The 230,167-nt window shown below is 71.1% G+C and carries 189 protein-coding genes, 5 tRNA genes, 2 pseudogenes and 1 riboswitch (2 of these 197 only partly in view); of the genes and pseudogenes, 98 read left to right on the forward strand and 98 right to left on the reverse strand.

Going from position 1 to position 230,167, the window contains the following annotated elements; all coding sequences use genetic code 11:
- The 5 genes from OHT01_RS24685 to OHT01_RS24705 all read left to right on the forward strand — a co-directional run.
- Window positions 1-466: the end of an amino acid permease gene (locus OHT01_RS24685; RefSeq protein ID WP_328555298.1), read on the forward strand. The gene continues 986 nt to the left of window position 1, outside the view; the window shows 466 of its 1,452 coding nt (coding positions 987-1,452); its start codon lies beyond the left edge, outside the window; the stop codon is at window positions 464-466.
- Between the two features lie 109 nt (window positions 467-575).
- Window positions 576-998 (forward strand): M67 family metallopeptidase, encoded by a 423-nt coding sequence (locus tag OHT01_RS24690; RefSeq protein ID WP_328555299.1) that lies wholly within the window; start codon window positions 576-578, stop codon window positions 996-998.
- Window positions 999-1,077: 79 nt separating this feature from the next.
- Window positions 1,078-1,179 (forward strand): putative leader peptide, encoded by a 102-nt coding sequence (locus OHT01_RS24695; RefSeq protein ID WP_328555300.1) that lies wholly within the window; start codon window positions 1,078-1,080, stop codon window positions 1,177-1,179.
- Window positions 1,180-1,294: 115 nt separating this feature from the next.
- Window positions 1,295-1,573 (forward strand): MoaD/ThiS family protein, encoded by a 279-nt coding sequence (locus OHT01_RS24700; protein ID WP_037619201.1) that lies wholly within the window; start codon window positions 1,295-1,297, stop codon window positions 1,571-1,573.
- Between the two features lie 17 nt (window positions 1,574-1,590).
- Window positions 1,591-2,541, forward strand: a complete 951-nt coding sequence (locus OHT01_RS24705) for a PLP-dependent cysteine synthase family protein (RefSeq protein WP_328555301.1) — start codon at window positions 1,591-1,593, stop codon at window positions 2,539-2,541.
- Between the two features lie 204 nt (window positions 2,542-2,745).
- Here the strand turns inward: OHT01_RS24705 and OHT01_RS24710 are convergent, their stop codons facing one another.
- Complete coding sequence (locus tag OHT01_RS24710; protein ID WP_328555302.1) at window positions 2,746-3,219, reverse strand: type II toxin-antitoxin system PemK/MazF family toxin; 474 nt, start codon at window positions 3,217-3,219, stop codon at window positions 2,746-2,748.
- A gap of 251 nt (window positions 3,220-3,470) precedes the next feature.
- On the opposite strand from OHT01_RS24710, the gene OHT01_RS24715 reads away from it, so the two are divergent.
- On the forward strand, window positions 3,471-4,223 hold the full coding sequence (locus OHT01_RS24715; protein ID WP_328555303.1) for an MBL fold metallo-hydrolase: 753 nt from the start codon (window positions 3,471-3,473) through the stop codon (window positions 4,221-4,223).
- 71 nt (window positions 4,224-4,294) lie between these two features.
- Here the strand turns inward: OHT01_RS24715 and OHT01_RS24720 are convergent, their stop codons facing one another.
- Window positions 4,295-5,542 carry a PTS transporter subunit EIIC gene (locus OHT01_RS24720; protein ID WP_328555304.1) on the reverse strand — a complete coding sequence of 416 codons (1,248 nt, stop codon included), beginning with the start codon at window positions 5,540-5,542 and terminating at the stop codon, window positions 4,295-4,297.
- A 267-nt stretch (window positions 5,543-5,809) separates the two neighbouring features.
- A complete protein-coding gene (locus OHT01_RS24725; protein ID WP_328555305.1) occupies window positions 5,810-7,096 on the reverse strand; it encodes a PTS transporter subunit EIIC in 1,287 nt (428 codons plus the stop codon).
- A gap of 175 nt (window positions 7,097-7,271) precedes the next feature.
- On the opposite strand from OHT01_RS24725, the gene OHT01_RS24730 reads away from it, so the two are divergent.
- The 4 genes from OHT01_RS24730 to rdgB all read left to right on the forward strand — a co-directional run bounded on the left by OHT01_RS24730 (window position 7,272) and on the right by rdgB (window position 9,725).
- Complete coding sequence (locus OHT01_RS24730; RefSeq protein WP_328555306.1) at window positions 7,272-7,505, forward strand: PTS glucose/sucrose transporter subunit IIB; 234 nt, start codon at window positions 7,272-7,274, stop codon at window positions 7,503-7,505.
- Window positions 7,506-7,639: 134 nt separating this feature from the next.
- Window positions 7,640-8,386 carry a ribonuclease PH gene (gene rph, locus OHT01_RS24735; protein WP_328555307.1) on the forward strand — a complete coding sequence of 249 codons (747 nt, stop codon included), beginning with the start codon at window positions 7,640-7,642 and terminating at the stop codon, window positions 8,384-8,386.
- A gap of 145 nt (window positions 8,387-8,531) precedes the next feature.
- Window positions 8,532-8,930 carry a hypothetical protein gene (locus tag OHT01_RS24740; protein WP_328555308.1) on the forward strand — a complete coding sequence of 133 codons (399 nt, stop codon included), beginning with the start codon at window positions 8,532-8,534 and terminating at the stop codon, window positions 8,928-8,930.
- 192 nt (window positions 8,931-9,122) lie between these two features.
- On the forward strand, window positions 9,123-9,725 hold the full coding sequence (gene rdgB, locus OHT01_RS24745) for an RdgB/HAM1 family non-canonical purine NTP pyrophosphatase (protein ID WP_328555309.1): 603 nt from the start codon (window positions 9,123-9,125) through the stop codon (window positions 9,723-9,725).
- A gap of 72 nt (window positions 9,726-9,797) precedes the next feature.
- On the opposite strand, the gene OHT01_RS24750 is transcribed toward rdgB, so the two are convergent.
- From OHT01_RS24750 to OHT01_RS24765, 4 genes are all read right to left on the reverse strand, one after another.
- Window positions 9,798-9,880: transfer RNA gene (locus OHT01_RS24750), tRNA-Leu, on the reverse strand.
- A 240-nt stretch (window positions 9,881-10,120) separates the two neighbouring features.
- Window positions 10,121-10,441 (reverse strand): DMT family transporter, encoded by a 321-nt coding sequence (locus tag OHT01_RS24755; protein WP_328555310.1) that lies wholly within the window; start codon window positions 10,439-10,441, stop codon window positions 10,121-10,123.
- 36 nt (window positions 10,442-10,477) lie between these two features.
- Window positions 10,478-10,538: riboswitch (guanidine-III (ykkC-III) riboswitch) on the reverse strand.
- A 59-nt stretch (window positions 10,539-10,597) separates the two neighbouring features.
- Complete coding sequence (locus OHT01_RS24760; protein ID WP_326790934.1) at window positions 10,598-10,900, reverse strand: GroES family chaperonin; 303 nt, start codon at window positions 10,898-10,900, stop codon at window positions 10,598-10,600.
- A gap of 97 nt (window positions 10,901-10,997) precedes the next feature.
- Window positions 10,998-11,336 (reverse strand): DUF3618 domain-containing protein, encoded by a 339-nt coding sequence (locus OHT01_RS24765; protein ID WP_328555311.1) that lies wholly within the window; start codon window positions 11,334-11,336, stop codon window positions 10,998-11,000.
- 134 nt (window positions 11,337-11,470) lie between these two features.
- Between OHT01_RS24765 and bcp the strand changes: the two genes are divergently transcribed.
- The gene (bcp, locus tag OHT01_RS24770; protein ID WP_328555312.1) at window positions 11,471-11,938 is read left to right on the forward strand and encodes a thioredoxin-dependent thiol peroxidase; all 468 of its coding nucleotides are present in this window, start codon (window positions 11,471-11,473) and stop codon (window positions 11,936-11,938) included.
- Window positions 11,939-12,116: 178 nt separating this feature from the next.
- Here the strand turns inward: bcp and OHT01_RS24775 are convergent, their stop codons facing one another.
- Window positions 12,117-14,666, reverse strand: a complete 2,550-nt coding sequence (locus OHT01_RS24775) for a transglycosylase domain-containing protein (protein ID WP_328555313.1) — start codon at window positions 14,664-14,666, stop codon at window positions 12,117-12,119.
- A 201-nt stretch (window positions 14,667-14,867) separates the two neighbouring features.
- Here OHT01_RS24775 and OHT01_RS24780 point away from each other — a divergent pair, with 201 nt between their 5' ends.
- From OHT01_RS24780 to OHT01_RS24795, 4 genes are all read left to right on the forward strand, one after another.
- Window positions 14,868-15,668, forward strand: a complete 801-nt coding sequence (locus OHT01_RS24780) for an ABC transporter permease (protein WP_328555314.1) — start codon at window positions 14,868-14,870, stop codon at window positions 15,666-15,668.
- Window positions 15,661-16,572: an ABC transporter permease gene (locus tag OHT01_RS24785; protein ID WP_405917001.1), complete on the forward strand. Its 912-nt coding sequence runs from the start codon at window positions 15,661-15,663 to the stop codon at window positions 16,570-16,572. The genes OHT01_RS24780 and OHT01_RS24785 overlap by 8 nt, the downstream gene beginning before the upstream one ends.
- A 4-nt stretch (window positions 16,573-16,576) precedes the next feature.
- Window positions 16,577-17,599, forward strand: a complete 1,023-nt coding sequence (locus tag OHT01_RS24790) for an ABC transporter ATP-binding protein (protein WP_405917002.1) — start codon at window positions 16,577-16,579, stop codon at window positions 17,597-17,599.
- A gap of 144 nt (window positions 17,600-17,743) precedes the next feature.
- Window positions 17,744-18,616: a DUF1707 SHOCT-like domain-containing protein gene (locus tag OHT01_RS24795; protein WP_328555315.1), complete on the forward strand. Its 873-nt coding sequence runs from the start codon at window positions 17,744-17,746 to the stop codon at window positions 18,614-18,616.
- Window positions 18,617-18,772: 156 nt separating this feature from the next.
- Here OHT01_RS24795 and OHT01_RS24800 read toward each other — a convergent pair whose 3' ends face one another.
- On the reverse strand, window positions 18,773-20,104 hold the full coding sequence (locus OHT01_RS24800; protein WP_328555316.1) for an SGNH/GDSL hydrolase family protein: 1,332 nt from the start codon (window positions 20,102-20,104) through the stop codon (window positions 18,773-18,775).
- Window positions 20,105-20,333: 229 nt separating this feature from the next.
- Between OHT01_RS24800 and OHT01_RS24805 the strand changes: the two genes are divergently transcribed.
- The 4 genes from OHT01_RS24805 (at window position 20,334) to OHT01_RS24820 (ending at window position 24,395) form a co-directional block, all read left to right on the forward strand.
- Window positions 20,334-21,698 carry a DUF445 domain-containing protein gene (locus OHT01_RS24805; protein ID WP_328555317.1) on the forward strand — a complete coding sequence of 455 codons (1,365 nt, stop codon included), beginning with the start codon at window positions 20,334-20,336 and terminating at the stop codon, window positions 21,696-21,698.
- Between the two features lie 52 nt (window positions 21,699-21,750).
- Window positions 21,751-23,265: an MFS transporter gene (locus tag OHT01_RS24810; protein WP_328555318.1), complete on the forward strand. Its 1,515-nt coding sequence runs from the start codon at window positions 21,751-21,753 to the stop codon at window positions 23,263-23,265.
- 180 nt (window positions 23,266-23,445) lie between these two features.
- Window positions 23,446-23,919, forward strand: coding sequence for a hypothetical protein (locus OHT01_RS24815; protein ID WP_328555319.1), 474 nt, complete (start codon window positions 23,446-23,448; stop codon window positions 23,917-23,919).
- A gap of 116 nt (window positions 23,920-24,035) precedes the next feature.
- On the forward strand, window positions 24,036-24,395 hold the full coding sequence (locus OHT01_RS24820) for a VOC family protein (RefSeq protein WP_328555320.1): 360 nt from the start codon (window positions 24,036-24,038) through the stop codon (window positions 24,393-24,395).
- A gap of 357 nt (window positions 24,396-24,752) precedes the next feature.
- On the opposite strand, the gene OHT01_RS24825 is transcribed toward OHT01_RS24820, so the two are convergent.
- Both OHT01_RS24825 and OHT01_RS24830 read right to left on the reverse strand, forming a co-directional pair.
- The gene (locus OHT01_RS24825; RefSeq protein ID WP_328555321.1) at window positions 24,753-25,262 is read right to left on the reverse strand and encodes a levansucrase; all 510 of its coding nucleotides are present in this window, start codon (window positions 25,260-25,262) and stop codon (window positions 24,753-24,755) included.
- Window positions 25,263-25,272: 10 nt separating this feature from the next.
- Window positions 25,273-25,827, reverse strand: a complete 555-nt coding sequence (locus tag OHT01_RS24830) for a hypothetical protein (RefSeq protein ID WP_328555322.1) — start codon at window positions 25,825-25,827, stop codon at window positions 25,273-25,275.
- Between the two features lie 173 nt (window positions 25,828-26,000).
- On the opposite strand from OHT01_RS24830, the gene OHT01_RS24835 reads away from it, so the two are divergent.
- On the forward strand, window positions 26,001-26,960 hold the full coding sequence (locus tag OHT01_RS24835; RefSeq protein ID WP_328555323.1) for a GlxA family transcriptional regulator: 960 nt from the start codon (window positions 26,001-26,003) through the stop codon (window positions 26,958-26,960).
- Window positions 26,961-26,983: 23 nt separating this feature from the next.
- Here the strand turns inward: OHT01_RS24835 and OHT01_RS24840 are convergent, their stop codons facing one another.
- The gene (locus OHT01_RS24840; protein ID WP_328555324.1) at window positions 26,984-27,286 is read right to left on the reverse strand and encodes a hypothetical protein; all 303 of its coding nucleotides are present in this window, start codon (window positions 27,284-27,286) and stop codon (window positions 26,984-26,986) included.
- A 144-nt stretch (window positions 27,287-27,430) separates the two neighbouring features.
- Between OHT01_RS24840 and OHT01_RS24845 the strand changes: the two genes are divergently transcribed.
- A complete protein-coding gene (locus tag OHT01_RS24845) occupies window positions 27,431-28,150 on the forward strand; it encodes a hypothetical protein (protein ID WP_328555325.1) in 720 nt (239 codons plus the stop codon).
- 30 nt (window positions 28,151-28,180) lie between these two features.
- Here OHT01_RS24845 and OHT01_RS24850 read toward each other — a convergent pair whose 3' ends face one another.
- Together OHT01_RS24850 and OHT01_RS24855 are read right to left on the reverse strand one after the other, a co-directional pair.
- Complete coding sequence (locus OHT01_RS24850; protein WP_328555326.1) at window positions 28,181-28,396, reverse strand: DUF397 domain-containing protein; 216 nt, start codon at window positions 28,394-28,396, stop codon at window positions 28,181-28,183.
- Window positions 28,393-29,241, reverse strand: a complete 849-nt coding sequence (locus OHT01_RS24855; RefSeq protein ID WP_328555327.1) for a helix-turn-helix domain-containing protein — start codon at window positions 29,239-29,241, stop codon at window positions 28,393-28,395. Before OHT01_RS24855 ends, OHT01_RS24850 begins: the two co-directional genes overlap by 4 nt.
- Before the next feature lie 218 nt (window positions 29,242-29,459).
- Between OHT01_RS24855 and OHT01_RS24860 the strand changes: the two genes are divergently transcribed.
- Window positions 29,460-30,098 (forward strand): ATP-binding protein, encoded by a 639-nt coding sequence (locus OHT01_RS24860; protein WP_328555328.1) that lies wholly within the window; start codon window positions 29,460-29,462, stop codon window positions 30,096-30,098.
- A gap of 170 nt (window positions 30,099-30,268) precedes the next feature.
- Here OHT01_RS24860 and OHT01_RS24865 read toward each other — a convergent pair whose 3' ends face one another.
- The 5 genes from OHT01_RS24865 to OHT01_RS24885 all read right to left on the reverse strand — a co-directional run bounded on the left by OHT01_RS24865 (window position 30,269) and on the right by OHT01_RS24885 (window position 42,449).
- Entirely contained in the window at window positions 30,269-32,143 is a 1,875-nt protein-coding gene (locus OHT01_RS24865; protein ID WP_328555329.1) for a DUF1998 domain-containing protein, read from the reverse strand.
- A complete protein-coding gene (locus OHT01_RS24870; RefSeq protein WP_328555330.1) occupies window positions 32,140-35,403 on the reverse strand; it encodes a helicase-related protein in 3,264 nt (1,087 codons plus the stop codon). The genes OHT01_RS24865 and OHT01_RS24870 overlap by 4 nt, the downstream gene beginning before the upstream one ends.
- Window positions 35,400-37,304, reverse strand: a complete 1,905-nt coding sequence (locus OHT01_RS24875) for a UvrD-helicase domain-containing protein (RefSeq protein WP_328555331.1) — start codon at window positions 37,302-37,304, stop codon at window positions 35,400-35,402. The genes OHT01_RS24870 and OHT01_RS24875 overlap by 4 nt, the downstream gene beginning before the upstream one ends.
- On the reverse strand, window positions 37,301-42,064 hold the full coding sequence (locus OHT01_RS24880) for a sacsin N-terminal ATP-binding-like domain-containing protein (RefSeq protein WP_443043433.1): 4,764 nt from the start codon (window positions 42,062-42,064) through the stop codon (window positions 37,301-37,303). Before OHT01_RS24880 ends, OHT01_RS24875 begins: the two co-directional genes overlap by 4 nt.
- A 205-nt stretch (window positions 42,065-42,269) precedes the next feature.
- Window positions 42,270-42,449, reverse strand: coding sequence for a hypothetical protein (locus OHT01_RS24885; RefSeq protein WP_328555332.1), 180 nt, complete (start codon window positions 42,447-42,449; stop codon window positions 42,270-42,272).
- A 560-nt stretch (window positions 42,450-43,009) separates the two neighbouring features.
- Between OHT01_RS24885 and OHT01_RS24890 the strand changes: the two genes are divergently transcribed.
- The 3 genes from OHT01_RS24890 to OHT01_RS24900 are packed head-to-tail and all read left to right on the forward strand — an operon-like array spanning window position 43,010 to window position 47,037.
- Entirely contained in the window at window positions 43,010-45,163 is a 2,154-nt protein-coding gene (locus tag OHT01_RS24890) for a helix-turn-helix transcriptional regulator (RefSeq protein WP_328555333.1), read from the forward strand.
- 3 nt (window positions 45,164-45,166) lie between these two features.
- Window positions 45,167-46,162: a hypothetical protein gene (locus OHT01_RS24895; RefSeq protein ID WP_328555334.1), complete on the forward strand. Its 996-nt coding sequence runs from the start codon at window positions 45,167-45,169 to the stop codon at window positions 46,160-46,162.
- Window positions 46,159-47,037, forward strand: a complete 879-nt coding sequence (locus OHT01_RS24900; RefSeq protein ID WP_328555335.1) for a DUF6339 family protein — start codon at window positions 46,159-46,161, stop codon at window positions 47,035-47,037. Before OHT01_RS24895 ends, OHT01_RS24900 begins: the two co-directional genes overlap by 4 nt.
- Before the next feature lie 17 nt (window positions 47,038-47,054).
- On the opposite strand, the gene OHT01_RS24905 is transcribed toward OHT01_RS24900, so the two are convergent.
- From OHT01_RS24905 to OHT01_RS24935, 7 genes are all read right to left on the reverse strand, one after another.
- Window positions 47,055-48,410 carry a DNA cytosine methyltransferase gene (locus OHT01_RS24905; RefSeq protein WP_328555336.1) on the reverse strand — a complete coding sequence of 452 codons (1,356 nt, stop codon included), beginning with the start codon at window positions 48,408-48,410 and terminating at the stop codon, window positions 47,055-47,057.
- Window positions 48,411-48,446: 36 nt separating this feature from the next.
- Complete coding sequence (locus tag OHT01_RS24910; RefSeq protein ID WP_328555337.1) at window positions 48,447-49,418, reverse strand: DNA cytosine methyltransferase; 972 nt, start codon at window positions 49,416-49,418, stop codon at window positions 48,447-48,449.
- On the reverse strand, window positions 49,406-49,816 hold the full coding sequence (locus OHT01_RS24915) for a very short patch repair endonuclease (protein WP_328558252.1): 411 nt from the start codon (window positions 49,814-49,816) through the stop codon (window positions 49,406-49,408). Before OHT01_RS24915 ends, OHT01_RS24910 begins: the two co-directional genes overlap by 13 nt.
- Before the next feature lie 54 nt (window positions 49,817-49,870).
- Complete coding sequence (locus OHT01_RS24920) at window positions 49,871-52,756, reverse strand: Z1 domain-containing protein (protein ID WP_328558253.1); 2,886 nt, start codon at window positions 52,754-52,756, stop codon at window positions 49,871-49,873.
- Window positions 52,757-52,877: 121 nt separating this feature from the next.
- Window positions 52,878-54,458, reverse strand: coding sequence for an ATP-binding protein (locus OHT01_RS24925; protein ID WP_328555338.1), 1,581 nt, complete (start codon window positions 54,456-54,458; stop codon window positions 52,878-52,880).
- 178 nt (window positions 54,459-54,636) lie between these two features.
- The gene (locus OHT01_RS24930) at window positions 54,637-55,656 is read right to left on the reverse strand and encodes an SEC-C domain-containing protein (RefSeq protein ID WP_328555339.1); all 1,020 of its coding nucleotides are present in this window, start codon (window positions 55,654-55,656) and stop codon (window positions 54,637-54,639) included.
- 190 nt (window positions 55,657-55,846) lie between these two features.
- Window positions 55,847-57,322, reverse strand: coding sequence for a beta-1,6-galactanase (locus OHT01_RS24935; RefSeq protein ID WP_328555340.1), 1,476 nt, complete (start codon window positions 57,320-57,322; stop codon window positions 55,847-55,849).
- Window positions 57,323-57,730: 408 nt separating this feature from the next.
- Here OHT01_RS24935 and OHT01_RS24940 point away from each other — a divergent pair, with 408 nt between their 5' ends.
- Window positions 57,731-58,534 carry a class E sortase gene (locus tag OHT01_RS24940; protein WP_328555341.1) on the forward strand — a complete coding sequence of 268 codons (804 nt, stop codon included), beginning with the start codon at window positions 57,731-57,733 and terminating at the stop codon, window positions 58,532-58,534.
- 50 nt (window positions 58,535-58,584) lie between these two features.
- Here the strand turns inward: OHT01_RS24940 and OHT01_RS24945 are convergent, their stop codons facing one another.
- A complete protein-coding gene (locus OHT01_RS24945) occupies window positions 58,585-60,069 on the reverse strand; it encodes an MFS transporter (RefSeq protein WP_328555342.1) in 1,485 nt (494 codons plus the stop codon).
- Window positions 60,070-60,149: 80 nt separating this feature from the next.
- On the opposite strand from OHT01_RS24945, the pseudogene OHT01_RS24950 reads away from it, so the two are divergent.
- From OHT01_RS24950 to OHT01_RS24965, 4 genes and pseudogenes are all read left to right on the forward strand, one after another.
- A pseudogene (locus tag OHT01_RS24950) lies at window positions 60,150-60,668 on the forward strand (winged helix-turn-helix transcriptional regulator); the annotation flags it as partial.
- A 240-nt stretch (window positions 60,669-60,908) separates the two neighbouring features.
- The gene (locus tag OHT01_RS24955) at window positions 60,909-61,217 is read left to right on the forward strand and encodes a DUF6412 domain-containing protein (protein WP_328555343.1); all 309 of its coding nucleotides are present in this window, start codon (window positions 60,909-60,911) and stop codon (window positions 61,215-61,217) included.
- A 139-nt stretch (window positions 61,218-61,356) separates the two neighbouring features.
- Entirely contained in the window at window positions 61,357-62,103 is a 747-nt protein-coding gene (locus tag OHT01_RS24960; RefSeq protein WP_328555344.1) for a YidC/Oxa1 family membrane protein insertase, read from the forward strand.
- A gap of 195 nt (window positions 62,104-62,298) precedes the next feature.
- Window positions 62,299-63,156: a fumarylacetoacetate hydrolase family protein gene (locus OHT01_RS24965; protein ID WP_328555345.1), complete on the forward strand. Its 858-nt coding sequence runs from the start codon at window positions 62,299-62,301 to the stop codon at window positions 63,154-63,156.
- A 219-nt stretch (window positions 63,157-63,375) separates the two neighbouring features.
- Here the strand turns inward: OHT01_RS24965 and OHT01_RS24970 are convergent, their stop codons facing one another.
- Window positions 63,376-63,861: a heme-degrading domain-containing protein gene (locus tag OHT01_RS24970; RefSeq protein ID WP_328555346.1), complete on the reverse strand. Its 486-nt coding sequence runs from the start codon at window positions 63,859-63,861 to the stop codon at window positions 63,376-63,378.
- A complete protein-coding gene (locus OHT01_RS24975; protein WP_328555347.1) occupies window positions 63,858-64,949 on the reverse strand; it encodes a Gfo/Idh/MocA family oxidoreductase in 1,092 nt (363 codons plus the stop codon). Before OHT01_RS24975 ends, OHT01_RS24970 begins: the two co-directional genes overlap by 4 nt.
- Window positions 64,950-65,201: 252 nt before the next feature.
- Between OHT01_RS24975 and OHT01_RS24980 the strand changes: the two genes are divergently transcribed.
- The 6 genes from OHT01_RS24980 to OHT01_RS25005 all read left to right on the forward strand — a co-directional run bounded on the left by OHT01_RS24980 (window position 65,202) and on the right by OHT01_RS25005 (window position 71,639).
- A complete protein-coding gene (locus OHT01_RS24980) occupies window positions 65,202-66,449 on the forward strand; it encodes an ROK family transcriptional regulator (RefSeq protein WP_328558254.1) in 1,248 nt (415 codons plus the stop codon).
- A 395-nt stretch (window positions 66,450-66,844) separates the two neighbouring features.
- Complete coding sequence (locus OHT01_RS24985) at window positions 66,845-67,762, forward strand: hypothetical protein (protein WP_328555348.1); 918 nt, start codon at window positions 66,845-66,847, stop codon at window positions 67,760-67,762.
- A gap of 247 nt (window positions 67,763-68,009) precedes the next feature.
- Window positions 68,010-68,789 carry an HAD-IIA family hydrolase gene (locus OHT01_RS24990; RefSeq protein WP_328555349.1) on the forward strand — a complete coding sequence of 260 codons (780 nt, stop codon included), beginning with the start codon at window positions 68,010-68,012 and terminating at the stop codon, window positions 68,787-68,789.
- A gap of 218 nt (window positions 68,790-69,007) precedes the next feature.
- The gene (locus OHT01_RS24995; protein ID WP_405917026.1) at window positions 69,008-69,553 is read left to right on the forward strand and encodes a hypothetical protein; all 546 of its coding nucleotides are present in this window, start codon (window positions 69,008-69,010) and stop codon (window positions 69,551-69,553) included.
- A gap of 1 nt (window position 69,554) precedes the next feature.
- Window positions 69,555-70,220 carry a class F sortase gene (locus OHT01_RS25000; RefSeq protein ID WP_328555351.1) on the forward strand — a complete coding sequence of 222 codons (666 nt, stop codon included), beginning with the start codon at window positions 69,555-69,557 and terminating at the stop codon, window positions 70,218-70,220.
- 405 nt (window positions 70,221-70,625) lie between these two features.
- Complete coding sequence (locus tag OHT01_RS25005) at window positions 70,626-71,639, forward strand: glycoside hydrolase family 6 protein (RefSeq protein WP_328555352.1); 1,014 nt, start codon at window positions 70,626-70,628, stop codon at window positions 71,637-71,639.
- A 95-nt stretch (window positions 71,640-71,734) separates the two neighbouring features.
- On the opposite strand, the gene OHT01_RS25010 is transcribed toward OHT01_RS25005, so the two are convergent.
- The 3 genes from OHT01_RS25010 to OHT01_RS25020 all read right to left on the reverse strand — a co-directional run bounded on the left by OHT01_RS25010 (window position 71,735) and on the right by OHT01_RS25020 (window position 76,133).
- Window positions 71,735-73,675 carry a kelch motif-containing protein gene (locus OHT01_RS25010; RefSeq protein ID WP_328555353.1) on the reverse strand — a complete coding sequence of 647 codons (1,941 nt, stop codon included), beginning with the start codon at window positions 73,673-73,675 and terminating at the stop codon, window positions 71,735-71,737.
- The gene (locus tag OHT01_RS25015; RefSeq protein ID WP_328555354.1) at window positions 73,672-75,621 is read right to left on the reverse strand and encodes a glycosyltransferase family 2 protein; all 1,950 of its coding nucleotides are present in this window, start codon (window positions 75,619-75,621) and stop codon (window positions 73,672-73,674) included. The genes OHT01_RS25010 and OHT01_RS25015 overlap by 4 nt, the downstream gene beginning before the upstream one ends.
- Before the next feature lie 438 nt (window positions 75,622-76,059).
- Window positions 76,060-76,133, reverse strand: a tRNA-Lys gene (locus tag OHT01_RS25020).
- Between the two features lie 185 nt (window positions 76,134-76,318).
- Here OHT01_RS25020 and OHT01_RS25025 point away from each other — a divergent pair.
- From OHT01_RS25025 to OHT01_RS25050, 6 genes are all read left to right on the forward strand, one after another.
- On the forward strand, window positions 76,319-77,662 hold the full coding sequence (locus tag OHT01_RS25025) for a peptidoglycan-binding protein (RefSeq protein ID WP_328555355.1): 1,344 nt from the start codon (window positions 76,319-76,321) through the stop codon (window positions 77,660-77,662).
- A gap of 61 nt (window positions 77,663-77,723) precedes the next feature.
- Entirely contained in the window at window positions 77,724-78,911 is a 1,188-nt protein-coding gene (locus OHT01_RS25030) for an SPFH domain-containing protein (protein ID WP_328555356.1), read from the forward strand.
- Window positions 78,912-79,050: 139 nt separating this feature from the next.
- Window positions 79,051-79,689, forward strand: coding sequence for a lytic polysaccharide monooxygenase auxiliary activity family 9 protein (locus OHT01_RS25035; protein ID WP_328555357.1), 639 nt, complete (start codon window positions 79,051-79,053; stop codon window positions 79,687-79,689).
- Between the two features lie 133 nt (window positions 79,690-79,822).
- Window positions 79,823-80,293, forward strand: a complete 471-nt coding sequence (locus OHT01_RS25040) for a DUF3592 domain-containing protein (RefSeq protein ID WP_328555358.1) — start codon at window positions 79,823-79,825, stop codon at window positions 80,291-80,293.
- 102 nt (window positions 80,294-80,395) lie between these two features.
- On the forward strand, window positions 80,396-82,126 hold the full coding sequence (locus tag OHT01_RS25045; protein WP_328555359.1) for an AMP-binding protein: 1,731 nt from the start codon (window positions 80,396-80,398) through the stop codon (window positions 82,124-82,126).
- Window positions 82,127-82,626: 500 nt separating this feature from the next.
- The gene (locus tag OHT01_RS25050) at window positions 82,627-83,928 is read left to right on the forward strand and encodes a M18 family aminopeptidase (protein ID WP_328555360.1); all 1,302 of its coding nucleotides are present in this window, start codon (window positions 82,627-82,629) and stop codon (window positions 83,926-83,928) included.
- Between the two features lie 51 nt (window positions 83,929-83,979).
- Here OHT01_RS25050 and OHT01_RS25055 read toward each other — a convergent pair.
- The 6 genes from OHT01_RS25055 to ehuB form a co-directional block, all read right to left on the reverse strand.
- Window positions 83,980-84,053, reverse strand: a tRNA-Lys gene (locus OHT01_RS25055).
- Between the two features lie 204 nt (window positions 84,054-84,257).
- The gene (locus tag OHT01_RS25060; RefSeq protein ID WP_328555361.1) at window positions 84,258-85,016 is read right to left on the reverse strand and encodes an IclR family transcriptional regulator; all 759 of its coding nucleotides are present in this window, start codon (window positions 85,014-85,016) and stop codon (window positions 84,258-84,260) included.
- A 253-nt stretch (window positions 85,017-85,269) separates the two neighbouring features.
- Entirely contained in the window at window positions 85,270-86,037 is a 768-nt protein-coding gene (ehuA, locus tag OHT01_RS25065; RefSeq protein WP_328558255.1) for an ectoine/hydroxyectoine ABC transporter ATP-binding protein EhuA, read from the reverse strand.
- A gap of 58 nt (window positions 86,038-86,095) precedes the next feature.
- The gene (ehuD, locus tag OHT01_RS25070) at window positions 86,096-86,746 is read right to left on the reverse strand and encodes an ectoine/hydroxyectoine ABC transporter permease subunit EhuD (RefSeq protein WP_328555362.1); all 651 of its coding nucleotides are present in this window, start codon (window positions 86,744-86,746) and stop codon (window positions 86,096-86,098) included.
- Window positions 86,743-87,486, reverse strand: coding sequence for an ectoine/hydroxyectoine ABC transporter permease subunit EhuC (gene ehuC / locus OHT01_RS25075; protein WP_328555363.1), 744 nt, complete (start codon window positions 87,484-87,486; stop codon window positions 86,743-86,745). The genes ehuD and ehuC overlap by 4 nt, the downstream gene beginning before the upstream one ends.
- Window positions 87,483-88,412: an ectoine/hydroxyectoine ABC transporter substrate-binding protein EhuB gene (ehuB, locus tag OHT01_RS25080; protein WP_328555364.1), complete on the reverse strand. Its 930-nt coding sequence runs from the start codon at window positions 88,410-88,412 to the stop codon at window positions 87,483-87,485. The genes ehuC and ehuB overlap by 4 nt, the downstream gene beginning before the upstream one ends.
- 97 nt (window positions 88,413-88,509) lie before the next feature.
- Here ehuB and OHT01_RS25085 point away from each other — a divergent pair, with 97 nt between their 5' ends.
- On the forward strand, window positions 88,510-89,004 hold the full coding sequence (locus OHT01_RS25085; RefSeq protein ID WP_328555365.1) for a DUF3830 family protein: 495 nt from the start codon (window positions 88,510-88,512) through the stop codon (window positions 89,002-89,004).
- A gap of 3 nt (window positions 89,005-89,007) precedes the next feature.
- Here OHT01_RS25085 and OHT01_RS25090 read toward each other — a convergent pair whose 3' ends face one another.
- Together OHT01_RS25090 and OHT01_RS25095 are read right to left on the reverse strand one after the other, a co-directional pair.
- Entirely contained in the window at window positions 89,008-90,417 is a 1,410-nt protein-coding gene (locus OHT01_RS25090; protein ID WP_328555366.1) for an amidase, read from the reverse strand.
- Window positions 90,418-90,436: 19 nt separating this feature from the next.
- Complete coding sequence (locus OHT01_RS25095; RefSeq protein ID WP_328555367.1) at window positions 90,437-91,420, reverse strand: D-2-hydroxyacid dehydrogenase; 984 nt, start codon at window positions 91,418-91,420, stop codon at window positions 90,437-90,439.
- A gap of 202 nt (window positions 91,421-91,622) precedes the next feature.
- Here OHT01_RS25095 and OHT01_RS25100 point away from each other — a divergent pair, with 202 nt between their 5' ends.
- The 3 genes from OHT01_RS25100 (at window position 91,623) to OHT01_RS25110 (ending at window position 94,507) form a co-directional block, all read left to right on the forward strand.
- The gene (locus tag OHT01_RS25100) at window positions 91,623-92,402 is read left to right on the forward strand and encodes a maleate cis-trans isomerase family protein (RefSeq protein WP_328555368.1); all 780 of its coding nucleotides are present in this window, start codon (window positions 91,623-91,625) and stop codon (window positions 92,400-92,402) included.
- The gene (locus tag OHT01_RS25105) at window positions 92,399-93,130 is read left to right on the forward strand and encodes a maleate cis-trans isomerase family protein (protein WP_328555369.1); all 732 of its coding nucleotides are present in this window, start codon (window positions 92,399-92,401) and stop codon (window positions 93,128-93,130) included. The genes OHT01_RS25100 and OHT01_RS25105 overlap by 4 nt, the downstream gene beginning before the upstream one ends.
- A gap of 243 nt (window positions 93,131-93,373) precedes the next feature.
- A complete protein-coding gene (locus OHT01_RS25110; RefSeq protein ID WP_328555370.1) occupies window positions 93,374-94,507 on the forward strand; it encodes an LLM class flavin-dependent oxidoreductase in 1,134 nt (377 codons plus the stop codon).
- 121 nt (window positions 94,508-94,628) lie between these two features.
- On the opposite strand, the gene OHT01_RS25115 is transcribed toward OHT01_RS25110, so the two are convergent.
- A complete protein-coding gene (locus tag OHT01_RS25115) occupies window positions 94,629-96,566 on the reverse strand; it encodes a putative bifunctional diguanylate cyclase/phosphodiesterase (RefSeq protein WP_328555371.1) in 1,938 nt (645 codons plus the stop codon).
- A 323-nt stretch (window positions 96,567-96,889) separates the two neighbouring features.
- On the opposite strand from OHT01_RS25115, the gene OHT01_RS25120 reads away from it, so the two are divergent.
- On the forward strand, window positions 96,890-98,449 hold the full coding sequence (locus tag OHT01_RS25120) for a M6 family metalloprotease domain-containing protein (protein WP_328555372.1): 1,560 nt from the start codon (window positions 96,890-96,892) through the stop codon (window positions 98,447-98,449).
- Window positions 98,450-98,701: 252 nt separating this feature from the next.
- Here the strand turns inward: OHT01_RS25120 and OHT01_RS25125 are convergent.
- From OHT01_RS25125 to OHT01_RS25155, 7 genes are all read right to left on the reverse strand, one after another.
- Window positions 98,702-98,775: transfer RNA gene (locus tag OHT01_RS25125), tRNA-Lys, on the reverse strand.
- Complete coding sequence (locus tag OHT01_RS25130; protein WP_328555373.1) at window positions 98,766-99,497, reverse strand: bifunctional DNA primase/polymerase; 732 nt, start codon at window positions 99,495-99,497, stop codon at window positions 98,766-98,768. Before OHT01_RS25130 ends, OHT01_RS25125 begins: the two co-directional genes overlap by 10 nt.
- A gap of 185 nt (window positions 99,498-99,682) precedes the next feature.
- The gene (locus tag OHT01_RS25135; RefSeq protein WP_328555374.1) at window positions 99,683-100,060 is read right to left on the reverse strand and encodes a hypothetical protein; all 378 of its coding nucleotides are present in this window, start codon (window positions 100,058-100,060) and stop codon (window positions 99,683-99,685) included.
- A gap of 159 nt (window positions 100,061-100,219) precedes the next feature.
- Window positions 100,220-101,554 carry an AAA family ATPase gene (locus tag OHT01_RS25140; protein WP_328555375.1) on the reverse strand — a complete coding sequence of 445 codons (1,335 nt, stop codon included), beginning with the start codon at window positions 101,552-101,554 and terminating at the stop codon, window positions 100,220-100,222.
- Window positions 101,551-103,146: a hypothetical protein gene (locus tag OHT01_RS25145; protein WP_328555376.1), complete on the reverse strand. Its 1,596-nt coding sequence runs from the start codon at window positions 103,144-103,146 to the stop codon at window positions 101,551-101,553. The genes OHT01_RS25140 and OHT01_RS25145 overlap by 4 nt, the downstream gene beginning before the upstream one ends.
- The gene (locus OHT01_RS25150) at window positions 103,137-104,408 is read right to left on the reverse strand and encodes a hypothetical protein (RefSeq protein WP_328558256.1); all 1,272 of its coding nucleotides are present in this window, start codon (window positions 104,406-104,408) and stop codon (window positions 103,137-103,139) included. Before OHT01_RS25150 ends, OHT01_RS25145 begins: the two co-directional genes overlap by 10 nt.
- Window positions 104,359-105,360: a phosphatase PAP2 family protein gene (locus OHT01_RS25155; protein WP_328555377.1), complete on the reverse strand. Its 1,002-nt coding sequence runs from the start codon at window positions 105,358-105,360 to the stop codon at window positions 104,359-104,361. The genes OHT01_RS25150 and OHT01_RS25155 overlap by 50 nt, the downstream gene beginning before the upstream one ends.
- Before the next feature lie 275 nt (window positions 105,361-105,635).
- On the opposite strand from OHT01_RS25155, the gene OHT01_RS25160 reads away from it, so the two are divergent.
- Window positions 105,636-106,232: a histidine phosphatase family protein gene (locus OHT01_RS25160; RefSeq protein WP_328555378.1), complete on the forward strand. Its 597-nt coding sequence runs from the start codon at window positions 105,636-105,638 to the stop codon at window positions 106,230-106,232.
- 18 nt (window positions 106,233-106,250) lie between these two features.
- Here OHT01_RS25160 and OHT01_RS25165 read toward each other — a convergent pair whose 3' ends face one another.
- Entirely contained in the window at window positions 106,251-107,819 is a 1,569-nt protein-coding gene (locus OHT01_RS25165) for a hypothetical protein (RefSeq protein ID WP_328555379.1), read from the reverse strand.
- Between the two features lie 299 nt (window positions 107,820-108,118).
- Here OHT01_RS25165 and OHT01_RS25170 point away from each other — a divergent pair, with 299 nt between their 5' ends.
- Entirely contained in the window at window positions 108,119-108,556 is a 438-nt protein-coding gene (locus OHT01_RS25170) for a hypothetical protein (protein WP_328555380.1), read from the forward strand.
- A gap of 153 nt (window positions 108,557-108,709) precedes the next feature.
- Window positions 108,710-109,615 carry a spermidine synthase gene (locus OHT01_RS25175; RefSeq protein WP_328555381.1) on the forward strand — a complete coding sequence of 302 codons (906 nt, stop codon included), beginning with the start codon at window positions 108,710-108,712 and terminating at the stop codon, window positions 109,613-109,615.
- Between the two features lie 7 nt (window positions 109,616-109,622).
- On the opposite strand, the gene OHT01_RS25180 is transcribed toward OHT01_RS25175, so the two are convergent.
- Window positions 109,623-110,159 carry a hypothetical protein gene (locus OHT01_RS25180; protein WP_328555382.1) on the reverse strand — a complete coding sequence of 179 codons (537 nt, stop codon included), beginning with the start codon at window positions 110,157-110,159 and terminating at the stop codon, window positions 109,623-109,625.
- A gap of 155 nt (window positions 110,160-110,314) precedes the next feature.
- Between OHT01_RS25180 and OHT01_RS25185 the strand changes: the two genes are divergently transcribed.
- The 3 genes from OHT01_RS25185 to OHT01_RS25195 all read left to right on the forward strand — a co-directional run bounded on the left by OHT01_RS25185 (window position 110,315) and on the right by OHT01_RS25195 (window position 114,090).
- Entirely contained in the window at window positions 110,315-111,019 is a 705-nt protein-coding gene (locus OHT01_RS25185) for a response regulator transcription factor (protein ID WP_328555383.1), read from the forward strand.
- Window positions 111,016-112,398: a sensor histidine kinase gene (locus tag OHT01_RS25190; protein ID WP_328555384.1), complete on the forward strand. Its 1,383-nt coding sequence runs from the start codon at window positions 111,016-111,018 to the stop codon at window positions 112,396-112,398. The genes OHT01_RS25185 and OHT01_RS25190 overlap by 4 nt, the downstream gene beginning before the upstream one ends.
- A 207-nt stretch (window positions 112,399-112,605) precedes the next feature.
- Complete coding sequence (locus OHT01_RS25195; RefSeq protein WP_328555385.1) at window positions 112,606-114,090, forward strand: glycoside hydrolase family 18 protein; 1,485 nt, start codon at window positions 112,606-112,608, stop codon at window positions 114,088-114,090.
- 147 nt (window positions 114,091-114,237) lie between these two features.
- Here the strand turns inward: OHT01_RS25195 and OHT01_RS25200 are convergent, their stop codons facing one another.
- Both OHT01_RS25200 and OHT01_RS25205 read right to left on the reverse strand, forming a co-directional pair.
- On the reverse strand, window positions 114,238-114,441 hold the full coding sequence (locus OHT01_RS25200) for a DUF397 domain-containing protein (RefSeq protein ID WP_328555386.1): 204 nt from the start codon (window positions 114,439-114,441) through the stop codon (window positions 114,238-114,240).
- Window positions 114,442-114,453: 12 nt separating this feature from the next.
- Window positions 114,454-115,335: a helix-turn-helix domain-containing protein gene (locus OHT01_RS25205; protein ID WP_328555387.1), complete on the reverse strand. Its 882-nt coding sequence runs from the start codon at window positions 115,333-115,335 to the stop codon at window positions 114,454-114,456.
- 240 nt (window positions 115,336-115,575) lie between these two features.
- Between OHT01_RS25205 and OHT01_RS25210 the strand changes: the two genes are divergently transcribed.
- The 3 genes from OHT01_RS25210 to OHT01_RS25220 all read left to right on the forward strand — a co-directional run bounded on the left by OHT01_RS25210 (window position 115,576) and on the right by OHT01_RS25220 (window position 117,835).
- Window positions 115,576-116,001 (forward strand): ATP-binding protein, encoded by a 426-nt coding sequence (locus OHT01_RS25210; protein ID WP_328555388.1) that lies wholly within the window; start codon window positions 115,576-115,578, stop codon window positions 115,999-116,001.
- Window positions 116,002-116,142: 141 nt separating this feature from the next.
- On the forward strand, window positions 116,143-117,081 hold the full coding sequence (locus tag OHT01_RS25215; protein ID WP_328555389.1) for an alpha/beta hydrolase: 939 nt from the start codon (window positions 116,143-116,145) through the stop codon (window positions 117,079-117,081).
- A gap of 10 nt (window positions 117,082-117,091) precedes the next feature.
- The gene (locus tag OHT01_RS25220; RefSeq protein ID WP_328555390.1) at window positions 117,092-117,835 is read left to right on the forward strand and encodes a helix-turn-helix transcriptional regulator; all 744 of its coding nucleotides are present in this window, start codon (window positions 117,092-117,094) and stop codon (window positions 117,833-117,835) included.
- Between the two features lie 93 nt (window positions 117,836-117,928).
- Here the strand turns inward: OHT01_RS25220 and OHT01_RS25225 are convergent, their stop codons facing one another.
- The 4 genes from OHT01_RS25225 to OHT01_RS25240 all read right to left on the reverse strand — a co-directional run bounded on the left by OHT01_RS25225 (window position 117,929) and on the right by OHT01_RS25240 (window position 122,721).
- Window positions 117,929-119,359, reverse strand: coding sequence for a GH1 family beta-glucosidase (locus OHT01_RS25225; RefSeq protein ID WP_328555391.1), 1,431 nt, complete (start codon window positions 119,357-119,359; stop codon window positions 117,929-117,931).
- Between the two features lie 106 nt (window positions 119,360-119,465).
- Window positions 119,466-120,377, reverse strand: a complete 912-nt coding sequence (locus OHT01_RS25230; RefSeq protein WP_328555392.1) for a carbohydrate ABC transporter permease — start codon at window positions 120,375-120,377, stop codon at window positions 119,466-119,468.
- Window positions 120,374-121,402, reverse strand: a complete 1,029-nt coding sequence (locus tag OHT01_RS25235) for a carbohydrate ABC transporter permease (protein WP_328555393.1) — start codon at window positions 121,400-121,402, stop codon at window positions 120,374-120,376. Before OHT01_RS25235 ends, OHT01_RS25230 begins: the two co-directional genes overlap by 4 nt.
- Entirely contained in the window at window positions 121,399-122,721 is a 1,323-nt protein-coding gene (locus tag OHT01_RS25240; RefSeq protein WP_328555394.1) for an ABC transporter substrate-binding protein, read from the reverse strand. Before OHT01_RS25240 ends, OHT01_RS25235 begins: the two co-directional genes overlap by 4 nt.
- Window positions 122,722-123,109: 388 nt before the next feature.
- On the opposite strand from OHT01_RS25240, the gene OHT01_RS25245 reads away from it, so the two are divergent.
- Complete coding sequence (locus OHT01_RS25245; protein ID WP_328555395.1) at window positions 123,110-124,165, forward strand: LacI family DNA-binding transcriptional regulator; 1,056 nt, start codon at window positions 123,110-123,112, stop codon at window positions 124,163-124,165.
- Between the two features lie 87 nt (window positions 124,166-124,252).
- Window positions 124,253-125,074, forward strand: coding sequence for a serine/threonine protein kinase (locus OHT01_RS25250; protein ID WP_328555396.1), 822 nt, complete (start codon window positions 124,253-124,255; stop codon window positions 125,072-125,074).
- Between the two features lie 8 nt (window positions 125,075-125,082).
- Here OHT01_RS25250 and OHT01_RS25255 read toward each other — a convergent pair whose 3' ends face one another.
- The 5 genes from OHT01_RS25255 to OHT01_RS25275 all read right to left on the reverse strand — a co-directional run bounded on the left by OHT01_RS25255 (window position 125,083) and on the right by OHT01_RS25275 (window position 128,726).
- Entirely contained in the window at window positions 125,083-125,646 is a 564-nt protein-coding gene (locus tag OHT01_RS25255; RefSeq protein WP_328555397.1) for a GNAT family N-acetyltransferase, read from the reverse strand.
- Window positions 125,647-125,783: 137 nt separating this feature from the next.
- Window positions 125,784-125,856 (reverse strand) — tRNA-His (locus OHT01_RS25260).
- Between the two features lie 108 nt (window positions 125,857-125,964).
- Window positions 125,965-126,567 carry an oligoribonuclease gene (gene orn / locus OHT01_RS25265; protein WP_328555398.1) on the reverse strand — a complete coding sequence of 201 codons (603 nt, stop codon included), beginning with the start codon at window positions 126,565-126,567 and terminating at the stop codon, window positions 125,965-125,967.
- 141 nt (window positions 126,568-126,708) lie between these two features.
- Complete coding sequence (locus tag OHT01_RS25270; RefSeq protein ID WP_328555399.1) at window positions 126,709-127,950, reverse strand: helix-turn-helix domain-containing protein; 1,242 nt, start codon at window positions 127,948-127,950, stop codon at window positions 126,709-126,711.
- Between the two features lie 374 nt (window positions 127,951-128,324).
- On the reverse strand, window positions 128,325-128,726 hold the full coding sequence (locus tag OHT01_RS25275; protein ID WP_443043434.1) for a hypothetical protein: 402 nt from the start codon (window positions 128,724-128,726) through the stop codon (window positions 128,325-128,327).
- A gap of 578 nt (window positions 128,727-129,304) precedes the next feature.
- Here OHT01_RS25275 and OHT01_RS25280 point away from each other — a divergent pair.
- Window positions 129,305-129,832, forward strand: coding sequence for a universal stress protein (locus tag OHT01_RS25280; RefSeq protein ID WP_328555400.1), 528 nt, complete (start codon window positions 129,305-129,307; stop codon window positions 129,830-129,832).
- A 180-nt stretch (window positions 129,833-130,012) separates the two neighbouring features.
- Window positions 130,013-130,576: a GPR1/FUN34/YaaH family transporter gene (locus OHT01_RS25285; protein ID WP_328555401.1), complete on the forward strand. Its 564-nt coding sequence runs from the start codon at window positions 130,013-130,015 to the stop codon at window positions 130,574-130,576.
- A 169-nt stretch (window positions 130,577-130,745) separates the two neighbouring features.
- Here OHT01_RS25285 and glmS read toward each other — a convergent pair whose 3' ends face one another.
- Complete coding sequence (glmS, locus tag OHT01_RS25290; RefSeq protein WP_328555402.1) at window positions 130,746-132,563, reverse strand: glutamine--fructose-6-phosphate transaminase (isomerizing); 1,818 nt, start codon at window positions 132,561-132,563, stop codon at window positions 130,746-130,748.
- A gap of 14 nt (window positions 132,564-132,577) precedes the next feature.
- Entirely contained in the window at window positions 132,578-132,835 is a 258-nt protein-coding gene (locus OHT01_RS25295; protein ID WP_328555403.1) for a hypothetical protein, read from the reverse strand.
- Between the two features lie 164 nt (window positions 132,836-132,999).
- Between OHT01_RS25295 and OHT01_RS25300 the strand changes: the two genes are divergently transcribed.
- On the forward strand, window positions 133,000-134,568 hold the full coding sequence (locus tag OHT01_RS25300) for a purple acid phosphatase family protein (protein ID WP_328558257.1): 1,569 nt from the start codon (window positions 133,000-133,002) through the stop codon (window positions 134,566-134,568).
- Window positions 134,569-134,699: 131 nt separating this feature from the next.
- Here OHT01_RS25300 and OHT01_RS25305 read toward each other — a convergent pair whose 3' ends face one another.
- The gene (locus tag OHT01_RS25305; RefSeq protein ID WP_328555404.1) at window positions 134,700-135,581 is read right to left on the reverse strand and encodes a DUF4429 domain-containing protein; all 882 of its coding nucleotides are present in this window, start codon (window positions 135,579-135,581) and stop codon (window positions 134,700-134,702) included.
- Between the two features lie 115 nt (window positions 135,582-135,696).
- Here OHT01_RS25305 and OHT01_RS25310 point away from each other — a divergent pair, with 115 nt between their 5' ends.
- Complete coding sequence (locus tag OHT01_RS25310; RefSeq protein ID WP_328555405.1) at window positions 135,697-137,280, forward strand: beta-N-acetylhexosaminidase; 1,584 nt, start codon at window positions 135,697-135,699, stop codon at window positions 137,278-137,280.
- Window positions 137,281-137,359: 79 nt separating this feature from the next.
- On the opposite strand, the gene OHT01_RS25315 is transcribed toward OHT01_RS25310, so the two are convergent.
- The 7 genes from OHT01_RS25315 to OHT01_RS25345 all read right to left on the reverse strand — a co-directional run bounded on the left by OHT01_RS25315 (window position 137,360) and on the right by OHT01_RS25345 (window position 145,209).
- Window positions 137,360-139,132: an IucA/IucC family protein gene (locus OHT01_RS25315; protein ID WP_328555406.1), complete on the reverse strand. Its 1,773-nt coding sequence runs from the start codon at window positions 139,130-139,132 to the stop codon at window positions 137,360-137,362.
- Window positions 139,129-139,674, reverse strand: a complete 546-nt coding sequence (locus tag OHT01_RS25320) for a GNAT family N-acetyltransferase (protein WP_328555407.1) — start codon at window positions 139,672-139,674, stop codon at window positions 139,129-139,131. Before OHT01_RS25320 ends, OHT01_RS25315 begins: the two co-directional genes overlap by 4 nt.
- A complete protein-coding gene (locus tag OHT01_RS25325; RefSeq protein ID WP_328555408.1) occupies window positions 139,671-140,951 on the reverse strand; it encodes a lysine N(6)-hydroxylase/L-ornithine N(5)-oxygenase family protein in 1,281 nt (426 codons plus the stop codon). The genes OHT01_RS25320 and OHT01_RS25325 overlap by 4 nt, the downstream gene beginning before the upstream one ends.
- Window positions 140,935-142,410 (reverse strand): lysine decarboxylase DesA, encoded by a 1,476-nt coding sequence (desA, locus tag OHT01_RS25330; protein WP_328555409.1) that lies wholly within the window; start codon window positions 142,408-142,410, stop codon window positions 140,935-140,937. Before desA ends, OHT01_RS25325 begins: the two co-directional genes overlap by 17 nt.
- 175 nt (window positions 142,411-142,585) lie before the next feature.
- Window positions 142,586-143,452, reverse strand: a complete 867-nt coding sequence (locus tag OHT01_RS25335) for a siderophore-interacting protein (protein ID WP_328555410.1) — start codon at window positions 143,450-143,452, stop codon at window positions 142,586-142,588.
- A 40-nt stretch (window positions 143,453-143,492) separates the two neighbouring features.
- Window positions 143,493-144,542, reverse strand: coding sequence for an ABC transporter substrate-binding protein (locus OHT01_RS25340; RefSeq protein ID WP_328555411.1), 1,050 nt, complete (start codon window positions 144,540-144,542; stop codon window positions 143,493-143,495).
- Between the two features lie 166 nt (window positions 144,543-144,708).
- The gene (locus OHT01_RS25345; RefSeq protein ID WP_328555412.1) at window positions 144,709-145,209 is read right to left on the reverse strand and encodes an SRPBCC family protein; all 501 of its coding nucleotides are present in this window, start codon (window positions 145,207-145,209) and stop codon (window positions 144,709-144,711) included.
- Window positions 145,210-145,351: 142 nt separating this feature from the next.
- Between OHT01_RS25345 and OHT01_RS25350 the strand changes: the two genes are divergently transcribed.
- Together OHT01_RS25350 and OHT01_RS25355 are read left to right on the forward strand one after the other, a co-directional pair.
- Window positions 145,352-146,251 (forward strand): helix-turn-helix domain-containing protein, encoded by a 900-nt coding sequence (locus OHT01_RS25350; protein WP_328555413.1) that lies wholly within the window; start codon window positions 145,352-145,354, stop codon window positions 146,249-146,251.
- Window positions 146,252-146,434: 183 nt separating this feature from the next.
- Entirely contained in the window at window positions 146,435-147,400 is a 966-nt protein-coding gene (locus OHT01_RS25355; protein ID WP_328555414.1) for an SMP-30/gluconolactonase/LRE family protein, read from the forward strand.
- A gap of 450 nt (window positions 147,401-147,850) precedes the next feature.
- Here the strand turns inward: OHT01_RS25355 and OHT01_RS25360 are convergent, their stop codons facing one another.
- Genes OHT01_RS25360 through OHT01_RS25375 form a run of 4 tightly spaced genes read right to left on the reverse strand, consistent with a single transcriptional unit; the run spans window position 147,851 to window position 153,527 of the window.
- Complete coding sequence (locus OHT01_RS25360; protein ID WP_328558258.1) at window positions 147,851-149,011, reverse strand: acyl-CoA dehydrogenase family protein; 1,161 nt, start codon at window positions 149,009-149,011, stop codon at window positions 147,851-147,853.
- An 11-nt stretch (window positions 149,012-149,022) separates the two neighbouring features.
- The gene (locus OHT01_RS25365) at window positions 149,023-149,967 is read right to left on the reverse strand and encodes a hydroxymethylglutaryl-CoA lyase (RefSeq protein WP_328555415.1); all 945 of its coding nucleotides are present in this window, start codon (window positions 149,965-149,967) and stop codon (window positions 149,023-149,025) included.
- Entirely contained in the window at window positions 149,964-151,898 is a 1,935-nt protein-coding gene (locus tag OHT01_RS25370; RefSeq protein WP_328555416.1) for an acetyl/propionyl/methylcrotonyl-CoA carboxylase subunit alpha, read from the reverse strand. The genes OHT01_RS25365 and OHT01_RS25370 overlap by 4 nt, the downstream gene beginning before the upstream one ends.
- Window positions 151,899-151,910: 12 nt before the next feature.
- A complete protein-coding gene (locus tag OHT01_RS25375; RefSeq protein WP_328555417.1) occupies window positions 151,911-153,527 on the reverse strand; it encodes a carboxyl transferase domain-containing protein in 1,617 nt (538 codons plus the stop codon).
- 97 nt (window positions 153,528-153,624) lie between these two features.
- On the opposite strand from OHT01_RS25375, the gene OHT01_RS25380 reads away from it, so the two are divergent.
- From OHT01_RS25380 to OHT01_RS25395, 4 genes are all read left to right on the forward strand, one after another.
- Window positions 153,625-154,293 carry an SACE_7040 family transcriptional regulator gene (locus OHT01_RS25380; protein WP_328555418.1) on the forward strand — a complete coding sequence of 223 codons (669 nt, stop codon included), beginning with the start codon at window positions 153,625-153,627 and terminating at the stop codon, window positions 154,291-154,293.
- 108 nt (window positions 154,294-154,401) lie between these two features.
- Window positions 154,402-155,559 carry an acyl-CoA dehydrogenase family protein gene (locus OHT01_RS25385; RefSeq protein WP_328555419.1) on the forward strand — a complete coding sequence of 386 codons (1,158 nt, stop codon included), beginning with the start codon at window positions 154,402-154,404 and terminating at the stop codon, window positions 155,557-155,559.
- 34 nt (window positions 155,560-155,593) lie between these two features.
- A complete protein-coding gene (tesB, locus tag OHT01_RS25390) occupies window positions 155,594-156,466 on the forward strand; it encodes an acyl-CoA thioesterase II (RefSeq protein WP_328555420.1) in 873 nt (290 codons plus the stop codon).
- A 67-nt stretch (window positions 156,467-156,533) separates the two neighbouring features.
- On the forward strand, window positions 156,534-157,529 hold the full coding sequence (locus OHT01_RS25395; RefSeq protein ID WP_328555421.1) for a cation diffusion facilitator family transporter: 996 nt from the start codon (window positions 156,534-156,536) through the stop codon (window positions 157,527-157,529).
- Between the two features lie 154 nt (window positions 157,530-157,683).
- Here OHT01_RS25395 and OHT01_RS25400 read toward each other — a convergent pair whose 3' ends face one another.
- Together OHT01_RS25400 and OHT01_RS25405 are read right to left on the reverse strand one after the other, a co-directional pair.
- Window positions 157,684-158,472 (reverse strand): phosphatase, encoded by a 789-nt coding sequence (locus OHT01_RS25400; RefSeq protein WP_328555422.1) that lies wholly within the window; start codon window positions 158,470-158,472, stop codon window positions 157,684-157,686.
- 82 nt (window positions 158,473-158,554) lie between these two features.
- Entirely contained in the window at window positions 158,555-160,135 is a 1,581-nt protein-coding gene (locus OHT01_RS25405) for a PucR family transcriptional regulator (RefSeq protein WP_328555423.1), read from the reverse strand.
- A 166-nt stretch (window positions 160,136-160,301) separates the two neighbouring features.
- On the opposite strand from OHT01_RS25405, the gene OHT01_RS25410 reads away from it, so the two are divergent.
- From OHT01_RS25410 to OHT01_RS25420, 3 genes are all read left to right on the forward strand, one after another.
- Window positions 160,302-161,762, forward strand: coding sequence for a sodium:solute symporter (locus tag OHT01_RS25410; protein ID WP_328555424.1), 1,461 nt, complete (start codon window positions 160,302-160,304; stop codon window positions 161,760-161,762).
- Between the two features lie 63 nt (window positions 161,763-161,825).
- Window positions 161,826-162,794, forward strand: a complete 969-nt coding sequence (gene speB, locus OHT01_RS25415) for an agmatinase (RefSeq protein ID WP_328555425.1) — start codon at window positions 161,826-161,828, stop codon at window positions 162,792-162,794.
- Window positions 162,791-164,476 (forward strand): thiamine pyrophosphate-binding protein, encoded by a 1,686-nt coding sequence (locus tag OHT01_RS25420; RefSeq protein WP_328555426.1) that lies wholly within the window; start codon window positions 162,791-162,793, stop codon window positions 164,474-164,476. The genes speB and OHT01_RS25420 overlap by 4 nt, the downstream gene beginning before the upstream one ends.
- Before the next feature lie 52 nt (window positions 164,477-164,528).
- Here the strand turns inward: OHT01_RS25420 and OHT01_RS25425 are convergent, their stop codons facing one another.
- Window positions 164,529-165,332 carry an endonuclease I family protein gene (locus tag OHT01_RS25425; RefSeq protein WP_328555427.1) on the reverse strand — a complete coding sequence of 268 codons (804 nt, stop codon included), beginning with the start codon at window positions 165,330-165,332 and terminating at the stop codon, window positions 164,529-164,531.
- 215 nt (window positions 165,333-165,547) lie between these two features.
- A complete protein-coding gene (locus OHT01_RS25430; RefSeq protein WP_443043436.1) occupies window positions 165,548-167,971 on the reverse strand; it encodes an ArnT family glycosyltransferase in 2,424 nt (807 codons plus the stop codon).
- A gap of 1,198 nt (window positions 167,972-169,169) precedes the next feature.
- On the opposite strand from OHT01_RS25430, the gene OHT01_RS25435 reads away from it, so the two are divergent.
- A complete protein-coding gene (locus OHT01_RS25435; protein WP_328555429.1) occupies window positions 169,170-170,093 on the forward strand; it encodes a serine hydrolase in 924 nt (307 codons plus the stop codon).
- Window positions 170,094-170,271: 178 nt separating this feature from the next.
- Complete coding sequence (locus OHT01_RS25440) at window positions 170,272-174,000, forward strand: ABC transporter ATP-binding protein (protein WP_328555430.1); 3,729 nt, start codon at window positions 170,272-170,274, stop codon at window positions 173,998-174,000.
- Here the strand turns inward: OHT01_RS25440 and OHT01_RS25445 are convergent.
- Complete coding sequence (locus OHT01_RS25445; RefSeq protein ID WP_328555431.1) at window positions 173,984-174,460, reverse strand: hypothetical protein; 477 nt, start codon at window positions 174,458-174,460, stop codon at window positions 173,984-173,986. The two genes, OHT01_RS25440 and OHT01_RS25445, sit on opposite strands and share 17 nt — an antisense overlap.
- A 185-nt stretch (window positions 174,461-174,645) precedes the next feature.
- Here OHT01_RS25445 and OHT01_RS25450 point away from each other — a divergent pair, with 185 nt between their 5' ends.
- Entirely contained in the window at window positions 174,646-175,035 is a 390-nt protein-coding gene (locus OHT01_RS25450; RefSeq protein ID WP_328555432.1) for a hypothetical protein, read from the forward strand.
- A gap of 137 nt (window positions 175,036-175,172) precedes the next feature.
- On the opposite strand, the gene OHT01_RS25455 is transcribed toward OHT01_RS25450, so the two are convergent.
- From OHT01_RS25455 to OHT01_RS25465, 3 genes are all read right to left on the reverse strand, one after another.
- Window positions 175,173-175,799 (reverse strand): hypothetical protein, encoded by a 627-nt coding sequence (locus OHT01_RS25455; protein ID WP_443043437.1) that lies wholly within the window; start codon window positions 175,797-175,799, stop codon window positions 175,173-175,175.
- Window positions 175,800-175,908: 109 nt separating this feature from the next.
- On the reverse strand, window positions 175,909-177,777 hold the full coding sequence (locus tag OHT01_RS25460) for a glycoside hydrolase family 3 protein (RefSeq protein ID WP_328555433.1): 1,869 nt from the start codon (window positions 177,775-177,777) through the stop codon (window positions 175,909-175,911).
- 385 nt (window positions 177,778-178,162) lie between these two features.
- Window positions 178,163-179,074, reverse strand: a complete 912-nt coding sequence (locus tag OHT01_RS25465) for a LysR family transcriptional regulator (RefSeq protein WP_328555434.1) — start codon at window positions 179,072-179,074, stop codon at window positions 178,163-178,165.
- Window positions 179,075-179,189: 115 nt separating this feature from the next.
- Here OHT01_RS25465 and OHT01_RS25470 point away from each other — a divergent pair, with 115 nt between their 5' ends.
- The 4 genes from OHT01_RS25470 (at window position 179,190) to OHT01_RS25485 (ending at window position 183,498) form a co-directional block, all read left to right on the forward strand.
- The gene (locus OHT01_RS25470; RefSeq protein WP_328555435.1) at window positions 179,190-180,095 is read left to right on the forward strand and encodes an EamA family transporter; all 906 of its coding nucleotides are present in this window, start codon (window positions 179,190-179,192) and stop codon (window positions 180,093-180,095) included.
- Window positions 180,096-180,099: 4 nt separating this feature from the next.
- On the forward strand, window positions 180,100-181,347 hold the full coding sequence (gene aroA, locus OHT01_RS25475) for a 3-phosphoshikimate 1-carboxyvinyltransferase (protein ID WP_328555436.1): 1,248 nt from the start codon (window positions 180,100-180,102) through the stop codon (window positions 181,345-181,347).
- A gap of 134 nt (window positions 181,348-181,481) precedes the next feature.
- A complete protein-coding gene (locus OHT01_RS25480; protein ID WP_328555437.1) occupies window positions 181,482-182,741 on the forward strand; it encodes a Gfo/Idh/MocA family protein in 1,260 nt (419 codons plus the stop codon).
- Window positions 182,742-182,883: 142 nt separating this feature from the next.
- On the forward strand, window positions 182,884-183,498 hold the full coding sequence (locus tag OHT01_RS25485; RefSeq protein ID WP_328555438.1) for an RBBP9/YdeN family alpha/beta hydrolase: 615 nt from the start codon (window positions 182,884-182,886) through the stop codon (window positions 183,496-183,498).
- Here OHT01_RS25485 and OHT01_RS25490 read toward each other — a convergent pair.
- From OHT01_RS25490 to OHT01_RS25500, 3 genes are all read right to left on the reverse strand, one after another.
- The gene (locus tag OHT01_RS25490) at window positions 183,479-184,372 is read right to left on the reverse strand and encodes an MHYT domain-containing protein (protein ID WP_328555439.1); all 894 of its coding nucleotides are present in this window, start codon (window positions 184,370-184,372) and stop codon (window positions 183,479-183,481) included. The genes OHT01_RS25485 and OHT01_RS25490 overlap by 20 nt on opposite strands.
- Before the next feature lie 232 nt (window positions 184,373-184,604).
- The gene (locus OHT01_RS25495; RefSeq protein ID WP_328555440.1) at window positions 184,605-185,540 is read right to left on the reverse strand and encodes a bifunctional helix-turn-helix transcriptional regulator/GNAT family N-acetyltransferase; all 936 of its coding nucleotides are present in this window, start codon (window positions 185,538-185,540) and stop codon (window positions 184,605-184,607) included.
- A 537-nt stretch (window positions 185,541-186,077) separates the two neighbouring features.
- Complete coding sequence (locus tag OHT01_RS25500; protein ID WP_328555441.1) at window positions 186,078-187,127, reverse strand: LacI family DNA-binding transcriptional regulator; 1,050 nt, start codon at window positions 187,125-187,127, stop codon at window positions 186,078-186,080.
- A 310-nt stretch (window positions 187,128-187,437) separates the two neighbouring features.
- Between OHT01_RS25500 and OHT01_RS25505 the strand changes: the two genes are divergently transcribed.
- From OHT01_RS25505 to OHT01_RS25525, 5 genes are all read left to right on the forward strand, one after another.
- Window positions 187,438-188,589: a Gfo/Idh/MocA family protein gene (locus OHT01_RS25505; protein ID WP_328555442.1), complete on the forward strand. Its 1,152-nt coding sequence runs from the start codon at window positions 187,438-187,440 to the stop codon at window positions 188,587-188,589.
- On the forward strand, window positions 188,586-189,743 hold the full coding sequence (locus OHT01_RS25510; protein ID WP_328555443.1) for a dihydrodipicolinate synthase family protein: 1,158 nt from the start codon (window positions 188,586-188,588) through the stop codon (window positions 189,741-189,743). The genes OHT01_RS25505 and OHT01_RS25510 overlap by 4 nt, the downstream gene beginning before the upstream one ends.
- A gap of 4 nt (window positions 189,744-189,747) precedes the next feature.
- Window positions 189,748-190,578, forward strand: coding sequence for a sugar phosphate isomerase/epimerase family protein (locus OHT01_RS25515; RefSeq protein ID WP_328555444.1), 831 nt, complete (start codon window positions 189,748-189,750; stop codon window positions 190,576-190,578).
- A gap of 225 nt (window positions 190,579-190,803) precedes the next feature.
- Window positions 190,804-193,059 (forward strand): SF1B family DNA helicase RecD2, encoded by a 2,256-nt coding sequence (gene recD2 / locus OHT01_RS25520; protein ID WP_328555445.1) that lies wholly within the window; start codon window positions 190,804-190,806, stop codon window positions 193,057-193,059.
- A gap of 285 nt (window positions 193,060-193,344) precedes the next feature.
- Window positions 193,345-194,634, forward strand: coding sequence for a citrate synthase (locus OHT01_RS25525; RefSeq protein WP_328555446.1), 1,290 nt, complete (start codon window positions 193,345-193,347; stop codon window positions 194,632-194,634).
- Between the two features lie 585 nt (window positions 194,635-195,219).
- Here OHT01_RS25525 and OHT01_RS25530 read toward each other — a convergent pair.
- The 3 genes from OHT01_RS25530 to OHT01_RS25540 form a co-directional block, all read right to left on the reverse strand.
- Entirely contained in the window at window positions 195,220-197,463 is a 2,244-nt protein-coding gene (locus tag OHT01_RS25530; RefSeq protein ID WP_328555447.1) for a heavy metal translocating P-type ATPase, read from the reverse strand.
- Window positions 197,464-197,556: 93 nt separating this feature from the next.
- Window positions 197,557-197,796 (reverse strand): heavy-metal-associated domain-containing protein, encoded by a 240-nt coding sequence (locus OHT01_RS25535; protein ID WP_328555448.1) that lies wholly within the window; start codon window positions 197,794-197,796, stop codon window positions 197,557-197,559.
- Between the two features lie 409 nt (window positions 197,797-198,205).
- Entirely contained in the window at window positions 198,206-198,880 is a 675-nt protein-coding gene (locus OHT01_RS25540; RefSeq protein ID WP_328555449.1) for a TetR family transcriptional regulator, read from the reverse strand.
- Between the two features lie 165 nt (window positions 198,881-199,045).
- Here OHT01_RS25540 and OHT01_RS25545 point away from each other — a divergent pair, with 165 nt between their 5' ends.
- Complete coding sequence (locus OHT01_RS25545; RefSeq protein ID WP_328555450.1) at window positions 199,046-201,517, forward strand: MMPL family transporter; 2,472 nt, start codon at window positions 199,046-199,048, stop codon at window positions 201,515-201,517.
- 43 nt (window positions 201,518-201,560) lie between these two features.
- Window positions 201,561-202,604: a zinc-dependent alcohol dehydrogenase family protein gene (locus OHT01_RS25550; protein ID WP_328555451.1), complete on the forward strand. Its 1,044-nt coding sequence runs from the start codon at window positions 201,561-201,563 to the stop codon at window positions 202,602-202,604.
- 100 nt (window positions 202,605-202,704) lie between these two features.
- On the opposite strand, the gene OHT01_RS25555 is transcribed toward OHT01_RS25550, so the two are convergent.
- Both OHT01_RS25555 and OHT01_RS25560 read right to left on the reverse strand, forming a co-directional pair.
- On the reverse strand, window positions 202,705-202,905 hold the full coding sequence (locus tag OHT01_RS25555; protein ID WP_328555452.1) for a helix-turn-helix transcriptional regulator: 201 nt from the start codon (window positions 202,903-202,905) through the stop codon (window positions 202,705-202,707).
- Window positions 202,906-203,288: 383 nt separating this feature from the next.
- Window positions 203,289-204,266, reverse strand: coding sequence for a sugar phosphate isomerase/epimerase family protein (locus tag OHT01_RS25560; protein WP_328555453.1), 978 nt, complete (start codon window positions 204,264-204,266; stop codon window positions 203,289-203,291).
- Between the two features lie 128 nt (window positions 204,267-204,394).
- Here OHT01_RS25560 and iolC point away from each other — a divergent pair, with 128 nt between their 5' ends.
- The 6 genes from iolC to OHT01_RS25590 all read left to right on the forward strand — a co-directional run bounded on the left by iolC (window position 204,395) and on the right by OHT01_RS25590 (window position 212,314).
- Complete coding sequence (gene iolC, locus OHT01_RS25565; protein ID WP_328555454.1) at window positions 204,395-205,345, forward strand: 5-dehydro-2-deoxygluconokinase; 951 nt, start codon at window positions 204,395-204,397, stop codon at window positions 205,343-205,345.
- Entirely contained in the window at window positions 205,342-206,283 is a 942-nt protein-coding gene (locus OHT01_RS25570) for a Cgl0159 family (beta/alpha)8-fold protein (RefSeq protein ID WP_328555455.1), read from the forward strand. The genes iolC and OHT01_RS25570 overlap by 4 nt, the downstream gene beginning before the upstream one ends.
- A 7-nt stretch (window positions 206,284-206,290) precedes the next feature.
- A complete protein-coding gene (gene iolB / locus OHT01_RS25575; protein WP_328555456.1) occupies window positions 206,291-207,133 on the forward strand; it encodes a 5-deoxy-glucuronate isomerase in 843 nt (280 codons plus the stop codon).
- Entirely contained in the window at window positions 207,130-209,013 is a 1,884-nt protein-coding gene (iolD, locus tag OHT01_RS25580) for a 3D-(3,5/4)-trihydroxycyclohexane-1,2-dione acylhydrolase (decyclizing) (protein WP_328555457.1), read from the forward strand. The genes iolB and iolD overlap by 4 nt, the downstream gene beginning before the upstream one ends.
- Window positions 209,014-209,027: 14 nt before the next feature.
- The gene (gene mmsA / locus OHT01_RS25585; protein ID WP_328555458.1) at window positions 209,028-210,530 is read left to right on the forward strand and encodes a CoA-acylating methylmalonate-semialdehyde dehydrogenase; all 1,503 of its coding nucleotides are present in this window, start codon (window positions 209,028-209,030) and stop codon (window positions 210,528-210,530) included.
- A 374-nt stretch (window positions 210,531-210,904) separates the two neighbouring features.
- Window positions 210,905-212,314, forward strand: a complete 1,410-nt coding sequence (locus OHT01_RS25590) for an APC family permease (protein ID WP_328555459.1) — start codon at window positions 210,905-210,907, stop codon at window positions 212,312-212,314.
- Window positions 212,315-212,389: 75 nt separating this feature from the next.
- Here OHT01_RS25590 and OHT01_RS25595 read toward each other — a convergent pair whose 3' ends face one another.
- Complete coding sequence (locus OHT01_RS25595) at window positions 212,390-212,800, reverse strand: GNAT family N-acetyltransferase (protein WP_328555460.1); 411 nt, start codon at window positions 212,798-212,800, stop codon at window positions 212,390-212,392.
- A 116-nt stretch (window positions 212,801-212,916) separates the two neighbouring features.
- Here OHT01_RS25595 and OHT01_RS25600 point away from each other — a divergent pair, with 116 nt between their 5' ends.
- The 4 genes from OHT01_RS25600 (at window position 212,917) to OHT01_RS25615 (ending at window position 220,333) form a co-directional block, all read left to right on the forward strand.
- Window positions 212,917-215,601 (forward strand): alpha/beta fold hydrolase, encoded by a 2,685-nt coding sequence (locus OHT01_RS25600; protein ID WP_328555461.1) that lies wholly within the window; start codon window positions 212,917-212,919, stop codon window positions 215,599-215,601.
- The gene (locus OHT01_RS25605; RefSeq protein WP_328555462.1) at window positions 215,598-216,461 is read left to right on the forward strand and encodes an ABC transporter permease; all 864 of its coding nucleotides are present in this window, start codon (window positions 215,598-215,600) and stop codon (window positions 216,459-216,461) included. The genes OHT01_RS25600 and OHT01_RS25605 overlap by 4 nt, the downstream gene beginning before the upstream one ends.
- A gap of 159 nt (window positions 216,462-216,620) precedes the next feature.
- A complete protein-coding gene (locus tag OHT01_RS25610; RefSeq protein WP_328555463.1) occupies window positions 216,621-218,246 on the forward strand; it encodes a vWA domain-containing protein in 1,626 nt (541 codons plus the stop codon).
- Between the two features lie 167 nt (window positions 218,247-218,413).
- Window positions 218,414-220,333: an AMP-dependent synthetase/ligase gene (locus tag OHT01_RS25615; protein WP_328555464.1), complete on the forward strand. Its 1,920-nt coding sequence runs from the start codon at window positions 218,414-218,416 to the stop codon at window positions 220,331-220,333.
- Between the two features lie 148 nt (window positions 220,334-220,481).
- Here the strand turns inward: OHT01_RS25615 and OHT01_RS25620 are convergent, their stop codons facing one another.
- Window positions 220,482-220,889 carry a rodlin gene (locus OHT01_RS25620; protein ID WP_328555465.1) on the reverse strand — a complete coding sequence of 136 codons (408 nt, stop codon included), beginning with the start codon at window positions 220,887-220,889 and terminating at the stop codon, window positions 220,482-220,484.
- 212 nt (window positions 220,890-221,101) lie between these two features.
- The gene (locus tag OHT01_RS25625; RefSeq protein ID WP_328555466.1) at window positions 221,102-221,512 is read right to left on the reverse strand and encodes a rodlin; all 411 of its coding nucleotides are present in this window, start codon (window positions 221,510-221,512) and stop codon (window positions 221,102-221,104) included.
- A gap of 650 nt (window positions 221,513-222,162) precedes the next feature.
- On the opposite strand from OHT01_RS25625, the gene OHT01_RS25630 reads away from it, so the two are divergent.
- Complete coding sequence (locus OHT01_RS25630; protein WP_328555467.1) at window positions 222,163-222,420, forward strand: chaplin; 258 nt, start codon at window positions 222,163-222,165, stop codon at window positions 222,418-222,420.
- Window positions 222,421-222,527: 107 nt separating this feature from the next.
- Window positions 222,528-223,511 carry a chaplin gene (locus OHT01_RS25635; protein ID WP_328555468.1) on the forward strand — a complete coding sequence of 328 codons (984 nt, stop codon included), beginning with the start codon at window positions 222,528-222,530 and terminating at the stop codon, window positions 223,509-223,511.
- Window positions 223,512-223,719: 208 nt separating this feature from the next.
- On the opposite strand, the gene OHT01_RS25640 is transcribed toward OHT01_RS25635, so the two are convergent.
- On the reverse strand, window positions 223,720-224,991 hold the full coding sequence (locus OHT01_RS25640; RefSeq protein WP_328555469.1) for an FAD-dependent oxidoreductase: 1,272 nt from the start codon (window positions 224,989-224,991) through the stop codon (window positions 223,720-223,722).
- Window positions 224,991-226,442 (reverse strand): carboxylate--amine ligase, encoded by a 1,452-nt coding sequence (locus tag OHT01_RS25645; RefSeq protein WP_328555470.1) that lies wholly within the window; start codon window positions 226,440-226,442, stop codon window positions 224,991-224,993. Before OHT01_RS25645 ends, OHT01_RS25640 begins: the two co-directional genes overlap by 1 nt.
- 189 nt (window positions 226,443-226,631) lie before the next feature.
- Between OHT01_RS25645 and OHT01_RS25650 the strand changes: the two are divergent.
- A pseudogene (locus OHT01_RS25650) lies at window positions 226,632-227,966 on the forward strand (glycosyl hydrolase); the annotation flags it as partial.
- Between the two features lie 658 nt (window positions 227,967-228,624).
- Here the strand turns inward: OHT01_RS25650 and OHT01_RS25655 are convergent.
- The gene (locus tag OHT01_RS25655; protein WP_328555471.1) at window positions 228,625-229,755 is read right to left on the reverse strand and encodes a GNAT family N-acetyltransferase; all 1,131 of its coding nucleotides are present in this window, start codon (window positions 229,753-229,755) and stop codon (window positions 228,625-228,627) included.
- Window positions 229,752-230,167: the 3' portion of a lipopolysaccharide biosynthesis protein gene (locus OHT01_RS25660; RefSeq protein ID WP_328555472.1), read on the reverse strand. The gene runs 241 nt beyond the window's last position; only the last 416 of its 657 coding nucleotides appear in the window; the start codon falls outside the window, past its right edge; it ends in the stop codon at window positions 229,752-229,754. The genes OHT01_RS25655 and OHT01_RS25660 overlap by 4 nt, the downstream gene beginning before the upstream one ends.

The following is a 230,167-nucleotide window of genomic DNA, read 5'->3' on the forward strand; positions in this document are numbered from 1 at the left end:
CCTCGCCGACAGCGGCGAGGCCCCGAGGGTCTTCAGCAAGCTGTCGTCCACCAAGACGCCCGCGCTCGGCATCACCGTCTCCGTGCTCTTCATGGGCATCGGCGTGGTCCTCAACTACGTCGTCCCCGAGAAGGCCTTCGGATACGTCACCTCGGTGGCCACCGCGGCCGGCATCTGGACCTGGCTGATGATCCTGGTCAGCCACATCCTCTACCGCCGCGCGGTCGACGCCGGCCGGCTGCCCGCCTCGTCCTTCCCCGCCCCGGGCGGCGCGAAGTGCAGCTGGGTCGCCGTCGTGTTCCTCCTCTTCGTCACCGGCCTCATCGCCTACGACTCCGAGTCCCGCATCTGCCTCTACGTGATGGCCGTCTGGGCCGCCGCCCTGGCCATCGGCTGGGCGGTCCTCAAGGCACGCAACCCGCAGGTCACCGAACGCAGCGAACCCGAGTTCGAGACGATCGGCTGACCGCCCCCGGACGTCCGGCCGCCCCGGCCACCGCTCAGGACGTCCGGCATACGGGCCGTCCCGTACCACGCCTCGGTACGGGACGGCCCTTCTGTCTATCCTGACCAGCATGCTGACCATCACCGAGGCCCTGTTCGACCAGATCGTCGCGCACGCCCGCCAGGACCACCCCGACGAGGCGTGCGGGGTCGTCGCGGGCCCCGCGGGCACCGGCCGCCCCGAGCGCTTCATCCCGATGCTCAACGCGGCCCGCTCGCCCACGTTCTACGAGTTCGACTCCGGCGATCTGCTCAAGCTCTACCGCGAGATGGACGACCGGGACGAGGAGCCCGTCGTCATCTACCACTCGCACACCGCGACCGAGGCCTACCCCTCCCGCACCGACCTCGCGTACGCGAACGAGCCCGGCGCCCACTACGTCCTGGTCTCCACCGCGGACACCGACGACGCCGGTCCCTTCCAGTTCCGCTCGTACCGGATCGTGGAAGGCGAGGTCACGGAGGAGGAGGTCAAGGTCGTAGAGAGCTACTGATCTCGCCCACCGGTCAAAAAGCGTCCGGAATACGAGATCACACTCCGGGCCCCGTACCGGGAATCGATACGATGAGCCCATGGTTCTCCACGACGTGAACGACAAGACGCCGGGCATGCTGCTCGTGGCGCGTCTGCACGTCGACCTGTGCAGGCTGCAGAGCGCCATCTGTACGCGCTGACCTGCCGCCGCCGTACGGCCGAGAGCCGCGGCACCGCACCCGGCGTACCCCCTGCTCCTCCCGCGCCGCCGCGCGTCTTCCGACCTGACTTTCCTTCCGACAGGAGCCCGCAACCATGGCCATCGAGGTCCGCATCCCCACCATCCTCCGCACCTACACCAACGGCGAGAAGGCCGTAGAGGGCGGCGGGGCGACCCTTGCCGAGCTGTTCACCGACCTCGACACCCGTCACGCGGGCATCAGGGCCCGGATCGTGGACGGTGGCGAACTGCGCCGCTTCGTCAACGTCTACCTCAACGACGAGGACGTCCGCTTCCTCGACGGCATCAACACCAAGCTGACCGACGGCGACAACGTCACGATCCTGCCGGCCGTCGCCGGCGGCATGGCCTGATCGGCCGCTGGTCTCCGATGCGCTACGACTCCCCGCTCGCCGCGGTGGGCAACACCCCTCTGGTACGCCTGCCGCGACTCTCGCCGTCCGCGGACGTCCGTATCTGGGCGAAGCTGGAGGACCGCAACCCGACCGGTTCGGTCAAGGACCGGCCGGCCCTCCACATGATCGAGCAGGCGGAGAAGGACGGCCGTCTGACACCGGGCTGCACGATCCTGGAGCCGACCAGCGGCAACACCGGCATCTCGCTGGCCATGGCGGCCAAGCTCAAGGGCTACCGCATGGTCTGCGTCATGCCCGAGAACACCTCGCATGAACGCCGTGAACTGCTCGGCATGTGGGGCGCCGAGATCATCCCCAGCCCGGCCGCCGGCGGCTCCAACACCGCCGTCCGCGTCGCCAAGGAACTCTCGGCGCAGCACCCGGACTGGGTCATGCTCTACCAGTACGGCAACCCGGACAACGCCGGCGCCCACTACGCCACGACGGGCCCGGAGATCCTCGCCGACCTCCCGTCCATCACCCACTTCGTGGCGGGCCTCGGCACCACCGGCACCCTGATGGGCGTCGGACGCTTCCTGCGCGAGCACAAGCCGGACATCAGGATCGTCGCCGCGGAGCCGCGCTACGACGACCTGGTCTACGGCCTGCGGAACCTGGACGAGGGCTTCGTACCGGAGCTGTACGACGCCTCCGTCCTCACCACCCGCTTCTCCGTCGGCTCCGCGGACGCGGTCACCCGCACCCGGGAACTCCTCCAGCAGGAGGGGATCTTCGCCGGCGTCTCCACCGGAGCCGCGCTGCACGCCGCGATCGGCGTCGGCAACAAGGCCGTCAAGGCGGGAGAGCCGGCCGACATCGTCTTCGTGGTCGCGGACGGCGGCTGGAAGTACCTGTCGACGGGCGTCTACACGGCGGCGACGACGGAAGAGGCAATCGAGACACTGCAGGGCCAGCTCTGGGCGTAGCCCCGGGGACCGGACCGGCTGAGCCGGAGGGCGCGAGGACCGATCCACGGTCCCGCGCCCTCCGGCTCTGTCACACCACCGAGAAGTGCCTCCGGGACTCCGGACGACGGACCACGGACCACGGTGCCGGGCTCCGGGCCGGACTCCAGTGCTCTCCAGTGCTCGGGGCCGGGCTCGGCGCGCCAGGCAGCGGATCCGGCGGGCTCAGCGCGCCAGGTACCGGACCTGGTCCCACAGGACCGGATCCACCACGCCGATCCGCCGCCGGAAGTCACCGACCGGTACTTCGCGCAGTTCGTCCGTCTCCAGGAAGCTCGGCCGCCCGTGGGCGTCCCCCACGGCCCCCGGGGGCAGCGGGATCACCCCGGGCCGCTCGTCGTGGTACTTGCTGGTGATCTTCGCGACGGTCGCCCGCCTGCCGCGCACCACCAGCACCAGGCACGGCCGGTCCTTGGCCCCCGGCCCGTCCTCGTAGGGGACGTTCGCCCACCAGATCTCCGCCGCCCTCGGAACCGGCCCGCCGCGCCGCGTCGTACCCCGGCGGGGTCCGCGGGGGCGCCCCGGCGGACGCGTCCGGCCGGCCGGACGGCGCCCGCGGCGCCCCCAGCCGTCCACCAGCGTCGCGACCAGCGCGAGCAGAACGACCGCCGCCAACGCGAGCCACCAGGATGTGTCCATAGCAGAGAAGGTACCGGCGCGCATGTGCCCCCGCCCGCCCTGCGGTGACCCTCGGCGCCCCAAGGTCCATCCGAACCGGTGACAGCACAGGTGAGTTCGCCCACAACAGCCCCAGGTGGAGGAGCGACCGGCCCTTTTGCGCCTTACGCTCGACGGACCGCACGACCCCCGTTCCCGTATCTGCAACCGAGTACCTGCACCCCGCATCCACTCTCTCTGCACTTCCTGCCAGCGCGGAGGTTCCAGCTCTTATGAAGCTCACCGTCGTCGGCTGCTCGGGGTCGTTCCCGTCCGCGGAATCGGCCTGTTCGAGCTACCTCGTAGAGGCCGACGGCTTCCGGCTGCTCCTCGACATGGGCAACGGTGCCCTGGGCGAGCTGCAGCGCCACTGCGGTCTCTACGACCTCGACGCGATCTTCCTCAGCCATCTGCACGCCGACCACTGCATCGACATGTGCGCGTACTTCGTCGCGCGGTACTACCGCCACGACGGCGGCCGCTGCGACCCGATCCCCGTCTACGGACCCGAGGGAACGGAGCACCGCCTGACCACCGCGTACGCCGACACGCCGTCCGCGTCCTCGATGAGCGAGGTCTTCGACTTCCACACGGTCAAGCCGGGCACGTTCGAGGTCGGCCCGTTCACCCTCCACACGGAGCGGGTGAGCCACCCCGTCGAGGCGTACGGCATCCGGGTGGAGCACGGCGGAAGGTCACTGACGTACTCCGGGGACACCGGGGTGACCGAGAGCCTGGACGAACTCGCCCGCGACACGGACCTGTTCCTGTGCGAGGCCGCGTTCACCCACGGCAAGGAGGACATCCCGGGCCTCCACCTCAACGGCCTCCAGGCCGGCGAGACCGCCGCCCGCGCCGGCGCCCGCCGCCTCGTCCTCACCCACATCCCCCCGTGGACGGACGCCCGCACCAACCTGACGGACGCCCGCTCGGCGTACACCGGTCCGGTGGAACTGGCGGCGCCGGGGGCCGAGTACGAGATCTGACGCCGTCCGCGTACGCGAAGGCCCCCGGAACCAGGTGGTTCCGGGGGCCTTCGGACGCAGGCGGGGACGGCTCACGCCTTCGTGAGGTCCTCGATCTCCTCCTCGGGCTCACGGCCAGGGGTGGGGAGGTTGAACTTGATGATCGCGAAGCGGAAGACCACGTAGTAGATCGCGGCGAACACCAGGCCGATGGGGATGATCAGCCAGGGCTTGGTGGCCAGGTTCCAGTTCAGCGCGTAGTCGATGAAGCCCGCGGAGAACGTGAAGCCCGCGTGGACACCGAGCGCCCAGGTGACCGCCAGGGACAGGGCGGTCAGCACCGCGTGGATCGCGTACAGCAGCGGGGCGATGAACATGAACGAGAACTCGATCGGCTCGGTCACACCCGTCACGAACGAGGTCAGCGCCAGCGAGATCATCATGCCCATCACGGCCTTGCGGCGCTCGGGGCGGGCGGAGTGCGCGATGGCGATCGCGGCGGCCGGCAGACCGAACATCATGATGGGGAAGAAGCCCGACATGAACATTCCGGCGCTCGGGTCACCGGCGAAGAACCGGTTGAGGTCACCGTGGACGACCACGCCCGCGGAGTCCTTGAAGTCGCCGATCTGGAACCAGGACACGGCGTTCACGAACTGGTGCATGCCGACCGGAATGAGCGCGCGGTTGATGAGACCGAACAGGCCGGCGCCGACCGTGCCGAGACCGGTGATCCACTCGCCGAAGTTGGAGATGCCCTCACCGATCGGCTCCCACACCAGGCCGAAGAAGACGCCCAAGACCGTTCCGACGAACGCCATGATGATCGGAACCAGACGGCGGCCGTTGAAGAAGCCGAGCCAGTCCACCAGTTGCTTGCGGTGGTAGCGCTGCCACAGCACGGCGGACAGCAGACCCATGATGATGCCGCCGAGGACACCGGGGTTGTTGTAGGTCGCCGCTATGTCGGCGCCCTTCTGGATCTTCGCCTCGGTGACCGGGAAAGCCTCGAGCACCTTGCTGTAGACCAGGAAGCCGACCAGGGCCGCGAGCGCGGTGGAGCCGTCCGCCTTCTTGGCGAAGCCGATCGCGACACCGATGCAGAACAGCATCGGCAGGTTGTCGAAGATCGCGTGACCGGCGGTGGCGAACACCTCCGTGACCTTGTCGGGCAGGTGCAGCTTCTGTGCGATGTCCGGCACTCCCAGGCGCAGCAGGATGCCCGCCGCCGGAAGCACGGCGATCGGCAGCTGCAGACTGCGGCCGATCTTCTGCAGGCCCTGGAACAGGCCGGATCCCCGCTTCTTCGGGGGTGCCGCCGGGACGGTGGCGGTGCTCATAGTTCCTCCATGCGCTGGGCGCTGCCGGGGGACGGGGAAGGTATGACAGGGTCGGCAGCGACCATGTGGTCTACACCACCAGTGGTGTAGACCTGTTTCTAGCACGGTGAAGGCTGGATAAGGAACCCTCGAATTTTGTGGTCTCGGCCATAACGGGAACAACCGGTTCCGGGCATGCGGAAGGGCCCCCGGACCGGCTGGTCCAGGGGCCCTTCGTGGAGCGGTCCGCGCCGAGGCGGCCTCCGGCCTGGCGGAGGTTCCAGAGGTCTACGCCTTAGTGGTGTCCTCCACGTCCTCCTCGGGCTCCCGCCCCGGAGTCTTCAGATCGAACTTCGTGATCGCGAACCGGAAGATCGCGTAGTACACGGCACCGAAGCACAGCCCGATCGGCACGATCGCCCACGGCTTGGTCGCCAGGTTCCAGTTGATGACGTAGTCGATCAGACCCGCCGAGAAACTGAAACCGTCATGCACCCCCAGCCCCCACGTCGCCGCCATGGAAACGCCGGTCAGCACCGCGTGCACCGCGAACAGCAGCGGCGCGATGAACAGGAACGAGTACTCGATCGGCTCGGTGATCCCGGTGACGAACGACGTCAGCGCCACCGACAGCATCAGACCGCCGATCTCCTTGCGGCGATGCGGCTTCGCGCAGTGCGTCATCGCCAGCGCGGCCGCCGGCAGCGCGAACATCATGATCGGGAAGAAGCCCGAGAGGAACTGCCCCGCGTTCGGATCGCCCGCCAGGAACATGTTGATGTCACCGTGCACGACCTGACCGTCCGGCTTCGTGTAACTGCCGAACTGGAACCAGATGGGCACGTTCAGGAACTGGTGCAGCCCGATCACCAGCAGAGCCCGGTTGGCCAGCCCGAACACGCCCGCGCCCCACGCCCCCAGCCCCACCAGCCAGTCGCTGAAGTTCTCCAGCCCCGACCCGATCGGAGGCCAGACCCACACGCACAGCGAGGCGAACGCGGCGGCCACGAACGCCATGATGATCGGCACCAGCCGGCGCCCGTTGAAGAAGCCGAGCCAGTCCACCAGCTTCGTCCGGTGGTAGCGCTTCCAGAAGTACGCCGACAGCAGCCCGATGACGATCCCGCCGAACACCCCGGGATTCTGGTAGGTGAACTCCACGACGGAGTTGTCCTCAAGCTGGCACCCCAGCTTGATCTTGACGCTCCCGCCCGGACAGGTCTCCGGGAACGCCCGCAGCACGTTGTAGTAGACGAGGAATCCCACGACCGCCGCCAGCGCCGTGGAACCGTCCGCCTTCTTCGCCATGCCGATCGCCACGCCGACACAGAACAGCATCGGCAGCCCGAGCTGACCGTCAAGCAGCGCGCCGCCCGCCGCCCCCATCACCCTGGAGAGGTTGTCCCAGCCCAGCCCGTCCGCGCCGAACACGTCCGGCTGCCCCAGCCGGTTGAGGATGCCGGCGGCCGGCAGCACGGCGATCGGCAACTGCAGGCTGCGGCCCATCTTCTGCAGCCCCTGGAAGGCCTTGTTCCAGCGGGCGCGCGCTGGCGGGACGGCGCTGACAGCACTCATGGGCGTCCTCCGGGCCGAGCCGGTTTGGCGACGGCCCGCCGACTGGTGTAGACCAGTTGACGACGCGTCGCTCTGTCGTGATCGCCATCCTTGGGCACCCACGACATGACCGCTCGCGAAGATGGGCCAACTGTGGGTTACTGCGAAAAAGCGGTTCTTGATCAGGGAGTAGGACATGGCCACGAAGGCTGAGAAGATCGTCGCCGGGCTCGGCGGCATCGACAACATCGAAGAGGTCGAGGGCTGTATCACCCGGCTCCGCACCGAGGTCACCAACCCCGACCTGGTGAACGAGGCCGCCCTGAAGGCCGCAGGCGCACACGGAGTCGTCAGGATGGGCACCGCCATCCAGGTCGTCATCGGCACCGACGCCGACCCCATCGCGGGCGAGATCGAAGACATGATGTGAGCGACGGGACCACCTGAAGCCACCCCGGCTCCCCACGAGCCGCACACCGCTCCAGGAGTCCCGGCTCACCCGTGAGGGGCTGTTTCCGCCACCGGCGGGCAGCCCCTCACCCTTGTACGGATAGGCTCGACGGCATGTCTCGAATCGACGGCCGCACCCCCGAACAGCTGCGCCCCATCACCATCCAGCGCGGCTGGAGCAAGCACGCCGAGGGCTCCGTCCTCGTCTCCTTCGGCGACACCAAGGTCTTCTGCACGGCCTCCGTCACCGAAGGCGTCCCGCGCTGGCGCAAGGGCAGCGGCGAGGGCTGGGTCACCGCCGAATACTCCATGCTGCCCCGCGCCACCAACACCCGCGGCGACCGCGAGTCCGTCCGCGGCAAGATCGGCGGCCGCACCCACGAGATCAGCCGCCTCATCGGCCGCTCGCTGCGCGCCGTCATCGACTACAAGGCACTCGGCGAGAACACCATCGTCCTCGACTGCGACGTCCTCCAGGCCGACGGCGGCACCCGCACCGCGGCCATCACCGGCGCGTACGTCGCCCTGGCCGACGCCGTCACCTGGGCCCAGGGCAAGAAGCTCATCAGGGCCGGCCGCAAGCCGCTCGTCGGCACCGTCTCGGCCGTCTCCGTCGGCATCGTCGGCGGCGTCCCCCTCCTCGACCTCTGCTACGAGGAGGACGTCAGGGCCGACACCGACATGAACGTCGTCTGCACCGGCGACGGCCGCTTCGTCGAGGTCCAGGGCACCGCCGAGGCCGAGCCCTTCGACCGCAAGGAGCTCAACGCCCTGCTGGACCTGGCCGTCGGCGGCTGCGACGAACTCGCCGCGATCCAGCGCGCGGTACTCGAAACGACGGGTGAGGCAACCGCGGGTTAAGCCCTCGCGTTCTTATGGGTACGGGCGTACGGTCCAGCCGTGCGCCCGCCGGCCAGGTCGGGCCGACCTGGCCGACCGTTCAGCCGGCTGGTGCGGTTCGCCGACACGGCCGCATCACACCATGCCCACGGGGAGGGACCGTTCCATGGCCGCGCGCCACCGCACTCGTCGTCGTACCGCCGCACTCGCCGTCGCCGCCGCACTCTTCGTCCTGCCGGCGGCCGTCGGCTGCGACGCGGTCGGCAAGGCGCTCGACTGCGTACAGGCCGCCGACTCGATAGCCGACAGCGTCACCGCGCTCCAGCAGGCCGTCGAGAACGCGGCGAACGACCCGACGCAGACCGACGCGTCCCTCAACTCCATAGAGAACAACCTCGACAAGATCGGCGACAAGACCGACAACGCCGACGTCAACAAGGCGGTCGACGACCTCGACAAGGCCGTCGGCAACGTCCGCACAGCCGTCAAGAACGGCGACAACACCCCCGACATCAGCCCCGTCACGGCCGCCGCGGGCGAACTGACGAAGGTGTGCACGCCGTAGCGGGACCGACGGGACCGACCGGACCGGAAGGCCCGGACCTGGGACCCGACCCGGGACCCGACCTGGGACCCGACCCGGGACCTGACAGGCGGTCCGATTCGGGACCTGACCGGGCGTCGGATCACGGCCGGGGCCCGGCTCGGGACCGGGCAGGGGCCGGATCCGGGTGCGGACTCGGAGATACTGGCGACCATGACCCGCCTGATCCTCGCCACCCGCAACGCCGGCAAGCTCACCGAGTTGACGGCGATCCTCGCCGACGCAGGGCTCACCCATGAACTCGTCGGCGCGGACGCCTATCCCGACATCCCCGACGTCAAGGAAACGGGCGTCACCTTCGCCGAGAACGCCCTGCTGAAGGCCCACGCGCTGGCGCAGGCCACCGGCCTGCCCGCCGTCGCCGACGACTCGGGCCTGTGCGTCGACGTCCTCAACGGCGCGCCCGGAATCTTCTCCGCCCGCTGGGCCGGCCGCCACGGAGACGACCGGGCCAACCTGGACCTGCTCCTCGCCCAGCTCTCCGACATCGACGCCCCGCACCGGGGCGCCCACTTCGCCTGCGCGGCGGCGCTCGCTCTGCCGGACGGCACCGAACGCGTGGTGGAGGGCCAACTCCGCGGCACCCTGCGGCACATCCCCGCCGGCACGAACGGCTTCGGCTACGACCCGATCCTCCAGCCCGACGGCCACACCCGAACCTGCGCGGAACTGACCCCCGCGGAGAAGAACGCGATCAGCCACCGGGGCAAGGCGTTCCGGGCACTGGCGCCGGTGGTGCGGGAGTTGTTGGGCTGAGGGGTACGCACCACGTACTCGCAAGGTCCGGCTTGCCGAAGTCGCAAGCCGGACCTTGCAAGTGAAGGTGAGTGCGGCCTGAGGGATTCGAACCCTCACGGGATTTCTCCCATCGCGCCCTAAACGCGAGGCGTCTGCCGTTCCGCCAAGGCCGCAGGCCTGCCCGTCGTCGAGAGTGGCGGGCGGGTGCAAGTGTACGGCGAGCGGCGGCTGTACGGCGAGCGGCGGCCTTTCCTTCTGCCGGCACCAGCTATATCCGTCGGCGCGTGGCAGTTCGGGCACGGGTGTCGCAGGTCTTCCCGGCGGTCGTCCTGTGTACGGCACTCCGACTTCCGTGAGGGCTCTGTGCAGTTGGGTCCTGTCGTGGCCGTTCCGGCGCGGGTGCGGAGTGTGGCTCAGTGCCCCGACGTCGCCTTCAATCCCACCACCGACACCAGGAGCAGGCACACGAAGAACACGCGGGCGGCTGTGGCCGGTTCGCCGAGGGTGGTCATGCCGAGGATGGCCGCGCCGGCCGCGCCGATGCCGACCCAGACGCCGTAGGCGGTGCCGATCGGGAGTGACTTGGCCGCCTGGGACAGCAGGACCATGCTCGCGACGATCCCGGCGGCGGTGAGCACGCTCGGGACCGGGCGGGTGAAGCCCTCGGTGTACTTCATGCCGATCGACCAGCCCACTTCGAGCAGACCGGCGACGACGAGCAGGACCCAGGCCATGGGAGGCACCTCCGGGGGACGACGGCTTGAGACGGTGGTGCGTCGTCTTTGCCCAGCCCGGTACGGCGCGTCTCGTCGGGGGTCCATCCACCGTAGCAAACGAATGGCAAAGGGGCCGGTGACCATGGTCACCGGCCCCTTCGGGTGGCGTATGCCCTACAAATACAGGCCGGTCGAGTCCTCGGACCCTTCGAAGCGGTCCGCGGCCACGGCGTGCAGATCCCGCTCGCGCATCAGCACGTAGGCGGTCCCGCGCACCTCGACCTCGGCACGGTCCTCGGGGTCGTAGAGAACCCGGTCGCCCGGTTCCACCGTACGGACGTTCTGCCCGACCGCGACGACGTCGGCCCAGGCGAGGCGACGGCCGACCGCCGCCGTCGCGGGGATCAGGATGCCGCCGCCGGAGCGCCGCTCGCCCTCGGCGGCGTCCTGCCGTACCAGCACGCGGTCGTGCAGCATCCGGATGGGCAGCTTGTCGTCATGGGTGCTGTGCGTTTCACGATTGGCGCTCACGCTCCGAACCTACCTGTCCCGGCCGGTTTCGTAGGCGGGTGGGTCAGTGCTTGCGGCGCCGCGTGCCCACAACGAGCAGCCCGACGAGGCCCACCGCGACCAGAGCCGCCGGGATGATGCGCTCCAGCCGGGGCGCGCCCTCCTCGGTGACGAACTGCCCCTTCACATCGCCGACGACGCGGTTGACGCCCACGTAGGCGCGTCCCAGTGTGTGGTCGATGTTCGAGGCGACCTTGGCCTTGGCGTCTCCGACGATCGTCTTCGGGTGCACCCGTACGCCGATCTCGTCGAGCGTGTCGGCGAGTGTTGTGCGGCGGTGCTTGATGTCCGCCTCGATCTGCGCCGGAGTCCTGGTATCCGGCGTTCTCGACGTATCCGACACCGCGCTGCCTCCGTGGTCGTGTAGTGACTCCCTGATTCGGACAGTCTGTCAGTTCGGACCGGACCGCACCCCTCGGCACCCCCCATTACGCTCGTTCCGTATCCGTTCCATCCCCCTGGCCACGTGAGGTTCCGATGAGCGAGCGACTCCAGCCCGGCGACACCGCCCCCGCCTTCACCCTGCCCGACGCCGACGGCAACGAGGTCTCCCTCGCCGATCACAAGGGCCGCAAGGTCATCGTGTACTTCTACCCGGCGGCCCTCACTCCCGGCTGCACGAAGCAGGCCTGCGACTTCACGGACAACCTCGACCTGCTGGCGGGCGCCGGTTACGACGTCATCGGTGTCTCCCCGGACAAGCCCGAGAAGCTCGCGAAGTTCCGCGAGAAGGAGTCCCTGAAGGTCACCCTGGTCGGAGACACCGACAAGTCGGTCCTGGAGGCGTACGGGGCCTTCGGCGAGAAGAAGCTGTACGGCAAGACGGTCGTCGGTGTCATCCGCTCCACGGTGGTCGTGGACGAGGAGGGCAAGGTCGAGCGGGCGCTGTACAACGTGAAGGCGACCGGGCACGTGGCGAAGATCATCAAGGACCTCGGGATCTGAGTCCGGGGTCCGAATCCCGGGGTCCGAATCCCGGGGTCCGAATCCCGGGGTCCGAATCCCGGGGTCCGAGTCCCGGGATCCGAATCCGGGGATCCGAGTTCCGGGACCTGAGTCGCGAGGCCTGAGCCGCAGAGTTCGAGGATCCGGCCTGGTGAGCCGCCCGGTCAGTGCTTTCCGGTCAGTGCCTTCTCGACGTGAGCCCGCTCAGCGGGTCCAGGCCGGCCGTCGTGCCCGTGGGCCAGCCCTCCGTGGCCCCGCCGGTGGCGCCGCCGCCGTTCGTGGGGGATCGGGTGGTGCCGCCGGTCGTGGTGCCGCCGGTCGTGGTCGTGCCGGAGGCGCCGGTGCCGCCGTCGGTCCGGCCGTGGGGCCCGGTGTGGGGCCGGGCCGTCGTCCGGCCCGGTGTCCGGCCGTTCCCCGACGACGGCCTGCTGCCGTTGGCGCCGCCCTGGGTCCCGGTCCCGTCCTGGCCGCCGTCCGTGGTGCCGGCGGTGTCCTGGCCGCCGGTGGCGGCCGGATCGCCGGGGTCGTACTCGGTGTCGTCGGGTTCCTCGGCGCCCGGCTGGAGCTGGAGGTCGAAGTCCGAGGCCTCCGTTCCGTCGAGGGCGTCCTGGGTGAACTGGGCCCAGATCTGGGCGGGGTAGCCGCCGCCGTTGACGCGGCCCTGTCCGAGGGCGCCGTACAGGGACTTGTGGGCGCCGGTCTCGGGGTCCTGGCCCATCACGGAGACGACGGTGGCGAGCTCGGGGGTGTAGCCCGCGAACCAGGCGGCGGTGTCCTCCTCCGCCGTGCCGGTCTTGCCCGCGGCGGGCCGGCCGGCGTCCTGCGCGGCCTGTCCGGTTCCGCCGTCGACGACGCTCTGGAGCATGGAGGTCGTCGTGTCGGCGGCCTCGCGGCTCACCACCTGCCGGGTTTCCTGGACCGGCAGCCGCACATCCTCAGCGCCGTCCTTGGTGACCTTCGCGACGAGCGTGTACGTCCCGTGGCTGCCGTGGTTGGCGAGCGTGGCGTACGCCTCCGTCATGTCGAGGACGCTGGCGGTGGCCGGGCCGAGCGCGATGGAGGGGGAGGCGGTCAGGTCGGGGGTGTCGGCCGGGAGGCCGAGGGCCACGGCGGTCTTCTCCACATGGGCGGGGCCGGCGTCGACGGCCATCTGCGCGTACACCGAGTTGACCGACCTGTCGGTGGCGGTGCGGACGCTGATGTCCCCGTACGAGGCGCCGTCCTCGTTCTCCGGCGCGTACGAGCCGCCGGACCAGCCCTGCACGGGCCGCTGGTCGGTACCGTCGTAGACGGTGTTCGGGGTGATGGTGCGGCCGTCCTGGGTCACCGAGCCGTTCTGGACGGCCGAGGCGAAGACGAACGGCTTGAAGGTGGAGCCGACCTGGTAGTCGCGTCGGGTGGCGTTGTTGACGTACTGCTTGGTGTAGTCGATGCCGCCGTACATCGCGAGGACCTTGCCGCTGGACGGGTCGATGGCGACGCCGCCGGCGCGGACGTAGGTGTCGGCCTTGCGGTCCTTCTTGTCGAGCTGGTCCATCACCTGGTCGTTCACGGCCCGTACGAAGGCGTCCTGCTTGGATTTCTGGAGGGTGGTGGTGACGCGGTAGCCGCCGCGGGTGAGGGTGTCCTCGTCGAGGATCCTGTTCGAGATCAGGTAGTCGTTGACGGCCTGGACGAGATAGCCGCGCTGGCCCGACAGGCCTGCCGAGCCCTTGGCCTGCCGGGGCGTCGGGAAGGCGACCCGGTCGCGTGCGGCCCGGGTCAGCCACTTCTGCTTGACCATGCCGTCGAGGACGTAGTTCCAGCGGGCGAGGGCCGCGGCCTTGTTCTCGGGGTGCGCGATCACGTCGTACGCGCTGGGCGCGTTGAGCAGGGCGGCGAGGTAGGCGCCCTGGCCGACGGTCAGGTCCCTGGCGTTCACGCCGTAGTAGGCCTGGGCCGAGGCCTGGATTCCGTAGGCGTTGCGGCCGTAGTAGCTGGTGTTGAGGTAGCCCTCCAGGATGTCGTCCTTGCTCTTCTCCCGGTCGAGCTTGATGGAGATGAAGAACTCCTTCACCTTCCGGGTGACCGTCTGCTCCTGGCCCAGGTAGTAGTTCTTCACGTACTGCTGGGTGATCGTCGAGCCGGACTGTCTGCCCTTGCCGGTGACCGTGTTCCAGGCGGCGCGGATCATCGCCTTGGGGTCGATGGCGGATTCGCTGTAGAAGTCGCGGTCCTCGGCGGCGAGGGTGGCGTGCTGGGCGTCCTTGGAGATCTGCGCGAGTGAGACGTTCTCGCGGTTGACGTCACCGTCGCGGGCGAGCTGGGTGCCGTCGGCGTAGAGGTAGACGTTGCTCTGTTTGATCGCGGAGGCGTTCGCGGACGGGATCCTGACGAGGAAGTAGCCGAGCGCGAAGAGGCCGGTCAGGAGCAGGACCGCGCCGAGGATCGTGCCGAGCAGCATGCGCCAGGTCGGGACGAGCCTGCGCAGGCCGGTCCGCTTCGGCCGCTGTTTCCGCTTCGGCCTCTGCTGCGGGTTCCGTTTCGTGCCGGGCGTGCCCGGCCCGCTCGGCTGTCCGCTCGGCGGCTCCGCCTCCGGTCCTGACGGCAGTCCTGACTGCGGTCCCGTCTGCGGTCCGGTCCGTGGCCCTGTCGGCCGGCCCGCAGCGGAGGCCGGGGCCTGGCGGGGGCCCGCCTCCGGTTCCCTGGGTGCCCAGCCCTGGCTGCGCTGCTGCGGCTCGTCGCTCATCTGTTCGCCGAACTCCTGTTTCGCGTCGTACGTTCACATATGCCCTCGTACGCCTGATGCGCCCCTTTATCGAAGACTCTCGCACCAGTTGTTCCGTTACTCGATCCCGGCACGCGTCGCGCCGGAAAATGCCTGGCGGGCCGCGCCGGACCGGGGCTAGGCTCTTGCGCTTTGGCTCAACGCTGGGGAAAGGGACGGGTTGTGGGCACGGCGCGGTTGTACGCGGCTGTCGCGGGAAGCGGGTTCCGGCGTTACGCCACCTATCGGGTCGCCACCGCGGCGGGGGTCTTCACCAACACCGTCTTCGGGCTGATCCTGGCGTACCTGTTCATCGCGTTGTGGGACGTCAAGCCGCATCTCGGTGGCTACGACGAGGCGCAGGCGCTCAGTTATGTGTGGCTCAGCCAGGCGCTGCTGATGGTGGTCGCGATGATGGGCGGCGGTTTCGAGGACGAACTGATCGAGCGCATCCGTACGGGTGACATCGCGATCGACCTGTACCGGCCGGCCGACCTCCAGATGTGGTGGCTCGCCCAGGACGTGGGCCGGGCGCTGTTCCACCTGCTGGGCCGCGGAGTGGTCCCGCTCCTCTTCGGGGCGCTCGTGTTCGACCTGGCGCTGCCCTCGGATCCGCTGACCTGGCTCGCCTTCCTGGTCGCGGTCGCTCTCGGGGTGGTCGTCGGGTTCTCGATCCGCTACCTGGTGGCGCTGTCGGCGTTCTGGCTGCTCGACGGCGCGGGGGTGGCGCAGCTGACCTCCATCGCGGGGATCTTCTGCTCGGGGATGCTGCTGCCGCTGAACGTCTTCCCGGGCGCCCTCGGCGAGGTCGTACGGACGCTGCCCTGGTCGGCGCTGATCCAGGCGCCCGTGGACGTCCTGCTCGGTACGGCCGATCCGCTGGGCACGTACGTGACGCAGGGCGCCTGGGCCCTCGGGCTGCTCGCGGCCGGGCGGCTGGTCCAGTCGGTGGCGACGCGCAGGGTGGTGGTCCAGGGTGGCTGATTCGGCGGAGCGGGGGACGCGGGCCGTGGCCGCGCCGGTGCGCGAGGCGGCCCGCGCGGCGGACGCGCTTCCCTTCGAGCGGCAGGGGGCGTACGAGCGGCTGCGGGACGGGCTGCGCGCCTACCGGCTGATCAGCGCGATGTGGATCCGTTCCACGATGGCCTACCGGGCGTCCTTCGCGATGACCGCGTTCGGGAACTTCGCGGCGACCGCCCTCGACTTCGTGGCGATCCTGCTGATGTTCTCGCGGGTCGACCGGCTCGGCGGCTACAGCCTGCCCGAGGTCGCGCTGCTCTACGGGCTGTCCGGCACCGCCTTCGGGCTGGCGGACCTCGGGCTCGGCTCGATGGACCGGCTCGGGCGCCGGGTGCGCGACGGCACGTTCGACACGCTCCTGGTGCGTCCCGTGCCCGTGATCGCGCAGGTCGCGGCGGACCGCTTCGCGCTGCGCCGCCTCGGCCGTATCACCCAGGGGCTGCTCGTCCTCGGATACGCCCTCGTGGTCCTCGACATCCACTGGACGCCGCTCAAGGTGCTGGTGATCCCGATGGCGCTGCTGAGCGGGGCAGCGATCTTCTCGGCGGTGTTCGTCGCGGGCGCGGCCTTCCAGTTCGTCGCGCAGGACGCCTCGGAGGTGCAGAACTCCTTCACGTACGGCGGCAATACGCTGCTGCAGTACCCGCCGACGGTCTTCTCCAAGGACCTGCTGCGCGGGGTGACCTTCGTCCTCCCGCTCGCCTTCGTCAACTGGCTGCCCGCGCTGTACGTGCTGGGGCGGCCCTATCCGCTCGACCTGCCGACGTGGGTCGCGTTCACACCACCGCTCGTGGCGGCGTGCTGCTGTGTGCCGGCCGGGTTCGCCTGGCGCGCGGGGCTGCGCGCGTACCGGAGTACGGGAAGTTAGGGGAATGGTCGTGGCCATCGCCGAGAACAGCGAGTGCGCCTCCGGGGGCGGGGCGGCGGGCTCCGAGGCCGGTTTCATCGAGCTCGACGGTGTCGAGAAGGTCTTCGACGTGCGCAAGAGGACGGGTTTCCTGCGCGGCGAGCGGCGGCAGGTGCGGGCCGTCGACTCGATCTCCTTCACCGTGGCGCGCGGTGAGATGGTCGGCTACATCGGTCCGAACGGCGCCGGCAAGTCGACCACCATCAAGATGCTCACCGGCATCCTCACCCCGTCCGCCGGCCGGCTGCGGGTCGCGGGCCTCGACCCGTCGCGCGAGCGGACCCGGGTGGCGCGCCGGATCGGGGTCGTGTTCGGGCAGCGTACGACGCTGTGGTGGGACCTTCCGCTGATCGATTCCTACCGGCTGATGCATCGCATGTACCGCATCCCGGACGCGCGTTTCAGGGACAACCTCGACCGTTGTGTCGAACTCCTGGAACTCGGCGCCCTGTTGGACGTACCCGTGCGGCAACTGTCGCTGGGGCAGCGGATGCGCGGCGACATCGCGGCGGCCCTGCTGCACGACCCCGAGGTGCTCTACCTCGACGAGCCGACGATCGGGCTCGACGTGGTCAGCAAGGTGCGGGTCCGGGAGTTCCTGCGGGACCTGAACGCGGAGCGCGGCACGACGGTCCTGCTCACCACCCATGACCTCACCGACATAGAGCAGTTGTGCCGACGGGTGATGGTCATCGACCACGGGCGGCTGATGTACGACGGTCCGCTGAGCGGGCTGCACGAGGTGGGGGAGAGCGAGCGGACCCTGGTCGTGGACCTGGAGCGGGAACTGCCGCCGATCCAGGTGGAGTCGGCGCGGGTGGTGAAGGTGGAGGGGCCGCGGCAGTGGCTGGCCTTCCCCGCCGCCCGGTCGGCGGCCCCGCTGGTGGCGCGGATCGCCGCGGAGTACCCGCTGGTGGACCTCTCGGTGCGGGAGCCGGACATCGAGGCGGTCATCAGCCGCATGTACGCCGGGAAGACGGGTTCGTAGCCGGAAGGCGGGTTCGTGGCCGGGAAGACGGGTTTCGCGGTCGGGAAGGCGGTCCCGTGGCCGGGCGGGCGGCCCGTGGACGGAGGCCGGCCGGAAGGGCGGGCCGGATGGCCCACGGGCGGGGGAACTCGTAGGCTGGCGTCCATGACCGACGACGAACTCCCGGAGCTGCGCGCCTCCGACGCCGATCGTGAACGAGTCACCGAGCAGCTGAGGGACGCCCTCGCGGAGGGTCGCCTCGACATGGAGGAGTTCGAGGAGCGGCTGGAGGCGACGTACGCGGCCCGTACGTACGGGGAGTTGGCGCCGATCACCCGCGATCTGCCGGGCGCGGCCGTGACCGCCCGCGTCTCCATGGTCAAGCAGCCGGTGGATGACGGGAGTTGGGGTTCCCGGATCGTCGGCGGCGAGGGCTCGTCCTCGTGGGGCGTGGCGATCCTGTCCGGGTTCGAGCGCAAGGGCCGCTGGACGGTGCCGAGGCGCTTCAACACCTTCGCCTTCATGGGCGGTGGTGAGATCGATCTGCGCGAGGCGAACTTCGCGGACCGCGAGGTCGTCATCAACTGCGTCGCGGTCATGGGCGGGATGAACGTGATCGTGCCGCCCGGCGTCGAGGTCGTCGTCCGCGGTATCGGCATCATGGGCGGCTTCGACCACCGTGAGTCGGACCGGGCGGGCGATCCCGGGGCGCCCCGCGTGATCATCACCGGCTTCGCCTTCTGGGGAGGTGTCGGTGTCGAGCGCAAGGTCACCCGTGCCGAGCGCCAGCGTCTCAAGGAGGAGCGGCGCCAGGAGAAGCTGGAGCGCCGCGAGGCCCGCAAGGAGCTGGAGGGTTCACAGGACCGGGGCCTCGGTGACGCGTTCGACGCGCTCGACGATGTCCGCGATCTGATCCGGGACCGCCATGAGGACCGTCGCGAGCGGCACGAGGAGCGCCTCCGGCGTCATGAGGACCGCAGGGACCGGCACCGGGAACGCCGGGAGGACCGCCTGCGGCGACGCGACGGCGACTACTGAATCGCTGAACCACTGAAGTGGCGACCTGCTGAGCCGCTGAGCCGCTGAACCACCGACCTGCTGAGCCGCTGGACTCCGGTGGCGCCCGGGGCCGTTGATCCTCCGCGTGCCTCCGCGTGCCTCCGCGTGCCTCCGCGTGCCGCCGGCCCCCGGCGGTCACAGCTCCGCCGGAGCCGAGCCCTTCAGTTCCTTCAGGTCGAACGCGTCGGCCATCCGCCGGAACCCCTTGTCGCTGGGGTGCAGGTGGTCGCCCGAGTCGTAGTCGGCGCGCAGCCGACGCGGGTTGTACGGGTCCCGCAGGGCCGCGTCGAAGTCGACGACGGCGTCGTACACCTTCCCGGCCCGGATCTCGGCGTTCACGGCCTGGCGTACGGCTTCCCGCGCCTCCGTGGATCCGCGGTGCCCCTGGAAGGGCATCAGCGTGGCGCCGACGACCCGCAGTCCGCGGGCGTGCGCCTGCCGTACCAGGGTCCGCAGGCCGTCGGTGACGGTGCGCGGATCGACCGGTTCCGGGTTGCGCAGGATGTCGTTGACGCCGAGGTCGATGACGACGGCCTTGACGTTCGTACGGTCGAGCACGTCGCGTCCGAACCGGCTCAGCCCGCTGGGGTTGTCGGCCGGTCGGCCGAATCCCGCGGCGAGGATCTGGTTTCCGCTGATGCCCTGGTTGACGACGCTGTAGCGGGGCGTTTCGCCGGATCCGGCACTGGCGCGGAGCCGGTCCGAAAGGACGTCCGTCCAGCGGCGGTTGGCCCCGACGGTCGAGGTGATGCCGTCGGTGAGCGAGTCGCCGAGGACGACGACGGTGCCCGTGGCCTCGTCGCTGAGCACGTCCAGCGCGGTCAAGTAGCGCCAGTACGGACTCTGTTCGGTGTACGAGGAGGAGCTCACGTCCTCCGTGCGGTCACCTTCGGCCACGTACGAGATCTGCTGGGCGCGCGGGTGGTAGGTGACCGGGCCGGACGGGCTCGGCGAGTACGTCGTGACGAGCACGTCCACGCCGCGCGGGATGCGCACGCGCACGGCGTCGCTCATCACCTGTCCGCCGGCCGGGACCACGACCGCGGTGGCGCCGCCGAAGGTGAGGCGGCGCATGGTGTCGGCCGTCGCGGCGGCGTTGTTCGCGGTCGCGGCGACGGCGATCGTGGCGTGCGTGATGACCAGCGGCTGCTGCCCGTAGAGATTGGACAGCGTGATGCGGGCACTCGTACCCCCGGCGGCCGTGTGCACGACGTTGCGCACCGAGCGGCCCGCCAGTCCCCTCGGCTCCGTGCCGGGCTCGGCTCCTGCGGGGGAGGCCGACCAGGCGCCGACCCAGGTGCCGGTGGAGGCGGGGGCGGCGGCGTTGTGCGACGTACGGCCACTGGCGACGTCGGTCCTGGCGCCGCTGCCGTCGTCGGCCGCGACGCCGACGTAGATGGCTGCGGACAGAACCACGACCACGGCGAGGACCGCGGCGAGCAGGGCATAACCGTGACGCTTGGTCATGCGGTGCGTGTCTCCTCGGACGAGGGAGCCGGCGGCTCCGATGTGATCACCCCATGATGCGTCATGGGATGGGAGAGCTCCGACGCGCCCCCTAGGGGGAACCCTGGTCGATTCCCCATCCGGACAGACGCCGGGAACTCCTGTGTCGTTCCAGGAGTCGGCCATGAAGAAGAGGAGAAAGGGACAATGTGCACGGGGCGTTACGTGGGCCTGCGAACGGGTGGAGTGAATGGAACGCACGAATTCGGGTGAAGCGGACGACATGGAGCAGCATGCCCGTCCCGGCGAAGCCGTGAGCGCCGCCGCGGCCGGCGGACCACCGGGCCGGGCGATGAACACCTTCAGCCCCGCCGACGAGGAGAAGCGCCGCGGAGTGCGCCGGATGAAGGCGACAGCCACCGGCCTGCTGCTGCTCGTCGCCCTCGTCTACGTGCTGGCCAAATGGGCCTCGCACGAAGGCGCGGGCGCCTGGGCGGGCTATGTCGCGGCGGCCGCCGAGGCGGGCATGGTCGGCGCGCTGGCCGACTGGTTCGCGGTCACCGCTCTGTTCCGGCACCCGCTCGGCCTGCCGATCCCGCACACGGCGATCATCCCGAAGAAGAAGGATCAGCTCGGCGTCTCGCTGGGCGAGTTCGTGGGCGAGAACTTCCTCTCCGAGGAGGTCGTCCGGCTGCGGCTGCGCGCGGTGGGCATCGGCAGCAGGCTGGGTGCCTGGCTCGCCGATCCGGACCACGCGGACCGGGTCACGGCCGAACTGGCCGCCGCGCTCAGAGGCGCGCTGACCGTCCTCAGGGACTCCGACGTGCAGGCCGTGGTCGGGGAGGCGATCACCCGCCGCGCGGACGCCCAGGAGATCGCCCCCGGCATAGGGAAGATGCTGGAGAGGATCGTCTCGGACGGCGGCCACAGACGGTTCGTCGACCTGGTGGTCACCCGTGCCCACGACTGGCTGGTGTTCCACGACGAGCAGGTGATGGACGCCGTCCAGGGCGGCGCGCCCGGCTGGACACCCCGTTTCGTCGACAAGAAGGTCGGCGAGCGTGTCTACAGGGAACTGCTCCGCTTCGTCACCGAGATGCGCGACTCCCCGTCCCATCCGGCCCGCGGGGCCCTCGACCGGTTCCTCACCGACTTCGCCTCCGATCTCCAGTCCGACACGGACACCCGCGCGCGCGTGGAGCGCCTCAAGGGCGAGGTGCTGGGCCGCGGCGAGGTCCAGGACCTGATCGCCTCCGCGTGGACGGCCGTACGGTCGATGATCGTGTCCGCGGCCGAGGACGAGCGCAGTGAACTGCGGCTGCGTGTGCGGGCCTCGCTGCTGTCCCTCGGCGCCCGGATGGCCACCGAACCCAAGCTCCAGGCCAAGGTCGACGGCTGGGTCGAGGGCGCCGCGGTGTACGTCGTGACCACCTACCGCAAGGAGATCACCTCGCTGATCACGGACACCGTCGCGGGCTGGGACGCCGAGCACACGACCAAGAAGATCGAGGCGAACATCGGCCGTGACCTGCAGTTCATCCGGATCAACGGCACGGTGGTCGGATCACTGGCGGGCCTGCTGATCTACGTCGTGTCGCGCGCGCTGGGGGCATGACCGGCCGGGGGCAGGGCACCCGGAGCGGGTTCACTCGAACGAGAGGGAGCCCATGTCCGCACCGGCCTCACCGGCCTCCACCCCGGCCTCCACCGGCACGGTCACCACGAACGTGCCCGCCCGTCTGGACCGGCTGCCATGGTCCCGCTGGCACTGGATGATCGTGATCGGCCTCGGAACCGTCTGGATCCTGGACGGCCTGGAGGTCACCACCGTCGGCAACATCGCGGGCCGGCTCTCCGAGCGGGGCAGCGGCCTGGCGGTCTCCGCGGCGCAGGTCACCGGTATCGCGGCGGCGCTCTATGTGGCGGGTGCCTGCGCGGGGGCCCTGTTCTTCGGCTGGCTGACCGACCGGCACGGCCGCAAGAAGCTCTTCATGATCACCCTCGTCGTCTACCTCTCGGCGACCGCGCTGACCGCCCTGTCCTTCGACGCCTGGTGGTTCTTCACCTTCCGCTTCCTCACCGGCTTCGGTATCGGAGGCGAGTACGCGGCGATCAACTCGGCGATCGACGAACTCATCCCCGCCAGGTTCCGCGGCCGTGTCGACCTGGTCATCAACGGCAGTTACTGGCTCGGCGCGATCGGCGGCGCGCTGCTGTCGATCGTCATGCTGGACACGGACGTCTTCCCCAAGGACCTCGGCTGGCGGCTCACGTTCGGCCTCGGTGTGGTCCTCGGCCTGGTGGTCCTGCTGGTCAGGCGGCACGTGCCGGAGAGCCCGCGGTGGCAGTTCATCCACGGCCGCGGTGACGACGCGGAGGAACTGGTCGGCTCGGTCGAGCGGGAGATCGAGGAGGAGAAGGGCGCGCCGCTGCCACAGCCCGAGGGCGAGATCACCATCAGACAGCGCAGGAGCGTCGGCTTCGGCGTGATCGCGAAGACCGTCTTCGGGCACTACCCGAAACGCGCCGTGCTCGGCCTCGCCCTCTTCATCGGCCAGGCCTTCCTCTACAACGCGATCACCTTCGGCTTCGGTTCCATCCTCACCACGTTCTTCGACGTGCCCACCGGCGGCACGGGCTACTACTTCGCCGTCATCGCGGCCGGCAACTTCCTCGGCCCGCTGCTGCTCGGCAAGCTCTTCGACACGGTCGGCCGCCGGGTGATGATCTCCTCGACCTATCTGCTCTCGGGCCTGCTGCTCTTCGGCACGGCGTGGCTCTTCGACCGGGGCTCACTGAACGCGGTGACGATGACGGCCTGTTGGTGCGTGGTCCTGTTCTTCGCGTCGGCGGGCGCCTCCAGCGCCTACCTGACCGTCTCGGAGGTCTTCCCGATGGAGACGCGGGCGATGGCCATCGCGTTCTTCTACGCCATCGGAACCGCCGCCGGCGGTATCAGCGGGCCGCTGGTCTTCGCGGACCTCACCCAGTCCGGCGTCGTCGGCGACACGGTGCTCGCGTTCCGGATCGGCGCGGGCCTGATGTGCGCGGCGGGCCTGGTCGCGGTGTTCCTCGCGGTCAACGCCGAGCGCCGCTCCCTGGAGGACATCGCCGCGCCGCTGTCCACGGCGCCGGCCGAGACCGACGGGTCGTCGCCGGCACCGTCCGCCCGGACGGCGTGAGTTCTGGTGCCGGATCCCGTCGGGCGTGCCCCGGGCCCCGTTCCCCCGGCGGGCCCGGCCGCCGGGGGACAGGCCCTTCCGCGGTCCAAGTGGCCGGTCCCGTAAGGCTGTTACGCGTTCCGACCATTCTGAGTACGCGTACTCTGTCGCGCTCCCGCCGGGCGGGGAATTCTCGTACGCATGACCGAGAAGCTGCTCCGCCCTCTGCGCACGTGCCCCTGGCCGGAACGCTGGCTGACGCGTGTGCTCGGCGCCGCCCTGTCCTGCGCGGCGTACCTCGTCTGTCTCCCCTGGGACCTGCGCGACCGTCCCGAGATCCCGGGCTCGGCCGTGGAGACCACCCCGGTGACCGGAACGGGCGTCGTCGCCCTCGCCGTGGTCCTGGTGCTCCTGGCCGTCCACTTCGGCCTCCGGGACGCGCTGGCCTGGCCGTTGCTGCTGGTCGCGGCGCCCCCGGCGACGCTGCTCTATGTGTCGTTGCGGACCCATCCCGGCGCTCCGGACGGCTTCGCCGACGTGTGGCCGCTGACCTGGGCGGCCGTCACCCTGCTGGCGGCCGCCGTGGTGCTGGTCGTGGCCTCGGTGGCACGGCAGTTCAGGGCGGACGTGGCGGACGCAATGGAAGAGGAATACGCGCCGGCGGGCCGACACTGAGACGCGGGCCCACCGCTCCGTCCGCGACGGGCGGGGGCCCACGGCGCGTGGCGAGAACCGCCCCGGTCGACGACGAGAACCGGCTCACCGTCCGTGGGCCGTGAGGAGGCAGGCCCATGACCATCCGCAGGATCGTCCCCGACCTCCGGGTCGGCTCCGAGGAGGACATGGCGACGAACCGGGACTTCTACGGCCTGCTCGGCTTCGAGGAGGTCATGAACCAGGGCTGGGTCATGACCCTCGCGTCCCCGTCCAACCCCACCGCGCAGATCAGCTTCCTCACCGAGGAACGCACCGCCCCCGTGGTCCCCGACCTGAGCGTGGAGGTCGAGGACGTCGACGCCGTGTACGCGCGGGTGGTCGCGTCGGGAGCGGAGGTCCTGCGGGAGCCGCGGGACGAGGAGTGGGGTGTACGACGGTTCTTCGTACGGGATCCGAACGGGCGGGTGGTGAACGTGCTGGGACACCGGAGTTGAGGAAGCCGCGTGCGGCGGCGCACCGGAGACGGCGGCGCACCGGAGACGGCGGCGCCCGGAGACGGCGGCGCCCGGAGACGGCGGCGCCCGGAGACGGCGGCACGCGGAGACGGGGACGTCGTGAAGCGGAGGTGACGGCGCTCGGAGACGGCGGCAAGCGCAGACGAGTGCGTCGTGAAGCGGAAGTGACGGCGCTCGGAAATGAAGTGAGGGCGCCCGGAAGTGAGGGCGTCCGGCAGGGAAGGTGTCCGAGCGGGACGGCGTCGGGTCGGGACGGCGTCCGGGCGGGACGGTGCCCGGCCGGGACGGTGCCCGGCCGGGACGGCGTCGGTCCGGGACGGCGCATCGCCCCGGCCCTCACTGGCCGTAGAAGTACTGAGAGCCCTTCTGGTTGAAGTACGAGGCGTAGACGCGGCCGAGGACCGGCTTGCCGCGGTACATGCCCACGTACTGGCGTGAGCTGTCGACCACGACGGGCCGTGTCATGCAGGCGAACTTGACCCGCTGCTGCTCCTCCGCCCACCGTACGGCCGCCGGATCGACGCGGTCGCTGACCAGGAGAGGGAAGGCGCCGATGCCGTTCTGCAGGCCGACCGGCAGACCGCCCTTGGTGTCCTTGGCGTACCGCATCACCTGGTCGGTGAAGCCCGAGACGACCGGCACGGTTATCTCCGGGACGGCCGCGGCCACCGTGAACAGATGCAGCCTCGTCGCCATCCAGCGCATCCGGAACTCGGCCCGCCGCCCCACGAGTACGGGCACCCCGGCCCAGTCCTCCCACCGCGTGGCGCATCCGTCCGCGGTCAACTGCCGCTCCACGAAGGTCAGGTAGGTGCCCGGCGCCGACTGTTCCCGCTGCGCGTCCATGGGCGCGATCCTAAGCCCCCGTGGTGGACCCCGGCCGGATGATCATCAGGACGGTGACGGTGGCCCACAGCAGGTTGAAGAGCCCGGTGAACATCGCGAGCCGAACGGTCGCCGCCCGGTCCACCGCCTTCACCCGGAGCACCCCGCCCTGGAGCCCCACTTCTTGGAGCACCCCGTCGTGGAGCACCCCCTCCTGGGCTGTCCCCACTTGGTCCGTCCGGTCCTGGAGGGCGCCCTCAAGGACCGCACTCTGTCCGGGCAGCACCAGCGCGGCGAGGACGACCGCCGCGAGCGCGGTCAGCGCTATCGAGACGATCAGCCAGGTGTCGCCGAGCACACCCATGGCGCTCGCCGTGGCGAACCCGAAGACGGGAACGACGACGCCCGCCACGGCGTACACCTGGCAGACGCGGTGCAGCAGCCGTGACGTGGCGAGGGCGCCCGCGTCTTCGGGCGCTTCGAGCAGCTTGCGCGCGGCCGGCGGGAACATGCTCGCGGCGACCGTGACGGGCCCGACGGCGACGATCGCGGCGATGACATGGACGGCGAGGAGGAACTTGGTCACGGGGTGACGTTAGGGGCCGGGGCGGATCTTGGAGAAGTGGCACTTCTGCCAGTGAGCAACGGATTCCCGCCAGCACCTTTCTACGGGGTGTACCTGGGATCACCCGGGCCTGTCCGGTGTGAGGATTCGGCCTTCCATATGACGAGAATCGGGCGCACACCTAGGATCTGGCCATGCACACCGTGGCCGTACTGGCACTCGACCAGGTCATCCCGTTCGACCTCGCCGCCCCGATCGACACCTTCGGCTGGGCCCGGCTGCCCGACGGCCGGCCCGCGTACCGGACCCGGGTGTGCTCGGTCGCGGCGGACACGGAGGTGAGCGCAGGCGCCTTCACCCTGCGCGCCCCCTACGGTCTGGAGGCGCTGGCCGACGCGGACACGATCGTCCTGCCCGGTGTCGCGGACCCGTCCGCCCCGCTCCCGCCGGGCGTCGCGGAGGCGCTGCGCGCGGCGGCCGCGAACGGCACCCGGATCGCCTCGATCTGCGTCGGCGCCTTCGTCCTCGCCGCCACCGGCCTGCTGGACGGACTGCGCGCGACCACGCACTGGGTCGCGGCCCGGGAACTGGCGGCCAGGTACCCGGCGGTGACCGTCGACCCGAACGTCCTGTACGTGGACAACGGCCAGTTGCTCACCTCGGCGGGCGCGGCGGCGGCCCTGGACATGTGCCTGCACATGATCCGCAAGGACCACGGCTCGGCGGTCGCCGCGCACGCCGCCCGGCTGTCCGTCATGCCCCTCGAACGGGAGGGCGGCCAGGCCCAGTTCATCGTCCACACCCAGCCGCCGGTACCGGCCGGCACGACCATGGAGCCGCTCCTCGACTGGCTGGAGGAGAACGCGGAACGGGAGCTGACCCTGGAGGACATCGCCGGCCACGCCGGAATGAGCACCCGCACCCTCAACCGCCGCTTCCGCGAACAGACCGGCACGACACCGCTCCAGTGGCTGCACCGGGCCCGGGTGCGACGCGCCCAGTACCTCCTGGAGACGACGACGTACCCGGTCGAACGCATCGCCGCCCAGGCGGGATTCGGCTCACCGACGGCATTCCGGGAACGCTTCAAGCGGGTGGTGGGAACGAGCCCGTACGCGTATCGGCGGGCGTTCCGGGGAGTGGGATCTCCCTGAGGCGAGGGCGCGGCGTCGCCCGCTCAGGCCTGCCGGTCGGCGACGGCCCAGGAGGCGAGGGCCACGGCCCCGGCGACACCGAGGACGGCGGGCCAGGCGCCCACCTTCTTGGCCAGCGGATGCGACCCGGCGAAGGCGGCGACGTAAGCGGCGGTCAGCGCGCCCGCGGCCGTCCCGCCGGCCTGCTGCTTCCACTGCCGAGCGGCGACCGCCCCGGCGGCGGCCAGCACGACCCCGCCGAGCTGCCGCTTCCTGGTCCAACGGGCGACGCCGTACCCACCGACAAGCCCACCGGCGGCCACCACCGCGGTCGGTACCTTCGCCATTGCTGCCTCCTTGTTCGTTCCCCGAGGCTAACCCCCGGTCGGAGCCTGACGGGCGAGCGGGTGGCCGTGGGGGCCGGGTGAGGCCCGGTCGCTGCTCGGGGCAGCCCCGGACCACTGTCGGTGGTACCCGGTTGAATGGGCCGCATGACAGCTCGAGACATCGTCGGCTCCCTGCCCGGCATCGACTCCCTGAGGGATCTCTGCCGATCGATGGCCATGGCCGAGGCGATACTGAACCCCGACGGCGACTGCGTCCACTCGTACAGCGCCCGGTGGTCGGAAACCGAGGAAGCGGCCTCGATGAGGAACGGATCCGGCGACGAGTACGACATAGTCTTCGCCCCCGACGGCGCGTACATACGCGGCTTCGACCACGAGTCCCCCTTGAGCCCGTACCGTCACGAGGACGTGCCGCAGCCCTGGCCCGGCGTGCTGGACGCGGTGCCCGAGACCTTCCGGCGTCACGTCGACGAGCCTGCCTTCACGGACGAGAACGGATGCCCCGTGGTGACGGCGTGCCTGTGGCGCGAAGCGGACGCCCCGTCCTGGGAGAGCGGCCGGATCACCTTCCCCGAAGGCCACCCGGACCCCGACGGCTCGGACTACCTCTTCGAGCTGCTGCTCGACCCGACCCCCGAGGCGTTCCAGGCGTTCGCGGAGGACTACTACGAGGTGTCGGTGGACATCGAGGCGCTTCGCCATATTTATGCCCTGCGCCCGCTCGGGCTGTCCCTGATCGGCGAACTCAATCCCGAGGCATCTGTCCCCGAAGTCGTCGCGGCAGCCCGAGCCATGGGATACCCGCTGGCCGACGACCTGCAGTCGGACGCGCCCTCGACCTGGCGCATCGGGACCGCGCCTTGACGGCTGCACGGCGACCGCGTCCACCGATTGTCAAAGCTTCAGGGTCTCCTGGGCCAAGGCGCAGAGGAAGGTCTGCCAACTGCGACGGCCGACGGTGACGACGAGGCCGGGGTCCTCCTTGGAATCGCGTATCAACGTGTCCTGGCCGACGTGAGCGCATTCGACACACTCGCCGCCGGCACCGTTGCTGTACGAGGACTTGAACCATGCCGAGCCGGTGGGGACGGCGGATTCTGAAATGCTCATCGTGCGTAATCCTTCAGGACCGATTCGATCAACTCTTTGGAGCGTGGAGGGCTCAGGGCGGCAGCTCTCAGACCGTCGAACGCCCGGGTGTACTCCCGAACATGATGCTCGCCCTCCAGATAGATGGCGTCGGTGATGCCGTCCCGATACACGATGTCCGGATCCTCCGGGTCGGGAAACCCGAGCATCGTGAACGACCCGGTGGCCGGATAGGTACCTGAGTCGAAGGGCAGGACCTGCAATGTCACGGACGGCAACTCGACTGCCTTCAGGACGCGTTCGAGCTGCTCACACATCAGGGCCCGATCGCCGATGACATTGCGGAGAGTGCCTTCGTTCACGATGAACCAGGCGTCCGGACCGTCGGGCCGAGTGAGCATGGACTGCCGCTCCAGCCTGACGTGCACCGCACGGTCGATGTCGATGGACGTCATGTGCGCACCGGTCCTGTGGAGTTCGGAGGCGTACGCCGTGGTCTGCATGAGACCGGGCAGCAACTCGCACTGGTACTGGCGGAACGTGGACGCGTCCTGCTCCAGACCGATGTAGATCGAGAACCAGTCGGGGACTCCGGAACCGTGTGCCTGCCACCAACCGCGAGTTCTGGCCTGTCGGGCCAGCGACTTCAGGAACTCACGCAACTCGTCACTGGTGGCGTAGAACCGGCACAGGACATCGACGTCGGACGGCTGGACCCTGCCACTGCCCGTCTCCATCCGATTGACCTTGGAGCCACTCCAGTCCAGCGCCTCGCCGACCTGTGCGCAGGTCAGCTCGCTCCGCTCACGGAGCTTCTTCAGCTCGATCGAGAGACGTCGACGTCGTGCAGTCGGTGAACCGGCCATCCCAACCCCTCTCTTGGTAACGGGCGTTCAGTCTTTCGCCAAGGGGTGTGCTTGCCAATCACTCGGAAGTGGGAATCCCGCCGTGCACATTGCACAGCGGGATGTGCTCGCTCCATTCTGGTGCGCGGCGCAACTCCTTGTGAGAGTTGCGTGACGCTCCGTTGGTCGTGTGGAGATGGCGTGCGACGAGAGAGGTCTTCGTGATCCGAGAAACGTGTATGTCCCGAAAGCCGTGGGACCTGGACTTCACCGCGGAACCCGAGGAAGTGGCCGCTCTGCGCCGCATCATGCGACTGCACCTGGGGGTCTGGGGCCTGCACGAGGTCACCGACGCGGCTCAGCTCTGTGTGAGTGAGCTGGTATCCAACATCATCAAACATGTGGGGGCGGGCGCCCCGGCCACACTCGCTGTCTCGATGAACGGCACCCGTCTCCGCATCGAGTTGCACGATCCGGACACGCAGGCCCAGCCCGTCCTCGTCGAGGCGGGTTCCGACTGCGAGGCCGGGCGAGGTATGGCCATCGTCGACGCGATCGCCGACCGTTGGGGTGTCCTGCTGCGCGCCGACCGAAAGGTGACATGGTGCGAATTGGCGACGGGATCGAACACGTCGAACGGTTACGTGGACGGAGCTGCGGTCGCGCGGGCCGAAGCTCTTCTGAGTCTCCGTGAAGCCACAGGATCGGTTTGTGATGGGACCCCGAACAGACTGAGCAGGACGCTCGCGGCAGAGGCGGCGAGCGACGTCATTGTCGATGTCCTCCATTGGCTGCGCGCACGGGACTGCGACGAGGAGGAGGTCCTGGATCGAGCACAGATCCGCTTCGAGGCGCAGATCTCGGAGGCGCGAGGCTGATCGGGTCAGGCTTCGCGATGAGGAGGCGCGGAGAGTCGTGCGGTGGCGGTGGCGGTGGCGGCGACGGCCGCTTCGAGCCTCTGAGCGTGCACTCGAAACAGCTTGACGCGCTGCCCCTGCTGAAACGCCCGGCGCAGAGACACCGTCGGTGGCTCTGCGCCGGTCGAGTGTCAGTGGGCCAATATGTTCGCGAAGAAACCCAGGTCAGGATTCTCCGGGGTACCGACGAGCAGGGCACGGTCGAGGAGGATGTTGTTGTGCTCGCAGCTCGTCTCGGGGAGCATCACGCAGGCGTGACAGGCGGCGAGGTTGGTCCCGCCGGCGCCGGACACCTCGGTCTCCATGCAGAGGGGGTCGGAGGAACACCACTCGGCACGGCGGACGGCCGAACGGATCGTGCGATCGAGGAGAGCCGGCTCGCCTTGGGCGACGAGACCGCCGAGACTGCCCGCGGAATCACTCGTTGCCGTGTAGATCAGGATCCCAGCCATGTCGTCGGCCGTGTACAGACGTTCACGGAGCGCCGCGGCCGGATAACCAGCCGCCAGGCTCCACTCGTCGATGAGCACATGGGCCAGGGTGTGCAGCAGCACCATGCGGGGTGAGGCGGGGGAGAGGACGGCTTGGCGGTGGTCGCCCGCCCTTTCCTCCAACACCCGCTGGTGGGCCGTGCGCATGCGTTCCACGCGGGCCGCCACGGCGATCGTCTTCTCCCAGGTGCCGAGTAGTTTCTCGTCCAGGCGGAGGAAGACGCCCTCGCCGTGGACCTGCATGGCCGGGAGCCACGGCAGTGGGCGCTCGGGGTCGCCCGCGGAGAGCGGCATCTCCTGCGACTCGGTGGACGAGTCCGGGTCGGCGAGCCGAGTGAAGGCCTTCAGTGCGCGTACCTCACGGAGTCGCTTGACCAGCATCGGTCCGGTGACGCCGAGCGGGGCGAGCAGGGTGGTGTCGCCAGTCGGAGGTTCGCAGACGAACTGCTCGTCGCGGGTGTGCTCGCTCCCCTCGTTGCCGGCGCGGAGGCGCTCGTACTCCTTGGTGCGCAGGGCGCTGTAGCGGTGGTCGAAGGTGGAGGCCGTCTCGTCGTCGGGGTCTTCCTCCCGCTCCGCGTCGAGCAGTGTCATCACTTCGTCGAGAGAAATGGGCCACTTCTCGTCGAAGACCGCGTCGAGATAGCCCTCGACGGCCGCGCGGTTGTCGTACTTCCGAAGCTTCTCCCAGTGTTCGGCGAGCGGGTCCGAGCGACCGTCGCTCCACGGCGGGATGGAGAGCGCGGACTTGAGCACCGGCTGCCAGACGGCGGACGAACCGCGCTGAAGGGTGCGCAGCGGGAGTCCGCACTCCTGGGCGGGCGCGGAGGTGCCCAGCCAGGGGCGGGTGCCCCGACAGGTGAGCCCGAGGTCCTTCAACGCGTTCTTGCGGAAGGAGCCCTCCATCGAGACCTCGGGTTTCGGGGCGCAGTCGCAGGAGACGACGATCGAGCGGAGCGAGGCCGTACGCCCCGACGAGCGCAGCTTGAGCTTCCCGCCGCACTGCCCGGCGGTACCGGTACTTCCCCCGGAGGAGCGGTGGACCCAGTGCCAGTACGGGAATTCGCCGAGATGGCCGGCCTCGCAGGCGACGACGAAACGGGAGGGGACCAGGTCGACCTCGCAGGTGCCGCAGACGCTGCGACCCTCCGGCGGGTTGAAGTCGCGGTGCCGCTGGAGTTCGGTGCATTCCGGGCAGGAGTGCATCAAGGGGAAGCGCCGGACCCGCATGCCGTCCTTGCTGTCGTCGTCGGACGCGGGAGGGAGCCGGAAGTAGCGGACGCCGAGCAGACGGGCCAGGCGCCGTTCGTGGATGCGGGGAGCCTCGTCCGTCCGCCAGCTCGTCTCGGCGTCGTCCAGGCCCGACACGACGAAGGACTCCTGTTCGACGGCGATGAGCGAGCCGACGCCGTAGGTGGTGATGGCCTGGGCGCGACGTACCGCGCCCCGTCGGGGCAAGTTGTGGGCGGGCGTGCCGCTCTGGCCCGTGCGACGGCGGCGGGCGGGGGGCGGGGTCATCGGGTTCCCTCCATGAACAGGGCGGACTCGGCGTCGACGTCGCGCAGGCTCCACAGCGTGGGCCACGCCTCGCGGTCCTCGGACTCGTCGTCGTACGCCTTCAGGAGCGACGGGGAGCGGTTGCCCCGCTGGGGTTCGAAGAGCAGACCGCTGTGGATGTCGGCCTCCTGGCACCACCAGTCCACGAATTCGTCGAAGGCTCGGGAGACGGCGGCGGCCTCCTTCTCGTCGACCTCCTTCACGCGGTCGAGGAGGATTCCCTTCACCTTGCCCCGGAGCGTCTCCTCGTACGACTCGACCTTGGCGGCGCCGTCGTTGGGGCGTGCCGCGGGGACGAGGACGCGGGTCAGGGCGACGATCACCGCGTGCAGGCCCCGGTCGCGGGCGCGCGCGGAGAACGGGGTGACGGACGTGGACTCGACCTCCCGGTAGAGCGCCGAGTGGAAGTGCTGGAAGCTCTCGTAGTGCGAACGGTCTCGGGAGCGGGCGGAGTTGAGCATGACCGCCACCAGTCCGGGGTGCGCGCGGCCGACGCGGCTGGTGGCCTGGATGTACTCGGCCGTGGTCTGCGGCTGCCCCATCACCGCCATGAGGCCGAGCCGATCGACGTCCACACCGACCGCGATCATGTTGGTGGCGAGCAGGACGTCCACCGTGTCCTCGTCGGGATACCGCTTCTCGATGCCCTTGAGGCGGGCAGGGATCTCGCTGGCGTCGACACGACTCGTCAGCTCCGAGTAGTTGGCGATCCGGCGCACCTCCTTCCCCTCGCGCTCGGCGAGCAGCTCCAGATAGGCCACCACGTCGTCGTGCACCTGGAGCTCGGCGGCCGAGAGCAGCCGCAGACTGTTGAAATAGCCGACGAGACTCCAGTAGGTGTCCTTCACCCCGTCGTCCTCGGTGTCCGCGTGCATCGCCCGGTGCAGCAGGGTGGCGTACGTGCGGATCAGCAGCGTGGACTGACTGGTGCCGGGGGCGAGGAGACCGACGTAGCGGCGGCTCGCCTTTTCCTCGCGCGGGGTCTCCACTGCGAACCACGAATCACGGGCGTCCAGGCCGGCAGGCGGGAACTGGCGTACGTCGCGGGCGAAGAGGTGCTTGCCCTGCTCGGCGGCGCGGCGGATCGTCGCTGTCGAGGCGATCACTTTGGGGTGTTCGGCGAGTGCGTCCACCGCCGTCTCGTAGAGGCCGGTCAGGGTGCCCAACGGGCCTGAGATCAGGTGGAGTTCGTCCTGGACGATCAACTCTGGCGGCGGGGTTGGGTCGTGCGGGTCGTTCAGGTTGAACAGTGCCGAGGTGGCCGGGCGCCACGGCATCGACGCGAACTTGTCGACGGTGGCGATCACCAATGTCGGCCTGGCGTCGTACACCGCCTCGTCGACCAGGTGGACGGGCAGGCCGTCGGTGAAGTCGCATCCTATGCCGGGGCAGCGGACAAACATCCGCTTGGCCTCCTCGTCGGCGTCGTAGGCGCGCGCGTCGAGGCGGGTGCCGCACCAGGGGCAGGCGTGCAGCTGGACGGGGTTCTCCTTGGCGAGGCTCTTGCCGAGGTTCCTGCGCAGCTCGTCGAGTCTTTCGTCGGCCTTGGCCAGAGTGTTGGGGGTGGCCGAACGCCCCACCCACATGCCGACGGAGAACTCCTCGTCGCCCAGCTCGGGGGTGCGGAGCCGCAACTGTTCCATGGCGCAGAACAGGATCGCCGCGCGCTCGAACTGCTGGAGGGTGAGCAGCCGCAGCGTGTACCGCATGATGACGGTGACCCCGCCGCCAGCCGTGCCCTTACGGATGCGCCGCAGGAACGCCGTGAACGCGATCAGACCGAGGTAGGCCTCCGTCTTGCCACCACCGGTGGGGAACCACAGCAGGTCGGAGATCTTCCGGTCGTCGTGGCGGGGGTCGTCGACGCCCGCCAGGCAGAGCAGCACGAACGCGATCTGGAACGGGCGCCAGCGCCCCTTCTCCAGGTCGAGAGCGCCGGTCCGGTCCTTCCTCACCCACTCACTGCGGGCGCGCTGGTCGGCCATGGCACGGTTGGCCAGGCGGAACGCCCGCATCAGGTCCGGCTCGGCCCGCAGCAGTCCGATGCCCTCACGGATGCGCCCCAGCGCCTCGCGGCAGGCCCTCACCTGCTCCCGCGCGGGCTCCTCGTCATGGCTGCCGGTCAGCGCCTCCGCCTCGCTCGCCTTGCGGTCGATCCACTGCTCGTACCCCGAGGCGAGGTTGTCCAGAGCGGCCAGGACCTCGGCATCGGGCCTCTCCGCCAGGCCCAGCATGGACAGCGCCGAGTCGTCGATCTCCGGGTTGGAGTCAGTGAGCAGTACATCCACTGACGGCACGAACTGGCTGCGCACCTCGGGGACGGCAGGCGGGATCGTGTCGGTCACCCCGATCGGCGGCGGGGTCCAGTCCCACTCCGCCGAGCAGCCGTGACCGACGGCGAAGGTCGGGGCATGCCGGTGCAGCAGTCGGCTCGTGGCGATCTCCGGGTCGTGGGCGGCGGTGGGGGCGGAACGTTCGACGAACACGGTGGAGCCGTCGGCACCTCGGACCCTGAGACCGCACTGGAAGAGCGAGAAGGCGTCCTTCAGGTCCCACTTGCCGACCTTCTCCGCGTTGATGAGCGTCACCGTGACGCTGACCGTTCCGGTCACCGGGTCGGGGTGACGGACGATCACATGCAGGTCGACCTTCTTCTCAGCGTGCAGTCTCGCCTGTACGCCGCTGCCGGGCACGGTGACGTCGATCGTGCGATCCGGGAGGTCCAGTTCCTCCCGATGCCAATGCTCCTGCTGGTCGGACATGGTGCGGGCTTCGGCCCGGCGTGGCTCGACAGGCTTGCCGTCCGCGTCGGTGGGGCGGTACACGGCGGCGCGCGCCGAGACTACGATCGCCTCGTTTATGCCCGGGTGGACCGCGAAGGTCAGACCCATCGAGGAGGGCCGACGGTCCCTGGACCTGCCCGGGTCCCGCTCCGTGCCGGACTCCTCGATGTCGTCGCGAGTTAGCACCGGTGCGGTGTCCAGGCCGTCCTGCTCGGCGGCCTCCTCCTGCCGGGTCTCCGCCGCTGCCCTGTCCGCCGTTCCCGGGTACAACACCCCGGTCAGGTAGCGGTCGATGGGCGCGTCCTGGGCAAGTACCTCGTCCCGGTCGTCCGGCTCGGCGTCCTCGGCGGGGCCGAGGAGCTCACGGCGGAGTCCCGTCAGGAGTTCCTCGTCCCGGACCCGATAGTGCTCGGAGTGCCGACTTGATGTCTGCGTCACGTGCTCTGCTCCTTGTTGCCGTCGGCTCTCCGGTACCGGCCGATGCCGGTGATGCGAGGGAGGATCCACACACCTCGCTCGCCGAGTCCGGCGTTGGCGCCGGCGGCGGTGCTGCCCGTCACGGTCTCCAGGGTGTCGATCCACAGGTCGTGGATCTCGTCGGGCCACCAGGGATCCCAGGTCCGGTTCACCTTCTGCACCTGGAACAGCTCCTCCCGGAACCGTCGTGAGGCCTCACCGATCTCGCGTCCTTCGTACAGCAGGACGTACGGCGGGCTCTGGGTCTCGCCCATCGGCACGTCGTGGCGCCTGCGCAGCACCACTTCGTGGCCGGGGCGGACCTGTTCCAGCAGGTACGTCTGGGTGGCCACGGCGTCCGTCTCGTGGCCCGGCGGGTCGTCCCGGCACATGTCACCCGCTTCGGCGACGAGTCCGAACCTGTCGTACGACCGCCATGACCCGACAAAGCGACGGCCTCCGTGGCGGTGCCCTGTATTTCTGAAGTGGGGCAGTTCGGGAGAGGGCGCGTGGTACAGATCGTGGCGGGCGCGTGTCATCGCCACGTAGAGCGCCCGGGCCTCGGCCGGAAGGTCGAGATCGTCCTTGTGACGCTTGTGGAGTTCCGCGAGGGTCGGCGGGGCCAGGACGATCACCCGATCGAACTCGAGGCCTTTGGCCCGGTGCACGGTGGAGACGACGATCCGGGCGGTCTCCGGGTCGGCGGCCTCGTCGGGGAACCGACCGTCGGCGACCGCGCGACGCAGGCGATCCAGGTCGAGCACTCCGCGCCCGACACCGCGCGCGACGCGACGCAGCACCGTCCACAGGGCTGCGGCGTTCGGTTCCCAATCGAGCGGGATCTCCGCGAGGAGGGCACTGAACCGGTCCTCGGTGAGACCGGTCGCCTCCGTGCGGCGCAGCAGCTCGGCGACCCAATACGGCACCGGACGCTCTTCGAGCGGGCGCCGCAACCTGTGCTCGATGCCGTGAGCGTGCAGCAGGCCCGAGACCGTCAGGGCCTGCCGGTTGTCACGGGTGAGGACGGCGCACGTGTCGGAGAGGTCCCGCAGGCCGTTCAGGGTGAACTCGTCGCCGAGGTCGCCCATGCCGTTCGCCGGATCCAGAAGAAGGTCGCGCAGCTCGTCGTAGAGCGTGCCCCCCTCGTCCGGGCCGTTGACCACTTGCAGGCGGGGGCCGTGCCCGAGCGCGACCCGGGCCTCGGCGGTGACGGCCCGGAAGTTCCGGGTGAGACGCAGTTCCACCAGATCGTCGGGATAGGAGCAGCGGAGCCAGTCGAAGAACCGGCCGGTCTCGTCGGCACGTTCGTCCAGGTCCGCTATCTGGAAGCCGTACACCGACTGGGCGGCGTCCCCGACGACGGTGAAGCCGCAAGTGTCCTGGTACCGGTCGAGGAGAGTCTCCACCAGTTCGCGACGCCCGCCCAGCAGGTCCTGGACCTCGTCGATCACGACATGTGCGGGAGGTACGGCGTCGCCTGTCTCCAGAGCGCCGTTCTCGATCGCACCGGTAGCGGCGGCTATCCGCTCCTCGAACCCGACCGATCCCCACTCGCCGTCCGGATGCGCCTGGAGGAGCACTTCGTAGGCCCATGAGTCGAAGGTCCGGGCCCGCACCCGATGCGCCCGTTCCCCGTGTCGGGAGATCCGTTCGCGCAGTTCCCGGGCAGCGGCCCGGGAGAAGGTGAGCACCAGGATCTCTGCGGCCTCCAGCGACTGGTCCGGGTCCTCACTACCGCACAACGCGTCGAGCCGGCGCACCAGAGTGTGCGTCTTTCCCGCCCCGGCCCCTGCGGTGACCAGGACACGTGCGTCCCAGGGCTGCTCGACCACGGCCCGCTGTTCGTCGGTGAGCGGCGGGCTGTCGAGGTAGGCGTCGGTCACTTTCTGCTCCACAGGTGCTCGAACTCGGTGAAGGCGAGGTCGGTGTCGAAGTTGGTGATGTTGTCGCTGATGTTGAGGATCAGGCAGCTGTCCTTGCCGCCGTTGCGCGGTCCGCGCAGTCCCCGACCGATCATCTGCTGGTACACGTTGGTGCTGTAGACCGGCCGGGCCACGACCACGGCGCGCGTGGCCGGGGCGTCGAACCCCTGGGTCAGCACACCGTAGTTGGCGAGGACCCGGATGCGTCCGCTGCGGAAGTTCTCGATGCGCGTCCGACGGTCCTGCGCGCTGGTCGTCGAGTCCACGGCGGCGGACGGGACGCCCCGGTCGTTGAGCATGGCCGCCAGGTATTTGGCGTGATCGACAGAGGTGGCGAAGAGCAATGTCGGCCAGTCGTCCGGCAGTTCGGCCACCGAGTCGACGATGCGCCGACTGCGGGCATGGTCATCGGCGAGTCGCTGTTCGGCGGAACGGGAGAGTACGGCCATGCGATCGGCGTGTGTCTTCTCGTCCCGGGTGAGTTCGATACGGCCGCCTTCGAGGGTGCGGTGCTCGACCTGGGCGAGCATGCCCCAGTTCTGCAGGTCACGGTACGGGTCGCCCGACGGGAAGACTCCTTGGTCGAGGCGCCGGTTGCCGAAGCGGCTGACCAGGCGGCGGGTCTCCTCCTCGTTGGTGTTCCGGAACGGCGTGGCGGTCAGGCCGAGCAGATGCCGGCCGGTCTCGTACTGGGTGAGCCCCAACCGGCCCAGGATCTCGGTGTACCGCTTGGAGATGGCGGTGTGTGCCTCGTCCACGACCACCAGCGCCGCCTCGCGCAGCCAGACGTACTGGTCGCTGCCCAGGCACCGTTCCAGCTTGGCGTCGGTGGCGACCACCAAGTGCGGGTGATCGACGACGTTCCCGACCTCGTTGGTGCTCCACAGCCGGCTGATGGTGAGCGGGCGCTCGGCACCCACCTTGCTCCAGACGAATTTCCAGCTCTGCACCGCCTGTTCGCACAGCTCCTCGGTCTGCGCGATCCACAGCAGCGGGCCCTTGAGATCGCCGACCCGCTTCACCCAACGGATCACGGCCTCGGCGGTGACCCGGGTCTTGCCGGCACCGGTCGGCAGGGAGAGCATGCCCCGCTGCGGGGCCAGCCGGTCGAGCATGGTGGAGATGTTCCGAACCAGGTCCTCCTGATAGTCGTGGAGGCTGGGGAAGTCCCGAGGGCCCTCCACGGTCTCGAACGGAGGCGGGGACGGAGTCCTCGAACCGGCGAAGGCGACAGGCAGTCTCAGCTCCGAGACGAACGCAATGGCCCCCGACGAACCCCCGTACGCCACGGGAGCGTTGGGAAAACGCGCCTGAATGTCCCGGGCGTGCTGCTGGAGCACTCCGTCACCGTGCGCGTTGAACGCCATCTGCGCGATCCTGCGCCCGGACGGCTCCGCGCCTCCGATCTCCTGCATCTCGGCCTCCATCAGTCCCTCCGGGAGGCCGGCCCTGAGCGCGTCGGCGCCGATCAGCAGCTCGATCTTGGACACCACGTCGGCGGCGTCGCGCACCGCCTTCTGCGTCTCCTTCAGCTCGTTGTCGCGAGCCATCCGGTCCTGGTGCTCCAGCACCGCGCGGCAACCGGCGGCGCCGAGGCCGAGGCCGAGTTCGCGGTCGATGAGACGCAGCATCGCTTCGGGTTCCAGAGGCACGCGGACCTTGACGGTGCCGCCTTGGCGCACGGCGTCCAAGGGGGAGGCGTGTGTGCCGTTCGGCGTACGGGTGACCTCCTCCAACTCGCCGCACCGTTGTACCGTGCTGCTCCTGTGGCCGCTGTTCAGGCGCTGCCGCAGCGCGGGGAACAGCTCGACCAGAGGCACGGGGTCACCCTCCGGTACTTCACGGGTCTCTCGGCTGATCACGTCGGCGTAGCGGAGCATCCCCCACTTCTCGATCATCAGCTCGGCATCCTCGGCGGTCGGTACGAGGAGGGCGGGGAGCTGCTCCGCGCGAAGAGCCCGGTACTGAGCCGCTCCGACGGCGATCGTGATCTCGTCGTCGGGACGGGTGCCCCAGACCTCGCCGATCCGGCATCGGGTCAAAGCGTCCTCGGGGAAGTCCGCGCCGAACCGGGTCAGCATCACGTAGGTGGCGCCGACGAAGGAGTCGTCCTCGCTGCGGGTGACCTCGTCGAGGAGCGCGTCCCAACGGTCGGCGGGAACCTCGTCGACGGTGGTCGGGAGTCGCAGCCGGCGCGCCTTGTCGGGGGAGATGTCCGCCACCGGCAGCACGTCGCGGTAGCCGGTCAGCTGGGGGCCGACGGCCTCCGTCAGCGGCTTGATCCCCTGGGAGGTGGCGACCGTGCCGAACTTCCTGAGCATCCACCGGATCGGCGAGATCACCGGCTGGCGGGTGCTGGTCTGCGCACCGATCTGCCGCGTCCAGTTGTCCACCACAGCGTCGTCGGGCAGGACCTTCAGGAAGGCGGCGCGCGATTCCTCGGAGAGGGCACGGAAGAGGTGGAGCGGGCCACCGATCGCGGCGCCCTCGACCTTCATCCGATTCAGTGTGGGGCGCGGAGCGCGGCTGTCCAGGCTGCGCAGGTGGGCGGCGTGGACAGCCGCGCGGTACTCCTCGAACCATGCCTCGTCCGCTCGGGGCTGCACTCCACCGGAAGGCCGCTCCCGCAGGCCGACCTGGGGGAAGAACGGGGTGTCGTCGGAGTGGAACGCCATGTCGACGGCGATGCTCGGATCACGCGTCGCGTCGACGACAGCACCGGGCAACATGCAGTTCTCGACCGGCCTGAAGCGGCCGTCGGCGGTCCGCACGCGGAGTGTCGAGCGCGCAGTGGGCACCCGCTCCAGGACTTTGTGGGTCAGGCGCCGTACCCCCGCCAGACGGAACAGCTCCCAGAACCGCTCCCAGTCCGAGTCGCTGTAGTGATCGAAGCCCTGGTCCAGGACGCTGAAGAACCGGCCCTCGACATCGGCCTCACGAATGCCGAGGACGTTGAGCGCATGGGCCAGCGACGGATCCTCGGCCAGTTTGTCGACCACGTACACCAGTGCCTCGCGCAGCCCGCCATGGTCGGCGCGGCGGAACACCCTGCCGTGTACAGGGGCGACGAGACCGTGCTCCTCGGTGAGCACGATGTGGGCCTTGCGAGCCTCCTCGGCGAAGGGGGAGTGGGTCTCGATCATGTCCGCGAGGATGCGGACGGCCACTGCCGATGCTTCGGGGGTGCCGCTCTCGACCAAGGCCTCCAGCCACTCACGGACACCGGTCCGTTCGTGTCCGGCCGCACCGATGATGTGCTCGACCTTTCCGGAACGGAGGGCGTCCGCCTCCACGCTCGGGTGCAGCCAGTTCGATGGGCGCCCGGGGCACTCGTTCCACATCCGCAGCCAGCCGGACAGTTTCCTCAGGTCCCTGTCGAACCGCGGGTGGATCCGCAGTTCCGTGGGTACGCGCAGCACGCCGTCCTGGTCGGGCAGGGAGGGGCGGTCCGCGGTGCGGGCCCAGACCTCTCGGGTCAGGAACTCGTCGGCCCAGCTGATCGCCTCCTTGACGCGGCCGGGCAGCAGGGGGAGGTAGGCGGCCGGGTCCTCGGCCGGTGCCAGGGCGGGGAGGGAGTCGACGACGAGCTTCGCCGAGACCTTGATCATCTCTTGGTTGAAGGGGGAGGAGTCCAGCAGGTTCTGCCTGTCCTCGTTGGTCTTCCAGGCTCCGTTGAGAATGCCGCTCAGCGACATTTCGTACTTGGTCGGGAAGAAGGACCAGAATGTTCCGCGTCCGCGCGACCGCGGGCTGACGTACAGACCGCTCTCTGGATCCTTCGCCAAGGCGGGGACACCCCAGGCGAGGTCGAGCAGAAGCCGGTCGTGCAGCTCTCCGGCATCCGCCCGAGCACTCGGACCGGGCTCGTGGGTGGTGCTGAACACGCGCCACCGATCGGTGGCGACGGCCTTTCCGGTCCGCTCCTCAATGACTGTGTGCAGGTCGCCGGTCTGCCTGGCGGTCAGCGTGCGTCGGGCCATGGGCCGGGGCCGGCGGTCCTCCAGCACGACCTTGGCGACGTGCGGGGAGAAGAGCTGGAAGCCCATCGGGAATTCCTCGCGAGGCTCGCCGTGGTCCTTGGCGCGGCCACCGTGCATGTCCTTTCCCAGCCGGTCGTCGGCCCTGGGGAGCAACGGGAGTCGAACAACGGTGGTGGCCCAGTCCAGCAGCTCGTTCAGGACGGCATCGGCAGTGCGCTCGGCCCGTACGTCGAGAGGTCGAGCCATGCGCAGCACGGGAGCGTCGAAGTCCGGGCCGTAGCGCGCTGTCACGCCAGGTACGGCTTTGATCTGCTCGTACGACCAGGCACGGTCGAATCCGAAACTTCCCGTGCTGCTGAAGAATTCAGGTGCGTCGGTCACCACGAGGACGGATTTGACGCCTACTCCGAAACGTCCGATCTGCCCTCCTCGCTTTTTCGACATGCTCATTCGAAGAATTGTCTCAGCACCCTCCGAAGTGACCGGATCGCCCTCGTTCGCGCAGTACAGATGGGTATCCGTGAGGATTATGCAAACTCGCCCGCCCGGCTCTCCGGCCATTTCGTCCGCCGCGTTCTGGACGAGTTCGAAGAGCTGGCGATCACCATACCCACCCTGGGTGATCCGGCGTTCACCATTGGCGTGCTCGGCCACGAGGCCAGGGTCCACTGCGTAAGTATGCAGGACGCGCGAAGACTGTTCGAGAACCGTTTGGACTACGGAAGGGGACGAAGAAGGCACTGCTCTGCACTCCTGAGTTGTGAAAGTCCGAGTGAAATGTCAGCGATGGGGCCGGCGCACGCCGGCTTCGTCGAAGTCGGCGTGCGCCCGTCGTGGTGCCTGTGTACCGGCGTTGCAGTGCCTTCGGGAGCGCGAAGTGTTGGGGGGCTGCCGAGGGGGGCGGTGTGGGGCTGTGAGCTGCTCTTTTGCTACCTCACGTGCTGGCTCACGATGCGTCCGGCGGCAGACCGGGAATCGCGCCGTCGGGAAAGTCCTTCTCGGACAGGTTGTAGTCCTGGAGAACCTTCGTCACCTCGGTCTCGCTCTTGGACGTGCTGATTGCCAGCCCGAATGAACTCATTTCCCGAGATGAAAACAATAAGTCGTTGTGTCCCTGCTCAATCATGAATGAACTCCCCTGTTCAGGTTGCACAGGGGTAAATTAGGAACGCATTCCCCCGCGAAAATGGATGACACAGACAGCGTGAATCCCTCATTTGGGATTCTCGTTCGGCCGATAACACTAGCGGGTGTCGGCCCGGTGTCGCCAGACCTTTCGTCGAAATGCTTCTGCGGTGGTGGAGCGGCGACTTGGTGTGTGCCTCGGTCTCCTGTTGCGGGGCTGAATTCGGGTGCACTTCTCCCTGGGTCGCCCAGCCTTCCCCGTTTCGGGATTCGTGAGCGAGATGGGATCCCCATCGGCAACAACCGTACCCAGGGTCACTCGAAGGCGCAAGCCCCACGCAACCCCAACTCCCATTCCCTTGAAGGGAGTTGATGGCTCCATTTATGGAAATGGCAAATATGGGGCGAGACTTGGAAATTCGGGACAACTTGGGCACCGAGTTGAACGGATCTCCGTGGTGAGGTCGATCAACTGCTGGTTGACGCTCCCGTGCGTGTCAAATTAACCTCGTGGTCCACAGCACACGATCTACATCGACTCCGAGGAAGAGCGGGTAACGCGTGGAGACAGGTGAGGAGTTCGGGCCCTGGCTGGCCCGACAGCTCAAGCTCGCGGGGAAGACGCAGGCCGAACTGGCCGACGAGCTCCAGCTGACTCGGGCAGCCGTGTCCGCGTGGATCACCGGCAGGTCGACTCCTCGCCCGACCGTCATGACGGACATCGCCGTGGCGCTCGGCACGGACGTGGGTACGGTGCACACCCGCACCACCGACACCCAGGCCGGCCTCCCCGTCACCTGGTACCACCGTCCCGGGTACTCCGACGGCGGTCGGGACCTGGGCAATGCCGCGGCCTTCGCCTTCGACGCCGACGTGCAGGTACTTGCCCGCGAGACCTGCCAGAACAGCCTGGACGAGCGACTCACGGAGAACGGGCGCCCGGTCCGGGTCCGTTACACCCTGCACGAACTCACCGGTGAGGCCCTGGACTCCTTCCGTGAGGCGATCCTCTGGAACGATCTGTTTCCGCACTACTCCGCCGTCTCGGAAGTCGCCGGTAACCAGAAGGTCGGTCGGGTCGTGGACGCCGGGGTGCGCGACATGTACGAGAAGCGCCGCCTTGTCCTGCTGCGTGTCGATGACTACAACGCCTCCGGGCTCATCGGCGACGACTACGCGGACGGCAAGTTCGCCGCCGTGGTCAGACGTCAACTGGAGAGTCTCAAGTCCGGCCCCGGCGCGGGTGGTTCGTACGGTCTGGGCAAGGCGACGCTGTGGGCCACCAGCGCGCTCGGACTCGTGCTCATCAACTCCACCCTGTCCGTGCCTCACGAAGGCCGTACCGAGCGACGGGTCATCGGCCGTCTGGAACTGCCCTGGCGTCAGGTGGACGGCGAGCCGTACGCAGGGCCCGCGTGGTTCGGTCGCCCCGACCCCGATTCACCTGGTGCCAGGATCGCCCGTTCGTGGTGGGCGGACGAGGAGACCGTGGCACGCCTGCATCTGGCCAGGGAGAACGACGAACCCGGTACGTCCTTCCTCATCGTCGGCGCGCACGACGTCGCGAGTCTGGAGGGGAACACAGCCGACGCCGATGACGAGTCGATCGGTGACGAGGAGGGCGACGAGGACACGCGTGACATCCGCAAGATGCACGGCCGTCTGGTCGAGGCCCTCGGCCGTGACTTCTGGGCGGCGATGACCGGAGGAGGCAACAGGCTCCCTCTCCTGGACGTGTCAGTCCGTGCCCTGCGGAACGGCAAGGAAGTCGTGCCCGAGAGGCAGGTGGACCCGTCTGTCGAGCAGCCGTCCCGGACCCGCGCCCTCAGAGCCCACTACGAGGGCACCACGGTTGATCGCCTCACCGAGGCCGGGCAGGTGGCGGCGCGAAGCGTGCCGTTGAAGCTGCCGCTCTCGGGTGGCGCCCATGGGACGCTCGGTACACACCAGGCGGTCCTGTTGGTCACCGAGGCAGAGGGGGACAGGGACGGCGACGGGGGGAAGAACAAGGTGCACTCGCTCCGCGGCAACCGCATGACCGTCAAGAGGACCGGCGTTCAGAGGTTGCCGCTAGGAACCAATCCGTTCCAGGCCGTTCTGTTGGTGGGTGAGGCGGCCGGGGAAGCCGCGCCCTTCGCGAAGGAGGCCGAGGAATTCCTGCGTGCGGCGGAACCTCCCGAGCACGACCGCTGGGGACAGACGGAGGAGTTGACTCTGCGCTGGTCCCCGTCCGCTTACCGGCGGATCAGCGCGCTGACCGCCGAGGTCAACAACGCGGTCAGGGAACTTGTCGCACGGCCGAAGCGCGGCAACCGCGAAGGCGGTGAGGCCGTACGCAAGGCGTTGACCGTGAGAACGAGGCCCAAGGCCAAGGCGCCCGCCGGGCCGGTCGTTCCGGTGCTGGACAAACTCGACGCGGCAGTCGGCGACGACGGGGAATGGCGGATCACCGCCGAAGTGAGCATCCCGCGTGGCGACGAGATCGTCCCGATGGTCCCGGTCGCACAGCTGGACGTGCGTTCAGGAGGCCGTCCGAAGCTGGAATGGGCGGAACTCGTGGCCGTCGACGGCTGCGAGGTGGAGGACGGGACCCTGCGTTTCCTGCCCGGAACGCGCCGCGCGAAGTTCCGAGGTTCCACCGATGTCACCAGTCACCCGGTCAGGACCACGCTCACCCGTCTCGTCCTCGAACTCCGCGCCGGCAAGGGGGACTGACGCGTGAAGATTTACCCGTACAAGCGGCTCAACAGACCGGTAGCACTGAGGGTGTCCTCGGTCTCTCTCAAGCTCTCCGACGGTACCCGCGACCGACTGGAAACCAGCGCGTACTCGACTCAGCAGCAGGCCGTCGCGCTCGGGATCGCCGGTCACACCGACTGGGTGAGCGCCACGATCGGTCTCTCGGCGACGCTGCCACCCGGGGCGAACGCGCCGGACGCGGCCTGGTCCGATCTGCGTGTCCTCGCCGTGCTGACGGACGGCGAGACGAATGTCCGAACGTCTGCCGAGTTCGCGCGCGACGCGCCGGACGGCCGGGACTGGTCGGGCTCCGTTGAGGTGCTCCGTGACGACCACTTGGGGCGCGTATCCCTCGCCGCGTACGCCGTCGGGACCGTGGACGGAGTGCGCGGCCGGTCGATCGCCGAGACCGACCGGAGCTGGATCGTCGACACCGTTTCCGACGAGCCGGTCCGTGGGCTCCAACTGGACGTCCAGACGACATCGTTCAAGAGAAGCTCTCGGGAGTGGCTCCAGGCCTACGCCGACGCGCCTTGGATCGTGGATGCCTCGGCCAGAGTGCCCACCGTGTTCGTGAACACCGATGTCGAGGGTGTCATAGGCCTGTTGGACAGCAACGGCTCGGGAGTGGACAGCAAGGTACGTGACCTCCTGGTCGCCCAGATGGCCACCGACGTCTGGACCGCGGTGTTCCACGGTGCGATCGGCGAACTGGAGGTGGAACCCAGCGGCGGTCCGGTCTTCCCGACCGACTGGCAGGGCGAGGTTCTGCGGGAGATGCTCCCGGACGTGATTCCCGGTGTGCACGTCGAGGAGGGCCTACGACAGGTCCATCGTCGACGCACCGGGGACTCGGGCTGGGCGGAACTTCAGACGCGTATCCACTACGCGGCGATCCGTCGTGCCGATGCCACCAAGGCGCTCGCCTATGTCATCCGCGGTCTGGAACAGATGAACCGGGAGAGTGAGACGTGATCACCCAGCCGAACCACGTACCGGAGCGCCTGGGGCTGCTCGCCACCTCGGCCGTCGATCCGTTCCTGACCGAGGAACTGCTCAAAGGCGAACAGGTTCACGGTGGCATCGATCTCGCCAAGCTCGTCGAGCCGCTCCCCGAGGAGGACGCCAGGTGGTGGGTCGAGCCGATCCGAAGCCTGGTGGAGGACGCCATGTTCGAGTTCCGGGAGGACCGCACCCGAGCCGACGCATGGCTTGCGCCACGCCTCCATGCCACGCTGCGCCTGACACGGCGGGAAGCGGCGGACAAGCGTCTGTGGAACCACCTGGCCCTGGCGGTGGCCCCTGACTACGTCGCCTGGCGGCACCTGTCGGAGCCGACGGCGAAGAGGCCGGACAGGCGCATTGCGGCGGAACGCTTCCGTGGCCCCGCGGACCGTCAGTGCTTCTCCCGTCTGTGGTGGGCGGCCGAACTCTTTCGGAACGGGTCGGACTACGAGCCGGTCGAGGCCGCCTGTGGGAACCAGGACCTCATTCACACGGTTCTCCGGATGGAGCTGATCGACCACCGGCCCACCGCCCAGGCACTGGTCCGCCTTCTGCAGCAGGGGCAAGTCACCACCGGGCGAGAGATCTTCGGTCTCAGCGTCGCGATCAACGCGGCTGGCGCGACCCTGATCTACGACATCCTCGGGCAGGACCAACCCCGCGACCCTGTGCATCTGCGGGACTGGATCGCGGAAGCGGAGTCGGCGCCACCGGTCGAGCGGTACGAACTCCCGAAGGGGCCGGACGAGGACTCCGTCCCGGAGGAGTCCGTGGCAGCGCTCACCAGCTACTTTGCAGAGCTGTTCGAGACCGCGCCGGTCCGGGGTAGGAAGAGCACGGATTGACCCGGGTCGTGCTCGAACTAGTCTGCCGACGCCTTCTTCTTGCGCGGGCGTGAGGAGGGCGGCGGCTTCTGGTCCTGTGCGCGTGGGCACCTGTCCGTGCATGTGTCCGCGTCCCCGCAGCCGTGGCTCCGTAGCTTGGCCCGTTGCTCCTCCGTTGCCGCCGTCCACGGCTTGTGGAGGGCCTCGGTGTCGGGCACAGGAAGGCCCAGAGCGGCGCCCAGCAGGTGCATGCCGAAGGCGGGCGGTACGGCGTTGCCCACCTGTTGGGCCTGTGCCGTACCGGACCACGGGTAGTCCGGCGGGAAGCTCTGCAATATCCCTGCCTCGTTCATGGTGAAGCGTGCGCCCTCCTGGACGATGCGCTCATCGAGGTGTTCGAAGACCACGAAGCGGGAGATACGGCCGGTGACGGTGGCTGCCGGCTGCTCGTCGGTGCGGACCCCGCGTCGTCCCGGGTGCCCGGAGCTGCCGTAGTTCGAGCGCACCAAAAAGCGCTTGGTCCGCGTGCCCACCGGTTCGTGGAGCACGTCGCCCATCGACCTCCACGGTTTCAGGTCCGTATTGGTCTTCTCCGGATGTTCCGCGGCCTCCGGTGCGGGACTGTCGTCGTCCAGGGTCGGCTGATGGACCTCGCTCTCGGCCGGGGCGTTCCTCTGGTTCCACTTCTTCGGCTCGTAGGCGTGGTGGGTCGGCGGAGGCAACTCGGGCTCACCGAGTCCCACACGCCGAGCGATCAGCACCGCACGTGATCGCGTCTGGGGCACCCCGTAGGTCTCGGTGGCGAGAACACCGAAGGCGACTTCGTACTTGGTGCCGTCGGGCAGACCCTTGTCTCTCAGAGCCTTCGCGTACTGCTCCCAGACCGGCTCGACCGTGGGCACCTGCTCCAGGACGATGACGTCGTACGGGCGGTTCGCGCGGTTCGGACTCCTGGTCGCCTGAATCGCGTATCGAAGCGGCTCGAGAATCAGGCCGGTGCGCTGGTCATTGCTGAACTTCCTCAGGTCTCTGTCGATCTCCTCGTCAGAGTCGCCCGCCATCAGCCGGTCGATGTACTTCTCGACCTCCTCCAAGGCTTCGCGGCCTGCGCCGTGTCCGGCCACCGAGTACGTCTGGCACGGAGGTCCACCCGCAAGCACATTGATCTCGGGCGGCAGTGACTCGAACGCGTCCCGGCGAACCGCGCTCACATCGGCGTGGAGGGTGTCCAGGCCCGCCGCGTACCGGGTCAGGCATGCGCTCTTGTCCCACTCGATGCCGAAGCTCGGGATGTCGAGCGTGTGCGCGGCGACGTCCAGCCCCCCGGGTCCCGCGAAGAGATCCAGGACAAAGGGTCTGTCGAGGCTGGACTGCTGGGGCGCCGTGCTGGTCATGGGGCTGAAGTCTAGCCGGCCGCGAAGATCGCCGAATCACTGTTTCAGCGCTTCGGCGACGGCCAGCCCAAGAGCCTTCCCGACAGGAGGCGGGGTCGCGTGTCCGACTTGGCGGTAACGGGCGGTCTTCCGCCCGCTGATCTGCCACGTCGCAGGGAAGCCCTGCACCAGCGCTGCCTGCTCGACCGTGAGCTTCACCATGTGCTCCCTGCCGAGTTCCGGGTCCCAGACGAAGTCCGGGCCGGGGATTTCATCACCCACGGTGTGTGCGTTCACGCCCATCGTGGCCCACTTCTCCTTGGCCCTGGAGGGGCCCAGGTCGGCACCACCCCGGTTCTTCGACCCACCGACCAGCGTCGGAGCGGGTCGGTCGGCCTGGGCGGCCCAACGGGCGGCGTCCGTCCAACCACGTGCGGCCATGGACGGCCCCAACGCGGTACCGACCGTGATCGGTTCTCGGACGGTGGGTACCGGCAGCCGGAACGCCTCGGCCCACTCGTGTCGGACCGCCACAAGAACGCCGTGCTTGCGGTTCTGCGGTACACCGAAATCGACGGCGTTCATGACGAGCCAATGGGCGACGTATCCCAGGTGGTCCAGTTCGGCATGGACGAAATCCCGGAAGAGCTGATGGATGTCCGAGTGAACGAGTTCGGGGACGTTCTCGATGAGAACCGCACGTGGCCTGATCGCGTGAACGAGATACACGGCTGCTTCCAACAGCCGTTCTTCCAACCCCGTGTCCACTCGATGGGCGGTCGCGCTCGACCTCACCCGTGGCAGGCCGGCGGCGAGGAGGTCCACGTCGTGACTCACGGGGTGCTCGGCCGGATCGAAGTCCAGCAGGTCTGTGTGCAGCACGTTCCACAACGGCCGGTTGGTCCGCAGGGTCGTGACGGCGAGTTCCTCCTCGTCCAGCAGCAGGCGCGGCTCGAACCCCGCCTGCTCCAGTCCGAGGGCGAGCCCGCCCGCTCCGGAGCACACATCGACGAAGGTCAGGTTCCCCACGCTTCCCCCTTGTCGGAGCGTCCTGCCGGACGCCGTTCCACGGCTGCTTTCACCTGGGCCGCGACATCCTCGGGCCCCTCGTGCTCCCAGAACCGCAACACTGTCCACCCTTGTGCGGTCAGGTGCTCCGTCGTCTCCAGGTCGCGGGCCATGTTCCGATCCAGTTTCTGGCGCCACCACTCCGCGTTCGCCTTCGGTTGCGTCGCGTGTTGCGGGCACCCGTGCCAGAAGCACCCGTCGATCAGAACGGCCACCTTGGTCCTGGTGAACGCCACGTCGATGCGCCGCCGCGCCATGCCCGGCACCGGGTACTCCACGCGATAGCGCAGGCCGGCCGCATGCAGGAGGCGTCGCACGGCCAGCTCGGCGTTCGTGTCCTTGCTGGCCTGACGGGACATGCGTGCGGAGACGCCGGGGGAGGAGGGCCTCATGTCTTCCAATGGTGTCGCGCCTCAGGAGTGAAGGTCGTTTCGGGCGATCACGACGGCATCCTGCCGGCTCGAGTCGATCGCACGGAACCGGACCAGGGGCAGGCCGGTTTCCACCGACGAACTCGGCGCGACGAAGGAGAAGGCCATGACGACGTCACCGGGGTCCAGCGTCCCGTCGTCGGCGAGGTGCGGCTCGGACTCGACCACCGGGTAGAGCAGCAGTGCGCCTCGGCGCGGGTGGACGAACTGCTCTACCGCCGTGTTCCCGGCCGTCTCGACGGCGCCCGCGACGCGCAGGGCGGCGCCGCGGTGCTTGGGCTCACTGAGCGCGCCGAAGAGAGAGCCCCGCCGGCGGGTACGCCGGGCCGGGGTGAACGGACCGTGTCCCATGATGCGAGCCTCCACGCGCTTGGCGGAGGTCTGCAACGGAGTGATCACGAGCCAGTCGTCGATCTCCGTCTCGTGCTGACCCGCCTCCAGCAGGAACTCCAGGTGCGGCGAGAACTGGCTAGGGATCGACCATCGCAGGTCGCACAGGACCTTCGTCAGCGTCTCGTGAGAGACCGTTCCGACGCGCGCTTCGTACGCGGGGCCGTCTCCGACCGACAGACGCACAGGGTCTTGGCCCAGCGCGGCGAGCACCGGCTCCCAGCATTCGGTGTTGTGCGCCAGGGCCTGCGGGGTCTCCGGGTGGGCGGTGGGCTCGACCCAGGTACCGGGCGACCGCACCTCCACCAGCTCCGCGTTGAACATCTTGTTCCGGGCCGACGGCTTCACCCACGGCAGGTGCTGGCTCACCAGGGGCGGGATCTGGGCGGGGGTGACCTGGGGACGGCCGTCCACCAAGGGGGCGTAGCGGGCCAGTTCCGCGCGGAAGAGTTCCTCGTCGCGGCAGATCGCCTCGAAGGCCTCGTACAGGTCGACGGTCTTCGCGTTGCGACCGCGGCCGAGGGTCTCCTCGCGGCCGATGTAGAGCCGCACCAGGTCCCGGTATCCGGGGCGGAAGCCGAACCAACGGCCCATCTGCATAAGGGTGTCGGCCTGCTGTGTCGTGCGGCGGTAGTACGTGATCGTCAGGCCCTCGACCGTGAAACCACGGGACAGCTTGGTGCCGCCGACGAGGATCTTCCAGACGTTCGGGGTGCGGTCGAAGTCCAGGTCGGGCTGGGCGTAGTCGCGCTCGCTCTCGCCGTTGACGACGATGACGGGACTGCCGCCCTGGCTGATCAGCTGGCAGGCCCGGGAGACATGCGGCTTGAGGTCAGCGTAGGTCGCCGGGGTGGGCAGGGAGTCGTCCGCGTAGGTGTGGAAGTCCTTGTCGAAGAGGGCTTCCAAGCGCGCGTGGCCCTGACCCTTGTACGCGGCGTTGTGCCACATCGTCTCGATGCGCTCGGCGAGCGCCGCGTGTTCGGCCATGCGGACCGATTCGTGCACCAGCATCGTGTGGTGTCGGAACGGATCGGAGGGAACGCCGTGTTTCTCGCGGTAGATCTTCAGTGCGCCGGTGAGCACGAAGGCGTCCAGGGCTTCCTGGAGTCGGTCGCCCGTGGAGTCGTAGATGCCCCGGACGTGCTTCCTCTCGGCCTCGCCCTCACCCTCGTCGAAGGTGTCCAGGTCGTGGAAGTCCTGGACACCCATGTAGTCGGTGGGCCGGGGCAGGGAGATCAGGAAGTCGCGCGGGAAGAGGTCTTCCTCGTCGCCCGGGTCGATGAACACGTTGGCGAAGGGAGTTGCGGTGTAGCCGACGTACTGGACGCGCGGCAGGAGCTTGAGGAGCTTGCTGATCTGGTCGTTGATCGCGGTGCGGGTGACCTTGCCGTCCTCCCACTTCTTCGGGTCCGTCGTGTTGACCGAAGCCTGGTCCGACTCGTCGTCGATGATCAGGGTCGGTATCTCGCCGAGGATGGGACCCATCTTCTTGAGGTCCTTGACCAGCTTCTCAAGAACCGATTTGTTCTTCTTCACGACCATGACGCGTGCGCGGGCCGCGTGCAGGTTCGCCGCGTCGTACAGAGGGCGGGTCCGGTCCGGCTTCTCGAACTCCAGGGCGCTGATGCCGCGTTCCAGCGACATGTAGTCGCGGTCGCGCGAGGTCAGACGCTCGATGTCGAAGGCGCCGAGCAGGGAGGGGCGGGCGCCGAACGAGACGAACTTGTCGGGCCAGTCCTCGTCGTCCTGGTAGTCGATGCCCACCAAGGCGTCCGGGTCGTTCGGGTCGGCGGCGCCCAGGATGTTCTCCTGGCCGATCAGTTCCATGTCGAGACGGCGCTGGGTCTGGCCGCGCAGCAGGTTCAGGGTCCCGCCCAGGACTATGACCAGGCGGTAGCCGGCGTCGATGGCCTTGGCGGTGACTCCGGTGAAGTTGGCGGTCTTGCCGGACTGTACGTAGCCGACGACCAGCCCGCGCGCGCCGTACGGGTCGTCACGGGTGGGGTCGGCGAGCCGCTCGACGACCGCGTGGGCGGCCTCGTGCAGACCGGACACCGCCGCGTCGCTCCAGCCCTTGCGGCGCAACAGACGCTCGTACGAGGCCCAGTAGAAGGAGCGGTTCGCCGCCTGCTCCCGGGTGTACCAGGCATGGAACTCCCGGCTGATGGTGACAGGACCCGGTTCCACGTGGACCGGGACGGCCGTGTCGAGCGCTTTGCGGAGATCCGCGTCGAACGCGAGCCTGCCGTGGACCTCGGCGCGGCGCTCCGGGGTGCGAGGCGCGGTGGTCGACCACGTGGGGGACTGCTCGAAGTCCCACGCGGTGAGTTTGCGGCGCCACAGGGCGATCAGTTCGTCTCCCGGTGCCGCGGCCAGGACGCGGTCGCGGAAGCCGGTCCCGTCCGTGTCCGCCGGTTCGTCGGCGTCGGCGAGGGCGAAAGCGAGCTTGGCGAAGTGCTTGGGGCCGCGCCGGCTCATCGCGTCGAGGATCTCGCCGTGGAGGTCGGTGAGGCTGTCGGGAGCGGGCGTGTTCTCGGCGGTCACGGCGGTCGGGTGGCCTCTCTGGCGTACGGGCAGGTGCTGGGGACGGTGGGACGGACTAGCCCTCGACGCGGGCGAGTTCGGCCCGCACCGCGGTGACGAGCACGCTGTTCCACAGAGCGACCTTGTCGGTCTGGTTGGCCCAGACCCGTTCCTTCTGGAAGATCTCGTTGAGCATCAGGAAGAGAAGGCTCTTCAGTACCGGGGCATCGTTCGATCCCCCGCGTCGACCGCCGTTGAAGGCGTGCCGGTAGTCCTTGTTGAGGACGACCAGGCGCTCCTTGTGGTCGATCGTGAAGAGCAGTTCGGCCGGGTCGGTGCCGGGCGGCACGTCGAGCCTGGCCCAGCTGAAGGTGATGGGGTCATCGCCTTCCCGTTGCGGCAGTTCGTCCCGCAGCGTCCGCTTCAGCTTGGGGTCGATGCCCTTGCCGGGCGGGATGACGGCCGTGCGCTTGACCTCGGTACGCCGCTTGGCGGCCTCGCGATAGGTCGTCTCCGCCTCGCGGACGTACTCGGCGAAGGTGTGGTCACCGGTGGGGACCACGGCCTTCTCCAGACCTCGGGCGAACGCGGGGGTGACCTGGACACCGTCCTTCTTGACGGTCAGGGAGAACACGTCGTTGGGCTCGGGAGGCAGGTCCACGGCGATCCGGGCGAGGGCGAGGTGGCTCTCCGCGCTGCGGGTGTCGTTCCAGCCGCCGGCCTGGACGAGCCGGTCGTTGCGGTAGAGGTAGAAGCCTTGGCGCTCGGCGAGCGGGCCGATGCCCCGGTAGGCGACCAGTGGGGACTTGGGCGGCCATATGTGCGCGGTGAGCGCGACATCGCCGACGCCCTCCACAGGGGCGATGTACGTACGGGGATAACCCGGGCGACCCGGGATCCGGTAGCCGAACGGGTCTATGTGCTCCACGCTCCGGTGGTCCAGTTCCTCCCGGGTGTGGACGTCCTCCACGACGATGTCCACGTGGAAGCCGTCGCGGGCGAGGAAGCGGTGGAGGTGGAGCCCGAGGTGGGTCTCGAGCCGCTCGATCGCGTCATTGAGGTAGCGGTCGGTCTGACCGGTGGTGATGGTCTCGAACGTGCGGACCTGGTCCCATCGCACGATCGTGCCGTGCCAGTCGATGATCCCGTCATAGCGGTCGACCAGGTCCTGGCAGTACGTCGCGTCGACGATGTCGCAGGTGAAGTCGGCCTGTGCGCGGGCGGTGAGCCAGCGGCGGCCGGTCGACGGGCTGCGCTTGGTCCGGCTGATCACGGTGAGCGCGTCGGCGTGCGAGAGGGAGGCGGCCTTCAGGCCGGCGCCGAAGTGCCCCAGGGCGCCGGCGGCGTACTTCTCGCGCCCTCCCACAGTCATCGCCGTGTCCAGGCCCGCCTCGTCCATGCCCTGGCCGTCGTCGATGACGAGCAGACCGACGAGGCGGTCGCGTCCGCCGCGCTCACCGGTGTCCCGCAGGAAGCTCACGACGACGTTGTGGGCTCCGGCGTCGATCGAGTTGTCGATCAGGTCGGCGATGGCCGCCTCGAAGCCGTACCCCTGGTGCGCGAGCGATTCGAACGACCTGGCTGTCGGAGGGAGCCGCTTGCTTCCGCTGGTCGGTACGTCGAACTGCCACTCCGAAGAAGGCTGGTAGGGCGGCATACGTGTTCCTCGCGCACAGGGACATGCCCGGGATGCGTGCGGGCAGACCAGTTCGGCTGACACGTGTGACGTTAGCGTGCGCGAGTTGTGAAGGAATAGTGGGATCGAAATATGTTTGCGCGACGCCCCCTGGGACCGGTTCCAGGGGGCGGATTCCGACGGCGTGACGCCGCCGGTCTCAGGCTTCCAGGATCCCGTGACACTCCCCATAAGCCGCCCCCGACCCGCACCAGCACCCCGCCCCCCGCTGCGGCGGCCAAGCCACCGCCAGTCCGCGGGCCGCCAGGGTCGTCGCGTACTGGGGGAGCAGGATCGTGTCCGACGGGGACGTGGCCTCCGAGGCTGCGAAGGCCTCGTAGGAGGGGACCGTGGCGGTGACGATGCCGAGGTTCGGGGTGCCGGAGACGGCCAGTTCGCGCAGGGACGCCTCTATCGTCGCGAGGTGCTCCTCGTGGGAGGGGTACTCGGTGGTGAGGTCCGGGTACGCGGCGGTCAGTTCCGCGAGTTCGGGGGCCGACCAGTGGAGGACCGCCACCGGGAACGGGCGGGACAGGGCCTCGCGGTAGGTGCTCAGTTCCGCCTGGAGGCGGGTGATCTCGGCCTGGAGTTCCGCCGGGTTGTCCGAGCCCAGGGACCAGACCCGCTTCGGGTCGTGGAGTTCGTCCAGGGAGATCGCGGACGAGTGGAGGGTGTCGGCCAGGGCGTCCCACTCGTCGTGGGCCGCGCCCAGCATGCGGCGCACGCGGTGGCGGCCGAACAGGAGGGGGAGCGTGGAGTACGGGGGCTCCGGTACGTCCGTCAGGAGCAGGACCGCACCTTCGGTGAACGTGTCCTGCGCCGCTTCCAGTTCGTCGTGCGACTCCAGGGCCTCGGCCACGATCACCCAGGGGGCCGCGTCGCGGGGGGCCGCGGCCCTGACTCCGTCGATGATCGCGCGGGCCTCGGCCTCGTGGTCGTACTCCCACAGGTTCGACGCCTTGAGGGCGCGTACCAGATACGGCTTCTCCAGGGGGGAGTCCGAGGTGAGCAGACGGTCGTAGAGAGTGGTGGCGCCGGGGCGGTCGCCGGACAGTTCGAGGTGGGCCGCGGCCTGCAGGAGCAGGTGCTCGGCGTCCTCCGGATACAGGCCGGCGGTCCGCTCCAGGCGAGCCGCTTCGGCGGTGTGGTCGACGTTCTCGGCAGGCGTGTCGGGGCGCATGGGTGACACCGTACTGCCGTCGGGCCGCCAAGGAGAGAGACCTGCAGGCCAGAGACGCGGGAGTCCCCGACGGCATATTCCGGAACGCGCCGTTGCGACGGCCGGGCGGGCGTCCGGCCGGGCGCCGGGCGCGGCGGCTCGTGCCGCCACGCCCCTCAGCGCTGTCTCACGCCACGGCTCATGCCACGGCTCACACCACCACTCCGTCCACCTGGACCGTCTGCACCGCCCCCGCCGCGAACGGCAGCGCGAGCGACTTGCCGTTGAGGTAGGTGTCCGAGTGGGACGTGTAGAGGTCGCCGCCGCCGGACGTCAGGGTGTTCCAGCGGGGGACCAGACCGCCCGTGCCGCCGGAGACCGTGGTGAAGCGGGAGAGGTCGAAGGTCAGGGTCTGGGCGGACGTGGCCTTGTTCACCGCGACGATCACCAGGCGCTTGGCCGTCGCGTCGTACGCCGCCGCCGCGTAGTCCACACCCGTGTCCACGATCGTCATGCCCGGCCGGATGTGGCGGCTGAACTGGGCCAGCACATAGAGCTTCGTCTCGACGGCGCCCGCCGTCAGGGTGCTCGCGTCGTACTTGATCATGCCCCAGCCCGCCGTGGGGTCCATCACCTGCCAGTAGACCCAGGCGGTCGGGTGCAGCCAGCGGAAGTCGAGGAGGAGGTTGCTCGCCAGGGTGAGGCCGGTACCGTCGCCGTCGCCGTACTCGGAGTTCCACAGGGCTTTGCCCGACGATGTCACGGCGTCCGTGTAGAGGAGGTCCCGCCGGCCGCCCGAGCCCTGGTATCCGTGCACGTTGACCCGGTTGACCAGGCCCTTGGTCGTCGAGCTGAAGGAGCCCCACGTCGTACGGGCCAGGTCGTAGCTCGTCTCGTCCGACGCGGAGATCTTCGTGCCCGTCAGGCCCCGCGCGTTCAACTCGCTGCGCAGATAGGGAAGTGCGGCCGACTGGACGGAGGCGTCCATGTGGCAGCCCTCCTGGGTGCCGGTGGACGTCCACCAACTGGAGGAGGGCTCGTTGAACGCCTCCACGGTGGCGAAATTCACGCCCCAGTTCGTCTTCGCGTAGAGGGCCACCGCCGCCAGATGGGAGGCGTGCTGGCGGTAGTTCCAGGTCTGGAGGTTGTTGCCGCCGCCGGAGGCGCCCGATGGATTGTGGTTCGAACACATCCACCACATCGGGGAGTTGGCGAACAGTTCGCTCGTCGCGCCGCGCGCCGTCGCCTTGGTGAGGGCCGCGCGCTGGGTGGCGTCCGCCGTCCACTTCCAGGCCGACGACGTCGGGTCCTCGTTGTTCCAGTCCTGCCAGTAGCCCTCGATCTGCTTGAAGGAGGGGATGTTGGCGGAGGCGGTCATGCTCTCGCCGCCCACACTGTTCCAACTGCACGCGCCGAGGTTGTAGCGGGCGATGTTCAGGCCCAGACCCGGGCGTGAAGCGCCGTTGTACGTCGTCGACTTGGTGGTGAAGAAGAGGTCGGCGAAGTCGTCGCGGGCGCCGAAGACATTGGCCCACCAGGCCAGCGAGGTGCCCCACCCCTCCCATTTCCCGTACGTCGTGGCGGGGTTGACCGCGATCGTCGCGTCCGCGCGGGCGGTGCCCGTCGCCAGGGCGCCGCCGAGGACCGTACCGCCTGCCGCGGCCAGAAGTGTTCTGCGTCGGATCATGGCTGGCTTCTCCGTCCGTCTGAAGCGCAACTGCCGGTCTTCCAACCGGAGTTGGCCGTCGATTACGACTCGACTTCGACTCGGTCGCCGGTTCGTCCCCACCGGCGCTTGCCCGTTCCGCTGATGCCATCAGGAAGCATCGGGTGTGGCGCCTGGGGTTGTCGAGAGTTGTGACAGCCCTTTCTAAAACCGGTGGAGGAAGCCCCGGTGGCCGACCTGGTGGGTGGTTCGCGACCGACCGGATGGGTGGTCCGAGGGTGATCTGAGGGTGTGGTCCGTGGGTGTCGCCTGTGGGTGGTCCGCCGGCCCGTGGGCGGGCGGAATGGGCTCGGTGCGTACGGGAGCCGCGCGGGGCTGGTGAGTTGGCGGGGCGGCGCCTATCGTGCGCCCGGCGAAGGGGGCGTACGGATGCGGGCTCCGGGGATCGTTCACCACGGCACGCGGCGACGGCGGGCCGCGTACCGGCGCGCGGTCTGGAGCGCTGCCGAGGTGCTCGTCACCGTCGGAGTGGTGCTTCTCCTCCTGGTCGTGCACCAGCTCTGGTGGACCAACCGGGAGGCGCGGCACGGCGCGGAGCGCAAGGTGCAGGCGTTGGAACGGGAGTGGGGGACCCCGGCCGCGGGGTCCCCCACTCCCGGCGCGGGCGGCGGTTCCGGCGCCGGGGGGAGCGGCGACGGGAAGACCGCCGCCGGGGGCGCCGGAGGGTCCGCCGGGCAGCCCTCCTCGTCCGGTGGCAACGGCGGTCGGATACAGCCCCGTTGGTCCCAGGCCTACGCCGTCCTCAGCATTCCCCGGCTCTCCCTCCGGGTGCCCGTCGCCGAGGGTGTCAGCAAGGCGGACGTCCTCAACAAGGGGTACGTCGGCCACTACAAGGGCACCCAACAGCCTGGCCAGGCAGGCAACTTCGCGCTCGCCGGGCACCGGAACACGCATGGTGAGCCCTTCCGGTACCTCCCGCGGCTCCGGCGCGGCGACACGATCACCGTCGAGACGAGGACCGCCGTCTACACGTACACCGTCGACCGGACGCTTCCGCAGACCTCCTCGCGGGACGGCGGAGTGATCCGCCCGGTGCCGCGCAGCACCGTCCGGCCGTCGTACGGGTACAGCCAACCCGGGTACTACATCACGCTCACCACCTGCACCCCCGAGTACACCTCCAGATACCGCATGGCGGTCTGGGGGAAACTCACCGCGATGCGACCCCGCTGACGCGCGCCCCACTCACGCCGACCCGCCCCGCTCACGCCGACCCGGCAGGTTCACGTCCGGTCCCGCAGCACCAGGACACTCGTCGCCGCCAGCACGGCCAGTCCCGCCGACACGACGATCGCGATGTTCGCGCCGTGCGCCGGTCCGCCGGTGGCGGTGACCAGGGCGATCGTGAGGGCGACCCCTGCGCACGAACCGATGTAGCGGAAGGTCTGCTGCGCGCCCGAGCCCATCGCGGCGCGGGTCGCGGGAACGGATTCGACGGCCAGCAGCGGCAGCGCGGCGTTCAGCAGACCGCTGCCCACCCCGGAGAGCACGAAGCCCGGAAGCAGCCGGAGCCACGAGCCGGCGCCGATCGCGCCGAGCATCGCCAGTACGCCGGCCGCGTGCAGCGCGAAACCGAGGGCGAGTTGATGCCGGTGGGAGACCCGGCCGGCGAGGCGGCGGGCCTGGAGGGCGACCGTGAAGGAGAGGCCGGACCACAGGAGGATCAGCCAAGCGGTGTCCATGGCGGACAGGCCGAGCGTCCGCTGGAGCAGCGCGGGCAGGAAACTGAACAGACCGATCACCGCGAGGCCCGTGAAGAGGCCGCCCGCGGACGAGGCGAGGAAGCGACGGTGCCGCAGCAGTCCGAGGTCGATCATGGGCGTCCGGGAGCGGCGTTCGACGGCGACGAACACGGTCATCAGGACCAGGGACGCCGCCAGCAGCAGGCCCACCGGCGCTCGCAGCCAGCCGTCGCGGCCGAGCGTCAGCGCGGCCACCAGTGACACCAGCGCGAGGCCGAAGGTAAGTGCCCCCGCCAGGTCGGGACGGCCACCGCGGGGTGCGCGGGACTCGGTGAGGGCACGCGTTCCGAGGAGGGCGACGACCAGCACGGCGGCGCCCAGGACGGCGTACACCATCCGCCAGTTCCAGCCCGCCATGGCCCCCGCCAGGAGCGGGCCCGCGGCGATGCCGCCGCTGACGAACGCGCCCCACACCCCCGTCGCGCGCAGCCGCCCGCGCGGGGTCGGGAAGGCGTGCACGATCAGCCCCAGGCTGCTCGCGAGGATCGCCGCGCTCGCGGCGCCCTGAGCGACGCGGGCCAGGGTGAACAGCCAGGTCGAACCCGCGAGCGCGCCCAGGGCGGTGGTGACGCCGAGGGCCACGGTGCCGGCCAGGAAGATCCGGCGGCGGCCGTAGTCGTCCGCGAGACTGCCCGCGACCAGGAGCAGCGCGGCCAGCCCCAGGGGGGTGCCGTTGAGCAGCCAGGCCTGCGCGGAGACCGAGGTGTGCAGCGCGGCCGCGGTGTCGGGGAGCGTGACCATCGGGGCCGTGTACGTCATCAGGGCCACGGCGGTCGCGGCGCTGGTCAGCGCGAGGGTCGGGGTGGCCCGCGGGGCACTCTCCGCCGGGGAGGCCGGAGAGACCGAGGAGGCGGGAGAGACCCCTGAGGCCGGACGGGGTGCCGTGTCGTGCGCGGGCTGTGTGCGGGTGTCGGTCCGGTCGAGCCGGGTCATGGCCTGCCCCTTCGCTCTGGTCAGTTCGGTCATTGAACCTTCGATACGGGAGACGATAGCACTCTAGGTTCGTTCACTGAACCAACATGTCGGAAAGTGGCTAGAGTGGGGGCATGGCTCTGGGCAAGGACTACGCGACGCAGGAGTGCTCGATCGCCCGCGCGCTGGAGATCGTCGGCGAGCGCTGGACGCTCCTCGTCGTCCGCGACGCGCTCTACGGCGTCCGGCGCTACAACGATTTCCTGGTGCACCTCGGCATTCCGCGTGCCGTGCTGGCGGCCCGCCTCCAGGCGCTGACCGCCGAGGGCATCCTCGAAAAACGCCGTTACCAGGAGTCGCCGCCGCGTGACGAGTACGTCCTGACCGACCGCGGTATCGCGCTGTGGCCCACCCTGCGCTCGCTCGGGCTGTGGGGACGCGAGCACTTCTCCGAGAGCCGGCTGCGCTACTTCCGGCACGCCGCCTGCGGCACGGAACTCGGCCCGTACGGCGAGTGCCCCGCCTGCGCCATGGTCGTGCCCGTCCCGGACGTCGAGATGACACCGGGCCCCGGACTCGACCCGGACCCGGCCGATACGGTCAGCCGGGCCCTGCTCGGGCCGAGGCGGCTGCTGGAGCCGATCGAGACGGATGACCGGAAGCCGGTCGAGACGGATGACCGGAAGCCGGTCGGGACGGGAGGCGGGAAGCCGGCCGGGGACGACGGCCGGGAGCCGGTCGGGACGGGCGGTCGGGAGTCGACGGGGGCCGGGTCGGGCGGGCCGGTCGGGGCGGACGCCGGGCCGTCGGTCGAGAAGCATCCTGTATAACGAACGGAAGGACACGCGCGTCCCGTACGAGTGGCGCGCCACGTACGAGAGGAGGGGCAGCCGATGATCCGTACCTGGGCCAACGCCCGCCCCGCCGCCGTACTGCTGCTCCTGCTCCTCCAGGTCGCGCTGCTCGACACCGGCAGCCTCACCGCGACCGTCGCGTTCGCCGCGACCGCCGCGGCCGGGTCCGCCTTCGCCGCCTGCTCCCTGATCGTGGCGCGCTGCGCGCCCGTCGTGCCGCCCACCCAGGTGCGTACGGCCATCCGCGACCGCGCCCGCCGCACGGCCTTCCTGCCGCAACGCGATCCGGACGCCAGCGGACGGCCGCGGCCCAGGGCGCCCGGCTACGCCCTCCCGGCGACCGCGTAGGGCACCCCTCCACTCCACCCCTGGTGAGTCTCTCGCCCGGGGTGACTCTCCATCCCAGGTGACCCGCGCGGGTCGTCATGCCGCATTCCGCAGTCCCGGCACGACGAGACCCCCGGAGGGCTCACCCATGTCCACGATCATGTCCGTTTTCGCACACTTGGTCGAGCGGTTCGCCGACCTGCTCCAGCCGTTGTTCCACGCCTCGGCGGCCGCCGCCGCGATCATCCTGTTCACCGCGCTCGTACGACTGCTCGTGCATCCCCTGTCGCGGGCCTCGGCGCGCGGGCAGCGGGCGCGCGCGGCGCTTCAGCCGCGGATCGCGGAGCTGAAGAAGAAGCACGGCAAGGACCGTGAGAAGTTCCAGAAGGCGCTGATGGAGCTGCACGCGGAGGAGAAGGTGTCGCCGCTCTCCGGCTGCCTGCCCAGCCTGTTCCAGATGCCGGCCTTCTTCCTCCTCTACCACCTGTTCTCCAGCTCGGCGATCGGTGGCGAGGCCAACACCCTGCTCGGCCACAAGCTGTTCGCCGCACCGCTCGGGGGCCGCTGGGCGGACGCACTCGGCGACGGCGGAGTCTTCGGGCCGGCCGGTCTCGTCTACCTCGCCCTCTTCGCCGTCGTCGCGGTCGTGGCCAGCTTCAACTACGTACGTACGAAGCGGATGACCGCCGCCGCGCCTCCGGTGGGCGAAGGTGAGCAGGCGGCGGCCATCGCCTCGGTCACCAAGCTCATGCCGTACATGTCCTTCTTCACTCTCTTCACCGTGGCCGTGGTGCCGCTGGCCGCCGCGCTGTATGTGGTGACCAGTACGACCTGGAGCGCGGTGGAGCGGGCGGCGCTCTACAAGGACATGCCGGGTGCGGCGCCCGCGGCCGTGGCTCTCGCCTGACAGGGCTCAGGTGCTCGGGGCCTCGGGACTCAGGGGTTCAGGGGCTCAGTGCTCAGGGCGCCATGGCCGCGGCGCGCGGTCGGTCCAGTCCGTGAACCGGGTCTTGCGGACTGGACGGCGACCTTGGAGGATCGGCCAGTCCTCCGATGGCCGCACCCGTCGGTCGACGGCCCGCGATCGAGGGAGATGGTGACCGTGAAGCTGCTGCGAGTCGGTACGACGGGGTCCGAGCGGCCGGCGCTGCTCGACGCCGAAGGGACCCTGCGGGATCTGTCGGGCCTCGTCGGGGACATCGACGGGGCGCTGCTCGCCGACGAGGCGGCACTCGGCCGGATCCGGTCCGCCGAGGCGGCCGGTGACCTGCCCGTGCTCGACGCGGCCGGACTGCGCGTCGGACCGCCGCTCGCGCGGATCGGCAAGGTCGTGTGCATCGGGCTGAACTACCACGACCACGCCCGGGAGACCGGGGCGGAGCCGCCCGCCGAGCCGGTGATCTTCTTCAAGGCGGCGGACACCGTGGTCGGGCCGAACGACACCGTGCTGGTGCCGCGCGGGTCGGTGAAGACCGACTGGGAGGTCGAGCTGGCGGTCGTCATCGGCCGTACCGCCCGCTATCTGGAGTCCGACGCGGAGGCACTCGCGCATGTCGCCGGGTACGCGGTGGCGCACGACGTGTCCGAACGCGAGTTCCAGATCGAGCGCGGCGGCACCTGGGACAAGGGCAAGAACTGCGAGACCTTCAATCCGCTGGGGCCATGGCTGGTGACCGCGGACGAGGTCCCGGACCCGCAGGCGCTGTCGCTGAGGCTCTGGGTGAACGGTGAGCTCAAGCAGGACGGCACGACGGCCGAGCAGATCTTCCCGGTCGCCGAGGTCGTCCGGTACGTCAGCCGGTTCATGACCCTGTACCCCGGTGATGTCATCAACACGGGGACGCCCGCCGGGGTGGCGCTCGGCCGGCCCGAGCCGAAGCCGTTCCTGCGGGCGGGTGACGTCGTCGAGCTGGAGGTCGGGGGGCTGGGGCGACAGCGGCAGGAGTTCGCCAACGCGTAAGCGCTCCGCTTGGTTCGCGGTTCGGGTCCGCTGGGGCTGGGGTGACCTCTCCTCCGCGGGTGCGTCGTGGTTGCTCGCGCCGTTCCTCGCGCCCCTTGCGGGGCTGTGCTGTCGGTGGTCGGCCGCGGGTGTGTCTTGGCTGGCGCTCAGTTCCTCGCGCCCCTGACGGGGCCGCGTCGGTGCCCCACGCCCCGGTCCGGGGCGTGGGGCACCGGTTCGTCAGGCGGAGAGGAACTTTTCCAGGGCTTCTACGACCATCTTGTGGTCCTCGATCTGGGGGAGGCCCGACACCACCACCGTGCCGATGACGCCCGTTCCCGTCACGGCGATCGGGAACGCGCCGCCGTGGGCCGCGTACGTGTCGGGGTCGAGGCGCGAGGACTCCTCGAAGGTCGTGCCCTTGGCGCGGAAGCGCGAGCCGACCAGCAGCGAGGAGCAGCCGTACCGCTCGACGACGCGGCGCTTGCGGTCGATCCACGCGTCGTTGTCCGGGGTGGAACCCGGCAGTGCCGCGTGGAAGAGCTGCTGGCCACCGCGGCGGATGTCGACGGCGACCGGCGCGCCCCGCTCACGGGCGATCCCGACGAGGAGCGTGCCGAGGGTCCAGGCGTCGTCGTGGGTGAAGCGGGGGAGCGTCAGACGGCGCTCCTGCTCCTCCAGCTCGGTGATCAGTTCGGTGATCTCCGGTGCGACGGGCGCGCTCACAGGGACACCACGACACCCTCGTGGGCGGAGCGGCGGGCCGCTTCCAGGACGTCGAGCGCGGCCGCTGCCTCGTGGGCGGTGACCGGGTTGGGGCCGCCGTCACGGAGGGCGGCGGCGACGGCCGCGTAGTACGCGGGGTAGGCGCCCGGGACCGTCGGCTCGGGACGGCCGCCACCGGTCAGCGGGGACTCACCGGAGCCGACCCGGCCCCACAGGGCCTCCGGCTCGACGCCCCACCCGGGCGTGGCGCCGGGGCGCTTGCCGTCGCGCAGGTCGGCTTCCTGCGGGTCGAGGCCGTACTTGACGTAACCCGCCTGCGATCCGAGGACGCGGAAGCGCGGGCCGAGCTGGGCGGTCGTCGCGGAGACGTAGAGGTGGGAGCGGACCCCGCTCTCGTGAGTGATCGCGATGAGCGTGTCGTCGTCGGTCAGCGCGCCCGGACGGCGGATGTCCGACTCGGCGTACACCGAGGCCGCGGGGCCGAAGAGGACGAGCGCCTGGTCGACGAGGTGGCTGCCGAGGTCGTAGAGGAGACCCCCGATCTCCGCCGGGTCGCCGGACTCGCGCCAGCCGCCCTTCGGCTGCGGGCGCCAGCGCTCGAACCGGGACTCGAAGCGCCAGACGTCACCCAGCTCGCCCTCGGCGAACAGCTTGCGCAGGGTCAGGAAGTCGTTGTCCCAGCGACGGTTCTGGAAGACGGAGAGCAGCAGGCCGCGCTCGTCGGCCAGGGCGGCCAGCTCGCGGGCGTCCGCCGCCGTACCGGCGAGGGGCTTGTCCACGACCACGGGGAGGCCCGCCTTCAGGGCGGCCGTCGCGATCGGGACGTGGGTCTTGTTCGGGGACGCGATGACGATCAGGTCGAGTTCGTCGGCGCGTGCCAGCAGTTCGTCGGGCGTGGCGGCGAACCGGAGTCCGTCGCCGAACTCGGAGCGGGCCTGCGCCTGACGCTCCGGATGGGTGGTGACGACCGTGTCGAGGGCGAGCCCCTCGGTCGTGGCGATCAGCGGGGCGTGGAAGACGGAACCCGCGAGGCCGTAGCCGACGAGACCCACGCGAAGGGGCGTACCAGTACCAGTCATGCCTGTCATGGGTCCTACTTTCGCAACGCTGTTGCCAAAGTGCAAGCGCGGGGGACAATGGGGGATGTGAACAGGACTGATGTGGGTGGGGACGGGATGCCTGGGGTTCCGGAGAATCCAGGTGCCTCCGGGATTCAAGGTGTACCCGGGATTCCAGGTGTACCCGGGACGCCCGGAGTTCTCGCCGACCGGAGTGCGCTCGGAACCTCCGGTGTCTCCGGGGTTTCGGGTGTCTTCGCGAACCAGGGTGTTCCAGGGAGCCTGGGAACCGGCCCGGGCGCCGGGGCGGCCGGGGTGAACCTGCCTGCCCTGCGGAGCCACAACGCCGCCCTGGTGCTCGACCTGCTGCGCACGGCGGGGACCACGGGTATCAGTCGGCTGGAGCTCGCCGAACGGACCGGACTGACTCCGCAGGCCGTCAGCAAGATCACCGCGCGGCTGCGGGCGGACGGCCTGGCGACGGAGGCGGGGCGCCGCGCGTCCACCGGCGGCAAACCCCGTACGGTCCTGCGGCTCGTCCCCGAGGCGGGGCACGCGGTCGGGCTGCATCTCGACCGGGACGAGCTGACCGCGGTGCTCTGCGACCTCACCGGGGCCGTGGTGGCCGAGCGGCGCGCTCCGCTTGACCTGGGGGCCGGTGCCGAAGCGGTGGTCGAGGGGGCGGCCGGGGAGGTCTCGGCCCTGCTCGGCGGGGTGTCACCGCTGGGAGTTGGGGTCGCGCTGCCGGGGCCCCTCGATCACAGGCTGGGGGTGCTGCACCGGGTCACGGGCTTCCCCGAGTGGGACGGGTTCGCGTTGCGGGACGAGCTGGCCGGGCGGCTCGGGCTGCCGGTGGTGGTGGACAAGGACACCAACGCGGCGGCGCTCGGGGTCGCGGTGGGGACGGGCACCTGGTCCGGCACCGGCACGGGCACCGGCACCGGCACCCGCTCCGGCTCCGGCACTCGCTCCGGCTCCGGCGCGGACTCCGAGTCCGACGCCGGCTCCGGGTTCGAGTCCGACGCCGGCTCTCACCCGGGCTCCCGCCCCGGATCCTCCGGCGGTGGATCCTTCGCGTATCTGCATCTCGGTACGGGCCTGGGAGCGGGCCTCGTGATCGGCGGGGTCGTGCACCGGGGGGCCCGTACCGGGGCCGGGGAGTTCGGGCATCAGGTCATCCAGCTCGACGGGCCGCTGTGCGAGTGCGGGAACCGGGGGTGCATCGAGGTGCTCTGTCTGGACGCGGTGGGCCGGGGGGCCCTGTCCGAGGCGGCCCGGGTGCTCGGGGCCGGGGCGGCGAATCTGGTGGGGCTGCTCGACATGGACGTCGTGCTGCTGGGCGGTCGTACGGTCGCGGCGCACGAGCAGGTCTTCCTTCGGGGCGTCGGGGCCGTCCTGGAGGAACGGGCCCGACGCGAAGGGGGTGGCGCTGCGGTGCCGGTCCGGGTGGCCCCGGGAGGGGCCCGAGGGGTCGCCGAGGGCGCCGCCCAACTCCTGCTGGCCCCGCTGTTCGGACGGGGAGAGGGCTGAACGGACCGGACGCGACCGCCGGGCGAGGGCACGCGGACCGGGTGGGAGGAGCGCGCGGCGTATCAGGTCGAACGCCGGGGCCGAGGGAAGCGCGCGGCGGACGAGAGCAGCACACGAGGGGCAGGGGCAGGGCCAGGGCGAGGGCGTTCAGGCCGAGCCGTCCGGACCGTGCGGAGGCCGTGCGGAGGGCGTGCGGCCGGGTGCGGGGGATGTCCGGCCGGTCAGGGGCTGCGGGCCGGACGAGGGAATTTCGGGGCCGAACGGGGGGCGTTCCACGTGTGGCGGTCCGTCGGTGGGGGTGCGGCGTGCCAGGGTCGCGAGGCCATTGCCCGGCACCGACAGACGCTTTCGGTCCTCCCGATCCCTGCCCGCTTCCGATCGGCCAAAGGCTTCTCATGCGACTGCGTACGTCCCATCCGCTCGCTCCGACCGCCCTCGCTCCGACCGCTCTCGCCCTGTGCGTGACCCTCACGCCGACCCCGGCGCACGCGCTGGACCCCCGCCCCGCCTGTGTCTCGTCCGACACCCATGACTTCCCGATCAAGACCCATATCCACGGTGGCCCCGACGTCTACCGGGCGGGCGGCGACTTCGGGACCTGGTACATCGACCTGACCAACACCACGGCGCACCCCTGTGGGGCGATCCACCCGGTCGTCGTCCTCGTGGACACCGGGCGGACCCTGCGGCCGGAGCAGGCGCGGCTGGAGTTCTACGACGGGGACCGGGCCCATTCGGTGAAGTTCGAGCGGAGCGACGAGGCCGAGAACGTGGGACCGTTCGACGACGGTTTCCCCGGGTTCACCGTGGCCCCCGGCCGCACCCTCACCGTGAAGGTGCGGCTCTCCCTGACCTCCGACGCGAGCGCGCCGAACGCCGTGGTGGCGAACGCGGCCGTCGTGCAGCGGCACGGGGACGACGGCGACTGGGTGGGCGAGTCGAACGCCTACCGGTTCAGCGTCCAGGGCGACGGCAAGGGCACGGACGCCGGTACGGAGAAGGGCACGGGCGAGGACCCGGCCGGCACGGCGGACACCGGTACCGGCACGGGCGCGAGTCCCGGTGTCAGCGCCGCCCCGGCCGCCAGTGCCAGTGCCGGCGCCCGCGCCGGTGCCGGGACGGGCACGGCGGACGGGACCACCGTCGGCGGGACCGCGCGGACCGGGGTGACGGTGCCGCCCGCGGACGAGCTGGCCAGGACCGGACCGGGTGCCCCGAACCGGCCGCTGCTCGCCGCGCTCGCGCTCGCCCTGGTCGCCTCCGGAGCCGGACTGCTCGTCCTGTCCCGGCGGCTGCGCCCGCGCAGGCGCTGAGACCCGGAAGCCTGGGCCACAACGCCGGCCGCCACGGTCGTCGCCGTGGACTGTCCGGACGGCCGGGCATGACCGGCCGCCCGACGGGAAGCCGCGGTGGCGGGGCCGCGGCGGCACGGTGTCCGCAACCCGCCCGGCCAGGCCGGGGGCACGCGGCCCTGACTAGGCTGGGCGTGTCGGCACAACGTCGTTCCGGCGTTTTTGGATCGAGTGCGTAGGTACGCCAGGACGGCAGGAGACCCAGCACATGTCAGAGCGCAAGCCGATCGAGTCGTGGCTCACCGACATGGACGGTGTCCTGATTCACGAGGGTGTGCCGATCCCCGGCGCCGACGCCTTCATCAGGAAGCTGCGGGAGTCCGGCAAGCCCTTCCTGGTCCTGACGAACAACTCCATCTACACGGCCCGTGACCTGCACGCCCGGCTCAAGCGCATGGGCCTGGACGTGCCGGTCGAGAACATCTGGACCTCCGCCCTCGCCACCGCCAAGTTCCTGGACGACCAGCGGCCCGGCGGCACGGCGTACGTCATCGGCGAGGCGGGCCTGACCACCGCGCTGCACGACATCGGCTACGTGCTGACCGACCACGAGCCGGACTACGTGGTCCTCGGGGAGACCCGTACCTACTCCTTCGAGGCCATGACCAAGGCGGTCCGGCTGATCAAGGGCGGCGCCCGGTTCATCGCCACCAACCCGGACGAGACCGGCCCCTCCACCGAGGGCCCGCTGCCCGCCACCGGCGCGGTCGCCGCGCTGATCACCAAGGCGACCGGCAAGCAGCCGTACTTCGCGGGCAAGCCGAACCCGCTCATGATGCGGACCGGGCTGAACGCCATCGGCGCGCACTCCGAGACCAGCGCGATGATCGGCGACCGCATGGACACCGACGTCCTGGCCGGTCTGGAGGCGGGGATGCAGACCTTCCTCGTGCTGACCGGGCTGACCGGGCCGGAGGAGATCGAGCGCTACCCGTACCGGCCGTCGAAGATCGTCGACTCGATCGCGGATCTCGTCGACCGCATCTGACACTCGACTCGACTCGACTCGGCTCGGCTCGGCTCGACCGCACCGGAAGCCGGACACTCGGTGCCGTCGGCCGTGTCCGGAACCCGGGGCGCTCCGAGCCGTCCCAAACCCTCGGGGCCGCGGACAGACCCGTACGGAGCAGCGGCGGCCTCCTGAAGATGCGGGGCGCCGCCCGGCGGGGGAGTCTCCAGATATCTGGAGGTTTCACGATGCGCTCAATGCGACTCACTCTCTGCGCCGGGGCGGTGGTCGCGGCCGCGTTCCCGCCCGCCGCGTACGCGGCCGACGCGGGACCGGCCGGTCTCTCGGTGACCCCCGCGTCCCCCGCCGCCGGCAGCGACATCCAGTTGCGGGCCATGGGCTGCAAGGGCCGGACGGGCACCGCGGCGTCGGACGCGTTCGTCTCGGACGCGCGGCTGACCGGAGGGGGCGGCGGCGGACTGGTCGGCGAGACCCGCGTCCGTACCGCGCTCCGGCCCGGCAGTTACGCCGTCCACGTCGACTGCGACGGACATCGCGACCGGGTCGGGGGCAAGGTCACCGTCCCGGCGCCGGACTCCACCCCGAGCGTCTCCGCGCCCGCCTCGCCGATCGCGCCCGTGCACGCGGGCGGCGGCGGCACCGCCCGCTTCGCCTCGGTGGCGGACGCCCACGCGGCCGGACCCGACACCCGGCAGGCCGTGGTCGGTCTGGTCCTCGCGAGCGTCGCCGCGGTCGTCGTGGTGGTCCGCGGCGCGCGCCGGGGCCACGACGGCCGCGACTGACATGGCCGAACGGGAGCGTTCCCCGGGGGTCGGCCGGCTGCTGACCGGCGTGGCCTGGCTGGTGCTGCTGCTCGGGCTGTGGCTGTGGGGCCGTGAGGTGACGGAGCTGCGCCTGGGGACGTCGGCGCCGACCACGGGCGACATCGCGGCCGTCGGACGGCCGCCGGAGGTGCGGCTGCCGCCCGCGCTCAAGCCCCTCCGGAACGCCCGGCCCCAGCGCGTCGACATCCCCTCGATGGGCGTGCAGGCCCCCGTCGTGGCCCGCGGGCTCGACCGGCTGGGCGCGATCGATCCGCCGCCGTTCGACCAGCCCGGTGTCGTCGGCTGGTACGCGGCCGGGGCGGAACCGGGCGCGGCCGGGACCGCGCTGATGGTCGGACACGTCGACACCCGGACCCGGCCCGCGGTCTTCTACAAGCTCAGCTCCGTCAAGCCCGGCGACACCGTCCGGGTCATGCGCGACGACGGGACGGTCGCCGAGTTCACGGTGGATGACGTCCAGGTGCTGCCGCGGGACCATTTCGATGCCCAACAGGCTTATGGCGTAAGGAAGTCGGGGCGGGCGGAGTTGCGGCTGATCACCTGTGGCGGAACCTTCGACCGGCGCAGCGACAGCTATACGGCGAACGTGGTCGTCTCGGCGTATCTCACCGGGAGCGGGCTGTGAGTCGTGACGTGGGCGGAGGCGGGGAGGGCTACCGGGCCCGGTCGGCGACCTGCTCCCCCTGAAGCCGCCGACCGGGCCGGTCCTCGACCGTGCGCGCACGGGCTGCGGGAGTAGCCCGGCACCGGCACGGGAGGTATGCGGGCCCGCCCGCCGGGGTTTGGCGGCCGGGCGGACAACTGGCCTGGTGTCGGGGCCACTTGAGGCCACCTTAGAACAGATGAGCGGTGTGGTTCATAGACGCTTTGACGCCAAGTCCGCGACGGCCCGGGCCGGTTCCCGCGCGGTGTGCGAACCCGCGGCGCCGGGGCCGCGAGAGCTCTGTGCCAAGGGGTGCGCGTACTCGTGGGGGGTGGGGTGGGTATGTCAGGATTGAGACCTGGGACGGTGCACCCGAGGGGGAGTTGGATGTACGGCAACAAGGGTGCCGGGGCACGGGCGTCCATGGCGGTGCTGGGGGCGGCACTGCTGCTCGCGGGGTGTTCCTCCGGGGGCGGCGGCAAGGACGGGGGTTCCGGAGCCGAGGTCGCACAACAGCCGAAGAGCGCGGACCCGTTCTGGGTGAATCCGCACGGGAGCGCGGCGGCGCAGGTCGCCGCCTACACCAAGGCGGGCAAGGACGCCGACGCCGAGCAGATCCGAAAGATAGCCGAGCGCCCCACGGGTGAGTGGATCGGCCCGGAGAACCCGGAACAGGAGGCGCGCGGCTTCACCGAGGCCGCCGAGAAGTCCGACCGGGCCGCGATCCTCGTCCTCTACGACATCCCGCACCGCGACTGCGGACAGTTCTCACAGGGCGGCGCGGCCGACGGCGACACCTACCGGGCCTGGATCGACGGGGTGGCGCGGGGCATCGGGGACCGCCCCGCCACGGTGATCCTGGAACCGGACGCCGTCCTGCACCTGGTCGACCAGTGCACGCCCCAGGAGTTCCGCGAGGAGCGCTACGACCTGCTCAAGGGTGCCGTCGGCACGCTCAAGTCCCTGAAGAACACCAAGGTGTACCTGGACGCGGGCAACGCGGGCTGGGGGCGTCCCGACCAGATCTTCCAGCCGTTGCAGGCCGCGGGCATCGGCCGGGCCGACGGGTTCTCCGTCAACGTGTCCAACTTCTACTCGACCGAGGACTCCATCGCGTACGGCAGGCAACTGGCCGCGAGGCTCGGCGGCAAGCACTTCGTCATCGACACCAGCCGCAACGGCAACGGCCCGTACACGGGCGGCACGGCGGACGAGAACTGGTGCAACCCGCCGGGCCGCGCCCTCGGCGAGAGCCCGACGACCAGGACCGCCGACCCGCTGGTCGACGCGTATCTGTGGGTCAAGCGGCCGGGCGAGTCGGACGGCACGTGCAAGGGCGGTCCCAGGGCGGGCCAGTGGTGGGCGGACTACGCCCTGAAGCTCGCCAAGGCCTCCAAGTAGCGCCCGCCCGTACGTGACCGGGGCGCCCTCCCCTTTCCGCGGAGGGCGCCCCGGTCACGTACGCGCACACATGGCTGTCCACAACCCGCCCGGAATCAGGGCACCTTGACCCACTGAGCCTTGCTCGGAGTGCCCTGGTCGTCCGTCACGAACAGCATGTACCAGCCGGATTCGACGAGGTCGCGGTTCTTCGGCACCGTCACCGAGATCCCGGTCCTCGTCTTCGTGAAGTCGAGGGCGATGGACCGCTGGTCGACGTCGGTGACATGGGTGGACGCGCTCGGCCGGATCAGCCGGGCCGTCCTGATGGACGAGGTGTGCGCCGAGGTGAAGGCGGCCGAGGCGCCGCGGGCGATCGTCCTGGGACCGCCGGACAGCGAGGGCCGCGCGTCCCGGAAGAGGTAAGGCGGTGTGTAGATCTCGATGCGCTGCTCGAAGGTGGCCGGTCTGGTGTCGGCCTTGTCCGCGTAGAGCGAGTTGGAGCCGAAGAACATCACGCGCCCGTCGGGCAGCAGGATGGAGCCCGAGTGGTAGTTGCGGCCCACCAGCGGATCGGCCACCCGGTCGAAGGTGTTCGACTTGGTGTTGTAGATCCGCGCCTGGAGGATGTTGGAGTCGCCGCGTCCCCGGTAGTCCTCGGAGCCACCGGAGACGAGGACGGTGTCGTCCGGCAGGATCGAGGACTGCGGATAGCGGGTGCCCTTGTCCAGCTCGGGCCCGTCCACGAACCTCGGGTTCCTGTCCTTCAGCTCGATCAGCCGGGTCTTCCTGCTGGACAGCCTGGACTCGCCGACCCCGCCGCCGCCGATCACCATGTACTTCTCGTCCTGTGCGGGCGGCAGCAGCACGGTGCCGGACGTCTCCATCATGTTCGGGTCGCTCAGCCCCGGGACCTTGGTGAAGGTGTTGCTCGCCAGATCCCAGACACCGGGGTCGCGGCCCACGTCGTCGGGGCCGTAGCCGGCGTTCGAGCCCGAGTAGAAGAGCTTGCCGTTCTGCATCAGCGAGATCGCCGGGTAGGTCGGGAACTGCCGGACGCCCTTGGTGTACGTCCACTTCTTGGTCTTCGGGTCGAAGACCTCGTTCTTGCCCGGGACGAGCTGGCCGATCTCGTCCAGGCCGGAGAGGGAGAGGACCTTGCCGTCGCCGAGGGTGGTCAGCGTCGGATACCAGCGGGCCTCGTTCATCGGGTCGACCTTGATGTACCTCTCGGCGACCGGATCGAACTCGTAGGCGTCCCGGATACCCTGGAAGTCCTTCTTGTCCAGGGCGAGTTTCTGCGCGATGCCGTAGGTGTTGCGGGCGTCGGTGCCGGTCAGGCCCTGTATCCGGTAGTTGTCCTGGGTGCCGGTCTCGTACTTCTGGCCGCTCCGGTGCGCCTCGACGTAGATGCGCCCGAGACCCGGGTCGTTGCGCAGGAACGCCCCGGTCGCCCTGTCGAAGACCTTCGTGGCGCGCGGCACGAGCACCGGGTCCTTCGACACGAACGTCTTCCCGTTCTCCTTGCCGGTGAACCGGGTGCCCGCGGGCAGCGTGACGGGCTTGTCCGGGTTCTCGTTGTGGACGACCATCAGGCCGCCGGCCTTGGTGACGTCCCCCTTCAGCGTCTCGTACCGCTTGGTGCCGCCGGCGATCAGCAGATTGCCGTTGGCGAGCTGGGTGTGGCCCGTGCAGAACAGGTCCGCGGGCGTCGGGATCTTCTTGATCGTGCCCTTGACCGGGTCCCAGACCCGGGTGTCGAACCTCTTCGCGTCGAAGTTGTCCTGGTTGTTGCCGGAGCCCGCGATCAGCAGGACCTTGCCGGTGTGCAGCAGGGCCGCGTGGATCGTGTTGAGCCGGTACCGCGCCGGGAAGTCGATGATGTCCCAGTGGCCGTTGTCGGCTTTGTACTCCGGCTTGTTGATCGTGTACTGGTGGTACCTGTACGTTCCGAAGCGGTACAGCCACGGCCCGTTCATCCCGGCCAGCGCGAGCACCACCACCGCGGTCACACCGAGGCGGCGGGCCCGGCGGCGACGGCCACCGTCCTCCGTCATTTGTCACGTCCCCCGAGGGCGATCCGCACGGTCTGGTCGCTCTCCCCGTGCGCGGCGGCCCAGCCGGGCCGGTGCCGCGGCGCGTGCGCGGCGTGCCGTTCCCTCGGTGGCGCCGACGCCTGCTGCGGAACGCGGACGTCCCCGGGCACCTCCGGCGGCCGCTTCCGCTCCTGGCGCACGCTCCAGCGCCAGGCGAGGATCGGCGAGGCGGTGATCAGCAGGGCGAAGACCGCCCAGACGATCATCGCGGGGTGGGCGTGCCCGAGAGTGAGACCGGCGGTGATCGAGCCGGCGAAGACGAGGATGAAGAACAGATGGATCCGGAAGGTCCCGAACAGCGTGTCGGGGCTGGCCGAATCGCCCTTGGGCGTCACCACGAAACGGCTCCTGCGGCGCAGCACCGCGTCCATCAGCGACCGTGCGTAGACCGGCGCGGACAGCGCGGACATCACCATGCCCGCCACACCCCCGGAGCCCTCCGGCTCGTGCGGCGAGACGTTGTGGCGGCGGTTCCAGACGTACAGGCCGATCTGGAGGGCGGAGGCGTTGCCGTACAGCATCAGCCAGACCGTCGGGTCGATGTTCACGCCCGACGCGCCGAGTCCGAGGAACAGGGTGCAACTCAGCGCCGCGAGGATCCAGTTGAGCGCGGACATCGGGTAGAAGACGATCATCATCGTGTAGTTGAAGAGCTTGCCCGGAGGCATCGAGAAGAAGCCCTTCCAGTACTGCTTGAGGATCGTCTCGTAGGTACCGCGGGACCAGCGCAACTGCTGCGTGAAGAAGTCCGTCCAGGCGGCCGGTCCCTCACCGACGGCCAGGACGTCCGGCGTGTACACGGACTTCCACTTCCTGCCGCTCTCCGGGTTCCTGGCACGGTGCATCTCGAAGCCGGTCGCCATGTCCTCGGTGATGGAGTCGTACAGGCCGCCGATCTGCTTCAGCGCCTTGATGCGCACGGCGTTGGAGGTGCCCACGAACATCGGCGAGCCGTAGAAGTTGCCGGCCCGCTGGATGAGGGCGTGGAAGAGGAACTGCTGCGACTCGGCGGCCTTGGTGATGGGGTTGTCGTAATTGCCGTACACCTGCGGGCCGATGACGAAGCCGACGTCCGGGTCGCGGAAGAAGCCGAGCATCCGCTCCAGGTAGTTGGGCAGCGGGACATGGTCGGTGTCGACCGAGGCGAAGTAGTCGTAGTCGTCGCCGTGGGCCTCCAGCCAGGCGTTGTAGTTGCCGTGCTTGGTCCTGGCGCGGTGCGGGCCCTTGGCCTGGTTCCACCGCGCGACGCCCTTGCGGGTGAAGTGGTGCACGCCCAGGCGCGCGCAGACCTCCTTCACCTCGGGGTCGTCGCCCTCGTCGAGGAGCCAGACGTGCAGCAGTCCCCGGTGACGCAGCTCGACAGCGGCCTCCAGCGTCCTCGTCACCATGGCCAGCGGTTCCTTGCCGGGGACGAACGAGGTGAGGAAGGCGACTCTCGTGCCGGTCTCGGGCACCACCGGGACCGGGTCGCGGGCGACCAGGGTGGCGTGCGCGTTGGACAGCACGTTCATGCAGCGGAAGAACTCGATCAGACCGATCGAGACCAGCATCACGGTGTCCAGCGCCGGCAGCAGGTCGTAGGAGGGATAGTCGCGCTCGGTCCAGTGCTCGGGCTGGAGCAGCCAGCCGAGCAGGATCAGCGAGAGGAGCGGGGCCGCGCCCAGCATGAGCGCCGCCCGGACGCGGTGCGGCTCCTGCGACAGCAGGGAGCGGTACCGCACGGTGTACGGCTTGCCCGGATCGGGCTCGGTGAGCGGACCGGCGAGCCTGCTGTAGTGCTCGTAGTCGTACTTCGGCAGTGTCTTCTTGATCTTCCGGAGGCTGTTGTCCGGATGGTGCGGTGAGCGGAGCCGGGCCGTCTCCGTACTGTCGGATTCCTTTCGGGCGCCCGTAGGCGTCGACGTCATGAGTCATCCCCCCGCACGCACGCTCGGGTGCGTGTTCGTCGGTTCTCGTCCGCCCGCTCGGACCCCCCTGGACCGTCACGGACGCGTGCACTGGCCGGCCGGCGTCACATCGGTTCATTCACACCGTACGGACATGAAACGACGGCTCTCCGGTCGCGCGACGCCCCCCTCGGCATCGTTCATGGGCGGGCCCCCAGCCCCCCACAGCCGCGACCGGCCCTACCCCCGACTGTCTCAACTGTCCTGAATCGACAGCCCTTCGAAGCACAGGGTTCTACGTCGTCCAGCATGATCGCAAGATGCGAAACGCGGTGTTAACCGGTCATACGCGTTCATTGGGACGCGAGTACGAAAAGGGGACACGGCTCCGGGTCGGCGGACCGTCTCGCGGGCATGACGAAGGGCCCCCTCGTTCGTACGAGGAGGCCCTCCGGTCGGTGCGCCGCCAGGGACTCGAACCCCGGACCCGCTGATTAAGAGTCAGCTGCTCTAACCAACTGAGCTAGCGGCGCCTGCTGACGCGAAAACTCTACCTGACCCGCGGGGGTGCTCGTGACCGCGGGGGAGGGCTCCATGGCAGGTGGGGGCGGTCACGTACATCATTCGGACCGTCAACGTGCGCCACCGGACGTCAGTTGAGAAACTGACGAATGTGCAGAATTGCGGACATTTCTATCTGGAGCGTGAAGGGCGTCGCATGAAGACTCCGGTATTCGAGGAACTCGATCCCTCGGGTGACTGCGACTGCCCCGGATGCGTTCACTGGCGGCGCGTCCTGCCCCTTTCCTCTCCCTCCCGGCCCCGGCCGTCCGGTCCACCGGGCCGTCAGGCTTCCCTCGCCCACGTTCTCGGCCTCGCCGGGATGGCGCGAACCCCCATGGCCCTCGCGATGGCCGCCACGGCGGGCACGGTCCTCGGCGCGCTGCCGGCGGCCGCCGCCGTGTACGGACCCGCCCGGCCCGGCGTTCCCCCGGCCGACGAACACGACACCCCCCAGGGCCACAGGGCACCGCTGCACGGCCCGGCCGGGAAACCGGCGCTGCCCGCCAGGCCGGACACGGCGGTCCGGGCGCCCGCCACCACCCGGGCCGCGATCATCAGCCGGGCCATGACCTGGATCGACGCGCAGGTGCCGTACAGCATGGACGACTACTGGCGGGACGGGTACCGGCAGGACTGCTCCGGCTTCGTCTCGATGGCCTGGAACCTGCCGGGCAACGAATGGACCGGCAGTCTCGACAGCTTCGGCGTGAAGATCACCCGGGACCGGCTCCAGCCGGGCGACATCCTGCTCTTCCACAACCCCGACAACCCCGAGAAGGGCTCGCACGTCGTCATCTTCGGGGGCTGGACGGACTACACGCACACCCAGTACGTCGCCTACGAGCAGACGCCGCCGAACGCCAGGAAGAAGTCCACCCCGTACGCGTACTGGACGAACTCGGACCACTACGTGCCCTATCGCTACAAGGGGATCACCGAGGGCGCGGGCGGTCCGCTGCCGTCCACGTCGACCCGCTATCCGGGGGCCGCGTACTTCGGGACCGGCGCGAACAACGCCTACGTCACCCAGCTCGGCCGGCTCCTGGTGGACCGGGGCGCGGGCCGCTTCTACAGCAAGGGGCCGGGGCCGCGCTGGTCGGCGGCGGACCAGCGGGCCACCCAGGCGTTCCAGCGGGCGCAGGGCTGGACGGGGGCGGACGCGGACGGGCGGCCGGGGCCGAGGACGTGGTCGTACCTGGTCGGCAGGAAGGGCAGGAACATCCCCGCGGTGGCAGGGGGGCCGGGCGGCTCGCCCGCCGTGCCCGGCTACCCGGGGCGCGCGGTGTTCCGGCCGGGAGCGAACGGCGCCCATGTCACCCAGCTCGGAAAGCAGCTCGTCAAGAAGGGGTTCGGTACCTACTACAAGACCGGCCCGGGGCCGCGCTGGGGCGAGGCGGACCGGCGCAACGTCGAGGCGTTCCAGCGGGCCCAGGGCTGGCGCGGCGGGGCGGCCGACGGCTACCCGGGACCGGAGACCTGGCGGCGGCTCTTCTCCTGAGCGGGCCGGGTCCCGCACGGCTCGTGAACACACTTCCAGGCGCGGAGGCATGGAGGCAGCTATGAGTACGACGACGTCAGACACCCCTGAGTCCGAGGGGGCGCCCTCGGTGGAACCCCGGTCCGACACGGCGGCCGAGGGCGGCGGCGGTCACCGGCCCGCTCGGCTCATCCACAACGAGGTCACCACCGAGATCCCCGTCCATCTGCTCTTCCGCGACGACCCCGACCCGGTGTCCGTGCCGCTCGCGCCCGCCGTCGTGGGCCGTCGGCGCGGCACCGGCGAGCAGCCGAGGATCAGGCGGGCCGCGTCCGGCCGGCCGCCCCGACCGGTGCCGGAGGTCGACCCCGAGCTGGTCGAACGGCCCGCCCGGGTACTGCCCGGAGCGGCTGGTGTGCTGGCAGGGGCCTGCGGTGTGGCCGGATGTGGCCTCACCACCTGGTGGGCGGGTGTGCTGCCGCCCGCCGTGCTGGCGGCCCTGGAACTGCCCGGGTCGGCGGGCGCCGGGCTCGGGCCCGCGCAGTGGGCCGCGTACGCCGGGGCGGGTGCCCTCGGCCTGTTCGGCTTCGGCGGTCTCGCCCGCGGCCGGACCGGGCGGGCCTGGGTGCTCGGTCTGTTCGGGCGCTATCGCGGCACGGTCCGGCGCACCGGTCTGATGTGGCTCAACCCGCTGGTGCTGCGCCGCCGGGTCGACGTGCGGCTGCGGCACTGGCGCAGCGAGCCGATGTCCGTGGTCGACGCGAACGGGGTCGAGTTGCGGGTGGTCGTCCTCGTCGTGTGGCGCGTCAAGGACACCGCGCGGGCCACGCTCGCGGTCGACGACCACCGGACGTATCTGCGCGAGTGCGTGGAGGCGGCCCTGTCCCGGGTGCTCTCGCAGTTGCCGGCCGAACTGCCGCCCGCCGTGATCAGGGACCTGACCCTGCGCAACACGGACGCGGTCGGCGAGGCGCTGACCCGGATGGTGGCCGCGGACACGGCCCCGGTCGGCCTGGAGGTGTTCTCCGCGCAGCCGACCCGGATCGAGTACGCGCCCGAGATCGCGGCCGTGATGCAGCGTCGCCGGATCGCGGCCCTGGACGCCCAGCATCGTGACAGCGTGCTCGGCTCGGTGGTCGACTCGGTCGAGGACACGGTGACCCGGCTGACCCTGCGGGGGCTGGTCGAACTGGACGACTACGAGCGCAAGGCGTTGGTGAAGGACCTGACGGTGGCGTTCTGCACGGGGCGCGGGGAGGTGTCGTCGTAGACCGCCGGGGCGGGGCGGACAGGTCCGCGATTGGTATGGACATGTTCAACTACCCGCAATAATCTGGTACTTGGTCTAGACCTGAACACCGCGCGCACGGCTCACGGGAACATCCCCCACGTCCTCCAGGAGCGGCAGCATGCGCACACGGACGAACCAGTCCCGCACCAGCAGGAAAGCGAAGACGTACGCGGCGGCCCTCGGCCTCGCCACGGCGGGCACCTTCGTGCTCTCCACCGGCGGAGCCAGCGCCCACGGCTACACCGACCAGCCTCTCAGCCGGCAGAAGATGTGCGCCGCGAACGGCGGCATCGTCGCCAACTGCGGTGACATCCAATGGGAGCCGCAGAGCGTCGAGGGCCTCAAGGGCTTCCCGGCGGCGGGCCCGGCCGACGGCCAGATCTGCTCCGGGAGCCACACCAACTTCAGCCAGCTCGACCAGCCCAAGACCCCCGCGGGCACGGCCTGGCCGACGACCAAGGTCACCGCGGGCCAGACCTACACCTTCCGCTGGCAGTTCACGGCGATGCACGCGACGACCGACTTCAAGTACTTCATCACCAAGACCGGCTGGAACCAGAACCACGCGCTGACCCGCGCGGACCTGGAGACCACCCCGTTCCTGACGGTCCCCTACAACGGACAGCGCCCCCCGTCCACGCTCACGCACACCGGCACCCTGCCGAGCGGCAGGACCGGACACCACATCATCCTCGGGGTGTGGACGGTCGCGGACACGACGAACGCGTTCTACTCCTGCGCGGACGTCACCTTCTGACACCCGCGGTCCCCGGCCCGGAGTTCTGAGCCTTCCTTGAGGCGCGGGCGCCATCGGCGCGGGTATGTTCCCCGCACGTCGACTCGACCAGGTCGGCGTGCGGGGAGCAGTATCCGACCATCGGGGGACCGTCATGAGTGTGTTCTTGTACGCCGTTCCAAGCGTGATCATCGTCGTGGTGCTGCTCGGCGCGGCCGCGACGTTGCGCCGCTCGCTGGAGCTGCGCCGTGCCTGGAACAGTGGGCTGACCGCGGAGGCGCGCTGCCTGCGCTCGTACACGACGGTCAGCGGGGGCGGCAACGACACCTCGGTCCACACGACCCTGCACCACGTCTACGAGTTCACGACGAACAAGGGCCGCGCGATCCGCTTCGAGGAGGCGCACGGCCCCTCGACGGTCGTCGAGGGCGACATCGTCACCGTGCACTACACCGCCCAGCGACCCGAGAAGGCCACGGCGCAGCCGCCGAGCCCGGTCAAGGCGGCCGCGGGCACCATCGGCATGCTGGTGTTCTTCGGCTTGATCGTCGCCTTCTGCGTCGGCTTCATGATCACCTACCACGTGGAGTCCTCGGGCGGCGATTCCTTCATGGGCGGGAGCTGACCGAGCCGGCCGGGCCGCCGAGTGAGGGGCCTGCGGTCCGGCCGGAGTCGGGGCGCGCACGACCCTCCCTATCTGACGGAGCGTCAATTACCTTACGTGTTCATGGGGTTCAGTGGGCGTACCGTCGGGGAACTCGTGCGGGAGCGGTGGGGTGACCACCGGCCGGGGCTGTGGTTCGAAGGCCGGGTCGTCAGCCATCACCAGGTGGCGGCGGGCGCGGCGGCGCGCGCGGCCCTGCTCGCCGAACTGCTGCCGCCCGGCGCGGAGCCGCATGTGGGGGTACTGCTCGACAACACCCCCGAATATCCTCTGTGGTTGAGCGCGGCAGCCCTCGCCGGTGCGGCCGTCGCCGGGATCAACCCGACCCGGCGCGGCCCCGAACTGGCCCGCGACATCCTGCACACCGAGTGCCGCGTCCTGGTCACCGAGCGGACCCACCTGCCCCTCCTCGACGGACTCGAACTGCCGGGCGTACGTGTCCTGGTGACCGACACGGACGCGTACGCCGACCTCCTGAAGGCCTACGAGGGCGCGCGGCCGGACACCGGCGGGGCGGGCCCGGACAGCCGCTTCCTCCTTCTCTTCACGTCCGGTTCGACCGGCGCGCCCAAGGCCGCGATCTGCACCCAGGGCAGGATCGCCGCCGCCGGACGCTCACTCGTCGACCACTTCGGGGTGCGCGAGGACGACACCCACTACATCTGCATGCCGATGTTCCACGGCAACGCCGTGATCGCCGACTGGGCCCCGGCGCTGGCGGCCGGCGCGGGGATCGCGCTGCGGCGCCGCTTCTCGGCGTCCGGGTTCCTTCCCGACGTACGGGCCTGCGGGGCCACGTACTTCACCTACGTCGGCCGTGCCGTGCAGTATCTGCTGGCCACGCCCGCCCGCCCCGACGACGGCGACAATCCGCTGCGCAGGGGGTTCGGGACGGAGGCCGGCGCGGTCGACGCGGCCGCCTTCGAGAAGCGCTTCGGGGCGCGGCTCGTCGAGGGGTACGGCTCCTCCGAGGGCGGCGCCGCCATCCAGCGCACACCCGGCACTCCGGCAGGGGCGATCGGGCGGGCGGCGCCCGCCGACGACCTCGCGGTGATCGACCCGAGGACCCGGCGCGAGTGCCCGCCCGCGGTCTTCGCCGAGGACGGCCGCCTGCTCAACGGGACCGACGCGATAGGGGAGTTGGTGAACCGTGGCGCCAGCCCCTTCGAGGGCTACTGGCGCAACCCCGACGCCGACGCGGCCCGGCGCCGGGGCGGGAACCCCTCGCCGGGCCGTGTCGGAGAGGGGGAGGGGGAGGGCGAAGCAGGGAAAACGGGGGAGGGGGACGGCTGGTACTGGACCGGTGACCTCTTCTACCGGGACGCCGACGGCTTCCTCTACTTCGCCGGACGCACCGACGACCGGCTCCGGGTCGACAGCGAGAACCTCGCCGCCGCGATGATCGAGAACATCCTCGCCCGGTACGGGGACGCCGCCGCCGTCGCGGTGTACGCCGTGCCCGATCCGGTGGCGGGCGACCAGGTGATGGCGACGCTGGCCCTGACGGAGGGGGCCCGCTTCGACCCCTCGGCCTTCGCCGCGTTCCTGCTCGACCAGCCGGACCTGGGCACGAAGATGGCGCCCCGGTTCCTGCGGATCGCGGAACGGATGCCCGTCACCGCCACCAACAAGATCCACCGGGTGGGCCTGCGGCGCGAGGGCTTCCGCTGTCCGGACCCGGTGTGGTGGCGGCCCCCGGGAGAGCGGGAGTACCGCCCCCTGACGGCGACGGACCTGGACAGGCTGCTCAGCCGGTACCGGGCGCGCGGCCGGGAGGAGTTGCTGACGCGCTGACGGTCCGGACGACGCGTCGGCCGGTCCGGAACCTGTGGCCCAGGGGCGCTCCGCGTACCCCCAGGGACGCCCGCCGCTCCGCACCCGCCGGCCACCCGCGCCGCCCCGCGTCGAACGGGCCTGTCGTGCGGGCCTGTCGGCGGGGGCGGGTGACCTGGCCGGTGTCTTTCGAACGACGTCGAAGTGAGGCATCCCCGGCGCTTCACGCGGGGAGGATATCCGGGCACGTGCGCCGAGAGGTGCGTGCGGCGGGGGCCCGAGTCGAGCGAAGAAGGGCGTTGCGTTGCCTGATCCGGGTCGCGGACACGGAAGCCGCGGGGCGTCGCCGCCCCGGCACGCGTCCGCGTCGGTGGTGTCCGTGGTGCCGGTGACGAGGGTGATACCGGTGACGCGTGGTTCGCGGTCCGACCTGCGGTTTGTCATGCCCCTGCCCCTCCAGCGCCCCTCCACCCCCACCTCCACCCTCGACCACAACCCTCGACAGAACCCGAAAGGCACTCATGTCCCCCACGCATGACCCACTCGACCGCGGCCACAATGACGATCTGCTCGGCTTCGTCAGAGCCAGCCCCTCGCCGTACCACGTGGTGGCGAGCGCGGCGCAGCGCCTGGAGAAGGCGGGTTTCGCGGAGTTGCGGGAGCGGGACGACTGGACGTCCGGAGCCGTGGGAGGCCGGTACGTGGTCCGCGGGGGAGCCCTGCTCGCCTGGTACGCCCCACCGGGCGCTCCCGCCCGTACCCCGTTCCGCATCGTCGGCGCCCATACCGACTCACCGAACCTGCGGGTCAAGCCGACGCCGGACACCGGTTCGGCGGGATGGCGGCAGATAGCCGTCGAGATCTACGGCGGTGTGCCGCTCAACACCTGGCTCGACCGGGATCTGGGCATCTCGGGACGGCTGGCCCTGCGCGACGGCTCGACCCGGCTGGTCTGTGTCGACAAGCCGCTGCTGAGGGTGCCGCAGCTCGCCATCCACCTCGACCGGACCGTCAACGAGGGGCTCGCCCTGGACCGGCAGCGGCACATGGCCCCGCTGTGGGGGCTCGGCGACTCCCGGCCCGGCGCCCTGCTCGGCCGGATCGCGGACGAGGCCGGTGCCGACGCCGACGAGGTCCTCGGCTGGGACCTGATGCTGCACGACATCCAGCCGCCCGGATACCTGGGCGCGGACGAGGAGTTCATCGTCGCGCCACGTCTGGACAACCAGATCTCCGTGCACGCCGGTGTCAGCGCCCTGGTCGCCGCCGCAGGCGCCGCGCGGCCGCCCGCGCACATCCCGGTGCTCGCCGCCTTCGACCACGAGGAGGTCGGCAGCGGATCGGAGTCCGGCGCCCAGGGCCCCTTCCTGGAAAGGGTGCTGGGCCGTGTCGTGACCGCCCGGGGCGGCGGGGCCGAGGACTTCAACCGTGCCCTCGCCGGCGCCCTGTGCGTCTCCTCGGACATGTCCCACGCCGTCCACCCCAACTACGCCGAACGCCACGACCCGGATCACCGCCCGCTGCCCAACGGCGGGCCCGTGATCAAGGTCAACGTCAACCAGCGGTACGCCACCGACGGCACGGGCGTCGCGGCCTTCGCCGCCGCGTGCGAACGGGCCGGAGTGCCGTGGCAGCCGTTCGTCTCCCACAACGCGATGCCGTGCGGGACGTCGATCGGCCCGATCACCGCGGCCCGCCTCGGCGTGGCGACGGTCGACGTGGGCGTGGCCGGACTGTCGATGCACTCGGCGCGCGAGCTGTGCGGGGCCCGGGATCCGGGGCTGCTGGCGCGGGTGCTGACCGAGTTCGTCACGTCGGAGTAGGCCGGGACATGCGTGAAGGCCCCCCACTTGCGTGGAGGGCCTTCACCAAGGTGCGCCGCCAGGGACTCGAACCCCGGACCCGCTGATTAAGAGTCAGCTGCTCTAACCAACTGAGCTAGCGGCGCATGACTCTCGCCTCCCGCTTTCGCGGTCGGCGACAAAAGAAATACTACCTGGTCCGCCGGGGTGCTTCCGACCACCCGGGCGGCCGCCCGTCCCATCGTCCGGCCGACCGCGGGGCCGACCCTCCGCTCCGGCCGCCGGGCGGATCGGCCGCAGCCCCTGCGGGGGCCCGGTGCACGGCCTGTGCGGGCCCGGTGCGGTCGCTGTCAGATCGCGAGGGACAGCAGTACCGGAGTCGCGCCGCGGTTCAGCGTGTCCGCGGCGCGGCGGAGCCGGTGGGCGTGCTCGACCGGGAGGGACAGGGCCAGGCAGCCGACCGAGGAGCCGGCGGTGATCGGGACGGCCGCGCAGACCGTGCCGATCGCGTACTCCTGGAGGTCGAGCACGGGCACGGTGGCCGGCTGGGAGTCGAGACGGGACAGCAGGAGCCGCTCGCTGGTGATGGTCCGCGAGGTGAGGCGGGCCATCTTGTGGCGGGCGAGGTGGTCGCGGCGGCCGTTGTGGTCGAGCTGGCCGAGCAGGCTCTTGCCGACCGCGCTGGCGTGCGCGGAGGAGCGGAAGTCGACCCACTCGTTGACCGCGGGGGACGCCGGGCTGTCCGCGTACTGGGTGACGTGCACTTCGCCGTCGATGTAGCGGCTGAGATAGATGGCGGCGCCGACCGAGTCGCGGAGCCGGTCGATCGTCTGCTGGAGCTTGTCGCGCAGGGCCTGTTGGCGGCCCTGGGCGGAACCGAGGCGGCTGAGGGCGGCGCCGGTGACGTACGCGCCGTCCGCGACCTGTTCGACGTAACCCTCGCGGCGGAGCATGCGCAGCAGCGCGGTCAGCCGGTCGGCGCCGAGGCCGGCCCGGCGGGCGAGTTCGGCCTCCGTGACGCCGGTGGTGTGCCGGGACACCGTCTCCAGCACCCGCAGGGCGTCCTGAGCCGAGTGGTACGGCGCGGTCGGCTCGTTCATCAGCGCCACGGTTTCCCCCTGCGCTTCATGGACCGGCTCAAAAATGACGCCGGCCCGGACAGCTGGGCTCACTCCACGATAACCGTCAAGGAGCCTTCTGCGGGTGTCTGTTGACGAGATTGGTGGTGCGCTCCATGCCTCTCAGCAGGAGCGCACCACTCTGGCATATGTCAAGGGCATGGAGCGTCGGGCATGCCCCAGCGGCCGGACCTCCGGCCTTCCGGCATGTGCTCCCCCTCCGCCCCTCGTTCACTCCCGGACTTCAGAGGACCGCGCCGAGGAATTCCCTGGTCCGCTCGTGCTCCGGATCGCCGAAGATCCGCTCCGGCGGGCCGGATTCGATGACGTGGCCGGAATCGAACATCAGGACCTGGTCCGAGATGTCCCGGGCGAAATTCATCTCGTGGGTCACACAGAGCATCGTGATGTCCGTGGTGCGGGCGATGTCACGCAGGACGTCGAGGACCCCCGCGACCAGCTCGGGGTCGAGCGCCGACGTCACCTCGTCCAGCAGCAGGATCTGCGGCCGCATCGCCAGCGCGCGGGCGATGGCCACGCGCTGCTGCTGGCCGCCGGAGAGCCGGCCGGGCCGGTCGTCGCACTTGTCCGCGAGCCCGACCAGGTCGAGCAGTTCGCGGGCGCGCTCCTCCGCCTCGTCCCTGGACAGGCCGAGTACTGTGACGGGCGCCTCGGTGACGTTCCTCAGCACGCTCATGTTCGGGAAGAGGTTGAACTGCTGGAAGACCATCCCGATCTTCTTGCGGACCTCGCGGACCCGCTTCTCGTCCGCGGGGAACAGCCGGTCCCCGGCGACCGTGATCGTCCCCTCGTCCGGCCGGGTCAGGGTCATCAGCAGCCGCAGGATCGTCGTCTTGCCGGAGCCGGACGGGCCGATCAGCGTGACGTGCTTCCCGGAGTCGACACGGAAGTCGAGCCCGTCGAGGACGGTGTTGTCCCCGAAGCGCTTGGTGACCTTGTCGAAGCGGATCAGCTCGCTGCCGTCCACCGGGGGATTCGCGAGATCTGTCAAAGGGCTGGTCCCGGCGTTCGTGCCGGAGTTCGGGCCGGCGTTCACGCCGGTGTTCGTGTCAGCGGACAAGGCGTCGCTCCAGGGCTCGCAGCAGCAGGGAAGCCGGGTAGGAAATGAGGATGAAGGCCACACCGATGACCGTGAGCGGCTCCGTGAACTGGAAGTGCTGCTGCGAGTACAGCCGTGCCTCGCCGAGCATCTCCAGCACGGTGACCGTCATCAGCATCGGGGTGTCCTTGAGCATCGCGATGACGTAGTTGCCGAGCGCCGGCACCACACGGCGGACCGCCTGCGGCAGGATCACCGCAGTCCAGGTGCGCCGCACGGGCAGGCCGAGCGCCGTGGCGGCTTCCCACTGGCCGGCGGGCACGCCCTCGATGCCGGCCCGGTAGACCTGCATCGTGTACGTCGAGTAGTGCAGTCCGATCGCGATCACACCGGTGGTCAGCGCGGAGAACGTGATGTTCCACTCGGGCAGCACGTAGAAGAGGAAGAACAACTGCACCAGCAGCGGGGTGTCGCGCACGAACTCGGTGACCACCCCGACCGGCCAGCGCACCCAGCGGGTCGGGGCCCGCATCAGCAGCGCCCACACCAGACCCAGCGTGAACGAGATCACCGAACCGAGGGCCAGTGCCTTCAGGGTCACCAGCAGGCCGTCCCGGAAGTGCGGCATGAAGTCGCCGACGGCGTTCCAGTCCCAGGTCATGAGGCACCTCCGCCCGCGGTGGCACCGGCACCGGCGCCCACGGCCGCCGTCCCGGGCCGCTTCGGCTCGCGCGCGGCCGTGCCGCGCTCCGGCTCCTTGCCGACCCCGGCCCTGAGCCGCTTCTCCAGCCCGCGCATCAGCCGGGTGAGCAGGAAGGCGATGACGAAGTAGATGAGCAGGACGTACGTGTAGACCTCCGCGCTCTGCTGGAGCGCGAGGCGCACCAGGTTGGCGCTGAACGTCAGATCGCCCATGCCCATCACGGAGACCAGCGCCGTGCCCTTGAGGAGCTCGACCAGCAGGTTGGAGAAGGGCGGGATCATCTCGGGCACCGCCTGCGGCAGCAGGATCAGCCGCATCCGCTGCCAGGGCGTGAAGCTGAGCGCGATCCCGCCCTCACGCTGCGCCGGGTCGACCGCGTTCAGCGCTCCGCGCACGATCTCGGAGCCGTACGCCCCGTACGTCAGCCCCAGGGCCAGCGTGCCCGCCCACAACGGGACGAGCTGCCAGCCGAAGGCGAGCGGCAGCACGAAGTACACCCAGAAGATCATGATGAGGGCGGAGGTGCCGCGGAACACCTCGGTGTAGAAGCCCGCGAGGAAGCGGACGATCCACCGCCGCGAGGTGCGCGCGATTCCGGCGAGGAAGGACATGGCGCCGGCCAACAGAGCGCTGAAGAACAGCAGTTGGACGGTGACCCAGACGCCTTTGAGGACGAGTTCCCAGAGTCCCGATGTCATCCGCGGCAGAGCTCCTTCGCGGTCATGTCGGTCATCTCGGCCTTGGTGAATCCGAACGGCCGCAGGATGCGGAAGAGTTCGCCGCTCTCCTTCAGTTTCCGCAGCTCGGCGTTGAAGGCGTCCCGCAGCCCCGTCTCCGGCGAGCGGAACGCGAAGCCGCCGCCGTCGACGTGCGGCTTGCCCTTGACCAGCGGCGCGAAGGGCTTCGTGCTCTCGGCCTTGCCGGACTTCCGCACCACCTCGCGGACGGTCAGCGCGGTCCCCGCGAAGACGTCGGCGCGTCCCGCCTCGACCGCGTTCAGCCCGGCCACCTGGTCGGGCACGATCAGGATGTCGCTCTCCTTGTACCCGGCCCCGACCGCGTACTGGATCTCCGCGTAGCCGGTGCCCGTGGCGAACCTGGCCCGCTTCGCCACGACGTCCTTGTAGTCGTGCAGCCCCTTCGGATTGCCCTTGCGCACGATGAACGCGTCGAGCATCTGGTAGTCGGGGTCCGAGAAGATGACCTGTTCGCAGCGGTCCGCGTTGATGTACATCCCGGCGGACACGACGTCGAACTGCTGGGAGTTGAGCCCGGGTATCAGCGAGCCGAACTCGGTCGGCACCGGCTGGACCCGGTCGACGCCCAGCCGTTTGAAGACGGCCTTCGCCAGTTCCGGTGCCTCACCGGTGAGCCGGCCGTCCCGGTCGATGTAGCCGAACGGGATCTCGCCCGCTATGCCCAGGCGTACGACGCCCTGCGCCCTCAGCCGGCCGAGGAGATCACCGCCCTCCGTCCCGGACGCCGTGGCCACGCGACTGCAGCCGGCGGCGCCGAGCGCACCGAGCGCCGCGACCCCCGCGAGCAGCGACCGGCGGGTCGTCCCGGACGGGTGTCTGTCGTTTCCACGTGTGTTCCCACGTGCTGTTCCAAGTGGTGGAGCCATGGCCGCGCGGCTACCCGGGACCATGCGATGTATTCGGGCCGCTTCCGGCCTCGTCCGCGCCCGCTGCGCTCTTGACCGCCGCGGGACCATGGAACGCATGGCTGCTCGATTCATCGAAGTCTCGCTGGTCAAGAGTGGTGTGCACGGCACCGCGAAACTCTTCGACGACCGCGCGCCGATCACCTGCGCGACGGTGTGGGACGCGCTCCCGCTGAGCGGCGACGTGTACCACGCGAAGTACGCGCGCAATGAGATCTACGCGCTCTTCCCCCCTTTCACGGCATCGGAGCCACCGCTGGAGAATCCGACCGTCACTCCCATACCCGGAGATCTCTGCTATTTCTCCTTCGCGGGAACGGAGTTGGGCACCAAGGCCTACGGCTACGACGCCGAGGTCCGTCCCGGCACCACCGTGGTGGACCTCGCGTTCTTCTACGAACGCAACAACCTGCTGCTCAACGGGGACGTGGGCTGGGTCCCGGGCATCGTCTGGGGGCAACTGGTCGACGGCCTCGACGCGATGGCCGAGGCCTGCAACGACCTGTGGCGCTCCGGTGCCGCGGGGGAGACGCTCAGCTTCCGGCGACTCTAGGACTCAGGACAGCGGCAGCGGCGGTGGTGCCACCCCGGCGACCCCCGCCTCGTACAGCGCGTGCGCCGTCCGCAGGACGAGGTCGTCCCGGTGCCGGGCGGCGACGATCTGCAGGCCCACCGGCAGACCCTCGCCGTCCACGCCGACCGGGACCGTCGCCGCGGGCTGCTGCGTCAGGTTGAAGGGGTACGTGAACGGGGTCCAGCCCGTCCAGCGGCGCAGGCCCGACCGGGCCGGGACCTCGACACCCGCCCCGAACGCCGTCAGCGGCAGGGTGGGCGTGACCAGCACGTCGTACGAGGTGTGGAACAGGCCCATCCGGCGGCCGAGCGCCATCCGGACGTCCGTCGCGGCGAGATGGTCGAGCGCGCTGAAGCGGGCGCCGGCCCCGCAGATCTCCCGCAGCCCCGGATCGAGCAGGGCCCGGCGGTCGGCACCGAGCCGCTGGGTCACCCGGGCCGCCCCGCTGAACCACAGGGTGTGGAAGGCGTCCACCGGATCGGCGAAGTCGGGGTCGGCCTCGGTGACACGCGCGCCGAGACCCGCCAGGCGCTCCACCGTCCGCCGTACCGCCGCCGCGACGGCCGGGGCGACCGGGACCTGCCCGCCCAGGGACGGCGAAAAGGCGACCCGCAGTCCCCGCACACCGGCGTCGAGGGCGTCCACGAAGGAACCGTCGGCCGGCCCCAGCGCCGACCAGTCGCGGGCGTCCGGTGTCCCGATCACGTCCAGCATCAGGGCAGCGTCGGCGGCGTCCCGGGTCATCGGGCCCACGTGCGCGAGCGTCCCGAAGGCGCTCGCCGGATACAGCGGCACCCTGCCGTACGTCGGCTTCAGCCCGAAGATCCCGCAGAAGGCGGCCGGGATACGGACGCTGCCGCCGCCGTCCGTGCCGAGCGACAGCGGGCCCGCGCCCAGCGCCACGGCCGCCGCGCTGCCTCCGCTGGAGCCGCCCGCGGTGCGCGTGACGTCGTACGGGTTGCGCGTCACCCCCGACAGGGGAGAGTCCGTGACGCCCTTCCAGCCGAACTCGGGCGTCGTCGTCTTGCCCAGGAACACCGCGCCGTGCTCGCGCAGCCGGGCCACGGACGGCGCGTCCTCCTCCCAACGGCCCCCCGCGCCGGTGGTCCTGGAGCCGCGCAGCGTCGGATGCCCGCGCAGCAGCAGGATGTCCTTGACCGTGACGGGCACGCCGTCCAGCAGGCCCGCGGGCTCGCCCCGCCGCCAGCGGTCCGCCGACTCCCGCGCCCGGACCAGGGCTTCGTCCGTGAGGAGCGTGACGAACGCGTTCACCGCCGGCTGCGCGCGGCCCGCTCTCTCCAGGGCCGCGCGCGTCACCTCCTCGGGGCTGAATTCGCCCTTGCGGTACCCGTCGACGAGTTGTACCGCCGTCAGCTCGGTGAGTTCCGGCATCGGTCCCTCCCAAGGCAGTTCAGTGTCCGGGTACGTACCCGCGCTTCTTGTCGACCACGTTCGACAGCGGCTTGCCCGCCGCCCAGCGCTCGTACAACTCCACGAACTGCTCACCGAGTTCGTCCCGCCAGCCCACCGTGTCACCGCTCATGTGCGGCGACACGATCAGACCCGGGACCTCCCACAACGGGCTGTCGCGGCCCAGCGGTTCGTGCTGGAAGACATCGAGGGCCGCACCCGCGATCCACCGCTTCGACAACGCCTCGGCGAGCGCCTCCTCGTCGACGAGCTGTCCGCGCCCGACGTTGATGAAGCGGGCCGAGGGCTGCATCACCCCGAAGCGCCGTGCCCCGAACATCCCGCGCGTCTGCGCGGTGAGCGGAGCCGCGGACACCACCCAGTCGGCGCGCGCCATCAGCCGGTCCAGCTCCTCGGGGCCGTGGACACCGGTGCGCGGGACCCGCCCCACCAGGGCCGTCGTGACATCGAGCGCCTTGAGGGAGCGGACGATGGCCCGCCCGATCGGCCCGGACCCCACGACACAGGCGCGGGTCCCGGCCACCCGCTGCGACTCGCGGTGCCGCCACTCGTGCCGCCGCTGCAGGTCCCAGGTCCGCGGCAGGTCCTTCGCCATGGCGAGGACCAGAGCGGTGACGTACTCGGCGATCGGCCGGTCGAAGATGCCGCGCGCGTTGGTCACCACCGTGTCGGAGGCGGCGAGCTCGGGACACATCAGATGGTCCACGCCCGCGCTCGCGGTGTGCACCCAGCGCGGCCGGGGCCCCTCGCCCGGCCAGGCGCGGCGCACCGCGTGGGAGGTGAAGTCCCACACGAGCAGCGCGTCCGCGTGCGGCAGCCGCTCCGCGAGCGTGGACTCGTCGGCGTGCTCGATCCGTACGCGCCCGGTGAGCCGGCCGAGCCGGGGGAGCGGGTCGGCGTCCAGGACGAGCAGGGTGGCCGGGGCCGACGGGTGGGGCGCGCCGGGGGACATACGGGCGTTCATCGGGAGAAACCGTTTCGCAATGCGGGTCCGCTTCTCTGGGAGATCCTGGGGCGACATGACCGTGGAGACATGCGGGCGAACGGGGCCGAGCCGTCTGAGATGCGCGGATTGACCACGCTCGCACCCGAACCTACCTTCGTCAACACGGGCCCGCATACGGTCCGTTGCCCGCCTGATTCCCTCTCCGAGGCCGGTGCCTGCCATGGACGTTTCCTTTCTCGGCGGTCCGCATCCGCAGCGCGGGGTCGGCGTGGTCGCCCCGTTCGACTTCGCCCTAGACCGCGAGCTCTGGCGGTGGGTCCCGGACGACGTCTCCCTGCATCTGACCCGCACCCCGTTCGTGCCGGTCGAGGTCGGCCTGGACCTGGCCCGCCTGGTCTCCGAGCACGAGACCCTCGGCGACGCGGTCCGTGCGCTGAACGCGGTCGCGCCCGAGGTCGTCGCGTACGCGTGCGCGTCGGGCAGTTTCGTCGGCGGGATCGCGGGTGAGCGGGCGATGCGCGAGGCGATGACCCGCGCGGGCGCGCTGCCCTCGCTCACCACCTCCGGCGCCCTCCTCGCAGCCCTGGGGGAGCTCGGCGCACGCCGGATCGCCCTGGTCACCCCCTACACGGTCTCGGTCACCCAGTCCCTGGAGGAGTACCTCGCGGAGGCCGGCGTCACCGTCACCGACCGCGCCTTCATGGGCCTGACCAGGCACATCTGGAAGGTCCCGTACCGCGATGTGGCCACCATGGCCCGCCGGGCGGCCCGGGGCGCGGCGGACGCCCTCTTCATCAGCTGCACCAACCTTCCGACGTACGACGTCATCCCCCAGCTGGAGGCGGAACTGCGGATCCCGGTGATCTCGGCCAACCAGGTGACGATGTGGGCAGCGCTGCGCCAACTGGGTACCCGGGCGGTGGGCCCCTATCAGCGGCTGATTGATCCGGCCGCCCGCCGGGGACCCGTACTTCCCGAAGAACAGGAAGGTTGGGCATGACCGCACTCGGATTCCTCTACCCGGGCCACTCGGCCGAGGACGACTACCCGCGCATGGAGCAGCTCCTCGGCAGCGACATCCGCCTGACCGTCGTCCACACGGACATCGGGGAGGACGCGCACCGCGTGGACGCGCTCCTCGAAATGGGCTCGGCGCAACGCCTCGCGGCGGGCGTCGAGGAGCTGCGCCTGTCCGGGGCGGAGGCCGTGGTCTGGGCGTGCACCAGCGGCAGCTTCGTGTACGGGCTCCAGGGCGCCCACGAGCAGGTCCGCGGCCTCGCCAGGGCGGCCGGCCTGCCGGCGTCCTCGACGTCCTTCGCCTTCGCGCACGCGGCGCGGGAGATCGGGGCGCACCGGGTCGCGATCGGGGCGACCTACCCCGACGACGTGACCGCGCTCTTCGCCGCGTTCCTGAAGGACACCGGCACGGAGGTGGTGGCGGTACGCGGTTCCGGTGTCGTCACCGCCGCCGAGGTCGCCGACTGGGACTACGACCAGGTCCTCGGCCTGGCCCGTGCGGTGGACCGCCCGGACGCCGACGCGATCCTCCTCCCGGACACGGCCCTGCACACCGCCTCCCACCTCGCGGCCCTGGAGAAGGACCTCGCCAAGCCGGTCCTCACCGCGAACCAGGTCACCGTCTGGGAAGCGCTGCGCCTGACGGACCGCCGAGTGAACGCCCCGGAACTCGGCACCCTTTTCACCAGGGAACCGATCGTCCAGGCGTAGACCCAGAAGGGTTCAGCCCCTCCGGCGCAATCCAGCCCCTCCGGCGTTCGAGGAGCGGGGTCCGGGGGCGGAGCCCCGGAGGACGGGAAGGGGCGGAGGGGCGAGAATCGTCGCCCCTCCGCCCCACCCGGGGAAAGCCGCCCTCCGGGCCCCGCCACCCGGAGGGCGCCCGGGGAATAACCGGAGCCACCCTCCTGTTCGTGCTCGCAGGACACCAACGCGTACGCAACAGGAGGCACCCCGGTGGACGAGACGGCCGAGACGGGCGAGATCCGAGGCACGGCACAGGGCACCGCCCCCGTCCCCCTCTCCGTGCTGGACCTGGTCACCGTGGGCGCGGGCCGCACCGCGACCGACGCGCTCCGCACCAGCGTCCGGATCGCCCGTCTCGCGGAATCCCGCGGCTTCAACCGCTACTGGGTCGCCGAACACCACTCGATGCCCGGCGTGGCCAGCTCCTCGCCCGCCGTGATCCTCGCCCACCTGGCCGCCCACACGGACCGCATCCGGCTGGGCTCCGGGGGAGTGATGCTCCCCAACCACGCCCCGCTGGTCATCGCGGAGCAGTTCGGCACCCTGGAGGCGATGGCCCCGGGCCGTATCGACCTGGGCCTCGGCCGCGCCCCGGGCACGGACGGCGCGACGGCCGCCGCGCTGCGCCGTACCCAGCGCCTCAACGAGGGCGCCGACGACTTCCCCGAGCAGCTCGCGGAACTCACCCGCTTCCTGGACGACGACTTCCCCGACGGCCACCCCTACGCCCGCATCCACGCCGTTCCCGGGCCCGTCCAGTCGACCTCGCCGGGCGGGGTCCAGTCCCCGCACCGGCCCCCGGTCTGGCTGCTCGGTTCCTCCGGCTTCAGCGCCCGCCTCGCCGGAGCGCTGGGCCTCCCGTTCGCCTTCGCGCATCACTTCTCGGCGCAGAACACGATTCCGGCCCTGGACCTCTACCGGGAGTCCTTCCGGCCGAGCGCGGTCCTCGACGCCCCGTACGCCCTCATCGGTGTCTCCGCCCTCGCCGCGGACGAGGAGAAGGAGGCCCGCCGCCAAGTGCTGGCCGCCGCGCTGAACATGGTCCGCCTGCGCACCGGCCGCCCGGGTCTCGTGCCGACGCCGGAGGAGGCGGAGGCCTACGAATTCAGCCCCATGGAGCGGGAGTTCGTCGACTCCTGGAACTCAAACGTCATCCACGGCACGGCCGACGAGGTCCGCGCCGGCCTCGACGACCTCCAGAAGCGCACCGGCGCCGACGAGTTGATGATCACGGGCAACGCGCACAGCGGTGACGTCCGGCTGCGTTCGTACGAACTGATCGCGGACGCCTACGGGTTGGCGAACGGCCAGGACGGCCAGGACAGCCAGGACAGCCAGGCCTGAGAATCACTCAGGCCTGGGGACCAGGACGCTCACGCCCGGGAGTCCGGCCGGCGGGTCGGAAAGCGGTGAGCGGGGCTCGCTCCTGAGAGCGGGCCCGCAGGCCCGAGGGCGCGAGCGTCGCTCATGCCCGAGGGCAGGCGGCCGACATCAGGAGTGCGGAGATCCGCTCCGGCGCCACCGGCCGGGAGTACAGCCAGCCCTGGCCGGTGTCGCAGCCGATCCCGCGCAGCCGGGACGCCTGCGAGGCGGTCTCCACGCACTCGGCGGTGACGGTCAGGCCGAGCCGGTGGGCGAGTTGGATGAGCGCCTCGACGATGACCTCGTCTGCCGGGTTGGGATGGGCGGACGAACCGTCGGCGTTCTCGTACTGGAAGCCGCGGACGAAGGAGCCGTCGAGCTTCAGCACGGACACCGGGAGCCTGCTCAGATAGGCGAGGTTCGAGTAGCCGGTGCCGAAGTCGTCGATGGCGATGCGGACGCCCATGTCGCTGAGCGCCTGGAGGGCCTGGAGCGGCCGGCCCGCCGAACCCATCACCGCCGACTCCGTCAGCTCCAACTGGAGCAGATGCGGGGCCAGTCCGGTCTCCGCCAGGATCTCCGCCACGTCCGCGACCAGGTCGGAGTCCCAGACCTGGCGCACGGCGACGTTGACGCTGACGAAGATCGGCGGGGCGTCCGGGTGGTCCAACTGCCAGCGGCGGGCCTGGCGGCAGGCGGTGGCCAGCACCCAGCGGCCGAGCTGGACGATCGAACCGTCCTCCTCGGCCAGCCCGATGAACCGATTCGGCGTGAGCATCCCGAACCGTGGGTGGTTCCAGCGGACGAGTGCCTCGACCCCGTGCACACCGCCGTCCTCCATGCCCACCAACGGCTGGTATTCCAGGGCGAATTCACCCCGTTCGATGGCCGCGCGCAGGGTGGACGACAGGGCCTGGCGGGTCATGCGGTGCGCGTTGCGCTCCGGGTCGAAGAGCGTCCAGCGGCCCTTGCCGTCCGCCTTCGCCCAGTACAGCGTCGTGTCCGCCGCCTGCATCAGACCGGTCGCGGTCGTGCCGGTGGCGCGCCGCTCGACGACCCCGATCGACGCCGACAGCGACAGCCGCTGCCCCGACAGGTCGAACGGCGCCTGGAGCGACTTCAGTACGGACTCGGCGAGGTCCGCCAACTGGTCGGTGCCCGTGGAATCCTCGACGAGCAGCGCGAACTCGTCCCCGCCCAGCCGCGCCACCAGGGGAGTGGCCGCCCTCGTGAGGCCGGCCTCCTCCGCGCAGCGCGTCAGACGCTCCGCGACCGCCGCGAGCAGCCGGTCCCCGACCCGGTGGCCGAGCGTGTCGTTGACCGCCTTGAAACCGTCGAGGTCCAGATAGCAGAGCCCGATCCGGCCGGTGCCGCCCTCCTCGTACGCCTCCGCCTCCAGAGCCGCCGACAGGCGCTCGAAGAAGAGCGTGCGGTTGGGCAGCCGGGTCACCGGGTCGTGCATCTGCAAGTGGCGCAGCCGCGCCTGGAGTTCACGCCGGGCGCCGATGTCGGTGACCGAGATCAGGACCGCCCGCTCCTGCGGGGGCAGGGGGGCGACCGTGACCTGCACCCAGAGCGCGTGGCCGTCGGGGTGCTTGAGCCGGCGGGTGCAGCGCAGCCTCGCCCGGCTGCCGCCCAGCACCTCGCGGTACGCGTGCCAGATGCGGGCGTCGGAGGTCAGGTCCACCAGATCGGCGGCGACCCGCCCGGCGAACGTCCGCTCCCCGGCGCCGAGCAGCGTGCCCAGCGTCTCGTTGGCGGTGACGACGAGACCCTCGCGGTCGACGACGGCCATCGCGAGGGGAGCGGTGTCGAAGGCCGCCTGGAAGGTGCGGGGTGACGTTCCGTCGGGAACCGCGGCCGGTGCGGGCGCCCCGGAAGGAGTTCCGGGCGTCCCGGGTGGCACGGGTGATACGGAGGGGACGGGTGGGCCGGGAGAGATCCCGGGGGACGTACGAGAAGACGTGTCGATATGACGCTCTGTGACGGTCGGCCGGACGAGGTCTCCCGCGGGCGCCGGCCCTTCGGACGTTCCGCTCACCGCTCGCTCCCGCAGTGCACTCGTTCTTCGTATGGGTCTCTCGGGGCGGTCGGCCGGTGAGGGACGGCCGCACAAGCCGTGTCCGTGCAGGAAAGTGTGCCGATCATAGAGGCTGACTCCGGACGGTGCAGCCACTGTCCAGTGTCCCGGAACAACCACCCGTTCTGACAGATCGTTTCTGCCTGTATCTGGACGGGTTCCCTCCCCGGCCGACCGCATGTGACGTTCCGTGCAGGTCCGGGGGTGTCGGCAGGCGGGCTCTCTCACTCTTCCGGTGCAGACAAACAGGGCGAAGTAGTACAAATTGAATCAGGCTGGGTGCGGTGTCCCGAAATCCGCATCCGGAGGTCGACGTGCCGCGTCCGCTCCCCCTGAGGGCTCTTCCGCGCGAGGCCGTGCGCGGCCTCGCGCGGGACGGGGCGCCCCGCTGGCGCAGCACCGCCGCCCTGTTCACCTCGATGACCGCCCTCGCCGCGACCTCCCTGGTGCCGGGACCCGCGCTCGCCGAGCCGCTCGCGTCCCCCTGCGCCCTGACGCGGACCGAGGCGCACCACTCGGAGGGTGCCAACACCTGGAACACCTCCTATGTGCGGCCCACACGTCCTCTCGACGCCGTGATGGTCTTCCTGTCGTTCCCGGACGCCACCCCGCGCACCACGCCCGCCGAACTGACGGGTGACTACTTCCCGGCGACCAGCCGCTTCTTCGAGCGTGCCTCGTACGGCAGGTTCACGGTCCGCCCGCACCCCCAGCGCGCCTGGATCCGGATGCCGCATCCCTCCACGTCGTACGCCATACGGCGCGACTGGAACGCCGCCGACCGTTCCGCCTATCTGCGCGACGCCCTCTCCGTGGCCGACCCGCAGATCGACTTCTCCCGCTACGACGTCGTCTACTTCGTCGCCGACCCGGACGCTCCGGGCGTCGACTCGGACGCGACGAAGGTCGTCAACCTGGACACGCCCCTGCACGCGGACGGCAAGGACATCCGACGCGTCGTCACGGTTTTCGAGAAGCATCCGCCGGACCGTCTCGTCCTCGCCCACGAGACCGGTCATGTCTTCGACCTGCCCGACCTCTACCACCGCCCCGCCGACGGCAAGGGCGACTGGGACACCTATGTGGGCGACTGGGACCTCATGGGCAGCCAGTTCGGCCTCGCCCCCGACCTCTTCGGCTGGCACAAGTGGCGGCTGGGATGGCTGGAACCGCACCAGGTGGCGTGCGTGGTGGGTTCCGGCACCACCCGGCTGACACTGGAGCCGCTGGAGGCCGGCCCCGTCGACTCCCCGGTCGGTGCGGCCGGTTCTGCGGGTTCGGCCGGCGCGAGCGGAGCGGGCGCCGCCGGCGTCGGGGTGCTGGCGTCCCGCTCCACGGCGCCCGGTCGAACGGGGGCGGCGTTGCAGGGGCCGCGGTTGCCCTCGCGCGGACCGGGGGCGCCCCCCGACGGGACAGCGGGAGCGTCCTCTCGGGCTGTGGGGGGACCGGGCGCGTCCTCGGACGCGGTGGGCGTGGCGGCCCTCCCCGGTTCGCGGATCTTCGGCGCCGGCCGGGGGACCAAGCTGGCGGTGGTCCCGACGGGTCCGGACAGCGCGCTCGCCTTCGAGGCGCGGGGCTCGCAGGGCAACGACGGCTCGTCCTGCGACCAGGGCGTCCTCGTCTACCGGGTGCGCAGCCGGACCGAGTCGGGCAGCGGTCCCATCCAGGTGATCGACGCCCACCCCCGCACCGAGTCCTGCTGGGAGGACTCGGTGTACCCGCCGCTCGCGGACGCGCCCGTGAGCCTCGGCGAGAGCTTCAAGGTGCCGGGCGCGAACGTCCGCGTCACGGTGGAGGACCGGACGGCCTCGGGGGCCTGGACGGTGAAGATCACGACAGGCTGAGCCGCCTTCCGGCAGTACGGTCGCCGAGCGGTCGGTGACCGGTGACTCGTGCCCGGCGACGGGCGACGCGCGACGCGCGATGCGACAGACAGGTGGCCGAGGGCTCGGCGATATCGGTGGCGGGCGACCGGCGACCGGCGACCGGCGACCGGGTGCGGGCGCGGGTGCGGGCCGGGTGGGCTTCGCGGTACGGGCGGAAACGACGAGAGCGGGATGCTCGCGTTTCCGCGAATCATCCCGCTCTCGTTGGCGTGCGCCGCCAGGGACTCGAACCCCGGACCCGCTGATTAAGAGTCAGCTGCTCTAACCAACTGAGCTAGCGGCGCCTGCTGACGTCGTAGACCTTAGCATCCTGATCGGCGCGAGGAAAAATCGATATCCGTACCGCCGCCGAGGCCGCCGCACGGGCCGCCCGTACGGCGGCCCAGAGCAGGATCTCGGGGCCGGGGAGCCAGGGCTGCCGGGTGTCGGGGGCGACCAGCCAGCGGGAATCGGGCCGGACCGCCTCGGTGCCGCCGTCCCCGGAGCTCAGCGCCGGCACCGTGACCGCGTCGCCCGTGCCGTGGCACAGCAGCGGCGGCATCTCCCGGCACCGCCCCACATGCCCGCCGTGTCCGACGTCCTCGCGCTCCGCCCGCGCAGCGTGCCCCGCGGCGGCCTCCCGCCCCACGGCGGCGCGTGAGCCCCACTCCTCCCACTCCATCAGCGAGGGAAGCCGCTGGGCGGTGCCGGGCGCGGCGAACAGCAGCATCCGCCCGCGGTGCGCCGCCACCGGGCCCGAGCCCGGTCCGTCCTCCCAGAGCCGGTCGAGCATGCGCCGTCCGAAGAGCGCGGGCGCGCTGACGACGTCGAAGGCGCTGCCGCAGGGCAGCACGAGCGGGGCGTTCGGCCGTTCGCGCCAGAGGGCGAGCGTGCTGCGCGGATACGTTGCCGCCGAGGCGAGCCAGACGGCTCCCTCGGACGTGACACCCGAGACGTCCAGGCGCTCGGGCGACGTCGCTCCGGGGCTGTGCGGGGTGCTGCTCGGCGGGTTCCGTGTGCTGCTCATGCCGCATACATCTACCGGTGGTGAGCACCCCACCCCGGAGGGTTGCCGGAAATCGGGACAGGAGTGGTCCAGGTGGAGTATCTTGCCCGGCTGGCATATGCCAGGAGGGTTCGGGCGGGCGACGGAAACGTCCTCCGGCGCGGCGCCCGGCGGCAGCGCGGACCGCGCCCGTCCGCGGCATGGGGTCAGACCGGGTCGGTCACCCCGTGGCCGTGTCCGTTGCCCTCCGTGCCCCGGAGCAGGCCCTCGCCGAACTCGACCATCTTCTTCGCGTAGTCCTCGGTCCACTCGGCCCGCTCCGCGATCGAGGCGGCGGTCAGCCGGTCGAAGCGGCGCGGATCGGCGAGCTGCGCGGCGGCGATGGCCTGGAACTCGACGGCCCGGTCGGCGGCGGCCCGAAACGCGTGCGCCAGCTCCGTGGCCCGGTCGAGGAGCGCGCGCGGATCGTCGATCGACTCCAGGTCGAAGAAGTGCTCCGGGTCCCCGGCGGCCTCCGCGGGCTCGAAGAGCAGGGGCGCGGGGCGTAGCCGCGGTTCGTTCCGACGCGGCGTGGGCTCCGCCATGTCTTCTCCTCCTCGTACGGTTCGGGGCCCCTCCCGGTGAAGGGCCACCGTCCATTGTCTCGCGCCCACGCAAGTGGGCCCCGGGCGCCGGGCACACCCGACGGGGCCGGGCGCCCGCCTGGCCGGCACTTCGCCGGGCTCGGCGGCCCGGAGCGGAACTCAGGGCCGCCACGCCACCCGATGCTCCGCCAGATGGGACAACACCGAATGATTGGCCTCCCAGCCATCCGGAAACTTCACGGTCACTCCCAGCTGTACGGGCTCGGTCGACGGGTGGTCGTCCAGCAGTTCAGTGATTCCTTCCCGGGCCACCACGATGCACGCGTGCCGGTGCCGGGAGGCGAGTACGCACAGTCGTCCGGTCTCCAGGTGGAACGCCGTCGCGTCGGGCCGCCCGGACAGCGGATGAAGGACGACCGTGACGTCGAACTCCCGTCCCTGGAGCCGGTTCGCCGTGTCGACGGTGACGTCCGCGACACCGAGGCCGGCCAGTGCCGCCCGTACCGCCGCGGCCTGGTCCCGGTGCGCCGTTCCGACGGCGATCCGGTCGGCCGTCAGCGGCACCGGATCGTCCGCCCGCTCCGACGTGGCCGCGCCACCCCGGTCGAGCAGCCGCCGTACGACCGCGGCCACCGCGCGCACCGCCTCCGGGTCCGTACGCGGTGTGTGCCGGGCGGGCAGTTCCAGCAGCCCCCAACCGGACTCGGCGGCCTCGTCGATGACCCGGTCGGTCCCCGAACCGTCCGACGGGACGCCGAAGTTCAGCCTCCGGTCGCCGTGACCGGTGCCGCTGCGGAACGGCGTGTACGGGTAGAACGCGCGTGAGACCAGGGGAGCCGCCGACGCGGGCAGCCGCCAGGACACCGGCAGCCGGTGCTGCGGCAGGTGCGGATTGTGCGCGAGCAGCGTGCTCACCGCGGAGGCGGACGGGTCGTAGGACAGCCCCGCCCACTGCTCCGAACCGACGATCGCGAACGGGTCCAACTGCCCCGGATCGCCCACGAACAGGGCCCGCTCGAACAGCCCGGCGACGGCGAGCAGCGCGTCCGAACGCATCTGGTACGCCTCGTCGACGATCGCGTGCCGCCAGGGCTCGACGCCCTTGACGTGGGCCCATTTCGCGGCGGTCGAGACGACGACGTCCAGGCCCGCCAGGTCGGCCGCCTTCGTCGACTTGCGCACCTGGTCCAGGCCGTCGAGCGCCTTGTCGTACGGGTCGGAGTCGCTGCTGTGCAGCCGCCCCACCGGCAGCTCGGGGGCCTTCTCGGCGAGCCGCAGCACCAGGTCGTCGACCTGGGCGTTGGTCTGCGCGATGACCATCAACGGGCGTCCCGCGGCGGCCAGTTCGAGTGCGGCCCGGACGACGAGGGTCGACTTGCCGGCGCCCGGCGGTGAGTCGACCACGACACCGCGGTCGGTGCCGTGCAAGGTGTCGCGCAGGATCGCGTCGGTCGCGCGCGCGGCCTCGGCACCCGGGTCGAAGACGGTGGTCACAGGACGTCCTCCTCGGTCACCGGGTCGGGCAGCGGCGGGGCGTCGGACTCACCCGGCGGACCCCCGTGCGTCCACGGCGTCTCCTCCGGGTCCGGCAGCTTGGCGCCGCCGCGCTGCTCGTGCTCGAAGAGGGTGAAGCAGACGAGGTCCCCCTTCTCCGGCAGGGACCCGGCCTCGGGTTCCTTGCCGCGCCCCATCTTGTCGACGATCCGCAGCACCACGGCGGCGCCCTCGTCCTCGTACCCCACGAACTCCGCGGACTGCGGCTTCCCGCCGAGCGAGCGGTACACCTTGGCCCGCTCACCGAGATGCGGGCGGTCGTCCGTGCGGACCGTCACCAGCGGGCGGGGGCTCGGCCGCCTGCCCTCGCTGTACGCCATCACGACATCGGTCACCTCTCCGGCGAACGCCTCTCCGGCCAGCCGCCGGCCCGCCATCACCAGCGGGTCGTCGAGGGCCTCCTGCGCTTCCAGCCGGGCCTGTTCCCGCTCGCGGGTGGCCAGTTTGTTCGCGGCGGTGACCGCGTCGTCGCGGCGCGGCTGCGGTGGCTCGCCCGCCACGACCCGGTCGCGGTGTCCGGTGAACGACCAGCGGTCGCGGGTCCACCGGTCGGCTGCGTGCGCCCCTTCCGGCAGCGCGCGCAGCAGGTCGAGCCCCCGCCAGACCGCGTCCCAGGTGGGCCGGGTGACGCGCTCGACGAGTTCGCGGATGTCCCGCTCCGCGGCGGTGAGTTCACCGAGCCGGTCGTCCGCCTCGATGCCGTCCTCGGCGGCGGCCAGCGCGGTGCGCGCGCGGTCGTAGCGCTCGATGGCGGGGGCCAGCAACTGGTTGTCGAAGGCGGGGTCGGTGGCCGGTCCGGCGGGCGGGCAGACGAGCTGGCCCCGCGCGTCCCGCTGGAGCTCGGCCCGTACGGCCGCCTCGCCGCCCGGCTCACCCTCCGGTGGATCGATCCAGGCGAGCAGCGCGCCGAGATGCTGGTCCTCCAGGCTGCTCTGGCCGGTGGCCCAGTGTCGGGAGAGCACGTCGGTGAGGGCGAGGAGCAGGGCGGAGCCCGGCACCCGGGCGCGCTCCCCGAAGTGGGTCAGCCAGCGCCCGGACAACGGCACCCGGGGCGGCGCCGGATGCGGGGTCTCGGGGTCCTGCTCGGCGGTACGGCGAAACCGCGTGGAGCGCCCGAGGAGGCGGACGAACTCGATGCCCGCGCGGCCCGGCACGATCAGTTGCGGCGCGTCCGCGCACAGCTCGACCTCGACCTTGACGCGCTTGCCGGTCTCCGGGTCGGTCTCGCTGCGCTCGGCCGCCTCGACCACGTCCGCGTACGAGTCGATGTACGGCAGGACGACGTCCGCCAGTTCGGCCAGGAACGCGAAACGCAGATCGCGGTCGCGGGGCTGCGGCACGACCAGCAGCCGGGGCGCGTCCCGGTCGGTGCCGACGAGCGCGCCGAGCGGGGCCCCGGCCTCGCCCGAGGTGGTGAGCGGCACGAACACCAGCGGCCGTTCGACGAGGTGGCGGTGCAGCACGGTGGCGGTGGGCTGCGCCCGGCCGCTCTCCACGGCCTCCAGCCGCGCGAGGGTGGCGATCAGCGACATGCGGTCGCCTCCCGGCCCTCGGAGGTACCGGTCGCCGGCACCGGGTCCTTCGACAGCGAGGGACCGGGAGCCGGCGCTCCGGCCGGATCGGCCTCCGGCGCCGGAGCGACCGGCGTCCGGGACTCCCCGGCTCGGGGGCGGGCCTCCGCGGCCGTGCCGCCCAGAGCCTCCGCCCGCAGCAGGGCCGCTCTCCGGAGCGCCGCGACGGCCGGGTCCGCCGGATCGCCGGACTCCCCGTGCGCCGCCGCCAGGACGTCGGTGACCGTCGTCAGGCCGCCCAGCTCCGCGCGCAGCGACCGGCCCAGCGACGTCACCGCGCCCCGGGCGCGTGAGCGGGCACGGCAGTGGAAGGCCAGTTCGCAGGCGGACAGGCACTCGGGGGCATAGGTCGCGGGGACCGCCTCGACGGCCGTGATCAGGTCCTCGGCCGGAAGGCCGGGGGAGAAGCAACTCCCCTCGGGGAGGGCGGCCGCGATGTCCTCGACGCGGGTGAGCCGGTCCAACTGGCGGCGGGTGACCGCGCGCTGCTTGCGGACGTCGACGGCCGAGGCCGCCGGGAGGTTGGAGAAGTCCTTGGGGCAGACCAGCAGGACGCGGTGGTGGACCTCGGGGGAGGGATCGAGGCGGGCGGCGACCTCCTCCAGGGCCAGGACGTACACCGCGGACTGCCGGGCGGCGGCGCCCACCTTGGCGGGGTCGGCCGAGCCGTCCAGCATGGGGAACGACTTGATCTCGACGACGGTCCAGCCGCCGTCGGGGTGCACGACCACGGCGTCCGGCTCCAGGAACGCGGCGGAGCCCGCGACGTCGAGGGCGAGCATGGGGTGGTCGAGCAGGCTCCAGGCGCCGGCCTCGGTGGCCTCGCGCAGCGCCAGTGCCGTCCGCGCCGCGCGCCCCTCGGGGCCGATCGCGCTCAGGTCGGGCACGGCGCCGGCGCCGGGCGGCTCGGCGCCGGGGTCCAGCTTCTCGTGCACCAGCCGCAGCAGCACGGCTCCGCCGTCGGCCTTGACCCGCGCCTCGAACGCGTTGCCCCGCATGAAGGCGAACTGCGACATCCCGAACGCGGACGGCGCGCCCAGCGCGCTCGCCAGCTTCGCCTTGTCGACGCCCGCGCCGTCCAGCAGCGCGCGGCGGTCGCACCCGGGGTTGGCGGCGAGCGCCGCGAGGGCGCGCGCGTCGAGCGCCTTCGGTGCCACGTCCGGACCGCGCAGCTCAGCGAGCTGCTGTCGCAGCGCTTTCCCCGGCGTCCGTGGGAGAGGCACCCGGCTCGGCTGCCGGGCCGGTTCGGGACTCGCGCTGTCGGGGAATTCGTTCACCCGTGGGAGTCTGGCACCCCGCACTGACAATCGTGGAGCTCTCGCCCCGTGCGGCACCCGCGACCCACGGGACGCGCCCCTCCAGCAGCGTCCGCAGCCGGTTCGCCCCGCGCATCACGAACGGGGTCAGCAGCAGGCCCGCCCCCATCACGGCGGCGCCCGCGACGGCGTCCAGGAAGTAGTGGTTGGCCGTACCCATCACGACGATCGTGGTGAACAGCGGATACACGACGGCGGCGACCTTGGCGGCCGGCGTACGGCCGTGACGCCACAGCATCACTCCGCACCACAGCGCCCAGCCCACGTGCAGGCTCGGCATCGCCGCGTACTGGTTCGTCATCCCGCCCATACCGCGCGGCGCGCTCGCCTCGCCGCCCCACCAGCCGTAGGAGCTGTACTGGGCCATCGTGTCCACGAAGCCGTGCCCGGGCGAGAGCAGCCGGGGCGGGCAGGTCGGGAGCAGGGTGAAGCCGATCAGGCCGATGAAGGTGGAGGTCATCAGCCAGGTGCGGGCCGCGCGGTAGCGCACGGTCCGGGAACGGAAGAGCCATATCAGGATCGCGGGCGTCACCAGGTAGTGCAGCGACGCGTACCAGAAGTCGGCGGGGACGCCCAGCCAGGCCTCCCGCGTGAACAGCCGGTTCAGCGGATGTTCGGCGTTCAGGTGGAGGGCCTTCTCGATCCGCAGGATCGACAGGCCGTGCCCGACGGCGCCGTGGGTGTCCCCCCGGGCGAGCAGCCGGCCCGCCGTGTACGACGCGTACACGAGAAGGATCAGCGGGACCTCGGTCCACCAGCGGAGCCGGCCGCGCTCGGCCGCCGACGTGCGCGGCTCGTCCCACCGGCGCGACCGGGCGCGCGGTGCCGCTTCGGTACGCGGTGCATCGGTCTGCGGCATCCGATCGCCCTCCCCCATCTGCTCGTGCCCATCTGTTCGTGTCCGTTCGTGGTGGCCCCACCGCCCGCGGTCCGCCGACGACGGTCTGTGGCCACCCCGGGATTTTACGGTGTACGCGAATCCCCCGGAGGGGCGCCCCGGATCTCAAAGACGCGGAGATCGCCCCCCGGGTTGCCCAGGACAGGGGTGAGCGATGATGGAGTGACCCACTCCTCAGCCGTCCACGAGTGAGCGAACTCTCACTTGTGCGGCCCGTTCAGGGAAGGCTCTTCTCCATGGCACCGCGCATCCTGCTGGCCCGGCACGGACAGACCGAATGGTCACTGTCCGGAAAGCACACCGGCAGGACCGACATCCCGCTCCTGGAAGAGGGGCGGCGCGGAGCCAAGCTGCTGGGCGAGCGGCTCCAGCGGCCGCCCTTCGACGGACTCCCCGGTGTCGAGGTGCGCACCAGCCCGCTCGCGCGCGCGCACGAGACGTGCGAACTCGCCGGTTTCGGGGAGCGCGCGAGCACCTGGGACGCGCTCATGGAGTGGGACTACGGCGCCTACGAGGGCATGACCCCGGCGGAGATCCAGGGCGTCCGCCCGGGATGGCTCATCTGGCGCGACGGTGTCCCCGAGGGGGAGACCCTGGAGCAGGTCACCGCGCGCGCGGACGAGGTCGTCTCCTGGGCCCGTGCCGAGGACCGCGATGTGCTGGTCTTCGCCCACGGCCACATCCTGCGGTCCATAGGCGCCCGCTGGCTGGGCCTCCCGCTGGACTTCGCGGCGCGTGTCCGCCTCAACCCGACCTCGTTGTCGGTGCTCGGCTGGGCCTACGGGGAGCCCGCCGTGGAGGTGTGGAACGACAGTGGGCACCTGACCGCCTGACCGGGCCCGCGGCGGTCCTCACGCCGTGCGGGGCAGGTTCGCGTGGCGGTCGAGGAACGCGGAGACGCCCGAGGCCCTGCGGTGCGGGAGCAGGACGCGGGCCGTTCCGGCCAGCATGGTCTGGATGCGGGAGGACTGGACCTCGTTGAGCAGGTCCAGGACGCGCAGACCGGCGAGCGCGGCCTCGTCGGGCCGGCCGCCGCGGGCCAGGTCGTCGGCGAGTTCGGCGGTGTAGAGGGCGATGTTGCGGGTGAAGTGCGGGTCCTGGAGGTGGGCGGCACGACGTGCGTGGCGGGCCGCGCGCGGCCAGTCGCCCAGCGTCGACCAGCACTGCGCTTCGAGTCCCTCCAGTTCGGCCTCCCCGTAGAAGGTCATCCACTCGGGGTCGGTCTCCGAGGGACCCCGTCCGTAGAGCGCCTGTGCCCGTGCCATCGCCTGTTCGCACCCCCTGCGGTCGGCGAGCCCGGCCCAGCCGCCCGCCTCGCGCAGCGCGAGCAGGGACAGCAGGCGGGGGGAGCCCAGGGGCCGCGCGGCGCGCTGGGCGGCCTGGGCCGCGCGTACGGCCTCGCGCGGGCGTCCCGCGTCCCGCGCGAGGAACGCCGTGTTGCAGAAGGCGTGCGCCTCCAGCCCCGGGTCGCCCGCCATCCGGGCGGTCGCGAGGGCCTCCGCGTAGTGCGAGCGCGCGTCGTCGAAGCGCCCGGAGTCGTGCGCCAGCCAGCCCACCGAGATGGCCAGTTCGCCCGCTCCGGAGTACAGCCGGTCGGCCGTGGCCTGCCGGGTGGTGCCCGCGTCCAGCAGCGCGAACGCCGTGCGCAGGGGAGTCGCGGCGCGGCGGTAGAGCCCGTCGGCGCCGTGCCGGTCGTCGAGCAGCCGGATCTTGCGGACGGCCTCTTCGAGGGCGCCCGCCTCGGACGTACCGGCCCGGTGGACGCGTGGTCCGGCCGCCGCGGCGCTGCCGCCGAAGGCGCCCGCGAAGGTGCCCAGTGAGGCCGCCGCCACGGTGGCGGTGCCTCCCGTCATGAATGCGCGACGCTGCACGTCGCTCTCCTCGTGGTTCTGATCGCGTTTCTCGTACGGGCCGTACGGATCGCACGCGTGGTGCGGGTCGTACGGATCATGCGGATCGTGCGGGCTGTGCGGATGGTGCGCTTCGTACGACCCGGACGGGCCGTACAGCACCGGGGCATCGTGCGGACCCGGTGCCTCATACGTCTCGTGCGCCCCGTCCGTCTCATGGGGGGCGGGTGAAGGGTTCGTGGAGTGCGCGACGGGTGCCTCGCCCAGGTCGCGCGCCCCGCGTCCGCGTACCCAGGAGCGGGGAGCGAAACCGAGGTCCGTCAGCGTGCGGCCGGGGAACATGTGCAGGAACACCCGCTCGTACGCGTAGTTGGGACAGCGGATCTCGCCCGCCTCGACGCGCCCGATGTAGCGCGCGTCGCAGCTGACCCGCTCGCCGATCTCGCGCGCGGCCCTCCGCACCGCCGCGGCGAACTCGCCCGGGGAGCGCTGGCCGCGCAGCCGCCGGAAGGCGAGATTCGGCCGTGGTGGCCGGGGGGACGGGGACGAGGTCACCGTTGACGACGCCATGGCCGGGCCCTCTCTTGCGAACCGTCGAACCATGCCGGAATCCGGGCCGAGTTGACCGGGTTGTGCCCAGTAGGTGCCCTGCTTCCGGCGGGGCAAGAACGTACCTGCTGTGACAACGCCGCCACGCTGGGTTTAGCTACAAAACGGATATCTCATCCACGATCCGCCATGAACTGCCATCCTTTGTGGCGGAGTTTCGCCGTAGCCGTTGACGTCCTGGCGCGTTGAACCGTGTGGACCGGGAGCCGCCCGAACTCCCGACCCACTCGTCATGAGGAGGGGTTCCGTTGGAGGCCGGGATGCAGATCACGCAGAGCACCGAGTTCCGTACGCCGCCGTTCACCGTGCAGCACGGACCGTCCCCGGAGCTCGACGTTCCGCCGCGGTCCGCGGCCGAGTGCGACCTGGTGACCGTTCCGGCACGTCAGGGGCTGGAGGCGGTCGACATCCTGCGGCGCGGTGCGGCCGATCTCGTGGGCCCCGTCCTGCACGACGGTGGCTGCGACACCCTCGGCTTCCTGGTGCCACCGGGCACCGCGGACGCCTGGGACGTGCCCGGCAGCACCTGTACGCAGACCATCGGCCGCGGCCTGCGGGCGGCCCCCGAGCCCCCGGTCGAGGGCTCGGACTGGCTGCTCCCGCCCGGTGAGGCGGACCTCGCGACCGACCCGGCGGTGCTGCGGGCCGCGCTGGGCGAGGCCGCGAGGCTGATCGAGGCGGCGGACGGCTGCCGGTGACCGGCCGGACACCTTTCGGGCGGCGCCGCGGGTGCTGTCGGCAGCCCGTCCGGCCATCTGCCGGGCGGTGTTCCTGAGCCCTGTCCACGCCCGGCCCGGCCCCCCGTGAACGGTCGCTGGGCCGAGCCGCGTCCGCGCCCCGATAATGGCGGGATGGCAAGGGCGAGGAATCAGCGGGCGGACGAGGGCCGCGACACCGGGCGGGGCGGACGGCGTGGGCAGGCCGCGGCCGAGGCGGTCGTGGAGGCCGTCGACGGCGGACTCGCCGAACTGCTGCCCGACCGGGACCGGGCGCGCGCCTGGACCCTGCTCATCGACGGCGCCCCGCAGTCCCACGTCGACCTCGACGACCCCGCCTACCTGAGCTTCGAGTACCAGCGCCGCCTGGGCCATGTCATCGACCTGGTCGCCCCGGCCGGCAAGCCCGTACAGGTCGTGCACCTCGGCGGCGGCGCCTTCAGCCTGGCCCGCTACACGGCCGCGACCCGCCCCCGGTCCACCCAGCAGGTCGTCGAACGTGACGCGGCCCTCGTCCAACTGGTGCGCCGGGAACTCCCGCTGGACCCGAACGCCCGGATCAGGGTGCGCTCCACGGACGCCCGGGAAGGCCTCGCGAAGGTGCCCGACGGCTGGGCGGACCTGGTCATCGCGGACGTGTTCAGCGGCGCGCGCACCCCGGCGCACCTGACGTCCGTCGAGTTCGTCTCGGAGGTCCGCCGGGTGGTGAAGGACTCCGGGATGTACGCCGCGAACCTCGCCGACGGGCCACCGCTCGCCCACCTCCGCGGCCAGATCGCCACCGTGGCCGCCGTGTTCCCCGAACTCGCCCTGGTCGCCGACCCCACGGTGCTGCGCGGCAAACGCTTCGGGAACGCCGTCCTCGTGGCCTCGGGACGGCCGCTGCCGATCCCCGAACTGACCCGTCGCGCCGCCTCCGACCCGCATCCGGCCCGGGTCGAACACGGCAGGGAACTCCTGGACTTCACGGGCGGAGCCGCACCCGTCACCGACGCGGTGGCGGTCGCGTCACCCGCGCCGCCGCCGTCCGTGTTCCGCTGACCCGGCGTCAGTACGTCCCGATGTCCACGTGGGGCGGCCCGTCGTGCCAGTCGCAGAACACCGACACCCGGCCCGTGTCCGCGGTGAACTCCACGCGGATATAGGTGTCCGTCTTCCACACCTGCATGGCCCAGCCGGTGTTCGGGGTCGCGGACACCAGCGTCCCGTACGTGGCGGTGATGTCGAAGACCACCCGGCCGCCGTCCGAGTCGTAGCTCTTGACCTGCCCGGAGGGCGTCGGCGCGGAGGCCGGGGCGGACGGCGTCGGACTGCTGCTCGCGGGTGCGGACCTCGAAGGTGCCGCGCTCGGCCTCGCGCTCGGGGAGGGGCTGTTGGACGCGCTCGGGGACGGCTCGGGGCGCTGGGTGGAGGAAGCCGGCGGCCGTGTCTCCGGCGCCGTCGCGCCGGCCACCGTGATGGGCAGGGCCCGCGGCGGGTCGTAGGCCGTCCCCGTCATCACGGTGTGGACACCCCACCACGACAGCGTGACCGCCGCGCCCGTGGCGAGCAACCACGCGAGTACGTGTACGAGTCCTCTGCGCATCGCGGCCATACTGCACCACGAGCCCCAACGGTGTCTCACGACCCCGCCAAGATCCGTAATGTCCCGGGGATGCGGCCGGGATTGTCCACAGGTGCCCGCCCGGGGTTGTCCACAGCCTCCGTACGGCGTCCCCCGGATGGCGTACGGTGCCGCCCATGGCAAGTGTGCTCGTTGTCGAGGACGACCAGTTCGTACGCTCGGCCCTCATCCGGCATCTGACCGAGGCCGCGCACATCGTGCGCAGCGTCGGCACCGCCCTGGAGGCGCTGCGCGAGGTCGCCCACTTCTCCTTCGACGTCGTGATCCTCGACCTCGGACTGCCCGATCTGGACGGCTCCGAGGCGCTGAAGATGCTGCGCGGCATCACCGACGTCCCGGTGATCATCGCCACCGCGCGGGACGACGAGACGGAGATCGTCCGCCTGCTGAACGCGGGCGCGGACGACTACCTGACCAAGCCGTTCTCGGTCGAGCACCTGTCGGCACGCATGGCGGCGGTGCTGCGGCGTTCGCGCGCCACCGTGGGCGAGGCGCCCGTGTCGACGGTCATCCGCGTCGGCGGGCTCGCCATCGACCCGCTGCGCCGCCAGGCGGAGCTGGACGGCGTACGACTCGACCTCACCCGGCGCGAGTTCGACCTGCTCGCCTTCCTGGCCGGGCGCCCCGGCGTCGTGGTCCCGCGCAAGGAACTGCTCGCCGAGGTGTGGCAGCAGGCCTACGGGGACGACCAGACCATCGACGTCCATCTGTCCTGGCTGCGCCGGAAGTTGGGCGAGACGGCGGCACGTCCGCGCTATCTGCACACGCTGCGGGGCGTCGGCGTGAAGCTGGAGCCGCCGAGAGCGGAGCGACCGCTGTGAGGTGGGCACTGGTCAAGGTGTGCCTGGCCGTGACGACGATGGTCGTGGTCGCCTTCGCGGTCCCGCTCGGCCTGGTGATCAAGGAGATGGCGCGCGACCGGGCGTTCTCGAACGCCGAACGGCAGGCCGCCGCCATCGCCCCCGCGCTCTCCATCACGACCGACCGGGACGAGCTGGAGCGGGTCGTCGCCTCGGCCGGCTCGGACATGGGGATCGGCGTGCACATCCCCGCAGCGGACGGCAAGCCGGCGGTCGAGATCGGCAAGCAGCGCGCCGTCGCCAAGGACATCACCGTGACCCGGCGGCTGGGCCGGGCCTCCACCACGGAGGTACCCGGCGGCTCCGCGCTGCTCCAGCCCATCGCGCTCAGCTCCGGTGAGATCGCGGTCATCGAGGTGTACGTCCCCGAGGCCGAGGTCAGCAACGGCGTCGGCACGGCCTGGGCGGTCCTCGCCGCCGTCGGTGTCGCCCTGATCATCGGCTCCGTCGCGGTCGCCGACCGGCTGGGCGTGCGGATGGTGCAGCCCGCGCAGCGGCTGGCCGAGAGCGCGCACGAGCTGGGCGAGGGCCAACTGGGCTCCCGGGTGCCCGAGGAGGGGCCGACCGAACTGCGGCTGGCCGCCGTCGCCTTCAACTCCATGGCCGACCAGGTCGTCCAACTGCTCGCCAACGAACGGGAGCTCGCCGCCGACCTGTCGCACCGGCTGCGTACACCGCTGACCGTGCTCCGCCTCAACACCGCCTCGCTCGGCGACGGTCCGGCCGCCGAGCAGACCCGGGCGGCCGTCGCCCAACTGGAACGCGAGGTCGACACGATCATCCGGACGGCCCGGGAGGCCAAGCCGCAGACCGCGGCGATCGGCGTCGGCGCCGGGTGCGACGCCTCCGAAGTGGTCCGGGAGCGCATGGACTTCTGGTCGGCGCTCGCGGAGGACGAGGGCCGCAAGGTGCGGGTGGCCGGCGTGGAACGGCCGGTCCGCATACCCGTGGCCCGTGCCGACCTCGCCGCCGCGCTCGACGCCCTCCTCGGCAACGTCTTCCGCCACACCCCCGAGGGCACGGCCTTCGCGGTCGACGTGCACAACGCCGAGGACGCCGTGATCGTGCTGGTGTCGGACGCGGGCGCCGGCATCGTGGATCCGGTGGCGGCGATGGCGCGCGGAGCGGGCTCGGGCAACGACGGGTCGACGGGCCTCGGCCTCGACATCGTGCGACGGCTCGCGGAGTCGACGGGCGGGGACGTACGGATCGGCTCCTCCGTGCTGGGCGGAACCGAGGTGCGCATCTGGATCCAGCTCGACGGCAGGGCCCCCGTCCGGAGCGGGCACCGGGGCAGGGTGAGACGCCGCAGGCGCGGCGCCGGAGTCGCGCAGGCGTGAGCTGGGCAACGGCTGTGCGACCCGCCAAACCGCCCACAGTGGTCTCGACCTTTAACGGCTCCCGATGCCTTCCTTAAGCGGACCCTAAGATCCTCAACCGCCGTCCGGATCAAGCGGTTTGACCGATTCCGGATCGCTAGCGTGATGCCGCACTCCCTGGGACGTCCCCAGCGAACCCCGTGATTTCCGCGAAGGCAGGCACACGCGATGAGCAGTACGCACCGGCGCAAAGTCAGTGGCAGGAACAAGGCGATAGGCGGCATCGTCGCGGCGGCCGTGGCCGGCGGTGGCGCCCTCCTGTTCACCGGTATCGCGAACGCGTCGAGTGTCGGCGCCGCGTACACCAGGACCAGCGAGTGGTCCACGGGGTACACCGCGCAGTACGTCGTCTCCAACGACACGGGCCAGACCAAGCCCGACTGGAAGCTGGAGTTCGACCTGCCCGCGGGCTCCAAGCTCAGCTCGCTGTGGGACGCGACCTCCGCGGTGAGCGGACAGCACGTCACCGTGACGCCGCCGTCCTGGGACAAGGACGGCCTGGCGGCCGGCGAGTCCGTCACCGTCGGCTTCGTCGTGAACGGCACCGCGAACCCGACCGGCTGTGTCATCGACGGCACCAAGTGCTCGGTGGACGGCGCGACGCCCGAGCCGAGCGGCCGTCCGACCCAGACCGCGACCCCGACGGCCGCGCCCACCCCGACCGCGAGCGCCACGCAGAGCGCGACCCCGAAGCCGACGGCCACCGCGACCGCCACGGCCACCCCGACCCCCACGCAGACCTCGGGCAGCGGCAGCACGACGTCCGCGGGCTTCGCGCCCTACGTCGACACCTCCCTCTTCCCGGCCTTCGACCTGCTCAAGGCGGCCGACGCCACCGGCGTGAAGAACTACAACCTCGCGTTCGTCACCGACGGCGGCGGCTGCACCCCGAAGTGGGGCGGCGTGAGCGACCTCGCCAGCGACGCGGTGGCCGCGCAGATCGGCGCGCTGCGCGCCAAGGGCGGCGACGTCCGGGTCTCCTTCGGCGGGGCCTCCGGCTCGGAGCTGGCCACCACCTGCTCCTCGGCCGACGCGCTCGCGGCGGCGTACGGCAAGGCCGTCGACGCCTACAAGCTCACGAAGGTCGACTTCGACGTCGAGGGCGGCGCGCTGCCCAACACGACCGCGAACACCAACCGCGCGAAGGCCATCGCCAAGCTCCAGCAGCAGCACCCGGGCCTGGACGTCTCCTTCACCCTGCCGGTCCTGCCCCAGGGCCTCACCCAGGACGGCGTGAACCTGCTCGCCGACGCCAAGTCCAACGGCGTGAAGATCAACACCGTGAACATCATGGCGATGGACTACGGCCCGGCGTTCAACGGTGACATGGGTGACCTCGCCCAGCAGGCCGCCACGGCCACGCAGGCCCAGATCAAGAGTGTCCTCGGCCTCTCCGACAGCACCGCGTGGAAGACGGTCGCCGTCACCCCGATGATCGGCGTCAACGACGTGTCCTCGGAGATCTTCAAGGTCGACGACGCCTCGCAGCTCGTGGCCTTCGCCCAGTCCAAGGGCCTCGGCGGGCTCTCGATGTGGTCCGCCGCCCGTGACAAGCAGTGCGCCGGCGGTGCCAAGAACACCGCCGACGCGGTGTGCAGCTCCATCGTCCAGAGCGACGGCGCCTTCTCGAAGGCGTTCGCCGCGCTGAAGTAGCCCGACCAGCCACGGTGAAACGGGGGTTGCGCGCCCCGGCCGGACTTCTCCACCCCCCACCCGGCCGGGGCGTCGTGGTCGGACCGCGACAAGGGCCCGGGCCGGCTCCGGAGATCGTCCTCCGGAGCCGGCCCGGGCCCTTGTCCCTCACCTGCTCCGGGGCGGACCCCAGGAGTCGTCCTTGAGCGCGTGCAGCAGGCTCGCCAGCGCTTGGGGTGTGGAGGTGGCGATGTCGTAGGGCTGGTCGCTCTCGCGCAGGTGGACGTGACCGGTCGCCGCCGCCGAGAGTTCCACGCAGTTGCCTTCGCCGCCCGTGCTGAACGAGGACTTCTGCCAGATGAGCCGGGGCATCGCGGTTTCCTTTCACAGGGCGTACATGACGTGCTGGATCAGGCTCAGTGAGTCACGTGACGCGTGCGACTCCGGTGCCGACTCGGGGTCGACGGGCGCCAGTGCCAGCTCCGACAGCCGCTCGAACATTTTCGTGTACTCGTCGAGATGGATCGCGTCCCGAAGGAAGAGGGAGTTCGTCGGGTGCTCCAGGTAGACCGTCCCGAGCTCGGGCGCGGTGCTGCCGTAGAGCACGAACGACTGGGTGTGGGCCGCGTAGATCCCCGCTTCGAACGGGTACACCTGTACGGCCACGTTGGGCAGCCGCGATATCTCCATGAGCCGCAGCAGTTGCCGGCGCATGACCGCGGCACCGCCCACCCGGGTGTGCAGCGCGGCCTCGTGCACGACCGCCCGGTACCTCACCGGTGAGTCACCGGTGAGGACGCGCTGCCGGGCCAGGCGGAACTCCGCGTAGCGGTGGGCGCGCCGACGGTCCGGCTCGGTGGCTTCCAGCACCGCGCGGGCGTATTCCTCGGTCTGGAGCATTCCGGGGATCACGAGTGGCTCGTGCGTCCGCAGCACCGTCGACAGCGATTCCAGTTCCGCCAGGTCCCGGGCAGCCGGTCCGATGGTGTCGTTGAACTCGTCCCACCACCCCTTGCCGTTCTCCTGGGCCATCGCCATCAGCGCGTCGAAATAGGGCCCGGCCGGGCAGCCGTACTCCTGGAGGACCTTGTGCAGGCGGTTGCGCGAGACGTCGATGCGCCCGGTCTCGATGTTGCTGATGCGGGCGCGGTCGGCGTCGAGGATGGCCGCCGCGCGCTCGCCGGAGAGCCCGGCCCGGATCCGTAGGCCGCGCAGCTCCGCGCCGAGCCTGCGCTGGCGCTCGCTCGGGTTGCTCCTGGGTGCCATGGCCGACCTCCTCGCGGAGCAGTCTGCCGATCTCGGCGCCCGCGAGTCGCCGACCCGTCGGCAGGTCACCCGCTTGGGTGACATACGGGGGAGATGCTTGCGTCGAGGGAAAACATTTCCCTACGGTCGAGGCGATCCACCTCGCCCCCGCGCTCCGAGGAAGTGCCCCCGTTCTCAACGCTGTTGAGGATTCGGGACCTGGTCGCCACGGCCGCGCGCAACCCGAAGGAGCCCCCTCCGATGGAGGATCACCGACGCCCCACCGACGTCTCCCTCGTCTTTCCGCCCCACCCCGTCTGGGTGCGCACCGCCCGGGAGACCGTCCGTACCCTCCTCGCCGCCTCCCACCGGCCCGAACTCACCGACATCGCGGTGCTCCTGACCTCCGAGGCGGTCACCAACGCCATCAAGGCCTCCGCCGGCCGGGGCCGCGCGACGCCCGTCACCCTGCGCGCCGGCTGGGCGGGCCCCCGTCGTCTGCGTGTTCTCGTCCACGACGAGGCTCCGGGCCTTCCCGGCTGCCGCACGCCCGGACCCGACGAGGAGGGCGGCCGGGGGATGCAGCTCATCTCCCGGGGCGCCGACGCCTGGGGCGTGTGCGGGCACGGGCCGGGGCGCGGCAAGGCGACCTGGTTCGAGCTCGGACGGTCGGACCTCCGTGGGTGAGCGTCCGGGTGCGACGCTCACTCGTACGGAAGGCCGGGCGGGGTGACGGGCGATGCGTCAGGCGATGCGTCAGGTCTGTGACGCGGCTCACCAGGAAAAGGTGACAGGACGCTGTCGCGGACGGCTGCGACTGTCGACAGCATGACGATCACAGACGAGGACTGCCTCGCCGAGACCCTGAAGTTCAACGAGAGCTTCGCCGCCACCGCGGCGAGCCGCCCGGCGCGCGAAGGAGTGCCGGACACGGCCCTGCTCGCCGCCCTGCGGCGCAACCGGCTCGCCGGCGACGCGCCCCCGGTGAGACTGCCGCAGGGCCGGGACCGCGTCATCGCGGACGGGGTGCGGGCCCGAGTGTTCGTACCCGACCACGTCGACGGCGTGTACCTGCACATACACGGCGGCGGCTGGGCGTTCGGCTCCGCGGACGGGCAGGACGAGAGGCTGTGGCGGCTCGCCGAACAGGCACGGCTGGCCGTGGTCAGCGTGGAGTACCGCCTCGCGCCGGAACACCCGTTCCCGGCCGGGCCCGATGACTGTGAAGCGGCCGCCCGATGGCTGGTGGACCATGCCGCGGCCGAGTTCGGCACCCAACGGCTCCTGATCGGCGGTGAGTCGGCCGGTGCCCACCTGAGTGTCGTGACCCTGCTGCGCCTTCGCGACCGGCACGGCATCACCGGCGCGTTCCGGGCGGCCCACCTGCTCTTCGGCCCCTACGACCTGTCGATGACACCGAGCCAGCGACGGTTCGGATCGAGGCGGCTGCTGACCAACACCGACACGCTGCGGGGCAGCTACGAGCTGTTCACACCGGCCATGGGGACGGAACAGCGCCGCGATCCCGAGGTCTCACCGCTGTTCGCCGACCTGGCCGGCCTGCCGCCCGCCCGAATCGTCGTGGGCACCGAGGATCCGCTCCTGGACGACTCCCTGTTCCTGGCCCGACGCTGGCAGGCGGCCGGTGCGGCTGTGCAACTCGGTGTCGTCGCCGGCGCGATGCACGGCTTCACCCTGTTCCCCCTGACCATCACCGAGCGGGAACTGCGGCGCGAGCGGGACTTCCTGTCCACCGCCGGAAGGTAGCGTCGGGCGCGTGAACCGCACTACTCGGCTCTACGCGCTGGTGGAAGAGTTGCGCGCGGCGGCGCCGCGACCGCTGACGGTCGCCGCGCTCGCCGCGCGATTCGAGGTGAACGCCCGCACGGTGCAGCGTGACCTCCAGGCGCTGATGGAGGCCGGTGTCCCGGTGCGCGCCACACCCGGGCGAGGCGGGGGCTGGTCGATCGACCCGGAGATGACCCTGCCCCCGATCCGGTTCACGGCCGCCGAAGCCTCGGCACTGGCCGTCGCGCTCGCCGGGGCGGACGCCTCCGCGCCGTACGCCGGTGCGGCCCGCACGGCAGCCCAGAAGATCGCGGCCTCGATGACCGGCCCCGCCTCGGTGGCGGCACAGGAACTCGCCGCACGGATCGTCGCGCTGCCCTCCCCGGCCGACTCCACGGTCCGCGGCGCGGTGGAGCGGGCCCTCACCGCGAACTCGGTCCTGCGGCTGTCCTACGTCGACGCGGCAGGACGCGAGAGCGACCGCGTGGTGGAGCCCGCCGGACTGCTGACCGCCGACGGCCGGTGGTACCTCATCGCCTGGTGTCGCACGCGGCAGGCCGGCCGGGGTTTCCGGCTCGACCGCATCACAGCGGCGGCTCCGACCGACGAGCGGGCGCGGCCCCATGATCTGACCCGGCTGCTGCTCGGCTCGGCCGCGGCCGGGGCGATGCGGCCCACCGCGCTGGCTTCACTCACGCCGCCGTCCGGGAAACGGAAGGCGCCGCGTCGGTGAAGCCTCCTGGCACGGAGAACGCGGCGAGGCGCGGCACCCCCCTCGGGTGTCGCGCCCCGTGTCCGTGTCCCCCGTGTCCCCCGGGCGGTGGGCCTACTCGGCGGGCGTCACCGGGGCCAGCGTTCCCGTGCGGGCCGCCCGGCTGTACCAGTGGGCGCTCGACTTCGGGGTGCGGATCTGGGTCGCGTAGTCGACGTAGACCGCGCCGAAGCGCTTGCCGTAGCCGTAGGACCACTCGAAGTTGTCCAGAAGCGACCAGAGGTAGTAGCCGCGGACGTCCGCGCCGTCGGCGATCGCGCGGTGCACGGCCGACAGGTGGCCGTTGAGGTAGGCGATGCGCTCGGGGTCGTGGACCCGGCCGTCCGGGTCCGGCTTGTCGTCGTAGGCCGCGCCGTTCTCCGTCACGTACAGGGGCAGACCCGGTACCTCACGGGTGTACCGCATGATCAGGTCGTGCAGACCCGTCGGGTCGATCGTCCAGCCCATCTCCGTGCGCTCACCCGGGGTCTGGTGGAACGCGACGTCGTCCGCGCCCGGCCAGGGGGAGTGCGAGCTGGCGCCGTGGCCGTCCGCGCGCGGACCGTCCGCGTGAGCGGCGGCCGCGGAAACCAGCGTGGGCGTGTAGTAGTTGAGGCCGAGCGCGTCCAACGGCTGGTGGATCGCCCTGAGATCGCCGTCCTGGACGAACGACCAGTCGGTGACCGACCGGGTCGCCGTGAACAGGGTCTGCGGGTACGCGCCGTGCAGCATCGGGCCGTGGAAGACGCCGTTGGCCAGGTCGTCGATGCGCTGGACCGCGTCCAGGTCCGCCGGGTCCTGCGAAACCGGCCTGACCACCGAGGAGTTGAGGCTCACCGCGACCGAGTTGCGGGACGGCATCACGGAACGGAGCGCCGAAGTGCCGAGCCCGTGCGCCAGGTTCAGGTGGTGGGCCGCGCGCAGGGACGCCGCCGGGTCCGTCCGGCCGGGAGCGTGCACCCCGGAGCCGTACCCCAGGAAGGCGCTGCACCAGGGCTCGTTCAGGGTGATCCACTGCTCGACCCGGTCGCCCAGCGCCTCGCCCACGATCTGCGCGTACTCCGCGAAACGCAGCGCCGTCTCGCGCTCCGGCCAGCCGCCCGCGTCCTCCAGCTCCTGCGGCAGGTCCCAGTGGTAGAGGGTGACGGCGGGCTTGATGCCGTGGGCCAGCAACTCGTCGACCAGACGCCGGTAGAAGTCCAGGCCGCGCTGGACCGCGGGGCCCCGGCCGGTCGGCTGCACCCGCGACCAGGAGACCGAGAAGCGGTACGCGCCCAGGCCGAGGTCCGCCATCAGGGCCACGTCGTCGCGGTAGCGGTGATAGTGGTCGACAGCGATGTCACCGTGCTCGCCGCCGGCCGTCTTGCCCGGTGTATGGCTGAAGGTGTCCCAGATCGAGGGTGTGCGGCCGTCCTCCCGCACGGCTCCCTCGATCTGGTACGCGGAGGTCGCCGCGCCCCAGAGGAAGGCCGGAGGGAAGGTCACGGGTGTTATGGGCTCAGGCATGGAAGCGCTCCCAAGGGGGGTCGTGAAGACCGACGGGTTGGAGGAGGGGAGGAGAGGCGGGACGAAGGGGGCCGAGGCGGCGCCGGCCCGGCCCCCGAAGAGGCGGTCAGCCCTTGATCGCGCCCTGCATGATCCCGCCCACGATCTGCTTGCCGAACAGGAGGAAGGCGATGAGCAGCGGCAGGGTGCCGAGCAGCGCGCCCGCCATGATCACGGCCTGGTCGGGGACATATCCGGTTCCCAGCGCGGCGAGGGCGACCTGCACGGTCGGGTTCTGCTGGTTCAGGGCGATGATCGGCCACAGGAAGTCGTTCCAGGCCATCACGAACGTCAGCAGGCCGAGCACCGCCATGGCCGGCCGCGCCGCCGGGAAGACGACGTGCCAGACGACCCGCAGACTGCTGGCGCCGTCGACCCGCGCCGCCTCGATCAGTTCGGAGGGCAGCGCCTGGATCAGGTACTGCCGCATGAAGAACGTACCGAAGGCACTCACCAGGGTGGGCAGGATGACCGTCTGGAGCTGGTTCGACCAGCCCAGATCGCTGATCCACAGATACAGCGGCACGACGGCGAGCTGCGGCGGGATCATCATCGTGCCGATGGTCAGCAGCAGAAGAAGACCGGAGAACCTGAACCGCAGCTTGGCGAAGGCGAACCCGGCGAGCGTGGAGAACACCACCGTACCGACGGTGATGGTCCCGGCGACGATCGTGGAGTTGACCATCGCGGTACCGAGCCCGGCCTGTTCCCACGCGGCCTGGAGGTTCTTGAACAGGTTCCCGCCGAACCACAGCGGCGGCGGTGTCTGCGCCAGCCGCTCGTTGTTGCGCGAGGCGGCGATGGCCGTCCAGACCAGCGGGGCGAGCGAGACCAGCGCGAAGACGGTCAGGACGAGGTAGGTGACCGGACCCGCGTGCATCTGCTTGCCCGCGCCGAGCACCCGGCGGCGTCCGGGGCCCCGGACGACCGGGGTTCCCTTCGCCTCCGCCTGAGGGGGAGTCAGTTCAGTGGTGGTCATTGGGATTTCCTCAGCCGTCGGGTGATCAGCAGGTTGATCGCGGCGACGATCAGCAGGATCAGGAACATCGTCCATGCGATCGCTGACGCCTTGCCGAGGTTGCCGATGCCCCAGCCCTGGTCGTACATGTAGAGGCCGAGCGTCTGGTACTGGTGCGCGGAGCCGCCCTTCGAGCCGCTGACCCCGCCGAACAGGAGCGGCTCACCGAACAGCTGCGTCGCGCCGATCGTGGACACGACCACCGTGAACAGGATCGTCGGCCGCAGCATCGGGATCGTCACATGGCGGAACTGCTGCCAGCGGCCCGCGCCGTCCAGCGCCGCCGACTCGTACAGGTCGGCGGGGATCGCCTGCATCGCCGCGAGGTAGATCAGCGCGTTGTACCCGGTCCACCGCCAGATCACGATCGAGGAGACGGCGAACTGACCGCCCCAGTCGGACTCGCGCCAGTTGATCGCGTGGACCCCGACGAAGTGCAGCAGCCAGTTGACCATGCCGCCGTCCCACGAATACAGCAGCGTGAAGACGAGCGTCGCCGCCGCCACCGAGGTGGCGTACGGGGTGAGCATCACGACCCGCCACACGGTCGAGCCGCGCAGCCGGTAGTTGAGCAGATGGGCGATCGCCAGCGCCATGAGCAACTGCGGCACCGTCGAGATCACACCGATGGTGAAGGTGTTCCCCAGGGCGTTCCAGAAGAACTCCGAGGACAGCAGGTTCTTGTAGTTGTCCAGGCCGGCCCAGGTCTGGTGGTCCAGGCCGGAGAGCTGCACGTTGTGCAGCGAGTACCAGGCCGTGTAGAGCAGCGGCCCGAGCCCGAAGGCACCGAAGATGATGAAGAAGGGGGCGATGAACGCGTACGGCGACGCCTTCATGTCCCAGCGGTACAGCCGGCTGCGCCAGGAGTCCGGGCTCGGCGGCGGCGTACCGCGACCCTGAGCGCCCCGGGCCGCGCCCGGCTGGGAGCCGGGCGCGGCGTCGGCGCTCGTCGCGGGGTGCGCGAGAGCCTGCTTGGAGCTGGTCACTGGCCGAGCACGTCCTTGATCTCAGCCTTTGCCGCGTTCCAGCCCTGGTCGGGCGTCTTGCCCTTCTGCTCGACCTGGAGGATGCCCACGTCGGTGATCGCGGTACCGATCGGCTGGTCCTTGGTGCCGAAGTGCTGGACCGGGATGGTCTTCGCCGAGTCGGCGAAGATCTGCGTGATCGGGGCGTCGGAGAAGTACGCCGTGGTGTCCGCGGCCGGCTTCAGGCTGGAGTACGCCCCCGGGGTCGAGGGGAAGCTGGCCTGCTTGGCGAAGACCTTCGCCTGCTGCTCCGGCGCGGTCAGCCACTTGGCCAGCGCGATGGCCTCCTTCTGGTGCTTGCCCGCCGTCGGCACGCCGATGAACGAACCGCCCCAGTTGGCCGCGGTCGGCGCCGCCGCCACGTCCCACTTGCCCTTGCCCGAGTCACCGGACTTCTGCTCGATGTAGCCGATCATCCACGCGGGACAGGCCACGGTCGCGAACGAGCCCTTGGCGAAGCCCTGGTCCCATGTCGGGTCGAACTGCTTCAGCTTCGCCGACATGTTGCTGGTCGCCACCTCCATGGCGGTGTTCCAGGACTTCTTGACACCCGTGGACTTGTCCCAGATGACGTTGCCGTCCTTGTCGTAGTACCGCTGGCTCTCGCCACCGAGGGCCGCGTTGTACACCGACGAGGCGGAGTCCACGAACTTGGTGCCGCTGGGCGCCTTCTTCATGTAGTCCTTGCCGACGGCGACGTACTTGGACCAGTCGCCCTTCCACTGCGCGGCGAGCTTGGTGCGGTCCGTCTCCAGACCGGCCTTCGCGAACAGGTCCTTGCGGTAGCAGATCGCCATCGGGCCGATGTCGGTGCCGAGTGCGATCGTCTTGCCGTCCTTGGTGGTGGCCTGGGAGGTCTTCCAGTCCAGCCACTGCGACTTGTCGACCTCCTTGCCGAGGTCGACGAACTTGTCGGCCTGGGTCTGGACGGCCTCGGTGATGTTGCCGACCTCGATCGCCTGGATGTCGTCGGTGCCGGCACCGGCCTGCAGACGCGTGAGCGTCTTGGGCCAGTACACATCCGTACGAGTGGTGACGTTCTCCTTGATCGAGATGGTCGGGTGAAGCTTCGTGTACTCGTCGTAGAGACCGGCCTGCTTGTAGCCGAAGACGCCGAACGTGCCGACGGTCAGCGTCGTCTTGCCGCCCTTGCCTCCCCCGTCCGAGTTCGACGAACCGTCGTTCGAGTCCTTCGAGCAGCCGGCCAGCAGCCCTGCGGTCATCGCTGCGACGGCCGCGATGGCCGCCAGCCTGCGGGACCGGCGGGTACTCGTACGCATTGCGTCCTCCTGTTGCCTGACGTGCCGACCCCCCGGCCAACTGCATTGGTGGCGCCCGTTTTTCTCGCTGCGGCTCGGGCGGGGAACGTGCGGGTTGTGTATGTGTCAGGTACTGTGGGAGCGCTCCCACCAGTGATGTGTTGAAGAGTCGCCGGTTCGAGCGGGGGTGTCAAGGGTGAGGGAGCGGAGAGATGCGTTCAGTTATCGGCCTGTTAGCTGAAGATGTCATTCCGCCACATGGCCAGAAGAGTCTTATAGCCGCTTCGGCACTCGAAGACGAGCGCCCGGTGCGGCAGGGGCTCCCTGGGTGGCGGCCCAGTGTCGCTCGCATCCGCGGACGAGGCTGTTAGATTCCAGGCCAACTTGGTGTCGACGGGAGGCGGAGCCCATGGCAGTCCACGGAGCGCGGGGCCGCAGCGGTGGGCGGCCGACCCTCGAAGAGGTGGCCGTGCGCGCAGGCGTGGGCCGCGGCACGGTCTCCCGGGTGATCAACGGCTCTCCGCGGGTCAGTGACGCGACCCGCGCGGCGGTCGAGGCGGCGGTCGCGGAGCTCGGTTACGTCCCCAACACGGCGGCCCGCGCCCTCGCGGCCAACCGCACGGACGCGATCGCCCTGGTCGTCCCCGAACCCGAGACCCGGTTCTTCGCGGAACCGTACTTCTCGGACATGTTGCGCGGTGTCGGTGCCGAACTCTCCGAGACCGAGATGCAGTTGCTGCTGATATTCGCGGGCAGCGACCGGGAGCGCCAGCGCCTGGCCCAGTACCTGGCCGCGCACCGCGTGGACGGAGTCCTGCTGGTCTCGGTGCACGCCGACGACCCGCTCCCCGACCTGCTCTCCCAGTTGGAGATCCCGGCCGTGATCAGCGGCCGGCGCTCGGCGGAGGAGACGCTTCCGTCGGTGGACTCGGACAACTACGGCGGCGGGCGCGCGGCCGTGGAGCATCTGATCTCCCGCGGGCGCCGCAAAGTCGCCCACCTGGCCGGCCGCATGGACGTCTACGGCGCCCAGCGCCGTGTCGACGGCTACCGCCAGGGCCTGCTCGACGCGGGCCGTCCGGTGGACGAAGGCCTGATCGTCCCCGGCGACTTCACCGAGGAAGGGGGCCGGCGTGCCATGTCCCTGCTGCTGGAGCGCTGCCCCGACCTCGACGCCGTCTTCGCGGGCTCCGACGTCATGGCGGCGGGTGCCCGGCAGGTCCTGCGCGAGACCGGCCGCCGCATCCCCGACGACGTGGCACTGATCGGCTACGACGACTCCGCCATAGCCCGTCACATGGACCCGCCCCTCACCAGCGTCCGCCAGCCCATCGAGGAGATGGGGCGCGCCATGATCGACCTCCTCCTCGGAGAGATCGCGGACCGCCGTCCCGCGGTCTCCCGGGGGCTGGAGAAGCGGCAGCTCGTGCTGCCGGCGGAGCTGGTGGTGCGGGCCTCGTCGTAGGACGCCGGGCCCGCCCGGCTACGCCGCGAACGTCCGGCCTGCGGCTTCTGTCCGCCGGAGGCGGCCGGGTAGGGCAGGCTGGCGTCCATGGTCCTGCATCCCTTGCTCGGAGTCGACGAAGTGCCCGCCGTGGAGCCGTATCTGGGCCGGGTGGGTGAGGTGTTCCGGGTGTTCGGTGAGCGTGACTCGGGCTGCGTGGCGTACGGGGTGCGGCTGCTCGACGGCGCCCGCTGGTTCGTCAAGGAAGCCGTCAACGAACACGGTCACCGCTCACTCGAACGAGGATGGGCATTTCACCGGGCCGTCCGGCACACCGCGATCGTCCCGCAGGTCCACCGGATCGCCGTGCGGGACGGCTGGGCGGTGGTCATGCCCTGGCGCTCGGGCGAGGTGCTGTACCACCCCGCCGCGGGCGGGTCCCGCGACCGCACGCGTCCGGGCGGCCCCATGGCCCGCTTCCGCTCCCTGCCCACCGCCGAGGTGCTGCGCGCCTTCGACCGGGTCCTCGACGCCCACCTCACCGTGGAGGCGGCCGGCCAGGTCGCCGTGGACTTCTACGACGGCACGCTGCTCTACGACTTCGCCGCGGGCGCCGTCCACCTCGTGGACCTCGACGAGTACCGGCCGGGACCCTTCGTCCTGGAGGACGAACGGCTGCCGGGCTCACGCCGGTTCATGTCCCCCGAGGAGTTCGTCCGCGGCGCCGTCATCGACAGCAGGACGACGGTGTTCACCCTCGGCCGGGCCGCCCGCCATCTGCTCGACGCGGGTGACGAGGAACGCGCCTGGCGCGGCACCGCGGGGCAGTTGGCGGTCGTCGAACGCGCCACCTTCCCGGCTCCGGACGACCGCTTCACGGACGTGCACCGCTTCGCCGAGGCCTGGCGCGCGGCCGGGGCGGCCCGATAGCGGCGAGGTCACCGCCGTACCGTCAGCTCCCACCTGACCTCGCCGTCCTGGAGGGTGTCCGTCGCGGTGAGCCCCGCCGCCGCGGCGACGGCGGCGGACGCGTGGTGACCGGGGTGCACATGGGCCACGACCGTACGGACGGGATACGCGCGGATCACGTGCCGGACCAGCGCCCGCGCCGCCTCCACCGCGTATCCCCGGCCCTGCCAGGGCGTACCCACCACCCAGGCGACCTCCGCGACCTCCCCCGAGACGGTCGCCTGGACCGTCCCCACCAGGCGGCCCCCGGCGCGCTCCCGCAGCACCCAGTTGCGCCAGCGCACGGCGGGGTCGGGTGAGCCCGCGACGAGGCGTTCGTACCGCGAGCGGAGCCCCTGAGCCGTGTGCGGCGCCCCGCCGATGAAGACGTGCAGCGCCGGATCCGACAGCGCCTCGGCCATCTCCTCGGCGTGTTCGACGCGCAACGGGAGGAGATCGAGCCGGGCGGTACCGGCCGTCCGCTCTGCGGCCGCACCGGGGCCGGGCTCGGCGGGGTGGGGTTCGCAGGGGAGGGGTTCCACGGGGTGGGGCACGAGGGGAGCGTACGGGGTGCGGGCTCGCGCGGCTCGTGCGGTGCCTCGGGGGTACGCGGTCAGGGGTACGCCGGGATGGTGCCCGGGAACGCAATCAGCCGGTGACCTGTTCACCAGGTCACCGGCTGATCACTCAGGGTGAGTGACGGGACTTGAACCCGCGGCCACCTGGACCACAACCAGGTGCTCTACCAACTGAGCTACACCCACCATGTCCGGTCTTCGTGCTTCTCCGACCGGCCGAGAAAAAGTGTACAGGGTCTGGAGGGGTGCTCGCGCACGGCTTTTTCCGGGGCCCATCAGGGCCCCGTCAAAGGCCTATTCGGCGGGCAGGACGTGCTTGGCCGCGATGGTGCGGGCGGTGTCCGAGTCGGGGCCGGGCTGCGGGACGAAGACGGCCTCGCGGTAGTAGCGGAGTTCGGCGATGGACTCGCGGATGTCCGCCAGGGCGCGGTGATTGCCGTTCTTCTCCGGGCTGTTGAAGTACGCCCGGGGGTACCAGCGCCGGGCCAGCTCCTTGACGGAGGACACGTCCACGATCCGGTAGTGGAGGTAGCCCTCCAGCGTCGCCATGTCGCGCAGCAGGAAGCCGCGGTCCGTGCCGACGGAGTTCCCGCAGAGCGGGGCCTTGCCCGGCTCCTTGACGTGCTCACGCACGTAGGCGAGGACCTGCTCCTCGGCGTCCGCCAGGGTCGTGCCCCCGGCGAGCTCCTCCAGCAGGCCGGAGGCCGTGTGCATCTGGCGCACCACGTCCGGCATCGTCTCCAGGGCCGCGTCCGGCGGGCGGATCACGATGTCCACACCGTCGCCGAGCACGTTCAGCTCAGAGTCGGTGACCAGAGCGGCCACTTCGATGAGCGCGTCATCCGACAGCGAGAGTCCGGTCATCTCGCAGTCGATCCACACCATGCGATCGTTCATGTGTCTCACCCTACGGCCCGCCCCGCTCAGGTGGACCCGCCCGTGCGCCCCGGCGGAGCGGCGGATCGTGCCGGCGCCGGGCCCGCACGCGAAGGGCCCGCACCCGAAGGTGCGGGCCCCGCGTGTCGGCCGGTCGCCGGACTACGGCGCGCTGCGCTGTCCGGGCAGGCTCGGCCTGCCCGCGGCGTACAGCTCCGGGCGTTCCCGCATCGCCTCCGCGGACAGAGCCGCGGCGGCGCCCAGGGCGCCGGCCGTCGCGGTGCGCCGGGTCTGCATCGGGACCGGGCCCGAATGCTCCTGGTGCAGTGACGCCGGTGGTCCGAGCGGGCCCGTCGGGCCGTCCGGATCGCTGGAGCGGTCGGTCTGCGGCCTGCGTGCGCGGTACGCCGCCCGGTACGCGGCCGGGGACGAACCCAGCTGCCGCCGGAAGTGACCCCGCAGCGCGACCGGCGAACGGAAGCCGCAGCGGCCCGCGACCTCGTCGACCGAGTAGTCGGAGGTCTCCAGGAGACGCTGCGCCTGCAGGACGCGCTGAGTGATCAGCCACTGCAGCGGAGCGCTTCCGGTGAGCGAGCGGAACCGGCGGTCGAAGGTGCGGCGGCTCATGTAGGCGCGAGCCGCCAGCGTCTCGACGTCGAACTGCTCATGGAGATGCTCCAGCGCCCAGGCGACGACCTCGGCGAGCGGGTCGGCGCCGATCTCCTCCGGCAGCGACCGGTCGAGGTAGCGCTCCTGGCCGCCGCTGCGCCGTGGTGGGACCACCAGACGCCGGGCCAGCGCGCCCGCCGCCTCGTTGCCGTGGTCCGTCCGCACGATGTGGAGACAGAGGTCGATTCCGGCCGCCGTCCCCGCCGATGTCAGCACGTCGCCGTCGTCCACGAAGAGCTCGCGGGGATCGACGTGCACCGACGGATAGCGCTTGGCCAGGGTCGGGGCGTACATCCAGTGGGTCGTCGCCGGACGGCCGTCCAGTAAGCCGGCCGCGGCGAGCACGAAGGCGCCGGTGCACAGCCCGACTATGCGGGCGCCTTCCTCATGAGCACGGCGCAGTGCGTCGAGCGCCTCCTCCGGTGGTGGCGAGGTGATCGACCGCCAGGCGGGCACGACGACCGTGCCTGCCCTGGAGATCGCTTCCAGGCCATGTGGTGCGGTGAGTTCCAGGCCCCCTGTGGTCCGCAGCGGGCCTTCCTCGCCGGCACACACCAAAAGGCGGTAGCGCGGCACGCCGGCGTCCTGGCGGTCAATCCCGAACACCGACAGCGGTATGGAACTCTCGAAAATGGGGCCGCCGCTGAACAGCAGCACCGCGACGATCTCCTTGCGGCGTCGCCCGGACAGCTTCCGGGCCGCGGCTTCCGGCGCGGCAGTGGAGTCGTGGCTCATCCTGCTAAGCCCCCCTCGGTGGTCGCGGCTCCTCGGTTGTGTCGCTCCTGCACGTTTCCCCTCGGTCCTGCACGAGTCCCCCGCCGTAAGACAAGATCGAATCTACTGTGTTCGCTGGCGCCAAGGTGACCAGTTCGGTACTCCGCAGAATGTCGACATGGCAACTTGGCGTGAAGCATTCGATCACGAAGCGTTGCACTCGTGGGCGCCGCAGGGAAGTGCGCCTCGTGGCAGTGGCCAATCCACGTAGGGTGCGCGCGCCATCCCCACCCCTTTAGGTGCAGGTCGAACGGGGGTTGGGGGGTCGTTCGAGCAAGGGATGGGCCACATCCAGAAGTTGGCTGAAAAGAAGCGTAGCCGTACGCGGAAACCGGTCAGTCGACCGGCTTGTTTCCCCCGCCGTGACGAGCGCCACGGTGAACTCCCGTGCCGCTTCCGCCCCGTGGCCCGGCCACCGCTCCCGGGCCCCTCGCGCGCCCCGAGTTCACCGCGGTCCCGCGTCCCGGGCCGGTCCTCCCGTGCCGTCCGCGCTGCTGCGGCGCCCGCTGCCGCGCGCGTGAACGCGCCCCGCCCCGGCGCTCCTCGGCCGGGAGCCGCTCCTCGGCCATGAGTGCGGCCCCCCGCTCGGACTGGCGCAGCAGGAGCAGACAGGCTCCGGTCACGGCCGCCAGTCCGAGGGCCGTTCCGGCCGCGCCGGCGAGCGAGGAGCCGTACCAGAGGAGGATCACCGGGACCAGGACGCAGCTGAAGGCCGCCCAGCGGACCACGTCGCTCACCGTGTCCACCGGTGGCGTCGAGGCGCACGGCCCGGAGTGCGATCCGGAGCGTGTTCCCGATCGCGATCCGGACGGAGGCGCCGCGTGCGACGGGAGGGGAGCCGCGGGTACGGAGTGGGTGGAGGGGGCGGAGGAATGCGGGGCGCTGTCGGGTCCGGGCACGTGCTGCTCCCTAGTACTCCGGTGTTCTCCGTGTCCGCCATGGCGTCCGTTCTCCATGGCGGCGGCTGCGACCGGTTCAACGCGTGTTCGACCGACCGGTCACTGCCCGGCCGGTGGTGCGTACACCCGGAAGGGAGCCGTCCGGCTCCGTACGGCGAAAGGACTCCCCGTTCCCGGGAGGCCGGAGCAAATTCCCTGGGTGCCTTGCGCAAACCGCCTGTACGGGGCAGCAACCATTGCGTTACGGGCGCCCTCTCGTGCATGCTCCCTGGAATGCCGCGTAAGGCGCGCGGGATCTGGGCAGAGGAGGCGTGCCGCCGTACCCTTGGGGGTATGGGGTTGGGAAGATGTTTCCCAGACACAGCTCTGCCGATCGTTGTCGTCCCCACCACGAGGATCCAAACGCCGAGACATCCATGGCCGGTCACGAATTCTTCGATCCCGCGGACCGCAAGCGCCCGCTCGCCGATCCCACGGCGGCCGAGCCCCTGGCGGCGGAAGAACTCCGCCACTCCTGCGATCCCGCCTTCAAGCACGGCGTCGTCGTCGGTTTCGACGGTTCGACGTCCAGCGAGCGTGCCCTCGCCTACGCGATCGGGATGGCCCACCGCTCGGGCTCCGGCCTGATCATCGTCCATGTGGCCAACCGGCTGCCCACCACGGTGTGGGCGGGCTGCGAGCCACCGGTCTTCGTCGATGTTCCCGACCACCGCACCGAGGTGCTGGGGCTGGAGCTCGCCTGCGCGGAATACCTCTCCGAGGTGCCCTGGATCCTGGTCGAGCGCGGCGGTGACATCTGCCACGAACTCGAAGAGGTGGGCCGGGAGTACGAGGCGGACGCGATCGTCGTCGGCTCCACGCACGGCATCGTCGGGCGCATCTTCGGCTCGGTCGCGGGACGGCTCGCCAAGCGCGCCAAGCGTCCTGTCATCGTCATTCCGTAACGCGCTGTCGTCCCAGGTGGGACGGGCCCCGGGGAAGCCCTCGCGCGACCGTGCGCGCTGGGTGAACCTACTGGCGCGTAGAGGTGTTTGTGCCTTTGTGAAGGGAATATACGGGACGCCGGTCCTACGCGGCGACCGGTACGACGCAGCACAACTGCACAGGCATGAAGGGAGCCCGCCGTGGACAATGACGTCTCTGCGGGAAGCACCACCACCATCGTCGGCAGACTCGCGCTCGGTGTCACCCTGCTGGCCTTCGGCCTCGGGTACACCGACCTGATCGACGGAGTGACGGCGGCCGACGCCGTGTCACTGGCCCACTACGTAGGCGGCGTTGCGCTCTTCGTCGCCGGACTGCTCGCGTTCCGCGACCGTGACGCCGGGAACGGCACGGCCTTCACGGGACTCGGTGCCCTCTGGTTCACCTGGGCCGTCTCGGCCGGTGGCCAGGTCTCCGACAACGCGGCGGGACTCTTCCTGCTGCTGTTCGCACTCGTCGTGCTGTCGCTCACCCTCGCGGGCGGCGACGTGCTCGGCCAGGGCACCTACGGACTGTTCTTCGTCTCCCTGCTGCTTCTCGCCGTCGGCCGCTTCGCCGACAACGCCGACCTGGCCAAGGCCGGCGGCTGGTTCGCCGTCGCGGCTGGCGCCGTCGCCTGGTACGCGGCTACCGCGGCCCTCGCCCACTGGCCCACGGCCCTTCCGCGACGCGCCGCCGGCCGGGGGGTGACGGCCACCGGCTGACCTCGGCGCGGGTCGGGGTATTGGGCGGCTCCGGCCCTTGAAGGGCGATCCCCGTGCGCGGGTGGTGCGCACGGGGATCGTTCATGTCCGGCCGCGGGCAGGGGACGGTGTTGCCGCGGCGGATCATGCGGTGGTGGATCGTTCGGGCGGCGGACCGCCCGGCCGCCGACTATTCGACGGTGACCGACTTGGCCAGGTTGCGCGGCTTGTCGATGTCCCGGCCGAGCGCCAACGCCGTGTGGTAGGCGAGGAGTTGGAGCGGGATGCCCATCAGGATCGGGTCCAGCTCGTCCTCGTTCTTCGGGACGAGGATCGTCTGGTCGGCCTTCTCCTGGTGGCGGTGCGCCACGGCGAGGATCTGGCCGCTGCGGGCCTTGATCTCCTCCAGCGCGGCGCGGTTCTTCTCCAGCAGGTCGTCGTCGGGGACGATCGCCACGGTGGGCAGCGCGGGCTCGATGAGCGCCAGCGGACCGTGCTTGAGCTCGGAGGCCGGGTAGGCCTCGGCGTGGATGTACGAGACCTCCTTGAGCTTCAGCGAGGCCTCGCGAGCCACCGGGTAGCCCCGGACGCGGCCGATGAAGAGCATCGAGCGGGCCTCGGCGTACTGCTCGGCCAGCTTCTTGATCTCCTCCTCCTGCTCCAGGATCTCGGCGATCTGCGCGGGCAGCTTGCGCAGGCCCTCGATGATCCGCTTGCCGTCACGGACCGAGAGGTCACGCGTGCGGCCGAGGTGCAGGGCGAGCAGCGCGAAGGCGACGGTGGTGTTGGTGAAGCACTTCGTCGAGACGACGCAGACCTCGGGGCCCGCGTGCACGTACATGCCGCCGTCCGCCTCGCGGGCGATCGCCGAACCGACCACGTTGACCACGCCGAGCACCCGGGCGCCCTTGCGCTTCAGCTCCTGGACGGCGGCCAGCACGTCGTAGGTCTCACCGGACTGGGAGACCGCGATGTACAGGGTGTCGGGGTCGACGACCGCGTTGCGGTAGCGGAACTCGGAGGCCGGCTCGGCGTCCGCGGGGATACGGGCCAGCTCCTCGATCATCTGGGCGCCGATCATGCCCGCGTGGTACGAGGTGCCGCAGCCGAGGATCTTCACGCGGCGCACCGCGCGGGCCTCGCGGGCGTCCAGGTTCAGGCCACCGAGGTGGACCGTCGAGAACCGGTCGTCGATACGGCCGCGCAGCACACGGTCCACGGCCTCGACCTGCTCGTGGATCTCCTTGTGCATGTACGTGTCGTGGCCGCCCATGTCGTACGACGCGGCCTCCCACTCCACGGTGGTCGGCTCGGACGTCGTACGGGTGCCCTCGGTGGTGTACGTCCGGAAGTCGTCGGCCTTGAGCGTGGCCATCTCCCCGTCGTCCAGCGTGACTATCTGGCGGGTGTGGGTGACCAGCGCGGCGATGTCCGAGGCGACGAACATCTCCTTCTCGCCGATGCCGAGCACGACGGGGGAGCCGTTGCGCGCCACCACGATGCGGTCGGGGAAGTCGGCGTGCATCACCGCGATGCCGTAGGTGCCCTCTATGACACGCACCGCCTCGCGGACCTTGTCCTCCAGCTTCTCCTGCTGGGAGCGGGCGACCAGGTGGGTGAGGACCTCGGTGTCGGTCTCGGAGAGGAACTCGACGCCGTCCGCCTCAAGCTTCTTGCGCAGGTCGGAGGCGTTGTCGATGATGCCGTTGTGAACGACGGCGACCTTGTTGTCGCCGGACATGTGGGGGTGCGCGTTCACGTCGGAGGGGGCGCCGTGCGTGGCCCAGCGGGTGTGGGCGATACCCGTGGTGCCGGCGAACCGCTTGGGGACCTTCGCCTCCAGGTCGCGGACGCGGCCCTTCGCCTTGACCATCTTCAGGCCGGCCGACTTGGGCGAGGTCACGACTATGCCCGCCGAGTCGTAGCCGCGGTACTCCAGGCGCTGAAGGCCTTCGAGGAGCAGCGGGGTCACATCACGCCTGCCGATGTATCCGACGATTCCGCACATATACGTAGAGTCCCTCAGCCGTAAACGATGCGGCGGAGCTGCCTGAGCGTGAGCTCCGGCGGCGCGACCGCGCGATATTTCAGGTCCGCTTCGATCCGTTCGAAGATCGACGTGTTCACCAGGCCCTGGGCCTGGAGCTCGCGGTGACGGCGACGGACGAACTCCTGGGTGGTCTCGTCGAAGTAGGCGAGAACGTCCTGGATCACTCGCAGCGCCTCGCCCCGGTTCAGGGGCGTCGACCGCGTCAAATGATCAACGAGTTCGTCGTGCACTCGATGATCCTGGGGTACCGGAAGACGTTTCGCAAGAATCTTGCCCGATATCGGGCAAGTAGGTGTTGGATCTCTTATGGTGTGCTGTTTACAGGCTGTCCATCCGGCGTCTTGCGCCGCGTCGATTGCCAGGAGCAACTTCTGGTGCCATGGACACTCCACGCATGGGCGTACCCGAGCAGCTCGCCGAGAAGATGACCATGGCCGAGCAGCACGAGTACCTTCGCGCCAGATTCTCGCGGCGCAACATGATCAGAGGCGGCGCCGTGACCCTCGGTGCCGTCGCCGGCGGCGCCTTCGTACCCGGCACCGCACAGGCCGCCGTCCCGACGCGGCGGACGGCCGCCCCGGCCTCGACGGAGAAGGTGGACGGCGCCCTCGTCGCCCCCTTCGGCCGCCACCTCGCCTTCGGCAACGACCCCCGCACCGAGATGACCGTCTCCTGGCAGGTGCCGACCGCGGTCACCAAGCCCTACATCCGCATCGGCGCCCACCCCTGGGACCTCTCGCGGAAGATCGAGGCCGAGGTGCGCACCCTCTACACCCCGGCCGGCGTAGGGGCGAGCGGCGACCACACCCAGTACTACCTCCACGCCAGGCTCACCCACCTGCGCCCCGGCAGGACCTACTACTACGGTGTCGGCCACGCCGGTTTCGACCCGGCCGCGCCCCACCTCCTCGGCACCCTCGGCACCTTCACCACCGCGCCCGACCGCGCCGAGCCCTTCACCTTCACCGCCTTCGGCGACGAGGGCGTCGGCTACCACGGCCTCGCCAACGACGCCCTGCTGCTCGCCCAGAACCCGGCCTTCCACCTGCACGCGGGCGACATCGCGTACGCGGACCCGTCCGGCGCGGGCAAGAAGGAGGACACCGGCTTCGACTCGCGCATCTGGGACCAGTTCCTCGCCCAGACCGAGACGGTCGCCAAGCAGGTGCCGTGGATGCCGGCGTACGGCAACCACGACATGGAGGCCTGGTACTCGCCCAACGGCTACGGCGGCGAGGAGGCCCGCTGGACACTGCCCGACAACGGCCCCGACAAGGCCAACCTGCCCGGCGTCTACTCCTTCGTCCACGGCAACACGGCGATCATCTCGCTGGACGCCAACGACATCTCCTTCGAGATCCCGGCCAACCTCGGCATCTCGGGCGGCACGCAGACCAAGTGGCTGGAGGCGCAGCTCAAGAAGTACCGGGCCGCGCGGGACATCGACTTCGTCGTGGTCTTCTTCCACCACTGCGCGTACTGCACCTCCACGGCGCACGCCTCGGAGGGGGGCGTGCGACAGGAGTGGGTGCCGCTGTTCGAGAAGTACACCGTCGACCTGGTGATCAACGGCCACAACCACCAGTACGAGCGCACGGACGTGATCAAGGCGAACGCGGTCACCAGGAAGCTGCCGATCGGCGGCACGGCGTACACGGAGACCGACGGTGTCGTGTACGTGACGGCGGGCGCGGCCGGCCGCAGCCTGTACGCGTTCACCGCCCCGGAGTCCTACGAGGGCAAGGAGAACGAGGTCGAGTCCGTCGCCTCCTTCGTCAACCTCAAGGACGGCAAGCAGAACGAGACGGTCACCTGGTCGCGCGTGCGCTACCTGAACTACTCGTTCCTGCGCGTCGACGTCACCCCGGCCGCGAAGGGCCGGCTGGCCACCCTGAAGGTCCGCGGCATCGCGGAGACCGGCGCGGAGGTCGACCACTTCACGATCGCCCGCCGGGCCAAGTAGCTCCCCCGGCACGCACGCGGCACACAGGAACCCGGCCGCACAGGTGTCCGGGTACGCCCGGAAGGCGGGGCGTACCCGGGACACCTGGCCGGTGGCCGGCCTCGCGCGGCGGCGGTCCCCGAGCACCCGTCCTAGAGGCGCTTGAGGACCGCCTGCTTGGCCAGGGTGAACTCCTCGTCCGTCAGGACGCCCTCCCGGTGCAGTTCGCCGAGTTCGCGCAGTCTGCGCAGGAGGGCGTCGTGGTCGGCCTCGGGACCGGGGTCGGGGGCCGCGGCCGGCGCGGGCCCCGCGGGCGGCCGGTCCTGCACGGCCGCCGCCGGGTGCGGCAGCCGTACCTGCACGGCCGCCGCGACCAGCGCCATCAGCGGGTCCTTCTTGAAGCCCCACAGCTCCACGGAGTTGGGGTCGTACTTCGGCGGCGCCTTGGTGTCGGCGCCGCGCACGGTGAAGCGCAGACAGCCGTTCTCCAGCCCGGCCGCCGGGTGCCACTCGACGCCCGCGATGTCGCCGAGGGCGAGGGTGCGGGTGCCCGAAGCGGACTTGGCGTCCTCCGTCTTCCAGTTCCACTCCAGGCGGACGCGTTCACCGTCGAAGCTCGCGGTGCCGTCACCGGCGGACGCGGACAGCGGCACCGCCGGACCGGGCAGCAGATAGCCGTCGACCGGGTCGGACGGCACCTGGTCCAGGAGCAGCGCGCCCCGCACCTCGTCCACGAAGTACTCGGCGACGCCGAAACGGTCGGCCTCCACCGTGAGCTGATACGGATCGTTCGGCTCCGCGAGCTTGCCGCCCGTCGCCTGGAGCAGCGGGTCGGCGCCGTCGCGCAGCCGGAGTCTGAGCCGCCCGGCCTTCCTGCCCTGCTCCAGCGAGACTCCCGCCAACGCGCCGAGCGGAACGGTGAGTTCACCCAGTGCCCGGCGCAGCAGGCCGACGTTCTTGTCCCGTCCGGGGGTCAGCCGCAGAGCATCGCCTTCGAAGATCCACGTGCCGTCTCGCTGGATGATTTCCGCCATGACGGGGATTGTTCCACCGCGTCTGCGGGAGAGTGGTCTCGACCAATTCGAAGGGCACGGCGAAGAGCGCGGCCCTGTACGGCCGAAGACCTTCGCCGGACCGAAGGGAGCGCGTGTGAGACAGCACCACAGAACGCCCCGCCTTCTCGGTACGCTGCTGCTCGTGGCGGCGGCCGGTATCTCCCTCGCCGGCGCGGCACCGCACAACCGGGCCGCCGCACCGCTGGGCCGCGTCGTCCCGGCCCCCGCCTCCGTCCACCCGGGCGGATCCCCGTACCGCATCACCGGTGACACCCGCATCCGCGTCGACGACTCGCGCGAGGCCCGCACGGTCGGCGCGTACCTCGCGGACATCCTGCGGCCCTCCACCGGATACCGGCTGCCGGTCACCACGCACGGCGCGGGAGCGATCAGGCTCCGGCTCGGCGGCAAGGGGCTGGGCGACGAGGGCTACCGCCTCGCCAGCGCCGCGTCGGGCGTCACCATCACCGCCGGACGGCCCGCGGGCCTCTTCCACGGCGTCCAGACCCTGCGCCAACTGCTGCCCGCCGCCGTCGAGAAGGACTCCGTCCAGCACGGACCCTGGCTGATCGCCGGCGGCACCATCGAGGACACCCCGCGCTACGCCTACCGCGGCGCGATGCTCGACGTCTCCCGGCACTTCTTCACCGTCGCCCAGGTCGAGCGCTACATCGACGAACTGGCCCTCTACAAGGTCAACAAGCTGCATCTGCACCTGAGCGACGACCAGGGCTGGCGCATCGCCGTCGACTCCTGGCCCCGCCTTGCGGCCCACGGCGGCTCCACCCAGGTCGGCGGCGGACACGGCGGCTTCTACACGAAGGCCGACTACCGCGAGATCGTCCGGTACGCCTCCTCGCGCTATCTGGAGGTCGTCCCGGAGATCGACATGCCCGGACACACCAACGCCGCCCTCGCCTCGTACGCCGGGCTCAACTGCGACGGCGTCGCGCCGCCGCTCTACACCGGCACCGACGTCGGCTTCAGCTCGCTGTGCGTGAACAAGCCGCTGACGTACGCCTTCGTGGACGACGTGATCCGCGAGCTGGCCGCGATCACCCCGGGGAAGTACCTCCACATCGGCGGCGACGAGGCGCACTCCACCAGCCACGCCGACTACGTGACCTTCATGGACAAGGTGCAGCCCCTCGTCGCCAAGTACGGCAAGAAGGTGATGGGCTGGCACCAGCTCACCGGGGCGACCCCGGCGAAGGGAGCCATCGCCCAGTACTGGGGGCTCGACGACACCGGTGCCGAGGAGAAGGCGCAGGTCGCCCACGCCGCCCAGAACGGGACCGGGCTCGTGCTGTCGCCCGCGGACCGGCTCTACCTCGACATGAAGTACACCGCCGACACCCCGCTCGGCCAGGACTGGGCCGGTCTGGTGGAAGTGCGGCGGGCGTACGACTGGGACCCGGGCAGCTACCTTCCCGGCGTGCCCGCCACGGCCGTCAAGGGCGTCGAGGCGCCCCTGTGGACCGAGACGATCACCGACTCCGCCGACATCGACGTGATGGCCTTCCCGAGGCTGCCCGGAGCCGCCGAACTCGGCTGGTCGCCCGCGTCGACGCACGACTGGGACACCTACAAGGTGCGGCTCGCCGCCCAGGGGCCGCGCTGGGACGCCCTCGGCATCGGCTACTACCGCTCGCCCCAGGTCCCCTGGCCGACCCGCTAGCCGGAAGGCCGACGGGCGCCCCGGAGGACCGTCTCCGGGGCGCCCGCCCGTCCGTGGGGCTCCTCGCGGAGCCCGGTGCTCAGAACCCGGCGATCGGGTTCTTCAGGGTGCCGACCAGTTGCAGCGCGCCCGAGGGGTCCGCCAGGTCCACCATCTGCCGGTTGTCGCGCAGTTGGAGCCGGTTGAGACAGGACAGCGCGAACTCGGGCGCGAACAGGTCGTACTGCCGGAACCTGTCGTCGAGTTCGGGCGTGGCCTCCTGATAGGCGCGCACCGACTCGGCGACCGTCCGCCAGAAGTCCTCCTCGCCGAGGACGCCCTCCTCCGCCAACTGGGCTGCCAGGAAGCGGAAGAAGCAGTCGAAGACGTCGGTGAAGACGGACAGCAGCTTCTGGTCGTCGGGGACTTCGACCCGGATCCGCTCGACCGCCGGCGGCAGCACCGCGTGCGGGTCCATGACCACGATCTCCTCGGCGATGTCCTTGTAGACCGCCCGCCGCACGGCGCCGTCCTTCAGGACCAGGATGACGTTCTCGCCGTGCGGCATGTAGGCCAGGTCGTACGCGTAGAAGCTGTGCAGGAGCGGGGTGAGGTAGGCGCGCAGATAGCGGCGCAGCCACTCCACCGGCGTCAGGCCCGACCGCTCGATCAGCGCGCCCGCGAACGAGGCGCCCTCGTGGTCGACATGGACGAGGGACGCCATCGTCGCGAGGCTCTCGCCCTCCTGGAGCGAGCCGACCGGGCTCTCGCGCCACAGCGCGGCGAGCATCTTGCGGTACGGGGAGTAGCGGTCGGTGGCCGCCTCGTACTCCAGGTGCCGGTAGCCGACGGCCGCCCGCTCGCGGATGACCGTCAGACCCGTCGACTTCAGCACCGGGTCGTTCTCGACGAGCTGGGCCAGCCAGTCGTTGATGGCCGGGGTCGCCTCCATGTAGGCGGCGGACAGGCCGCGCATGAACCCCATGTTCAGGACGCTCAGCGCCGTCTTCACATAGTGCTTCTCCGGGTTCGTCGTGTTGAAGAACGTCCGGATGGATTGCTGCGCCAGGTACTCGTCGTCGCCCTCGCCGAGGCAGACCAGGCGCCGCTCGGCGACCTCGGCGGCGAACGTCACGGACAGCTTGTTGAACCACTGCCAGGGGTGGACGGGTATGAGCAGGTAGTCCTCGGGGTCGAGACCCTGTCCGGTCAGCGTCCGGGCGAACCGCCCGACCGTCTCGTCGCCCAACTCCGCGCGCACGAAGGACTCGTACTCGATGCCGGCTCCCGCCGTGAAGGCGGCCCGGGAGCGGTGGGCCGCCAGCCACACCAGCCGGACCGGGCTCGCGGTCTCGGGCGCGTAGGCGAGGTACTCCCGCACTCCGAAGCCGAGCCGCCCGTTGTTGGCGACGAAGCAGGGGTGCCCTTCGGTCATGCCGGTCTCGATGGCCTGGAAGCCGGCGCCGGCCAGCTCGCGGACCGGGACCCGCGGCTTGGCGAGTTTGAAGCAGGTGCCCGAGAGGGTGGAGGAGATCTCCTCCAGGTAGACCGGCAGGACCTGGTCGCTCAGGCCGAGCGACTCCTTCAGCTCGATGCAGAACTCCAGCGCGGACAGCGGGAGTTCGGCGCCGTCGCGGTGCCGGGTGATCGACTCCGCGGCCACCTGCCAGTGGTCGAGGGAACGCGGCACGGCGGTGAACCGGTAGCTGGTGTCCCCGTCGTCGGAGCGCACCTCGTACCGGCCGTCCGGCAGGCTCCGCGGGGTGATCAGCCGCTCGTGGGCGAACTCGGCGAGCGCCTTGCGGACGAGGAGACGGTTGGCGAGGGCCCAGCGCTCGGGGGAGAGATGGGCGACGTCCTCGGCGAGGGTCATGCCGCCACCGCCTTCGCGAACCGCTCCCGGGTGCAGAAGCTCAGCAGCGCCTGCTTCTCCGGCTTCCGGATCTCCCGTTCGGGCACGAAGCCGACGGCCTCGTTGAGGGCGTGCACGGCCGTGTTGCGCACATCGGGTTCCACGACCACCCGGAGGGCCGCCGGGTCGGCGAACAGGTACTCCATCACCGCGGTGATCACGGCCCGGGTGAAGCCGTGCACGGGCGTGTCGCTCGGCGCCACCAGGAAGTGCATGCCGACATCACCCGGCTCCGGCTCGTACAGGCCGACGAGTTCGACGTACGCCGGGTCGTAGCGCTCCATCAGGAAGACGGGCTCGCCGTCCAGCAGCCCGAGGAACGCGTCGTGGTGCTCGCTCGCGGCGACGGCCATGTACTCGCGCTCCACGTCGTGCAGTTTCGCCTCCTGCATCATCCAGAAGGCGGCCTTGGGATGCGTCACCCACCCGTGCAGCAGCGGGGCGTCCTCGACGGGGTCGAGGGGGCGGACCGTGAAGGCGCCGATGGCGGTGGCGGTGGTCATATGGCGAACTCCTGGAACGCGATGGACTTCTCGACCGGGTAGTACTCGGTTCCGCCGAGCAGCTCGCGGATGATGGACGCGTTGCGGTACGGGCCCATGCCGAGGTCCGGTGAGGTGATCGAGTGGGTGTGGACGCCCGCGTTCTGCAGGAAGATCCCGCTCCCCGTGGTGTCGATGGCGTAGTTGCGGGCCACGTCGAAGTTGCCGTGCGTGTCGTAGCGGAGCCGGTCGCGGACCGGTGCGAGGAACGCGGGCTCGGCGTACCGGTAGCCGGTGGCCAGGACCAGGCCGGCCGAGCGCAGCTCGTAGTCCTTGCCCTGTTCCTGCTGGCGGAGGCCGAGGGTGTACGTGCCCTCGTCGTAACGCGCGTTTTCGAGGGAGGAGTTGGTGAGCAGCCGCGCGGGGACCGGGCCGCCGAGGCTCTTCTGGTAGAGCAGGTCGAAGATCGAGTCGATCAGCTCCCCGTCGATGCCCTTGAAGAGGCCCTTCTGCTCCGACTGGAGGCGGTAGCGGGTCGCTTCGGGCAGCGCGTGGAAGTAGTCGATGTACTCCGGGGAGGTCATCTCCAGGGTGAGCTTGGTGTATTCGAGGGGGAAGAAGCGCGGAGAGCGGGTCACCCAGTTCAGCCGGTAGCCGTGGACGTCGATCTCGCTCAGCAGGTCGTGGAAGATCTCGGCGGCGGACTGGCCGCTGCCGACCAGGGTGATCGACTCCTTGCCCTGAAGCTCCGACTTGTGCCGCATGTAACGGGAGTTGTGGATGAAGTCGCCGCCGAGTCCCGCGCAGGCGTCCGGGACATGGGGCGAGGTGCCGGTGCCGAGGACCAGGCGCCGGGCGCGCAGCAGCTCACCCGACTCGGTCCGTACGACGTACACCTCGTCCTCGTACGTCACCTCCGCGACCGTGGCGCCGAAGCGGACGCTGCTCAGCTTCGACGCGGCCCACCTGCAGTAGTCGTCGTACTCGACCCGCAGCGGGTAGAAGTTCTCGCGGATGTAGAACGAGTAGAGACGGCCCGATTCCTTCAGGTAGTTGAGGAACGAGTACGGGGACGTCGGGTCGGCGAGGGTGACCAGGTCCGACATGAACGGGGTCTGCAGGTGCGCGCCCTCAAGGAACATTCCGGAGTGCCACTCGAAGTGGGGCTTGGACTCCAGGAAGACGCCGCTCAGTTCGGCGATCGGCTCGGTCAGGCAGGCGAGGCCGAGATTGAAGGGCCCGAGCCCGATCCCCACGAAGTCGTAGGTCGTGTCCGTGGATTCAGCAAGCGCGGTCAAGGGACTCTCCCAGGTACTGCTCGGCGTGGCCGGCGATCAGATCGAGGACGGCGGCGATGTCGTCCGTCGTGGTCTCGGGGTTGAGCAGGGTGAACTTCAGGTAGTGGCGTCCGCCGACCTTGGTGCCCGCGACGACGGCGTCACCGGAGGCGAACAGGGCCTTGCGGGCGTACAGGTTGGCGCGGTCGATCTCGGCCGGATCGGTGACGGCGGCCGGGATGTACCGGAAGACGAGGGTGGAGAGCGAGGGCCGCACGACGACGTCGAAGCGCGGGTCGGCGGCGAGCAGTTCCCAGCCCTCGGCGGCCAGGTCGCAGACCTCGTCGAAGAGTTCGCCGATGCCGTCGGCGCCCATCACCCGCAGCGTCATCCACAGCTTCAGCGCGTCGAAACGGCGGGTGGTCTGGAGGGACTTGTCGACCTGGTTGGGGATGCGCTCCTGGACCATGCGGCGCGGGTTGAGGTACTCCGCGTGGTAGGTGGCGTGGCGCAGCGTCGAGGCGTCCCGTACCAGTACGGCCGAGGAACTCACGGGCTGGAAGAAGGACTTGTGGTAGTCGACGGTGACGGAGTCGGCCCGCTCGATGCCGTCGAGGCGGTCCCGGTTCTTCAGCGAGGCGAGCAGTCCGCAGCCGTAGGCCGCGTCCACGTGCATCCAGGCGCCGAACTGGGAGCACAGCTCCGCGATCTCGGGCAGCGGGTCGATGGAACCGAAGTCGGTGGTGCCCGCGGTGGCGACGACGGCCATCGGGACGAGACCGTCCTGCCGGCAGCGTTCCAGCTCGCGGGCGAGGGCGACGGTCTGCATGCGCTTGTCGTGGTCGACGGGGATCGCGACGACGGCGTCGGCGTCGAGGCCGAGGAGCTTGGCGGACTTCTTGACGCTGAAGTGGCTGACCTCGGAGGCGAAGATCCGCAGTCTGCCGAGACCGTTCGCGGCTCGCTCCCCGTCCTGGTCCTGACCGCCGGGCTTGGCCTCCTCGCGGGCCAGCAGCAGGGCCTGGAGGTTGGACTGGCTGCCGCCGCTGGTGAACACGCCGTCGGCGGCCGGACCGAGGCCGATCCGTTCGTTGGTCCAGTCGATGAGCCTGCGCTCGATGAGGGTGCCGCCGGCCGACTGGTCCCAGGTGTCCAGTGAGGAGTTGACGGCGGACAGGACGGCCTCGCCGAGCACGGCCGGGATGACGACCGGGCAGTTGAGGTGGGCGAGGTAGCGGGGGTGGTGGAAGTAGACCGCGTCCTGGAGGTAGACCTCCTCCAGCTCGTCGAGGACGGCCGTGGTGTCGTGCAGGGGCTTGTCGAGGTCGATCCGCTCGATGCGGGGAGCGAGGTCGTCGACCGTGACGCCCGTGAACGGGCGGTCGGTGGTGGCGAGTCTGGCCGCCACCCGCTCGACCCCTTCGGTCACGGAGCGGCGGTACCGGTCCGCGGTGGTGTCATTGAGCAGGTGCGAGCGCATGTGGGGGTCCTCCGTGCGGGGGAGAGTCCGAGCGGGACAGGAGAAAGGGCGGAGTCGCGACGTTCAACTTAGGTTAGCCTAACCTAAGTCGACCGTGCGACCCCGCCCCACCTGTGTCTTTCGTGACGCGCCGCCCGGTCCGGACTTCCGGGAAGCGTCGCGGGGGGACCGCGAACTACTCGCCGCGCTCCCGCAGTTGTTCCTCGGTCAGCCCCTGGCGCCAGTAGCCCACGAAGGTGACCCGCCTGCGGTCGATGCCGCGCTCGCGCACGAGATGGCGGCGCAGTTCCTTCACGCGGCCGGACTCGCCCGCGATCCAGGCGTACGGGGCCTGGGTGGGCGGGAGTTGGGCCGCGCGCAGGGCGTCGAGCGCCATGGAGGAGTGCGGGGAGCTCGCACCGGAGCGCTCGTCCCGTACGAGCCAGGTGATCTCGGCGTCCGCCGAGGTCGCCAGATCCTGGATGTCGGAGGCGTGGTGAACCTCCAGCCAGGCGCGGACACGCTGTCCCGCCGGGAGCGATTCGAGGATCGCGGAGACGGCGGGGACGGCCGTCTCGTCGCCCCACAGGACGACGAGGTCGGTGTCCGCGGGCGGCCGGAAGCGGATGGCCCGGTTGTCCTCGACGGCGGGACCGAGCAGGACGACGCGGTCACCGGCCCGTGCGCCGGACGCCCAGCGCGAGGCGGGCCCCGCCGGGGCGGCCGCACCCGGCTCCAGGCCGTGCAGCGCGAAGTCGATGTCGATCTCGTCGGGATCGCGGCGCAGTCCGCGCAGGGTGTACGAGCGCATCACCGCCCGTACGCCGTCGGGCAGTTCGCGCCAGCCCTGCCACCATCCGTCGCCGAGTTCGATCGGCACGGCCGGCTCGCTCTGGCCGGGGTGCGGCAGGAACAGGGACAGGGACTGGTCGCGCCCATGGGAGTGGAACGCCTGCAGATCGGGCCCCGCGAAGGTCACCCGGAGCAGCGACGGACCGAGCCGCCTCGTCCGTACGACCTGGAGGGAGAAGAAACGGAACGGGGCGGCCACGGCCGTCGTCATGAGTGCTCCTGAATCGGTGTCAGGGGGCGGGAGGGTGGTGTCAGGCGACCTTCTTCGCGTTCTCTATGGCCTCGGCGAGCCGGTCGAGGATCGGGGTGCACTTGTCGTACGACAGGATCGGCTCGGGGGTCCGGGCGATGACCTGGCCGGCCTTGACGGCGGGGAGCTTCTTCCAGGTGGCCTCGGTGATGTCGGCCGGCTGGATGGTCGAGGTGCGGTCGTCCATGATGATGATGTCGGCCGGGTACTTGTCGACGTTCTCCCAGCTCAGGTTCTCGAACCAGCCGCCGCTGGCCTTCAGTGCCTTGGCGGAGGGCTCGACGATGTTCACGCCGAGCGCCTTGAAGTACTCCAGGTCGATGGAGAGGTTGGAGCCGGAGACGTAGAAGATGTCCTGGCTCGCGCTGCCGGCCAGCACCTTGATCTCCGGGCGGGCCTTGGCGGCCTTGCGCAGCCGCTCGGCGGCCGTCTCGAACTTCTTCTTCGCCTCGGTGATCTTCGCGGACTTCACGTCGGCGCCGAGGGACCCGGCCAGCGCGAGCATGTGCTCCAGCGGCTGGGGCATCTGGACGTCGTAGACGGAGACGCCGACGCTCGGGGCCAGCTTGAGGATCTTGTCCTTGGACTCCTCGGGGACGTACCAGAGGGTGCCCGCGGTGTCGAACATCGTCGAGACCAGGACGTCGGGGGCGAGGCCCGCGTACTTCTCGATGTTGAACTGGCCCCACTCGTTGCCGAGGATCGTCAGCTTGCTGATGTCCATGTCGCCGGCCTGGACGTCGGCCTTGCCGTCCTTGGTCTTCGTCGGGCCGAACACGCCCTTGACCTCGATGCCGTAGTCGAACAGGGCGGCGGCGACACCGGTGAACGCGACGATGTTCGCCGGGACCTTGCCCAGCTTCACGGTCGTGCCGCGGTCGTCCTCGAACGTCCACGGGCCGGACTTCCCGGCGGCCTTGGTCGAGTCCGAGCCACCGCTTTTCGAGGCGTTGTCGTCGCCGCAGGCGGCGAGGACGGCGCCGAGGCCGAGGGCGCCGCCCGCGGCGAGGATGCCGCGACGGGTGAGGTGGGTGGCACGGGCGTTGGGCATGAGTGTGGCTGCTTTCGGCACGGGGCGGGAGCGCCCGCCGGACGAGTTCGAAGGTAGGTTAGCCTAACCTCAGTTCTTGTCCAGAGGGTGGGGCGCACCGCGGTCGAACCCGCGGGCCGCGCGCCGCTCGTGCCCGCCACCGTCGACGAAGCCACACCCGGGAACCTCACTCTTCGGCGATCCATCGGGCGAGGGAGAGCAGGGTGGTCTCGACACTGTTCGCCATGTAGTCGCGGAGCGCGTCGAGGTCGCCGCGGGTGGTGCCAAGTACCGGGTCGAGACGGAGCAGTTGCCAGGACTGCTCGACGACGGTTCCGCGCCCCCGGGAGCGGAGGGTCCAGCTCCACCGCACGATGCCGTCCTCGATGCCGCCGACCACGAAGGTGAAGGTGTCGCCGGGGTCGGCTCGCACGATCTGGGAGCGCGTGGTCCATTCCCTGCCGTCCTTCCGATTGAGGCCGCCGAACCAGGCGCCGGCCCGGGGCCCGGCGCCCTGGTCGAACGTGACGTCGGTCGCGTTGGGGCTCCAGCGGCCGATCGCGGACACGTCACTGACCAGGTCATAGACCCGGGCGGGTGCGGCATCGACCCATGCGCGTCTGGTGAAGGCGAAGTCCGCTGCGTCGAGAGTCCCGAAGAGGTCGTGCTCGCTGGTGATGGCGCTCAAGGCGTACTCCTGGGTGCGTGCGGGGTGTTGCCGGGTCGGCGACGCCCACGTCATCACCGGTCCTGTCGGGGAGCCAGACCGGCTGGTGCCTATCCACGGCTGGGGCAGGCTGTGCGTTTCGAGTCCGCCCATACTCGGATCCATGACCGGAAAATCGCAGCTCGGGAACTTCCTGCAGGCGCGGCGCTCCCAGTTGCGTCCCGAGGACATCGGGATGCCCACCTATGGGGAGCGTCGGCGCGTGCCGGGCCTTCGGCGCGAGGAGTTGGCGCTGCTGGCGGGTGTGAGCGCCTCCTACTACACCCGGCTTGAGCAGGGGCAGTCGCTGAGCGCGTCGCCCGAGGTGCTGGACGCGATCGCCGGGGCTCTGCGGCTGGACGAGTCCGAGCGGCGGTACCTGCACGACCTGGCCCGGGCGGACAGGCACCGCTCTCGGGGCCGGCGGCCTGCGCCGGAGCGTGTGACGGAGGCGACGGCTCAGTTGCTGGACGTGCTGGCGGACGTTCCCGCGATCGTGCTCGGCCGGCGCGGCGACGTGCTGGCGTGGAACCGCCTGGGCCACGCGCTGTTCGCCGGGCATCTGGACCCTGGCGCCCCTGACCTGACGGCGCAGCGTCCCAACATGGCCAGACTGGTGTTCCTCGACTGTCACACCCGCGACCTGTACGCGGACTGGCCGAGCAAGGCCAGGGCGGTGGTGGGGAATCTGCGCCTGGTGGCGGCCCGGCATCCGCAGGACACGGCGTTGCACGCGCTGCTGGGTGAACTGAGCGCAAAGAGCAGCGAGTTCGCCTCGATGTGGGCCGACCATCGGGTCAAGGCGTGCACCGTCGCCACCTACGGGATGCGGCACCCGCTGGTCGGCCCGCTGACCGTCGTTCAGCAGACCCTGAGCCACGGGCCGGGCCCCAGCACGGTCGTCGCCACCACGGAGGCGGGCTCGCCCTCACGGGCCGCGCTGACGCTGCTCGCCCAGGTCATCACCCAGGACACCGTCCCGGCCGACCCGGCGCAGCCGGTGTCACGGGCCGACGTCGGCTGACCGCACACAACACCGACGGGCGCTCGGCCGGCACGTGCCGACACCCGTCCCACCCGGGCACGACCGGCGAACGGCCGCCGGCATCAGCCCCCGGGGCCGCAGGCCCCGAGCCGAATCCACCTGATCTCCACGCGTGTGTCGGCGTGTTGCCGCCGCATGCCCGAAAACCAGTGAAGGAACACCATGTTCAAGAAACTCTCCGCGCCCGCCGTCTCGGCGGCCGTCCTTGTCGCGGCCGCCGCCACGGCGCTCAGTCCGGTCGCGGCGTCGGCCGTCTCCGCCCCGCTGAGCCACGCGCGGATCGCCATGCACTTCGACCTGGCCAAGGGCCAGACGCCGGAGAACATCGCCCTGGCACCGGGTGGCTCCGCGTACGTCACCTTCGCCGAGGGCCGCCAGATCGCCGAGGTCTCCCCGAAGGGCACCGTCCGGATCCTGGCCACCCTGCCCAAGCCCGCCGACGGGGGTGTCCACACCCCGGTCCTGGGCTTCCCGCTGACCGTCGGCATCGTCCGTGCCCACGACGGAACCCTGTACTTCCTCTACGCCACCGGCACTCCCGACCTCACCGGTGTGTGGCGCCTGCGCCCGGGCGGACAGCCCCAGCGGATCGCCGCGCTGCCCGCCGACGGCCTTCCCAACGGCCTGGCGCTGGACTCGCGCACCCACACCCTCTACGTCACCGACTCCGTGCTGGGCACCGTCTGGAGCCTGCCCACCACCGGCGGCACCCCCACCGCCTGGTCCACTGCCCCCGAGCTGGCCTCCACCGGCTTCCTCGGCGCCAACGGCCTGAAGGTCCATCACGGCGCGGTCTGGGTCACCAACCTCGACAAGGGCACCATCCTGCGCATCCCCATCCGCCACGACGGGCGCGCCGGTTCGGTCCGGACCGAGGCCACCGGCCTGCCGGGAATCGACGACTTCGCCTTCACCGGCCACGGCGACCGGCTGCTGGCCGCGCTCAACGGCCCCAGTGAGGTCGCGCTCGTGCAGCCCGACGGCAGCCACTCCATCGTGCTGACCGCGGCCGACGGCCTGCAGAACCCCACGTCCATCGCCCTGCGCGGCGACACCGTCTACGTGCTGAGCGCCGCCTACGTCACCGCCAAGGACCCCGACCTCGTCCTCGCCCACCTGAACGACTAGGACCTGTCCGGCCGATCGAGTCGCAGGAATGCGACAACGCAGCAGATGTACGTGCCGGACGCCGCGTCCGCGGCATGATCGGCCGGACAGGTCCTGGCCCCGCGCCGGCCGCGAGTGCACCCGGGGGGCAGCGCACCGGCCCCTCGGGACGCCCCGCTCCGCAGACTGCGGCTCGGCCCGTCACGGCCACCCCGGTCCCCGGAAGGCCGTACGCAAGGAGAACGCCATGCGGCCTCGAAGCCGACCAGGTGTCCGCTCGTGTCTCGGCCCGGTCGGCCTCCGCGCGGGTGTGCGGGCCTAAGGGATGTCCCGGGGGAGGTGGCGCACGCGACGCGGGCGTCGGGGGCTCCCGGACCGGCGGCAGTCCCGCAGGCGGTGCCAGGACGCACCGCGGCCACCGGCGGGCGGATGCCCGGCGGTGGCCGCGGTGCACTGGTGGTGCGCGAAGGGTCAGCCCGTGAGGCCCAGTTCACGGGCGATCAGCATCCGCTGCACCTCGCTCGTGCCCTCGCCGATCTCCAGGATCTTGGAGTCGCGCCACATGCGGGCGACCGGGTACTCGTTCATGAAGCCGTAGCCGCCGTGGACCTGGGTGGCGTCACGGGCGTTGTCGACGGCGATCGTCGAGGAGTACAGCTTGGCGACGGCCGCCTCCTTCTTGAAGGGCTCGCCCGCGACGAGACGGGACGCCGCGTCGCGCCAGCCCACGCGCGCCATGTGGGCCTTCATCTCCATGTCGGCGATCTTGAACTGGATCGCCTGGTTGGCGCCGATCGGGCGTCCGAACGCGTGCCGCTCCTTGGCGTACTTGACCGACTCGTCGACACAGCCCTGCGCGAGACCCGTGGCCAGTGCCGCGATGGCGATGCGGCCCTCGTCCAGGATGCGCAGGAACTGCGCGTAGCCGCGGCCCTCCTGGCCGAGCAGGTTCGCCGCCGGGACGCGCACGTCCGCGAAGGACAGCTCACGGGTGTCGGAGGCGTTCCAGCCGACCTTCGAGTACGGGGCCGCGACCGTGAAGCCGGGGGTGCCGGACGGGACGATGATCGCGGAGATCAGCGGCTTGCCGTCGGGCTTGCGGCCGGTGACCGCGGTGACCGTCACGAGGCCCGTGATGTCGGTGCCCGAGTTGGTGATGAAGCACTTGCTGCCGTTGATGACCCACTCGTCCGTCTCGGGGTCGAGGCGCGCCGTCGTACGGGTCGCGCCCGCGTCCGAGCCGCCGTCCGGCTCGGTCAGGCCGAAGGCACCGAGGATCTCGCCGGAGCACAGTCGGGGGAGCCACTCGGCCTTCTGCGCCTCCGTGCCGAACAGGTGGATCGGCATGGCGCCGAGCGAGACGCCCGCCTCCAGCGTGATGGCGACGGAGGAGTCGACGCGGGCCAGCTCCTCCAGGGCGATGCCGAGGGCGAGATAGTCGCCGCCCATGCCGCCGTACTCCTCGGGGAACGGCAGCCCGAACAGGCCCATGCGGCCCATCTCCCGCACGATCTCGTACGGGAACTCGTGCCGCTCGTAGAAGTCACCGATCTTCGGCGCCACGACGTCGTGCGCGAACTCCTCCACCGTACGGCGGAGTTCTTCGAGCTCGGGGGAGAGCCGGTGGTCCAGGGACATGCTGTTCACTCCTGGTGGGAGAGGGCTTTGACGGTGCGGGACGGGCTGGGTCGGCCCAGTTGTCCGGCCATCCACACGCTCGTGGCGGTGAGGCGGCCGAGGTCGACCCCGGTGTCGATACCGAGGCCCTGGAGCATCCAGACGAGGTCTTCCGTGGCGAGGTTGCCGGTCGCGGACTTCGCGTACGGGCAGCCGCCGAGGCCGCCCGCGGAGGCGTCGACCGTGCTGACGCCGTGCTGGAGGGCGGCCAGGGTGTTGGACAGCGCCTGGCCGTAGGTGTCGTGGAAGTGCACACCGAGCGCGCTGGTCGGCACGCCCTCCTCGTTCAGTTCGGCGAGCAGGGACTGCACGTGGCCCGGTGTCGCCACACCGATCGTGTCGCCGAGGCTCAGCTCGTCACAGCCCATGTCCATCAGCGCCTTGCACACGCGGACGACCTGATGGACCGGGACGGGCCCTTCCCACGGGTCGCCGAAGCACATCGAGACATAGCCGCGGACCGTGCTGCCGGCGTCCTTCGCGCGGCTCACCACCGGTTCGAACATGGCGAGCGCCTCGTCGACCGTCCGGTTGAGGTTGGCCTTCGCGAAGGACTCCGTGGCGCTGGCGAAGACGGCCAGGTGCCGGGCGCCGAGCGCGAGCGCCCGCTCCAGCCCACGTTCGTTCGGCACCAGGACCGGAAGCGCCACCGGGAGGTCGGCGACCTGCGGGAACAGCTGTTCCGCGTCGGCCAGTTGGGGAACCCACTTCGGGTGGACGAAGCTGGTCGCCTCGATCGTGGTCAGCCCCGCGTCCGCGAGGCGCCGGATGAACTCCGCCTTCACCTCGGTCGGTACGGTCGCCTTCTCGTTCTGCAGCCCGTCGCGCGCGCCGACCTCGTAGATCCGCACCCGGGCGGGCAGGCCCTGCGCCGGTACGGCCATCGGAAGGCCCAGTTCGGAAGTGCTCATGCCGTCTCCGCCTCCTCCACGGGGGTGATGACCGCCAGTACCTGGTCCATGGCGACCGTCGTGCCCGGTTTGACGTCCAGCTCGCTGACGGTCCCGGCGTGCGGCGCGGAGATGACGTGCTCCATCTTCATCGCCTCGACCACCAACAGGCTCTGGCCCGCGGTCACTTCGTCGCCGACGGCGACCTTCACGACGGTCACCGTGCCCGGCATGGGGGCGGTCAGCGAATCGGCACCGGAGTGCGCGGCGCCGGTGAGCGACGCGGCCACCGGGTCGTGATCGCGCACCTGCCAGGCGTCGCCGTCGCGGCCGATCCAGTCGGCGGCGCGGTGGAAGGTGTGGCGCACTCCGTCGAGGGTCACCGCGACCCGGTCGGCGGTGACGGTGTGGGTGCCGCGCGGGGTGTACTCCACGGGGTCGAGGACCCGCAGGGAGAAGCCCACCGGCTTCGGTGTGCCGCCGAGCCGCCAGCCGCTCGGCACGGAGAACGGGTCGGTCCAGCCCTCGTCCGGCGGAGCCAGCTCGGCGAGCCGGACGGCCGCCGCCGCCTCGTACACCTCCTCCGGCACCTCCGCCGGGACCAGCCCGGCCGCCTCCCGCTCGACCAGACCGGTGTCCAGGTCGCCCGCCACCACGTCCGGGTGGGCCAGCAGGCGGCGCAGGAATCCCGCGTTGGTCTGGACCCCGAGCGTGACCGTGTCGGCGAGGGCCGCCCGCAGCTTGCGCAGCGCCGTCGGGCGGTCGGGGCCGTACGCGATGACCTTGGAGAGCATCGGGTCGTAGAGGCTGCCGACCTCGGTGCCCCGCGAGAGGCCCGAGTCGGTGCGCACTCCGTCGCCCTGCGGCTCGCGCAGGGCGAGGACGGTGCCCCCGGAGGGGAGGAAGCCGCGCGACGGGTCCTCGGCGCAGATCCGGGCCTCCACCGCGTGCCCCGTGAGGCTGATGTCCTCCTGCGCGTACGGCAGGTGCTCGCCGGCGGCGACCCGAAGCTGCCATTCGACGAGGTCGAGGCCGGTGACGAGTTCGGTGACCGGGTGCTCCACCTGGAGGCGGGTGTTCATCTCCATGAAGTAGTACGAGGACGGGTCGCCGCCGGGGACGATGAACTCGACCGTGCCCGCGCCCCGGTAGCCGCAGGAGCGGGCCGCCTGGACGGCCGCCTCGCCCATCGCGGCCCGGGTGGCGGGGTCGAGGAGCACGCTGGGCGCCTCCTCGATGATCTTCTGGTGGCGGCGCTGGAGCGAGCACTCGCGCTCGCCCAGGTGTATGACGTGCCCGTGCCCGTCCGCCAGCACCTGGATCTCGATGTGCCGGGGACGGTCGACCCAGCGCTCGACGAGAAGGGTGTCGTCGCCGAACGAGGCCCGCGCCTCGCGCCGGGCGGCGGCGATCTCGTCGGCCAGGACCGAGGCGTCGCGCACCAGGCGCATGCCCTTGCCGCCACCGCCCGCGCTCGGCTTCAGGAGCACCGGCACGCCGATCTCGCCGGCCGCGGCGATCAGCTCCGCGTCCGTCAGACCGCTGCCCGAGGAGCCGGGGACGACCGGGACTCCGGCCGCCTTCACCGTCTCCTTGGCGCGGATCTTGTCGCCCATCAGGGAGATCGCCTCGGGGGACGGCCCGATGAACACGAGTCCGGCCTCCGCGCAGGCCCGCGCGAACGCGGCGTTCTCGGCGAGGAAGCCGTAGCCCGGGTGCACCGCCTGGGCGCCGGTCCGGGCCGCCGCCTCCAGCAGCCGCTCCACCGACAGATAGCTCTCCGACGCGGGCGCCGGTCCGATCCGTACGGCCGTGTCCGCCTCCCGGACGTGCCGGGCGTCCGCGTCGGCGTCGGAGAAGACGGCCACCGAGCGCACGCCGAGCGCGCGCAGGGTACGGATGACGCGTACGGCGATCTCGCCCCGGTTGGCCACAAGCACCGTGTCAAACATGGGTGGGTCCCCTCACATCCGGAAGACGCCGAACTGGGGGTCACCCAGGGGCGCGTTGGCGCAGGCGGTCAGGGCGAGTCCGAGGACCTGCCGGGTCTCCATCGGGTCGATCACGCCGTCGTCCCAGAGCCGGGCCGTCGCGTAGTAGGCGTTGCCCTGCCGCTCGTACTGGCGGCGGATCGGGTCCTTGAACTCCTCCTCGTCCGAGGCCGGCCAGGACTCGCCGCGCGCCTCGATCTGGTCGCGCTTGACGGTCGCGAGGACCGAGGAGGCCTGCTCGCCGCCCATCACGGAGATCTTGGCGCCCGGCCACATCCACAGGAAGCGCGGCGAGTACGCCCGGCCGCACATCGAGTAGTTGCCCGCTCCGTACGAGCCGCCGATCACGACGGTCAGCTTCGGGACGCGCGTGCAGGCGACGGCCGTCACCATCTTGGCGCCGTGCTTGGCGATGCCACCGGCCTCGTACTGGCGCCCCACCATGAATCCGGAGATGTTCTGCAGGAACACCAGCGGGATGCCGCGCTGGTCGCACAGCTCGATGAAGTGGGCGCCCTTCTGGGCCGATTCGGAGAACAGGATGCCGTTGTTCGCGACGATCCCGACCGGCTGGCCGTGGATCCGCGCGAAGCCGGTGACCAGGGTCTGCCCGAACTCGGCCTTGAACTCGGCGAAGCGCGAACCGTCCACCACGCGCGCGATGACCTCGCGCACGTCGTACGGAGTGCGGGAGTCGACCGGCACCGCGCCGTACAGCCCGTACGGGTCGACCTTGGGCTCGGCCGACGGCTCCACGGACCAGGGGAGCGCCCCGCGCGCGGGCAGGGTGGCCACGATGTTCCGGACGATCCGCAGCGCGTGCGCGTCGTCCTCCGCGAGATGGTCGGTGACACCCGACACACGCGAGTGGACCTCGCCGCCGCCCAGCTCCTCGGCCGTGACGACCTCGCCGGTGGCGGCCTTCACCAGCGGTGGCCCGCCCAGGAAGATGGTGCCCTGGCCGCGCACGATCACGGCCTCGTCGCTCATCGCCGGCACGTAGGCGCCGCCGGCCGTGCACGAGCCGAGGACGGCCGCGATCTGCGGGATGCCCGCGCCGGACATCCGCGCCTGGTTGTAGAAGATCCGCCCGAAGTGGTCGCGGTCCGGGAACACCTCGTCCTGCATCGGCAGGAAGGCGCCCCCGGAGTCGACGAGGTAGACGCAGGGCAGCCGGTTCTCCAGCGCGACCTCCTGGGCGCGCAGGTGCTTCTTCACCGTCATCGGGTAGTAGGTGCCGCCCTTGACGGTGGCGTCGTTCGCGACGATCACGCACTCGCGCCCGCTGACCCGGCCGATCCCGGCGATGACGCCGGCGGCCGGGGCCGCTCCCTCGTACATCCCGTCGGCGGCGAGCGGCGCCAGCTCCAGGAACGGTGAGCCGGGGTCGAGCAGGGCGTCCACACGGTCGCGGGGCAGCAGCTTTCCGCGCGCGGTGTGCCGCGCGCGCGCCTTCTCGCCGCCGCCGAGCCGCGCCGCGGCCAGCTTCAGGCGCAGTTCCTCGCCCAGCGCGCGGTGTGCCGCCTCGTTGGCCCTCCAGGCCTCCGACGCGGGGTCTGCCGCGCTCGTCAGCTCCGGTGCCTCTTGCATCCTGCGGTCCCCTCACCAGGTGGTCGACCAGTTAATGAGCGTTAACGCAACCCCTTCAGGTTAACGACCGCTAACCCGCCTGTCTAGAATTGTTTTCATGGCCACCAGAACCGACGCCCCCACCCGGCGCGAGCAGATCCTGAGGGAAGCGGCGCGGCTCTTCGCCGAGCGCGGTTTCCACGGTGTGGGAGTGGATGAGATAGGAGCGGCGGTCGGCATCAGCGGCCCCGGTCTCTACCGGCACTTCGCCGGCAAGGACGCGATGCTCGCCGAGCTGCTGGTGGGGATCAGCGGGCAGCTGCTCACGGGCGGCAAGCGCCGGGTGGCGGAGGCCGAAGGGGGTGCGGAGGCGCTCCTCGACTCGCTCATCGAGGGGCACATCGACTTCGCGCTCGACGACCGCCCCCTGATCACCCTGCACGACCGCGAGCTGGACCGCCTGCGCGACAGCGACCGCAAGCTCGTACGGCAGCTCCAGCGCCAGTACGTCGAGCTGTGGGTGGAGGTGGTGCGCGAGGTGTACCCGGGGCTGACCGAGCCCGCCGCCCGTTCGGCCGTTCACTCGGTCTTCGGGCTGCTGAACTCGACCCCGCACCTGGGGCGGCCGGGCGCGCTCCCGGGGCGCTCGGGGACGGCGGAGCTGTTGCACCGGATGGCTCGGGGTGCCTTCGGCGCGGCCGTCGTGGCTCCTGGGGCCTCCGTGGCTTCCGTGACTCCCGGGGTGGCGGAAGTGGCCCCTGAGGTTCCCGTGACTCCCGGGGCGTGACGAGCGTCTCGGGGGTCCGCCCCTGGACGGCGCTCGTGACCGGCGGGTAACCTCGTATCTGAGCAAGCGCTTAGAAATAGACCAGGTATCCAGGCGGAGGTGGCGGCGGTGCGCCGTACTGTGTTCAACGAGGACCACGAGGCGTTCCGGGAGACCCTGCGCGCCTTCATCGAGGCCGAGGTCGTCCCGGTCTACGACGAGTGGTTCGCCGCCGGCCAGGCGCCGCGCGACTTCTACTACAAGCTCGCCGAGCTCGGCGTCTTCGGCATCCGCGTGGACGAGGAGTTCGGCGGCGCCGGCATCGACTCGTACAAGTTCGAAGCCGTGATGTACGAGGAGACCTCGCGCGCGGGTGTCCAGTTCGGCGGCTCCGGTGTGCACGTGCTGCTGGGCCTGCCCTACATCAAGTCGCTCGCCACCGACGAGCAGAAGAAGCGCTTCCTGCCGAAGTTCGTCAGCGCCGAGGAGATGTGGGCCCTCGCGATGACCGAGCCGGGCACCGGCTCCGACCTCGCGGGCATGAAGACCACCGCCAAGCTCTCCGAGGACGGCACGCACTACGTCCTCAACGGCTCCAAGACCTTCATCACCGGTGGCGTCCACGCCGACCGCGTGATCGTCTGCGCCCGCACCTCCGCGCCCACCGCCGAGGACCGCCGCTACGGCATCTCCCTCTTCGCCGTGGACACCAAGTCCGAGGGCTACTCCATCGGCCGCAAGCTGGACAAGCTGGGCCTGAAGACCTCCGACACCGCCGAGCTGGCGTTCGTCGACGTGAAGGTGCCCGTCGAGGACCTGCTCGGCGAGGAGAACAAGGGCTTCTACTACCTCGGCCACAACCTCGCCTCCGAGCGCTGGGGCATCGCCTTCGGCGCCTACGCGCAGGCCAAGGCCGCCGTCCGGTTCGCCAAGGAGTACGTCCAGGAGCGCACCGTCTTCGGCAAGACCGTCGCGTCCTTCCAGAACACCAAGTTCGAGCTGGCCGCCTGCCAGGCCGAGGTGGACGCGGCCGAGGCCGTCGCCGACCGCGCCCTGGAGGCCCTCGACGCCGGTGAGCTGACCCCGGCCGAGGCCGCCAGCGCCAAGCTGTTCTGCACCGAGGTCGCGCACCGCGTCATCGACCGCTGCCTCCAGCTCCACGGCGGCTACGGCTTCATGAACGAGTACCCGATCGCCCGCCTGTACGCGGACAACCGGGTCAACCGCATCTACGGCGGGACCAGCGAGATCATGAAGACGATCATCGCCAAGGACATGGGCCTGTAAGGTCCGCGAAAAGACTGCGCGGTACAACTGCCCCATGAGTGAGGCACTTCAGAGTCTCCTCGATCTGCTCGATCTGGAGCGGATCGAGGAGAACATCTTCCGCGGCCGGTCCCGGTCCGCCGTCGTCCCTCGGGTCTTCGGCGGACAGGTGGCGGCGCAGGCACTGGTCGCCGCCGGGCGCACGGTCCCCGAGGACCGGCTCGCCCACTCCCTGCACGCGTACTTCCTGCGGATCGGGGACCCCGGGGCGCCCATCGTGTACTCCGTGGACCGCATCCGCGACGGCCGCTCCTTCACCACCCGGCGGGTGGTCGCGGTCCAGCACGGACAGCCGATCTTCCACCTCTCCGCGTCCTTCCAGACGTACGAGGAGGGCATGGAGCACCAGGCCCCGATGCCGCCCGCGCCCGACCCGGAGACGCTGCCCACGGCCGCCGAACTGCTTCCCCTGTACGCCGACGTCTTCACCGACGCCGAGGTCGTGGAGCGCATCCTGGAGGCCCGCGAGTCCGTCGACCTGCGCTATGTCGACGCGCCGCCGTACGGCACCGTCGGCGAGACCCGCGAGCCGCGCTCCCAGGTGTGGTTCCGCACCAACGGCAAGCTCGCGGACGACCCGCTGCTGCACGTCGTCCTCGCGACCTACGTCTCGGACATGACGCTCCTCGACTCCATCCTGCTCGCGCACGGCCGCGGCGGCTGGGTCACCGGCGACGTCGTCGGCGCCTCGCTCGACCACGCGATGTGGTTCCACCGCCCGTTCCGCGCCGACGAGTGGCTGCTGTACGACCAGGAGTCGCCGTCCGCGTCGGGCGGCCGGGGTCTCGGCCAGGCCCGGATCTACACCCAGGACGGCCGGCTGGCCATCTCGGTGATCCAGGAAGGCGTGGTCCGCGTCCCGCGATAGCGGCGGGTTCCCCCGGTGAGGACGTGTGTTCCCCGGCAACGACGTCGTTCCTCGGTAAGACTGAGGCATGGCTGAAGCGGCAGCACGGGACGACGACGGCGGCGACAGCGGCGAAGGAGGCGGCGAGAGCGTCTCCACGGTGATCGTCGCCGCCGCGGCCAATCTCGGGATCGCCCTCGCCAAGGCGGTCGCCGGGGTCATCAGCGGCTCCAGCGCGATGCTGTCGGAGGCCGCCCACTCCGTCGCCGACACCGTCACCGAACTGCTGCTGCTCACGGCCCTCAAACGCAGCGAGAAACCGGCCGACGAGGACCATCCGCTGGGCTACGGCCCCGAGCGCTACATCTGGGCGCTGCTCGCCGCCGTCGCCACCTTCGTCGGCGGCGCCGTCTTCTCGATCTACGACGGCATCCACACCCTGGTCGCGGGGGAGGAGCTCGGCGACCCGCTCGTGTCGTACATCGTCCTGGGTGTCGCCTTCCTCCTGGAGGGCTTCTCCCTGCGGACGGGGCTGCGGCAGGCGCGCGGCGAGGCCGCCCGGGTCGACGCCCCCTTCAGGACCTATCTCCGGCGCACGCCCGACACCGCCGTGAAGGCCGTCGTCATGGAGGACTCGGCGGCGCTGGTCGGACTGGTGTTCGCCGCGGGCGGCCTGCTCGGCGGCCAGCTCACCGGATCCGGCGTCTGGGACGGCATCGCCTCGCTGCTCATCGGGCTCCTGCTGCTCTACGTCGCCTGGGTGTTGGGCCGGTCCAACGCGGAGCTGCTGATCGGACGGCCGCTGCCCAGGCCGATACGGGAGCGGATCCGGGCGGAGCTGCTCGCGGTGGAGCACGTGGAGGCCGTACTGGAACTCATCACGCTCGTGCAGGGGCCGCGTGAGGCGCTCATCGCCGCGAAGGTCGACTTCCGGGACGCGTCGACCGCGGCCCAGATCGAGTGGGCCTGCGAACAGGCCGAGGACCGGATCAGGACGGTGTTCCCCGCGGTGAGCAGGGTGTACCTGGACCCGACGCCGGGGTACGTCCAGCGGCGGTCCGAGGGGCTGAATCCCTGGCCGTGAGGGCCGGCCGGGGCGAGCCGCCGCAGGGACGGCCCGGCTGCCGGTCCGTGAGCCGGTCCGTGAGCCGGGCCGGATGCCGTCCCCGGGTGACCGTTCCCGGGACGCGCACGCGCCGGGCGCGCCCCCGGAACGGACACCGGTGTCTAGCGGGGGCTCACGCCAGACCCGCCGCGTCGAGCAGGTACGCCGTCATCGGGTCGTAGTGGCGCGGGCTGAGGACGTGGTCGTCGAGCGGGACCACGACCTGGAGCGTGCCCTCCGACTCGGCGAGGAAGAGCGCCGGGTCGTTGGAGTCGGCGTATCCGACGGAGTCCAGGCCCCGCTGTCCGGCGAAACCGGCCCAGCCGTGGTCGGCCACGACCAGGTCGGGCAGCGGGCGGCCCTCCCGCTCCAGACCGGTGAGGATCGCGCGCATCGGCTCGCCCGAGTGCGTGTGCCACAGCGTGGCGCCGTGCTCCAGGACCGCGACGTCCGCGAACTGCATGACGTAGCCCTCGTCCGTCTGCAGGCCGTCCGGGATCACCACGATCTCGCAGCCGGCGGCGCGCAGGGCCGCGGCCGTGGCGCGGTGCACGTCCAGCAGACCGCCGGGGTGGCCGGTCGCGAACAGCACCCGCTGCCGGTCCTCGGCCGCCTTGCGCAGCCGGGCCGCGAGACGGTCCAGCGCCTCCACGGTCAGCTCGGGGTCGATGGTGTCCTGGCCGTACCGGTACTCCGGGTCGTCGTTGACGCCGACCCGTTCCGCCATCACCGCGAGCACGTCCTGCTCGTCGCTCCAGCGGTCGCCGAGTTCCAGACCGAGCCACCAGTTGCGCTCGCCGTTCGCCAGCTTGCGGTAGTGGGAGAGGTTGTTCTCGCGGGGCGTGGCGACATCGCCCGCGATACGGGTCTTCACGAGATGGTCGACAAGTTCGGCGCGGCTGGGCGTCCCGGGTATCGGCATACCCCCATTGTGCCGGTGCGCTCCGGCCGGGGGCGCGGCTGTCCCGGTCGCTGGGATGTGCGTCACTCAGGTGTTCCCGCGTTCAGTCGTCCCGGAGCGCGAACCACAACTCCATCCGTACGTCCGGGTCGTCGAGGTCCATGGACAGCAACGCCGCGCAGCGGGCGATGCGTTGGCGGACGGTGTTGCGGTGGACGGACAGGGCCACCGCGGTGCGATCCCAACTGCCGTGCAGGGAGAGCCAGGTGCGCAGGGTCTCGGTCAGGGCGGGGATCCCGGCGACGGGTGCGAGCAGGGCGTGGGCGTGGGCCTCGGCGTCCGCCGCGGGGACGAGGTCCGCGAGCGCGGGACGGTCGCCGTGGCGGACCAGCGGCGCCCTGGTGGCACGGGCGCGGGCCAGCGCGCGGGCCGCCTGGGTGTCGGCGGCCGCCCACCCCCGCGGGACCGCGGGGGCGCTGACCCCGCAGGTCCAGCCCGGCTGCGCGACGGTCTCGCGGTCGCCGGGGACGAGGACGCGCACGATGTCGCCGCCGACGTCCACCAGCGCCGAGCCCAGCGCGGTCGCGAGCGCCGACGCGGACACGGCGTCCGGGGCGGGGCCGTCCCCGGCGGGGCGCGCGTGCACGACCACCCACCGTTCGCCGCCCAGGAGCGGGGCCACCGTCTCCGGCGCGGCGCCGAGCAGCAGCCGCACCAGGGCCGCCGACCGGGCCGCCCCGCTCCCGCTCTGCTGCTCCCCGGTGAGCAGGGACAGCAGCACGGAGGCCACGGAGGCGATCGTGTGGTCACCGGGGTCGCGGCGCGGCGCGGCGACGCCCAGGACGAAGCCCTCCCCGCTGCCGAGGGCGTAGGCCGCGAGATGGACGCCGCCCACGGTGTCGGTGGCGGAGGACGGGGCCGGTCCCTGAGCCCCCCGGGGCCGCACGACACCGGCCAGCCCGGCGAGCACCTCCTCGGGAGACAGCGTGTCCGCCCGGTGGGAGGCGGCCGCCGGGCCGGTCCCGTGCGCCGGTCGCGCCGCGTCCCGCGGGGCGGGCGGTGGGAACCTGCCCGCGCGGGCCAGCTCCGCGCCCTCCGGGCCGTACAGCACCGCCCGGCCGCCCACCCGCTGCGCCAGTTGCCGGAGCACCGCCGGTACCGGATCGGGGCGGGCGGCGGCCGCCGCCAGGCTCTGCTGGGCCTCGGTCACCCGGCGGAGTTCGGCCAGCCGGGCCTGGGCCATGAGCTGCCACACCGCGCGGGCGACCCCGGAGAACGTCGTCCGGGGCGGGACCTCCAGCAGGGGCAGCCCGTGGGTGTCGCAGGCCGCGACCAGGGCGCGCGGGACCGTGTCGTGGACCGGCGCCAGGCCGAAGCCGAGCGCCGCGCCGCCCGCCGCGACGATGCGGGAGACATAGTCGTCGAAGTACGTGCCCGAGCCGGCCGCCTCGGGAATGTGGACCCCGGCCGACAGCAGCAGCTCGCCGCCCAGCAGATACGGGTAGGGGTCGGCCATCTCCGAGGTGTGCGCCCAGTGGATCACCGTGTCGGGCTCCGCGGGACCGGCGATCAGGCGCAGCGCCAGGTCCTCGCGGGCGAGCAGCGCCGACAGCGGTACCGGGGGAGTCGGCGGTACGGCCGGGGCGGAAGGTGACTGGTCCGGCACGGTGGACGATTCCTCCATTCCGTTCGGGTCGAATGGATGAAACGTACACTTCGCAGCCGCTTTCCGGCCACCTAATGTCGGTCCCGACCGGCAGCCACGGGTACGGGCGGATGTCCCCGCGATCAGTTGCCGGATCGTCCCCCACATCCCCGCACGACACGCCACTGAACGCCTGAGGAGACCCATGGCCGTCGACTACACAGTGATCGTCGTCTATCTGGCCGGCATGCTGGCCATGGGCTGGTGGGGCATGCGCCGCGCCAAGTCCAAGAGCGACTTCCTCGTCGCGGGACGGCGGCTCGGGCCCGTCATGTACTCCGGCACCATGGCCGCCATCGTGCTGGGCGGCGCGTCCACCATCGGCGGTGTGGGCCTCGGCTACCAGTACGGGCTCTCCGGAGCCTGGATGGTCTTCACCATCGGCCTCGGCCTGCTGGCGCTCAGCGTCTTCTTCTCCGCCCGCATCGCCCGACTGAAGGTCTACACCGTCTCCGAGATGCTCGACCTGCGCTACGGCGGCCGGGCCGGTCTCATCTCCGGTGTCGTCATGTGGGCGTACACCCTGATGCTCGCGGTCACCTCGACCATCGCGTACGCCACGATCTTCGACGTCCTCTTCGACATGAACCGGACGCTCGCGATCGTCCTCGGCGGCTCGATCGTCGTCGCGTACTCCACGCTCGGCGGCATGTGGTCGATCACCCTCACCGACATGGTGCAGTTCGTGGTCAAGACGATCGGCGTGCTGCTCCTGCTGCTGCCCATCGCGGTCGTCAAGGCCGGCGGGTTCGGCGCGATGAAGGCCAAGCTCCCCACCGAGTACTTCGACCCGCTGGGCATCGGCGGCGAGACGATCTTCACCTATGTGCTGATCTACACGTTCGGCATGCTGATCGGGCAGGACATCTGGCAGCGGGTGTTCACCGCGCGCGGTGACAGGACCGCCAAATGGGGCGGCACCGTCGCCGGTACCTACTGCCTGGTGTACGCCGTGGCCGGCGCCGTCATCGGCACCGCCGCCAAGGTCCTCTACCCGACGCTGCCCAGCGCCGACACCGCCTTCGCGACCATCGTCAAGGACGAACTCCCGGTCGGCGTGCGCGGACTGGTGCTCGCCGCGGCCCTCGCCGCCGTGATGTCCACCTCCTCCGGCGCCCTGATCGCCTGCGCCACCGTCGCCAACAACGACATCTGGTCGCGGCTGCGCGGCGCCGTGAAGCGTGACACCGAGGACCACGACGAGGTCAAGGGCAACCGCGTCTTCATCCTGGTCATGGGCATCGCCGTGATCTGCACGGCGATCGCGCTCAACAACGTCGTCGAGGCGCTGACCGTCGCCTACAACCTGCTCGTCGGCGGCTTGCTCGTGCCGATCCTCGGCGGTCTGCTGTGGAAGCGCGGCACCGCGCACGGCGCCCTCGCCTCCGTCGCCGTCGGCGGTGTCGCCGTCATCGGCCTGATGGCCGGCTACGGCATCCTCGCGAACGAGCCCGTCTACTACGGGCTCCTCCTCTCGCTGGCCGCGTACGTGATCGTCTCGCTGGCCACGCCGGCGACCGACGCCGCGGTGCTGGCCGCCTGGCGGGAGCGGCTCGCGGGCCGTGACGCCGAACCCCTGTCCGAACCGGTCCCGGTTCACCAGTAGAGTCGTAGTACTTGTACTTAGTTGTACATACGCGACGAAGCGTAGGAAAGAAGGCAATACCCCATGAGCAGCAACGAGACGCCCCGCGGCCCCGTCGACTCGTCCCGCGTTCCGCGGTACGCCGGTCCCGCGACCTTCGCCCGGCTGCCGCGCCTCGACGAGGTCGGTACGACCGATGTCGCCGTCGTCGGCGTGCCGTTCGACTCCGGCGTCTCGTACCGGCCGGGCGCCCGCTTCGGCGGCAACGCGATCCGCGAGGCGTCCCGGCTGCTGCGCCCCTACAACCCGGCGCAGGACGCCTCCCCGTTCGCCCTCGCGCAGGTCGCGGACGCCGGTGACATCGCGGCGAACCCGTTCAACATCAACGAGGCCGTGGAGACGGTGGAGGCCGCCGCCGACGAGCTGCTCGGCACCGGCGCCCGCCTGATGACCCTGGGCGGCGACCACACCATCGCGCTGCCGCTGCTGCGCTCCGTCGCCAAGAAGCACGGACCGGTCGCGCTGCTCCACTTCGACGCGCACCTCGACACCTGGGACACCTACTTCGGCGCCGAGTACACCCACGGCACCCCGTTCCGCCGCGCCGTCGAGGAGGGCATCCTCGACACCTCGGCGCTCTCCCACGTCGGCATCCGCGGCCCGCTGTACGGCAAGCAGGACCTCACCGACGACGAGAAGATGGGCTTCGGCATCGTCACCTCGGCGGACGTCTACCGCCGCGGCGCCGACGAGGTCGCCGACCAGCTCCGCCAGCGCATCGGGAACCGCCCGCTCTACATCTCCATCGACATCGACTGCCTCGACCCGGCGCACGCGCCCGGCACCGGCACTCCGGAGGCGGGCGGCATGACCTCCCGCGAGCTCCTGGAGATCCTGCGCGGACTGTCGTCCTGCAACCTGGTCTCGGCCGACGTCGTCGAGGTCGCCCCGGCCTACGACCACGCCGAGATCACCGCGGTGGCGGCGTCCCACACCGCGTACGAACTGACCACCATCATGTCCCGCCAGATCGCGGAGGCCCGAAGCAAGTGACCCACGACCACGACCTGGTTCTCCGCCCGTCGGCGGCACAGACGGAGGCCGCGCTCAACCCGCCCCCCGGCCGCAACGGCGGAGACCTGGTCGTGGAGACCCTCTCCGGGCTCGGCGCGACGACCGTCTTCGGACTGCCGGGCCAGCACGCGCTCGGCATGTTCGACGCGCTGCGCCGCTCGTCCCTCCAGTACGTCGGCCTGCGCGTCGAGAACAACGCCGCCTTCGCGGCGGACGCCTACGGCCGGATCACCGGTGAGGCCGCGCCGCTGCTGCTCTCCACCGGTCCCGGGGCGCTGACCTCGCTCGCCGCGCTCCAGGAGGCACGGGCCGCCTCGGCGCCCGTCCTCGCGATCAGCAGCCAGATCCCGACCGCGGGACTCGGCGGCGGACGCCACGGCTATCTGCACGAACTCCCGGACCAGCAGGCCTCGTTCCGGGGCGTGGTGAAGTCGGTCCACACGGTCCGTACGCAGTCCCAGATCCCCTCCGCCATCGCGGCGGCCTGGGAGTCGGCGCTGACCGCCCCGCACGGGCCGGTGTGGGTGGAGATCCCGCAGGACGTCCTCCTCGCCGAGACGGGCCTGCCGGTGGTGACGCCGATGGACGCGACCCCCGAGGACGTCGTCCCGCGCCCCGAACTGACCGCGCTGGCCGCCCACTTGCTGTCCTCCGCGGCCCGTCCCGCGATCATCGCGGGCGGCGGTGTCGTCCGGGCGGACGCGTCCGGCAAGCTGCGCGCGCTCGCCGAGAAGCTGAACGCGCCGGTCGTCACCACCTTCGGCGGCAAGGGCGCATTCCCCTGGGAGCACCCGCTCTCCCTCCAGTCCTGGCTGGAGGACCGGCACACGACCGACTTCCTGGAGGACGCCGACGTCCTGCTGGTGGTGGGCTCGGGCCTTGGTGAACTCTCCTCGAACTACCACACGTTCAAGCCCCGCGGCCGGGTGGTCCAGATCGAGGCCGACCTCGGCAAGCTGGAGTCCAACCACCCGGCGCTGGGCATCCACGCGGACGCCCGCCTCGCGCTGTCCGCGCTCCTGGAGACCGTGGAGGAACGCCCCGACCCGGCCGCTCCCGAGCGCGTGAGCACGGTGCTGGCCCGGGTGGCGGAGCGCATCGCCGCCCAGGAACTCACCCTGGAGCAGGACGTGCTGGCGTCCGTCCGGCGGGCCCTGCCGTCCACGTCGCCGTCCTTCTGGGACATGACGATCCTGGCGTACTGGGCGTGGTCGGCCTTCGACCCGCGCGGCGCCAACACCATGCACTCCGCCCAGGGCGCCGGCGGCCTCGGCTACGGCTTCCCGGCTGCGCTGGGCGCGGCGGCGGCCGACCCCTCCCGCCCGGTCCTCGCGGTCTCCGGCGACGGCGGCGCGCTGTACTCCATCGCCGAGCTGGCCACGGCGAAGCAGTGCGGTCTCCCGGTCACCTGGCTCATCGTCGACGACGGCGGCTACGGCATCCTGCGCGAGTACATGACCGGCGCCTTCGGTCAGGCGACCGCCACGGAGCTGTCCCGGCCGGACTACGTGGCCCTCGCCGAGTCCTTCGGGGTGCCGGGCACCCTCACCAGCCCCGAGACGCTGGAGGAGGACCTGGCCAAGGCCCTGGCGGCTCCCGGCCCCTCGGTGGTCGTCCTCCCGGCGGTGCTGCGGATGTTCGCGCCGACCCACCTGGACTGAGCGCCCGGCCCGGGACACCCCACGGGGGTGGGGTCCCGGGCCGGCCCCTCGACTACCAGATCGCGTCGACCCATTCCGGGTGGTCGATGAACGGGTTGCGGTTGTGCTGGTAGGTGTCGTAGATGACCTGGTTGCGCTTCTCCTCGAAGGCGCTCGGCGGGTCCTCGTCGTTCCACTCCTTGAGCACGGACAGCTTGCCGATGTACGGGGCGCTGCCGTTGTTGACCTTCTCGTCGGGCTCCAGGTTCGCGAAGCCGTCGTCGCCCTCGTAGCGGACCGCCATGTAGAGGATCATGCGGGCCACGTCGCCCTTGTCGGCGTCGCGCGGCTCGAAGGAGTCCGAGTCGACCTTGCTGCCGCCCCCGTTGGTGACCGCGCTGCCGCCGTTGTCGAAGTCCAGGTTGCCCCGGATGCTGTTGACCTGGACGTCCGCGGGGCGCAGATGGTGCAGGTCGGTGCCGGGACCGGTCACCTCGCCGAAGTCGCCGTGCGACTTGGCCCAGGTGTGCTCGCGGTTCCAGTCGCCGACGTCGCCGCCGTTGAGGGACTTGGCGCGCGAGACTCCGCTGTACAGCAGGATCACGTTGCTGCTGTTGTTCGGGTCCTGGTCGGTGGCCTTCAGCGCGTCCCAGACCGCGGAGTACGAGATCTTGGTCTGGCTGCTGATGATGGTGTGCAGCGAGGCCTTCAGGGTCGTGCCGGTCTTGCCGATCGCGTTCTTGTAGTACGTGCTGTCGTACGCGGTCGTGGTGGCGCTCGCGGGGGTCGCGGTCATGGCCGGCAGGGTGAGGCCGACGAGAACCACGGAGGTACTCAGCGCCAGGGTCTTCCAGCGGCGAATGTGCGTGGCGGGCATCGTGGGGTGTCCGTTCTACGCGGGTTGAATGGAGCGGATAACCGGGAGCGTGACATGGACATGAAGTGCATGGGGTTAATACGAGGTGTCGGTTCTGTGTATGGATTCAACAACTGGGGCGGGGTGCGCGAGACAGGACAGAACGGGTGTCACGGCACCGGGGGCGGCCCCTGACCTGGTGTGGTCAGGGGCCGCGTCGAGTGCCGGGCGTGCGGTCAGCCGAGATCGGACGGGTCGAGCCGGTAGAGCGTCGAGGCCGACTGGCCGCTGCTCTGCGCGCCGGACCCGGACCCGGAGTCGGAGCCGGTCCCGGACGTGGAGTTGGAGCCGGAGCCGGACGTGGAGCCCGAACCGGAGCCGGAGTTGGAGCCGGAACCCGAGTTGCCGTCGGTGGTGGACCCGGACTTCGAAGTGGAGCCGGCGGACGCTGACTTGTCGTACGCGCTCGCCTTCACGGCCGTGCCGTTCTTCTCCACCCACGCGGTGATCTGCGAGCTGAGCGTGTTGTTCCCGCCCATCCCGCCGCCGCCCATGCCGCCGCCGAGCTGGAGGTAGTGCAACTCGCCCTTGCGTACGAGTTCCTTGAGCTTGGCGAGGGTCATGGCCTTGTCGGAACCGGTGAAGCCGAACATGGAGATGACGGGCTTGCCGGTGCTCACGATCAGCTGTGCCGCGCCCTGTGAATTGGACTCGGCCAGCAGCCACTTGGCGCCGTCCTGGTGCTTCTCCAGATAGGAGACCAGGGCGCTGCTGGTGGTACCGCCCATGCCGCCACCGCCCATGCCACCGGCTCCGCCCGCGCCGCCCGGCTGGTCCCCGGTGCCGCCCGGTGCGCTGCCGTTCCCGCCCTGCGCCTGGTCGCCGCCGGGGAACCCGCCGTTCCCGCCGCCCTGTTGGGCCGTGTCCTGGCCGCCGGCGGGGAAACCGCCCTGGGGCGGCTCGCCGTTCCCGCCGGGTGCCTGGCCGCCGCCGGGGAAGCCCCCGGCCTGCCCGCCCGCCTCGGCGTTCGGACCACCCTGCCGGGTGCCGCCGAAGCCGCCCCGGCCGCCGCCGGGACCGCCGCCGAAGCCGCCGCTGCCGGTGGACGGCCCCGCAGTCGGGTTGGTGCCGCCCATACCGCCGCCACCGGGGCCGCCACCGGCCGACGCGGGCTCCGCGACGGCGTACGCCGCCGGACCGGCGAGGGCCGCCACGACCGCCGCGGCCACGGACGCGGTGAACAGCCGGGCCCGGTTGGCGGAGCCGACTCGGGCCCGGTCGCCGGAGCGGAAGACGATCAGGCCGGCGATGGCCAGTGCCATGACCACCGCGAGAGCGGGCCACAGCCAGCCGTTCCAGTCGGCTGCCCGGCGCAGCAGGACGACCGCCCAGATCGCGGTGACCGCGAGGCCGGCGGGCAGCACCCACACCCAGCGGGTGTCCTGGCCGCGGAAGGCGCGCAGCAGCAGGACCCCGCCCCCGCCGGCCAGGGCCGCGATACCGGGAGCGAGCGCGGTCGTGTAGTAGGGGTGCATGGTGCCCTCGGCCATGCTGAACGTCAGATAGTGCAGGACCGTCCAGCCGCCCCACAGCACCAGCGCGGCGCGCGTCGGATCGGTGCGCGGCGCCCGTCCGCACAGCACCAGGCCGCCCACGAGGGCGATACCCGCGAACGGCAGCAGCCAGGAGATCTGGCCGCCGAGGATGTCGTTGAACATCCGGCCGAGGCCCGCGGTACCGGCGAAGGTGCCGCCTCCGCCACCCCCGCCGCCTCCGCCGTTGCCCTCGCCGCCCAGCACCCGGCCCAGGCCGTTGTACCCCATGATCAGGTCCCAGGCGGAGCCGTCCGTGGAGCCCCCGATGTACGGGCGGTCGCCGGCCGGTACGAGTGAGACGGCGGCCGCCCACCAGAAGCTCGCGACGGCCAGCGCCACGGTGGCGAGCAGCAGGTCGCGGACCTTCCTCGCCCAGCCGGTCCGGGAGGCGTACACGTACACGGCCAGGACGGCGGGCAGGGCGATGTAGGCCTGGAGCATCTTGGTGTTGAAGGCCAGCCCGAAGCACACCGCCGCGCCGAGCAGCGGCAGCAGTCTGCCGTCCCGGGTGGCCCGCAGGCCCAGCGCCGCGCCCGCGACCATCAGCAGGACGAGGGTCGTGTCCGGGTTGTTGTCGCGGTTGATGGCGACGGTGATCGGGGTCAGGGCTAGGACGAGCGCGGCGACGGCGGCGGCCGCGTGTCCGAAGTACCGCTTCACGCTCGCGTGCAGGATCCAGATCGTGCCGAGGGCGGCGGCGACCATGGGGGCCATCATCTGCCAGGTGCCGAAGCCGAAGACCCGGCAGGACAGACTCATGATCATGAGCGCGAACGGCGGCTTGTCGACGGTGATGAAGTTGCCCGCGTCCAGCGAGCCGAAGAACCAGGCCTTCCAGCTCTGCGTGCCGCTGAGTACCGCGGCGCTGTAGAAGCTGTTGAGGCTGGAGGCCGACAGGTTCCAGGAGTACAGGACCGCGGCCAGTACGAGGATCGCCAGCAGCACGGGCAGCGACCAGCGGGGTGTGGCCGGCGCCGTCTCCGCGGGCCCGGCCGGCGAGGGAACCGGCGGCGGGGCGGGGGGAGTCGTGGGGGCGTCGGGGGATGGGTCAGTGGCAGACGTCACCATCGCACCCTGACGCGACCCGATGGGTACGGACTGTGCCCCACCTGGGGACAACCTGTGCATCCAGCCCCTCCCCGGGCCTGCCTCCCCGGGCCTGCCCCTCCGGGCCTGCCTCCCCGGGCCTGCCTCCCTGGGCCCGCCTTCCCGGGCCTGCCCCTCCGGGCCTGCCCCTCCGGGCCTGCCTCCCTGGGCCTGCCTTCCCGGGCCTGCCCCTCCGGGCCTGCCTCCCTGGGCCTGCCTTCCCGGGCCTGCCCCTCCGGGCCTGCCTTCCCGGGCCTGCCTTCCCGGGCCTGCCTTCCCGGGCCTGCCTTCCCGGGCCTGCCTTCCCGGGCCTGCCCCTCCGGGCCCGCCCCACCTGGGCCCGCGTGCCGCGGTGCTCCCCCCGGCCCTGCATGCCGAGGTACTCCGTGGCTCGGGCCTGTGTGCCGGGGCCCTGCGTGCTGCGGCCCTGCGCCCCGGCCCTGCGCGCCACGGGCCTGTGTGCCGCGCTTCTCCGCGCCCGGGGCTTGCCCACCTCGGGCCGCGCGCCGCGGTGCTCCGCGCCCGGGGCTTGCTCACCTCGGGCCGCGTGCCGCGCTTCTCCGCGCCCGGGGCTTGCTCACCTCGGGCCGCGTGCCGCGCTCCTCCGCGCCCGGGGCTTGCCCACCTCGGGCCGCGTGCCACGGTGCTCCGCGCCCCGGGCCTCGGCGCCTCGGGCCTGTGGGCCGGGGTCGGTGTGTCCCGGGCCTCGGCGTTCCGCGTCCGCGCGCCCGCACCTCCGCGCTCCGGGCCTCCGCGTTCGAGTGACACCTCCGTGTCCCGGGACGGCGTGCCCCCGGCACCCCCGCCCGGGGTTTCGTGCCCCAGGCACCCCGCCCGGGTTTCGTGCCTCCGGCCCGCGCGTCCCGGGCTTGCGGGCCACGGGCCCCTGGGCAGGTCCGCGCACCTCAGGCTCCCCCGCCTCCGGCCCGAGCACCCGGGCCTGCCTCGATCGCCCCGCGCCCCGGCCCCGGCCCCACGCCCCGGCCCCGGGCCTCAGGCCCAGGGGTTCGGCGCCCCCGAGGGCTCCCCGCTCCGGGCTCGCGGGGCCTCATCCGGGGCTCACGCTCGAACTTTCGTCCGCAGAACACCCGTACAACCATCGGGGTTCTTTGCGAGTCATCAGAGAGCGCGCGCCCATGGGCGCGTTCGTATCGCTTCAAGGGGATGGGAAGCTTCCATGATTCACCGGATATCCCGGCGTGCCCGTGTGCTCGCAGTGAGCCTCGGTGCCGGGGTCATCGTGCCGCTCGCGGTGGCCGCGGTCCCGGCCGCCGCCGCGCCGGCGCCGGCCGTCAGCTGTACGTCGGGCAAGGCCGGCCTGGCCGCCAAGCTGCAGAAGGACATCACCGCGGCGCTCGCCAACCGCAAGGGCACCGTCGCGGTCGGCCTCTACGACCGCACCACGAAGACCACTTGCACGCTCCGCGCCACCACCGCCTTCGACTCGGCCAGCACGGTGAAGGTCACCGTCCTCGCCACGCTGCTGTGGGACGCGAAGAAGCACAACCGCTATCTGACGAGCACCGAGACGACGCTCGCCACCAAGATGATCACCCAGTCGGACAACGCCTCGACGACCAAGCTGTGGAACCAGCTCGGTCTGACGAAGATCAAGGGCTTCCTGGCCGCGGCGGGGATGACGAAGACCACGCCGGGCACCGGCGGCTACTGGGGTCTGACGCAGATCAACGTCACCGACGAGCAGAAGCTGCTCAAGCTCGTCACCGCCACGAACACCGTGCTGAGCGACAGCTCCCGTGCCTACATCCTGAAGCTGATGGGCAAGGTCATCTCCTCGCAGCGCTGGGGGACACCGGCCGGCGCGCCCTCGACGGTCGCCGTGCACGTCAAGAACGGCTGGCTCTCACGCTCCACGAACGCGTGGCGGGTGCACAGCCTCGGCACGTTCAACGGCGGCGGCCACGACTACATGATGTCGGTGCTCACCGTCGGCAGCAGCACCATGGACTACGGCGTCGCCACCATCCAGGGCGTCGCCAAGGCCATCCACAAGGACCTCGTGCCGGTCACCGTCAGTGCCCAGCGCTACACGCCCACGACGACGCCGAAGGAAGCCTTCCCGGCCGTCCCGGCGAGCTGACCGGGACCGCCCTCCCGTCTCGCGAAGCCCGTACTCTCCCGTCCGCCCGCCCGGCCACCGCGCCCGGCGGGCGGACTGCTGTCGCGGCGACCGGCGGACGAATTGTTGCGGAGGGATGAAATCCGCTTCGCCCGGTGTTGGTGCCTCCGGCGGAGTGAGATCTACGGAAGGCACCGGAGTGGCGACGGAACGGGGATGGGCACGGCGGCTCGCCGGGTACGCCTGGCGGTACCCGAAGGACGTGGTGCTCGCGCTCGGCTCCTCGCTGGGCGGCATGGCCGTGATGGCGGTGGTCCCACTGGTCACCAAGGTGATCATCGACGACGTCATCGGCGACCACAGCCGGGGCATGGCCCCCTGGGCGGGCGCGCTGCTCGGCGCGGCCGTCCTCGTCTACGTCTTCACCTACGTCCGCCGCTACTACGGCGGACGGCTCGCCCTCGACGTCCAGCACGATCTGCGTACCGACATGTACGAGACGATCACCCGGCTGGACGGGCGCCGCCAGGACGAGCTGTCCACCGGGCAGGTCGTCGGCCGTGCCACCAGTGACCTCCAGCTGATCCAGGGCCTGCTCTTCATGCTCCCGATGACCATCGGGAACATCCTGCTCTTCCTGATCTCCCTCGGGATCATGGCGGCGCTGTCCCTGCCGCTCACCCTGGTCGCGCTGGCCGTCGCCCCGGCCCTCTGGTTCGTCGCCAGGCGCAGCCGCTCCCGGCTGCACCCCGCCACCTGGTACGCGCAGGCGCAGGCCGCCGCCGTGGCGGGTGTCGTCGACGGAGCCGTCAGCGGCGTCCGCGTGGTCAAGGGCTTCGGCCAGGAGGACCAGGAGACCGGCAAGCTCCGCGAGGTCGGGCGGCGGCTCTTCGCGGGCCGGCTGCGGACCATCCGGCTCAACGCCAAGTACACCCCGGCCCTGCAGGCCGTACCCGCTCTCGGCCAGGTCGCGATGCTCGCGCTCGGCGGCTGGCTGGCGGTACGCGGCCAGATCACGCTGGGCACCTTCGTGGCCTTCTCCACCTATCTCGCGCAGCTCGTCGGACCGGTGCGGATGCTGGCCGTCGTCCTGACCGTCGGGCAGCAGGCCCGCGCCGGTGCCGAGCGGGTCCTCGAACTGATCGACACCGAGCCGTCGATCAAGGACGGCACCAAGACCCTGCCGGCCGACGCGCCCGCCACCGTCGAGTTCGACGACGTGTCGTTCGGCTACACGGAGGGCCGGCCCGTCCTGGACGGGCTGAGCTTCGAGATCCGGCCCGGCGAGACCCTCGCGGTCGTCGGCTCGTCCGGCTCCGGCAAGTCGACGGTCTCCCTGCTGATGCCGCGCTTCTACGACGTGACGCACGGCGCGGTCCTCATCGGCGGGCACGATGTCCGCGAGCTGACCACCGAGTCGCTGCGCGCCGCGATCGGGCTCGTCCCCGAGGACTCCTTCCTCTTCTCCGACACCGTGCGCGCCAACATCGCGTACGGCCGTCCCGACGCCACCCAGGACGAGATGGAGACGGCGGCGCGCGCCGCCCAGGCGGAGCGATTCATCGCCGAGCTGCCCCGCGGCTACGACACCAGGGTCGGCGAGCACGGCCTCACCCTCTCCGGAGGCCAGCGGCAGCGCGTCGCGCTCGCCCGCGCCATCCTCACCGACCCGCGGCTGCTCGTCCTCGACGACGCCACCTCCGCCGTGGACGCCCGGGTCGAGCACGAGATCCACGAAGCGCTGAAGCACGTCATGGAGGGCCGCACGACCCTGCTGATCGCGCACCGCCGCTCCACCCTCAACCTCGCCGACCGCATCGCCGTCCTCGACGGCGGACGGCTCGCCGACATCGGCACACACGACGAGCTCCAGGCCCGCTCCGCGCTCTACCGGCGGCTGCTCACCGACCCCGACGAGCTGGGCGGTGTCTCCCCGGGCCACGCCCTGCCGGCGGCGCCGCGGGAGGACAGTTCCGTACGCGAGGAGCTGGACGCCGAGTTCGACGCCGAGCGCGGGGTGACGCCGCACCTGTGGACCGGCGACCGCGAGCCCAGGGACAACGCGCTCGAAGGAATGCCCGCCACCCCCGGACTCCTCGCCCAGGTCGAGGCGCTGCCCCCGGCCACCGACGTCCCGGACGTCGACGAGGCCCGCGCGGTCGGGGCCGAGGACTCCTACGGACTGCGCAGACTGCTGCGCGGCTTCGGCGCCCCGCTGCTCGTCAGCCTCGCGCTGGTGGCCGTCGACGCGGTGATGACGCTGCTGCTGCCCATCCTGATCCGGCACGGCATCGACCAGGGCGTCACCCGGCTCGCGCTGGGCGCGGTGTGGGCGGCGGCCGCGCTCGCGCTGGTCACCGTGCTCGTCCAGTGGGCGGCGCAGATCGGCGAGACCCGGATGACGGGCCGCACCGGCGAGCGGGTGCTGTACGCGCTGCGGCTGAAGATCTTCGCGCAGCTCCAGCGCCTCGGGCTCGACTACTACGAGCGGGAGCTCACCGGCCGGATCATGACCCGGATGACCACCGACGTCGACGCACTGTCGACGTTCCTGCAGACCGGGCTCGTCACCGCGTTCGTCTCCGTCGTCACCTTCTTCGGCATCATGGTCGCCCTGCTGGTGATCGACGTGCAGCTCGCGCTGGTCGTCTTCGTGACGCTGCCGCCGCTGGTCATCGGCACGTTCTTCTTCCGCCGGGCGAGCGTCAAGGCGTACGAACTGGCCCGTGAGCGGGTCTCGCTGGTCAACGCCGATCTCCAGGAGTCGGTGTCCGGGCTGCGGATCCTCCAGGCGTTCAGGCGCGAGGAGGCGAGCGGCCGGCGGTTCGCGGAGGGCAGCGACAGCTACCGCAGGGCGCGCATCCGCGGGCAGTGGCTGATCTCCGTCTACTTCCCGTTCGTGCAGCTACTGGCCTCGGGGGCCGCCGCGGCCGTGCTGATCGTGGGCGCCCAGCGGATCGACTCCGGCACGCTCACCACCGGCGCGCTGGTGGCCTACCTCCTCTACATCGACCTGTTCTTCGCGCCCGTGCAGCAGCTCTCGCAGGTCTTCGACGGCTATCAGCAGGCCACCGTCTCGCTGGGCCGCATCCAGGAACTGCTGCGCGAGCCGACCTCGACCAAGGCCGCCGCCGAGCCGCTGGAGGTGCCGTCGCTGCGGGGCGAGATCGCCTTCGAGGACGTCGACTTCGCGTACGGACCGGCGGACGAGGCCGAAGAGGCGCTCAGCGCGGTGTCGTTGCACATCCCCGCCGGGCAGACGGTCGCCTTCGTGGGCGAGACCGGCGCGGGCAAGTCGACGCTGGTGAAGTTGGTCGCGCGGTTCTACGACCCGACGGGCGGGCGGGTGACGGTCGACGGCAGGGATCTGCGCGACCTCGACATCACCGCCTACCGGCACCGGCTCGGCGTCGTCCCCCAGGAGGCCTACCTCTTCCAGGGGACCGTCCGCGACGCCATCGCCTACGGCCGTCCGGGCGCCACCGACGCCGAGGTGGAGGCCGCGGCCCGCGCGGTCGGCGCGCACGAGATGATCGCCACGCTGGCGGGCGGCTACCTCCACGAGGTCGCCGAGCGCGGCCGCAACCTCTCCGCGGGACAGCGCCAGTTGATCGCGCTGGCCCGCGCCGAGCTGGTCGATCCGGACGTGCTGCTCCTCGACGAGGCGACGGCGTCGCTCGATCTGGGGACGGAGGCACTGGTCAACCAGGCCACCGACCGGCTGGCGGGCCGCCGTACGACGCTGGTGGTCGCCCACCGGCTGACGACGGCCGCCCGCGCGGACCGGGTCGTGGTGATGGACCACGGCCGGGTCACCGAGGACGGCACCCACGACGAACTGCTCCGCCTCGACGGCCGTTACGCGGAGCTGTGGCGGACCTTCGTGGGCGCCCCGGAACCCGAGGAGCCCGTCAGCTCCTCGGCTTGATGTCGGAGATCTTCTTCGTCGCCAGATCCGACTGCACCGTCAGATAGGTGTACGTCGGGTGCGCGGCGGAGCCCCAGGTGAGCCGGACCGTCGACCAGGTGTGCCCGGCGCCGCTGTCGCCCGGCGTCACCTTCCAGGCGCTCGGCACGTCCTGGGCGCGCAGTACTCCGTCCGCGTGCTGCCGGTGCTCCCAGCCGGCGAGCCGGGTGCGCAGCGCCGGGGTCAGGTAGAAGGACCGCAGCCGGGTGCTCAGGGTGCCGGAGCCCCCGTCGGTCACGGCGTCGACGTAGGCGCCGTAGAAGTCGGCGACGCGGTCGTAGGCGGGGCCGTTGCTCCCGCTGCGGGCGGGCGCCGGCGCGGTGGAACTCGCGACGGCCGGCACCGAGGCGCCGGCGGTGATCAGAAGGGCCGCGGCGACGAGCGCGCGGTTGGCCGTGCGGGATGACGTGATGCCGGACATGAACTACCGCCTTTCGTTTCCTGACCAGTTGGACCCCGGGTAAACGGGCACGGTTGTCCTGAAAAAGGAAAAAACCTCTCACGGGTGAGGCGGGGATCGACAGCGATGTCGTAGCGGTACGCAACCATCCGCCGTCTGTCCTGCGTCCGTACACCAGTACGCTGATTGCTGCGGGAGGGACGACAGTGGACAGTGGTGCGATACGCCGACGGCTGGCGCTCGGCCTTGCCGTGCTGACCGCGGCCGGACTGCTCGCGTTCATGAGTCCGGGCAGCGCCCAGGCCGCCCCCACCTCCTGCTCGGGCCGCAAGGTCCGCACGCTCTCCTTCGCCACCGGTTCCGTGCAGGTGTACAGACGCGGCGGCTACGTCTGCGCCGTGACCCTTCCCGGGGCGGTGGGCGCCCGCAAGCGGATGTCGGTCAGTGTGCAGGCACGCGGCGGCCGACCGGTGATGGATTCCGGCCGCTTCGCGCGTCACGCGGGCCCGGTGACCCTGTACGCGGGCCATCGCTGCGTCCGCATCAAGGGCTCGGTCGGCTCGGGCTCGGTGAGTTCCGGCTGGATTCTCTGCTGAGCCGGACATGACCCAAGCACCGCTGATGTCAAGGGAGTCGCTCCGCCAGGTTCCGGCGGGCAGCCGCCCCGCGGACCGGTCCAGGCCCGACACACTCCGCCCGTAGCCGTCCCAATACCGGCCGGGCCCGCCCCCGTTCACACCGGGCGGGCGCAGCCCACCGGCCTGGTGCCGCCGAGGTCGACGTAGAGCTCCGTGGCGGTCGGGCACTGGGAGCGGGCCGTCACCGCCGACGTCACCCTGTACTGGGGGCGCTCGGCGCCCGTGCCGTCGCACGCCGTCTCACGGACCTGCCCGCGGCCCGATCCGTAGACGCAGTCGCCGACGATGGTCCGCGGGCCTCCGCCCCCGCCCGGATCACCGGGGTGCGGGGGTTCGAGCTTGCGCATGCAGGCGTAGCCCGGCGGGACCACCGCGTCGCCGCCCTCGGCGGAGGAGGGCCCGCTGATGTGCAGGAGGAAGTCCGTCGTCGCCGGGCAGGACGGCCCGTCCGCGACGCTTCCGTCGTAGCGGGCGATCACCCGGGCGGCGGCCCGTTCGCTGTTGCAGGACACCTCGGTGAAACTGGTCGTGCCGAAGGAACTGCACTCGCCACGCCCGAGGAAGACCGATCCGTAGCCGGAGGGACGCGTCGACGCCGGAGCCGGTCCGGAGACGGCGGCTCCGGACCCGGACCAGCGGTCGCAGCCTGTGAGGGAGGTCCCGGCCAGCAGCAGAGCGCACACCATTCCCGCGGAACGCCGACACACCGAGCTGGCTCGCATGGCTTCCCCCCGACCCCCGCCCAGCGTGACCCGCCGAGGCGGGCACACGCCAGACGTGCGGGTCCCTTTGGCGCACTTGGGGGTGGCGCGCCGGGTGGGCCGCGTACGTCTAGTACGTCAACCCGTGCCCGATCGGATACAGCACCTGCGCCGGGTCGTCCGCCCGCTGCACCACCACGGGCAGCCTGCCCCGCGGGTCCACCCGGCCCGCGATCACCCGGGCGGCGGCGCGCAGTTCGACGTCGGTCCAGGAGTACGAGGCCAGGCAGGCGCCGACCCCCGGAAGCAGGGCGACGTCGTACGGGTTGCGGATGGCGACGGCGACGACCGGGAGACCCGTGCCGAGCAGCCGCTCCACGAGGGTCTTCTGGGATCCGGCCGCCGTCAGGTTGTACGTCCCGACGACCACCGCGTCCGCGCCGGCCGCCGCCGCGACCGCCTTGTCGATCACCGCCGCCGACGGTGCCGTACCCGTCGACAGGGCCGTCGCCGTGAAACCCAGCTCGGTCAGGGCGCCGGCCAGGACGGTGGTCGGCGGACCGTCGGACAGCGACGGCGAGGCCGGATCGGCGCCCACCACCAGCACCCTCGGGGTGCGCCGCCGGGACAGCGGGAGCAGTCCGTCCTTGTTGACCAGCAGCGTGGTGGTGCGCTCCGCGATCCGGTCGGCGGCCCTGAGGTGCGCCGGGACGCCGACCACCCGGTCCACGTCCGCGGCACGGACGTACGGGTCGCTCAGCAGCCCGTGCTTCGACTTGAGCCGCAGGATGCGCAGGATCGATTCGTCGAGGCGGGCCTCGGTCAGTTCGCCGCCGCGCACGGCGTTCAGCACCGCGTTCCACGCGACGTTCAGGTCGGGCGGGTTGAGGAGCTGGTCGACACCCGCCTTGAGGGCGAGGACGGGGACGCGGTCGTCGCCGTACTTCGTACGGACGCCCTCCATGCCGAGCGCGTCCGTCACCACCACGCCGTCGTAGCCCAGTTCACCGCGCAGGACGCCGGTGAGGATCGGGTGGGAGAGGGTGGCGGGGTCGCCCGCCGGATCGAGGGCCGGGACCATGATGTGCGCGGTCATGATCGAGTCGATGCCGGCCCGGATCGCCGCCCGGAAGGGCACCGCGTCGAGAGCCGACCACAGTTCGCGGCTGTGCGTGATGACGGGGAAGCCGAAATGGCTGTCGACGGCGGTGTCGCCGTGGCCGGGGAAGTGCTTGGCGGTGGCCGCGACGCCCGAGCCCTGGTACCCCTTCACCTCGGCCGCCACCAGGCCCGCCACCGCGTCCGGGTCCGCGCCGAAGGAGCGCACGCCGATCACCGGGTTGGCCGGGTTGACGTTCACGTCCGCGTCGGGGGAGTAGTCCTGGTTGATGCCGATCGCGCGCAGTTCGGCGCCGCTGACGCGGCCCACCGTCCGGGCGTCGGCCCGCGAGCCGCCCGCGCCCAGCGCCATGGCGCCCGGGAACAGCGTCGCGGGCTTGCCCACCCGGGCCACTATCCCGTGTTCCTGGTCGGTGGAGATCAGCAGCGGCAGCCCGCGCGGCTGCTCCAGCGAGGCCCGCTGGATGCCGTTCGACAGATCGGCGATCTGGTGCGGATCGCGGGTGTTGTGCGCCCAGGCGAAGTAGATGATGCCGCCGACGCGGTACCTGGCGATCAGCTCGGCGGCCGTCCGGACGCCGATCTCCGTGAGGTTGGCGTCGATGTCGGCCTGGTCGGGCGCGGTGGCCGAATGACCGTACACCCGCATGACGAAGAGCTGGCCGACCTTCTCCTCCAGGGTCATCCGGGAGATCAGGGCGCGCAGTGCCCGGTCGTCGTGCGGGCGGGCGTCGGCCGCGTGGGCCCGGGGGCCGACGGCCAGCGCGGCGGTGAGGCCCGCCGAGGCGGCGAGGACCGTACGCCGGGCGGGCCTTGACGCTCTGTCCGGTTCCGTCGGCCCGGACGGTCTTGCGGTGCTTCCCGTGCTGGAGTCGCGCACAAGCGCTCCTTCCCTCGTGAAGGAAACTTCCGAGGAATCACGAATATCCGGGAAGTTTCTTCCAGTCAAGGGTGCGCACACTATCCGGGAAGGGGCCGCCACCGGCGCAGTTGGAGGGGGGCGCGCCGGTGACGGCGTGCTGTCGGCCGCGGGCGGCGGAGAGGGTTGGTCAGCGATCGCAGCCAGCAGCGAAGCCGACACCGCACCGCGCAGACTCATCCGGCAGCATGCGGATCTGACGAACCGGAGGGGGCCGGGGTTCCCGCGATCCGGGCGAACGCCGGAAGTCGGGACGGGTGGGATGGATGAGCCCCCTGGACCCGCTCCGCCGCACCCGGGGTGCCCGGGCTCGGTCCGGCGGGCCCGGTCGCGCGCCCCGGCCCGCTCAGTCGCGTGCCGACACCGACGGCCAGTGGGACCGGAGTGTGCGGACCGTCTCGGCGATGGCCGGACGGCGGGCCGCTCCGGTGCGCCACAGCGCGTACAGCCTGCGCACGGGCAGCGGGTCGAGCGGTACCTCCACCACCCCTTCGGGGAGGGGGCCCCGGCCGAGGCGCGGGATGAGGGCGACGCCGAGGCCTGCGGCGACGAGGGCGACGAGGGTCGGGTTCTCATCGGCCTGGTGGACGATGTCCGGCTCATGGCCCGCCTCGCGCAGCGTACGCACCAGCCAGTCGTGGCAGACCCGCCCCGGTGGCTGGCAGATCCACCGCTGGCCCTCCAGGTCCTCCCGCCGTACCGCGGAGCGCCCGGCGAAGGGGTGTCCGGCGGGGACGAGCAGATCGCACAGGTCGTCGCCGATCACCGCCTGCTCCACCCCCGGCGGGGCGGGCAGCGGGGCGATGTCCCAGTCGTGCGCGACGGCCATGTCGACCGCCCCCTTGGCGACCAGGTCGACCGACAGGTGCGGGTCGATCTCCGTGAGCCGGGTGTCCAGGTCGGGGTGCCGATCGGCGAGATCGGCCAGGACGGCGGGCAGCAGGCCACGGGCCGCCGAAGCGAACGCGGCCACCGTCAACCGTCCCGCGGGCCTGCCGCGGCGTTCCTCGAGATCGGTCTCCGCCCGCTCCACGATCGCCATCAACTCCTGTGCCGTGGCGGCGAGTTGTTCGGCCTGCTCGGTGAGCCGGACACCGCGCCCGCGCCGTTCCAGCAGCACGGTCCTGGTCTCCCGCTCCAGCTTCGCGATCTGCTGGGACACGGCGGAGGGGGTGTACCCGAGGGCGGCCGCGGCGGCGCCGACGGTGCCGTGCACCGCGACGGCGTGCAGGGCGCGCAGGCGCTGGAGATCGAGCATGAGGCCTCCCGGGTCGCGGTATCGCTCGCCGCTCAGCTTACGTAAGCGTTGCTTCATCCATCCTTGCAGTTATTCGCGCTGGTGCTACATGGTGAGGACGTCGGATGCTCGACGTATGCGACCCGCACACATCAGCCTCGCCGTTCTCGTCGCCGCCGTCTGGGGCGTGAACTTCACCGTCATCGAGGTCGGACTCGACCACTTCCCGCCCCTGCTCTTCTCGGCCCTGCGCTTCCTGGTGGCGGCCCTGCCCGCCGTGTTCTTCGTGGGCCGCCCCAAGGTGGCGTGGAAGTGGATCGTCGCGGTGGGACTCGTCCTCGGCGTCGCGAAGTTCGGGCTGCTCTTCATCGGCATGGACGCCGGGATGCCCGCCGGACTGTCGTCCCTCGTGCTCCAGATCCAGGCGGTCTTCACCGCGATCGCCGCCTTCGCCTTCCTCGGCGAACGCCCCACCCGCGTCAAGCTGTACGGCATGGGGGTGGCCCTGTGCGGAGTGGGCCTGGCCGCCGCCGACGAGGGCGCGGGCGGTCCGCTCGGCGCCTTCGCCCTGGTCGTCGCGGCGGCGGCCTGCTGGGGCCTGTCCAACGTCCTCACCCGCAGGGCGTCACCGCCCGACCCGCTGAACTTCATGGTGTGGGTGAGCACCGTCCCGGTCCTCCCGCTGCTCGGCCTCTCCCTGCTGAACGAGGGCCCCTCCCGCGACCTCGCCGCGCTGCGCGCCCTGGACTGGCAGGGCGCCGGGGTCGTCGTCTACGTCGCCTGGGTCACGACGGTCTTCGGCTTCGGCGCCTGGGGCTGGCTGCTGCACCGGCACCCCGCGTCCACCGTCGCGCCCTTCTCGCTGCTCGTCCCGGTCTTCGGGATGTCGTCGGCGGCGCTGTTCCTGGGGGAGTCGATCAGCCCGCTGCGGTGGGCGGCGGCGGCCCTGCTGGTGGGCGGGGTGGCGCTCACCTCGCGGGCGCCACGGAAGGTCCAGTCGGCGGACGTTCCAGCGCCGGAGCGGGCGGGGGCGCCAGCATGACCCCATGGCCGTTGTCGACATTCCCGGTTCCAAGTCCATCACCGCCCGCGCGCTCTTCCTCGCGGCCGCGGCGGACGGGGTCACTCGCCTCGTCCGCCCGCTCCGCTCCGACGACACCGAGGGCTTCGCGGAGGGCCTGACCCGGCTCGGCTACCGCGTCGGCCGCACCCCGGACTCCTGGCACATCGACGGCCGCCCGGAGGGTCCGGCGGTGACCGACGCGGACGTGTACTGCCGGGACGGCGCGACCACCGCCCGCTTCCTGCCGACGCTCGCCGCGGCGGGCCACGGCACCTACCGCTTCGACGCCTCCGCCCAGATGCGCCGACGCCCGCTGGGACCCTTGTCGAAGGCGCTGCGCGACCTGGGCGTGGACCTGCGGCACGAGGAGGCGGAGGGCCACCACCCGCTGCGTATCGAGGCGTCCGGGGTGGAGGGCGGCGCGGTCACCCTCGACGCCGGCCAGTCGTCCCAGTACCTCACCGCCCTGCTCCTGCTCGGCCCGCTGACCCGCAAGGGCCTGCGCATCGAGGTCACCGACCTCGTCTCCGCCCCGTACGTCGGGATCACCCTCGCGATGATGCGCGCGTTCGGGGCGGACGTACGGGTGGAGGGCGATGTCTTCGAGGTGGCGCCGGGCGGGTACCGGGCCACCACCTACCCCGTCGAGCCGGACGCCTCCACGGCGAGCTACTTCTTCGCGGCGGCCGCCCTGACCGGCCGCGAGGTCACCGTCCACGGCCTCGGGGAAGGGGCCCTCCAGGGCGATCTCGGCTTCGTGGACGTCCTGCGCCGAATGGGCGCGCACGTGGAGACCGGGGCCGATCGCACGACGGTGCGGGGCACCGGCGAACTGCGCGGTCTCACCGTCAACATGCGGGACATCTCCGACACCATGCCGACGCTCGCCGCCCTCGCGCCCTTCGCCACCGGCCCGGTCCGCATCGAGGACGTCGCCAACACCCGGGTCAAGGAGTGCGACCGCCTCGAGGCCTGCGCGGAGAACCTGCGGCGGCTCGGCGTCCGCGTGGAGACCGGCCCCGACTGGATCGAGATCCACCCGGGCGTCCCGTCCCCGGCCGAGATCAGGACGTACGGCGACCACCGGGTCGTGATGGCCTTCGCGGTGACGTCGCTGCGCACCCCGGGCATCGGCTTCGACGACCCCGGATGCGTACGCAAGACGTTCCCGGCCTTCCACGAGGTGTTCGAGGCGTGGGCGGCCGACGGAGCCGACGGGGAGGACGGCTGAGCCGGACCGTCGATGGCTTGATGACCGGGTGACCTGGCGGAGACGGGCGTCTTGTCGCGGAGATCCCGGGCGGCTAACTTCCCGACGGACAGCGCCAACCGCGCCTGCGACCCGACTGGGAAAGCGGTCCACAGATGTCCTCCGTCGCCTCCGTTGTCACACTCGCCGTCGTCGGTGCCGGGGACCGGGGGACCGGTCACGCCCGCTGGGCCCTGGACCGTCCGGACCGGGCCCAGGTGGTGGCCGTGGCCGAACCGCTGGAGACCCGGCGGCGCCGGTTCGCCGCCGCGCACCGTCTGGAGCCGGACGCCGCGGTGGACGACTGGCGGGTGCTGGCCGCCCGCGGCCGGATCGCGGACGCCGTGCTGATCTGCACCATGGACCGCGAACACCTCGAACCGGTACTGGAGTTCGCGGCCCTCGGCTACCACATCCTGCTGGAGAAGCCGATGGCCCTGACCGAGGGCGAGTGCCGGCGGATCGTCGACGCCGTGGAGAAGGCCGGGGTGATCCTCGCGGTCGGTCACGTCCTGCGCTACACCCGGTACACCCGCGCCGTGAAAGAGGTCGTCGACTCCGGCCGGATCGGGGAGGTCGTCAATGTCCAGCACCTGGAACCCGTCGGCTTCTGGCACCAGGCCCACTCCTTCGTCCGCGGCAACTGGGGCCGTACGGACCGGGCGACGTCCATGCTGATGGCCAAGTCCTGCCACGACATCGACTGGTTGCAGTACGTCCTCGGGCAACCCCCGGTCCGCGTCTCCAGTTTCGGACGCCTCTCGCACTTCCGGTCCGAGAACAGGCCCGAGGGTGCCGCCGACCGCTGCCTCGACTGCGCGGTGGAGAACACCTGCCCCTACTCCGCCCGGCGCGAGTACGGCGACCGGCTCGCCCGCGGCGAGCACCACTGGCCGCTCAGCGTGCTGGTCGACGACTTCACTCCCGAGGCGCTGGAGACCGCCCTGCGCGAGGGCCCGTACGGGCGCTGCGTGTACGCCTGCGACAACGACGTGGTCGACCACCAGGTGGTGTCCATGGAGTTCGCCTCCGGGGCGACCGCCACCTTCACCATGACGGCCTTCACCGAGCAGGCCGACCGGCAGACCCGGATCTTCGGGACCCGAGGCGAACTGCGCGGCGACGGCGAGAAGTTGAGCGTCTACGACTTCCTGACCCGGACCGAGGGGACCGTCGACCTCGCCGCCGCGGGCGCCATGGACGCGGCGGGCGGCCACGGAGGAGGCGACGCCGGGCTGATGGACGCGTTCGTCGCCGCCGTCGCCACCGGGAACCCCGATCTGGTGAAGTCCGGCCCGCGGGAGTCCCTCACCAGCCATCTCACCGTCCTGGCCGCCGAGCGCGCCCGGCTCGCGGGCACCGTCGAGGACGTCTGACCGCCGGACGGGCCCCGGGGCGGCACCGGGCCACGGCGTTCACCCCGCCCGGGTCGACTGCCGTGGCGCGCTGTCCCGTTCGCCCGTCCCACCACGAGAGACCGACTGGACCGAACGGCCGGCGATCGGAAACGATCAGCCCATGACCTCGTACGACACCGATGGCATCGCCGGAGTCCAGCGCGCCTTCCTGATCCTGCACGGCTGGCAGAACCACCGCCCGGAAGGCCACTGGCAGCACTGGCTCGCCGGACGGCTCGGCGAACTCGGCCAGCAGGTCGTCTATCCGCAGTTGCCGGACCCCGACGACCCGGACCTGGACGTGTGGCTGGCGGAAGTGGCCCGCCATCTGCACGCGTTGGCCGGTGCTGAGCGCGTGGTCGTCGCCCACAGCGCCTCGGCCGTGCTGTGGCTGCACGCCGCCGCCCGCCGGCTGCCGGGCCTGGCCGGAGTCGACCGGGTGCTGCTCGTCGCCCCGCCGTCCGCGTCCGTCCTCGCGGGGCTGCCGGAGATCGCCGGATTCGCCCTGGCCGAGCTGGACTTCACGCTTCCCGGGCCCACCCTGCTGGTCGCCGGTGACGACGACCCGTACTGCCCCGAGGGCGCGGACACCGTCTACGGCGGCCCCCTGGGCGTACCGACCCGGATCCTGCCCGGGGCCGGGCACCTCGACATGGGCGCGGGCTACGGTCCGTGGCCCGCCGTGCTCGACTGGTGCCTCGACGGGAAGGCGGAGATCACCGCCCGCGCGGGGTAGTGTGCCGCCCCGCCCGCTGATCGCGGGGCGCGAAGAGGGAGTCGGTGCGCGGGGCGGGCGCGGGGCGCTCGGGGAGAGTGGCTCTGGCGCGGCGCCGACGCGGGGTGGTCCGGCTCCAGTCCCCGTCGCCGAGGACGAGCTGGGGGTCGAACATCACCACCACTCCGGCCAGGATCAGGAAGACGACCGGTCCGATCAGCATGGGCAGCAGGATCGAGGTCGGGGACGCGTCGCCGTACGTCCCGGTGATGTGCGACGCGTCCGTCGCGCCGCGCAGGTGCACCCCGAGCGCGGCCATGCCGGTGTAGTGCATGCCGGTCAGCGCGACGCCCATGAGGAGACTGGCGCCGAGGGCGGCCAGGAAGCCCCGGTACGAGGCGGCGGCCCACAGGGCGGCGGTCGCGGCGGTGACCGCGATCAGTACGGAGGCCACGACCGGGAGCGTGTCGTACCGGAGGGACCCGTTCAGCCGTAGCGCCGCCATGCCCAGGTAGTGCATCGCGGCCACGCCGAGCCCGGTGAAGATCCCGGCGGCGGTCAGGGTGCCGGTGGTGGCTCCGCGGTACCCCACGACGAAGACGCCCACTGCGACCACCACGATCGCCGCGACGAGGCTGAGCGCCGTCAGCCGGGCGTCGTAGTCGATCTGGATCCCCTCGATCCGGAAGCCGACCATCGCGACGAAGTGCATGGTCCAGATGCCGCAGCCGATGGTCGCCGCCCCGAGCGCTAGCCAACCGGGCTTCCACGACTGCTGGTTGCGCAGGGAACGCACGACACAGCGCAGCCCCAGCGCGCTGCCCAGACAGGCGACCAGGTAGGAGGTCACGGGAGTCACCACCCCGTATCCGAAGCCGTCCACGGTGCCTTGCATATATGCCAACTCCCCTTGGTGAAGGGCTACTTGGGGGAGCAGTGTCCCGCAACGAGGTTGCGCGAGCGGTCACTTACGGTAGGTATTTGAGTTAACTCTGTGATGCGACTCGGTTCGACCCGGCCCGATCCCACCCATCGGGCGAACGGGCGAACGGGCGAACGGGCGGGCGGGCGGACAGGCGGGCGGGAGGACGGGCGGTTCACGCCCCCGGTCCGGTGGGCGGGTCGCGTCACTCCGGGCCGGCGCGCAGGTCCAGCCGCCAGTCCTGGCCCACCAGATCCGCGCCGAAGGACCGGTGGGGTTTCTCGGCGACCAGGGCGAAGCCGTGGCGCTGGTAGATGCGGCGGGCGGCGGACAGGACGTCGTTGGTCCACAGGACGAGTTCGTGATACCCGACGCCGCGCGCGAAACCGGCGACGGCCCCGACCAGGCGGTCGCCGATGCCGAGCCCCCGCGCCTCCGGTTCGACGAGCAGCAGCCGGAGGCGGGCCGTGCCGGGCGCGTCGTCCCGTACGCACATCACGCATCCGACGGGCCGTCCGTCGAGTTCGGCGATCCACACCCGCTCCAGGTGCGGGTCGTGATCCTCGGCGAAGTCGGCGACGATCCGCGCGACCAGGCCCTCGTAGTCGGTGTTCCAGCCGTACTCGGCCGCGTACAGCGCCGCGTTGCGCTGCACGATCCAGCCGAGGTCGCCGGGGCCCGGTTCGCGCAGGACGACATCCTCGGGGCCCGGTGCGGTCCGCCCCTCGCCCAGCAGCGTCCGCACCGTGCGCATCGCCTCCGCGAGCCGTGGCCGGTCGGCCGGTGCCACGGTCGCCAGCAGGGCGCCCACGGTCTGGCGCGCCCGCTCGTCCAGCAGGTCGGCGGCCTCCCGGCCGCGCGCGGTGAGCGTGATCCGTCGGCGCCGCGGGTCCTTCTCGGACGTGGCGCGCTCGACCAGCCCGTCCTGCTCGAACTTGTTCAGGATGCGGCTCAAGTAGCCCGAGTCCAGCGAGAGTTCGGTCCGCAGGTCGGCGGCGTCCGTCTGGGGTGTGTGTGCCAGCTCGTAGAGGACGCGGGACTCGGTCAGCGTGTACGGAGCGTAGAGATGGCGGCCGTAGTCGAGCGCGCCGATGACGTTCGTGTAGAAGCGGTTGAAGGAGCGGACGTCCTGGATGGTCATGATCGGCCCCGAGGGTTGGCTGTACACGGTCGCGGTCGGCCTGCTGTCCTCCTGGATACCTGACCCAGTCAGGGATAAATCGCCAACCCGAGCATAGAACCGCCGGGCCTCTGGGGCCTACCCTCCGGTCCGGTCCGGAGGGTGGGTCGGGGCCGTGCCGGTACATCCGCCCGCATCCGAACGGATCCCACCGGGGTTTCGAGGTGCGGGTACGTTCTGATCCGTCCGGCCTGCGGGCATTTGATGTACCGGCGCGGCCCCTCCCGTGCGCTCCCGGCTGCGGGTGCGTCGTGGTGGCCGTCCACATTTCAGCCCCGGGCCGCGGAAGTTTCCGCCCCTCCGGCCCCTCTGCCGGGCGCGGGGGTGAAGTTTCAGCCCCTCCGGCGTTTGAGGAGCGGGGTCCGGGGCGGAGTCCCAGGTTGGGTCGGGTAGGGGCGGAGGGGGCGAAGACGGGCTGAGCCGAGTTCCTGGGAAACCCTGGGAACTCCGGGAACCCGACCCGGGGCCCTCGCGGCAGCGGGGTCCGGGAAGGAGAGGTCAGTCCCGGGGGACCCCGGTGGACCCCCGGACCATCAACTCCCCGCGCACCGTGGCGATCCCGCCCGGCGGCGGCTCCTCGCGGCCCATGGCGATCCGCCCGGCGCGGGCGCCCGCCTCGGAGAGCGGCAGTCGCACCGTCGTGAGGGCGGGCACCGCGTCGACGCTGAACGGCAGATCGTCGAAGCCGGCGACGGACACGTCGTCGGGGATGCGCAGCCCGGAGTCGCGCAGGGCGGCGCAGGCGCCCAGCGCGACGGTGTCGTTCGCGGCGACGACTGCCGTCAACGACGGCTCCCGGCGCAGGAGTTCGAGCGTCGCCTCGTAACCGGACCGGCGGTCGTAGCGGCCGTGCACGGTGCGCCGCGGGTCGTCCTCGACGCCGTGGGCGGCGAGGGCGGCACGGTGGCCCTCCAGCCGGTGGCGGGTCGTCGTGCGTTCCTCGGGGCCCGCGATGTAACCCAGCCGCCGGTGGCCGAGGCCGATCAGATGCTCGGTGAGCTGCTTGCCGCCGCCGCGGTTGTCGAAGGTCAGCGCGATCGCCTCGGGCGCCTCGGGCGCGGGCGGACGTCCGCACAGCACGACCCGGGTGCCCGCCTCGGCCAGCCGGCGCAGCTTCGCGGCGACCGCGCCCGCGTGGGCGGCGTCCTCTATGGCGCCGCCGGTGAGCACGACCGCGGCGGCGCGTTGGCGCTGAAGGAGCGTGAGGTAGGTGAGCTCGCGCTCCGGGGAGCCGCCGGTGTTGCAGACGACCCCGAGCCGCTCCCCGCCGGCGCGCCCCCCGGGACCGCCGATCTCCGACTGGATCGCGGCCGCCATGATCCCGAAGAACGGGTCGGCGATGTCGTTGACCAGGATGCCGACGAGGTCGGAGGTGGCCGCGGCCAGCGAGCTCGCGGGCCCGTTCAGCACGTAGTCCAGCTCGTCCACCGCGCGCAGCACCCGCTCGCGCGTGGAGGAGGCCACGGGATAGTTCCCGTTCAGCACGCGCGACACCGTCGCGGGAGAGACCTGCGCGCGGGCCGCCACGTCCGCCAGGGTCACCGTCATCTCGTCGTCCTCCGGTCGCGCGTCTCGTCGTACCGATTCGTACGTCTCGTACGTCGTCGTGCCTGGTCCTGCCTCGTCGTACGGCGTCGAACACGGAGCCGAGGGCCGAGGGCGCCGCTTCCTGTGGGCAGGGTCCGTGCAGACCATACGGCCAACAGCCCCCGCTGTTCGCCCCCTCGAACAACTCGTCTTCGCGGTGGTCTTGTCCGGACCGCTGCGGAGAGGCTAGCTTCTCATCGCATAGAAAGCGCTTGCTGCCCACGCTCACCTGTGAGCGCGCCCGGCGCCTGACGCGTACGAAGGGAATGACGTGACACGCAAGACGGTGCGGATCGCCATGAACGGCGTGACGGGACGCATGGGCTACCGCCAGCACCTGGTCCGCTCGATCCTCGCCCTGCGCGACCAGGGCGGACTCGACCTCGGCGACGGCACCGTGCTGTGGCCCGAGCCCGTCCTCGTCGGCCGCCGCGAGAGCGCTCTGAAGGCGCTCGCCGAGCGGCACGGCCTCGACCACTGGTCGACCGACCTGGACGCGGTGCTCGCCGATCCGTCCGTCGACATCTACTTCGACGCCCAGGTGACGTCCGCCCGCGAGGAGGCCCTGCGCAAGGCCGTCGCCGCGGGCAAGCACATCTACACCGAGAAGCCGACCGCCACGGGCCTCGACGGAGCCCTCGAACTGGCCCGCCTCGCGCACGCCGCCGGTATCAAGCACGGCGTCGTCCAGGACAAGCTCTTCCTCCCGGGCCTGCTCAAGCTGAAGCGGCTCGTCGACGGCGGCTTCTTCGGGCGGATCCTGTCCGTCCGCGGGGAGTTCGGCTACTGGGTCTTCGAGGGCGACTGGCAGCAGGCCCAGCGGCCCTCCTGGAACTACCGTGCCGAGGACGGCGGCGGCATCGTCGTCGACATGTTCCCGCACTGGGAGTACGTCCTGCACGAGCTGTTCGGCCGGGTCACCTCCGTGCAGGCGCTCACCGCCACCCACATCCCGCAGCGCTGGGACGAACGGGACAAGCCCTACGACGCAACGGCGGACGACGCCGCCTACGGCATCTTCGAGCTGGAGGGCGGCGCGGTCGCCCAGATCAACTCCTCCTGGGCCGTGCGCGTCAACCGCGACGAACTGGTCGAGTTCCAGGTCGACGGCACGGAGGGATCGGCCGTCGCCGGACTGCGCAACTGCCGCGTCCAGCACCGCAGTTCGACTCCAAAACCGGTCTGGAACCCGGACATCCCGGCCACCTACTCCTTCCGCGACCAGTGGCAGGAGATCCCGGACAACGCCGAGTTCGACAACGGCTTCAAGGCCCAGTGGGAGCTGTTCCTGCGGCACGTCTACGCCGACGCCCCCTACCGCTGGGACCTCCTAGCCGGCGCCCGCGGTGTCCAACTCGCCGAGCTGGGGCTGAAATCCTCTGCCGAGGGCCGCCGTCTCGACGTGCCGGAGGTCGCGCTGTGACCATCCGGCTCCCGGGTGCCGACGGCCGGTTGCGAATCCACGAGCCGCGCACCGAGCCCCTCGCCATCGCCCCGGCGGGCGAACCCCTCGCCTCCCGTACGGTCTTCTCCGCCGCGCATGTCGTCGCCGACCCGTACGCGGACGTCTCGCCCGACTCGCCCGCCGCCGTCGACTGGGACGCCACGCTCGCCTTCCGGCGCCATCTGTGGTCGCACGGCCTCGGGGTCGCCGAGGCGATGGACACCGCCCAGCGGGGGATGGGCCTCGACTGGGCCGGGGCGGCCGAACTCGTGCGCCGGTCCGCGGCCGAGGCCAGGGCGGTCGGCGGCAGGATCGCCTGCGGTGCGGGCACGGACCAGCTCACGGGCCCGGCCACACTGCACGAGGTACGGGCCGCCTACGAGGAACAGCTCGCCCTCGTCGAGGAGTCGGGCGCGCAGGCGATCCTGATGGCCTCCCGCGCGCTCGCCGCGACCGCCGCCGGACCCGAGGACTACCTCGACGTCTACGGCCACCTCCTGCGCCAGGCCGCCGACCCGGTGGTCCTGCACTGGCTGGGCCCGATGTTCGACCCCGCCCTGGAGGGCTACTGGGGATCGGACGACCTGGACGCGGCGACGGAGGTGTTCCTGGAGGTGATCGCGGCCCACCCCGACAAGGTGGACGGCGTCAAGGTCTCCCTGCTGGACCCCCGTCGGGAGGTCGGACTGCGCCGCCGCCTCCCGGACGGCGTCCGTTGCTACACCGGCGACGACTTCAACTACCCCGAACTGATCGCGGGCGACGAACGGGGCTTCAGCCACGCGCTGCTCGGCGTCTTCGACCCGCTCGGTCCCCTCGCCGCGCAGGCCGTACGGGTCCTGGACACCGGCGACGTCAAGGGCTTCCGCGAACTCCTCGACCCCACGGTCGAGTTGTCCCGGCATCTCTTCCAACCCCCGACCCGCTTCTACAAGACGGGCGTCGTCCTGCTGGCCTGGCTCGCCGGCCACCAGGAGCACTTCACGATGGTGGGCGGCCTCCAGTCGGCGCGCTCGCTTCCCCATCTCGCGCGCGCCTACGAACTGGCCGACGGACTGGGCCTGTTCCCGGACCCGCGACAGGCCGAAACCCGGATGAGGACCTTGCTCGCCCTGTACGGAGTGACGGAGTGACCCCATGAGCAGTCTCGCCCGCTTCTCCGTCAACCAGATGACGGTCAAACAGTTGTCGATGCCCGAACTGGTCGAAGCCTGCCTGGAGACGGGAGTCCCGGGCGTCGGCCTCTGGCGCGAGCCCGTGCGGGCGTACGGCCTCGGCGCCACCGCGAAACTCGTCCACGACGCGGGCCTGACCGTCACCACCCTGTGCCGGGGCGGCTTCCTCACCGCGATCGACCCGGGGGAGCGGCAGCGCGCCCTGGACGACAACCGGGCCGCCGTCGACGAGGCAGCCACCCTCGGCACCGACACCCTCGTCCTGGTCTCCGGCGGTCTGCCGCCCGGCTCGAAGGACCTGCACGGCGCCCGGGAGCGCATCGCCGACGCGCTCGGCGAGCTGGGCCCGTACGCCGCCTCCCGCGGTGTGCGGCTGGCCGTCGAACCGCTCCACCCCATGTACGCGGCCGACCGCTGCGTGGTCTCCACCCTCGCCCAGGCACTCGACCTCGCGGAACGCTTCCCCGCGGACCAGGTGGGCGTCACCGTCGACACCTACCACCTCTGGTGGGACGACACGGCCCCCGCCCAGATCGCCCGCGCGGGAGCCGGGGGCCGCATCCACACCTTCCAGCTCGCCGACTGGACCACCCCGCTTCCCGAGGGCGTCCTCAACGGCCGCGGCCAGCTCGGAGACGGTTCGGTCGACCTGCGCGCGTGGCGGGCCCTGGTCGAGGCGGCGGGGTACACCGGGCCCATCGAGGTCGAACTCTTCAACGACGCGCTGTGGGCCCGGGACGGCCGCGAGGTGCTGGCCGAGACGGCGGCACGGTTCGTGGAGCACGCCGGATAAAAAATCTTCCGAAGTCCGTGCAACCCTTCCCCGGCCTCGCGGGTCGTACGTGGCATCAGGACCTTTGGAGGGGGATCCGGGGGGATCGCGGGGGTTCTGATACGGGAGGGGAAACCGAGGGGCCCGGTCGACGGACCGGGCCCCTCGAAGACTTTCGCGCCCCACGACCGGGTGAGTTGTCCACAGCCCCGGAGCGTTGTCGGAGGCGGACGGTACCTTCGGATCATGACCGATCAGGCGGGGGCCGCCCAGGCAGGTGAGCGGCGACTGGCCACGCTGGAAGGCGTGCTCGAACGCATCACCTACGCGAACGAGGAGAACGGCTACACGGTCGCCCGGGTCGACACCGGGCGCGGCGCCGGCGATCTGCTCACCGTCGTCGGCTCGCTGCTCGGCGCCCAGGTCGGCGAGTCCCTGCGGATGGAGGGCCGCTGGGGCTCCCACCCGCAGTACGGCAAGCAGTTCACGGTGGAGAACTACACGACGGTGCTCCCCGCCACCGTCCAGGGCATCCGCCGCTATCTCGGCTCCGGTCTGGTCAAGGGCATCGGCCCGGTCTTCGCCGACCGCATCACCCAGCACTTCGGCCTCGACACCCTGCGGATCATCGAGGAGGAGCCGAAGCGGCTCATCGAGGTCCCGGGACTCGGCCCCAAGCGCACGGGGCGGATCGCCGACGCCTGGGAGGAGCAGAAGGCGATCAAGGAGGTCATGCTCTTCCTCCAGACCGTCGAGGTGTCCACCTCCATCGCGGTCCGCATCTACAAGAAGTACGGCGACGCGTCGATCTCGGTCGTGAAGAACCAGCCCTACCGCCTGGCGTCCGACGTCTGGGGCATCGGCTTCCTCACCGCGGACAAGATCGCCCAGTCCGTCGGCATCCCTCACGACAGCCCGGAGCGCGTCAAGGCGGGCCTTCAGTACGCCCTGTCGCAGTCCACCGACCAGGGCCACTGCTATCTCCCCGAGGAGCGGCTGATCGCGGACGCGGTGAAGCTGCTCCAGGTCGACACGGGCCTGGTCATCGAGTGCCTGGCCGAGCTGGCGGCCCCCGCGGAGGAGGGCGAGGACCCAGGTGTCGTACGGGAGAGGGTTCCGGGCCCGGACGGCGGCGAGCCGGTGACGGCCGTCTACCTGGTCCCCTTCCACCGTGCCGAGCTCTCGCTCTCCACGCAGGTGCTGCGGCTGCTGCGCAGCGACCGGGACCGGATGCCCGGCTTCCACGACGTGGCCTGGGACAAGGCACTGGCCTGGCTGAGGGGACGTACGGGCGCGGAGCTGGCCCCCGAGCAGGAGGCGGCGGTCCGGCTCGCGCTCACCGAGAAGGTCGCCGTGCTCACCGGAGGTCCGGGCTGCGGCAAGTCGTTCACGGTCCGCTCGATCGTGGAGCTGGCCCGCGCCAAGGGGGCCAAGGTCGTTCTCGCCGCGCCCACAGGCCGTGCCGCCAAGCGCCTCGCCGAACTGACCGGGGCCGAGGCCTCCACCGTGCACCGGCTCCTGGAGCTCAAGCCGGGCGGGGACGCGGCCTACGACAGGGACCGGCCGCTCGACGCCGACCTGGTCGTCGTGGACGAGGCCTCCATGCTCGACCTGCTGCTCGCCAACAAGCTGGTCAAGGCGGTGCCCCCGGGGGCCCATCTGCTCTTCGTCGGCGATGTCGACCAGCTTCCCAGCGTCGGCGCGGGCGAGGTGCTGCGCGATCTGCTCGCCGACCGCGGCCCGGTTCCGGCGGTGCGCCTCACCAAGGTCTTCCGCCAGGCCCAGCAGTCCGGGGTGGTGACCAACGCGCATCGGATCAACTCCGGGCAGCACCCGCTCACCGACGGCATGAAGGACTTCTTCCTCTTCGTCGAGGACGACACCGAGGAGGCCGGGCGGCTCACCGTGGACGTGGCGGCCCGGCGGATTCCGGCCAGGTTCGGCCTCGACCCCCGGCGGGACATCCAGGTCCTCGCGCCCATGCACCGGGGCCCGGCCGGCGCGGGCCATCTGAACGGACTGCTCCAGCAGGCCATCACCCCCGGCCGCCCGGACCTCGCCGAGAAGCGGCTCGGCGGCCGGGTCTTCCGGGTCGGCGACAAGGTCACCCAGATCCGCAACAACTACGACAAGGGCGAGAACGGCGTCTTCAACGGCACCGTGGGCGTCGTCACCTCCCTCGATCCGGTCGAGCAGCGCCTGACGGTGCGCACGGACGAGGACGAGGAGGTGCCGTACGAGTTCGACGAACTGGACGAGCTGGCCCACGCCTACGCGGTGACCATCCACCGCTCCCAGGGCAGCGAGTACCCGGCGGTGGTGATCCCCGTGACCACGGGCGCCTGGATGATGCTCCAGCGCAATCTGCTCTACACGGCGGTCACCCGGGCCAAGAAGCTGGTCGTCCTCGTCGGTTCGCGCAAGGCGATAGGCCAGGCGGTGCGTACGGTGTCCGCGGGACGCCGGTGCACGGCCCTGGACTTCCGGCTGTCCGGCTCGTGAGCCACCGCCTCCTCGCGCGGCGAACCGGCCCGTTCGACCACTGAACGGGGCCTTTCGGGCGCGGGAAGCGGTCCATCACAAAAAATGATCGATCAAACGAGTCATGAAGGTCACAGAGCACTTCCAGATGTGGAACGAACGGGGCAGGATGAGCAGGTTGGCGGCACTGAGTGCCGCCGATAGGCCCAATGGTCGACCCCGAGTGCACTCTCCAGGGCCAAATGGGGGATGGTAGAGACAGTCAGGGCACCTCGAAGAAGAGGCACAACGTCGGTGAGGGATGACGTGAGCGACAACTCTGTAGTACTGCGGTACGGCGATGGCGAGTACACCTACCCGGTGATCGACAGCACCGTCGGCGACAAGGGCTTCGACATCGGCAAGCTCCGCGCCCAGACCGGTCTGGTGACGCTGGACAGTGGGTACGGCAATACCGCCGCCTACAAATCCGCGATCACCTATCTCGACGGTGAGCAGGGCATCCTCCGCTACCGTGGCTACCCGATCGAGCAGCTGGCCGAGCGTTCCACCTTCCTGGAGGTGGCCTACCTGCTGATCAACGGTGAGCTCCCGAACGTCGACGAGCTCTCCACCTTCAAGAACGAAATCACGCAGCACACCCTGCTGCACGAGGACGTCAAGAACTTCTACAGGGGCTTCCCCCGCGACGCCCACCCGATGGCGATGCTGTCGTCGGTCGTCTCGGCGCTGTCGACCTTCTACCAGGACAGTCACAACCCGTTCGACGAGAAGCAGCGCAACCTCTCCACGATCCGGCTGCTCGCCAAGCTGCCGACGATCGCGGCGTACGCGTACAAGAAGTCGATCGGCCACCCCTTCGTCTACCCGCGCAACGACCTCGGGTACGTCGAGAACTTCCTGCGCATGACCTTCTCGGTCCCCGCGCAGGAGTACGAGCTCGACCCGGTGGTCGTCTCCGCGCTGGACAAGCTGCTGATCCTGCACGCGGACCACGAGCAGAACTGCTCGACCTCCACCGTGCGTCTGGTCGGCTCGTCGCAGGCGAACATGTTCGCCTCGATCTCCGCCGGCATCTCCGCGCTGTGGGGCCCGCTGCACGGCGGCGCCAACCAGTCCGTCCTGGAGATGCTCGAGGGCATCAAGGCCAACGGCGGCGACGTCGACTCCTTCATCCGCAAGGTGAAGAACAAGGAGGACGGCGTCCGCCTGATGGGCTTCGGCCACCGGGTGTACAAGTCCTTCGACCCGCGCGCGAAGATCATCAAGGCGGCCGCGCACGACGTCCTCTCCGCTCTCGGCAAGTCCGACGAGCTGCTGGACATCGCGCTCAAGCTGGAGGAGCACGCGCTCTCCGACGAGTACTTCGTCTCGCGCAACCTCTACCCGAACGTCGACTTCTACACGGGTCTGATCTACCGGGCCATGGGCTTCCCGACCGAGATGTTCACGGTCCTGTTCGCTCTTGGCCGGCTGCCGGGCTGGATCGCCCAGTGGCACGAGATGATCAAGGAGCCCGGCTCCCGCATCGGCCGCCCGCGCCAGATCTACACGGGTGTCGTCGAGCGCGACTTCGTGCCGGTCGAGGGTCGCTGACACTCACACACGACCACCGGGCTCCGTGACACGGGGCCCGGTGAGCTTGTATCGAGGCAGAAAAAAACGGAAAGCGCCCTGCTACTGGTCCCCCCACGGGCCGGCAGTCAGGGCGCTTTCCTTGTCCCGGTGCGGATTCCCCCCACGGGATCCGGCCGGGCGTCTGTGGGACAGCGCCTGAATCGCTGTGTGCCGGCGCGAGCCGGCGGTGTACCGGGCGAGCCGAACTCGCCGTACTGCGGTGGTGCGGTGTGCGATCTGCCGGGACGCGTACGGATCGGGAGGGCCGCTCAAAGCTCCCCGCTGTACGTGCCCCGGCGACGCAATTTCCGGGAACGTCCCCCAAGACATCCCCAGATGCCAGTCACGCCCCCCAAGACGCTTCTGACATCGCCAACTTAGACTGACGAACCCCTTCGGTGGTTACGTTCACATCACTGTGATCTGAGTCTCTTGCATATGTCCTGAAGATAGGCAAGAGACCCGGTATGGGAATCGAGGACCAAGCGTAAGGAAGATGCGCGAGCCTTGTGAAGAGCTTATGTGAGGCTCGCGTTGGACTCTAGGGGGACTCCCGGTCCGTCGTCACGCGAATGCTCTGAGTCGAAGGCTGTTCGTGACCACGAAGACCGACGAGAAGGCCATCGCCGCTCCCGCGATCATGGGGTTGAGCAGGCCCGCGGCGGCCAGCGGAAGCGCCGCCACGTTGTAGCCGAAGGCCCAGACCAGATTTCCCCTGATCGTCGACAGAGTGCTTCGCGCCAGCCGGATCGCGTCCGCGGCCACCCGCAGATCCCCGCGCACGAGCGTCAGATCGCTCGCCTCGATCGCCGCGTCCGTCCCCGTGCCCATCGCGAGGCCCAGATCCGCGGTGGCGAGCGCCGCCGCGTCGTTCACCCCGTCGCCGACCATGGCGACGGTCCGCCCCTCCCGCTGGAGCCGCTGGACCACGGCGACCTTGTCCTCGGGCAGCACCTCGGCGATCACGTCGGACGGGTCGATGCCCACAGCCCGCGCCACGGCCTCGGCGACCGCCCGGTTGTCCCCGGTCAGCAGCATCGGCGTGAGCCCGAGGGCGCGCAGCGCCCGTACGGCCTCGGCGCTGGTCTCCTTGACCGTGTCGGCGACGGTCATGACACCCGCAGCCTTGCCGTCCAGGGCGACGACGACGGCCGTACGGCCCGCCGCCTCGGCCCTGTTCTTCGCGTCCGCAAGCGTCCCGGGGAGCGCGCCCGGGAACCGGCCGACGGTGACGTCGTGGCCGTCCACCCGTCCGCGTACGCCGAGGCCCGGCACGTTCTCGAAGCGGTCCGGCGCCAGAAGGCCACCGGTGCGCTCCTGAGCGCCTGCCGCGATCGCGCGGGCAACCGGATGCTCGGAGGCGTGTTCCAGGGCTCCGGCGAGCCGCAGGACGTCTTCCTCGGTGATGCCGTCGGCGACGTACACCTCGTGCAGGCTCATGCGTCCCGTCGTCACCGTGCCGGTCTTGTCCAGGACGACGGTGTCGACCCGGCGCGTGGACTCCAGGACCTCGGGCCCCTTGATGAGGATGCCGAGCTGGGCGCCGCGGCCGGTGCCGACCATCAGGGCGGTCGGGGTGGCCAGGCCGAGCGCGCACGGGCAGGCGATGATCAGCACCGCGACGGCGGCGGTGAAGGCCGCGACGGTGTCCCCGGTGACCGCGATCCAGGCCGCGAAGGTGCCGAGGGCGATCAGCAGCACGACGGGCACGAAGACCCCGGAGACGCGGTCGGCGAGGCGCTGAACCTCGGCCTTGCCGTTCTGGGCGTCCTCGACGAGCCGGGCCATCCGGGCGAGCTGGGTGTCCGCGCCGATCCGGGTGGCCTCGACGACGAGCCGGCCCCCGGCGTTCACGGTCGCACCCGTGACGGTGTCCCCGACGCTCACGTCCACCGGCACCGACTCGCCGGTCAGCATGGACGCATCCACGGCCGACGCGCCCTCGACGACGGTCCCGTCGGTAGCGATCTTCTCGCCTGGCCGTACGACGAAGCAGTCGCCGACCGTCAGCCGCGCCACCGGGATGCGGACCTCACGGCCGTCCCGCAGGACCAGGACGTCCTTGGCGCCGAGTTCCATCAGCGCCCGCAGCGCCGCTCCCGCGCGCCGCTTGGAGCGGGCCTCCAGGAAGCGGCCGAGCAGGATGAACGCGATGACGCCCGCGGCGACCTCCAGGTACAGCGTGGAGGCCCCGTCCGTACGGGAGACGGTGAACTCGAAGCCGTGCCGCATGCCCGGCATTCCCGCGTCGCCGAAGAACAGTGCCCACAGGGACCAGCCGAACGCCGCGAGGGTGCCGACCGAGACGAGGGTGTCCATGGTGGCCGCGCCGTGCCGCGCGTTCGTCAGGGCGGCCCGGTGGAAGGGCAGCCCGCCCCAGACCACGACGGGCGCGGCGAGCGTCAGGGAGAGCCACTGCCAGTTGTCGAACTGCAGGGCCGGGATCATCGACATGAGGACGACGGGCAGGGCGAGCAGTGCGGAGACGGTCAGCCGTTCGCGCAGGGCGGCGGTCTCGGGATCGTCGGCGACGGGCGGTGCCGCCTCCTCGGGCGGCGCGGGCGGCGGGGGCTCCTCGGCGGTGTAGCCCGTCTTGACCACGGTGGCGATCAGATCGGCGACCCGTACCCCCTCGGGGTAGGAGACCTTGGCCTTCTCCGTCGCGAAGTTGACGGTGGCGGTGACGCCGTCCATGCGGTTGAGCTTCTTCTCGACGCGGGCCGCGCAGGAGGCGCAGGTCATCCCGCCGATGGAGAGTTCGACGTCCGAGGTCGCGCCTATGGGCGTCTCGGGTGCTGCGGTGGTCATGGTCCGGCTCCAGGAATGAGCCGGGCCGCGCGGAGCCGGTATCAGCCGGTCGGCACGGCCCGGTGCGGAGGAGAAGAGCTGCTGGGTTTCCGCTCAGGCCTGGCCGGCGAGCTCGAAGCCCGCCTCGTCCACGGCGGCGCGGACGGCGCTCTCGTCGAGCGCGGCCTCGGAGACGACGGTGATCTCGCCGGTCGAGGCGACGGCCTTCACCGAGCTCACGCCGGGGATCCGGGAGATCTCGCCGCTGACGGAGCCTTCACAGTGTCCGCAGCTCATGCCGCTCACCTGGTAGACGGTGGTGACGGAACCCGGGGTGCCGGTCTGGGCGGTCATGGCGTTACTCCTCGTCGAGGCGTCCGTTGCGTGCGTGTGCGGGAGGGATCCCCGGGAACCCAGGGTTCTCCCCGATGTTCACCAGACTATACCCCTAGGGGGTATTTATCCAAGCGGGACCACGGCGCGCCGCCGCGCGTGCTCAGGGCGTCGCGGCGAATCCGGTGAGGAGTGGGCCGCCCGGCGGGGGCGGCGCGAGGAGGTGGTTCCGCCCGGCGGCGCGCCGCGGCGGCCGACCCGGTACGGAGGCGGCGCTTCCGGCGGCCGGCGGTGATCCGGGGGTGCGGCGGGGTGCGGGGGTGATCCGGGGGTGCGGCGGCGGGGTTGGTGCGGTCCGGGGGCACGGGCCCGGGGTGCCCTCGCCGCTGACTCCGGCCCGAGTGCTGGTGTCGTCGCGGTACGGCGCGGCTCAGCGGCCCGCGGGCCGCCCGCCTTCGAGGAGCGGTTCCAGATAGCGGTGCATGACCGTCTTCAGCTCCGCGATGTAGGCGTCCCGTTCGGCGCCCTCATGGGACATGACCAGGGTGAGGCCGGCCTTGAAGAGGTGGAGCGTCATGTTCGCCGTGCGGGTGCGCTCGTCGGGCGGGAGGTCCGGCAGGCGGGTCGCGATCATCTCCTCGACGCGGGCGAGGAGGGTGCAGTGCACGGTGCCGATCTCCTCGATGATCGCTCCCGGGACGTCGGGGCCGTGCATCAGGACGGCGAAGGCCGGGTTCTCGACGTTGAACGCGATCAGCGGGTCGAGGACCGCGTCGAGCATGCGGTCCAGTGGGAGGCCGATGTTCTCCGGGGTGAGTGCCTGTCCGTGCGACCTGGCCCAGTGCTCCAGCAACTGGTCGCTGAGGCCGACCGCGATGGCCTCCTTGTTCGGGAAGAACTGGTAGAGCGTGCCGGGTGAGACGCCCGCCTCGCGGGCGATGGCGTTGGTGCTGGCGGCCGTGTAGCCGGACTGGCAGAACACCGAGGCCGCCGCCTCCAGGAGCTGGGCGATGCGGCGCTCACCGCGGGCCTGACGGCGGCGCGGCTTCTCTTCGGCGCGCTGCTGCCGCGTCGGCGACTCCTCGGTCTGCTGCTTCTCGGGCACGGGATATCCCCAGCTTCTCGGGACGCGATTGACAAACACGAGTGGTCGCTCGCATTCTTGAGAAACGCGAGCGCTGACTCGTGTTTGCCATTCTATGGCAATGGGCGATCCATGATGCCTGCACGGATGCGGGTCATCGGGTCACGGTGAAGGGGACACCGCATCATGTCCGAAGTCAACGGCGCGGACGCCGGACCCGGGGCGGGGCCCGACGAGGGCTCGGACGGGGGCGCGGGCGCGAGCCCGGGTGGGAGTACCGGCGTGGATACGGGTTCGGATACGGGCTCGGGCGCGGGTGCGGGCGCGAGCCCGGACGGGGACGCGCGGCTCGGCGGATGGACCCGGTTCGTGACCGCGCGGCCGCGGCTCTCGCTGCTCGTCGCCCTGCTGCTGACCGCGCTCGCCGTGGTCGCCGGCAGCGGGGTCGCGGACCGGCTGGGCAGCGGCGGCTGGGAGGACCCGACCGCCCAGTCGACGTACGCGACCAAGGCGCTGGAGCGGGAGTTCCCCGCCTCGCAGCCCAATCTGCTGCTTCTGCTCGACGCGGGCGGGGCCTCGGTCGACGACCCCTCGGTCGCCGCCGAGGCCAAGCGCATAGCCGCCCGTCTGGCCGCCGAGCACGGCGTCACGGGCGTCGGCTCCTACTGGCAGTCCGGATCGCCGGCGCTGAAGGCACGTGACGGCCACGAGGCGCTCATCGCCGCCCGGATCACCGGCGACGAGACCGCCGCGGCCGACACCCTGGACCGCCTCGCACCCTCCTACCGCGGGAAGAGCGGCCCCGTCGAGGTCGAGGTCGGCGGACCGGTCGCCGTGCGGCACGAGATGCAGACGACCATCAAGGAGGACCTGACCCGGGCCGAGATGATCGCCCTTCCGGTGACCCTCCTGCTGCTGGTCATGGTCTTCGGGAGCGCCGTCGCGGCCCTGCTCCCGCTCGGGGTCGGCATCATCGCGATCCTCGGCACCAACGCCGTACTGCGGGGACTGACCGAGGTCACGGACGTCTCGGTCTTCGCGATGAACCTGACGACGGCCCTCGGCCTCGGTCTCGCCATCGACTACGCCCTGTTCATCGTCCGCAGGTTCCGCGAGGAACTGGCCACCGGTGCCCCACCGCGCACCGCGGTCGGCACCACCCTGCGCACGGCGGGGCGCACGGTGCTCTTCTCCTCCCTCACGGTCGCCGTGTCCCTGGCCGCGATGCTGGTCTTCCCGCAGTACTTCCTGCGCTCCTTCGCCTACGCGGGCATCGCCGTCGTGCTGCTGGCCGCGGCCGCCGCCCTGATCCTGCTCCCCGCGGCGCTGATGCTCCTCGGCGACCGGGTCAACTCCCTCGATCTGCGGCGCCTGTTCCGGCGCGGAAGGCCGGAACAGGCCGACGGCGGGGCCCTCTGGGGGCGCATGGCCTCCCTCGTGATGCGCAGGGCGCCGCTCTTCGCCGTGGCCACCACGGCCGGCCTCATCGTCCTCGGACTGCCCTTCCTCGGCGTGAAGTTCGGCACGGCAGACGACCGGCAGCTGCCCTCGGGCGCGGAGTCGCACATCGTCCAGCAGCACATCCGCGACGGCTTCCCCGGCAGCCCCGGCGGCGCTCTGGAGGTCCTGGCCGAAGGCGCGGCCACGGAGACCCAGTACGCCGGCTACCGGGAGCGGATCGCCGCGCTGCCCGAGGTGCTGCGCGTGGACGGGCCCCTGGTGAAGGGCGACGCCGCGTACTTCTCGGTGCTGCCCAAGGGCGAGGCCGTGGACGAGGGCGCCCAGCGGCTGGTGGGTGAACTCCGGGCGGCGGACGCTCCGTTCGGCACCTCCGTGACCGGCACGGCGGCCGTCCTGGTCGACTCCAAGCACGCGATAGCCGACCGGCTCCCGTGGGCGGCCGCGTTCATCGCGATCGTCACGCTGCTCCTGGTGTTCCTGCTGACCGGCAGTGTGCTGATCCCGGTCCAGGCGGTGCTGCTCAACGCGCTGAGCCTGACGGCGATGTTCGGTGCCGTGGTCTGGGTCTTCCAGGACGGCCATCTCTCCGGCCTCCTCGACTTCACCAGTTCCGGTTCGATCGAGACGACCCTCCCGGTCCTGATGTTCTGCGTCGCCTTCGGCCTCTCCATGGACTACGGCGTCTTCCTTCTCTCGCGCATCAAGGAGGAGTACGACCACACCGGCGACCACCGGGAGGCGGTCCGTTTCGGGCTCCAGCGCACCGGTGGGCTGATCACCGCCGCCGCGGTCATCCTCGCGGTGGTGATGGTCGCCATCGGCACCTCCAGGGTCGCCAACACCAAGATGCTCGGACTGGGCGTGGCTCTCGCCGTGCTGATGGACGCGATGGTCGTCCGCAGCCTGCTGGTCCCGGCGGTCATGCGCCTGACCGGCCGGGCCACCTGGTGGGCGCCGGGACCGCTGCGACGCTTCCATGACCGTTTCGGACTCAGCGAGGGGGCCGCCCCGGCGGCGGCCGCGGGGACGGTCCCGGACGGGGCACCGGAACGGGACCTGACACCCGGGCAGGACCAGTCACGGGACCGGGCATCGGGGCCGGACCGGGCGCCGGACGCGGACGAGGTGCCGGGGCAGGACGCGGAGCCGGTGCCGGGGGAGGAGCCCGGCCGGGACAGGGCCGAGGTCCGCGGCTAGCGTTCGCGGCGGAAGCTGATCTCCGAGCGGAGGGCGGGAGCCGATGCGGGCAGTGGTGTTCGAGCGGTACGGGGAGCCGGCCGAGGTCCGGGACGTCGCGGACCCGGAGCCCGCGGAACACGGGGTGGTGGTGCGGGTCGAGGCCACCGGGCTGTGCCGGAGCGACTGGCACGGCTGGATGGGCCACGACCCGGACATCACGCTGCCGCACGTGCCGGGCCACGAACTCGCCGGGGTGATCGAGGCGGTGGGCGCCCGGGTGACCGGATGGCGACCGGGCGACCGGGTCACCGTCCCGTTCGTCTGCGCCTGCGGAAGCTGCCCGGCGTGCGCGGCGGGCGACCAGCAGGTGTGCGAGCGGCAGACCCAGCCGGGGTTCACGCACTGGGGCTCCTTCGCCCAGTACGTGGCGCTCGACCACGCCGAGGTCAACCTGATCGCGGTGCCGCCGGAGTTGTCCTTCGCGACGGCGGCCTCGCTGGGCTGCCGGTTCGCCACGGCGTTCCGCGCGGTGGTCGCGCAGGGGAGGGTGGCGGCGGGGGAGTGGGTCGCGGTGCACGGCTGCGGCGGGGTCGGCCTCTCGGCGGTGATGATCGCGGCGGCGTCCGGGGCCCGGGTCGTGGCCGTCGACGTGTCGCCCACGGCGCTGGACCTGGCACGGAGGTTCGGGGCGGCGGAGTGCGTGGACGCCTCCGTCGTGGCCGACCCGGCGCGGGCGGTCCGTGAGCTGACCGGCGGCGGCGCGCATCTGTCGCTGGACGCCCTCGGTTCACCCGCCACCTGCGCGGCCTCGGTCGACGGTCTGCGCCGGCGCGGCCGGCACGTCCAGGTCGGTCTGCTGCCCTCACCGGCCGGGACCACCCCGGTCCCGATGGCCCGGGTGATCGGTCTCGAACTCGAACTCCTCGGCAGCCACGGAATGGCGGCGCACGCCTACCCGGCCATGCTGGAGCTGGTCCGGGCCGGTGTCCTGCGCCCCGATCTCCTCGTGACGTCCACGATCACCCTGGACGCGGCGCCCGCCGCCCTGGCCGCCATGGGATCGGCGCCGGGGTCGGGGGTGACGGTCATCGAGCCGTGGGGGTGAGGGCCGTCCGGCCGTGGCGGGGGCCGGGTCCGCATGCGCGCGGGGGCCGGACGGCCCCGCGGTGCCCCACCCGGGTGGGGCACCGGTCGTCGGGATCGGGTCAGGCGTCTCTGCGGCCCCGGTTTCCCGGGCGGGCGGCGACCCAGGCACGGACCGTGTCGGCGTACCAGTAGGGCTTTCCGCCCTCGACGTGGTCGGGCGGCGGCAGCAGCCCGTGCTTGCGGTAGGACCGCACGGTGTCCGCCTGCACCTTGATGTGCGCGGCGATCTCCTTGTACGACCAGAGCCTGCGGTCGGTCATGAGTGGCACCTCCCTGCGCGCACCGCGGCGGCGGCCTGGGGCGGCCGTACGGGGGAGCCGGGCGCTGCGCTGGTGATCACAAAGCGTGTGCCCGGTGAACGACGCAGAGTGAGCACTGGGCAGTGGCTGTCGACCGGGTGTGACGCAAGACCCGCGTACACGCGACATGTGTGACACAGGGGTGTTTTTTGTGACACGAGTGACGCATTGGCCGCCGAGGGACGGGCGACCCGCCGAGCACTCGACGGATCCTCCGCCCACGGCCTCCACGGCCTCCACGGCCTCCACGGCCTCCACGGCCTCCACGGCCTCCACGGCCTCCACGGCCTCCACGGCCTCCACGGCCTCCACGGCCTCCACGGCCTCCACGGCCCCTGCGGTGCTCACGCCCCGCAGGACCTCAGGAACGCCCGGGTGCGCCGGGCGATCGGCAGCGGCTTGTCCGGCGGGCACGGGTACATGTCCTGCTCGACGATCGCGAACAGCTCGACGCCGAGGTTCTGGGCGGCGGCCAGGACGGGCTCCAGCGCCGGTACGCCGGACGGCGGTTCGCACATCACACCGCGTGCGACGGCGGGCCCGAACGGCACCTCCTCGGCGCGTACCCGGGCCAGTACCAGCGGGTCCACCTGCTTGAGGTGGAGATAGCCGATGCGTTCTCCGTACGTCTCGATGAGCTTGACGCTGTCGCCGCCGCAGTAGGCGTAGTGGCCCGTGTCCAGGCACAGCGACACCAGCGAGGAGTCGGTCGCGTCGAGGAACCGCGTGACGTTCTCCTCGCTGTCGATGTGCGTGTCGGCGTGCGGATGGACGACGATCCGCAGGCCGTAGCGCTCGCGCACCTCGTGGGCGAGCCGTTCGGTCTGGGCGGTCAGATGGCGCCACTGGGTCGGCGTCAGCCTGCTGTCCTCCAGCACCGCGCCGGTCTTGTCGTCGCGCCAGAAGGCCGGGATGACGACCAGATGCCCGGCGCCCATCGCCTGGGTGAGCGCCGCGATGTCCGAGACGTGCGCCCAGGTGGACTCCCACACGTCGGGACCCCGGTGCAGCCCGGTGAAGACGGTCCCGGCCGACACGCCGAGCCCGCGCCGCTCGGTCTCCTCCCGCAGGACGTCCGGGTCGGTGGGGAGGTAGCCGTACGGGCCGAGCTCGATCCACTCGTAGCCGGACCCGGAGACCTCGTCGAGGAAGCTCCGCCAGGGGACCTGCCGGGGGTCGTCGGGGAACCAGACGCCCCAGGAGTCGGGAGCCGAACCGATCCGGATGCGGGACAGTGAGGACGGAGGTGACGACCGCGGTGACGGCTTCGGCGAGGGCTCGGGCTGTGACCGCGGCGATGACTGAGGTGGCAACGACGTCATGGCCGCCAGCTTCGGACGGCCCCGGAGAGGTGTCAAGCGTCGTCCGAATGTCTGGACAAAACGTTGACAGGCTTCGCGCGCGGCACTAGACCTGGGGGCAGCCGCAGGGACCGCGGGAAGGGAACTCGATGGCGTACGAGCTGATCACCATGGGGCGGATCGGCGTGGACCTCTACCCCTTGCAGACGGGGGTCCCGCTGGCCAGGGTGACGTCCTTCGGCAAGTTCCTCGGCGGCTCGGCGACCAATGTCGCGGTGGCGGCCGCGCGGCTCGGACGGCGTACGGCCGTCATCACCCGGACGGGTGCGGACCCCTTCGGAACCTATCTGCGCGAGGCGCTGCGCGACTTCGGCGTCGACGACCGCTGGGTCACCGCGGTCCCCGGACTGCCGACCCCTGTCACCTTCTGCGAGATCTTCCCGCCGGACGACTTCCCGCTCTACTTCTACCGGCAGCCCAAGGCCCCCGACCTGGAGATCGAGGTCCAGGAACTCGACCTCGACGCCGTGCGCGAGGCCCGTGTCTTCTGGGCGACGGGTACGGGACTGTGCGCGGAGCCGAGCCGCACGGCCACCCTCGCCGCCCTGGCCCACCGGGCCCGGTCCGCCACGACGGTCTTCGACCTCGACTGGCGCCCCATGTTCTGGCACGACCCCGCCTCCGCGCGCCCCTTCTACAAGGAGGCCCTGCGCCGGGCCACCGTCGCCGTCGGCAACATCGACGAGGTCGAGATCGCCACCGGGGAACGCGAGCCGCACGCCGCCGCCGCCGCCCTCCTCGAAGCCGGGGTCGAACTCGCCGTGGTGAAGCAGGGCCCCAAGGGCGTCCTCGCCGTTCATCGCGACGGCACCACCGCCGAGGTCCCGCCCCTCCCGGTCGAGGTACTCAACGGCCTCGGCGCGGGAGACGCGTTCGGCGGCTCCCTCTGCCACGGACTGCTGGCCGGCTGGGACCTGGAGAAGACCATGCGCCACGCGAACGCGGCCGGCGCCATCGTCGCCTCCCGGCTGGAGTGCTCCTCCGCGATGCCCACCCGGCACGAGGTCGAACAGGCCCTCGCCGCCGGAGCGGTGCGATGAGGGCGGGCCATGTCGGCGGCGCCCGCCCCGAGCAGGGCGGCGACGCGCGCGCCCTGCCCCCTGTCGACGTCTCCGCCCTCGTCCGGATCCGGGCCCGTCACCCCGAGGCGATCGCGGAGGCCGCCGCGCGGCGGGTGCGCAGGCCGCTGCTCGAAGGCTCCGGGCGGCTGATGATCGTCGCCGCGGACCACCCGGCGCGCGGCATGCTGGCCGTCGGTGACCGGAAACTGGCCATGGCGGGGCGCGTCGATCTGCTGGAGCGGCTGTGCCTCGCGCTCTCCCGCCCCGGGGTCGACGGTGTGCTCGCCACCGCCGACGTACTCGACGACCTGCTGCTGCTGGGCGCCCTCGACGGCAAGGTGGTCATCGGGTCGATGAACCGCGGCGGCCTCGCGGGCTCCGCCTTCGAACTGGACGACCGGTTCACCGGGTACCGCCCGCAGGACATCGAGCGGCTCCGTTTCGACGCGGGCAAACTGCTGCTGCGCATCGACTACGACGATCCGGGCTCGCTGCGCACCCTGGAGTCCACCGCCCGGGCGATCGATGCCATGGCCGAGCGTCAACTCCCGCTCTTCGTCGAACCGTTCCTCTGCCGTCGCCGGGAGGACGGCACCCTGAGCAACGATCTGAGCGCCGAGGCCGTCACCAAGTCCATCGCCATAGCCGCTGGTCTGGGCGGCAGTTCGGCGTACACCTGGCTGAAGGTTCCGGTCACCGACAACCCCGACGACATGGCCCGTGTCATGGAGACCTCGACACTGCCGGCCGTGCTGCTCGGCGGCGATGTCGGCGAGGACCAGGAGGGCGCGTACGAGAAATGGCGCGGGGCGCTCCAACTCCCCACCGTGCAGGGCCTGGTGGTGGGCCGCTCGCTGCTCTACCCGGCGGACGGCGATGTGGCCGCGGCCGTGGACACCGCCGTAGGACTTCTGTGAGGGCCGCATGAGTCGTCCGAGCAACGCGCTGTACGTGCCCAAGGGCGCCGCCGCCGACGCCCACTACGCCCTCGACATCGACCCCGAACGGGCCGGCTGGACCCACAGCAGTCTGCGGATCGTGGAACTGGCCCCCGGCGGCACCCATACGTTCACCACTGGGGACAGTGAGTGGATCGTGCTCCCGCTCGGCGGCGGCTGCACCGTGCGCACCAAAGACGGTATGGAAGAGGAAGAGTTCCAACTCCTGGGCAGACGGAGTGTGTTCGACGGAGTCTCCGACTTCGCGTACGTTCCCCGTGAGGCCCGGGCCCAGATCGCCTCCGGCGCGGGAGGCCGCTTCGCCCTGGCAGGAGCGAAGTGCGAGCGCCGACTCCCCGCCCGCTACGGCCCCGCGCCGGAGGTTCCCGTCGAAGACCGCGGCAGCGGCAACTGCGCCCGCCAGGTGCGCAATTTCGCCGCCGCGGACGTCTTCGACTGCGACCGGCTCATCGCCGTCGAGGTGATCACCCCCGGCGGCAACTGGTCCTCGTATCCGCCCCACAAGCACGACGAACACCTGCCCGGTGTCGAGTCCAGGCTGGAGGAGATCTACTACTTCGAGATCGACGGCCCGAACGGTTTCGGCTATCAGCGCGTATTCCCTTCCCGTGAGGGCGGTTCGGACGTCCTCGCCGAGGTCCGCACCGGCGATGCCGTCCTCGTCCCCGATGGATGGCACGGTCCGTCCATCGCCCAGCCCGGTCACACCATGTACTACCTGAATGTCATGGCGGGACCGGGCGGGGACAGGGAGTGGCGGATCCGCTTCCACCCGGGACACGCAGAGAGCACAGGGGGATACCGATGACCTCGACGACGAGGCTGACGGTCGCGCAGGCACTGGTGCGGTTCCTGGCCGCGCAGTACACCGAACGGGACGGTGCGCGCCGCCGGCTGATCGGCGCCACCTGGGGCATCTTCGGCCACGGCAACGTCGCCGGTATCGGCCAGGCGCTCGTCGAGTACGCCGACGAGATGCCGTACCACCAGGGACGCAACGAACAGGCCATGGTGCACGCCGCGGTCGGCTACGCGCGTCAGTGCGGCCGGCTGTCGGCGCACGCCGTCACCACCTCCATCGGGCCCGGTGCCACCAACCTCGTCACCGGCGCCGCGCTCGCCACGATCAACCACCTCCCGGTGCTGCTCCTGCCCGGCGACGTCTTCGCGACGCGCCCGGCCGACCCGGTGCTCCAGCAGTTGGAGGTCCCCTTCGCCGGGGACGTGTCGGTCAACGACTGCCTGCGCCCGGTGTCGAAGTACTTCGACCGGATCACCCGCCCCGAGGCGCTGATCCCGGCCGCCCTCCAGGCGATGCGCGTGCTCACCGACCCCGTGGACACCGGCGCCGTCACGCTCGCACTGCCCCAGGACGTGCAGGCGGAGGCGTACGACTGGCCCGAGGAGTTCTTCGCCGAGCGGACCTGGGCCGTGCGGCGCCCGGCGGCCGACGCCGGGGAACTGGCCCGCGCCGTCGCGGCGGTCCGCGAGGCCAGGCGTCCGCTGATCGTCGCGGGCGGCGGCGTCCACCACAGCCGCGCCGAGGAGGCGCTCGCCGAACTCGCCTCCGCCACCCGTATCCCCGTCGCGTCCACCCAGGCGGGCAAGGGCTCGCTGCGCTGGGACCACCCCCAGGACGTCGGCGGCGTCGGCCACACCGGCACGGCGAACGCCGACGAGCTCGCCCGCACCGCCGACCTGGTGATCGGCGTCGGCACCCGCTACACCGACTTCACCACCGCCTCCGGCACCCTGTTCGAGGCGTCGGGTGTCCGCTTCCTCAACCTCAACATCGCTCCGTACGACGGCCACAAGCTCGCCGGGACACCGCTGATCGCCGACGCGCGCGCCGGTCTGGAGGCGCTCACCGAGGCGCTGCTGATGCACAAGCACCGCGCGGAGCCCGCGTACGTCACCGAGTACACGGACGACAAGGAGCGCTGGGAGTACCGCGTCGACGCGGCCTACGAGGCCGAGGACATCGACATCCGGCCCACCCAGCCGCAGGTCCTCGGCGTCCTGGACGAGCTGGTCACCGAGGACGACATCCTGATCAACGCGGCCGGCTCGCTCCCCGGTGACCTGCACAAACTGTGGCGGGCGCGGTCGCGGGACCAGTACCACGTCGAGTACGGCTACTCGTGCATGGGCTACGAGATCCCGGCCGCGATCGGGGTGCGGATGGCGGCCCCGGACCGGCCCGTGTGGGCGCTGGTCGGTGACGGCACCTATCTGATGATGCCGACCGAGATCGTCACCGCCGTCCAGGAGGGCGTCGCGATCAAGGTGATCATCCTCCAGAATCACGGGTACGCATCGATCGGCGGCCTCTCGGAGTCCGTGGGCGGCGAGCGGTACGGCACGGCGTACCGCTACCGCGCCGAGGACCGCAGGTACACGGGGGCGCCGCTGCCGGTTGACCTCGCGGCCAACGCGGCCAGCCTGGGCATGCGGGTCCTACGCGCGAAGACCGTGCGTGACCTGCGGGCGGCCCTGGCCGAGGCGCGCGAGGCGGACACTCCCACTTGTGTCTACGTGGAGACCGAAACGGCAGACACAGTGTCGGGCGCGCCTCCGGCCCAAGCCTGGTGGGATGTACCTGTGGCCGAGACCGCGACCCGATCGTCGGCGGTCGAGGCACGTGAGGAGTACGACCGGCACGTCGCCGCCCGACGCCGCCATCTGTGAAGGAGTGCATGGCCATGACGAAGACCGTCGACCACTGGATCGCCGGCAAGACCGTCGAGGGTGCGTCGGGTACGTACGGGCCGGTCACCGACCCGGCGACCGGCGCCGTGACCACGAAGGTCGCGTTCGCGAGCGTCGAGGAGGTCGACGCCGCGGTCGCCGCCGCGAAGGACGCCTACGCGACCTGGGGTCAGTCCTCGCTGGCCAGGCGGTCCACGATCCTGTTCAAGTTCCGCGCGCTGCTCGACGCCAACCGGGACGCGATCGCCGAGCTGATCACCGCCGAGCACGGCAAGGTCCACTCGGACGCGCTCGGCGAGGTCGCGCGCGGTCTGGAGATCGTCGACCTGGCCTGCGGGATCACCGTGCAGCTCAAGGGCGAGCTGTCGACCGAGGTGGCCTCCAAGGTCGACGTGGCGTCGATCCGGCAGCCGCTCGGTGTCGTCGCGGGCATCACGCCGTTCAACTTCCCGGCCATGGTGCCGATGTGGATGTTCCCGCTCGCCATCGCGTGCGGCAACACCTTCGTCCTCAAGCCGTCCGAGAAGGACCCGTCGGCCGCCATGAAGCTCGCCGAGCTGCTGGCCGAGGCCGGTCTGCCCGACGGTGTCTTCAACGTCGTGCACGGTGACAAGGTCGCCGTCGACCGTCTCCTGGAGCACCCGGACGTCAAGGCGGTGTCCTTCGTCGGCTCGACGCCGATCGCCCGCTACATCCACACCACCGCCGCCGCGAACCACAAGCGGGTCCAGGCCCTGGGCGGCGCCAAGAACCACATGCTGGTCCTGCCGGACGCCGACCTGGACGCGGCCGCCGACGCCGCCGTCTCCGCCGCGTACGGCTCGGCCGGCGAGCGCTGCATGGCGATCTCCGCGGTCGTGGCGGTCGGCTCCATCGGCGACGAGCTGGTGGCCAAGATCCGCGAGCGCGCCGAGAAGATCAAGATCGGCCCCGGCAACGACCCGGCCTCCGAGATGGGCCCGCTCATCACGGCCGTCCACCGCGACAAGGTGGCGTCGTACGTGAAGGGTGCCGCCGACCAGGGCTCCGAGGTCGTCCTCGACGGCACGGGCTACACGGTCGACGGGTACGAGGACGGCCACTGGATCGGCCTCTCGCTGCTGGACCGCGTGCCGGTGACGGCGGACGCGTACAAGGACGAGATCTTCGGCCCGGTGCTGTGCGTGCTGCGCGTGGACACCTACGACGAGGGTGTGGCGCTGATCAACGCGTCCCCCTTCGGCAACGGCACCGCGATCTTCACCCGGGACGGCGGCGCCGCCCGCCGCTTCCAGCTGGAGATCGAGGCGGGCATGGTCGGCGTGAACGTGCCGATCCCGGTGCCGGTGGGCTACCACTCCTTCGGCGGCTGGAAGGACTCCCTCTTCGGGGACCACCACATCTACGGCAACGACGGTACGCACTTCTATACCCGGGGCAAGGTCGTCACGACCCGCTGGCCGGACCCGTCGGAGGCGCCCTCGGGCGTCGACCTGGGCTTCCCGCGCAACCACTGAGGCCCTTCGGAACCACCCCGTGAAGCCGTCCGCTATGCGGACGGCTTCACGTTTTTTTGACGCCCGCACAACGATTCCCGTTCATCGGGATGAACCGGGTGACGCAGGTTACAGACCATCGTGACCTTCGAAATCATGGTCACATTCCACATGGCCCTGATGATTGCAACACGATGGCGTTGCTGCCTACGAAAGTTATGTGACGTGCGTCGCTTCATGATTGCGGATTCCGTAGGTGAACGGCCATTGACGCAACGGTTTCCGTCAAGGTTCCATCAGCGCGGGAGCGGACGAGAAGAAGTACGACGCGAGCCGCCGGAGGCGATATCGCTCCCGCCCGAACACCTGACGCACGAGTCGATCGGAACCGCTTCATGACCGACACGCTCCGCCCTGTCGAGACCGCCGTCCTGGATTCCGCCCCAACGGCCACAGGGAACCCGAAGACGCTCAAGCGTTCCATCGGCGTCGTCGGCGGCACCCTGCTGACGTTGTCCTGCGTGACCCCGGCCTCGACGCTGTTCGTGGTCATACCCGACCTCTTCGGCTCACTCGGCACCGCGACCGCCCTCACGATCGCGATCGGCTCGCTGCTCTGTATCGCCGTGGCGTTCTGCTATTCGGAGCTGGGCACCCTCATCCCCAGCGCCGGCGGCGAGTACGCCATGGTCTCCACGATGGCCGGACGGCTCGCGGGCTGGCTCGTCTTCGTGATGTCGCTGCTGGTGGTCATGATCGTCCCGCCGGTGATCGCCATCGGCACAGCCGACTACCTCGCCCCGTTGGTGCACCTCGACCCGGCGATGACCGGCGCCGGAGTGATGCTGCTGGCCACCCTCGCCGGACTGCTCGACCTGCGCGCCAACGCCTGGATCACCGGCATCTTCCTGGTCCTCGAAGTCATCGCCGCCGGTCTGGTGGCCCTGCTCGGCTTCACGCACAGCCACCGCGGCCTGGGCAGCCTCACTTCCATGCAGGTCGCCGGTACCGGCGGGCACACCGACCCCGTGACGGCCATGCTCGTCATCTCCGGGCTCGCCATCGCCCTCTTCGCCACCCAGGGCTTCTCGACCGCCGTCTACCTCTCCGAGGAACTGGAGAACCCACGGCGCAACGTCGCCCGCACGGTGCTGGCCACCCTCGCCATCTCCACGGTCGTCATCCTGGTCCCGGTCGTCGCCATCACCATGGGCGCCTCCGACATCAAGGAGCTCACCGGCGGCGACATCAGCAGCATGGTCACGGCCTGGTCCAACTCCGCCGTCGGCACCTTCGTCAGCCTCTGCGTCGCCCTCGCGATCATCAACGCGGGCATCGTCATGGTCATCCAGAACTCGCGCGTCCTGTTCGCCTCGGCCCGTGACAAGGCGTGGCCCGAGCCGGTCAACAACGGCCTGTCCAAGCTCGGCCGGTTCGGTTCCCCCTGGGTCGCCACCCTGCTGGTGGGCGTCCCCGGCGCCGCCCTCTGCTTCGTCAACCTCGACACCCTGTACGGCGTCACGGGCGTGGCGGTGACCGCCATGTACCTGCTCGTCGCGGTCGCCGCCCTGCTCGCCCGGCGCGGCCACCACCGCCACACCCCCGCCTGGCGGATGCCGCTGTGGCCCGCGATGCCGATCCTGCTGATCGTGGTCCTCGCCTACGTCCTCACCCAGCAGGAGACGGTCTACCTGGTGTGGACCGGCGGCATCACCGCCGTCGCCACCCTCTACTGGGCCTTCTACCTGCGGCCGCGCCGCGACACCCGCTGGCTGGTGTCGATCCCGGAGGACGCGCAGGCGTAACGACGCGGCCCGTACGGACGGGCCCGGCCCGGAAACGCCGGACCGCCCCGCCCCGCCCCGCCCCGCGCCGAAGCCTCAGCCGAAGTCCCACGTCACCACCGTGCACGTCCCGTCGTCCTCGCCACCCGCGCTGCGGTACGTGGCGAGGGCGACGTCGTTCCCGGTGTCCACCCCCACCCACATCCCGTAGCAGCCGCGCTCCCGGGCCAGCGCGGCGAGTTCGCCGATCAGTGCCCGCCCGGTGCCGCGCCGCCGGAACGGCTCGGCCACCGCCAGCTCGTACAGGAACATCTCGGCGCCCTTGTCGGGATGGACCGTCTCGACACCGCTGACGAAGCCGACCGGGACCTCGCCCTCGTAGGCCAGGAACAGGTGATGGCCCTGCGTGTCCAGGAACCGCCGGGCCCACTCGGGGCGCACGGGACGGTCGAAGAGGTACTCGGCGGCGGTCAGTTCCCCGACGGTGGCGGCGCGGCGGATCTCCATGGGGCGTTCGTACCACGGACGCGGTATGCGGGACCGGTGCCGTACTCCCGTGGGAGGGGTGCGGGTTCACCCCGGCGGCTGCCCCGGTTGTCGGTGGGCGCCCGTACCGTTGAGGCATGGATCTTCGACTGCCCCGGCCGCGCGGGCCGCGCCGGGGGCAACTCCCCGCTCGCACGACGGCGCGAGCCCGCGGGAGATGGGCGGCCGCCGCCGCGGCCCTCGTGCTGCTCGCCGGCGCGGGCACCTGGACGGCCGTCGCCTCCGACGACGCGCCCGCCGTGCACCGCGCCGACCGCGTCATGACCATGGGCGGCGGAGTGCGGATCGACACCTCGTACTTCACCGCCGGCCCCTCCACCGTGCGCCGCCCCGCCGTCCTCCTCGCGCACGGCTTCGGCGGCAGCAAGGCGGACGTACGCGACGAGGCGCAGAAGCTCGCCCGCGACGGATACGCCGTACTGACCTGGTCCGCGCGCGGCTTCGGCAGGTCCACCGGAAAGATCGGGCTGAACGACCCCAAGGGCGAGGTCGCCGACGTCTCCCGGCTCATCGACTGGCTCGCCCGGCGCCCCGAGGTCCGGCTCGACAGCGGCGGCGACCCCCGCGTCGGCGTGGCGGGCGCCTCGTACGGCGGGGCGATCTCCCTGCTGGCCGCCGCCGACGACCCGCGTGTCGACGCCATCGCCCCCTCGATCACCTACTGGAACCTCGCGGACGCCCTGTTCCCGAACGGCGTGTTCAAGAAGCTCTGGGCGGGGATCTTCATCAACTCCGGCGGCGGCTGCGCGCGGTTCGAGCCCGAACTGTGCGCGATGTACAACCGGGTCGCGGAGTCCGGGAAGCCGGACGCGGCGGCGGTGAAGCTGCTCCAGGAGCGCAGCCCCTCGGCCGTCGGCGACCGCATCAAGGTCCCCACCCTCATCACCCAGGGCCAGTCCGACTCCCTCTTCCCGCTCGGCCAGGCCGACGCGATGGCCAGGGCGATCAAGGCCAACGGCGCACCCGTGGACGTCGACTGGATCTCCGGCGGGCACGACGGCGGCGACATGGAGACCGAACGCGTCACCTCCCGCGTCGACTCCTGGTTCGACCGCTACCTGAAGGACGACAAGGGCGCCGACACCGGACCGGCCTTCCGCGTCACCCGCACCGGAGGCGTCGACTCCACCGACGGCGCCGCCCTGCTGCGCGGCGCGAGCGCCGCCACCTACCCGGGCCTGGACAGCGGCCGGCACGCCCTCCCGCTCACCGGCCGCGAACAGAGCTTCCAGAACCCGGCGGGCGCCAGTCCGCCCGCCATCTCGGCCCTGCCGGGACTCGGCGGCGCGGGCGGCCTCGCCCAGCTCTCCACCCTCGGCGTCGGGATCTCCCTCGACTTCCCCGGCCAGTACGCCCGCTTCGAGTCCGCGCCGCTCCACGCCGACCTGGCGGTCACCGGCTCGCCGACCGTGACCGTGCACGTCCGGTCGAGCAGCGGCGAAGCCGTCCTCTTCGGGAAGGTGTACGACGTCGGCCCCGGCGGCACCCAGCAGGTGCTGCCGTCGCAGCTCGTCACCCCGGTCCGTGTCGAGGGCGCGAAGAGCGGCAAGGACGTGTCCCTCACGCTCCCCGCCATCGACCACGAGGTCCGGAAGGGCCACCGGCTGCGCCTGGTCCTCGCCTCGACCGACCTCGGCTACGCCTCCCCGGCGGCCCCGGCGACGTACACGGTGTCCCTCGGGAGCGACCTCCGGGTGCCCACGGCCCCCGGCGTGACGACCGCCGCCACGCCGCTGCCCGCCTGGGTGTGGTGGCTGCCGCTCGCCGGCGCGCTCGCCGCCCTGGCCCTGCTCGTGACCGGCCGCCGCCGCACCGCGGCCCCGGCCCCCGACCCCGGGCTGGCCGACGTCCCGCTCCAGATCACCGGCCTGAGCAAGCGCTACGCCAAGTCCGCCGACCGGTACGCGGTGCGCGAGCTGTCGTTCCGCGTGGAGAAGGGCCAGGTCCTCGGCCTGCTCGGGCCGAACGGCGCGGGCAAGACGACCACCCTGCGCATGCTCATGGGCCTCATCACGCCGGACGACGGCGAGATCCACGTCTTCGGGCACGCGATCCGGCCCGGTGCGCCGGTCCTGTCCCGGGTCGGCGCGTTCGTCGAGGGCGCGGGCTTCCTCCCGCACCTCTCCGGCCGCGAGAACCTGGAGCTGTACTGGCTGGCCACCGGACGTCCCCCCGAGGACGCCCACCTGGAAGAGGCCCTGGAGATCGCCGGACTCGGTGACGCGCTGGCCCGCGCGGTACGCACCTACTCCCAGGGCATGCGCCAGCGCCTGGCCATCGCCCAGGCCATGCTCGGCCTCCCGGACCTGCTGATCCTGGACGAACCGACCAACGGCCTCGACCCGCCACAGATCCGGGAGATGCGCGAGGTGATGATCCGGTACGCCGCCGCCGGCCGCACGGTCATCGTCTCCAGCCATCTCCTCGCCGAGGTCGAGCAGACCTGCACCCACCTCGTGGTCATGGACCGCGGCCGGCTCGTCCAGGCGGGCCCGGTGTCCGAGATCATCGGTTCCGGCGACACCCTGCTCATCGGCACCGGGTCACCCGTCGACGAGCCGGTCGTCGAGAAGGTGGGCGCCCTGCCGGGTGTGGTCTCGGCCGTCGCGACCGAGGACGGACTGCTGGTCCGCCTCGACGACGGCGGCAGCGCACAGCGCCTGGTCGTGGAGCTCGTCCGCCTCGAAGTACCGGTCGCGTCGGTGGGACCCCACCGCCGCCTGGAAGACGCGTTCCTCACCCTGATCGGAGGTTCCGCATGAGCACGCTCCTGGAGCGGACCGAGACGGCGGACGGGTACCGGGCGCGCCGCACCCTGCCGCTGCGCGTCGAACTCGTCCGCCAGCTCAAGCGCCGCCGCACCCTGGTGATGGGGGCGGTCCTCGCGGCCCTGCCCTTCGTCCTGCTCGTCGCGTTCACGATCGGCGGCCGGCCCGGCGAGCGCAACGGCCGGATCACCCTGCTGGACACGGCCACCGCGTCGGGCGCCAACTTCGCCGCGGTGAACCTGTTCGTGTCGGCGGGCTTCCTCCTGGTGATCCCGGTCGCGCTGTTCTGCGGCGACACCGTGGCCTCCGAGGCCGGCTGGTCCTCCCTGCGCTACCTGCTGGCGGCCCCCGTGCCCAGAGCCCGGCTGCTGTGGTCCAAGCTCACCGTCGCGCTCGGACTCAGCCTCGCGGCGATGCTCCTGCTGCCGGTCGTCGCGCTGGCCGTGGGCACCGCCGCCTACGGCTGGGGCCCGTTGGAGATCCCCACCGGCGGCGCGCTCTCCGCCGGTACCGCCGCCCAGCGGCTGCTCGTGGTGATCGCGTACATCTTCGTGTCCCAACTGGTCACCGCGGGGCTCGCGTTCTGGCTGTCGACGAAGACGGACGCCCCCCTCGGCGCGGTCGGCGGCGCGGTCGGCCTGACCATCGTGGGCAACGTCCTGGACGCGGTCACGGCCCTCGGCCACTGGCGCGACTTCCTGCCCGCGCACTGGCAGTTCGCCTGGGCCGACGCCGTCCAGCCGACCCTGGAGTGGAAGGGAATGATCCAGGGGTCGGCCGTTTCGGTGACGTACGCGCTCGTCCTGTTCGCCCTGGCCTTCCGCGGCTTCCGGCACAAGGACATCGTGTCGTAGGTATCCGGAGGGTCACCCACCGGTCTCGACGGGCCGCCGCCGTGGCCGCTTCGCAATCCTTCCGCAACGCATCCGAGCGCTCGTCCCGGCCCCCTCGGCCGTCACAGTCACACATGTCGGCCCACACAAGGGCCGTACGCCGAGGGGGCATAGATGGGGATGAACCACATACGGACGGCGGTCGACGCGGGCCGAGGCCGCCCACGCGGCGGCGCGCGGACGGCGACCCGCAGAAGGTTCGGCGGCTCGCTGCTCGCCCTGGGAGTGGCGGGCGCGGTGCTGCTCACGGGATGCGGCGCGGGCGGCGGCAACAACTCCTCGAACGGCGCGGACAAGTCCGGGGGCCGCAACCTCCCGCTGCCCGCGCCCGTCCAGCCGACGGGCGGCACAGCCAGGGGCGACCAGCAGGGCGAGCAGTCGGACGCCCCCGATGCCGGGCCGTCGCCCGACTACCTCTCCACCTTCGCCCTCGACGTCGACACCGCGTCGTACGGCTACGCCCGCCGCACCCTCGCGGGTGGCCGCGTCCCCGACCCCGGGACGATCCGCCCGGAGGAGTTCGTCAACAGCTTCCGCCAGGACTACCGGCGCCCGGAGGGCAACGGCTTCACGGTCACCGTCGACGGCGCCCGCACCGACGACGGACGCTGGTCCCTCCTGCGGGTCGGCCTCGCCACCCGGACCGGCGAGAGCGAGAGCGAACGTCCGCCCGCCGCCCTGACCTTCGTCATCGACATCTCGGGTTCCATGTCCGAGCCGGGCCGTCTCGACCTGGCCCGGGAGTCCCTCGACGTGATGACGGACCGGCTGCGCGACGACGACTCGGTCGCCCTGGTCACCTTCAGCGACGAGGCCAGGACCGTGCTGCCGATGACCCGGCTCGGGGACCACCGCGGCCGCGTTCACCAGGCGATCGACAGTCTGGAGCCGACCGACTCGACCAACCTCGGCGCGGGCGTGAAGACCGGGTACGCGACCGCCGTCGAGGGCTTGCGCAAAGGGGCCACCAACCGGGTCGTCCTGATCTCCGACGGCCTCGCCAACACCGGTGACACGGACGCGGACAGCATCCTCGAACAGATCTCCTCCGCCCGCCGCGAGCACGGCATCACGCTCTTCGGCGTCGGCGTCGGCAGCGACTACGGTGACGCCCTCATGGAGCGCCTCGCCGACAAGGGCGACGGCCACACGACGTACGTCTCCAGCCGCGACGACGCCCTCACCGTCTTCTGCGACCAGCTTCCGCGGAACATCGACCTCACGGCCCGCGACGCCAAGGCGCAGGTCGCCTTCGACCCCGAGACCGTCGAACAGTTCCGGCTGATCGGCTACGACGACCGCAAGGTCGCCGACAAGGACTTCCGCAACGACCAGGTGGACGGCGGCGAGGTGGGTCCAGGACACACCGTCACCGCGCTCTACGCCGTCCGTACCCGCCCCGGCGCCTCCGGTCATCTGGCCACCGCGACGGTCCGCTGGCTCGACCCCGACTCCCGCGCCCCGCACGAGGCGTCGGGCAGCCTGGAGACCGGCGCGCTGAGGTCCGGAATCTGGGCCGCGTCCCGCTCCTTCCAGGTCACCGCCGTGGCCGCCTACTTCGCCGACGCCCTGCGCTCGGGCGACGCCCGCTGGAGCTCGCTGCCCGGTGCGCTCCCGCTCCGTCAACTCGCCTCGCACGCCCGCGCTCTGGCGACGGACACCGAGGACAGGGATGTCGCGTCCCTGGCCACCGCCATCCGCCAGGCCGACGACCTGGACATCTGCTCAGGCGACTGCCCGAAGTAGCCGCTCACGCCTGCTCACGCCTGCTCACGCCTGCTCCCGCGCCGGCCCGCGCGGGAGCGCCTGGCGCGGACCGGGCCGCCGGTGACGGATCGCGTGCGAACCATTGAAAATCTGTTACGCACGGGTAAGTTGACTCGGCAGTAAGAACCCTGCGACCGGGAGCCGTGATGGGCGTACGCAAGGATCTGAGACGGGCGAAGCGGCACGCCGACCTGGCGGGCCGCAGCCGGGTGGACCTGGTCAGGGACGGGAGCGGTACGGTCCGCGAGGCGCGTACCGCCCCCCTCGCGCCCACCCCCGCCACCGGCAGCACGGCCGACCTGCCCTTCACCAACGCGGCCGAGGCACCCGACGCCGTCGTGCTGCGCCGCCCGCTGAACGGCGGCTGGGCGCCGGTGACCGCGGTCGCCTTCGCCCGCGAAGTCACCGCGACCGCCAAGGGGTTGATCGCGGCCGGCCTCGAACCCGGCGGCCGGGTCGCGGTGATGTCCCGTACGCGCTACGAGTGGACGGTCCTGGACTTCGCCGTCTGGGCGGCCGGCGGCCTGACCGTCCCGGTCTACGCGACCTCCTCGGCCGAACAAGTGGACTGGATCGTCCGGGACTCGGGCGCCCGCTTCGTGATCGTCGAGACACCCGAGAACGCGGAGACCGTGGCCGCGGGCGTCACCGGTCACCCCCGACCTCCGCGTGTCTGGCTGCTGGACGCGGGAGCCCTAGCCGAACTCGCCTCCCTGGGACGGGAGATCGCCGACGAGGAGGTCACCGAGCGCCGGGCGGCGCTCGGCCCCGCAACGGTCGCGACGATCTGCTACACCTCCGGGACCACCGGCAGGCCCAAGGGCTGTTTCCTCACCCACGCCAACCTGTACGCCGAGGCCGCCAACACGGTCGAGCTGCTGCACCCCGTCTTCCAGCAGGTCACCGGCCGGACCGCCGCGACGATCCTCTTTCTCCCGCTCGCCCACATCATGGGCCGCACCCTGCAGATCGCCTGTCTGATGGCCCGCATCGAGCTGGGCCACTGCCCGAGCATCAAGCCGGACGAACTCCGGCCCGCCCTGCGGGAGTTCCGGCCGACCTTCCTGGTCGGCGTCCCGTATCTCTTCGAGAAGATCCACGCCACCGGGCGCGCGACCGCGGAGAGGATCGGCCGCGCCGCCTCCTTCGACCGCGCGCACCGCGTCGGCGTGCGCTTCGGAGCGGCGTATCTGAACCGGTTCCTCGGCACGGGCAAGGGCCCCGGGCCCGGTCTGTACGCGGCCTGGGCGCTGTACGACCTGCTGGTCTACCGCCGTATCCGCAAGGAACTCGGCGGCCGCGCGCACTACGCCATCAGCGGCGGCTCCCCGCTCGACCGCGACCTCAGCCTCTTCTTCTACGCCGCCGGAATCATCGTCTACGAGGGCTACGGCCTGACCGAGACGACCGCCGCCGCCACCGTCGTCCCACCCCTCGGGCCCCGCCCCGGAACGGTCGGCCTGCCGGTCCCGGGCGCCGCCGTCCGGATCGCCGACGACGGGGAGGTCCTCATCAAGGGGGCTGTCGTCTTCGGTGCCTACTGGAACGACCCGGCGGCGACCGACGCCGTGCTGACCGACGGCTGGTTCGCGACCGGCGATCTCGGCGCCCTGGACCAGGACGGCTATCTCACGATCACCGGCCGCAAGAAGGACATCCTCATCACCACGGGCGGCAAGAACGTCTCGCCCACCGTGCTGGAGGACCGGCTGCGCAGCCGGGCGCCGGTCGGGCAGTGCCTGGTCGTCGGTGACAACCGCCCGTTCGTCGCGGCCCTGATCACCCTGGACACCGAGGCGCTCGCGCACTGGCTCGCCGTCCGCGGACTGCCCGCCCACACCCCGCTGTCGGAACTCGTCCGCGACCCCCGGATGCGCGCCGATGTCCAGAAGGCCGTGGACCACGCCAACGCGGCGGTCTCCCGGGCCGAATCCATTCGCGAATTCACGCTGGTGGAAGGCGAGTTCAGCGAGGACAACGGTCTGCTCACCCCGTCGCTGAAGGTACGGCGGCACGCGGTGGCGGCGGTGTACGCGGCCGAGATCGAGGCGCTGTACGGGAGTTGAGAGACCTGGACCCCGGACGCCGTCGAAGCGCCCGCCCCGGACGCCGGACGGGCGCCCGCCCCCGGTGCCGGGCGGACCCGCGCCCCTCACACGGGAACAGCGGGCCGCTCCGAGGAACGACCCGCTGTCCGTGCTGCCCGAGGGGGGATCAGCTGTGGCTCGCGCCGTTGCCCGACAGGACCGGGATGTTGTCCGCGATGTGCGACAGCGGCTCGTCACCCTTGGCCTGGGTGGAGTTCTCGGTGCACTGCTGGTTCTGCGGGGCCGACAGGATCGGCACGTCCTGGACGGCGACCGGGATGAAGCCGATGAGCGATCCGGCGTTGACCTTGGCCGGCAGGCCGACGCAGGGCTTGTTCAGGGAACCCTGAACCAGGGAGAGCTGGGGGCTCTGGTCACCGAACGTGGCCTGGTTGCCGTACGACTGCTCGGCACCGTTGCCGTTGACGGTGGTGACGCCGCCGTCGTTGCCGATGGCGAGGGCCTGGGGCGCGGCGGCGGCCGATACGCCGGCGATGGAAGCGGCGATGGCCGCGGTCGCCCAGAGCTTCTTCATGTTCGTTCTGCCCTTTCGGAGAGCGGACTCCGACTGGAGCCGCGTCGTGATCGACAATGCTGCGGAGGGTGAGGTTGCGGGGGTGTCCCCCGAATGGCCCGCGGGGTTCCCGGGGCCGGCGCGTCGCCGCCGCTGCCGCCGCTGCCGGCGTGGAGGTGACAGCGGCAGCGGGCCGTCGAACACGCCGACGGCCCGCTGTGTGCGGCGGTGGGTCAGCTGTGGCTCGCGCCGTTGCCCGACAGGACCGGGATGTTGTCCAGGACGTGCGAGAGCGGCTCGTCGCCCTTGGCCTGGGTGGAGTTCTCGGTGCACTGCTGGTTCTGCGGGGCCGACAGGATCGGCACGTCCTGGACGGCGACCGGGAGCACACCGATGAGCGATCCGACGTTGGCCTTCGCCGGCAGGCCGATGCAGGGCTTGTTCAGGGAACCCTGGATGAGCGCGAGCTGCGGGCTCATGTTGCCGTAGGTGGCCTGGTTGCCGTAGATCTGCGAGGCGTCGTTACCGTTGGCGGTGGTGACGCCGTTGTCGTTGCCGATCGCCAGCGCCTGCGGCGCGACGGCAGCCGAGGCTCCGACGACGGAAGCGGCGATCGCCGCGGCAGCCATAACCTTCTTGATCACTTACGGATCCTTTCTGGAGAAACCCCGTCCACCGGAGCGACCTGGACAACTGGGCCCGGTTCGCATGGTTGCTCCGATTCACCCCGATGGCCCATCTGGGCGGTGCGGGCGGTGTGGCGGTCAAATCGTCGGGCCATGGGTTCCGCGAATCCGGACGGGCCGAGCAGCCCGATCGAGTGATGTCACGCAACCGATCCGGCCGACTCCGGTTGAGGGAGAGCAGGAATATCCGTCCCGGGCCGGAAAGGGTCCGGAGAAATGCGACGAGCCGCTCTCGCACGTCGCGGACAGCATCCCGGTCCTGTCGGGCAACGGCGCGAGCCACCGCTGAACCATCCGCCCGGGGCCCCGTCGCACGTCGAGTTCAAGCGGGCGGCCCGGGCCCCGACGCGTGTCTTCTTCGTATGTATGAATTCCGTTCCTGTCGGGTCGGCAGCCATTCCCACCCGGGGTGAAACGCTTCTTCTCCAGAATCGGCGTTTCACCTGTTGTGAAGCTTCCGTGTCGATTCGGCGCAGGGCGATTCGAGTGAATTCCCAATTGGCGTACGTTCCGCAGTTTCTTCGGTCGTCCGTCCCTCGTTTACAGCCTGCAGGTCATGGTGCGAGCCGCCCACGTCGCGCTCGCTCGGTTTCGGCCGACGAAGGGGCATGGCCGCAGAGAAGGGAAAGCATGTGAAGCACAAGAAGAGCGCTGCTGTCGTCGCCGGCGCGATCATGGCTCTGGGCATGGCTGCCCCGGCCTTCGCGGACGCGGGTGCCGAGGGTGCCGCCGTCCACTCTCCCGGTGTCCTCTCGGGCAACGTGATCCAGGTCCCGATCCACATCCCCGTCAACGTGTGCGGCAACTCGATCAACGTGATCGCCCTGCTGAACCCGGCGATCGCCAACCGCTGCGCCAACCACTGACGTTCCGGCACCTCGGCCCCATCTGGCTGTGCCACGGCCGGCCTTGGACCGCCTCGCGGACCCCAAGGCCGGCTTCCTCACTTCTACCAGCAGGAAGACAGACAAGAGTGCGACAGAACCTGAGTAGGGGAGTGGTCCTGGCCGCGGCTGCGACGGGCATCATGTCCCTGTACGCCAGTCCGGCCTTCGCGGACTCGACCGCGACCGCGACCGCTTCGGACTCACCCGGCGTGGTGTCCGGAAACAACGTCCAGGTGCCGGTGAACGTACCGGTGAACCTCTGCGGCAACACGGTCGACGTCGTCGCCGCGCTCAACCCGGCGTTCGGCAACTCCTGTGCCAACGGCTCGGGTTCGCACGTCCGGCACGCCGCACCGCAGCACGCGGCGCCGCAACTCCCCTCGCAGCAGCAGCACCACGCCGGCTCCGGGTACGGCCCGGGATACGGCGGCGCCGATCACACCCGCGGTCATGGCGGCCAGGTCGGTCACCCGGGCGCCGGCTACGGCGGATACGGCGGTTCCGGGTACGGGGACTCGGGGTACGGGGACTCCGGTCACGGGCAGTCCGGGTACGGGGACTCGGGATACGGGGACTCCGGTCACGGTCGGTCCGGGTACGGCGACTCGGGCGCTCACCACGGGGGTTGGGGCGGCTCCTCGTCGTACGGCGGGACGTACGGTTCGCCCGGTGTCCTGTCGGGTAACCAGGTCGGGGCTCCGATCGACGTTCCGGTCGAACTCTGCGGCAACACCGTGGACGTGATCGCCCTGGCGAACCCCGTGTCCGGCAACTCGTGCGGTCATCACCACGGGCCGGACGGCCACGCGACGACCCCGCACCACTGCACTCCGCCGGCGACCCCGCCGCACACACCCCCGCGGAGGGTCCACCAGCACCCGCCGACCCACACTCCGTCCACGCCGATCGTGCACACCCCGCCCGTGACGGTGCACCAGCGGCACACCCCGCCCGCGGCGCTGGCGGAGACCGGAGCCGAAGGCATGCTCGCCAACGCGGCGGTCAGCGCCGCCCTGCTGGCGGGCGGCGCCGTGCTGTACCGCCGCAGCCGCGCCGCGTCCCGTCCGTGACGCCCCCGCCCCGGGTGCCGGACGCCTCCCCGCGTCCGGCGCCCGGGGCGGTCCGCGTGCCGCTGCCCCGGGTGGTCCGCGCTCGCCCGGTATGTGCCGAACGGGCGCTGCGGGCGCCGCTGGTGATCGCCACGAGCCCGGCGGGCACCACGGCGGCCTCTGTCGAGGCGGTCAACACCGTCGTGTTCACGTCGGACCCGGCGCCGGCTCAGCGCCGGGCGCCGAGTCGCAGGTCCGGTCCCTGCCGCCGGCGCTCCCCGGGCGCCGGTACCCGGCCGCCGGCCGGTCCTGTGCGCAGCCGCCGCCGTACGCCGCGCACGAGCATGTCCGCCGTGAAACCGGCACCCTGCACGAAGCGCATGGCCGGACCGAACGCGGAGGCGGTGATCAGCCCCGCCATGAAGAGGCCCGGCACCGACGACTCGAAGTCCCGGCCGATCTCCGGCGGACCGTCGGGCCCCGCCGCCAGACGCACGCGCAGATCGTCGTCGAGCAGGCCGAGCCGCTCGCGCCGCGCCCTGAACCCGGTGGCCGCGATGACATGGTCCGTCTCCAGACACATCGGGGTGCCGTCCCGGTCCACCGTTTCGAGCCGTACGTCGATGCCCGAGGCGTAGGCCGACGTGACCTCGTGCCCCAGCATCACCTCGACGACGGGCTCGACGCGGTCGCGGACCCACCAGGCACCGGCCGGGCCCAGCGCGGTGGCCGCGATCCGCGCCCGGGTGGGTTCCGGCAGCCGGCGGAAGAGGCCGGGGCGCTCGGCGTAGAACCAGTTGCGCCAGCCGCAGCCCAGACCGCTGTGCGGGGCACGGGCGGAGCGGTACCAGGGCCGTTCCCGGGCGGGCGGCTCGTCGTTCCAGCGCAGCCGGTCGGCGCGGACCAGGACCCTTGCCCGGGTGCCCTGTTCGCAGAGCAGGGCCGCCGTCTCCAGGGCGGCCTGACCGCCGCCGATCACCGTGACGTCCCGGCCCCGGAAGCGGGACAGCGAGCTGTGGTCGCTGCTGTGCGACACCTGCTCGGGGCCGAGGCCGTCCAGCGCGGCCGGCACCTCGGCGAAGGGCATCACGCCGACGGCCAGGACGACCGTGCGGGCCCGCAGCACCTCGCCGTCGTCGACCAGCGCCTCGAACCCCCCGGGGCAGGCCCTCACCCGGACGGCCATGCGTTCGTCGACCCCGGGCACCGCGTTGCGGGCGAACCACAGGCCGTACGAGGCGAACAGCTCGACCGGTACCGGCTCGCCGTGCCGGGCCGCCACGCCACGGCCCGCGCAGTACGTCTCCAGACGCCAGCGGCCTTGCGGGTCGGAGAGGCTGGACGCCCACGGCTCCGACTTCAGGAACATCCCGCGGGGCATGTGGTCGCGCCAGGACGCCATCGGGCGGCCGAGGACGCGCAGGCTCAGCCCGGCCGCCGCGGCGTGGGAGGCGATGGACAGGCCGTAGGGGCCGGCTCCCACCACCAGGAGGTCGTACATCAGCAACTGCTCGCTTTCTCGTCGTCGGTACGGGAGGGGGCCGGGGGCCCCTGCGGCCGCGCGTTGAAGGGGGCGGGCATCCGGTCGGAGCGGCGGCCCGAGCCGCGGTCCGCGCGCCGCACCGGTCCGCCGCGCGGTCGTACGACGGCCGAGTCCGTGCTCGCGGCGACCGGTCTCGCCGCCGCGGCACCGGCCGTCTCGGCGGCCGCCGCCCCGGCTGTCCTGGTCGCTCCGGCTCTCCTGGCTGTCCGGACCGCGACGGCGGGCCCGCGCAGCAGGCGGCCGGTGCGCTGTGCCAGGCGCAGCGAGACATGGCGGGCCCACAGGCCCCATAACGCGCGCCCGGGGGCGCGGTCGTCCAGCGCGTGCCAGGCCAGTTCGCGCCCCGCGGACCGGGAGCGCAGCGCGACGAACGGCGCGTAGTTCTCCACCACGAACGTACGACCCGGCACAGGCGCCGGTTCGGGCAGCGGACGGTGGGTCAGATCCAGGTGCAGGGCGCGTACGACGTCCAGGCCCGCCCCGTCCTCGAAGAGCCGGAACTGGGCTCCGGGACGGGGGTTGAAGTCGAGCAGGTGGTAGCGGCCCGTGGTGGCGTCCCGGCGGAAGTCGAGGTCGAAGATGCCCCGGTAGCCGAGGGCACCGATGAGCCCTTCGACCAGGGCCTGGAGCTGCGGCTCGGGCGTCCAGCGGCCGACCGTCGTGAGGCCCGCGCCGCGCGGCCAGGCACGGTTCTTGCGGCCCGTGCCGCCGCCTCGGGTCACGCCGGACCGGTCGACGTAACCGTGGACGAACCAGTCGCGGTCGGGCCCCGGCGGCAGAAAGGCCTGGAACAGCAGCGGGCTGCCGGCCTCGGCGGTACGCAGATACAGGGCCTGCGCCTGCTGCGCGGAGCGCACCACCACCGTGCTGCGCAGGTCCGTTCCGGCCGGGATCAGCCAGGGGCGGCTCCACTTGGCCATCATCGGCAGGCCCAGTTGCCAGGCCGCCGCGGCGGCCTGGGCCGGGCTCCGCGGGATCAGGGTCACCGGGTGCGGAACGCCCAGGCTCTCGCAGACGGTGGCCAGTTCGGCCTTGTCGGCGACGTGTTCGGCGAGGGTGCCGGACCGCGGCGGCAGCAGGTACCCGGCGGCGAGTTCCGTTCGCAGGCGGTTCACCGCGAGGGCGCTCGCGTCATCCATCGGGACCAGTACGGCGGGCCGGGAAACCCGGGCGGCCACTCGGCGCAACACCGCGGCGATCTCCGCGGTGGACGAGCCGGGCGGAGGCGGTGGGTGCATCTCCGCGACAAAGCGCGATCTGCGGACGGGACTTCCCGTGGAATCGGCGACGAGGTGCACCTCCACACCTGCTCTGCCGAGCGAGCGTACGGCCCCGAGAGTTCCGTGGTGAAAGGGATTCCGGTCGATGCGCAGCAGTACGGCGGGGACCCGGTTGTCGAGATTCGGCACGGGTTCTTCCTTCGGATCGGGAAACGGCCAGGAGGAATCGGAACGGACGCGGTGACCGGGTGTGTCACCCGTGCGAGTGATCATCGAGAGCGGGAGACGAAACCCCGGTTGGCTGAACAGGTATTCATATGACTGAGTGTCAGTAATCGGAAAATAACAATCCGAGGATCGAGAAGGAGAGGAGCAGGCATGGCCCCACAGCAGCAGCGGCCCCGGAACAGAAGGCTGGCGTTCGTCGCGGCCGGCATCGTCACGTCGGTCGCCCTTGCGTCTGGTCCGGTCTACGCCGTGGGCGCCGGGGTGGTGCGGGTCGGCGACCCGCCGGCTCCGACACCCACGGCGGTGACACCGCCCGCGACCTCCTCGACCACCGGCGGCGTCCGGACCACGGCTCCGGTCGCACCGGCGGCCTCGGCCCCGCCGTCGGCATCCGCGCCCGCGCGAACCCGGCTGGTCCCGACCGCCGCCGGGCCCGGGCGGCCCGCCGCTCCCGGTTCGACGCCCACGCCGTCCGGCAAGCAGGCCGCCGCGGCACCGCCCGCCTTCGGCGCCTACCTCGACTACGGCGCCGGGGGTATCGCCCGCATCGGGCAGCTCAGCAAGTGGCTGGGGGGTACCGAACTGCGGGTCGGGCACACGTATCTGCCCGGCGACAGCTGGAGCAACATCGAGGGCGATCCCGGCTTCCTGGACGCCTGGGCGGACTGGCGCCGCGCGCGGAGCGACCGGATGCTCGTCCTCAACGTCCCGATGATGGAACGCAACGAGGAGGGTTTCTCCGACGACCAGGTGCGCCTGCTGCTGCGTGAGGCCGCCACCGGAGTCTTCGACCACCACTTCCGCGCACTGGCCGAGCGGCTGGTCGAGCTGAGGGTGCCCGACACCGTCATCGTGCTCGGCTGGGAAATGAACGGCATCACGTACACCCATCGCTGCGGACCCGACCCCGAGGCCTGGAAGACGTACTGGAACAGGATCGTCACCGCCATGCGGTCGGTGCCGGGGCAGAGATTCCGGTTCGACTTCGCCCCGAACCGCGGCCGGGACGGTATTCCCTGGACCCAGTGCTATCCGGGTGACCGTACGGTCGACGTCATCGGCATGGACGCGTACGACCAGCCCTCGGGGCTCTCTTTCGACGAGCAGGTGAAGGAGCCGTACGGGCTTCAGGAACAGGTGGACTTCGCGAAAGCCCACGGGAAACTCATTTCCTATCCCGAGTGGGGACTCTTCCACAACGGCGACAATGTCACGTACATGAAGCGCATGCTCGCGTGGATCGACGAGCACAAGCCGCTGTACAACACGCTCACCGATTACTGTCCGCACGGCGTGTGGCAGTGCGAGGACAATCCGCTGGCGGCCCAGGCGTACCGGGCCGCGCTGTCCGGCCTCACCGAGCCGACCACCGACCCGGCAACCGAGCCGACCGCCGACCCGGCAACCGAGCCGACCGCCGACCCGGCAACCGAGCCGACCGCCGACCCGGCAGCCGACCCGACAACAGGTCCGGCACCGGAGCCGACGTCGACTCCGGATCAGACCTCGACTCAGGTTCCCGAGCCGACTTCGCCCCCCGAGCCCACCTCGACGCCGCAGCCGACGTCCGAGCCCGCCTCCACGCCGCAGCCGACTTCGACGCCGGTCGAGTCCCTGGCATCTGAGCCGACTTCGACCCCGGCCAAGACTCCGCTGCCCGAACCGACTTCGACTCCGGCTTCGAAACCGAAACCCGAACCGAAGCCGACTCCGACGCCCGCCGAGACTCCTGAGCCCGCCTCGACCCCGGCCAAGACCCCGCCCCCCGAACCGACTTCGACCCCGGAGCCGGCCCAGACCCCGGCCAAGACCCCGACCTCCGAGCCGACTTCGAGTCCGGCCGCGAAGCCGGTGCCCGAGTCGGAGCCGACCCCGGCCAAGACGCCCGAGCCGGTCCCGACCCCGACCCCGGCCAAGACCTCGACCCCCGAGCCGACTTCGAGTCCTGCCGCGAAGCCGGCACCCGAGCCGGTTCCGCATGCGACGCCGGATCAGGTCGTGCCGGCGTCCCCGGCCCACTGCGCGCCGCTGGAACTCGGTGACTGGGTGGAGTACTGGATCGGCGGGAAGATCTGCATGCCCGTCGACCTGTCGAGCGACTGGTGGTCGCTCGACTGGTGACACCCCGGTGGCGGCGGGTCGTTCAGGGCCTGCCGCCACCGCGCTCCTTCCAGTTCCGCAGCAACTCCTTGCCCCACCGGCGCGCGGCGACGTCGCCGACGACCGCCGAGATCAGCGGTGCCGTACGCCGGCGGGCGAGAAGAAGCCGCTGGTTGACGACGGGCTCAGGGCGCCAGTGGCGCTTGTAGGGCTCGTCGCCGCGCAGCAGGCTCAGCGTCCCCCGGCCGCCCGACTCGGTGTGCCGGGAGCAGGCGTCGAGCAGTATCACCGCCACGTCCGCCTTACGCTCGCGCAACTGCGGATGGACGCCGTACAGATAGCCGCCCGCCAGGCGCCTGGACAGCAGGGTGAGGTCCACGGCCATCACGGTGTCGTCGAGCCGGAACTCGGTGACCACCGCGTCCCCGGAGCGCACCATCGGGCCCACCGAGCGGACCAGATGCTCCGAGAACCGCTCCTGGAGGTGCTCGGAGGTCACCTTGCGGCCCTCCCACTGCAACCGGTGCAGTTCGAGCAGCCGGCCGAGGGCCGCGTCCACCTCGTCGTGCGCCACCACCCGCTGTTCGATCCCGAGCGCGGTGTGCTTGCGCAGCTTGGCCCGGACGCGCTGCTGGGCCTTCGCCGAGGGGAGGCGGTCCACCAGCTCGTCCATCGAGGTGGCCGGCAGCTCCAGGCACAGGGAGTCCCGGACCCGGCGGCGCGGTCCGCGCCAGTGCTCGTAGACCCGCTCCACCGCGCCGCCGGGGCGGACCTCGCGGAAGTCGATCAGGGCGGTGCGGGCGGCGGCCGACAGCCGTCCGGTGAGCAGCGCCGCGGCCCGGTCGGCGTGCTCGTCGTCGAGGAGCACGTCCGCGTAGTCGGAGATCGCCCCGCCGAGCGGCACGAGCGTCGGCAGCGGGCCGCGTGCTCGCATCAGGGGCGCGACCGCGAGCAGTTCATCGCCCTCGCGCACGACCACCAGACGCAGCCGCCCCGGCGTCCCGTACGACAGCCACCAGGAGTGCAGCCACGCGTGGCTCTGGAAGGCGGTGGCGGCGCCGCACCGGTGGTACAGCCGCTCCCAGGACGCCCCCAGGTCGGCGAACTCCCGCTCCCCGGTGATGAGTTCGACCCGCGCGATGCTCCGTACACCGGCGTGGAGTGTCCCGCTCACAGCTGGCCGTGCACATCGGCGGCGGTGGCCGGGTTCGGCACCGATGCCTGGCGGGCGATGTCGGTGGACCGCCGGGGACGGACCAGCAGGACGAGACCGCCGAGCAGCCCGCCCGCGCTCGCGCCGACCAGACCCGTCACCGTCGGGGACGCCGAGGACGCCGAGACCGGCTTCACCGCGCGGGAGAACGACAGGAGTTCGACGTGGGTGCTCTTCTGGCTCGCGTTGGCGTGCTGGGTCAGTGAGCGGGTGACCGCGTTGGCCATGTCGACGGCCCGGTCGGGGTGCGAGGAGGTGGCCGAGACGGCGACCATCGGAGCGTCCGGGGAGGTCGCCGTCCGCACGCTCGACTCCAGGGTCTTCACCGGCACACCGGCCCACACCTGCGCGTCCCCGAGCACCGCGAGCTGCG

The sequence above is a fragment of the Streptomyces sp. NBC_00358 genome (assembly GCF_036099295.1).
GTDB lineage: Bacteria > Actinomycetota > Actinomycetes > Streptomycetales > Streptomycetaceae > Streptomyces.

Bases quoted from the DNA above. Each gene is read 5' to 3' on its own strand.
- OHT01_RS24690 (WP_328555299.1), top strand. From the start codon at position 576: ATGCTGACCATCACCGAGGCCCTGTTCGACCAGATCGTCGCGCACGCC.
- OHT01_RS24695 (WP_328555300.1), top strand. From the start codon at position 1,078: ATGGTTCTCCACGACGTGAACGACAAGACGCCGGGCATGCTGCTCGTG.
- OHT01_RS24700 (WP_037619201.1), top strand. From the start codon at position 1,295: ATGGCCATCGAGGTCCGCATCCCCACCATCCTCCGCACCTACACCAAC.
- OHT01_RS24705 (WP_328555301.1), top strand. From the start codon at position 1,591: ATGCGCTACGACTCCCCGCTCGCCGCGGTGGGCAACACCCCTCTGGTA.
- OHT01_RS24710 (WP_328555302.1), bottom strand. From the start codon at position 3,219: ATGGACACATCCTGGTGGCTCGCGTTGGCGGCGGTCGTTCTGCTCGCG.
- OHT01_RS24715 (WP_328555303.1), top strand. From the start codon at position 3,471: ATGAAGCTCACCGTCGTCGGCTGCTCGGGGTCGTTCCCGTCCGCGGAA.
- OHT01_RS24720 (WP_328555304.1), bottom strand. From the start codon at position 5,542: ATGAGCACCGCCACCGTCCCGGCGGCACCCCCGAAGAAGCGGGGATCC.
- OHT01_RS24725 (WP_328555305.1), bottom strand. From the start codon at position 7,096: ATGAGTGCTGTCAGCGCCGTCCCGCCAGCGCGCGCCCGCTGGAACAAG.
- OHT01_RS24730 (WP_328555306.1), top strand. From the start codon at position 7,272: ATGGCCACGAAGGCTGAGAAGATCGTCGCCGGGCTCGGCGGCATCGAC.
- rph (WP_328555307.1), top strand. From the start codon at position 7,640: ATGTCTCGAATCGACGGCCGCACCCCCGAACAGCTGCGCCCCATCACC.
- OHT01_RS24740 (WP_328555308.1), top strand. From the start codon at position 8,532: ATGGCCGCGCGCCACCGCACTCGTCGTCGTACCGCCGCACTCGCCGTC.
- rdgB (WP_328555309.1), top strand. From the start codon at position 9,123: ATGACCCGCCTGATCCTCGCCACCCGCAACGCCGGCAAGCTCACCGAG.
- OHT01_RS24755 (WP_328555310.1), bottom strand. From the start codon at position 10,441: ATGGCCTGGGTCCTGCTCGTCGTCGCCGGTCTGCTCGAAGTGGGCTGG.
- OHT01_RS24760 (WP_326790934.1), bottom strand. From the start codon at position 10,900: ATGCTGCACGACCGCGTGCTGGTACGGCAGGACGCCGCCGAGGGCGAG.
- bcp (WP_328555312.1), top strand. From the start codon at position 11,471: ATGAGCGAGCGACTCCAGCCCGGCGACACCGCCCCCGCCTTCACCCTG.
- OHT01_RS24775 (WP_328555313.1), bottom strand. From the start codon at position 14,666: ATGAGCGACGAGCCGCAGCAGCGCAGCCAGGGCTGGGCACCCAGGGAA.
- OHT01_RS24790 (WP_405917002.1), top strand. From the start codon at position 16,577: ATGGTCGTGGCCATCGCCGAGAACAGCGAGTGCGCCTCCGGGGGCGGG.
- OHT01_RS24795 (WP_328555315.1), top strand. From the start codon at position 17,744: ATGACCGACGACGAACTCCCGGAGCTGCGCGCCTCCGACGCCGATCGT.
- OHT01_RS24800 (WP_328555316.1), bottom strand. From the start codon at position 20,104: ATGACCAAGCGTCACGGTTATGCCCTGCTCGCCGCGGTCCTCGCCGTG.
- OHT01_RS24805 (WP_328555317.1), top strand. From the start codon at position 20,334: ATGGAACGCACGAATTCGGGTGAAGCGGACGACATGGAGCAGCATGCC.
- OHT01_RS24810 (WP_328555318.1), top strand. From the start codon at position 21,751: ATGTCCGCACCGGCCTCACCGGCCTCCACCCCGGCCTCCACCGGCACG.
- OHT01_RS24815 (WP_328555319.1), top strand. From the start codon at position 23,446: ATGACCGAGAAGCTGCTCCGCCCTCTGCGCACGTGCCCCTGGCCGGAA.
- OHT01_RS24820 (WP_328555320.1), top strand. From the start codon at position 24,036: ATGACCATCCGCAGGATCGTCCCCGACCTCCGGGTCGGCTCCGAGGAG.
- OHT01_RS24825 (WP_328555321.1), bottom strand. From the start codon at position 25,262: ATGGACGCGCAGCGGGAACAGTCGGCGCCGGGCACCTACCTGACCTTC.
- OHT01_RS24835 (WP_328555323.1), top strand. From the start codon at position 26,001: ATGCACACCGTGGCCGTACTGGCACTCGACCAGGTCATCCCGTTCGAC.
- OHT01_RS24840 (WP_328555324.1), bottom strand. From the start codon at position 27,286: ATGGCGAAGGTACCGACCGCGGTGGTGGCCGCCGGTGGGCTTGTCGGT.
- OHT01_RS24845 (WP_328555325.1), top strand. From the start codon at position 27,431: ATGACAGCTCGAGACATCGTCGGCTCCCTGCCCGGCATCGACTCCCTG.
- OHT01_RS24850 (WP_328555326.1), bottom strand. From the start codon at position 28,396: ATGAGCATTTCAGAATCCGCCGTCCCCACCGGCTCGGCATGGTTCAAG.
- OHT01_RS24855 (WP_328555327.1), bottom strand. From the start codon at position 29,241: ATGGCCGGTTCACCGACTGCACGACGTCGACGTCTCTCGATCGAGCTG.
- OHT01_RS24860 (WP_328555328.1), top strand. From the start codon at position 29,460: ATGTCCCGAAAGCCGTGGGACCTGGACTTCACCGCGGAACCCGAGGAA.
- OHT01_RS24865 (WP_328555329.1), bottom strand. From the start codon at position 32,143: ATGACCCCGCCCCCCGCCCGCCGCCGTCGCACGGGCCAGAGCGGCACG.
- OHT01_RS24885 (WP_328555332.1), bottom strand. From the start codon at position 42,449: ATGATTGAGCAGGGACACAACGACTTATTGTTTTCATCTCGGGAAATG.
- OHT01_RS24905 (WP_328555336.1), bottom strand. From the start codon at position 48,410: ATGACCAGCACGGCGCCCCAGCAGTCCAGCCTCGACAGACCCTTTGTC.
- OHT01_RS24915 (WP_328558252.1), bottom strand. From the start codon at position 49,816: ATGTCCCGTCAGGCCAGCAAGGACACGAACGCCGAGCTGGCCGTGCGA.
- OHT01_RS24920 (WP_328558253.1), bottom strand. From the start codon at position 52,756: ATGAGCCGGCGCGGCCCCAAGCACTTCGCCAAGCTCGCTTTCGCCCTC.
- OHT01_RS24925 (WP_328555338.1), bottom strand. From the start codon at position 54,458: ATGCCGCCCTACCAGCCTTCTTCGGAGTGGCAGTTCGACGTACCGACC.
- OHT01_RS24930 (WP_328555339.1), bottom strand. From the start codon at position 55,656: ATGCGCCCCGACACGCCTGCCGAGAACGTCGACCACACCGCCGAAGCG.
- OHT01_RS24935 (WP_328555340.1), bottom strand. From the start codon at position 57,322: ATGATCCGACGCAGAACACTTCTGGCCGCGGCAGGCGGTACGGTCCTC.
- OHT01_RS24940 (WP_328555341.1), top strand. From the start codon at position 57,731: ATGCGGGCTCCGGGGATCGTTCACCACGGCACGCGGCGACGGCGGGCC.
- OHT01_RS24945 (WP_328555342.1), bottom strand. From the start codon at position 60,069: ATGACCGAACTGACCAGAGCGAAGGGGCAGGCCATGACCCGGCTCGAC.
- OHT01_RS24955 (WP_328555343.1), top strand. From the start codon at position 60,909: ATGATCCGTACCTGGGCCAACGCCCGCCCCGCCGCCGTACTGCTGCTC.
- OHT01_RS24960 (WP_328555344.1), top strand. From the start codon at position 61,357: ATGTCCGTTTTCGCACACTTGGTCGAGCGGTTCGCCGACCTGCTCCAG.
- OHT01_RS24975 (WP_328555347.1), bottom strand. From the start codon at position 64,949: ATGACAGGCATGACTGGTACTGGTACGCCCCTTCGCGTGGGTCTCGTC.
- OHT01_RS24985 (WP_328555348.1), top strand. From the start codon at position 66,845: ATGCGACTGCGTACGTCCCATCCGCTCGCTCCGACCGCCCTCGCTCCG.
- OHT01_RS24990 (WP_328555349.1), top strand. From the start codon at position 68,010: ATGTCAGAGCGCAAGCCGATCGAGTCGTGGCTCACCGACATGGACGGT.
- OHT01_RS24995 (WP_405917026.1), top strand. From the start codon at position 69,008: ATGCGACTCACTCTCTGCGCCGGGGCGGTGGTCGCGGCCGCGTTCCCG.
- OHT01_RS25000 (WP_328555351.1), top strand. From the start codon at position 69,555: ATGGCCGAACGGGAGCGTTCCCCGGGGGTCGGCCGGCTGCTGACCGGC.
- OHT01_RS25005 (WP_328555352.1), top strand. From the start codon at position 70,626: ATGTACGGCAACAAGGGTGCCGGGGCACGGGCGTCCATGGCGGTGCTG.
- OHT01_RS25010 (WP_328555353.1), bottom strand. From the start codon at position 73,675: ATGACGGAGGACGGTGGCCGTCGCCGCCGGGCCCGCCGCCTCGGTGTG.
- OHT01_RS25015 (WP_328555354.1), bottom strand. From the start codon at position 75,621: ATGACGTCGACGCCTACGGGCGCCCGAAAGGAATCCGACAGTACGGAG.
- OHT01_RS25025 (WP_328555355.1), top strand. From the start codon at position 76,319: ATGAAGACTCCGGTATTCGAGGAACTCGATCCCTCGGGTGACTGCGAC.
- OHT01_RS25030 (WP_328555356.1), top strand. From the start codon at position 77,724: ATGAGTACGACGACGTCAGACACCCCTGAGTCCGAGGGGGCGCCCTCG.
- OHT01_RS25035 (WP_328555357.1), top strand. From the start codon at position 79,051: ATGCGCACACGGACGAACCAGTCCCGCACCAGCAGGAAAGCGAAGACG.
- OHT01_RS25040 (WP_328555358.1), top strand. From the start codon at position 79,823: ATGAGTGTGTTCTTGTACGCCGTTCCAAGCGTGATCATCGTCGTGGTG.
- OHT01_RS25045 (WP_328555359.1), top strand. From the start codon at position 80,396: ATGGGGTTCAGTGGGCGTACCGTCGGGGAACTCGTGCGGGAGCGGTGG.
- OHT01_RS25050 (WP_328555360.1), top strand. From the start codon at position 82,627: ATGTCCCCCACGCATGACCCACTCGACCGCGGCCACAATGACGATCTG.
- ehuD (WP_328555362.1), bottom strand. From the start codon at position 86,746: ATGACCTGGGACTGGAACGCCGTCGGCGACTTCATGCCGCACTTCCGG.
- ehuC (WP_328555363.1), bottom strand. From the start codon at position 87,486: ATGACATCGGGACTCTGGGAACTCGTCCTCAAAGGCGTCTGGGTCACC.
- ehuB (WP_328555364.1), bottom strand. From the start codon at position 88,412: ATGGCTCCACCACTTGGAACAGCACGTGGGAACACACGTGGAAACGAC.
- OHT01_RS25085 (WP_328555365.1), top strand. From the start codon at position 88,510: ATGGCTGCTCGATTCATCGAAGTCTCGCTGGTCAAGAGTGGTGTGCAC.
- OHT01_RS25090 (WP_328555366.1), bottom strand. From the start codon at position 90,417: ATGCCGGAACTCACCGAGCTGACGGCGGTACAACTCGTCGACGGGTAC.
- OHT01_RS25095 (WP_328555367.1), bottom strand. From the start codon at position 91,420: ATGAACGCCCGTATGTCCCCCGGCGCGCCCCACCCGTCGGCCCCGGCC.
- OHT01_RS25100 (WP_328555368.1), top strand. From the start codon at position 91,623: ATGGACGTTTCCTTTCTCGGCGGTCCGCATCCGCAGCGCGGGGTCGGC.
- OHT01_RS25105 (WP_328555369.1), top strand. From the start codon at position 92,399: ATGACCGCACTCGGATTCCTCTACCCGGGCCACTCGGCCGAGGACGAC.
- OHT01_RS25130 (WP_328555373.1), bottom strand. From the start codon at position 99,497: ATGAGCAGCACACGGAACCCGCCGAGCAGCACCCCGCACAGCCCCGGA.
- OHT01_RS25135 (WP_328555374.1), bottom strand. From the start codon at position 100,060: ATGGCGGAGCCCACGCCGCGTCGGAACGAACCGCGGCTACGCCCCGCG.
- OHT01_RS25145 (WP_328555376.1), bottom strand. From the start codon at position 103,146: ATGTCGCTGATCGCCACCCTCGCGCGGCTGGAGGCCGTGGAGAGCGGC.
- OHT01_RS25155 (WP_328555377.1), bottom strand. From the start codon at position 105,360: ATGCCGCAGACCGATGCACCGCGTACCGAAGCGGCACCGCGCGCCCGG.
- OHT01_RS25160 (WP_328555378.1), top strand. From the start codon at position 105,636: ATGGCACCGCGCATCCTGCTGGCCCGGCACGGACAGACCGAATGGTCA.
- OHT01_RS25165 (WP_328555379.1), bottom strand. From the start codon at position 107,819: ATGGCGTCGTCAACGGTGACCTCGTCCCCGTCCCCCCGGCCACCACGG.
- OHT01_RS25170 (WP_328555380.1), top strand. From the start codon at position 108,119: ATGCAGATCACGCAGAGCACCGAGTTCCGTACGCCGCCGTTCACCGTG.
- OHT01_RS25175 (WP_328555381.1), top strand. From the start codon at position 108,710: ATGGCAAGGGCGAGGAATCAGCGGGCGGACGAGGGCCGCGACACCGGG.
- OHT01_RS25180 (WP_328555382.1), bottom strand. From the start codon at position 110,159: ATGCGCAGAGGACTCGTACACGTACTCGCGTGGTTGCTCGCCACGGGC.
- OHT01_RS25185 (WP_328555383.1), top strand. From the start codon at position 110,315: ATGGCAAGTGTGCTCGTTGTCGAGGACGACCAGTTCGTACGCTCGGCC.
- OHT01_RS25195 (WP_328555385.1), top strand. From the start codon at position 112,606: ATGAGCAGTACGCACCGGCGCAAAGTCAGTGGCAGGAACAAGGCGATA.
- OHT01_RS25200 (WP_328555386.1), bottom strand. From the start codon at position 114,441: ATGCCCCGGCTCATCTGGCAGAAGTCCTCGTTCAGCACGGGCGGCGAA.
- OHT01_RS25205 (WP_328555387.1), bottom strand. From the start codon at position 115,335: ATGGCACCCAGGAGCAACCCGAGCGAGCGCCAGCGCAGGCTCGGCGCG.
- OHT01_RS25210 (WP_328555388.1), top strand. From the start codon at position 115,576: ATGGAGGATCACCGACGCCCCACCGACGTCTCCCTCGTCTTTCCGCCC.
- OHT01_RS25215 (WP_328555389.1), top strand. From the start codon at position 116,143: ATGACGATCACAGACGAGGACTGCCTCGCCGAGACCCTGAAGTTCAAC.
- OHT01_RS25225 (WP_328555391.1), bottom strand. From the start codon at position 119,359: ATGCCTGAGCCCATAACACCCGTGACCTTCCCTCCGGCCTTCCTCTGG.
- OHT01_RS25230 (WP_328555392.1), bottom strand. From the start codon at position 120,377: ATGACCACCACTGAACTGACTCCCCCTCAGGCGGAGGCGAAGGGAACC.
- OHT01_RS25240 (WP_328555394.1), bottom strand. From the start codon at position 122,721: ATGCGTACGAGTACCCGCCGGTCCCGCAGGCTGGCGGCCATCGCGGCC.
- OHT01_RS25245 (WP_328555395.1), top strand. From the start codon at position 123,110: ATGGCAGTCCACGGAGCGCGGGGCCGCAGCGGTGGGCGGCCGACCCTC.
- OHT01_RS25250 (WP_328555396.1), top strand. From the start codon at position 124,253: ATGGTCCTGCATCCCTTGCTCGGAGTCGACGAAGTGCCCGCCGTGGAG.
- orn (WP_328555398.1), bottom strand. From the start codon at position 126,567: ATGAACGATCGCATGGTGTGGATCGACTGCGAGATGACCGGACTCTCG.
- OHT01_RS25270 (WP_328555399.1), bottom strand. From the start codon at position 127,950: ATGAGCCACGACTCCACTGCCGCGCCGGAAGCCGCGGCCCGGAAGCTG.
- OHT01_RS25280 (WP_328555400.1), top strand. From the start codon at position 129,305: ATGGCCGGTCACGAATTCTTCGATCCCGCGGACCGCAAGCGCCCGCTC.
- glmS (WP_328555402.1), bottom strand. From the start codon at position 132,563: ATGTGCGGAATCGTCGGATACATCGGCAGGCGTGATGTGACCCCGCTG.
- OHT01_RS25300 (WP_328558257.1), top strand. From the start codon at position 133,000: ATGGGCGTACCCGAGCAGCTCGCCGAGAAGATGACCATGGCCGAGCAG.
- OHT01_RS25305 (WP_328555404.1), bottom strand. From the start codon at position 135,581: ATGGCGGAAATCATCCAGCGAGACGGCACGTGGATCTTCGAAGGCGAT.
- OHT01_RS25315 (WP_328555406.1), bottom strand. From the start codon at position 139,132: ATGACCCTCGCCGAGGACGTCGCCCATCTCTCCCCCGAGCGCTGGGCC.
- OHT01_RS25320 (WP_328555407.1), bottom strand. From the start codon at position 139,674: ATGACCACCGCCACCGCCATCGGCGCCTTCACGGTCCGCCCCCTCGAC.
- desA (WP_328555409.1), bottom strand. From the start codon at position 142,410: ATGCGCTCGCACCTGCTCAATGACACCACCGCGGACCGGTACCGCCGC.
- OHT01_RS25335 (WP_328555410.1), bottom strand. From the start codon at position 143,452: ATGACGACGGCCGTGGCCGCCCCGTTCCGTTTCTTCTCCCTCCAGGTC.
- OHT01_RS25340 (WP_328555411.1), bottom strand. From the start codon at position 144,542: ATGCCCAACGCCCGTGCCACCCACCTCACCCGTCGCGGCATCCTCGCC.
- OHT01_RS25350 (WP_328555413.1), top strand. From the start codon at position 145,352: ATGACCGGAAAATCGCAGCTCGGGAACTTCCTGCAGGCGCGGCGCTCC.
- OHT01_RS25355 (WP_328555414.1), top strand. From the start codon at position 146,435: ATGTTCAAGAAACTCTCCGCGCCCGCCGTCTCGGCGGCCGTCCTTGTC.
- OHT01_RS25365 (WP_328555415.1), bottom strand. From the start codon at position 149,967: ATGAGCACTTCCGAACTGGGCCTTCCGATGGCCGTACCGGCGCAGGGC.
- OHT01_RS25370 (WP_328555416.1), bottom strand. From the start codon at position 151,898: ATGTTTGACACGGTGCTTGTGGCCAACCGGGGCGAGATCGCCGTACGC.
- OHT01_RS25375 (WP_328555417.1), bottom strand. From the start codon at position 153,527: ATGCAAGAGGCACCGGAGCTGACGAGCGCGGCAGACCCCGCGTCGGAG.
- OHT01_RS25380 (WP_328555418.1), top strand. From the start codon at position 153,625: ATGGCCACCAGAACCGACGCCCCCACCCGGCGCGAGCAGATCCTGAGG.
- tesB (WP_328555420.1), top strand. From the start codon at position 155,594: ATGAGTGAGGCACTTCAGAGTCTCCTCGATCTGCTCGATCTGGAGCGG.
- OHT01_RS25395 (WP_328555421.1), top strand. From the start codon at position 156,534: ATGGCTGAAGCGGCAGCACGGGACGACGACGGCGGCGACAGCGGCGAA.
- OHT01_RS25400 (WP_328555422.1), bottom strand. From the start codon at position 158,472: ATGCCGATACCCGGGACGCCCAGCCGCGCCGAACTTGTCGACCATCTC.
- OHT01_RS25405 (WP_328555423.1), bottom strand. From the start codon at position 160,135: ATGGAGGAATCGTCCACCGTGCCGGACCAGTCACCTTCCGCCCCGGCC.
- OHT01_RS25410 (WP_328555424.1), top strand. From the start codon at position 160,302: ATGGCCGTCGACTACACAGTGATCGTCGTCTATCTGGCCGGCATGCTG.
- speB (WP_328555425.1), top strand. From the start codon at position 161,826: ATGAGCAGCAACGAGACGCCCCGCGGCCCCGTCGACTCGTCCCGCGTT.
- OHT01_RS25425 (WP_328555427.1), bottom strand. From the start codon at position 165,332: ATGCCCGCCACGCACATTCGCCGCTGGAAGACCCTGGCGCTGAGTACC.
- OHT01_RS25435 (WP_328555429.1), top strand. From the start codon at position 169,170: ATGATTCACCGGATATCCCGGCGTGCCCGTGTGCTCGCAGTGAGCCTC.
- OHT01_RS25445 (WP_328555431.1), bottom strand. From the start codon at position 174,460: ATGTCCGGCATCACGTCATCCCGCACGGCCAACCGCGCGCTCGTCGCC.
- OHT01_RS25455 (WP_443043437.1), bottom strand. From the start codon at position 175,799: ATGCGAGCCAGCTCGGTGTGTCGGCGTTCCGCGGGAATGGTGTGCGCT.
- OHT01_RS25465 (WP_328555434.1), bottom strand. From the start codon at position 179,074: ATGCTCGATCTCCAGCGCCTGCGCGCCCTGCACGCCGTCGCGGTGCAC.
- OHT01_RS25470 (WP_328555435.1), top strand. From the start codon at position 179,190: ATGCGACCCGCACACATCAGCCTCGCCGTTCTCGTCGCCGCCGTCTGG.
- aroA (WP_328555436.1), top strand. From the start codon at position 180,100: ATGGCCGTTGTCGACATTCCCGGTTCCAAGTCCATCACCGCCCGCGCG.
- OHT01_RS25480 (WP_328555437.1), top strand. From the start codon at position 181,482: ATGTCCTCCGTCGCCTCCGTTGTCACACTCGCCGTCGTCGGTGCCGGG.
- OHT01_RS25485 (WP_328555438.1), top strand. From the start codon at position 182,884: ATGACCTCGTACGACACCGATGGCATCGCCGGAGTCCAGCGCGCCTTC.
- OHT01_RS25490 (WP_328555439.1), bottom strand. From the start codon at position 184,372: ATGCAAGGCACCGTGGACGGCTTCGGATACGGGGTGGTGACTCCCGTG.
- OHT01_RS25495 (WP_328555440.1), bottom strand. From the start codon at position 185,540: ATGACCATCCAGGACGTCCGCTCCTTCAACCGCTTCTACACGAACGTC.
- OHT01_RS25500 (WP_328555441.1), bottom strand. From the start codon at position 187,127: ATGACGGTGACCCTGGCGGACGTGGCGGCCCGCGCGCAGGTCTCTCCC.
- OHT01_RS25515 (WP_328555444.1), top strand. From the start codon at position 189,748: ATGAGCAGTCTCGCCCGCTTCTCCGTCAACCAGATGACGGTCAAACAG.
- recD2 (WP_328555445.1), top strand. From the start codon at position 190,804: ATGACCGATCAGGCGGGGGCCGCCCAGGCAGGTGAGCGGCGACTGGCC.
- OHT01_RS25530 (WP_328555447.1), bottom strand. From the start codon at position 197,463: ATGACCACCGCAGCACCCGAGACGCCCATAGGCGCGACCTCGGACGTC.
- OHT01_RS25535 (WP_328555448.1), bottom strand. From the start codon at position 197,796: ATGACCGCCCAGACCGGCACCCCGGGTTCCGTCACCACCGTCTACCAG.
- OHT01_RS25545 (WP_328555450.1), top strand. From the start codon at position 199,046: ATGTCCGAAGTCAACGGCGCGGACGCCGGACCCGGGGCGGGGCCCGAC.
- OHT01_RS25550 (WP_328555451.1), top strand. From the start codon at position 201,561: ATGCGGGCAGTGGTGTTCGAGCGGTACGGGGAGCCGGCCGAGGTCCGG.
- OHT01_RS25555 (WP_328555452.1), bottom strand. From the start codon at position 202,905: ATGACCGACCGCAGGCTCTGGTCGTACAAGGAGATCGCCGCGCACATC.
- OHT01_RS25560 (WP_328555453.1), bottom strand. From the start codon at position 204,266: ATGACGTCGTTGCCACCTCAGTCATCGCCGCGGTCACAGCCCGAGCCC.
- iolC (WP_328555454.1), top strand. From the start codon at position 204,395: ATGGCGTACGAGCTGATCACCATGGGGCGGATCGGCGTGGACCTCTAC.
- OHT01_RS25570 (WP_328555455.1), top strand. From the start codon at position 205,342: ATGAGGGCGGGCCATGTCGGCGGCGCCCGCCCCGAGCAGGGCGGCGAC.
- iolB (WP_328555456.1), top strand. From the start codon at position 206,291: ATGAGTCGTCCGAGCAACGCGCTGTACGTGCCCAAGGGCGCCGCCGCC.
- iolD (WP_328555457.1), top strand. From the start codon at position 207,130: ATGACCTCGACGACGAGGCTGACGGTCGCGCAGGCACTGGTGCGGTTC.
- mmsA (WP_328555458.1), top strand. From the start codon at position 209,028: ATGACGAAGACCGTCGACCACTGGATCGCCGGCAAGACCGTCGAGGGT.
- OHT01_RS25590 (WP_328555459.1), top strand. From the start codon at position 210,905: ATGACCGACACGCTCCGCCCTGTCGAGACCGCCGTCCTGGATTCCGCC.
- OHT01_RS25595 (WP_328555460.1), bottom strand. From the start codon at position 212,800: ATGGAGATCCGCCGCGCCGCCACCGTCGGGGAACTGACCGCCGCCGAG.
- OHT01_RS25600 (WP_328555461.1), top strand. From the start codon at position 212,917: ATGGATCTTCGACTGCCCCGGCCGCGCGGGCCGCGCCGGGGGCAACTC.
- OHT01_RS25605 (WP_328555462.1), top strand. From the start codon at position 215,598: ATGAGCACGCTCCTGGAGCGGACCGAGACGGCGGACGGGTACCGGGCG.
- OHT01_RS25610 (WP_328555463.1), top strand. From the start codon at position 216,621: ATGAACCACATACGGACGGCGGTCGACGCGGGCCGAGGCCGCCCACGC.
- OHT01_RS25615 (WP_328555464.1), top strand. From the start codon at position 218,414: ATGGGCGTACGCAAGGATCTGAGACGGGCGAAGCGGCACGCCGACCTG.
- OHT01_RS25620 (WP_328555465.1), bottom strand. From the start codon at position 220,889: ATGAAGAAGCTCTGGGCGACCGCGGCCATCGCCGCTTCCATCGCCGGC.
- OHT01_RS25630 (WP_328555467.1), top strand. From the start codon at position 222,163: ATGGCCGCAGAGAAGGGAAAGCATGTGAAGCACAAGAAGAGCGCTGCT.
- OHT01_RS25640 (WP_328555469.1), bottom strand. From the start codon at position 224,991: ATGTACGACCTCCTGGTGGTGGGAGCCGGCCCCTACGGCCTGTCCATC.